At 59.0% G+C, this 230,686-nt stretch carries 157 protein-coding genes, 7 tRNA genes, 3 pseudogenes and 1 riboswitch (2 of these 168 cut by a window edge); of the genes and pseudogenes, 98 read left to right on the forward strand and 69 right to left on the reverse strand.

Features of this window, described 5'->3' with window-relative positions:
• Positions 1 to 141, reverse strand: partial view of an HU family DNA-binding protein gene (locus BQ5379_RS06525; RefSeq protein ID WP_071134695.1) — the 5' portion only. 135 nt of this gene lie to the left of the window's left edge; 141 of the gene's 276 nt are visible here — the first part of the coding sequence; its start codon is at positions 139 to 141; the stop codon falls past the left edge of the window.
• 157 nt (positions 142 to 298) lie between these two features.
• Here BQ5379_RS06525 and BQ5379_RS06530 point away from each other — a divergent pair.
• From BQ5379_RS06530 to BQ5379_RS06560, 7 genes are all read left to right on the forward strand, one after another.
• A tRNA-Ser gene (locus BQ5379_RS06530) sits at positions 299 to 386 on the forward strand.
• Positions 387 to 654: 268 nt separating this feature from the next.
• Positions 655 to 1,569 (forward strand): alpha/beta hydrolase family protein, encoded by a 915-nt coding sequence (locus BQ5379_RS06535; protein ID WP_159431222.1) that lies wholly within the window; start codon positions 655 to 657, stop codon positions 1,567 to 1,569.
• A 397-nt stretch (positions 1,570 to 1,966) separates the two neighbouring features.
• Positions 1,967 to 2,410: a MarR family winged helix-turn-helix transcriptional regulator gene (locus BQ5379_RS06540; RefSeq protein WP_235846037.1), complete on the forward strand. Its 444-nt coding sequence runs from the start codon at positions 1,967 to 1,969 to the stop codon at positions 2,408 to 2,410.
• Positions 2,391 to 3,707 carry a TolC family protein gene (locus tag BQ5379_RS06545; RefSeq protein WP_071134697.1) on the forward strand — a complete coding sequence of 439 codons (1,317 nt, stop codon included), beginning with the start codon at positions 2,391 to 2,393 and terminating at the stop codon, positions 3,705 to 3,707. The genes BQ5379_RS06540 and BQ5379_RS06545 overlap by 20 nt, the downstream gene beginning before the upstream one ends.
• 25 nt (positions 3,708 to 3,732) lie before the next feature.
• Entirely contained in the window at positions 3,733 to 4,800 is a 1,068-nt protein-coding gene (locus BQ5379_RS06550; RefSeq protein WP_071134698.1) for an HlyD family secretion protein, read from the forward strand.
• A complete protein-coding gene (locus BQ5379_RS06555) occupies positions 4,797 to 6,401 on the forward strand; it encodes an MFS transporter (RefSeq protein ID WP_071134699.1) in 1,605 nt (534 codons plus the stop codon). Before BQ5379_RS06550 ends, BQ5379_RS06555 begins: the two co-directional genes overlap by 4 nt.
• A 360-nt stretch (positions 6,402 to 6,761) precedes the next feature.
• Positions 6,762 to 6,848, forward strand: a tRNA-Ser gene (locus BQ5379_RS06560).
• A gap of 277 nt (positions 6,849 to 7,125) precedes the next feature.
• Here BQ5379_RS06560 and BQ5379_RS06565 read toward each other — a convergent pair.
• From BQ5379_RS06565 to BQ5379_RS06585, 5 genes and pseudogenes are all read right to left on the reverse strand, one after another.
• Positions 7,126 to 7,896 (reverse strand): LytR/AlgR family response regulator transcription factor, encoded by a 771-nt coding sequence (locus BQ5379_RS06565; protein ID WP_071134700.1) that lies wholly within the window; start codon positions 7,894 to 7,896, stop codon positions 7,126 to 7,128.
• Positions 7,889 to 8,923, reverse strand: a complete 1,035-nt coding sequence (locus BQ5379_RS06570; protein ID WP_071135573.1) for a sensor histidine kinase — start codon at positions 8,921 to 8,923, stop codon at positions 7,889 to 7,891. Before BQ5379_RS06570 ends, BQ5379_RS06565 begins: the two co-directional genes overlap by 8 nt.
• Before the next feature lie 61 nt (positions 8,924 to 8,984).
• Positions 8,985 to 10,280, reverse strand: a pseudogene (locus BQ5379_RS11440) (TolC family protein).
• A 3-nt stretch (positions 10,281 to 10,283) separates the two neighbouring features.
• The gene (locus tag BQ5379_RS06580) at positions 10,284 to 13,310 is read right to left on the reverse strand and encodes an efflux RND transporter permease subunit (protein ID WP_071134701.1); all 3,027 of its coding nucleotides are present in this window, start codon (positions 13,308 to 13,310) and stop codon (positions 10,284 to 10,286) included.
• A 330-nt stretch (positions 13,311 to 13,640) separates the two neighbouring features.
• Entirely contained in the window at positions 13,641 to 14,711 is a 1,071-nt protein-coding gene (locus tag BQ5379_RS06585) for an efflux RND transporter periplasmic adaptor subunit (protein WP_071134702.1), read from the reverse strand.
• A gap of 357 nt (positions 14,712 to 15,068) precedes the next feature.
• Between BQ5379_RS06585 and BQ5379_RS06590 the strand changes: the two genes are divergently transcribed.
• The 9 genes from BQ5379_RS06590 (at position 15,069) to BQ5379_RS06630 (ending at position 27,534) form a co-directional block, all read left to right on the forward strand.
• Positions 15,069 to 15,695, forward strand: a complete 627-nt coding sequence (locus tag BQ5379_RS06590; protein ID WP_071134703.1) for a TetR/AcrR family transcriptional regulator — start codon at positions 15,069 to 15,071, stop codon at positions 15,693 to 15,695.
• Positions 15,692 to 16,474 (forward strand): DUF2271 domain-containing protein, encoded by a 783-nt coding sequence (locus BQ5379_RS06595; RefSeq protein WP_235846038.1) that lies wholly within the window; start codon positions 15,692 to 15,694, stop codon positions 16,472 to 16,474. The genes BQ5379_RS06590 and BQ5379_RS06595 overlap by 4 nt, the downstream gene beginning before the upstream one ends.
• A gap of 726 nt (positions 16,475 to 17,200) precedes the next feature.
• Complete coding sequence (locus tag BQ5379_RS06600; RefSeq protein WP_071134704.1) at positions 17,201 to 18,163, forward strand: PCMD domain-containing protein; 963 nt, start codon at positions 17,201 to 17,203, stop codon at positions 18,161 to 18,163.
• A 17-nt stretch (positions 18,164 to 18,180) separates the two neighbouring features.
• Positions 18,181 to 19,434 carry a BamA/TamA family outer membrane protein gene (locus BQ5379_RS06605; protein ID WP_071134705.1) on the forward strand — a complete coding sequence of 418 codons (1,254 nt, stop codon included), beginning with the start codon at positions 18,181 to 18,183 and terminating at the stop codon, positions 19,432 to 19,434.
• A complete protein-coding gene (locus BQ5379_RS06610; RefSeq protein WP_071134706.1) occupies positions 19,421 to 21,193 on the forward strand; it encodes a phosphoethanolamine transferase family protein in 1,773 nt (590 codons plus the stop codon). Before BQ5379_RS06605 ends, BQ5379_RS06610 begins: the two co-directional genes overlap by 14 nt.
• A 41-nt stretch (positions 21,194 to 21,234) precedes the next feature.
• The gene (locus BQ5379_RS06615) at positions 21,235 to 21,672 is read left to right on the forward strand and encodes a hypothetical protein (protein ID WP_071134707.1); all 438 of its coding nucleotides are present in this window, start codon (positions 21,235 to 21,237) and stop codon (positions 21,670 to 21,672) included.
• Between the two features lie 88 nt (positions 21,673 to 21,760).
• Entirely contained in the window at positions 21,761 to 23,029 is a 1,269-nt protein-coding gene (locus BQ5379_RS06620; RefSeq protein ID WP_071134708.1) for an efflux RND transporter periplasmic adaptor subunit, read from the forward strand.
• Positions 23,030 to 23,247: 218 nt separating this feature from the next.
• Complete coding sequence (locus BQ5379_RS06625; RefSeq protein ID WP_071134709.1) at positions 23,248 to 26,361, forward strand: efflux RND transporter permease subunit; 3,114 nt, start codon at positions 23,248 to 23,250, stop codon at positions 26,359 to 26,361.
• A 3-nt stretch (positions 26,362 to 26,364) separates the two neighbouring features.
• A complete protein-coding gene (locus BQ5379_RS06630) occupies positions 26,365 to 27,534 on the forward strand; it encodes a TolC family protein (protein ID WP_071134710.1) in 1,170 nt (389 codons plus the stop codon).
• A gap of 453 nt (positions 27,535 to 27,987) precedes the next feature.
• On the opposite strand, the gene BQ5379_RS06635 is transcribed toward BQ5379_RS06630, so the two are convergent.
• The 3 genes from BQ5379_RS06635 to BQ5379_RS06645 form a co-directional block, all read right to left on the reverse strand.
• On the reverse strand, positions 27,988 to 28,767 hold the full coding sequence (locus BQ5379_RS06635) for a radical SAM protein (protein WP_071134711.1): 780 nt from the start codon (positions 28,765 to 28,767) through the stop codon (positions 27,988 to 27,990).
• A gap of 135 nt (positions 28,768 to 28,902) precedes the next feature.
• Positions 28,903 to 30,447 carry a phosphomethylpyrimidine synthase ThiC gene (gene thiC / locus BQ5379_RS06640; protein ID WP_071134712.1) on the reverse strand — a complete coding sequence of 515 codons (1,545 nt, stop codon included), beginning with the start codon at positions 30,445 to 30,447 and terminating at the stop codon, positions 28,903 to 28,905.
• A gap of 6 nt (positions 30,448 to 30,453) precedes the next feature.
• A complete protein-coding gene (locus BQ5379_RS06645) occupies positions 30,454 to 31,431 on the reverse strand; it encodes a polyprenyl synthetase family protein (protein WP_071134713.1) in 978 nt (325 codons plus the stop codon).
• A 564-nt stretch (positions 31,432 to 31,995) separates the two neighbouring features.
• Between BQ5379_RS06645 and BQ5379_RS06650 the strand changes: the two genes are divergently transcribed.
• Positions 31,996 to 32,970: an ROK family protein gene (locus tag BQ5379_RS06650; RefSeq protein WP_071134714.1), complete on the forward strand. Its 975-nt coding sequence runs from the start codon at positions 31,996 to 31,998 to the stop codon at positions 32,968 to 32,970.
• A gap of 189 nt (positions 32,971 to 33,159) precedes the next feature.
• On the opposite strand, the gene BQ5379_RS06655 is transcribed toward BQ5379_RS06650, so the two are convergent.
• From BQ5379_RS06655 to sppA, 4 genes are all read right to left on the reverse strand, one after another.
• Positions 33,160 to 34,023, reverse strand: a complete 864-nt coding sequence (locus BQ5379_RS06655) for an AAA family ATPase (protein WP_071134715.1) — start codon at positions 34,021 to 34,023, stop codon at positions 33,160 to 33,162.
• A gap of 216 nt (positions 34,024 to 34,239) precedes the next feature.
• Positions 34,240 to 35,115, reverse strand: a complete 876-nt coding sequence (locus BQ5379_RS06660; protein ID WP_083377631.1) for a purine-nucleoside phosphorylase — start codon at positions 35,113 to 35,115, stop codon at positions 34,240 to 34,242.
• A complete protein-coding gene (gene lpxK / locus BQ5379_RS06665) occupies positions 35,072 to 36,154 on the reverse strand; it encodes a tetraacyldisaccharide 4'-kinase (RefSeq protein WP_235846039.1) in 1,083 nt (360 codons plus the stop codon). Before lpxK ends, BQ5379_RS06660 begins: the two co-directional genes overlap by 44 nt.
• 44 nt (positions 36,155 to 36,198) lie before the next feature.
• Positions 36,199 to 38,007: a signal peptide peptidase SppA gene (sppA, locus tag BQ5379_RS06670; protein ID WP_071134717.1), complete on the reverse strand. Its 1,809-nt coding sequence runs from the start codon at positions 38,005 to 38,007 to the stop codon at positions 36,199 to 36,201.
• 459 nt (positions 38,008 to 38,466) lie between these two features.
• Here sppA and BQ5379_RS11380 point away from each other — a divergent pair, with 459 nt between their 5' ends.
• The 3 genes from BQ5379_RS11380 (at position 38,467) to BQ5379_RS06685 (ending at position 41,581) form a co-directional block, all read left to right on the forward strand.
• Entirely contained in the window at positions 38,467 to 39,117 is a 651-nt protein-coding gene (locus BQ5379_RS11380; RefSeq protein WP_071134718.1) for a single-stranded DNA-binding protein, read from the forward strand.
• A gap of 283 nt (positions 39,118 to 39,400) precedes the next feature.
• Positions 39,401 to 40,258: a type I methionyl aminopeptidase gene (gene map / locus BQ5379_RS06680; RefSeq protein WP_071134719.1), complete on the forward strand. Its 858-nt coding sequence runs from the start codon at positions 39,401 to 39,403 to the stop codon at positions 40,256 to 40,258.
• Between the two features lie 537 nt (positions 40,259 to 40,795).
• Complete coding sequence (locus tag BQ5379_RS06685) at positions 40,796 to 41,581, forward strand: hypothetical protein (RefSeq protein WP_071134720.1); 786 nt, start codon at positions 40,796 to 40,798, stop codon at positions 41,579 to 41,581.
• A 147-nt stretch (positions 41,582 to 41,728) separates the two neighbouring features.
• On the opposite strand, the gene BQ5379_RS06690 is transcribed toward BQ5379_RS06685, so the two are convergent.
• The 3 genes from BQ5379_RS06690 to BQ5379_RS06700 are packed head-to-tail and all read right to left on the reverse strand — an operon-like array spanning position 41,729 to position 47,161.
• Positions 41,729 to 43,030: a TolC family protein gene (locus BQ5379_RS06690; protein WP_071134721.1), complete on the reverse strand. Its 1,302-nt coding sequence runs from the start codon at positions 43,028 to 43,030 to the stop codon at positions 41,729 to 41,731.
• On the reverse strand, positions 43,020 to 46,121 hold the full coding sequence (locus tag BQ5379_RS06695; RefSeq protein ID WP_071134722.1) for an efflux RND transporter permease subunit: 3,102 nt from the start codon (positions 46,119 to 46,121) through the stop codon (positions 43,020 to 43,022). Before BQ5379_RS06695 ends, BQ5379_RS06690 begins: the two co-directional genes overlap by 11 nt.
• Positions 46,118 to 47,161: an efflux RND transporter periplasmic adaptor subunit gene (locus BQ5379_RS06700; protein WP_235846040.1), complete on the reverse strand. Its 1,044-nt coding sequence runs from the start codon at positions 47,159 to 47,161 to the stop codon at positions 46,118 to 46,120. The genes BQ5379_RS06695 and BQ5379_RS06700 overlap by 4 nt, the downstream gene beginning before the upstream one ends.
• 169 nt (positions 47,162 to 47,330) lie before the next feature.
• Here BQ5379_RS06700 and BQ5379_RS06705 point away from each other — a divergent pair, with 169 nt between their 5' ends.
• The 4 genes and pseudogenes from BQ5379_RS06705 to BQ5379_RS11340 form a co-directional block, all read left to right on the forward strand.
• On the forward strand, positions 47,331 to 48,215 hold the full coding sequence (locus BQ5379_RS06705) for a helix-turn-helix domain-containing protein (RefSeq protein WP_071134723.1): 885 nt from the start codon (positions 47,331 to 47,333) through the stop codon (positions 48,213 to 48,215).
• A 427-nt stretch (positions 48,216 to 48,642) separates the two neighbouring features.
• Positions 48,643 to 49,941 carry an alpha/beta hydrolase-fold protein gene (locus BQ5379_RS06710; RefSeq protein WP_071134724.1) on the forward strand — a complete coding sequence of 433 codons (1,299 nt, stop codon included), beginning with the start codon at positions 48,643 to 48,645 and terminating at the stop codon, positions 49,939 to 49,941.
• Positions 49,942 to 50,188: 247 nt separating this feature from the next.
• Positions 50,189 to 52,000, forward strand: a complete 1,812-nt coding sequence (locus BQ5379_RS06715) for an MFS transporter (protein WP_159431223.1) — start codon at positions 50,189 to 50,191, stop codon at positions 51,998 to 52,000.
• A gap of 1,304 nt (positions 52,001 to 53,304) precedes the next feature.
• Positions 53,305 to 53,560, forward strand: a pseudogene (locus tag BQ5379_RS11340) (primase-helicase family protein); the annotation flags it as partial.
• Between the two features lie 194 nt (positions 53,561 to 53,754).
• On the opposite strand, the gene BQ5379_RS06725 reads toward BQ5379_RS11340, so the two are convergent.
• From BQ5379_RS06725 to argH, 4 genes are all read right to left on the reverse strand, one after another.
• Positions 53,755 to 53,836, reverse strand: a tRNA-Leu gene (locus BQ5379_RS06725).
• A gap of 79 nt (positions 53,837 to 53,915) precedes the next feature.
• Positions 53,916 to 54,170, reverse strand: a complete 255-nt coding sequence (gene rpsT / locus BQ5379_RS06730; protein WP_071134727.1) for a 30S ribosomal protein S20 — start codon at positions 54,168 to 54,170, stop codon at positions 53,916 to 53,918.
• Between the two features lie 31 nt (positions 54,171 to 54,201).
• Positions 54,202 to 54,273 (reverse strand) — tRNA-Glu (locus BQ5379_RS06735).
• Positions 54,274 to 54,386: 113 nt separating this feature from the next.
• Positions 54,387 to 55,718: an argininosuccinate lyase gene (argH, locus tag BQ5379_RS06740; protein WP_071134728.1), complete on the reverse strand. Its 1,332-nt coding sequence runs from the start codon at positions 55,716 to 55,718 to the stop codon at positions 54,387 to 54,389.
• Between the two features lie 225 nt (positions 55,719 to 55,943).
• On the opposite strand from argH, the gene araJ reads away from it, so the two are divergent.
• Entirely contained in the window at positions 55,944 to 57,107 is a 1,164-nt protein-coding gene (gene araJ, locus BQ5379_RS06745) for an MFS transporter AraJ (RefSeq protein WP_071134729.1), read from the forward strand.
• Between the two features lie 65 nt (positions 57,108 to 57,172).
• Here araJ and recO read toward each other — a convergent pair whose 3' ends face one another.
• Together recO and rdgB are read right to left on the reverse strand one after the other, a co-directional pair.
• On the reverse strand, positions 57,173 to 57,946 hold the full coding sequence (gene recO, locus BQ5379_RS06750; protein ID WP_083377632.1) for a DNA repair protein RecO: 774 nt from the start codon (positions 57,944 to 57,946) through the stop codon (positions 57,173 to 57,175).
• Positions 57,947 to 58,482: 536 nt separating this feature from the next.
• Complete coding sequence (rdgB, locus tag BQ5379_RS06755; RefSeq protein ID WP_071134731.1) at positions 58,483 to 59,073, reverse strand: RdgB/HAM1 family non-canonical purine NTP pyrophosphatase; 591 nt, start codon at positions 59,071 to 59,073, stop codon at positions 58,483 to 58,485.
• A gap of 111 nt (positions 59,074 to 59,184) precedes the next feature.
• On the opposite strand from rdgB, the gene BQ5379_RS06760 reads away from it, so the two are divergent.
• The 3 genes from BQ5379_RS06760 to BQ5379_RS06770 all read left to right on the forward strand — a co-directional run bounded on the left by BQ5379_RS06760 (position 59,185) and on the right by BQ5379_RS06770 (position 63,771).
• Positions 59,185 to 60,624, forward strand: coding sequence for an arylsulfatase (locus tag BQ5379_RS06760; RefSeq protein ID WP_071134732.1), 1,440 nt, complete (start codon positions 59,185 to 59,187; stop codon positions 60,622 to 60,624).
• 12 nt (positions 60,625 to 60,636) lie between these two features.
• The gene (locus tag BQ5379_RS06765) at positions 60,637 to 61,302 is read left to right on the forward strand and encodes a WbqC family protein (RefSeq protein WP_071134733.1); all 666 of its coding nucleotides are present in this window, start codon (positions 60,637 to 60,639) and stop codon (positions 61,300 to 61,302) included.
• A 213-nt stretch (positions 61,303 to 61,515) separates the two neighbouring features.
• On the forward strand, positions 61,516 to 63,771 hold the full coding sequence (locus BQ5379_RS06770; RefSeq protein WP_071134734.1) for a DUF4838 domain-containing protein: 2,256 nt from the start codon (positions 61,516 to 61,518) through the stop codon (positions 63,769 to 63,771).
• A gap of 292 nt (positions 63,772 to 64,063) precedes the next feature.
• Here the strand turns inward: BQ5379_RS06770 and BQ5379_RS06775 are convergent, their stop codons facing one another.
• A complete protein-coding gene (locus tag BQ5379_RS06775) occupies positions 64,064 to 66,358 on the reverse strand; it encodes a patatin-like phospholipase family protein (protein ID WP_071134735.1) in 2,295 nt (764 codons plus the stop codon).
• A gap of 86 nt (positions 66,359 to 66,444) precedes the next feature.
• Between BQ5379_RS06775 and BQ5379_RS06780 the strand changes: the two genes are divergently transcribed.
• The 4 genes from BQ5379_RS06780 to BQ5379_RS06795 all read left to right on the forward strand — a co-directional run bounded on the left by BQ5379_RS06780 (position 66,445) and on the right by BQ5379_RS06795 (position 71,023).
• Positions 66,445 to 67,182, forward strand: coding sequence for a peptidylprolyl isomerase (locus BQ5379_RS06780; RefSeq protein ID WP_235846041.1), 738 nt, complete (start codon positions 66,445 to 66,447; stop codon positions 67,180 to 67,182).
• 66 nt (positions 67,183 to 67,248) lie between these two features.
• Positions 67,249 to 68,283: a phenylalanine--tRNA ligase subunit alpha gene (gene pheS, locus BQ5379_RS06785; RefSeq protein WP_071134737.1), complete on the forward strand. Its 1,035-nt coding sequence runs from the start codon at positions 67,249 to 67,251 to the stop codon at positions 68,281 to 68,283.
• Positions 68,284 to 68,752: 469 nt separating this feature from the next.
• Positions 68,753 to 69,745, forward strand: coding sequence for a signal recognition particle-docking protein FtsY (ftsY, locus tag BQ5379_RS06790; RefSeq protein WP_071134738.1), 993 nt, complete (start codon positions 68,753 to 68,755; stop codon positions 69,743 to 69,745).
• Positions 69,746 to 69,853: 108 nt separating this feature from the next.
• The gene (locus BQ5379_RS06795) at positions 69,854 to 71,023 is read left to right on the forward strand and encodes a sensor histidine kinase (RefSeq protein ID WP_071134739.1); all 1,170 of its coding nucleotides are present in this window, start codon (positions 69,854 to 69,856) and stop codon (positions 71,021 to 71,023) included.
• Positions 71,024 to 71,803: 780 nt separating this feature from the next.
• Here the strand turns inward: BQ5379_RS06795 and aspS are convergent.
• Complete coding sequence (gene aspS, locus BQ5379_RS06800) at positions 71,804 to 73,573, reverse strand: aspartate--tRNA ligase (RefSeq protein WP_071134740.1); 1,770 nt, start codon at positions 73,571 to 73,573, stop codon at positions 71,804 to 71,806.
• A gap of 182 nt (positions 73,574 to 73,755) precedes the next feature.
• On the opposite strand from aspS, the gene BQ5379_RS06805 reads away from it, so the two are divergent.
• The 3 genes from BQ5379_RS06805 (at position 73,756) to BQ5379_RS06815 (ending at position 78,009) form a co-directional block, all read left to right on the forward strand.
• On the forward strand, positions 73,756 to 74,205 hold the full coding sequence (locus tag BQ5379_RS06805) for a nucleoside deaminase (protein WP_071134741.1): 450 nt from the start codon (positions 73,756 to 73,758) through the stop codon (positions 74,203 to 74,205).
• A 130-nt stretch (positions 74,206 to 74,335) separates the two neighbouring features.
• A complete protein-coding gene (locus BQ5379_RS06810; RefSeq protein WP_143039408.1) occupies positions 74,336 to 75,295 on the forward strand; it encodes a tetratricopeptide repeat protein in 960 nt (319 codons plus the stop codon).
• Positions 75,296 to 75,621: 326 nt separating this feature from the next.
• Positions 75,622 to 78,009, forward strand: coding sequence for a TonB-dependent receptor (locus tag BQ5379_RS06815; protein WP_071134743.1), 2,388 nt, complete (start codon positions 75,622 to 75,624; stop codon positions 78,007 to 78,009).
• 175 nt (positions 78,010 to 78,184) lie between these two features.
• On the opposite strand, the gene BQ5379_RS06820 is transcribed toward BQ5379_RS06815, so the two are convergent.
• From BQ5379_RS06820 to BQ5379_RS06845, 6 genes are all read right to left on the reverse strand, one after another.
• A complete protein-coding gene (locus BQ5379_RS06820) occupies positions 78,185 to 79,459 on the reverse strand; it encodes a sensor histidine kinase (protein WP_071134744.1) in 1,275 nt (424 codons plus the stop codon).
• Positions 79,456 to 80,136, reverse strand: coding sequence for a response regulator transcription factor (locus BQ5379_RS06825; RefSeq protein WP_071134745.1), 681 nt, complete (start codon positions 80,134 to 80,136; stop codon positions 79,456 to 79,458). The genes BQ5379_RS06820 and BQ5379_RS06825 overlap by 4 nt, the downstream gene beginning before the upstream one ends.
• 242 nt (positions 80,137 to 80,378) lie before the next feature.
• Positions 80,379 to 81,566 carry an ABC transporter permease gene (locus BQ5379_RS06830; RefSeq protein WP_071134746.1) on the reverse strand — a complete coding sequence of 396 codons (1,188 nt, stop codon included), beginning with the start codon at positions 81,564 to 81,566 and terminating at the stop codon, positions 80,379 to 80,381.
• A gap of 4 nt (positions 81,567 to 81,570) precedes the next feature.
• On the reverse strand, positions 81,571 to 82,743 hold the full coding sequence (locus tag BQ5379_RS06835; protein ID WP_071134747.1) for an ABC transporter permease: 1,173 nt from the start codon (positions 82,741 to 82,743) through the stop codon (positions 81,571 to 81,573).
• Between the two features lie 284 nt (positions 82,744 to 83,027).
• Positions 83,028 to 84,008, reverse strand: coding sequence for an HlyD family secretion protein (locus tag BQ5379_RS06840; protein ID WP_071134748.1), 981 nt, complete (start codon positions 84,006 to 84,008; stop codon positions 83,028 to 83,030).
• A gap of 24 nt (positions 84,009 to 84,032) precedes the next feature.
• The gene (locus BQ5379_RS06845) at positions 84,033 to 85,487 is read right to left on the reverse strand and encodes a TolC family protein (protein ID WP_159431225.1); all 1,455 of its coding nucleotides are present in this window, start codon (positions 85,485 to 85,487) and stop codon (positions 84,033 to 84,035) included.
• A gap of 187 nt (positions 85,488 to 85,674) precedes the next feature.
• Between BQ5379_RS06845 and BQ5379_RS06850 the strand changes: the two genes are divergently transcribed.
• The gene (locus BQ5379_RS06850; RefSeq protein WP_083377634.1) at positions 85,675 to 86,184 is read left to right on the forward strand and encodes a DUF4251 domain-containing protein; all 510 of its coding nucleotides are present in this window, start codon (positions 85,675 to 85,677) and stop codon (positions 86,182 to 86,184) included.
• A 342-nt stretch (positions 86,185 to 86,526) separates the two neighbouring features.
• Positions 86,527 to 87,786 carry a phosphoglycerate kinase gene (locus BQ5379_RS06855; RefSeq protein WP_071134751.1) on the forward strand — a complete coding sequence of 420 codons (1,260 nt, stop codon included), beginning with the start codon at positions 86,527 to 86,529 and terminating at the stop codon, positions 87,784 to 87,786.
• A gap of 332 nt (positions 87,787 to 88,118) precedes the next feature.
• Here the strand turns inward: BQ5379_RS06855 and BQ5379_RS11030 are convergent, their stop codons facing one another.
• Together BQ5379_RS11030 and BQ5379_RS06865 are read right to left on the reverse strand one after the other, a co-directional pair.
• The gene (locus BQ5379_RS11030; RefSeq protein WP_159431226.1) at positions 88,119 to 88,973 is read right to left on the reverse strand and encodes a LysO family transporter; all 855 of its coding nucleotides are present in this window, start codon (positions 88,971 to 88,973) and stop codon (positions 88,119 to 88,121) included.
• A gap of 252 nt (positions 88,974 to 89,225) precedes the next feature.
• A tRNA-Arg gene (locus tag BQ5379_RS06865) sits at positions 89,226 to 89,297 on the reverse strand.
• Positions 89,298 to 89,864: 567 nt separating this feature from the next.
• Between BQ5379_RS06865 and BQ5379_RS06870 the strand changes: the two genes are divergently transcribed.
• Complete coding sequence (locus BQ5379_RS06870; protein ID WP_071134752.1) at positions 89,865 to 92,675, forward strand: NPCBM/NEW2 domain-containing protein; 2,811 nt, start codon at positions 89,865 to 89,867, stop codon at positions 92,673 to 92,675.
• A gap of 788 nt (positions 92,676 to 93,463) precedes the next feature.
• Here the strand turns inward: BQ5379_RS06870 and BQ5379_RS06875 are convergent.
• Both BQ5379_RS06875 and BQ5379_RS06880 read right to left on the reverse strand, forming a co-directional pair.
• Positions 93,464 to 94,849, reverse strand: coding sequence for an alpha-L-fucosidase (locus tag BQ5379_RS06875; protein WP_159431227.1), 1,386 nt, complete (start codon positions 94,847 to 94,849; stop codon positions 93,464 to 93,466).
• A 133-nt stretch (positions 94,850 to 94,982) separates the two neighbouring features.
• Complete coding sequence (locus BQ5379_RS06880) at positions 94,983 to 98,006, reverse strand: glycoside hydrolase family 2 TIM barrel-domain containing protein (RefSeq protein ID WP_205408196.1); 3,024 nt, start codon at positions 98,004 to 98,006, stop codon at positions 94,983 to 94,985.
• Positions 98,007 to 98,403: 397 nt separating this feature from the next.
• Here BQ5379_RS06880 and BQ5379_RS06885 point away from each other — a divergent pair, with 397 nt between their 5' ends.
• From BQ5379_RS06885 to BQ5379_RS06895, 3 genes are all read left to right on the forward strand, one after another.
• A complete protein-coding gene (locus BQ5379_RS06885; RefSeq protein ID WP_071134754.1) occupies positions 98,404 to 99,288 on the forward strand; it encodes an AraC family transcriptional regulator in 885 nt (294 codons plus the stop codon).
• A gap of 222 nt (positions 99,289 to 99,510) precedes the next feature.
• Entirely contained in the window at positions 99,511 to 100,941 is a 1,431-nt protein-coding gene (locus tag BQ5379_RS06890; protein ID WP_071134755.1) for a family 43 glycosylhydrolase, read from the forward strand.
• Between the two features lie 446 nt (positions 100,942 to 101,387).
• Positions 101,388 to 103,943: a glycoside hydrolase family 84 protein gene (locus BQ5379_RS06895; RefSeq protein WP_071134756.1), complete on the forward strand. Its 2,556-nt coding sequence runs from the start codon at positions 101,388 to 101,390 to the stop codon at positions 103,941 to 103,943.
• 433 nt (positions 103,944 to 104,376) lie between these two features.
• On the opposite strand, the gene BQ5379_RS06900 is transcribed toward BQ5379_RS06895, so the two are convergent.
• The 6 genes from BQ5379_RS06900 to folB all read right to left on the reverse strand — a co-directional run bounded on the left by BQ5379_RS06900 (position 104,377) and on the right by folB (position 114,334).
• Positions 104,377 to 105,450 (reverse strand): Mrp/NBP35 family ATP-binding protein, encoded by a 1,074-nt coding sequence (locus tag BQ5379_RS06900; protein WP_071134757.1) that lies wholly within the window; start codon positions 105,448 to 105,450, stop codon positions 104,377 to 104,379.
• 23 nt (positions 105,451 to 105,473) lie between these two features.
• Positions 105,474 to 107,282: a (E)-4-hydroxy-3-methylbut-2-enyl-diphosphate synthase gene (gene ispG, locus BQ5379_RS06905; protein ID WP_071134758.1), complete on the reverse strand. Its 1,809-nt coding sequence runs from the start codon at positions 107,280 to 107,282 to the stop codon at positions 105,474 to 105,476.
• A 162-nt stretch (positions 107,283 to 107,444) separates the two neighbouring features.
• Positions 107,445 to 108,833, reverse strand: a complete 1,389-nt coding sequence (gene radA / locus BQ5379_RS06910; protein WP_071134759.1) for a DNA repair protein RadA — start codon at positions 108,831 to 108,833, stop codon at positions 107,445 to 107,447.
• A 516-nt stretch (positions 108,834 to 109,349) separates the two neighbouring features.
• Positions 109,350 to 110,945 carry an aspartate:alanine exchanger family transporter gene (locus BQ5379_RS06915; protein ID WP_071134760.1) on the reverse strand — a complete coding sequence of 532 codons (1,596 nt, stop codon included), beginning with the start codon at positions 110,943 to 110,945 and terminating at the stop codon, positions 109,350 to 109,352.
• 375 nt (positions 110,946 to 111,320) lie between these two features.
• Positions 111,321 to 113,849, reverse strand: coding sequence for an adenosylcobalamin-dependent ribonucleoside-diphosphate reductase (locus tag BQ5379_RS06920; protein WP_071134761.1), 2,529 nt, complete (start codon positions 113,847 to 113,849; stop codon positions 111,321 to 111,323).
• A 128-nt stretch (positions 113,850 to 113,977) separates the two neighbouring features.
• Positions 113,978 to 114,334 carry a dihydroneopterin aldolase gene (gene folB, locus BQ5379_RS06925; RefSeq protein WP_071134762.1) on the reverse strand — a complete coding sequence of 119 codons (357 nt, stop codon included), beginning with the start codon at positions 114,332 to 114,334 and terminating at the stop codon, positions 113,978 to 113,980.
• A gap of 336 nt (positions 114,335 to 114,670) precedes the next feature.
• On the opposite strand from folB, the gene BQ5379_RS06930 reads away from it, so the two are divergent.
• From BQ5379_RS06930 to metG, 4 genes are all read left to right on the forward strand, one after another.
• On the forward strand, positions 114,671 to 117,322 hold the full coding sequence (locus BQ5379_RS06930; protein ID WP_071134763.1) for a beta-glucosidase: 2,652 nt from the start codon (positions 114,671 to 114,673) through the stop codon (positions 117,320 to 117,322).
• A 313-nt stretch (positions 117,323 to 117,635) separates the two neighbouring features.
• Positions 117,636 to 119,306, forward strand: a complete 1,671-nt coding sequence (locus BQ5379_RS06935) for a glutamine--tRNA ligase/YqeY domain fusion protein (RefSeq protein WP_071134764.1) — start codon at positions 117,636 to 117,638, stop codon at positions 119,304 to 119,306.
• A gap of 57 nt (positions 119,307 to 119,363) precedes the next feature.
• Entirely contained in the window at positions 119,364 to 121,508 is a 2,145-nt protein-coding gene (locus BQ5379_RS06940) for a protein-disulfide reductase DsbD family protein (RefSeq protein WP_071134765.1), read from the forward strand.
• A 282-nt stretch (positions 121,509 to 121,790) separates the two neighbouring features.
• Positions 121,791 to 123,890, forward strand: a complete 2,100-nt coding sequence (metG, locus tag BQ5379_RS06945) for a methionine--tRNA ligase (RefSeq protein WP_071134766.1) — start codon at positions 121,791 to 121,793, stop codon at positions 123,888 to 123,890.
• Positions 123,891 to 124,074: 184 nt separating this feature from the next.
• Here the strand turns inward: metG and BQ5379_RS11230 are convergent, their stop codons facing one another.
• The gene (locus tag BQ5379_RS11230) at positions 124,075 to 124,377 is read right to left on the reverse strand and encodes a CvpA family protein (protein WP_071134767.1); all 303 of its coding nucleotides are present in this window, start codon (positions 124,375 to 124,377) and stop codon (positions 124,075 to 124,077) included.
• A gap of 402 nt (positions 124,378 to 124,779) precedes the next feature.
• Here BQ5379_RS11230 and BQ5379_RS06955 point away from each other — a divergent pair, with 402 nt between their 5' ends.
• Together BQ5379_RS06955 and BQ5379_RS06960 are read left to right on the forward strand one after the other, a co-directional pair.
• Positions 124,780 to 127,110, forward strand: a complete 2,331-nt coding sequence (locus BQ5379_RS06955) for a glycoside hydrolase family 20 protein (RefSeq protein ID WP_071134768.1) — start codon at positions 124,780 to 124,782, stop codon at positions 127,108 to 127,110.
• Positions 127,111 to 127,152: 42 nt separating this feature from the next.
• The gene (locus BQ5379_RS06960) at positions 127,153 to 128,931 is read left to right on the forward strand and encodes a DUF4091 domain-containing protein (RefSeq protein WP_071134769.1); all 1,779 of its coding nucleotides are present in this window, start codon (positions 127,153 to 127,155) and stop codon (positions 128,929 to 128,931) included.
• Between the two features lie 322 nt (positions 128,932 to 129,253).
• Here the strand turns inward: BQ5379_RS06960 and rlmN are convergent, their stop codons facing one another.
• Together rlmN and BQ5379_RS06970 are read right to left on the reverse strand one after the other, a co-directional pair.
• Positions 129,254 to 130,273, reverse strand: coding sequence for a dual-specificity RNA methyltransferase RlmN (rlmN, locus tag BQ5379_RS06965; protein ID WP_071134770.1), 1,020 nt, complete (start codon positions 130,271 to 130,273; stop codon positions 129,254 to 129,256).
• Positions 130,274 to 130,525: 252 nt separating this feature from the next.
• Positions 130,526 to 130,599 (reverse strand) — tRNA-Ala (locus BQ5379_RS06970).
• A 139-nt stretch (positions 130,600 to 130,738) separates the two neighbouring features.
• Between BQ5379_RS06970 and BQ5379_RS06975 the strand changes: the two genes are divergently transcribed.
• Complete coding sequence (locus tag BQ5379_RS06975) at positions 130,739 to 131,440, forward strand: energy transducer TonB (RefSeq protein WP_071134771.1); 702 nt, start codon at positions 130,739 to 130,741, stop codon at positions 131,438 to 131,440.
• 1,164 nt (positions 131,441 to 132,604) lie between these two features.
• Here the strand turns inward: BQ5379_RS06975 and BQ5379_RS06980 are convergent.
• Together BQ5379_RS06980 and BQ5379_RS06985 are read right to left on the reverse strand one after the other, a co-directional pair.
• A complete protein-coding gene (locus BQ5379_RS06980) occupies positions 132,605 to 134,539 on the reverse strand; it encodes a glycoside hydrolase family 97 protein (RefSeq protein ID WP_071134772.1) in 1,935 nt (644 codons plus the stop codon).
• A 219-nt stretch (positions 134,540 to 134,758) separates the two neighbouring features.
• Complete coding sequence (locus tag BQ5379_RS06985) at positions 134,759 to 135,679, reverse strand: mechanosensitive ion channel family protein (RefSeq protein ID WP_083377638.1); 921 nt, start codon at positions 135,677 to 135,679, stop codon at positions 134,759 to 134,761.
• A gap of 162 nt (positions 135,680 to 135,841) precedes the next feature.
• Here BQ5379_RS06985 and BQ5379_RS06990 point away from each other — a divergent pair, with 162 nt between their 5' ends.
• Positions 135,842 to 137,251, forward strand: a complete 1,410-nt coding sequence (locus tag BQ5379_RS06990; RefSeq protein ID WP_071134773.1) for an ATP-binding cassette domain-containing protein — start codon at positions 135,842 to 135,844, stop codon at positions 137,249 to 137,251.
• A 500-nt stretch (positions 137,252 to 137,751) separates the two neighbouring features.
• Here the strand turns inward: BQ5379_RS06990 and BQ5379_RS07000 are convergent.
• Positions 137,752 to 137,826: transfer RNA gene (locus BQ5379_RS07000), tRNA-Val, on the reverse strand.
• Positions 137,827 to 138,115: 289 nt separating this feature from the next.
• Complete coding sequence (locus BQ5379_RS07005; RefSeq protein WP_071134775.1) at positions 138,116 to 141,712, reverse strand: AsmA-like C-terminal region-containing protein; 3,597 nt, start codon at positions 141,710 to 141,712, stop codon at positions 138,116 to 138,118.
• 892 nt (positions 141,713 to 142,604) lie between these two features.
• Between BQ5379_RS07005 and BQ5379_RS07010 the strand changes: the two genes are divergently transcribed.
• Positions 142,605 to 143,570 (forward strand): sensor histidine kinase, encoded by a 966-nt coding sequence (locus BQ5379_RS07010; protein WP_071134776.1) that lies wholly within the window; start codon positions 142,605 to 142,607, stop codon positions 143,568 to 143,570.
• 309 nt (positions 143,571 to 143,879) lie between these two features.
• On the forward strand, positions 143,880 to 144,581 hold the full coding sequence (locus BQ5379_RS07015) for a response regulator (protein ID WP_071134777.1): 702 nt from the start codon (positions 143,880 to 143,882) through the stop codon (positions 144,579 to 144,581).
• 221 nt (positions 144,582 to 144,802) lie between these two features.
• On the opposite strand, the gene BQ5379_RS07020 is transcribed toward BQ5379_RS07015, so the two are convergent.
• Positions 144,803 to 145,933 (reverse strand): ABC transporter permease, encoded by a 1,131-nt coding sequence (locus BQ5379_RS07020; RefSeq protein WP_071134778.1) that lies wholly within the window; start codon positions 145,931 to 145,933, stop codon positions 144,803 to 144,805.
• A 345-nt stretch (positions 145,934 to 146,278) separates the two neighbouring features.
• Here BQ5379_RS07020 and BQ5379_RS11445 point away from each other — a divergent pair, with 345 nt between their 5' ends.
• The 3 genes from BQ5379_RS11445 to BQ5379_RS07030 all read left to right on the forward strand — a co-directional run bounded on the left by BQ5379_RS11445 (position 146,279) and on the right by BQ5379_RS07030 (position 149,190).
• Positions 146,279 to 147,586 carry an LTA synthase family protein gene (locus BQ5379_RS11445; RefSeq protein WP_394332053.1) on the forward strand — a complete coding sequence of 436 codons (1,308 nt, stop codon included), beginning with the start codon at positions 146,279 to 146,281 and terminating at the stop codon, positions 147,584 to 147,586.
• Positions 147,571 to 148,284, forward strand: a complete 714-nt coding sequence (locus BQ5379_RS11450) for a sulfatase-like hydrolase/transferase (RefSeq protein ID WP_394332054.1) — start codon at positions 147,571 to 147,573, stop codon at positions 148,282 to 148,284. Before BQ5379_RS11445 ends, BQ5379_RS11450 begins: the two co-directional genes overlap by 16 nt.
• A gap of 468 nt (positions 148,285 to 148,752) precedes the next feature.
• Complete coding sequence (locus BQ5379_RS07030) at positions 148,753 to 149,190, forward strand: PepSY-like domain-containing protein (RefSeq protein ID WP_071134779.1); 438 nt, start codon at positions 148,753 to 148,755, stop codon at positions 149,188 to 149,190.
• Between the two features lie 127 nt (positions 149,191 to 149,317).
• Here the strand turns inward: BQ5379_RS07030 and BQ5379_RS07035 are convergent, their stop codons facing one another.
• The 5 genes from BQ5379_RS07035 to BQ5379_RS07055 all read right to left on the reverse strand — a co-directional run bounded on the left by BQ5379_RS07035 (position 149,318) and on the right by BQ5379_RS07055 (position 158,291).
• Complete coding sequence (locus tag BQ5379_RS07035) at positions 149,318 to 150,850, reverse strand: DUF6850 family outer membrane beta-barrel protein (RefSeq protein ID WP_143039409.1); 1,533 nt, start codon at positions 150,848 to 150,850, stop codon at positions 149,318 to 149,320.
• 139 nt (positions 150,851 to 150,989) lie between these two features.
• Positions 150,990 to 152,258 (reverse strand): DUF4876 domain-containing protein, encoded by a 1,269-nt coding sequence (locus BQ5379_RS07040; RefSeq protein ID WP_071134781.1) that lies wholly within the window; start codon positions 152,256 to 152,258, stop codon positions 150,990 to 150,992.
• Positions 152,259 to 152,297: 39 nt separating this feature from the next.
• Positions 152,298 to 155,045: a TonB-dependent receptor gene (locus BQ5379_RS07045; RefSeq protein ID WP_083377640.1), complete on the reverse strand. Its 2,748-nt coding sequence runs from the start codon at positions 155,043 to 155,045 to the stop codon at positions 152,298 to 152,300.
• A 135-nt stretch (positions 155,046 to 155,180) separates the two neighbouring features.
• Positions 155,181 to 156,647, reverse strand: coding sequence for a DUF4932 domain-containing protein (locus BQ5379_RS07050; RefSeq protein ID WP_159431228.1), 1,467 nt, complete (start codon positions 156,645 to 156,647; stop codon positions 155,181 to 155,183).
• Positions 156,648 to 156,842: 195 nt separating this feature from the next.
• Positions 156,843 to 158,291, reverse strand: a complete 1,449-nt coding sequence (locus BQ5379_RS07055; RefSeq protein ID WP_071134783.1) for a DUF4932 domain-containing protein — start codon at positions 158,289 to 158,291, stop codon at positions 156,843 to 156,845.
• A 302-nt stretch (positions 158,292 to 158,593) separates the two neighbouring features.
• Here BQ5379_RS07055 and BQ5379_RS07060 point away from each other — a divergent pair, with 302 nt between their 5' ends.
• The 7 genes from BQ5379_RS07060 (at position 158,594) to BQ5379_RS07090 (ending at position 167,096) form a co-directional block, all read left to right on the forward strand.
• Complete coding sequence (locus BQ5379_RS07060) at positions 158,594 to 159,193, forward strand: hypothetical protein (RefSeq protein ID WP_071135581.1); 600 nt, start codon at positions 158,594 to 158,596, stop codon at positions 159,191 to 159,193.
• A gap of 290 nt (positions 159,194 to 159,483) precedes the next feature.
• Complete coding sequence (locus tag BQ5379_RS07065; protein WP_071134784.1) at positions 159,484 to 160,059, forward strand: PepSY-associated TM helix domain-containing protein; 576 nt, start codon at positions 159,484 to 159,486, stop codon at positions 160,057 to 160,059.
• Positions 160,060 to 160,214: 155 nt separating this feature from the next.
• The gene (locus BQ5379_RS07070) at positions 160,215 to 161,102 is read left to right on the forward strand and encodes an ABC transporter ATP-binding protein (RefSeq protein ID WP_071134785.1); all 888 of its coding nucleotides are present in this window, start codon (positions 160,215 to 160,217) and stop codon (positions 161,100 to 161,102) included.
• 164 nt (positions 161,103 to 161,266) lie between these two features.
• The gene (locus BQ5379_RS07075) at positions 161,267 to 161,938 is read left to right on the forward strand and encodes a hypothetical protein (RefSeq protein WP_071134786.1); all 672 of its coding nucleotides are present in this window, start codon (positions 161,267 to 161,269) and stop codon (positions 161,936 to 161,938) included.
• Positions 161,939 to 161,960: 22 nt separating this feature from the next.
• A complete protein-coding gene (locus BQ5379_RS07080) occupies positions 161,961 to 163,181 on the forward strand; it encodes a DUF4857 domain-containing protein (RefSeq protein ID WP_071134787.1) in 1,221 nt (406 codons plus the stop codon).
• Positions 163,182 to 163,432: 251 nt separating this feature from the next.
• Positions 163,433 to 163,697, forward strand: a riboswitch (cobalamin riboswitch).
• A 130-nt stretch (positions 163,698 to 163,827) separates the two neighbouring features.
• Entirely contained in the window at positions 163,828 to 164,889 is a 1,062-nt protein-coding gene (locus BQ5379_RS07085; protein WP_071134788.1) for a YncE family protein, read from the forward strand.
• Positions 164,890 to 164,906: 17 nt separating this feature from the next.
• Positions 164,907 to 167,096: a TonB-dependent receptor gene (locus BQ5379_RS07090; RefSeq protein ID WP_083377642.1), complete on the forward strand. Its 2,190-nt coding sequence runs from the start codon at positions 164,907 to 164,909 to the stop codon at positions 167,094 to 167,096.
• Between the two features lie 283 nt (positions 167,097 to 167,379).
• Here BQ5379_RS07090 and yidD read toward each other — a convergent pair whose 3' ends face one another.
• The 4 genes from yidD to BQ5379_RS07105 are packed head-to-tail and all read right to left on the reverse strand — an operon-like array spanning position 167,380 to position 169,832.
• The gene (gene yidD, locus BQ5379_RS11040) at positions 167,380 to 167,652 is read right to left on the reverse strand and encodes a membrane protein insertion efficiency factor YidD (RefSeq protein WP_083377643.1); all 273 of its coding nucleotides are present in this window, start codon (positions 167,650 to 167,652) and stop codon (positions 167,380 to 167,382) included.
• Positions 167,589 to 168,041 (reverse strand): ribonuclease P protein component, encoded by a 453-nt coding sequence (locus BQ5379_RS07095; protein WP_071134789.1) that lies wholly within the window; start codon positions 168,039 to 168,041, stop codon positions 167,589 to 167,591. The genes yidD and BQ5379_RS07095 overlap by 64 nt, the downstream gene beginning before the upstream one ends.
• 44 nt (positions 168,042 to 168,085) lie before the next feature.
• Positions 168,086 to 168,973: a uroporphyrinogen-III synthase gene (locus tag BQ5379_RS07100; protein WP_071134790.1), complete on the reverse strand. Its 888-nt coding sequence runs from the start codon at positions 168,971 to 168,973 to the stop codon at positions 168,086 to 168,088.
• Between the two features lie 4 nt (positions 168,974 to 168,977).
• On the reverse strand, positions 168,978 to 169,832 hold the full coding sequence (locus tag BQ5379_RS07105; protein ID WP_071134791.1) for a DUF4271 domain-containing protein: 855 nt from the start codon (positions 169,830 to 169,832) through the stop codon (positions 168,978 to 168,980).
• 824 nt (positions 169,833 to 170,656) lie between these two features.
• Between BQ5379_RS07105 and rpsU the strand changes: the two genes are divergently transcribed.
• The 24 genes from rpsU to glgP all read left to right on the forward strand — a co-directional run bounded on the left by rpsU (position 170,657) and on the right by glgP (position 199,023).
• The gene (gene rpsU / locus BQ5379_RS07110; RefSeq protein WP_071134792.1) at positions 170,657 to 170,848 is read left to right on the forward strand and encodes a 30S ribosomal protein S21; all 192 of its coding nucleotides are present in this window, start codon (positions 170,657 to 170,659) and stop codon (positions 170,846 to 170,848) included.
• 271 nt (positions 170,849 to 171,119) lie between these two features.
• Complete coding sequence (ruvB, locus tag BQ5379_RS07115) at positions 171,120 to 172,136, forward strand: Holliday junction branch migration DNA helicase RuvB (RefSeq protein ID WP_071134793.1); 1,017 nt, start codon at positions 171,120 to 171,122, stop codon at positions 172,134 to 172,136.
• A gap of 64 nt (positions 172,137 to 172,200) precedes the next feature.
• Positions 172,201 to 172,701, forward strand: a complete 501-nt coding sequence (locus tag BQ5379_RS07120; RefSeq protein ID WP_071134794.1) for a hypothetical protein — start codon at positions 172,201 to 172,203, stop codon at positions 172,699 to 172,701.
• A gap of 133 nt (positions 172,702 to 172,834) precedes the next feature.
• Positions 172,835 to 173,749 carry a hypothetical protein gene (locus tag BQ5379_RS07125; protein ID WP_143039410.1) on the forward strand — a complete coding sequence of 305 codons (915 nt, stop codon included), beginning with the start codon at positions 172,835 to 172,837 and terminating at the stop codon, positions 173,747 to 173,749.
• Between the two features lie 48 nt (positions 173,750 to 173,797).
• Positions 173,798 to 174,703: a hypothetical protein gene (locus BQ5379_RS07130; RefSeq protein WP_143039411.1), complete on the forward strand. Its 906-nt coding sequence runs from the start codon at positions 173,798 to 173,800 to the stop codon at positions 174,701 to 174,703.
• 137 nt (positions 174,704 to 174,840) lie between these two features.
• A complete protein-coding gene (gene hflX / locus BQ5379_RS07135; protein ID WP_071134797.1) occupies positions 174,841 to 176,052 on the forward strand; it encodes a GTPase HflX in 1,212 nt (403 codons plus the stop codon).
• The gene (locus BQ5379_RS07140; RefSeq protein ID WP_071134798.1) at positions 176,052 to 177,062 is read left to right on the forward strand and encodes a LuxE/PaaK family acyltransferase; all 1,011 of its coding nucleotides are present in this window, start codon (positions 176,052 to 176,054) and stop codon (positions 177,060 to 177,062) included. Before hflX ends, BQ5379_RS07140 begins: the two co-directional genes overlap by 1 nt.
• A gap of 18 nt (positions 177,063 to 177,080) precedes the next feature.
• The gene (locus tag BQ5379_RS07145) at positions 177,081 to 178,529 is read left to right on the forward strand and encodes a lipopolysaccharide biosynthesis protein (RefSeq protein ID WP_071134799.1); all 1,449 of its coding nucleotides are present in this window, start codon (positions 177,081 to 177,083) and stop codon (positions 178,527 to 178,529) included.
• Complete coding sequence (gene dut, locus BQ5379_RS07150) at positions 178,517 to 178,954, forward strand: dUTP diphosphatase (RefSeq protein ID WP_071134800.1); 438 nt, start codon at positions 178,517 to 178,519, stop codon at positions 178,952 to 178,954. The genes BQ5379_RS07145 and dut overlap by 13 nt, the downstream gene beginning before the upstream one ends.
• Before the next feature lie 259 nt (positions 178,955 to 179,213).
• Entirely contained in the window at positions 179,214 to 180,920 is a 1,707-nt protein-coding gene (locus BQ5379_RS07155) for a tetratricopeptide repeat protein (protein WP_159431229.1), read from the forward strand.
• A 46-nt stretch (positions 180,921 to 180,966) separates the two neighbouring features.
• Positions 180,967 to 182,157 (forward strand): murein hydrolase activator EnvC family protein, encoded by a 1,191-nt coding sequence (locus BQ5379_RS07160; protein WP_083377644.1) that lies wholly within the window; start codon positions 180,967 to 180,969, stop codon positions 182,155 to 182,157.
• 12 nt (positions 182,158 to 182,169) lie between these two features.
• A complete protein-coding gene (ybeY, locus tag BQ5379_RS07165; RefSeq protein ID WP_071134803.1) occupies positions 182,170 to 182,622 on the forward strand; it encodes an rRNA maturation RNase YbeY in 453 nt (150 codons plus the stop codon).
• 2 nt (positions 182,623 to 182,624) lie between these two features.
• On the forward strand, positions 182,625 to 184,508 hold the full coding sequence (gene mnmG / locus BQ5379_RS07170; RefSeq protein WP_071134804.1) for a tRNA uridine-5-carboxymethylaminomethyl(34) synthesis enzyme MnmG: 1,884 nt from the start codon (positions 182,625 to 182,627) through the stop codon (positions 184,506 to 184,508).
• A gap of 105 nt (positions 184,509 to 184,613) precedes the next feature.
• Complete coding sequence (locus BQ5379_RS07175) at positions 184,614 to 186,380, forward strand: lysophospholipid acyltransferase family protein (protein WP_083377645.1); 1,767 nt, start codon at positions 184,614 to 184,616, stop codon at positions 186,378 to 186,380.
• A 140-nt stretch (positions 186,381 to 186,520) separates the two neighbouring features.
• Positions 186,521 to 187,501 (forward strand): DUF4435 domain-containing protein, encoded by a 981-nt coding sequence (locus BQ5379_RS07180; protein ID WP_071134806.1) that lies wholly within the window; start codon positions 186,521 to 186,523, stop codon positions 187,499 to 187,501.
• Between the two features lie 81 nt (positions 187,502 to 187,582).
• On the forward strand, positions 187,583 to 188,158 hold the full coding sequence (locus BQ5379_RS07185; protein ID WP_071134807.1) for a hypothetical protein: 576 nt from the start codon (positions 187,583 to 187,585) through the stop codon (positions 188,156 to 188,158).
• Between the two features lie 138 nt (positions 188,159 to 188,296).
• Positions 188,297 to 188,710, forward strand: a complete 414-nt coding sequence (gene mscL, locus BQ5379_RS07190) for a large-conductance mechanosensitive channel protein MscL (RefSeq protein ID WP_071134808.1) — start codon at positions 188,297 to 188,299, stop codon at positions 188,708 to 188,710.
• Between the two features lie 207 nt (positions 188,711 to 188,917).
• Positions 188,918 to 189,976, forward strand: coding sequence for a dTDP-glucose 4,6-dehydratase (gene rfbB, locus BQ5379_RS07195; protein WP_071135583.1), 1,059 nt, complete (start codon positions 188,918 to 188,920; stop codon positions 189,974 to 189,976).
• Between the two features lie 18 nt (positions 189,977 to 189,994).
• Positions 189,995 to 191,308, forward strand: a complete 1,314-nt coding sequence (locus BQ5379_RS07200; RefSeq protein WP_071134809.1) for a Gfo/Idh/MocA family protein — start codon at positions 189,995 to 189,997, stop codon at positions 191,306 to 191,308.
• A gap of 113 nt (positions 191,309 to 191,421) precedes the next feature.
• Positions 191,422 to 192,312, forward strand: coding sequence for a dTDP-4-dehydrorhamnose reductase (rfbD, locus tag BQ5379_RS07205; protein ID WP_071134810.1), 891 nt, complete (start codon positions 191,422 to 191,424; stop codon positions 192,310 to 192,312).
• A 56-nt stretch (positions 192,313 to 192,368) separates the two neighbouring features.
• A complete protein-coding gene (gene argB / locus BQ5379_RS07210; protein WP_071134811.1) occupies positions 192,369 to 193,148 on the forward strand; it encodes an acetylglutamate kinase in 780 nt (259 codons plus the stop codon).
• 11 nt (positions 193,149 to 193,159) lie between these two features.
• Entirely contained in the window at positions 193,160 to 193,915 is a 756-nt protein-coding gene (locus BQ5379_RS07215) for a biotin--[acetyl-CoA-carboxylase] ligase (RefSeq protein ID WP_071134812.1), read from the forward strand.
• A 172-nt stretch (positions 193,916 to 194,087) separates the two neighbouring features.
• Positions 194,088 to 194,468: a YraN family protein gene (locus BQ5379_RS07220; RefSeq protein WP_071134813.1), complete on the forward strand. Its 381-nt coding sequence runs from the start codon at positions 194,088 to 194,090 to the stop codon at positions 194,466 to 194,468.
• 274 nt (positions 194,469 to 194,742) lie between these two features.
• Entirely contained in the window at positions 194,743 to 199,023 is a 4,281-nt protein-coding gene (glgP, locus tag BQ5379_RS07225; protein WP_071134814.1) for an alpha-glucan family phosphorylase, read from the forward strand.
• A 763-nt stretch (positions 199,024 to 199,786) separates the two neighbouring features.
• Here the strand turns inward: glgP and dnaG are convergent.
• Entirely contained in the window at positions 199,787 to 201,823 is a 2,037-nt protein-coding gene (gene dnaG / locus BQ5379_RS07230) for a DNA primase (protein ID WP_071134815.1), read from the reverse strand.
• A gap of 222 nt (positions 201,824 to 202,045) precedes the next feature.
• Positions 202,046 to 203,149: a radical SAM family heme chaperone HemW gene (gene hemW, locus BQ5379_RS07235; RefSeq protein ID WP_071134816.1), complete on the reverse strand. Its 1,104-nt coding sequence runs from the start codon at positions 203,147 to 203,149 to the stop codon at positions 202,046 to 202,048.
• Positions 203,150 to 203,284: 135 nt separating this feature from the next.
• On the opposite strand from hemW, the gene BQ5379_RS07240 reads away from it, so the two are divergent.
• The 4 genes from BQ5379_RS07240 to proB all read left to right on the forward strand — a co-directional run bounded on the left by BQ5379_RS07240 (position 203,285) and on the right by proB (position 206,781).
• Positions 203,285 to 203,644, forward strand: a complete 360-nt coding sequence (locus BQ5379_RS07240) for a DMT family protein (RefSeq protein WP_071134817.1) — start codon at positions 203,285 to 203,287, stop codon at positions 203,642 to 203,644.
• 55 nt (positions 203,645 to 203,699) lie between these two features.
• Complete coding sequence (locus BQ5379_RS07245) at positions 203,700 to 204,761, forward strand: peroxiredoxin family protein (RefSeq protein WP_083377646.1); 1,062 nt, start codon at positions 203,700 to 203,702, stop codon at positions 204,759 to 204,761.
• A 64-nt stretch (positions 204,762 to 204,825) separates the two neighbouring features.
• On the forward strand, positions 204,826 to 205,605 hold the full coding sequence (locus BQ5379_RS07250; protein ID WP_235846042.1) for a UDP-2,3-diacylglucosamine diphosphatase: 780 nt from the start codon (positions 204,826 to 204,828) through the stop codon (positions 205,603 to 205,605).
• Positions 205,606 to 205,683: 78 nt separating this feature from the next.
• A complete protein-coding gene (proB, locus tag BQ5379_RS07255; RefSeq protein ID WP_394332057.1) occupies positions 205,684 to 206,781 on the forward strand; it encodes a glutamate 5-kinase in 1,098 nt (365 codons plus the stop codon).
• A 186-nt stretch (positions 206,782 to 206,967) separates the two neighbouring features.
• Here proB and BQ5379_RS07260 read toward each other — a convergent pair.
• Positions 206,968 to 208,029, reverse strand: a pseudogene (locus BQ5379_RS07260) (branched-chain amino acid aminotransferase); the annotation flags it as partial.
• Complete coding sequence (gene cysS / locus BQ5379_RS07265) at positions 208,030 to 209,526, reverse strand: cysteine--tRNA ligase (RefSeq protein WP_071135585.1); 1,497 nt, start codon at positions 209,524 to 209,526, stop codon at positions 208,030 to 208,032. It abuts the pseudogene before it with no gap.
• 67 nt (positions 209,527 to 209,593) lie between these two features.
• Between cysS and BQ5379_RS07270 the strand changes: the two genes are divergently transcribed.
• The 9 genes from BQ5379_RS07270 to pepE all read left to right on the forward strand — a co-directional run bounded on the left by BQ5379_RS07270 (position 209,594) and on the right by pepE (position 222,124).
• Positions 209,594 to 211,318: a menaquinone biosynthesis decarboxylase gene (locus BQ5379_RS07270; RefSeq protein ID WP_071134821.1), complete on the forward strand. Its 1,725-nt coding sequence runs from the start codon at positions 209,594 to 209,596 to the stop codon at positions 211,316 to 211,318.
• 671 nt (positions 211,319 to 211,989) lie between these two features.
• The gene (locus tag BQ5379_RS07275; protein WP_083377647.1) at positions 211,990 to 214,374 is read left to right on the forward strand and encodes a penicillin-binding protein 1A; all 2,385 of its coding nucleotides are present in this window, start codon (positions 211,990 to 211,992) and stop codon (positions 214,372 to 214,374) included.
• Between the two features lie 180 nt (positions 214,375 to 214,554).
• Complete coding sequence (locus tag BQ5379_RS07280) at positions 214,555 to 216,330, forward strand: chloride channel protein (protein ID WP_235846043.1); 1,776 nt, start codon at positions 214,555 to 214,557, stop codon at positions 216,328 to 216,330.
• A gap of 151 nt (positions 216,331 to 216,481) precedes the next feature.
• The gene (locus tag BQ5379_RS07285; RefSeq protein ID WP_071135587.1) at positions 216,482 to 216,916 is read left to right on the forward strand and encodes a thioredoxin family protein; all 435 of its coding nucleotides are present in this window, start codon (positions 216,482 to 216,484) and stop codon (positions 216,914 to 216,916) included.
• Between the two features lie 408 nt (positions 216,917 to 217,324).
• Positions 217,325 to 217,975, forward strand: coding sequence for a hypothetical protein (locus BQ5379_RS07290; RefSeq protein WP_143039413.1), 651 nt, complete (start codon positions 217,325 to 217,327; stop codon positions 217,973 to 217,975).
• Positions 217,976 to 218,164: 189 nt separating this feature from the next.
• The gene (locus BQ5379_RS07295) at positions 218,165 to 218,818 is read left to right on the forward strand and encodes a PorT family protein (RefSeq protein WP_143039414.1); all 654 of its coding nucleotides are present in this window, start codon (positions 218,165 to 218,167) and stop codon (positions 218,816 to 218,818) included.
• Between the two features lie 27 nt (positions 218,819 to 218,845).
• On the forward strand, positions 218,846 to 220,243 hold the full coding sequence (locus tag BQ5379_RS07300) for a C10 family peptidase (protein WP_083377648.1): 1,398 nt from the start codon (positions 218,846 to 218,848) through the stop codon (positions 220,241 to 220,243).
• A 285-nt stretch (positions 220,244 to 220,528) separates the two neighbouring features.
• Complete coding sequence (gene lgt / locus BQ5379_RS07305; RefSeq protein ID WP_143039415.1) at positions 220,529 to 221,404, forward strand: prolipoprotein diacylglyceryl transferase; 876 nt, start codon at positions 220,529 to 220,531, stop codon at positions 221,402 to 221,404.
• A 3-nt stretch (positions 221,405 to 221,407) separates the two neighbouring features.
• Positions 221,408 to 222,124: a dipeptidase PepE gene (gene pepE / locus BQ5379_RS07310; protein WP_071134826.1), complete on the forward strand. Its 717-nt coding sequence runs from the start codon at positions 221,408 to 221,410 to the stop codon at positions 222,122 to 222,124.
• Positions 222,125 to 222,450: 326 nt separating this feature from the next.
• Here pepE and BQ5379_RS07315 read toward each other — a convergent pair whose 3' ends face one another.
• The 8 genes from BQ5379_RS07315 to gmd form a co-directional block, all read right to left on the reverse strand.
• Entirely contained in the window at positions 222,451 to 223,248 is a 798-nt protein-coding gene (locus BQ5379_RS07315) for a thymidylate synthase (protein WP_071134827.1), read from the reverse strand.
• 193 nt (positions 223,249 to 223,441) lie between these two features.
• On the reverse strand, positions 223,442 to 224,455 hold the full coding sequence (locus BQ5379_RS07320) for a sensor histidine kinase (protein WP_071134828.1): 1,014 nt from the start codon (positions 224,453 to 224,455) through the stop codon (positions 223,442 to 223,444).
• Between the two features lie 18 nt (positions 224,456 to 224,473).
• Positions 224,474 to 225,088, reverse strand: coding sequence for a riboflavin synthase (locus BQ5379_RS07325; protein WP_071134829.1), 615 nt, complete (start codon positions 225,086 to 225,088; stop codon positions 224,474 to 224,476).
• 173 nt (positions 225,089 to 225,261) lie between these two features.
• The gene (locus BQ5379_RS07330) at positions 225,262 to 226,584 is read right to left on the reverse strand and encodes a UDP-glucose dehydrogenase family protein (RefSeq protein WP_071134830.1); all 1,323 of its coding nucleotides are present in this window, start codon (positions 226,582 to 226,584) and stop codon (positions 225,262 to 225,264) included.
• Between the two features lie 10 nt (positions 226,585 to 226,594).
• Positions 226,595 to 227,155, reverse strand: a complete 561-nt coding sequence (locus BQ5379_RS07335) for a hypothetical protein (protein ID WP_071134831.1) — start codon at positions 227,153 to 227,155, stop codon at positions 226,595 to 226,597.
• 84 nt (positions 227,156 to 227,239) lie between these two features.
• Positions 227,240 to 228,328, reverse strand: a complete 1,089-nt coding sequence (locus tag BQ5379_RS07340; protein WP_071134832.1) for a GDP-L-fucose synthase family protein — start codon at positions 228,326 to 228,328, stop codon at positions 227,240 to 227,242.
• An 86-nt stretch (positions 228,329 to 228,414) separates the two neighbouring features.
• Positions 228,415 to 229,674 (reverse strand): C1 family peptidase, encoded by a 1,260-nt coding sequence (locus BQ5379_RS07345; protein WP_143039416.1) that lies wholly within the window; start codon positions 229,672 to 229,674, stop codon positions 228,415 to 228,417.
• A 26-nt stretch (positions 229,675 to 229,700) separates the two neighbouring features.
• On the reverse strand, positions 229,701 to 230,686 hold the 3' portion of the coding sequence (gene gmd / locus BQ5379_RS07350; protein ID WP_071134834.1) for a GDP-mannose 4,6-dehydratase. 166 nt of this gene lie beyond the right edge of the window; the window shows 986 of its 1,152 coding nt (coding positions 167-1,152); its start codon lies off the right edge, out of view; its stop codon occupies positions 229,701 to 229,703.

A 230,686-nucleotide genomic window follows, 5' to 3' on the forward strand; every position in this document is an offset into this window, starting at 1 on the left:
AAAGCCTACAAGGGCGATTTTTTCGCCAGCTTTGAGGGTTTTGCCCGTCACGGAGACGAAGGCTTCGAGGGCTTTCTTAGCCTGTACTTTTGAGAGTCCTGCTTCAGCAGCGATTGCGTCGATGAGTTGAGTTTTATTCATAATGGTAACTTTAATGAGTGAGTGTTTCTTCGTTGTTGCAAATATAACTTATAAATCTTAATAACCAACATTTTAGCCATATTTTTTAGCGTCTGGAAAGCGGACAAAAAGCGGGTCTGGTTTTGCCCGTAAGGAAAAAACCGCTACATTTGCCCCCGGAGAGGTGGCAGAGTGGTCGATTGCGGCGGTCTTGAAAACCGTTGAGCTGCGAGGCTCCGGGGGTTCGAATCCCTCCCTCTCCGCCAGAAAACATCGAACAATCGATCGTTTACAGATCTACATCCGCTTTTACATCCACAAGGTAAAAGCGGATGTTCTTTTTCATCCCATCCCCCCTTCACACGTCCGAATTGGGAACATAGCCTGCCACAGGCATTATCTTCCACACAAATTGCACCTCCCGGCCACACCTGTCCTGCACAACCAACTTGGGGCCCATAAATCCCGGCAGACACACCTTCGACGACCATATTTTTCACATCTTTGCAAGGTATCACGCCCAAGACCATGCGTATGAAAATCAAACATGTAACGCTCGTATTATGCGGGATTCTTCTCTCCCTGCATTCCCTCGCCATAAAGCCGGACCGGAAATACATTCGCCTGCCGCAGCACGTGGGACTGATCTACAAAAAGTTAAACGTCACAACACCGGACGGCTACCGCATTGAGACGTGGTTTTATCCCGCCCAGGAGGCAGCGGCCCCAAACGCCGGACAAGACGACATGCTACCCTACCGGGTCATCGACCACCGGCGAAGACCCACGTTGGTTATCTGCAACGGCGATGCCGGAAACATGTCCTACCAACAAATCCTGCTCGCCTCAATATACACCGCCAACGGATTCAATGTGGTGACATTCGACTGGAGGGGATTCGGTCAAAGTTCAGTCTTCGAGATGAACGAGAACTACCTTTGCTACACCGAGATGCTCGAAGATTACGGAGCAGTCATTAAGGCTGTCCGGAAACAGAAAGAGGTCGACCACAAACGTATTTTCGTTATGGGCTGGTCCACGGGAGCCTATTTGAGCATGATCACCGCCCATAACAACCGAAACGTAACGGGATGCATCGTGAGCGGGACACCCTCTTCATTCGAAGAGGTGATCCCGCAACTGGTGAAAGTCCACCCCAAAGGAAAGAGCGCAAAGAACCTACTGGTACCGGATGACTTCCCGCGCGAACAGATGCCGGCCCTGATAGCTCCCGAATTCCACAAACCCATTCTCCTCGTCGTGGGCGACAAGGACGACAGGACCCCCCGATGGATGTCCGAGAAAATATATCATGCGCTGCCCAAAGATACGGACCAGCGACTCTCGGTATATGAAAATGCGGGGCATGGAGGGATGGATTCTCCCTACTTCGTCGACACGCAACGCTGGACCCAGGAAACGATTGACTTCATGACCGGCATAAAATAGCATCAAATCCAGCAGCAGGAAAAACTGACAGTCAACCCCTTAAAACCACCCGAGTCAGATACCCTTTCCGGTTCCATTACGCCCCTGCCGGAACACAAAGTTTCCCCTTTTGCCTCACCCGGGTGAGGCAGAAGCGCTGAAATAACGAGAGATCCAGCGCGGCACTACTACCTCTGCTGGATTTTTTGTTTCTCCCTTGGTACAGTTTGAGTAGGAAGGCCATTCCATAATATCATCGAGCCAGCCCCATTTTTCGGGCCTTTCTCCAATCCAGTATATTCACAGTAAATCAACACCTTACATATACAATCAGAGATACTACAACGAAAAATTAGTCAAAAATTTGACTAATTTTTCACCCCGCCGTATCTTTGCGCCCGAAAATCAGCCACACTGCATGATAAACGACGGCAACGATTTCCGCAACTTCCAGATCGCCATTGTCCGCATGCGCATCGCCTTCCGCGAATGCCTCCAGCGAACCCTCCGACAACACGGCATCAACGTCAGCTACGAAACGATCCAGGTGCTCAGCACCCTGTGGCGCGAAGAGGGCATCCCGCAACAGGTGCTCGCCACCCGCACCGCAAAAGGTAAAGCCGCACTGAGCAGCCTGATGAACATCCTCGAAGAGAAGGGCTGCATCGAACGGCGCGAAGACCCCGCCGACCGACGCAACAAACTGGTCTACCTGACCCCGCAGGGCCGGGCATTCTGGGACCGGATCCTGCCCCTGCTCAACGACCTGTACGCCCGCCTCGAAGGAGACGTCAGCCTCGAGCGCATCCGCCTCATGACCCACGACCTAACGACCATTCAGCATGCACTGGAGAACGCCTAAATACCTGTTCCGGCTGTTGCTGGCAGCACTGAGCGTCACGCCCGCCGCCGCACAGAACGATACGCTGGCCCTCTCCGTCGAGCAGCTCTTCGAACGCGGCCTGCGCTACAACCTGCAGCTGCAGGCCGACGCCATCGAAGAGGAGGTCGCTCTGGAGCAGACCCGCACGGCCCGGGCCGCACGGCTGCCCGATCTGGAGGTCGGTCTGCGCGGCGGCTACGTCGGCCAGCCCGTCATATTCCGCGAAGGACTCTCGCACGCCACCCGTCCCGACGCCCCCGACTGGTCGCAGAACTACGCCGTCGACCTCAACCAGCCCATCTACACCGGCGGCCGGCTCCGCCACTCGCTCCGCAAGAGCCAACTCCAGCACACCCTGGCCACGCTTCGCACGGCAGGCGATCAGTCGGCCGTCAAGCTGAGCCTGCTGAGCCAGTACCTCGAACTGTTCAACCTCTACCGCCAGCAGGAGGTGCTGCAACGCAACATCGAAGAGTCCGAACGGCGGCTGCACGACATCCGCCGCATGAAAAACGAAGGGCTGATCACCACCAACGACGTGCTCCGCAGCGAGATGCAGCTCACCGACGACCAGCTCGCCCTGCAACAGACCCGGAACGACATCCGCATCGCCTCCCAGCAACTCGACATCCTGCTGGGTCAGGACGAACGGCTGCTGATCCTCCCCGACACCACCCTGCTGCACGCTCCGGTGCCCCTCGAAAGCTACGAAACCTACGTGGCCGAAGCCCGCGACAACGACCCCACCATGCGGCAGCTCCGCCTGGAGACCGAACTGGCCCGGAACGACATCCCGCTGAGCCGTTCCGCCCTGCTGCCCGACATCTCGCTCTACGCCTCGAACACCCTGGCCCGCCCCATCACCCGCACCATGGAGGACTACTACAACAACACCTGGAACGTCGGGCTGTCGGTGGCCGTACCCCTGTCGGCACTCTACAAGAACAACCACCAGGTGAAGGCGAGCGGACTGACCGTGGCCCTGCGCCAAAACGCCGAACAGCAGGAGATGCAACGCCTCCGCGTACAGATCCGTACCGCCTACCTCCGCCATCAGGAGGCCCTCCAGCAGGTCGAAGCGCTGGGTCTTTCGGCACGTCAGGCCCGCGAAAACTACCGCATCATGCAGAACCGCTACCTCAACCAGCTGGCCATCCTGACCGACCTGCTCGACGCCAACACCGTTCTGCTCGACGTGGAGCTGCAACTGACCGCCGCCCGCACGCGCGTCATCTACACCTATTACCAACTACTGGAAGCCAGCGGGCGCCTCTGAGACACACAACCCTGAGACACACAACATGGGAGACTGGATCAAGAAACAACAACGACTCCGCAGACACCGGTTCCGCAACATCGTGCTGAACACCGTCTGCATTCTGCTGGCCGGTTCCGGCCTGTGGTTCACGGCCGACTACTTCTGGCGATACATCAACTACGAAGTGACCAACGACGCCTACGTGGACCAGTACGTCGCACCGCTCAACATCCGCGTGGCCGGCTACATCCGCGAAGTGCGCTTCAAGGAGCACCAGTTCGTCCACCGGGGCGACACGCTGCTGGTGCTCGACGACCGTGAATACCGCATCCGCGTCAAGGAGGCCGAAGCCGCCCTGCTCGATGCCCAGGGCACCCAAGGAGTGATCCACTCCGGCATCCGCACCTCGCAAACCAACGTCGCCGTACAGGACGCCAACATCGCCGAAGCCAAAGCCAAACTCTGGCAGACCGAACAGGACTACCACCGTTTCGAACGGCTGTTGCGCGAAGAGTCGATCCCCGAGCAGCAGTACGAACAGGCCAAAGCCGCCTACGAAGCCGCCCAGGCCCGCTATCAGGCCTACATCGAGCAGAAGAACGCCGCCGAGTCGCAATACCACGAAGCCAGCAAGCGCACCGTCAGCGCCGAGGCCAGCATTCTCCGCCAGGAGGCCGACCTCGACATGGCCCGCCTGAACCTCTCCTACACGGCGCTGACCGCCCCCTACGACGGCTACGTCGGCCGGCGCACCCTCGAACCCGGCCAGTTCGTACAGGCCGGACAGACCATCACCTATCTGGTGCGCAGCAGCGACAAATGGATCACGGCCAACTACAAAGAGACCCAGATCGTTCACATCTACCTCGGCCAGGAGGTGCGCATCAAGGTCGACGCCCTGCCGGGCCGCATCTTCCACGGCCGCGTGACGGCCATCTCGGAAGCCACCGGATCGAAATACTCGCTGGTCCCGACCGACAACTCGGCCGGTAACTTCGTCAAGGTGCAGCAGCGCATCCCCGTGCGCATCGACCTCGAAGACGTCACGGACGACGAGATGGCCCTGCTGCGGGCCGGCATGATGGTCGAAACCGAAGCCCTGCGCCGATGATTACCGCCGCCACGCTCGAAATGCCCGTCCGCCGATGGGTACCCGACTGGCTCGCCACGGCGAGCCTCTTTCTGATCATCATCCCCATCACCATGCTGAACGGCTCCTACACCGGCAGCATGCTCGAGGTCTCCAACACCCTCGGCACCAACACCGAGGACATCACCATGGGCTACTACGCCGCCTCGGCCGGCATGGCCATCGCCTACCCGATCATCCCCAAAGTGCTGGGAGCCCTCTCCTCGAAAGTGCTCCTGCTGGGCGACCTGCTGCTGCAGCTCCTCCTGAGCTGGGTCTGTGCCCGCTCGCAGAGCGCCGACATGCTGATCGCCTGCAGCTTCGCCATCGGATTCCTCAAGGGGTTCCTGATGCTGTGGGGCATCCGGCGGCTCCAGAAAATCTTCAGCCCCCACAACATCCGCAGCGAATTCTACGCCTACTTCTACCCGCTGGTCTACTGCGGCGGACAACTCTCAATGATTATCACGGCCGAACTGGCCTACCACTACAACTGGCAGTACATGTACTACTTCATGATGATTCTGCTGCTGGTTGCACTGCTGGTGGTCGCCGTCTGCTTCCGCCACGACCGGCCGTTGCGCCGGATTCCCCTCCGGGAGCTCCACATCCGCGAGATGTTGGTCATCTCGGCCGGCCTGCTCATGCTGATGTACGTCATCAACTACGGCAAACTGCTCGACTGGATGTCTTCGTTCCGCATCTGCCTCTACATCGTGCTGGCCCCCATGCTGATCGCCCTCTTCATCTGGATCCAGTACCACTCGCGAACCCCCTACGTCAATCTGGCACCGCTCTACCAGCCCAAAGCCATCGTCGGCTACCTCTACATGATGATCGTCATGTTCTTCAGCACCTCCACCACCCTGATGACCAACTACATGACCTCCATCCTGCAAGTCGACGCCACACGCACCTACACCCTCTACATCTACCTCCTGCCGGGCTACTGTCTGGCCGCCTTCATCTGTTTCTGGTGGTTCCGCTGGCAGCGGTGGCGGTTCCGCTTCCTGATCGCCGGCGGAATGGGTTGCTTCGCGCTCTTCTTCGGGCTGCTCTACTTCGGCGTATCGCCCGACAGCACCTACGAGAGCCTCTTCCTGCCGATCTTCATCCGCGGACTCGGGATGCTCACCCTCATCATCGCCTTCGCCCTGTTCGCCGTCGAGGAACTGAACCCGAAATTCCTGATATACAACGCCTTTTTCCTCATCACATTCCGATCGGTACTGGCTCCGGTGCTGGCCACATCGTTTTACAGCAACCTGCTCTACCACCTCCAGCAGAAATACACGCACTCGCTGGCCGAAAACTTCACGATGCTCGACCCGCTGGCCGCCGAGCGCTACACCTCGTCGCTGAACTCGGCCATGGCCCAAGGACACAGCTACGACGAATCGGTGCAAATGGCCGTACAGAACCTTTATACGACCGTTCAGCAACAAAGTCTGCTGCTGTCGCTCAAGGAGATTCTGGGCTGGCTGCTCATCGTGTCGCTGGTGATCGCCGTGATATCGCGCTTCATTCCGTTCCACAAAACCATTCGCGTCAAAGAGGCCAAAGTCGGGGACGATATGGTATAATGCCCTTCGGGCCGCAAGCCAATCTTTGCGGTTTGACGCCACTCCCCGACCAAACCGGGAACCGAATGGCTGCGCAGCCAGGCCGGAGATCGCACGCCGGGGGGCAGGTAAAGGGTTTCCGCTCAAAATTTCGCCCACCCCTCCTGCTTCCATACTCCCGACAATCCGGATTCCACACCCCTGCCGTTCTGCCTAACACGTCCCCCGCATCCCTTCCATCTCTGCACACGAGGCCGCCATTCGCCGTTCACAGCCCTTCGGAGCGGGCACTCGGGATACATTTTTCGCCACGATGCATAAATTTCGCACTGCGAAGCGTCGGGGAATCAAAATAATTGCTATCTTTGCCCCCGAATTGAAGGAGAGATGCCGGAGTGGTCGATCGGGCCGCACTCGAAATGCGGTGTACGGGCAACTGTACCTAGGGTTCGAATCCCTATCTCTCCGCTACGGGAACCGACAGGGCCGGAGAAACAAAAAAGAGGTTTGCCGAACAGCAAACCTCTTTTTTTATCCTCGTCCGGGTGCAGATTTCCTCGATTCCCATTGGGCCATTATTTTCGTTCAGCCATCATCTTCGTTCGACCCTGACGTTCAGCCCAGATTCCTGCTCGACCCTGATTCCCTTTAGCCACACCGCATCTGCACGCCAAAATCCCGTGCCAGGACAATCCCAACCATCGCAATAGGGCGGCAAGACTTCACAAAGGCCCGCTCCCCCGTTCTAATAATTCAGCCACGCCTTGAAAACCGCGATCTTCTCCTCGCTGATCGTAATCTTATCCTTATGCGGCGGACGCACCGTTACGAACACCTTTCCGTTGAAATAGGGTTCGATCTGCGCGATCGCTCCGACACTCAACAGAATCTGACGGTTGGCCCGGAAGAAACGATCCGGATCCAACTGCTCCTCGAGCCGGCTCAACGGCAAATCGACCACATGATGCGTCCCCGTGTGCGTAACCGCCGTGGTGACCTTGTTTTCCGAATAGAAATAGGCGATATCCTCCACCTGCAGGGTCCGGAACCGGTCGGCACCCGCAATCAGGAACCGCGTCCGAAACCGTTTCTCACGCCGCTGCAACGCATCGAGCAGCGTTTCAAGATAGTCATCGGGCCGCTGGAGGCGCCCCACCGAGGCCTCATACTTGGCAATGGCCTCCTCCAGGCGGTGCTCGTCGATCGGCTTCAGGATATAGTCGATGCTGTTGACGCTGAACGCCCGCACGGCATACTCGTCGTAGGCCGTGGTGAAGATGACGGCCGAGCGCGGACGCACCTGCGAGAGCAGGTCGAACGACGTCCCGTCCGAAAGACGGATGTCCAAAAACAACAACTGCGGATGGGGATGCTGGGCGAACCATCGGCCCGCCTCTTCGACGTTGCCCGGCAGAACGACCACCTCCCACTCGGGTCTGAGCCGTTCGACCAGCGACCGCAGCAACCGGGCGGCCGGGATTTCATCTTCTACAATAGCGACACGAATCTTATTCATACGACATGGGGACTTTAACCGTGAAACTTGTGGACGTGCGGAGCACCTCGATCTCGCGGCCCAGCATGATGCGGCAGCGGTTCGAGAGGTTGCGCAGCCCGACCCCTTCGGAGGCGACCCCCTGCCGGGGGCGGATCGGGTTGGAGACCGTCAGCCAGCCATCGTCCGTCGCAACGACGATCTCCATGGGGCGCGACGCCGTGATGGTATTGTGTTTGACCACGTTTTCGATCAGCAGCTGGAGGGTCAGCGGCGGCACACGGCACTCGCGTTCCTCGTCCGTCACCTCGACCCGGCAACGGAGACAGTCGCCCAGCCGCACCACGTGCAGATAGAGGTAGGCATCGGCAAACCGCAACTCCTCGCCGAGCGACACCAGCGGCCGGCTTTGGGCCTGCAACACATAGCGATAGACCTCCGACAGATTGCGCGTGAAGGAGACGGCCCGAGCCGGATCGTACTCGATTTCGGCAATCAGCGCATTGAGGTTGTTGAACAGGAAATGGGGATTGAGCTGGCTTTGCAGGGCGGCATATCGGGCCGCATTGTTCTCGGCCTGGAGTTCAGCCGCACGTTGCGACAGGCGCAGCGTCTGAGCCATCATCCGATTGGAGAGCAGCAGCCCTAAGACTGCCACCTCGACCAGCCAGACGACGAGCAGAATACGCACACCGCCTCCCGAGAAGGCAAACGGATGACGCGCGCCGACCAGCGCCTTGCCCACGACGAGGAATCCGTAATCGACCAGCAGATAGACCGCCAGCACGGCCATACAGGCCGCCGCCACCTTCCACCGCCGCTGGACGTGGAGCACATACTGCCGGTTGAGCCAGGCCGACACCCGCAGGGTCAGGAAACCCAGCGCATTGAACAGCACCACTAGGAACAGACAGACCCAGCCTGAGCCGAGCACCGCTTCGGCACTCGGTGTCAGGTCTGTGTAGCCCGCCAGCAGGAACCAGGCAAAACAGCCCAGCCCCGTGAACAGCAGCGCCGGAAAAAGACCGTTTCTCGTTCGATCGCCCATCGGCATATTTCGATTGATGTTCTGCAAAACTTCTTCGATTGACTCCCTAAAGGTACAAAACTTACAGCGCACCATAGCCATGGAGGGCCTTGAGCAGCTCGGCCAGATGCAGCTGCGCCTCGGCCCGCGCCGTCACATCGTTGGTCTGTGCCGTCTGGCGGTAGACCTGCGCATCGATCACATCGGCCAGCGAGATGGCCCCCTCTTCATACTCTTCGGTAGCGCGACGTTCATTTTCGCGGGCCTTTTCGAGCGACGATCGCGACAACTCCACCCGCTGTTCGGCCCGGCCCAGGGCCGTCCACGCCGTACGTGTCTGAAGTTCGACCTCCGACTCGACCCGGTGCAGTTCGTCGGCTGCCATACCGGCCCGTTTTTCGCCGGCCCGCTTTTCGCTCCGCCGCCGGCCCCCTTCGTAAATCGGCACCGACAGCTGGGCATACACCGCGTAGTTCGGCGACAGATCGGGCCGAAAATCGTAACCCGGCGAGAGGTAACCCGCATCGGCCCCTACGTAGAGCTGCGGTTTGTAACGGGCGTCATTGGCCCGCAGGCTGCTCCACTCCATCCGGATCTTCTCCCGGGCAATACGCACTTCGGGACGCAGCGAGAGGTCACAGACCGAGTCGTTCACATCGCCGACCTCCGCCACAACCGCACCGACCGGCGTTTCGGCCTCGAGCGACACCCCGATCAGCGAGTTGAGCGCCATGCGTCCGATTTCGAATTCGCTCTGCGCCTGCAACAGCTGATACTCCGCCTCGTTGAGCTTCACCTCGACGGTCAGCAGTTCCTGCCGGTCGCACATCCCCTCCTCGACCCGTTCGCCGACGATTCGCGCCAGATCGGCCACCGCGTTCCGGAACTCCCGGGCCACCCCCAGCAGCTCGAACCGCGCAACGGCCGTCCAGTACAGCACATCAGTCTGGTAGCAGACCGCCGCATGCAGCAGATCCTGCTGAGCCTCGGCCACCAGCCGCTGCGACTGCGCCAGCCGAATCGCCTCCAGAATCCGCCCGCCGGTATAGATCGGCTACATCAGGCTGGCCGACGCCCCGTACTTCACGTGACGCCCCTGGAAACTCAGCTCGCCCACGTTCGGCAGCTCCGCCGTGTATTCATACGGGTTGCCCGTGTAGCGAAAGTTGGCTCCGGCCCCCAGACTCGGCATACGGTCGGCACGTGCGGCCCGTTCCAGTTCAATCCCCGCTTCGATATTCTTCTGCGCCGCCTTCAGATCGTCGTTGTAGGCCAGCGCCATCTGCCGGTAACGGGCCAGCAGCGAATCGGACACGGGTTGCGCCACAGCCGCGGCCAGACAAAACAGTCCCCCCAGAAGCATGATCGTTCGTTTCATCCTCTATCGAATCTTTACTTTATAAAATACGGCGTACAAAACCGGCGTGACAAAGAGCGTCAGCCCCGTGGCGAAGGTCAGCCCGAAGATGATGGTCGCCGCCATTCCGCCGAACGCAACGTCGAACAACAGGGGGATCATCCCGGCCAGGGTCGTGGTCGCCGCCATCAGCACCGGCCGCGTGCGCGAGACCGTCGCCTCGACAATCGCCTGCTGCAGCGACACACCCGTTCGATACTGCACATCGATCTCGTCGATCAACACAATCACATTCTTGATCATCATGCCCAGCAGCCCGAGCCACCCCGCGATGGGGAAGAAACCGAAGTCGAATCCCGTGAGCAGCAGCCCCGCGACGATCCCGATCAGCGACATCGGCAGGATGCAGAGAATAATCACCGGTTCGCGGAAGTTCCCGAACAGGGCCACCAGAATGACCACCAGCAGCAGGAACGCCACCGGAAAATACTTCATCAGTGCCTCCATCGCTTCGCTCTGGTCCTTGAACTGCGAATCCCAGAAGAAGGAGTACCCTTCGGGCAGTTCGATCGCCTCGATCTGATCCCGGATTTCGCCGTGCACCTCGGCCATCGTGGCTTCGGGGACAACCCCGCACATGGCGGCCATCGAGAGCTGACGGTTGTAGGTTCTGATCTGCGGATACTCCCAGGTGGTCTCGATGCGGCCGGTCAGCTGCGACAACGGCACCGAACGCTCGCCGTTCCAGACCGGCAGATCGCCCACCCCGGTCAGGTCGCCCTCTTCGCTGCGCAGCAGCACGGGCACCTGTTTCTCACGATCGCGATAGACGCCCACCGCCAGGCCGTCGCTTCCGGCCTTGACCGACTCCATCATTTCGGCCTTGGTGATCCCCATTGCGCCGGCCCGCACCGGATCGTACTCCGGCCGGATCATCATCGCCATATTGCCCCACTCGTTGCGGGCATCGGCCACCTTGGGGTTGCGACGCATGATCTCGATGGCCACCCCGACCAGTGAATCGAGCACCGCCGGGTCGGGTCCCAGGAAACGCGCCTCGATCACAGCTTCGGGCAGGGTGTTCAACTCAAACTTATTCACCTTGATCAACGGCTCGGGGAAACGCAGCCGGATGGAGTCCTGCAACCGGGCCTGCAACGCACGCGCCTCGGCCGAGGTGCGACACTTGACCAGCAGCTGGGCATAGTTCGACTGCGGGCCGATCGAAATGTTCGACAGGTAGTAGCGCGGAGGGGTCCGTCCCACGTAGGAGGAGACCGTCTCGACCGACTCGTGCGCCGCAACGTAGTCGACCATGCGCGCCGCGACCGTATCCGTCTTTTCGATTCTCGTTCCCTCGGGCAGCCACATGTCGAGCGTGAAGTAGGCCTTGTCGAGCGAGGGGGTGAAGACCCGCGGAACGAACCGGAATCCCCAGGCCGCCAGCACCAGCAGTCCGACCAGCAGCACCAGCGTGGCAAACTTGTGGCGGATGACAAACCGCAGCCAGGAGCGAAACCGGTCGTATCCCCGTCCGGAGAAGGGCACCCCCTTCAACTCGTCGGGACGGGGACGCCGCACGAACTGCTGGATGAAGAACGGCGTCTGGGTCATGGCAAACACCCAGCTGAACATCAGCGAGATACCGATGACAATCACCAGCGACGAGAGCAGTTCGCCCGTAATGTGGGGCGAATAGTAGATGGGCATAAAGGTCAGGATGGCAATGGCCGTGGCGGCCAGCAGCGGCAGAGCCGTCGACGAACAGGCCCGCAGAATGGCCACCCGTTTCCGCATCCCGCGCTGCATGTTGACCAGCGCGGAGTCCGACACCACGATCGCGTTATCGACCAGCATCCCCATGGCGATGATGATGGCGGCCAGCGACATGCGTTGCAGGGCAATCCCCTGTACGTACATCACGATCAGCGTGGCGAAAATCGAGAAGACCAGTCCGCTCCCGATCAGGATTCCGTTTTTGAAACCAATGAAAAAGAGCAGAATCCCGACCACTGTCAGTACCGAAATAATCAGGTTCCAGACAAAGCCGCGGTTGGCCACCTCCGATTCGTAGCCCTGGTCGTAGATCGGATGCAGGTCGAACCCTTCGGGCAACGTGCGCTCGAAACGGTCGATGCACTCGGCCACGGCACGCGCCATATCGACCACGTTGCCGGTCGATACGGTCGCCACGGCCACCCCCAACGCCGGTTTCCCATCGATACGCATGATATTTCCGGCCGGTCTCTTGTATCCCTCCTCGACCCGTGCAATGTCCGCCAGCCGGAAATGCTCGCCTGTCTGCGAGGTGATGGTCATCCGCCGAATGTCGTCGAGCGAATAGAAATTCCCGGTCGATTCGATACGGAGCCGGTTTTCGGCCGTTTCGACCGCCCCGGCATCCACCACCTTGTTCTGCGCGGCAAACGCCCGGGCGATGTCGGCCGTGGTCAGCCCGCCTCGCGCCAGCACCGACGGCCGCACCGTCACGTCGATCGTCGGCGTCTGCATGCCGTACACCTCGACCCGTGCCACATCCTTCACCTTCAGCAGCTCGTTCTTGAGCAGTTTGGCCTGATCCTCCAGTTCGCGATAGGTGCGTCCGTCGCCCGTGATGCCGTAAAACACCCCCAGCACGTCGCCGAAATCGTCGTTCACCACCGACGGACCGGCACCGGCCGGCAGTTTGCTCTGCACGTCGGATACCTTGCGTCGCAGTTTGTCCCACAGCTGCTGCATCTGATCGGCGCGGATCTCCTTCTTGACATACACCGTGATCTTCGACATTCCGGCACGGTTCTCGGTCTTCAGGTAGTAGAGCTCGCCGAGTGACTGGATCGACTCCTCCAGCACATCGGTCACCTGCTCCTGCACCTCGGCGGGCGAAGCCCCGGGATAGGGGGTCAGCACCAACGCCTGCTTGATCGTGAACGGAGCATCCTCCAGTTTGCCCATATGGACATAGGAGAACAACCCGCCCGCCAGCACCAGCACGAGCAACAGCCAGGTCACCGCCCTGTTTTTCAGGAAATATTTTACAAATCCATTCATATCGTCATGAAAATCTTGATTATCCACCACCTTCGCTGCCCCCGGCCGACAGGTTCGACCCCTGAAGACCAGCCGCCCCGCGAACTGCCCGATCGGACGATCCGTTCACAAAAAAAGACGGGCAGAGGCTTTCCGAGACACGACACTCCCCCCCAGAGAGCTGTCGTCTCCCCCCATCGAAACACCTCTGTCCGTCATGATCATTCCGTCATTCAACCGTCACGCGCTTCGCCCCTCCAGCCTGCACCTGCGCCCCAAAACCTCCACTCACATGCCGGACATGAAGCGCCCGCAGACCTCGGTTGCATACACACTCTTTGCGTCGCCGGGTCACTGTCGCAAAGCAGTCTCCGCACGGGCGCCGTCACTCACCTGCACCTCCATACCGTCACTCAAGAAACGCAATCCACTGGTAGCCACCGTCTCTCCACTCTTCAACCCGCTGCTGACGACGATTCTTCCACCCGGGAGCAGCTCGCCCAGCGTCACGGGGCGCTGAGCGACCCGTCCTGTCAGGGTATCGACAGCCCACACGTAATCGCCCACGGTCGGGCGGTGGCACAGCGCCGCCTGCGGAATGGCCACCGCACGCGAAGCGGCCGCCGGCAGGTCGAAGCAGACCCGTCCGGACAACCCGGCCGGTAATTTTCCGTCGGGATTGGGCAACAGCGCCGTCAGCAAATAGGAGAGGTTGTTCGGCGTGGTGCTGCGGGCACAATCGACCACCCGCGCCGTGAACTCCCGATCGGGCATCTGGTCGAAAACCAGACTCACCTCGCGCAACTCGTCGGCCCGCATGGCGATGTCCTGCGTCACGTAGATTTCGATGCGCAACTCCGAGATGTCGGTCAATGTCACCACCGGCTGCGAAGCCTTCACATCCTGAAACCGCTCGATGAACACTTCGCCGACATAACCGTCGAACGGAGCCCGCAGTTTCGTGTCCTCCAGATCGTTCGCAGCCGTTTCATAGGCAGTCTCGGCCGCCACATGCTCGGCCCGCGCCGCCTCATAACTGCTGGCCGACACGTTGTCCTTGCGGTAGAGCGCTTCGATGCGTTCGTAATCGGCCTTGGCCCGGCGCCAGGTCGCCTCGGCCCGCTGATAGCGCAACCGGAAATCGCGCGGATCGATCTCGGCAATCACCGCGTCACGCCGGTAGAAATTCCCGGCGTAGACATCAAACTGCTCGATCGGTCCCGACACGCGGAACGAGAGTTCCGAGGTGCGCAACGGCTTGGAAATAAACGGAAACTCTTTGCGTTGAGCCGTTTCGGCCGGTACCGCACGGGTTGTCTCGACCACCAGCGGCGATTCGGCGACGCTCTGTCCGCCGGAGCAGGCCGTGGCGAACATCATCCCCAGCGGAAGAAGCAGAATGCTGATTGCCTTTATATTCATCGGTCCGGTTTTGAATTTCACACCGCGAAGGTATCGGCACCGGCCTGTTCTCAGCGGCGTTTCGTTGCCCAACCCGGGAAATCGGCTCCCGAACTCCCCGTTTCGTGCCTTGAACTCCCCGTTTCACGCTTTGGACTCCCCCATTTCGCATCCCGAATTCTCCGTTTCGCACCCTGAACACACCAGTCGGGTTCATAAAAGAGCACCAATTCGTTCGCCAGCGCCCCGCATCCCTCTAAAGAAGATTCCTAAATCACAGCAAAACATCAACCTAAAGGTAAAAAATGAAGGTTTTCGCTTGCATGTTACCTTAGAGTAACATAATTTTGTAACCAAAAGGTAACTCTTATTCACACTATGGAAAACCGCAAAATACGCACCGAGAAAGACCGGGAAACGACCGAACAATCGCTGTTGCGGGCCATCGGCGAGTTGGTGGCCGAAGAGGGTTTCGAACGGCTGGGCGTGAACGCCGTCGCCGCCCGGGCAGGAGTGTCGAAAGTACTGATATACCGATATTTCGAATCACTGGACGGGCTGATTGCCGCCTACATCCGCACCCACGACTTCTGGATCGACTACCGCCCCGAACTTCCCAAGAAGAAACACCTGGGAATCTTTCTGAAACAGATGTTCCGCAGCCAAATCGAACGTCTGCGCAGCGACACGACCCTCAAACGGCTCTACCGCTGGGAACTCAGCGGCAACAACGCACAGATCGCCGAACTGCGCAGCCAGCGCGAAGCGACCGGTCTGTGGCTCGTCGAGTCCGTCAGCCAGCTCACCGGCCGACCGCGGACCGAAGTGGCCGTACTGGCCACGCTAATCTCCGCCTCGGTGAGCTACCTGGCCCTGCTCGAAGAGAGTTGCCCGACCTACAACGGCCTGCCGCTCCAACAGCCCGCCGGATGGGAGACATACGCCGCCGGAATCGACAGCCTGATCGACCAATGGACCGCCACCTTCAAAAGCAAGTCAAAATGAGCACGCCGCGACGACATGCACGTTTTGGTCTGCTGACGGCGGTCTGGCTACGGCCAAGTCTGTTGCTGGCAGGTCTATCATTGGCAGGTCTGTCGCTCGCCTTCACCGCCTGTCGACCGGACACCGCACGCTACGGCGAGGGCGACCTGCGGGTCGTGGTCGAACCCGGCAGCGCATGGTTGCACGACTTCCCGCTACTGCTCGGTATCAAACGCCGGAACGCCCCACAGATTGCTGTCTGGGTCGAAGACACCGACGGCCGCTACCTGCGTACCCTCTATGTCAGCGAGAAGATAGCCTCGCAGGGTTGGCTTCTGGCCGGCGGCAACCGCCGGCCAGAAGCGCTGCCCGTCTGGTGCCACGCACGCGGCGTACGCTACGACGACGGCCTCTATCTGCCGACCCGCAGCCAGCCCCTGACCGACGCCACCTCCGGAGCCACGCCGCACGGTGCGTTCGTCATCGGTTTCAGCTCCGACAGCCTGCCGCAACGATTTGTCATAAGGGCCGAGGTCAACCACTCGACCGACTTCAACGACGCCTACCCCAAAGAGGCCGAACCGGGATCGCCCGGTTGGTCGGGCGGCGCGATGGGCAGCGGACAACCCGCCCTGGTCTGGGCCGCGACCGTCGACCTGACCTCACGCGACAGCTGCTGGCAGGCTCGTCCGATCGGACACAGCAGTCCCGACGGAACGGACGGGCGGATCGACCCCGACCTTTCACAGCTGACCTCCGCCCTTCGGATCGTACACCGAATCGCCGTTTGCCGCCACTGAAACGATTCCTCGCCCCCGTTCGTCCCGCCTGTCACCCCACACACAAGCGGCAGAAACGGAATGTGCGCCGTTTCTGCCGCTTTCTTTCCAGCCATCACCTATTCGCCGCGCTCCACTTCTTCGCGCAGGGTACCACAGTTTCCGATTCCGCAGGCGAATATCCGTTCAGCACACCTCATTTTGTCGTTTTTCTCCCGGAAACCACCCGAAATACGCCCGCGTAACCGGGCATCAATCAGCCTCTTGCCGATTTCGGCACAAGAGTTGTTACGGAACTATCTGCAACCGGTCGGCAGCGCCAAGCCATAACTTCGCCCGCCGACCCCGCACGTACCGTTACTCCTCCAATGCCGTAACCCATGCCATGCCCACCACAACGACACTCCGCCCCCACCGTCCTGTCCGCAGTCGGCACAGCGCCCCCCTTCCCGTTGTGCCCCCGCCCCACGAAAATGGACAAAACTGCGGCTCTGATGGCCGCTAGGTTCAAAAACGTCACGAAACACAACATGAAGTGTCGGAATTCTGTTCATAATGAGAACACCGGCAAGTGGCCGAATTTTCGAAACATAAATAATTCGTATCTTTGCAAAATTGTTACATCCTGACGATTAGGATCGGAAACCAACGCTGCGCAGCCACCACCGGGAGGAAAAAGACACAACAAGTACGGTAACCTAAACAACGCGAACCCGATACCCCGCTTCGCCAATAAAAAGAACCGCTATGAAAAAACTTATCGCCACCCTGCTCATCCTCGCCAGCCCGGGAATCATCCCGACAGCCTCCAGTCAAAAGACCGTCGGCCTGGCCTACGGCAACTTCGACCGCTGGACCGTCCGCGAGATCAAAGAGTCAGGGGTGATCGGCGGCAACGTGCGCTACCTCTACGAGATCGCACCCGGCGACACCATCAAAGGCGACATCCCCTACCGACGCAGTTCGCAATCCCCCTGGCGCACCTCCAACGTGCTGGCCAAGGTCAGCGGCATCACCAAATGCAGCGTCACCGTCTTCCCCGAGAAACGCGGCAACGGATACTGCGCCCGCCTCGACACCCGCATGGAGACCGTCAAAGTGCTCGGTCTGATCAACATCTCGGTGCTGGCTTCGGGAAGCGTTTTCCTGGGCGAGATGCTCGAACCGATCAAAGATACCAAAAACCCGCTGGCCAAACTCAACCAGGGCGTCCCGTTCACCGGCCGTCCCACGGCCCTGATCCTGGACTACAAGTTCCACACCGACGGATCACCCAACCGCATCAAAGCCACCGGTTTCAGCTCCCAGAAGACCATCCCCGGCCCCGACTTCGCCGACGTGACGCTGATGCTTCAGAAACGTTGGGAAGATGCTGACGGGAACCTCTATGCCAAACGCGTGGCCACCGCCAACGAACGTTTCGGACGGAACACCCCCGACTGGATCAACAACCACTCGATCCCGATTCACTACGGCGACATCACCTCGGATCCCGCCTACCGCCCCCACATGGGCCTGATCCCCGAAGAAGACCCCTACTGGGGCCGTAACAGCAAAGGCCAGATGGTGCCGATCCACGAAACCGGATGGGCCTCGGCCGACGAACAACCCACCCACCTGATTCTCCAGATCACCTCCAGCTATGGCGGCGCCTACATCGGAACCGTCGGCAACAGCCTGTGGGTCGATAATGTGAAATTCCAATACTGAAACTACACCCCCCACCAATGAGCCACAACAGCCCATTACGTCTGCGACATCTGCTCGCGGCCCTGCTGCTCCTCCCCCTGCTCGCCAGCCAGCCGGACGCCGCCAACGCAGCCCAAACAGCAAAAAAGAAGACACGACACACCACAGACAGCGTCGCGGTCGACACCACCGGACGCCACACCGCCGCAGACACCACCGCAAAGGCCGACACGGCCGCAAAACTGACCGGATGGCAGCGTTTTGCCCGCTTTTTCACCGAGTCGAACAAAGAGAAACGCGACAAGAAATTCGACTTCAGCATCATCGGGGGTCCGTTCTACTCGAACGACATCAAGGTAGGGCTGGGGATCGTTGCCTCGGGGCTCTACCGTACCGACCGCAGCGACACCCTGCTGCAACCCTCGAACGTATCGCTCTTCAGCTCCGTAGCCACCTCCGGTTTCTACATGGTCGGCATCCGCGGTACCAACATCTGGCCCAAAGACCGGTATCGGCTGAACTACCTGCTCTACACCTTCTCGTTCCCCAGCGCCTTTTGGGGCATCGGTTACGACATGGCCGTGGACAATGCCAACGCCAGCCGGTACACCCGCAAACAGAACCAGTTGAAGGTCGATTTTCAGTTCCGCATCGCCAATAACCTCTACCTCGGCCCGCTGGCCAGCGTCGATTACGTCGACGGGCTCCACTTCGACCGCCCCGAACTGCTCAACGGACAGGATCCCTCCGTATTCAGCCTGGGGATCGGCTTCGTGCTGAACTACGACTCTCGAGACGTGATGACCAACGCCTATAAAGGATGGTATGTCCGCCTCGAACAGTACGCCAACACCAAATGGCTCGGCAATAAATACGCCTACGGCCGTACCGACCTGATCGTCGACTACTACCAGAAACTGTGGAAAGGGGCCGTCCTGGCCTTCGACTTCCACACCCAGCACAACTACGGCGACGTACCCTGGACCATGATGGCCAAACTCGGCGGCTCGTACCGCATGCGCGGCTACTACGAAGGACGGTACCGCGACAACAACCTCACCGAGATCCAGATGGAGCTGCGCCAGCACATCTGGCACCGCCACGGGATCGCCGCCTGGGTCGGAGCCGGTAATGTATACAAAGATTTCAAAACCTTCCGCTGGAACCACACCCTCCCCAACTACGGGATCGGTTACCGGTGGGAATTCAAGAAACGCGTGAACGTCCGCCTCGACTACGGCTTCGGCAAAGGTCAGAGCGGATTCCTCTTCCAAATCAATGAAGCCTTCTAACCCACACACCCTGCTGTCGCGACTCAAAAGCCGGCTCGCCGACCAACGGACCTACTACTGGGTCTTTCTGGTCGTACTGCTGGTTCCGAACCTCTTTCTGTGTTTCACCGAGCCCCTTCCCCTGCTCGGACGGGTCGCACTCATCGTGGTTCCGGGAGCCGTATGGATGGCCCTGCTCACCCTTAGCCGACGACCCGGCATCCCCATTTGGTGCATGCTGCCCCTGCTGGTATTCGGAGCCTTCCAACTGGTGCTGCTCTACCTGTTCGGCAACTCGATCATCGCCGTCGACATGCTGCTCAACGTGGCCACCACCAACTCCGGCGAAGCACTCGAACTGCTCGGCAAACTCGTGCCCGCCATTGCCGGCGTAATCCTGCTCTACGTACCGACCTTGATTCTCGGCGTGATGTCGATCCGCATCGCCGACCGGCTCACCCCCGAGTTCCGACGCCGCAACCGGCTGCGTGCCGGCGCACTCTTCCTGGTCGGCGTGGCCACCATCTTCGGAGCACGGATGCAGGATCCCGCCTACCGCGTCAAACTCGACATCTGGCCCGCCAACATCGCCTACAACCTTCAGCTCGCCGTCGAGCGATGGGACCAAAGCGAGCACTACGCCGAGACCTCGCGTGACTTCCGCTTCGAAGCCACGACCGAACACGCCGACAGCGTCCGGGAAGTCTACATCCTGGTAGTCGGCGAAACCTCGCGCGCCCTCAACTGGCAACTCTACGGCTATGACCGCGAAACCACCCCCCGCCTCATCCGCCACACCGACCACATGGTCTGGTTCCGCGACATGCTCACCCAGGCCAATGCCACCCATAAGAGTGTGCCAATCATGATGAGCGCCGCCTCGGCCGAGAACTTCAACACCCTCTACACCCAGAAAAGCATCCTGACCGCCTTCAAGGAGGCCGGATTCCAGACCGCCTTCTTCTCCAACCAGCTGCCCAACCGCTCGTTCATCGACTACTTCGGCGAAGAGGCCGACACCACCGTCTTCCTGAAAGCCAACCGGATGGCCAAAGGCGAAGACTACAACCCGTACGACAACGTGCTGCTGGAGAGCGTCGACCCGCTGCTGGCCGACACCACCCTCCGCAAACTCTTCATCGTGCTGCACACCTACGGTTCACACTTCGACTACCAGGAACGCTATCCCGTCAACGACATCTACTTCCGTCCGGCCAGCTACGAGTCCGTAGGCTTCAAAAACCGCGACATCCTGGTCAACGCCTACGACAACTCGATCCGCGCCACCGACAAACTGCTCGACGGCATCATCGCACGGCTGCAAGCTCTGCCCCACACCGCATCGGCCATGCTCTACGCCTCGGACCACGGCGAAGACCTCTACGACGACCGCCGCAAACTGTTCCTCCACGCGTCGCCCATCCCCAGCTACTACCAGCTCCACATCCCCTGCCTGATCTGGTTCTCGCCGCGCTACGACACCCTGTGGCCCCAGGCCCACGCCCAAGCCGCAGCCAACAGCACGAAGCCCGTCACCACCAACGTGATTTTCCACACGCTGCTCGATCTGGGCGGTGTCGACACCCCGTACCGCAACGACTCGCTGGCCGTCACCTCGCCCCGGTTCACCGTCACCCCGCGCCACTACCTCAACGACCACAACCGTCCCGAGACCCTCGACCAGGTCGGATTCAAAGCCCAGGACATCGAAATGTTCCACCGGCTCGGACTCGACTACCCCACCCCACAGAAAGACACCTCGTCGCGCAAATCGAAATAAAATCCGTATCTTTGGGACCGAACCTTCGGATTCCCTAAAAGATGCAACGACGCAGACACATCTCGTTTGTTGCCGTGCTGATAGCCTGCACGGTAATGTTTCTGCATGCCGTCATCCCGCATCACCACCGGGCCTCCGACCTGGCCATCTGCACCGAAGCCATCGAACCGTGCCGCCACCACAACGCTCCCGTGATCGGAGCCTGTGGCAGCGAAATGCTGATCGACGCCGACTGCGACTGCCACTGCAACAGCGTCGGATGCGCCGCTCCGCTCCCCTTCACCCTACGCTGCGGAGACGACCACCCCACCCATCCCGACATCCAACTGCTTGTCGCCCATGATCGCCATGCCGGCACAAGCCTCCTCCAGACAATTCCCGAAACGCGCCGTGCCACAGCCCATTTCATCACAGACAGCCGTCTGATCGCGCAATGGTGTCCCGGCACCCGGGCCGGCCGCGCTCCTCCCGTTTTATAGTTTTGCTCCCTCAGCATCCCTGCCGTCGCCCCTTCGGACCCGCACGGCAACACCCTTTCATGCAAAACCATAAAACGAGAACCTCTCCATGAAAATATCCCTGATACTTTTGTCGGCGCTCACCGCGCTGGCACTTTCCGGCTGTGCTTCAGGCACCTCGGCCGACCACCACGACCACGCTGAAGAGACCCATAACCACGAAGCCGAAGGTCACGAAGGCCATGACCACGAGGCAGAAGGCCACGACCATGAAGCCGAGATGGCCGCCGGCCACGATCATGAGGCAGAAGCGGCCGAAGCCAACCACGACGAACACGCCCCGGGCGTGATCCTGCTCGACCAGCATCAGGCCGAGTCGCTCGGCCTGACCTACGATACCGTCACCCCGGCCCCGTTTGCCAGCGTGATCCGCACCGGCGGCAGCATCGAAGCCGCCCCGGGCGACCGCTCGACCGTTACGGCCACCACCTCCGGCATCGTCAGCTTCGGCGGACGCCAGCTGACCGAAGGTTCGAAAGTAGCCAAAGGCAGCGCCTTTCTGATCCTGGGTTCCGCCGGCATGGCCGAAGGCAACTACCCCCAGCAGCTGGCCGATGCACGTGCCACACTGGCCAAAGCCGAAGCCGACTATGCCCGCGCCGAATCGCTCTCGGGCAACAAGGTCGTTAGCGGCGCCGATCTCGAAGCCGCGCGACTGGCCGTCGACATTGCCCGCCGGCAGGTGGCCGTCCTCTCCGAAAACGCCACCCAGGGCGGTAAGAGCATCGTGGCTCCGCTCGGCGGATACATCACCTCGCTGGCCGTGAGCGAAGGCGACTACGTGACCGCCGGCCAGCCGCTGGCCACCATCTCGGCCAACCGCAACCTCGTGCTACGCGCCGACCTGCCGCAACGCCACCTGGCCGAAGCCGCACAGATCCGCACCGCCAACTTCACCACCCCATACGACGGCCAGAGTTACGACCTCGCCCAGTTGGGCGGCCGCATGATCGGGTCGGCACGGAGCGTTGGCGACGGCTCGCCGACTCTCCCCATCCGGTTCGAGTTCGAAAACCGCGGCAACCTGACGGCCGGTTCGGTCGTCGAAGTGTTCCTGAAAGGAGCCACCCGCGACAACATCCTGACCGTGCCGCTCTCCGCGCTCACCGAAGAGCAGGGCGCCCACTACCTCTATGTCCGCACCTCGCCCGGCCACTACCTGAAAAAGGCCGTCCGTGTCGGTGCGACAGACGGTGCCCGGATCGAAATCGTGAGCGGGATCGCCCCCGGCGACGAAGTGGTCGCCACGGGAGCCTACTACGTCCGTCTGGCCAGCATGTCCAACGCGATCCCTCACGGCCACTCCCACTCGCATTAACATTCACCTCCATCCGGACAAGACTCTGAACCGGAAGCACACCGGAGATACTGCGACGCCCCGCTCGCCGCACCCCCGTTCCCGGCCCTCCGCACCACACGCGACGACACCGACCGGTACGCCTTCGCGCTTCGCAACAGGCCCCCGCTCCAAGGCGGAACCGTTCCGCCCCGCCCGCAGAGTCCGTCCCCCGTACCCAAACCGAACCACAGTAAACGATGATTAACAAGATAATACACTTCTCGCTCCACAACCGGTTGAGCGTGATGATCGTATCGGCGCTGATGCTCATCGCCGGCGCCTACACCGCCAGCCGGATGGAGGTCGATGTCTTTCCCGACCTCACCTCGCCGACCGTGGTGGTCATGACCGAAGCCCCCGGCATGGCCTCCGAAGAGGTCGAACGCCTCGTGACCTTCCCCATCGAGACCGCCCTCAACGGCGCCACCGACGTACGCCGCGTCCGTTCGGCCACCACCACCGGTTTCTCGACCGTGACCGTCGAATTCGACTGGGGAACCGACATTTATCTCGCCCGACAGATCGTCGCCGAAAAGCTCTCCGGCATCGGCGAACGGCTGCCCCAGGGGGCACAGACTCCCGTACTGGCGCCCCAGTCGTCGCTCCTGGGCGAAGTGATGGTGATCGGTCTGACGGCCGACAGCACCTCGCTCGAAGAGCTCCGTACACTGGCCGACTGGACCCTGCGCCCGCGTCTGCTCTCGACCGGCGGTGTGGCCCAGGTCACCGTCGTAGGCGGTGACATCCGGGAGTACCAGATCGTCGCCTCGCCCCAGCTGATGCGCCACTACAACGTCAGCCTCGACGAACTGCTCGCCGCCACCCAAAGCATGAATACCGACGCCTCGGGCGGCATCCTGAACCAGTACGGCAACGAATACATCGTCCGCGGCATGGTGCGCACCACCTCGCCCGAAGAGATCGCCTCGAGTGTGGTGAAACTCTCGCCCGAAGGCACCCCCGTCACCATCGCCGACATCGCCCAGGTCCGCACCGGCGGCAAAACTCCGAAAATGGGTGACGCTTCGGTGAACGGCATCCGCGCCGTCCGCCTCTCGGTGACCAAACAGCCCGCCACCGGGACCCTCGAACTGACCGATCTGCTCGACACCACCATCGCCGACATCGCCCGCAACCTGCCCCCCGACGTGCAGGTCACCACCGAGATCTTCCGCCAGGCCACCTTCATCGAAAGCTCGGTCAACAACATCGAACGCGCCCTGATCGAAGGCGGCGTACTGGTGGTCGTAATTCTGATGATCTTCCTGGGGAACTTCCGCACCACCATCATCTCACTGCTGGCCATTCCCCTCTCGCTGCTGGTCTCGATGATCGTGCTGAAGGTGCTCGGCTTCTCGCTCAACACCATGAGTCTCGGCGGTATGGCCATCGCCATCGGTTCGCTCGTCGATGACGCCATCATCGATGTCGAAAACGTCTTCAAACGGCTGCGCGAAAACCACCGGCTGCCCGAAGAACAACGCAAGGGGACCCTCCAGGTGGTCTACGAAGCCTCGACCGAAATCCGGGCCTCGATCTGGAACGCCACCCTCATCATCATCGTCACCTTCGCTCCGCTCTTCTTCCTGAGCGGCATGGAGGGACGCATGCTTCAGCCGCTGGGCATCGCCTTCATCGTGTCGCTCTTCGCCTCGATGATCGTGGCCATCACGCTGACCCCCGTTCTCGGCAGCTATCTGCTCACCGGCGACCGGATGCTCGGCCGCCACGAACGCGAACCGTGGCTTGTCCGCCGCATGAAAGCCGGCTACACCTGGATGCTCGCCGGCGTCCTCCGCCACCGCAAAATCGTCATCACCACCGCCATCGTGCTCTTCGTCGGGGCCGTGGCCATCTTCACCACGCTGGGCCGCAACTTCCTGCCCCCGTTCAACGAAGGTTCGATGGCCATCTCCGTCTCGGCCCTGCCCGGCACCTCGCTCGAAGAGAGCACCCGGATCGCCGAACTGGCCGAAGAGCAACTGATGCAGGTTCCCGAAGTGGTGATCGTCTCGCGCAAGACCGGCCGCGCCGAACTCGACGAACACGCCCTCGGCACCGAAACCTCGGAGATCGACGTGCCGTTCGTGCTGAAGGATCGGAGCCGCGCCGAGGTGTTTGCCGACGTGCGCCAACGCCTCAGCAACATCAAGGGGATTGTTTTCGAGATCGGACAGCCCATCTCGCACCGCATCGACCTGCTGCTCTCGGGCACCCGGTCGAACATCGCCATCAAGGTCTTCGGCGACGACCTGAACGAACTCTTCGCGCTGGGCAACCGCATCAAGGCCGCCACGCAGGATATCCCCGGTCTGGTCGACCTCAACGTCGAACAGCAAATCGAGCGTCCGCAGCTGCAGATCAAACCGCGCCGCAACGTCCTCAGCCAGTGGGGCATCACCCCGGCCCAGTTCACCGAGACCGTCGAAGTGGCTCTGGCCGGTCGTGCCGTGTCGGAGGTCTACGAAGGGGAGCGCAACTTCGACATCACGCTGAAGTTCGACTCGGTGAGCCGCTCCTCGATGGAGGGCATCTCGCAAATCCTGCTCGACGGCCGTAATGCCGCCGGCGAAACGGTCAAGGTGCCGCTGGGCAACCTGGCCGAGCTAGTCTCGACCACCGGCCCGAACGCCATCAACCGCGAGAACGTCAGCCGTAAACTGGTCGTATCGGGCAACGTCGAGGGGGCCGACCTGCGCGGCGTGGTGACCCAAATCCAGCAACGCATCGCCGAACAGGTTCCCATGCCCGAAGGCTACCACATCGAATACGGCGGACAGTTCGAGAGCGAAGCCGCCGCCTCGCGCACGCTGCTGCTCACCTCGCTGCTGGCCATCCTGATCGTCTTCATGCTGCTCTACAACGAGTTCAAGGACCTCCGGTTGACCGGCGTGGTGCTGCTGAACCTGCCGCTGGCCATCATCGGCGGCGTGGTCTCGATCTGGTGTACGTCGGGCATCGTCAGCATCCCGTCGATCATCGGCTTCATCTCGCTCTTCGGGATCGCCACCCGAAACGGCATCCTGCTGATCTCCCGCTACCGCCACCTCGCCTGCGAACCGGAAGGCGCGGCACTATCTTTGCATGAACAGATCCTGCACGGCTCGGCCGACCGCCTCAGCCCCATCATCATGACCGCCCTGACCTCCGGACTGGCCCTGATTCCGCTGGCGCTGGGCGGCGACCTGCCCGGCAACGAGATCCAAAGCCCGATGGCCATCGTGATCCTGGGCGGGCTGCTGACCTCGACCCTGCTGAACCTGTTTGTCGTACCGGTCGTGTACTCCCTGATGAACCGAAAACACCATTAGAAGATGAAGATACTCACACTGATAGCGTTGCCTGCACTGCTTCTGGCCGCCGGCAGCGCCACCGCCCAGACTGACGACTATGCGGCTTTTCTGAACGACGTGGCCGCACGCAGCCCGCAACTGACGGCAGCCCAAAAGAACCACACGGCCACCCTGCGCGGGCTGCGCACCGGTTTGGCTCCGGACGATCCGGAGGTCGGCCTCGAATACTTTTTTGCCGGCGAGACCCGCTACGAACTGGCCGTGGAACAGGCCTTCGACTTCCCGACCGTCTATCACCAGCGCAATAAGATCAGCAAACTGGGCGCCACGAAAGCCGACCAGGAGTTTCTGGCGGCCAAACGCGGCGTGATGGCCGCCGTGTCGGATGCCTACCTGAGCCTGAACTACGCCACAGAGCGTATCTCGATCCTCACGAAACGCCGCGACGACATCCGTCGGGTCATCGACCTCTACAAACAGGGGGTCGAGGCGGGCCAAAACACCGTTATCGAGATGCGTAACGCCCAGATGCTGCTGACCGAGATCGAGAACAGCCTGACGCTGATCGAAACCGAACGCGAAGAGGCCGCCGCCACGCTGACCCAGCTGAACGGTGGCACCCCGATCGCCCCGCAAGGCTATCCGCAGTTCCGTTTCACGGGCACGGAGGATGAGTTCGTCGCCGCCGCACTGGCCGCCGACTACGAACTGCAGGCTGCCGCGATCGATACGCTGATCGCCCAGCGTGAACTGAAACTGAGCCGTCAGGAGTGGATTCCGAAACTGAAAGTGGGTTACAAGGTCGAGGTCGAAGGTTCGAAAGGAACGAACGGACTGCTGGCCGGCATCTCGCTGCCGCTGTGGCAGAACAGCGGTCGCACGCGCCACGCCAAGGCGCTGAACGAAGCAGCGATGGCCCAGCACGAAGCGACCGAACTGTCGGCCCGCACCCGGCTGCGTTCGCTCTACGCCCGCTACCAGACGCTCACGGAGGCGCTTGCCGCCCGTTTCCAGGACAACTGGGGGGCCGACTATCCGGAGTTGCTCCAACAGGCCGCCCGCGAGGGACAGATCAACTCGATCGACGCCCTGATGGGACTCGGCGAATGGTACGCCATGAAAGACAGCCTGATGGAGCTGGAATACGCCATTGCACAGGCCGGAGCCGCCATGGCGCTGTGCCTGATGTAATCCGCCCCCACCACGGACAGACACGGGCAACCACGGGCAGACACGGGCAACCACGGGCAGACACGGACAACCGCCGGCTCCGAATATTCCGCAGCGGTCCACACCTTTCCAAGACAAAACATCCGCTCCCGGGAGCAGAACAACACTTGCTCCAGCCTGACATGAAACGCATCGCCGGAACAATCTCTGTTGGATTGTTCCGGCGATGCGTTCTCTTTATATATACGGTTATGCGTTCGGTACGGAAACCCGCTCAATTCTCACCCGACGGGAGCGTATCGGGCAGCAACATCCGCCGCCCATCCGTATCGAGCGGCACACATCGCAGGCGGTTTCGCCCCCCCCGAAAATACACTGTCCGGCCGATGCAACGGCTCAGACGGTTCCGGCTGCACATTTCATTTCAACGGTTTATCCGCACAAAATCAATGCCGGGCCGAGGTCGGCCGACCGTTATCGGGCAACGGAGGTGACGATATCCAGGTCCAGATCGCGAATACGTGCGGCGATGGCCTCCATCTCGTCGTACGAGACTTTTTGCAGATCGTCGGCCGGCGTATTACGGTCGATGGTGTAGAGCATCACCTCGGAAGGATGGATCTGACGGATCGCCTCGAGGTAAGCCTCGACCTCTTCGGGCGTCGTATTGTCGATGTGATGGCCGCCGTAATCGCCGCGCAGACACATGGTCTGCACCACAAGGCACCCTTGAAACTCCTGCAGCAGTTCGATAATCTGCGCCACACTCCGATGGTTCTGCGGCTGGTTGATGTGCCGCATGGTCTCATCGATGGCGGAGTCGAACTTGAGGATGTTACGGTCGACCCGCAGCAGCGCCTTGCGCACCGATTCATGGTCGATCATCGTGGCGTTGCTCAGAACGGCCACCTTGGTATTCGGAGCGTAACGGTCGCGCAACGCGATCGTCGCATCGACCACGCGGTCGAACTCGGGGTGCATGGTAGGCTCGCCATTACCGGCGAAGGTGATGACGTCGGGCAGCTTCCCGGCAGCCGCCATCTCTTTCAGCCGTGCCTCGAGTGCCGGGATCACCCGGTCGTAGGGGTTGAAGGCTCCGTGTCCGTGGGCACCGTTCCACCCGCATTCGCAATAGATACAGTTGAAATTACAGAGTTTTGCATCGGGGGCCAGCAGATTGACACCCAACGAAGTGCCGAGCCGACGGCTGTGGATCGGCCCGACGATGATGCTGTCGAACAAAAAAGTATCCATCTTTTCAGCAAATTATTTTGTTCCGGTTCCGACTGTTCCACATGGAACTTTTCCTCCACATACCGCCTGATATTTCACTAAGAATCAATCGAATGACAGCGAAGATTCCTGCAGAAAGCCGTTCAACGGAGACTGCTATTTGATCGATTTGGTGATCCGCATGGCGCAGAAGTGGGGACCGCACATGGCACAGAAATCGGCATCGCCGGCCACCATTTCACGGTGCATGCGCCGGGCCCGTTCGGGGTCGAGCGAGAGGTTGAACTGGTCGAGCCAGCGGAAATCGTACCGCGCACGACTCATCGCCAGGTCGCGGGCAATGGCCGCGGGATGCCCCTTGGCAATATCGGCCGCGTGAGCTGCCAGTTTATAGGTCACCACCCCTTCGCGCACATCGTCGCGGTTGGGCAGGGCCAGGTGTTCCTTGGTGGTCACATAGCAGAGCATCGCCGTGCCGAACCACCCGATCATCGCCCCGCCAATGGCCGAGGTAATGTGGTCGTAGCCGGCTCCGATGTCGCTCACCAGCGGCCCGAGGGTGTAGAACGGCGCACCGTGGCACCACTCGATCTGACGGTCCATGTTCTCGCGGATGCGGTTCATCGGCACATGGCCGGGCCCCTCGATAATCACCTGCACGTCGTGTTGCCAGGCCCGCTGGCAGAGCTCGCCGAGGGTCTTGAGTTCACCGAACTGGGCGGCGTCGTTGGCATCGGCGATGCAGCCGGGCCGCAACCCGTCGCCCAACGACAGCGCCACATCATAACGGGCCATGATTTCGCAGATTTCGTCGAAATGTTCGTAGAGGAAGCTTTCGCGGTCGTGATGGGCCATCCATTTGGCCATGATCGAGCCGCCACGCGAAACAATTCCGGTAACGCGTTTCTGGGCCAGCGGCACATGCTCCTTCAGCAGGCCGGCGTGGATCGTAAAGTAGTCCACCCCCTGTTCGCACTGTTCGATCAGGGTGTCGCGGTAGGCCTCCCAGGTCATATCCTCGACCACGCCGTGCACCTTCTCGAGCGCCTGATACATGGGCACGGTACCGATCGGCACCGGGACGTTGCGCAGGATCGCTTCGCGGGTCTGATGGATGTTCTTGCCGGTCGAGAGGTCCATCACCGTGTCGGCCCCCCATTTGATGGCCCACAGCGCCTTTTCGACCTCTTCGGCAATCGAAGAGCCGAGGGCCGAGTTGCCGATATTGGCGTTGATCTTGACCAGATACTCCGTACCGATGACCATCGGTTCCGTTTCGGGGTGCTTGCGGTTGGCGGGCAGGATCGCGCGGCCCTCGGCAATCGAACGGCACACCTGCTCGGGAGTGATGTAACGGGCGTCGCCGGGCTCCAGACCGGCGTTTTCGCGGATCGCAGCATACTCCATCTCCGGGGTGATGATCCCCTGGCGGGCATACCACATCTGGGTGTGAAACTCGCCTTCGGGCAGAGCGGCGGCACGTGCGGCGATCCAGCCGGCACGGGTCTGCGGAATGCCACGGTCGGTATCAGCTTCGTAGCCGGGTTCGGTATATACACCCGTGGTATCGTAAAGCACGACTCGTTCGCCGTTGGTGAGGTTCACCTGCCGCATCCCCACGCGCACGTCGGGGTGCAACTGGCCGTTCACGTAGATCTTTTCGGTCGCGTTCTGCGGGTCGTTGAACAGTTCTTTATACATCGGTCTCTATTTGTTTCGTTTCATCAGTGAATAAGCATACTCCTCGAGCACGGTCAGCCGGTCGGCCTGCGTATGGGCCCGGCGCAGCGCCGACAGCGCCACGTCGAAATAGGAGGCGATGGCCGCTTCGGCTGCCGGACGCACCTCCAGCGCATCGTAGATGCTGCGGACGCGGGGCAGCTTCTCGGCAATGTCGCCCGGCGCGAGGATCGCCTCGCGCTGCTCGGCCGAAGCTCGTTCCATGGCGGTGATGTGCAGGAAGGTCTTCTTGCCGACGGCAATATCGCCGCCGATCTTCTTGCCGAAGGTCTGCGCATCGCCGTAGGTGTCGAGCAGGTCGTCCTGTATCTGGAACGCCAGCCCCAGGTTGACGCCGAAGTCATACAACGCCCGCCGTTCGGCCTCGGAGGCTCCGCCGACTACGGCTCCCATCTCCAGCGCGGCGGCCAGCAGTACCGATGTCTTGAGGCGAATCATCTCGATGTAGGCTTCGCGCGTCACGGGCCGGTCGCTGTTCTCGAAATCCATGTCGTACTGCTGTCCCTGGCACACCTCCATGGCGGCCCGGTTGAAGACGGCCAGCAGTTGGGGCAACTTCTCGGTTCCGTAGGTCGAGGCTCCTCTCTGTAGAATCTGATAGGCAAGGATCAGCATGGCGTCGCCCGAGAGGATCGCGCCGCTTTCGCCCCACTTGAGGTGAACCGTAGGGCGTCCGCGCCGCAGTTCTGCCTTGTCCATGATGTCGTCGTGCAGCAGGGTGAAGTTGTGGAACACCTCGACGGCCACGGCCGCCGACAGCGCTTGCCGGGGAGCGCCGCTGTAAAGGTCGGCCCCCATCAGACAGAGCAGGGGGCGGATCCGTTTGCCGCCATCCTCCAGGATGTAACGTATCGGGGCGTAGAGTCCCTGCGGCTGCATGTTGTCGAGGGGGAGTCGTCCGATCTCATCCTCCACGAGCCGCAGCAACGTCTCTCTGTTTTCCATAGTCTTTCGTCCGGATTGATTCGGCATGTCGAGCAGACCCGCAACCGTACCAAACGCACCTCCAAGGATCCGTCGGCACCGATGGTTGGCAATCGGCTCGCATACCGGTATAATTCATGACGAAGATACGACATTTTTCCGAGCCGATTATACACTTCGCCTCTGCGAACGCCTCATGTCGGGACGCCCGTCCCGACCGATCGGGCAATGAACACCTCACTGCCATCGACAACAGCCGAATCGGCCTCGACAGTAATCCACCCAACACAGCTCCTGCAAGGGTTACCGTCATTTCCCGGACTCGCCCCCTTTCGGCACACGTCGACTCCCCGGCGGCCGGAATCCATCCCATTGAATCACCATTATTACCGCTCGATTAACTTCCAGCAGCCCCGTGGAAACCGTTTTCACCCCGTTTCGAAGCCACCTGACCGGAAATTTTCCGGTCGTTCCCCCCAAAGAATCGACCCGGGACGAATATTTATCTTGCATTTTGGCTGTCAAATAAATAAAAAATCTTTATATTTGAATTACGAAAGGATTAATCACATAAACCAATAGCAAATGAAGCAATTAGCAGTAGGGATCGACATCGGAGGAACCAACTCGGTATATGGTCTGGTAGACCGTGAGGGCAACATGTACGGCGAAGGCGTCGTGCCTACCAAGAAATTCCCGGATTTCGACCAATACCTCGAAGAGCTCTATATCGGTATCCAGGGCCTGGTGAAAAACCTCGACGGTGAGTACGAGATCATCGGTATCGGTATCGGTGCACCGAATGCCAACTACTACAACGGCACGATCGAACACGCTGCCAACCTGATCTGGCAGGGCGTCATTCCGTTCGTCGAAAAGATGAAACGCTACTACCCCACCATCCCGGTGCTCATCACCAACGACGCCAACGCCGCCGCTATCGGCGAAATGGTGTACGGTGCCGCCAAAGGGATGAAAGACTTTATCGTGGTGACCCTCGGTACGGGTCTGGGCAGCGGTTTCGTCGCCAACGGACAGCTCATCTACGGCCATGACAGCTTCGCCGGCGAACTCGGCCACGTCATCGTCAACAAAACCGCCAGCGCACGCGTCTGCGGTTGCGGTCGCAAAGGGTGTCTGGAAACCTACGTTTCGGCAACCGGTATCAAACGTACGGCCTTCAAACTGCTGGCCGACCACATCGAAGACAGCGAGTTCCGCAACTACAGCTTCAACGAACTGACCGCCGAAATGATTACCAAAGCGGCTCTGAACGGCGACCGTCTGGCCATCGAAGCCTACGAATACACGGGTATGATCCTGGGGCAGGCGCTGGCCGATGCCGTGACGATCACCTCGCCCGAGGCCATCTTCCTGTTCGGCGGGCTGGCCAAAGCCGGCAAGTACATCTTCGAACCGACCAAAAAGTACATGGAGATGCACATGCTGTCGAACTTCCGCAACAAGGTGAAGCTCCTCCCGTCGGGTATCGACGGAAAGAATGCAGCCGTACTGGGCGCCTCGGCTCTGATCTGGCAGCAGCTCGAAAACCAGAAATAGAGCAACGGAGAGTTACAAGTTGGAATCTTGAAAAAAGAGCTCGATCCTGTTCGCAGGATCGAGCTCTTTTTTTAGGCGCTCCGGCCGCGCGGGCCATTCTTTCTTTGAAAAGAAAGAATCAAAGAAACTTTTCGTGGAGAAAATCGTGGAGGAAACGCGACTTTTCGTGGAGAAGAGCAGTAACAGATGTTATTTGGCGGGCTCCACGTGCATGGGACGCAACAGATCGCTGATCTCCGACACCCGGTCGGTCCAACCGTTCATCACCACGGCGGGCGAATGGGTTGCCAGGATCAACTGCAGGTTGGGATTCAGGCTCCGGACATCCTCGATCAGCCGCCGCTGCCAGTCGAAGTGAAGCGAGATCTCGGGTTCGTCCATAATCATGATAAAACTGCGACCGGCCTGTATCAACACCTGGGTGAGGATAATCAGAATCTGTTTCTCGCCGGAGGAGAGCTGGTATGGCTGGATCGTAACGCCGAATCGGGTCTTAAACTGGAGCGTATCGCTATCCCGGTCGACACGTTTCCCGGTCGCCTCGAGCAGCGAATCGAGTATATCGAAATACTGCGTCTTACGAATCGTCAGCGCCTGCACCTCGGTCGCACTACGTCCGGCCTGCAGTGCCGCAATCACCTTTTTCCCTACCTCCAGCTGATAGGTAAGGTAACGGTTCTGGAGTTTGTAGAGAATCCAGTCGAGATAGGTGGCCACCGTCCCGTCCGAGAGTTTATAGATGGCGTCGCTCTCCTGCAACACCGTATCAAACGTACTGATCACGGAGACATTGTAAATCGAAGGATCGAACGGCCGATCGGATCCGACCGTAGTACCGTCCGAGAACTCCACATGCAGCGATTTCAGTCGGCACCGGTGTCCATTCGAGATGGTACCCGTCGTAAACAGGTCGCTCAGGCAACGCAACACGGTACTCTTGCCACTCCCGTTGCTCCCGGCCAGCACATTGACTTCGGGCGTCAGTTCCCACGACAGATCACAGATATTCCACAATCCCTGGATCTCAATCTTGCGTATATATACCCCACTCATGACAGAAAAATATTTCGTTCGATAGATAATCTTCCTTGCTTAGCCCAGCCGCCTCACCACACATACCCCATCATCAGCCTTCTCCCCCGATAGCGCGGCCGACATCGCAATCCGTCACATCTGCTTTATTCATTTCCAGACCGTAACGTCCCTCTTCACACACAAAGTTTACTTCGTCCTCCCGGTTGCACACCCTCGCCCTTTTATGCTCGGGGCTTACAAGCGGGCAACAACCTCGCTCACCAACGCACACAGACGCGGCGTAGCCTCTCCGCTGGCTTCTACCACCTCGGCATGGGTCAACGGTGATCCGGAGGTTTCCGATCTTCTCAGTGCATTGGTAATCAACGAAAAGCCAAGAACCGAAACTCCCTGATGACGCGCGACAATGACTTCGGGCGTAGTGGACATACCGATGGCATCGCCGCCGATTGTATGGAAATAGCGCACCTCGGCCGGCGTTTCATAACTGGGACCGGTCGTACCCACATAACAACCCTGCTGCAGGGAGAATCCTTGTTCACGGGCAACACGATGGGCCAGAGCGATCAGTTTCCGGTCATAAGGTTGGGTCATATCGGAAAAACGTTCGCCGAGCACGGCATCGTTCGGCCCGACGAGCGGATTGGGAATCAGGTTGATGTGATCCTCGATAACCATGATGTCACCGACCTGAAAGAGCGGTGTGAGTCCACCGGCAGCGTTCGATACGATCAGGGTTTCGATACCGAGACAACACAGGACACGCACGGGCAGCACCACATCCCGGATAGGGTACCCCTCGTAGTAGTGAACACGTCCCTCCATGGCGATGACGTACTTCCCGCCGAGCCGGCCGTAGATGAAGCGTCCGCGGTGGCCCGGAACGGTCGAACGGGGGAAATCGGGAATTTCGGCATAGTCGAGCGTTCCGATCGTTTCGATCGAATCGGCCAGGGCGCCAAGTCCGGACCCCAGCACAATTCCGACCTGGGGTGCGGGAAGGCCACCCGTTTCGACGGCTCCGCCGGGCATATCGGTATAATACCGGTGCGGGGCGATGTTGAGTCTACTCCGGATGAAGCACGTTGTATTTCTGATTCTCTCTGACATATTGGTCGAGTTGTCTGTGGAAATCGGCCTCGCGATTTTCGAGGAATTCCACACGGATGGCACTATAATAGAGTCGGCGTTTGACCTCGTCGCTGATTTTGCGACTCTTCATCAGGCGCACGGCATCCTTTTCGGTCACCACAACGGCGGTCTGGGGCGGAAGCGTTTTCAGAGCCTCCTCGAGAGCATGGATATCCTTCATCTTGAAGGCATAGTGATCCTTGAAGAGGAAGGTACGCACCACGTCGTAGTCCTGCCGGAGCTTTTCGATAAAAGGCTGGGGATTGGCAATTCCGGCCATGGCGACGACCGGTGTTCCGGGCGGCAGTTTGGCAGGCTGCCCGAAGGTCGGGTAAAGGGGTACGGGCGGCTGTGACAGGAAGTGGGTGAAGTAGAGGCTCTGGTAGGGGTACAGATCGAGGTGCTTGCTGATGATGCGGTAGTCGAGCGGCTTCATGTCCTCCGGACATTTGGTCACGATGACGATCTGCGCCCGGTTGAGTTGTGAGCGACGATCACGGAGCCGACCCAGCGGCAACAGGTGGTCCTCATAGATCGGACGGCTGTAATCCATCAGCACGATGTTGACCCAGGGTTCGACGTATCGGTGCTGGAAGGCGTCGTCGAGGATGATAAGATTCACCTCGGGATGGGCGGCGCGCAACTTTTCGATTCCTTCGACCCGTTTTTCGCAGACGGCAACGGGGATATGGGGATATTTCAGTTTGATCTGTTTGGGTTCGTCGCCGATCTTCTTGAAGGAGCTGTGGGTCGAGGCGAGCACAAAACCCTTCGTCCGGCGTTTGTACCCGCGGGAGAGGACGGCCACCTTGAATTCGCCGTCAAGCAGTTCGATGAGTCGTTCGGTATGGGGAGTTTTACCGGTTCCGCCGACAGTGATGTTCCCGACGCAGATGATCGGGATGTCGAACTCCCGACTCTTGAGCACACCCCAGTCGAACAACCGGTGACGGATGTCGATCACGCCCCCGTAAATCCATGCCAACGGGGCGGCCAGTATTTTACCCAATAGTGTCACAATCGTTTCGTTGTCTTTCTGTTCGGCGACGTGCTGCCACCGGGTCAATATTGCAATTCAACCCGGTACGGCACCGAGGCCTGAATACCGGAGTTTCGGATCATTTCGCGCACCCGGAGCGCTTCGGCTCCGACAGCCGGGAGGTCACTTCCGACCAGTTTCATCATCACGGAGCTGCTGAGCGAGCTGAGGATCGATGCGAAAGAGGAGGTTTCGGGGGCCGGATACTGCCATACGGCGTAGTCGTCGGGGTCGAGCCCGGCATGCTCGGAGGCGATGCGGATAGCGTCGGAGAGTGTTCCGGTGCAGTCGGCCAGACCGTTTTCCATGGCCTGCACGCCGGTCCATACACGGCCTCCGGCCATGGCATCGACGCTATCGACGGGCAGGCGGCGACCTTCAGCCACAAGCTCCACGAAACGCGAATAGACGGTATCCACGCCGTTCTGGACATAGAGCCGTTCGGCGGGGGTGAGCGGACGGAAGATGTTGCCCATATCGGCCGAAGGATTCGTTTTGACCACGTCGGCCGTAATCCCGAGGTGTTCCCGGGCGCCCTCTCCCACGTTGAACATCAGCCCGAACACGCCGATCGAGCCGGTGAGGGTGGTCGGAGCGGTCACGATATATTCGGCTCCGCAACTGATATAGTATCCGCCCGACGCGGCATAGCTGCCCATCGAGACGATCACGGGTTTAACCTGCTGGGTGAGGCGGACTTCGCGCCACACGATATCGGCCGCCAGAGCGCTGCCACCGGGACTGTTGACGCGCAGCACGACGGCTTTCACGTCGTCGTCACGGCGCAGTTCGGCCAGGGTTTCGGCCAGGGCGTTGCCGACGATCTGTTTATTTTCGTCACCGACATCGACAATGTCACCATCGGCATAGACAAGTGCAATTTCGTTGGTCGAGAGCATGTTCCCCTGACTCACCCCGCTACGGAACAGCGACTTGTAGGCTGACAGGGTCATCATTCGGGGCTTTCCGGTCGAATCCTGCCCGGAGAGACGGGCCAGCTCGTCGTTCAGCTGGTCGCGGAAGTAGAGGCTGTCGACAAAGCCGAGCCGTTGGGCATCGCGCGCCGTGGCTACGGCCAGCCGCGAAGCATAGCTTTGAAGCGTATCGGCCACGAGTTCCCGGCTTTCGGCAATCTCGCTGACGAGGTAATCCCACAGCGAAGCCGTCATGGACTCCATCTGCATCCGGTTTTCGTCGCTCAGGTGCTCCAGAATATAGGGTTCGCCGGCCCCCTTGAATTTGCCGTGACGGATCAGTTCGGCCTGCACGCCGAGTTTGTCGAGCAGACCTTTGTAGAAGGTCACGGTCGAAGAGAGCCCCTGCCACGAGAGGCCGCCTTGAGGATTGAGATAGACTTTGTCGCTCACCGAAGCCAGGTAGTAGCCGCCCTGGGAGTAGACATCGGCATAGGAGACGACGAATTTACCGCTCTCGCGGAACTCGGTCAGCGCCTGCCGCAGTTCGTACAGGGTCGACACGGAGGAGGGGATGGCCATCGGAACATTGAGGTAGATACCGTCGATATCGGGATCTTCGGCCGCATGCCGGATCAGCGCCACCGCTTCGTACAGGGTGGTCTGTTCGCGGAAACTGAAATCGTTGTAATCGAACAGATCGAGTGCACTGGCATTCGATTTATCCACGATGGGTTGCGCCAGATCGATACGCAACACGGTATGGGGTCGCAGGGCGGCCTGGCTTCTGGACGAACCGAACGAGCCGATGGCCGCAATCACCCCCGCAAACGCCATGAACATCAATATGAAAGTTGCAACGCCTCCGACAACGATCGCCAGCAGGCATGCCAAAAAGGTCTTAAAAAAATTATTCATCTCTGTTCAATCTCCTTAACCGATTCAATACTGCTCCCCCCAGGATACGCTCCGCAGCCGCCTCTGCATTCACCCGTTTGGCGCCCCTCGCTTTTCAGCGCCCCCTTTTCGGCATCTCTCCATCACCTCATCTCCTCTTTTTCCTCCTGGCTCGCCTTTCACAAGCCCATCCGAAACGCGTTCGGCATCTACCTGCAAAAGGTTTTCTGGTTCGTTTCACATCCGACAGGCTGCCGTCCCGACGCATCGCATTCGACAATTGCCCCGGATCCGCACCTTCCGCCACTCACTCCGCCTCCCACCGTACCAGCGGCCGACGCAGGATCACCCTTGAACCGGTAATGTACTAATTTGCGCTAAGATACAATTTTTTCGGGAGAGTTTCGGCAGAATGCAAAATAATTCAGTATCTTGCTGAACCAACCTACACAAGAAGTCTATCCAACAAAACAGAACGAAATGGTCAATAAAGTTATTCTGATAGGGAATGTCGGAGTCGAACCCGAGGTGCGTGCCCTGGAGACCGGCGTAAAAATGGCCCGACTGCGCATTGCCACCACCGAACGAATCTACAACTCGTCCACCGGCGAAAAACGCGAACACACCGAATGGCACACCATCGTCCTCTGGCGCGGCCAGGCCGATTTTGCCGAAAAATATATCCACAAGGGGAGCCAGGTCTATGTCGAAGGCAAGATCCGCTCACGCGAATGGACCGAAGAGGCAACCGGCAACAAACGCTACTCGGTCGAAATCCTCGCCGACGAGATCCGCCTGCTCGGCCAACGACGCAACGACAGCAACTACAGCAATCCAGGCGGCACGCCCGGCAACAACTATGGCAACCCCGGCGGAAACAGCGGCTATGCGGGGAACTCCGGTTACGGCAGCAATACCGGCTACAACGGAGCACCCGGCTATGGCAATCCGGGCAGCAATCCCAGTCAAGGAGCATCGGGGAACTACGGTCATTCAGGAGGCTACGGACAGGCCGGCGGCTATGGATCGGGTACGCCCGGTTATTCCGCTCCGGGCAGTCCCTCGGGAAGCAACGCCTTGGGCAACAGCGTCCCGCAGCCCTCGTCGGACGTCGACGACCTTCCCTTCTGACGCCCGTCCCCCTGTTACCTTATCGTATTCCAAGACACCCCCTTTCACTCCCGGGGAGGGCAAACTACCATGCAGCGGTTGGAACGATCCTTGTGGTCGTTCCAGCCGCTGCGGTCTATCCGACAGGCGAGACCTTCCTATTTTCTACTCCATAACGCCCGGGCCAGACCGAAAACCATCCGCGCCACACCACGCCCCCCCGCCGACAGGGACCAACAGTTGCGACCCGCTCCCCACCCCCTTTTGAAGAACAGCGAACAGCGTTTTTTCGTACCTTCGCGCTATGAATCCCAAAATCAAACTCCATCATCCCGAGGCGCCGATCGGCCCCGACGATGATCTGGAACGCAAAATTGCCTGGTACCGTCGTCAGGGTCACGAAGTACCCTCGCGCCGCCTCATCAAGACCCCCGAACAGATCGAAGGTATCCGTCTGAGCGGCATCGTCAACACCGGCGTGCTCGACCTGATCGAATCCACCATCCGTCCCGGCATGAGCACCGCCGAGATCGACCGCATGGTCTACGACTACACCGTCTCGCACGGCGCCATCCCCGCTCCGCTCAACTACGAAGGCTTCCCCAAGAGCGTCTGCACCTCGATCGACGAAGTGGTCTGCCACGGCATCCCCAGCGACAAGGTGATCCTCAAAGAGGGTGACATCATCAACGTCGACGTCTCGACCATCCTGAACGGCTACTACTCCGATGCCTCACGCATGTTCATGATCGGCGAGGTGTCCGACGAAAAACGCCGTCTGGTGGAGGTCACCCGCGAATGTCTCCGCATCGGGGCACAGGCAGCCCGTCCCTTCGGCTTCGTCGGCGACATCGGAGCCGCCATCCAGCGCCATGCCGAAAAGAACGGCTACTCGGTGGTCCGCGACCTCTGCGGCCACGGCGTCGGGCTCGAGTTCCACGAAGAACCCGAAGTAGCTCACTACGGCCACCGCGGAACCGGCATGCTGCTGGTACCCGGCATGGTCTTCACCATCGAACCAATGATCAACATGGGCGACTGGCGCGTAACCTTCGACCAGAGCGACGGATGGACCGTCCGCACCCGCGACGGGAAACCCTCGGCCCAGTGGGAACACACCTTCGTCATGACCGAAAACGGGCTCAAGGTGCTCACCCACTAACCCCGTTCCCCGGAGTAGCCGCCCAACCCGGCAACTCCGCAAGGCACCATCGCCGACCTCTTGTCCCGGCCGGGCGAAGATCCCGCAATATAACAAACCGCAAACAAGACATAACACGCCGCTCACAAAGAGCACTACAAGGAGCACTCCCCGATGAGTCGCTCCTTGTTTGTTTTCGCAGCTTCAGTCAATCTACCCCGCCTCTTGCCGGAGGGCCCCTAATAACAGGCGCTTCTTGCGCCCCGCTTGTATCAATACAAGCCACCTTTGCTCCTTTCTCCAAGTCTTTCCCCTTCGGATACAACCCGGTGATTTGCATCATATTCCCCCCTTCACACTCCACCCACCGTTTCCCGAATTCCATCCGCAAATGACAGGGAGCCACGTTTTACACCCTCGAAATTCAGCAATGATTCAAGAGTGATTCAGCGGTGATTCAACCCCGTTCACCCCGAAAAAGGGGGCATTCGTCTATTTTATTCGTCGACGGGAATCGAGACATCTATTTTTGTTCCGTCAACCCAAAATATACCGACTATGAAAACACGAAAAATTGCCAGATGGGCCTTTGCCCTTCTACTCGTTTGCGGCACCCCGTTCGCCATGGCACAACCCGGCGGAGAGTTCGGAGGCGGTTTCGGCGGTGGCTTCGGTGAAGGCTTCGGCGGCGGACAGCCACCGTTCGGAGAACCCGGTTTTGCCCGCCGGCAAGCTGTGCGACCCGACAACGAAGAGGCAGCCAAACGGATGACCGAAGAGATGCAACGCACGCTGCAACTCACCGACAAACAATACAAAAAGGTTTACAAGGCCAATCTGAAATGGCTCGACGCGCAATCCGAGGCCCGTTCGGAAGCGGCCGACGAGGCTCCGCAGATGGGACGTCCGACCTTCCCCGACGGCGACAATGGCCCGGGCGGGTTCGGTCCGGGCAACCGTCCCGAAGGTTTCGGACGGGGTCAACGCCCCGAAGGAATGCCCTCCGGCGAACGTCCTGCACTTTCCGCCCGCCCCGACCGCTCGAAAGATTCGACCCTGCGTGCCCAGCGGCCCGCCGCTCCGGTCGAAACCGAAGCACTGACCAAAGCCCGCACCAAGTGGGAAACGAAGCTCAAAAAGACCCTGAGCAGCGAGCAATACGAGCAGTGGCAGAAACAACAGGCCGAAGCCAAACGTCACCCGCGCCCCCATGCCAAACATCAGCGTCCGGGCGGCCCCGAAAGCCGGGATGGCGCTCCGAAAGCTCAACGGCCGGAAGGAGCTTTGGACCAGCAGGCTCCGGCAACTGACGAAGCACCGGTAGCTGAACAGGCCGAAAAGTAACAACCTCCCCACAGTACCTCTCGTTTCGGAACGGGTCGGGCAGACCTTTCCCGCCCCGCTCCCCTCGAACAAAATGCTCCGGGACTCTTCTCAACCAAACGAGAGAAGAGTCCCGGAGCGTTCGTATATGCGGCAGGCCACCTGAGCCTAACGGCCGGTCACCAGGCGATATTTGGAGAGTTTGACCTGATAGTCGGCCTGAGCCTCGGTCAGCTGGTCGCGGCTCTGCTGCAACAGGGTCTGGGCATCCAGCAGGTCGGAGAGCGACACCGTCCCCGCCTTGAAATAGTCGCCGTTCAACCGCAGGTTCTCCGTGGCCGACGCGATCGACTTTTCGGCCAGCCCGATCTGGTCATACGCCTCCCGCAGTGCGTTCCAGCACTGCGTAATTTCGACCTGCATCATCTCCAGAGCCTGCTGGCGGTCGTTCTCAGCCTGCATCTGTTTGAGTTGCTCGCGTTTCACGGCATGCGAACCGCCCCACCAGCTCGTGATCGGCACCGAAACCCCGGCAAATACCATCCCGAAGTCGTTGCCCTCGCCCGTCAGGTCGTGGTACAGGTAACCGGCTCCGACCCCAACGGTAGGCATGTTGCGCCCGCGGGTCATGCGGATCTGCTGTTTCGAAGCCTCCAGATTCTTATCCAGCAACTGCGCCTCGGGACGCTGCGAGGCAGCCTCGGCCGGATCGGTGTACCACTTGTCGGGTGCCTCGGGCGTCCCCAGTCCCGGGTCGACAATGTCGAAAGGCTCGACGAGCGACGCACCGACATACTGTGCCAACAGCAACCGGGTCACCCGCAAACCGTTCTCCACCTTCAGCCGATTGCTTTCGACCTCCTGCTGCTTCAGTTCCACGCGGAGCAGATCGTTGCGGGTCGAAATCCCGGCCCGCACCGCTACATCGACGTCGTTGTGAATCTGTGCCAGTTGACGGTCGACCACATCCAGCGTCTCCAGTTTGCCGCGCAGGGCGACGATCTGCCAGAAGTACTTTTCGACCGTTTCGTTCACCTCACGCTCCGATACTTTGAGTTTCAGTCCGTCGGCCTCTTCGCCGATCCGTGCCAGCCGGTTGCCGACGGCCACCTGACGCCCCGCAAAGACCGGCTGCATGGCCGTCACGCCCCCCATCATTCCCTCTTTCATCATCCCCATCGAGAGCGGCGGCAGGGTCATGCCCGGTATCGGCAGGTCGATCGGCACACTCATCCGCACCATGTCGTGGCTGGCCATAAAGGCCATACCGGCCGCGCTGACCGTCGGGAAGAAGTTCGTAAAGGCCTCCTTCCGGGTCTGGGTGGCGATGTCGATCGACAACTTCCCGTTTTTGATCTTATTGTTGTTCTCCAGCGCCAGCTCCTTGCACTGCTCGAGGGTGTAGTTTTGGGCGTGCAGGGCCAGCGGGCCGCACAGAGCGACGGCCAGGAGCAAAAGGTTACGCTTCATAGGGATTGTTTTTGAGCTTGACGTTTCCGAAAATCTTCCAGTAGGTCACCGGCAGCACCGTCACCACCAGAATCATCGAGACCACCGTGCCGACACAGATCACGATCCCCATCGGGGTCCAGAGCGAACTCTGGCTGATAATCATCGGCACCACGCCGACCGCCGTGGTCGCCGAGGTCAGGAAGATGGGCAGCATACGCCGTTTGCCGGCATCGTAAGCGGCCTCGCGTGCCGGCACCCGTTTCTTGATCCGCAAGTCTTCGGCGTGCTGGAACATGATGATCGCGTTGCGCACGATGATCCCCATCAGGCTGATCAGCCCCAGCACACAGGTCAGACCGAACTCGGTTCCGGTCATCCAGAGCCCCAGGGCAGCCCCCAGCAGACAGAGCGAGATCGAAATCAGCGCCACGATCGAAAGACTCACCTTCTTAAAGTTGATGAGCAGGAAGAGGAAGATGATGAAGGCCGCAGCCGAGACCCCTTTGATAATCGGGCCGTTGATTTCGGCATCGCTCTCGATGGAGCCCCCGTACTCGAACTCGACCCCATCGGGCAGAGTTTGCGCCTCGACCAGCCGTTGGACCTGTTTGAAGGCTTCGCCCTCGTTGTAACCGCGGCGCACGTCGGCCATTACACTAAGGGTACGGACGCCGTTCCGACGGACAATCTGCCCCTCGTGCCAGGCGGGGTCGACCGTGGCCACCTGACGCAACGGCACCGACACTCCGGGGATAGCCGTGGCGATATACTGGTCGCCGATCCGGTCCAGCGGATCGTCCCCTTCGGTTCCCTGGGCCTTCAGCACCACCGACAACGGATAGTCGCCCTCCCAGAGGGTTCCGGCCGGGAAGCCGGAGTAGCAGGCAGCCAGCTCGGTCTGGGCCGTCATGCGGTTGATGCCCAGACGGGCCGATTCGACCGGATCGAGCTGTACGCGGATTCCGGCCAGCGGCTCCTCGTAGTTGGTATGCACCCACACCAGTTCGCCCATCCGGCGCATCCCGGCCATCAGGGTATCGGCAGCCCGACGCAGCGCATCGATATCATCGCCCCGGAAACGCACTTCGATGGGGGTGGTGAGGTTTTGGTAGTCGAGCTGTTTGAACTTCACGTAGGCACCGGGGAAGCGGTCGGCCCAGGCGTTGGCATAGTCGTCGAGCAGCCCGCGGGTCGCTTCGACCGACTGCGTATTGACGATGAACTGCGCATAGTGTTTCGACGGCAGGTTCGGAGCATAGGTGGCCTGGAAACGGGGCGAAGCGGTCCCGATGAACTGGGTCACCGACTTGACGCGTTCGTCGGCCCGGAGAGCCTGGTAAACGCTGTCGGCCACCGCTTCGGTCCGTTCGAGCGCCGTGCCCTGAGGCAGGTAGATCTCAACGGCCAGCTGGTCACGGTCGGCGAAGGGCATCATCCGCACCTTCAGCCCCATCATGATGAACCCGGCCACTACGACGGTCATGATCCCGCCGAAGATGGTCAGTTTGGGCCAGCGGAAGGTCCAGTCGAGGGCACGGTTATACCAGCGCTGAACAGCATCCAACATATTGCCATGCCGTTTTTTGCCCTCCTGCTCCGGTTTTCGCTGATGCAACCCTTTTTTGATGAGCACATACTCCAGGAAGGGGATAAAGATCATGGCCAGCACCAGCGAGGTCATCAGCGAAATGGTGATGGTCCACGGGAAGTCTTTCAGGAAGTCCAGGAACTGACCGCTCATGGTGGCCAGCAGCGGGAAAAAGATAATACAGATACAGAGGGTGGCCAGAAAGATCGACCCAAAGTAGTTTTTGGCACTGGCAACGGCAGCGTACCAGCGCGACATTCCGCGGTCGAGGTTCTCGAGATAGGCATCCACCACGATGATCGAGTTGTCGACGATCATCCCCAGCACCACGATCAGCGCCGCGAGCGTCACGGTGTTCAGCGGGATGCCGGTGATGAACATGATGCCGATCGAGATGAAGATGCTGATCGGGATCGACGTCGCCGCCACAATGGCCGACCGGAAGGGGAACAGCACCATCATCACGGCAATCACCACCACGATCGACACCAACAGGTCGCGGACGAACGAGGTCACCGAATCATCCACCACCTTGGGCTGGTCGGCAATGCGTTCGATCTGCACATCCTCGGGCAGGGTTTTCTGGAACTCGGCCAGCACTTCGTCAACCTCCCTGCCGTACTCCACGATGTTGTTGCCCTCGCGCATCTCCATCGACAGGATCACCGCCTTGCGGCCGTTGTTGGTCACATAGCTGTCCGGATCGTCATATTCGCGCACGATGCGGGCAATGTCCTTCAACCGGATCACGTTCCCGTGCGGGTCGCTGTAGACGATCTGCTCGGCGATTTCGTACTCCGAGTCGTAGCTGGGCGTGAAGTGGATGGGCAGTTCCTGGCCGGAGTTCTCGACCGAACCGCCCGTGGTGGTGAAACCCTGGGCAAAGAGCCGGGCCATCAGCAACCGCTGGTCGAGTCCATAAACAGCCAGTTTGTCAGGATCGACATAAACGGTGATCTGCTCGTTCTGTAGGCCGTAGCGCCGCAGGTTCGACACCGATTCGATCCGCCGCAGCCGTCCCTCGAGGTCATCAAGGTAATTTTGCAGCTCGCGGTAGGTCTTGTCTTCGGACTGGAGCGAGATCAGCAGGGCCGATGTGTCGCCGAAGTCGTCGTTGACCACCAGCGCCAGCACCCCGGAGGGCAGCTGCATCTTGAAGTCGGCCACGCCGTGTTTGATTTTGGACCACACCTCGTCCTTGTTGTGGACGTCGTCGTTGAGTTCGACCATCATATAGACGATACCGTCCTGAGACATGGTGTAGGTTTTGGCCTTTTTCACCTCCTTATAGGTGAACATGAAGCGTTCGAGGGGTTTGGCGAGCTGCTCTTCGACCTCTTCGGAGGTGGCGCCGGGATAGACGCCGACGATCAGCCCCTGCCGGATCGTGAAGGGCGGGAACTCCTGTTTGGGCATCACGGCCAGCCCGTAGATGCCGAGCAGCACCAGCAAACCCACCACCAGCAGCATGATCCGCTGGTAACGCATGCAGGATTCTATGATTCCAATTTTTTTCTTCATAGCACATCGACATTCATACCGTCACTCACCTTTTGATAACCGTCGACGATGACCTGTTCACCACCGGCGAGACCACCCGTCACGACGACTCCGGTTTCGGTCAGCGCACCGACCGTCACGGGAACCAACGCGGCACGGCCGTCACGCACGCACCACACGAAGCGTTCGCCGCGTCCGGTGACCTGTACGGCCCGGTTGGGCAGCACGATGGCCCGGGCCGACGAGTCGCTCTCCATCGTCACACGGCACACCATGCCGGGCATCAGGGCGCCGTCGGCATTGCGGAGCGGGATCTTGGCCTCATAGGTGTGCGACACGGGGTTGGCAGTCACGCCCTTCTCCTGCACGGCACCTTCATAGGTACGTCCATCGAGCGCCGCTACGGTAATCCGTGCGCGGCTCTGGCTGCCGATGTTCGAAATTTCGTTTTCGGGAACCGGTATCTTGATCTTCACGACATCGGTTTTCAACAGCGTATAGACAGTCTGGCCGGGCAGGACGTTTTCGCCGGTCTCGACCTGCCGCTGTCCGATCACGCCGCCGAAGGGGGCCGACAGCCGACTGTCGTCCAGATTTTTCCGGGCCACCTCTTCCATCGATCGGGCCTGTTCCAGTTTGGTCTGCGCCTCGACGTACTTGATTTCGGGCAGACTTTTATTGTCGTAGAGCTGCTGGAGACGTTTCATGGCGTCTTCGGCCTGTTCGAGCGATGCCCGTGCACCATTATATACACTTTGGAGATTGCGCTCGTCGAGTTTCGCGAGCAACTGTCCCTGAGCAACCCTCTGCCCCTCGCCGACGGTCAGCGAGGAGACGGTTCCCTGAACGGGAAAACTGAGCGCCGTGGCCGACTCCTCTTCGACCACTCCAACGTACTCCCGGCCGAGCGAAGCTTCTGCCGAGACCGAAACCGTAATGGTCCGCACTGGGATTGCCTGTGCCGGACGGGATGTGGTCGTACCGGAAGAGCATCCGACGGCGAGGGTCGCTCCCATGGCGAGCAAAAGCCCGTTCCGGACCTTGTTTAATTGTTCAATCATAGCTGTCTATCCGTTATTAATCTTTGCTGCAAAATTGCACGAAATGCAGAGGCGTTTAAAGTACCGGAATCCGGCATAGATGTTCTAAAAGTAGGATAATAACCCCCATCATACCAACAACATCACAATCATTTCTATATTTGGACCGTTAAACAGGAACTTTAGAACAATGACCGATCTGATAAGCATCACAATTTCCCAACTGCGGAAAGCCCTGGGCTACCGGGACGGTGGCGACGACGATGTGGTTATCATCTCTTCGGACAAATCGACCGAATCCGACCTTTTCCGCTATCCTTGCCGCCTGGACGCCGTGGTCATCGCCCTCTGTACCGAAGGCGAAGGACGGGCCACCATCAACCTGAAAGAGTCCGTCATCACGCCCAACATGGTGGTGGTCAACCTTCCCGAAAACATTATCCGCATCGATCGGGTAAGCGACAACTTCAAGGGCTATATCCTGATCGTTTCGCAGAGCTTTCTGCGCGAGGCACAAATCGACCTGAGCAACATGATCTCGATTTACATGCACCTCAAAACACATCCGGGTCGCATCGTCTCTCCCGAACTGGCCGAGCACATGAAACAGTTCTACAACCTGATTCTGGCCTGTGCCGAGAACAAACAGAGTCAGTTCCGAACCGAAATCCTGAAAGGACTGATCCGTGCCTTCCTCTACACCTGCTCCGAACAACTGCACAGCCAGGCACACGACGAAGAACGGTCCGTCAAAAGCCGCCGCGAAATCTTCTTCCGCCAGTTCATCGAACTGCTTACCCAACACCACCGCGAACAGCGCAGCGTCGGTTTCTATGCCGAAAAGATGCACATCACGCCCAAATACATGTCCTCGCTGATGAAGGAGATCACCGGGCGTTCGGCCGCCGAATGGATCGACGAGTATGTGATTCTCGAAGCCAAGACGCTGTTGAAATACTCCGGTCTGAGCATTCAGGAGGTGGCCTACAAGCTGAACTTCTCCACGCAGTCGTTTTTCGGAAAGTACTTCAAACAACATACCGGAATGTCGCCCGGACAGTACAAGATGCAATAATCGCACCATACCCCCCCCGGGAAACAACCAAAAAAAGATCGACACCCGGCGTTCGAATCATACTCCCGCGCCCGAAACCGACTCCCGAAGAAATGAAACAGACATCGGATTCTTTCAGAGTTCCCGATGCGAATTTCTCTGCCGCCTCGTTACGCATCGCTCCTCTCCCCAAAGCCACCACCCTGTAAATCAAGGATCGGCACTCGCACAGAACAAAAACAGGAATCTACATTTCCATATCTTTAAAATTTACCGCTTCGATCTCCATTATCCCCCCACAAATACCGCAGTTCCGCATAATTTTTATAACAATAATACAAATTTTACATTAACCAAAATTAGTTGAAAAATATTTTTCAGAATCATAAAAACAGATTACCTTCGTCATGCAGATAAACAAATTCACATAACCACAAACATCCGTGTTATGAATAGAAAAGTTGTATTCACCATGGTTCTGGCAGGACTCCTCGGCTTCACACAAGCCCAAAACAACTCCACCTCTTCCGACCGCATCAAATCGACCACGGCCATCAGCCAGGTATTCGGAGACGGCAGAAAAGTAGCCACAATCGTTCTGGAATACGACAGCCCCATCAGCAACCAAAGCCTCCAAAACGACAGCTACCAGGTCGACGGTAAGGAGATAACCCGCGTTTATGCCAATGCAGCTCCCGAAACCGCCGCAGAAGGCACCGACGGTCCCTACGTCATCATCGAAGTGAAAGCGGGCGTAGACCTCAACGCCCAACCCAAACAACCGACACCGGCCGACTTGGAAAAGAAACAGGAACGCGACCGAATGCAGGGAGGTCCCGGCCTGCGCGCCGGCTGGAGCACGGGCGGCGACGACGAATACCCCGGCAATGCCTCCGTCATGCAACGGCGACCGATCCTCACCACCGACGGAACGACCATTCCGGCAAGCGACACCTGGATCGCAAACACCCAGGAAAAATGCCTCGTGGCGGACGACTTCGCACAGCAGGAGTTCATCAGCCCGTACACGGGCCAGACACTCCCCTACAACATCTATCTGCCCGAAGACTACGACCCGACCAACTCCTACCCGCTGGTACTGTTCATTCATGATGCCGGCGTAGCCAGCGCACAAATCAAACAACCCCTTTACCAGGGTACCGGAGCCATTTCCTGGGCCACTCCGGAAGCCCAGGCCCGCCACAAATGTATCGTCGTGGCCCCCGAATACCCCTTCGTGACCGTCGATGACAACTGGAACTACAGCCACCATCTGGATGCCACCATCGCCCTGATCAAAGATCTGGAGACCCGCTACTCGATCGACCCCAAACGCATCTACACCACCGGACAATCGATGGGTTGCATGTCCTCGATCGTCCTGATGCTCAAAGAGCCCGACCTTTTTGCAGGCGCACTTCTGGTGGCCGGCAAATGGAACCCGGCTCTGATGGGCCCCCTCGACAAACAAAACATCTGGATCATCTCCTGCGAAGGCGACAGCTCGTCCAACTCACTCCAGGGTGAGGCCGTCGCACTGTGGCGTAAACAGGGCAGCACCGTTACCGAAGCCACTTGGGACATGACACTCCCCACCGACCAACTCTCCGCCGAAGCCGACAAAATGCGCGCCGAAGGCTCCCACCTGCTGTTCACCCACCTCACCGGCGGAAACCACCGCGCCACCTGGTTCGTAGCCTACGGCATCCCCGGCGTTCAGGATTGGCTCTTCGAACAACACCGATAAACCGGACATCCGACCGCCCCCCAAAAAACGCAACTTCCCGTCATGCCCCGCTACCCGCTGCCAAAGCGGGATCGCGGGGCATGACCGTCTCATACACCTCCGTCACCCTCAGAAAATAACTTTTTTTGCCCTCCTCAGGCCCGGGAATTCCAAATCATTCCGTAATTTTGCCCCGACAACGAGTAGTGTCCAATCACGTAAATCCAGTTGATTTTCAATGATTGGCACTACTCTTTTTTTTGCCCCCATGAATCAACTCGACACCCATCCCCAACTGTGGACCGCATCTTTCATAAAGATCTGCCTGGTCAATTTTTTCATCTTCGTCAATTTCCACGCCCTGCTGCCCACCTTTCCCTTCTTCGTCACCTATCTGGGCGGCGACGCGGTCGCCATCGGCATAGCAACGGCACTTTTCAGCCTTGCCTCCATCGTTTCGCGTCCGTTCGTCGGCTGGCTCACCGACACCAAAGGCCGCTGTTCGCTCCTCGTAATGGGACTGATCGGAATGACCCTCATCCCGATGGGCTACTTCGCATCGGCCGGTATCGCCCTGGCCGTGATCCTGCGCACCGCGCACGGAGTATTCCACGCCGCATCGAGCAATGCCGCCTCCACCTGGGTCACCGACATCATCCCCCACCGCCGGATGGGCGAAGGCCTGGGCATGTACGGACTCTCCATGGCACTCTCCACGGCCATCGCCCCCGCCCTCGGACTCGCCATCATGAACAACTGGGGTTTCCGCCCGATGTTCGCCATCACGGCCCTGGTCGCACTGATCGCCCTGCTGATCGGAATCAGCATCCGTCCCCGCAACTACAGCCTGTCGACCTCGCCCCTGCGGCTCCGCGACCTTTTCGAACCGATGTCGCTCCCGGCAGCCGTCACCCAATTCTTCTTCATGATGGCTTATGGGGTAGTCGAAGTTTATGTCGCCATCTACGCCGCACAGCACCACCTGCCCGGAGGCGGTATCTACTTTATCTGTATCGCAGCCGCCACGGTACTGACCCGCATCCTGCTGGGACGCGCCGTCGACAAATACGGCGAAGCCCGGCTGGTCTATACCGGCAATGCCGCTATCATCGCCGGTATCCTCTGTCTAGTCCTGTTCCATAACCTGCCTGGCTATCTGCTCTCGGCCGCACTGCTCGGATACAGTTTCGGCGCAGTCCAGCCGTCGTTGCAAACCATGGCCATGCATGCCGTACCGCAGGAGAGACGCGGTGCCGCCAGTTCCACGTTTTTCGTCGCCTTCGACTTCGGAATCGCGCTGGGCGGATTCCTGGCCGGCGTACTGGTAAAAGTTTTCGGATACGATACGATGTTTCTGCTTATGATCGTTCCCTGCCTGCTCTCGTGGGGCTACTATTTACTCTTCGGACGACGCCACCCCTCCTCGTTCAACCCCCAAAATCGCAAACAATACGACGTCGGCAACAATCCGGCAGCCACGGCCCACGCCGAGCACCTTCCGTTAATTATAACCATCTCGCGGGAATACGGCAGCGGCGGCCATCACATTGGCCGACTGCTGGCCCAACGCCTGGGGATCCCCTTCTACGACCGGGAACTGATCGCACTCACAGCACGAGAAAGCGGATTGAGCGAATCGCTCGTACAGGAAAGCGACCAAATCGTCACCAGCCGATTGCTGTACGACGACCCCACCCAGAGCGCCGTTTTCCAGTCACAAAGCCACGTCATCCGCGACATTGCCGCACGGGGCTCATCGGTCATCGTGGGACGTCTGGCCAACTTCATCCTCCGCGACCGTCCCAACTGTCTGCACATCTTCATCTACGCCAACGAATCTTCACGAATCAAACGAATCATTTCCGAATACGGGATCCCCGCAGACGAAGCTCCCGCCGCACTCAAACGGGTCGATCAGGAACGGAGGGAACACTGTCTGCACTATACCGGTTACGACTGGGGCTATTGTCACTACTACCACTTCATGTTCGACAACTCACACGCACGGGATCATGAAGCGGTCGACCTGATCTGCTCGATCGTGCGGCGCATGGAACGTAACAGCGACCTCACAAAATAACCCCTTCGCACTACCGTCCATCGGAGACCGGGTCTGTTGGCATGGGGAGCACCGCACAAACCGGAGACCAGAAAACCATCAGGCAACAATCGCCCAAAGTCCGACAGCAGGCTAACCTCAAAACATTTGCCCGAGTCATAACACCGCAATGCCCTCAATTATGAGATACGTGCACCGTTTCCGCAACCTACAAAAATACCCCGATCGCTACGTCTCAAACTGCGGAATAAACGTCTGTCACCATACCACGGAACGATGGCAGCTATTCATCAAACAATACATCATCTGACAGGAAGATCTTCACGCGAAAATACCTGTTGCTCAGAACTAAGACGGAGAGGATTTCATTTAGTCAATCGAAAAATTAAACGGGTTACCGAAGATCAACCCAAAGATATAGAGTTGAATCAGGCCCATTCATGGAGAAAAGCTACCCTTTCGGATCGTCCTCACAATTAATGGCAACCTTCTCACAGACAGCAAACGATCGATTCCCCGATGACGATGCGACAGCATTTCTCCAATTCAATCCGACAAACCAGGCGTACATTTTAAGGCTTAAACACCTGCATCCCGTTTTGTCGGCAACAAGCCCCTGCACTCTAAACGCATTCTGAGAGTAACCGCGCAATGCCAGTATCCCGACAAGCGATAAACACTCGGTACCGACCGATTCCATTTTGCCCCAGCCCGGGGCAAAATGGGATTCGGGCATTTTCTGCATACCGTGGAGACATCATAAAGCGCTGATGGACAAATGAAACGACAATGTCGATAAGGCTATATTCAGTACGCATCAGGCCGCTGAAAACGAATAAAGCCATGCATTGTCGCTTAACTTTAAACTGTATGAGCGTCAAGGGAAAGCCCCTGCCAATTTTAGAAGGACATTGCCGGATACAGATAGCGATCCAGCTCAGAAACTGACAAAAAAACCTTATGACTTTGTCTTTGCAGATTTTACAAACCATACAATGAGCGAATCCCCAAAGATGCGCTGCTGAGAAACGTGACAGATTTCGTACTGAACCGGGAACCGGTTTGCTTATGGGGGCAAGAGTACCGGCCGCAGATCAGTGAGACAGAGAATTTTATAGATCCTCTTCTTACAATCTTAATCCTGCAGGTTATATCGTGATAGGAGTGAAAACAGGAAAGTTTGAATTTGCGGATGTCGGGCAGCTGGTTGTATGTGGTGGCGTACAATCATATATTGCGAGAAAAGGAAGAGACAACCCGACGACCGGTCTACTTTTCTGTAAAAAAAGAACAGGGAACAGGCACAGTATGCTTTGGAGTCCCACAGTCAGTTCAATGCCGATTGGCCGGAAAGCTGACGATTGTAGTGTATGAGGTGCAGCTCAACCGCCGTGAGGATAGCGAACGGTTGAAATACTTCAGTACTGGGCATTCTTATAAGATGGAGTCCAAAGGGAAAGACCGTTACAAAGTGCAGTCCTTTACTCAATTTGTGTATGCTCCAACAATGAGAATTTTCCGGTTTACATTGAACCCGAAGAAACAAGATATCGGGTCAGGAAGGTTAGCCGTCTGGCCAAACGACTGTTCAAGAAGTACAAATATCCAAGGGCAGGAAGACACGCAGACCACCATCATGGAGCTGTGCAAAATATGGTCGGAGAACTGTTGATTATGCATAGCTCCAACCTAATAAACCTCTTCTGCAAGCGTCATCGGGAATAATCACAAAAGGGATAATTATTTGATTTACAAATAATTATCCCTTTAACTTGTACCCGGAGCCGGGATCGAACCGGCACGGATCGCTCCATTGGTGTTTGAGACCAACGCGTCTACCAATTCCGCCATCCGGGCAATAATTTACCGCCATTCATATAGATATATGACGGCGGTAAATCTGTATTCCGTAATGTATCGTCCAGCGCGACGGGCCTTATGCCAGTGCGTTGACTTTCAGTTGAAGCGAGCTCTTCAGGTTGGCTGCTTTGTTGTCGTGGATGATGTTTTTCTTGGCCAGTTTGTCGAGCATGGCTACTACTTTGGGCAGCAGAGCTTCGGCAGCGGCTTTGTCGGTCGTATTGCGCAGTGCTTTCACGGCGTTACGAGCGGTTTTGTGGTAGTATTTGTTGTGCAGACGACGAGATTCGGTCTGACGGATACGTTTTTTGGATGACTTGTGGTTTGCCATTACGTTAAAAAATGTCTGTGTTTTTACTTCGTAGCCCCTAGGGGAATCGAACCCCTCTTCCAAGAATGAAAATCTTGTGTCCTAACCGATAGACGAAAGGGCCATCCTTTTCGTTCGCGACCCGGTTGACTTCCGGATTACGGACTGCAAAGGTAAATACTCTTTTTTATTCCGCCAAATTTTTTCGACCTGCTTTTTTGCGGAACCGACCAATTATCAGCGCGTCAGCTCCTCTTCGGCACGAATGAAACGGTCGAAATCGAACTTTTGAAGCGCGGCGGCCATCAGACCTTCCACCTTGTCCAGGCAGAGGTTGCCGATACTTCCGGCATGGGTGTGATGCACTTCGCGGCTCGGGCGGTAGGTACCGTTTTCGATGTCGAGTCCGACGGTCCGGTAGGCTTCGCGGAACGGCACACCGCTCAGCACCAGTTTGTTAACAACTTCCACACTGAAGAGATAGTCGTATTTCGGATCATCCAGGATGTTGGTTTTCACTTCGATATGGTGCAGCATGTAGTCGGCCATGTCGATGCACTCCTTGAGGGTTTGGATAGCCGGGAAGAGCACCTCCTTGAGCAGCTGAAGATCACGGAAATAACCGGTCGGCAGGCTGGTGGTCATCATCGAAATTTCGTTGGGCAGCGCCATGAGGCGGTTGGTTTTGCTGCGCATCAGCTCCCAAACGTCGGGATTTTTCTTGTGCGGCATGATGCTCGATCCGGTGGTCAGCTCGGGCGGATAGGCGATGAACGAGAAGTTCTGCGACATGAACAGACAGTTGTCCGTGGCCAGTTTGTTGAGCGTGGCAGCCACCGACGACATGGCCTGGGCCAGCACCCGTTCTGTCTTGCCGCGTCCCATCTGGGCATAGACGACGTTGTAACTCAGCGTATCGAAGCCGAGCAGACGGGTGGTCATTTCGCGATCCAGCGGGAACGACGAACCGTAGCCGGCGGCCGATCCGAGCGGATTCTTGTTGCAGACCCGGTAGGCGGCCTCCATCATGGTCAGGTCGTCCACAAGGCTCTCGGCAAAGGCGCCGAACCAGAGGCCGAAGCTCGACGGCATGGCGATCTGCAGGTGGGTATATCCGGGCATCAGAACCCCTTTGTGCTGTTCGGCCAGCCCCTGGAGGGTGTCGAACAGGGCTTTGACGCGGTTTACGATCTGGTAGATTTCGCGACGCAAATAGATGCGCAGGTCGACCAGCACCTGGTCGTTGCGCGAGCGGCCGCTGTGGATCTTCTTGCCCGTATCGCCGATCCGGCGGGTCAGCATCAGTTCGACCTGTGAGTGAATGTCCTCGACGTCGTCCTCGATGCGGAAGTCGCCGGCCTCCATCTCGCGATAGATGGCTTTGAGTTCGCGCTGCACGTCGGCCAGTTCGTCGGCCGTGAGCAGACCGATAGTTTCGAGCATCCGGGTGTGGGCCAGCGAACCGAGCACGTCGGCCTGGGCGAGATACATATCCATTTCGCGGTCGCGGCCGACGGTAAAGCGATCGACCTCGGCGGTGTCGTTGCTGTTTTTCTGCCAGAGTTTCATCTTTCCTTGTTCTGCGAGTTATTTTCCGTTCCGCAAAGGTACAACAAAATACAGGGAATAGCACGGGCCTTCCCCATCCGTCGACGGGAAATTTACCCCACTCGGGTCCGTGCTGCCGCCCGGATGGTCGTTCCGACTACCCCCTACCCCGCAACACGCAGTACCACGGCCGGGATATTTCGCTATTTTTGCGCCTCGCAAAAACAAGCGGTACATTCTCAAGATATGAAAAAGAGTTTGATTGCCCTGGCTTTCGGCACACTGGGGCTGGGCATTACGGAGTTCGTGATGATGGGGATCCTGCCCGACGTGGCGGCCTGGATGGGCGTTTCGATCGCCAAGGCGGGCCAACTGATCTCGGCCTACGCCATCGGGGTATGCGTCGGCGCTCCAATGCTGGTGCTGGCCCGCAAGTTCCCGCTCAAGAACATCCTGCTGGTGCTCGTCGGGGTGATGATCGCCGGCAACCTCTTCGCCTCGCTGGCTCCGAACTTCTGGAGCCTCGCCGCAGCCCGTTTCGTGTCGGGCCTGCCCCACGGCGCCTATTTCGGAGTGGGGTCGATCGTGGCCTCGAAACTGGCCGACGAAGGAAAAGGATCGGCCGCCGTGTCAATCATGATCGCCGGCATGACCATCGCCAACCTGTTCGGCGTGCCGCTCGGCACCTCGCTCAGCCACACCATCTCGTGGCGCATCCCGTTCCTGCTGGTGGCCGTCTGGGGGGTACTGACGCTGTTCTATATCTGGAAATGGGTTCCGCAGGTCGAAGGGCTGCCCGACACGGGATTCCGCGGCCAGTTCCGGTTCCTGAAGAATCCGGCCCCGTGGCTGATTATCGGGGCGACAATGTTCGGCAACGGCAGCGTCTTCTGCTGGTACAGCTACATCAACCCGCTGCTGACCGACGTATCGGGATTCAGTGCGGGCAGCATCTCGCTGCTGATGATTCTGGCCGGAGCGGGCATGGTGGTCGGCAATCTGGCCGGCGGACGACTCGCCGACCGCTACTCGCCGGGGCGCGTGGCGATGGTCACGCAGGGAACGATCTTCGTCCTGCTGCTGTCGATCTTCTTCGGCGCCGGCGTATGGTGGTTGTCGGCTCTGCTGATGTGCTGCTGCACGGCGTGCCTGTTCGCGGTTTCGAGCCCGCAACAGATTCTGCTGATCCGCTACGCTCCGGGCGGCGAACTGCTCGGCGCGGCCAGCGTGCAGGTGGCCTTCAACCTGGGCAATGCACTGGGCGCCTACGTCGGCGGGCTTCCGTTGCGGGCCGGCATGGGCTATGAATACCCGGCGCTGGTGGCGGCACCGGTCGCGCTGTGCGGCTTCGCGCTGCTGATGGTCTTCTACCGCCGTTACGAACGCCACGACTGTCAAAAGGCGGCCTAATTCCGCCGCCCCTTAAGTCTAAAGCATAATAGATTGAGAAAGCCTCACGCGGACCGACCGAAGCCTCAAAAAATTTCGGAAAGAATGCGCAGCGAATTGACGCTGTAGATGGCGTCGGTGTGGAAGCCGTAGAGGTCGGTGAGCCGTTCGAGCATCGAGACGCGCTGTCCGCGGGCCAGTCCGATGCCGGCCAGATCGTCGGGCGTACAGTGGTCGAACGTGTGGAAAAGGGTCGCCTCGGCCGGCGGCATGGCCAGCGTATGCTGTGGCAGCTCCGGCGTATAGAGACCGTTCCGGTAGTCGAGCGCATAACCCTCGACATAGTTGTCCTGCGGGCCGTAGCCCATATATCGGGTCAGATGGACCAGAAACCAGAGGTGGAAATTGGCGACACCCTCGGTCAGCGTATCGAGACGCGCGATGCTGGCCTCGACGAAACGATACAACTCGGGGTCGGGTTCGTCCTCGCGAATCAGCCGATAGAGCAGTTCCGAGAGAAACAGCGCGATGGTACTTTTGACAATATCGAAAGGGATGTCCGACAGCGGAAGCCCCATGCGGGGCTGCTCGATGTGGTGCAGTTCGCCGCGCCCGGCCCAGGCATCGAAATCGAGCACAAAAAAGGGCTGGTACAGACTTCGGCCGCTGTTGCGGGGACTGATCTTGGTGATATAGCTATGGCGACCGTAACGGGCCGTGAAGATGTGCACGATGAGCTGCCGTTCGCCGTACTTGAGCGAATGGAGGACAATGCCGCGGGTTTTGTAACGGCCACGGGGAATGGGAATCTTTTGCCCTTTGGCGGGCGGTGCCGGCATCGGGCCGGGATTCTCTATCATTATGCAGCTATCCTCTTAATGTTTATTACGAAGTCTTTCTTTCGAGGCGGAGCAGGGCTACGGATCGTTCGGAACGCATTGAATCGCGTAGGACATCGGGCACTACGCATATTTCCACCTGATTCTATTGCATCCCAGACACCCGGCCCTTTCCAAACATTCGGGCCGGTTCGGAATCATCCTAAGACGTTCTGGAAGTATGAAGGCATGAAGCCCGCGAAACATTGGAAAACACCCCATACGCACGGCCCGCTCAATCACCACAGCGCCGCAACGCAACACGTCAGGAGGCTCCGCACCTCACTCCCCACAGCGAGCCCGTCCAATCGCCCCTCGTCCACTCCCCCCCCCGCAACCTCTATCCTTTGCTCCGGCGACCTACGCCCCGAACCCCGCAGCCTACGATTTCTCCCGGTGGACACCCCGCGTACCTTCTCCCGATTCACGGCCTCTCTTTCACCTCCTCGCCCCGGGTTCTCAGCCTCTCCTTCACAGCCCCAGCCCCCGGTTTTCAGCCCCCCGGCAGCGGCAACCCGCTACAAAGAGGCCAGGAACTCGATCAGTTTGGCCGTAGCCCGGCCGCGGTGGCTGATGCTGTTTTTCAGTTCGAGCGGCATCTCGGCAAAGGTCTCTTCGTATCCGTCGGGACGGAACACCGGATCGTAACCGAACCCTTCGGCTCCGCTCCGCTCGCGGGTAATTTCGCCGTTGACGATCCCTTCGAAGAGATACTCCCGTCCGTCCAGAATCAACGCGATGACGGTACGGAAACGTGCCCGACGGTTCTCCTGCCCCTTCAGCCGCTCCAGCAGCAACGCCATGTTCGCCTCCGACGAATGGCCTTCACCGGCGCCGTTCACGGCCGCATAACGCGCCGAAAAGACACCCGGCTCGCCGCCCAGCGCCTCGACCTCCAGTCCGGTGTCGTCCGCAAAGCAGTTCATGCCGGTTTTTTCATAGATATAACGGGCCTTCTGCAGGGCATTGCCCTCGAGGGTCGGCTGGTCTTCGGGAATATCTTCCGTGATTCCGTGATCGGCAGGCGTGGAGAGTTCGGCCCGGTCACCGATCAGCGACTGTACTTCTCTGAGTTTGTTACGGTTTCCCGTCGCAAAAACAATCTTCATGACAAACACTTGATTAACCGGAACAAAAATACATAAAAAACGGGGCCCGGCCCACAAGGTCCCCATTGTTTGAGAAAAAAACAGTAACTTGCCGGATAAAACAGAACTCCCATGAAGCACCTCTCGGAATGGACCACACTGATGGCCCTAGCAGCAGCGATGCCCCTCACCGCAACCGGTAAAGAACAAAAAGCCGCCCCGGCACCCGACGCAACGAACACGAAACTGCCCAACATCGTGTTCGTACTGACCGACGACCTGGGTATCGGCGACATCGGAGCCTACGGCCAGCGCACCATCCCCACCCCCAACATCGACTCGCTGGCCCGTGCCGGGATGCAGTTCATGCAGCACTACTCCGGATCGACCGTCTCGGCCCCCAGCCGCGCCGTGCTGCTCACCGGCAAACACACCGGTCATGCCGGCGTCCGCGGCAACGACAGCCGGACCCTCGAAGACGGAACCGTCTATGACTATTCGCTGCCGGCCGAAGAGGTGACCGTGGCCGAGATTCTCCGCTCCAAAGGTTACGCCACCGGCATCACCGGCAAATGGGGTCTGGGCGGCTACCCCGAAGAGGGAGGCGTAGGCAACCAGGGATTCGACTACTTCTTCGGCCACCAAGCCCAGGTCGACGCCCACCACTACTATCCCAAGAAGCTCTACGAAAACGGGACCAAAATCGAACTCGACGGCAAACAATACTCCGACGAACTGACCACCCAGAAGGCACTGGCCTTCATCGACCGGAGCGTCCAGGCCGGCAAGCCCTTCTTTCTGGAGTTCGCCACCACCCTGCCCCACGCCGAACTGGTGCTGCCCGAAGAGGAGATGAAACCCTTCGAAGGCAAATTCCTCGAGACCCCGTTCGAGGGGGGATGGTACGGCGCACAGCCCCAGCCCCGCGCCGCCTTCGCCGCCATGGTCAAACGCATCGACAACAACGTCGGCCGTCTGATCGCCAAGTTGCGTGAAACCGGCCAGCTCGAAAATACCATCTTCATCTTCAGTTCCGACAACGGTACCCACGTCGAAGGCGGTCACGACCCCAACTATTTCAACAGCAACGCCCTCTTCCGCGGCACCAAACGCGACCTCTACGAGGGCGGCATCCGCACCCCGTTCATCGTCGTATGGCCGGGCCACATCCGTCCCGGCAGCGTGAGCTACCACGTATCGGCCTTCTGGGACTTCCTGCCCACCGTGTGCGACATCGTGGGAGCCGACGTCCCCAAAGGAGTGGACGGCATCTCGATGCTCCCCGAATGGACTGGAAAGGGCGAACAGCCCAAACACGACTACCTCTACTTCGAATTCCACGAAGAGGGAGGCAAACAGGCCGTGATCCGCGACAACTGGAAACTGATCCGCCTCAACGCCCAGCAGCTCTCCAAAGACCCCTCGAAGGTGCGCTACGAGCTCTACAACCTCTCGCGCGACCCCAAAGAGCTGCGTGACGTGGCCGCCGAATACCCCGGCAAGGTTACCGAGCTGAAAGCCATCATGGATGGCTCCCGCACCGAATCGGCCAACGCCGCCTGGAACTTCTAAACCCGCCGCACCGTGTTAGTGACAACCGCCTACCTCGGCAACCTGCAGTACTTCGCCAAACTGGCCTGCGGAGCGCAGATCGAAGCCCACGAGAACTTCCAGAAGCAGACCTACCGCAACCGGGCCGAAGTGATGACCGCCGCCGGCGTGCGTACGCTGACCGTCCCCGTGGACTGGGACCACTGCGCCAAGATGCCCATCCGGGAGGTGCGGATCGACTACAAACTGCCCTGGCAGCGCGAACACTGGCGCACCCTGCGGGCTGCCTATGCCGCCGCCCCCTACTACGACCACTATGCCGAACGGCTGGCACCCTACTACGACCCCGGCCGCTACCGGCCCGAGCGGCTCTTCGACCTCAACAGCGACCTGACCCGGTTGCTGCTGCAACTGCTCGGATGGCCCGACACCCTGCGCTTCACCGAGCGGTACACCCCGCCGGCACCGCTCGACAGCGCCCCCGCCGCAGGCGACTTCCGCGACGTAATCTCGCACAAACCGCGACTGAAACGTCCCGATCCCGCCTTCGCCGACCCCACCTACTACCAGACCTTCGCCGACCGCATACCCTTCGCGCCGAACCTGTCGCTGCTCGACCTGCTCTTCTGCGAAGGCCCCCAGGCAGGAACCATCCTGCGCGACAGCATTCGCACCTCCCCTCCAGTGGTCACCCCGTAGCCCCAGCCGGCCACGCCCACGGACGAAACCCACCGGCGAATGGCACCGGGTCACTCCGACGGCACCCTAAACCGAACGACCTACCTCCCCACCGGGTGCCACAGGCAGCACCGCTCCACGACCAGTCCGCCCCCCGCAGGCACCCGCCCCCGAGACGCACTCATCGAACAACCAAACAACTAACCCGATAAACAAATCCAAAACCACCACCCGATGAAAGCCTTTCTACCGCTTTTGGGCACAGCCCTGCTGGCCAGCGCCTGCAGCAGCGGCATCGAGCTGGCCGACAACGGCCGGAGCGACTACCGCATCGTGATCGCCGCCGACGCCGACAGCCTCACCCAGCTCACCGCCGCTCGTTTTCAGCGCTACTTCAACCAGATTTCGCAGGCCACCCTGCCCATCGTGACCGATGCCGAAGCCGCCACCCCGAAAGAGATCGTCTTCGGCCCGACCAACCGCGCAGCCGCCGGTGACACCGTAACGTTCGACCACCTCGGCGCCGACGGATTCGTCATCTACACCCAGGGTCCGACCCTGCACATCGCCGGCCGCACCTCGCGCGGGACGATGAACGGCATGTACAGCCTGCTCGACGACTACTTCGGCTGCCGGAAATACTCCGCCAAAGTCGAAGTTATCCCCCAGCAGGAGACCGTCACCCTGCCCGAACAGATCTACGACCGTCAGGTCCCCATCATCACCTTCCGCGACACCCACTACCGCGGCACCAACGACCAGGGATACGTCGACTGGCACAAACTGAGCCACGACTCCGTCGGCGGGAAACCCGACTGGGGATCCTGGGTACACACCTTCGGCGTCCTGCTCCCGGCCGACAAATATTTCAAGACCCACCCCGAATACTTTGCCCTCGTAAACGGGAAACGCGCCACGACCCAACCCTGCCTGTCGAATCCCGCCGTGCTCGAAATCATGTGCGAGAACCTGGCCAAAGCTATCGAAGCCAACCCGTCGGCCACCTACTGGTCCGTCAGCTCGAACGACAACTTCGGCTACTGCCAGTGTCCCGAGTGCGCCCGGATCGACTCGATCGAAGGATCACCGAGCGGCTCCGTGATCCGTTTCGTCAACCAGGTTGCCGAACGCTTCCCGGACAAAATCATCTCGACCTTGGCCTACCAGTACTCACGGGCAGCACCAAAGGTGACCAAACCGCGCGAGAACGTGAACATCATGTTCTGCAACATTGAGTGCAACCGCAGCCAACCGATCGCCACCGACCCCTCGAGCGCCTCGTTCCGCCGCGACATGGAGGAGTGGGCCGCCCTGACCGACAACATTCTGGTGTGGGACTACGTCGTCCAGTTCAAGAATCTGGTCAGCCCCTTCCCCAACTTCCATATTCTGAAACCCAACATCCAGTACTTCGTGGATAACCACGTCGTAGCGATGTTCGAACAGGGCAACCGCGAAATCGGCGGCGAATTCGCCGACCTGCGCGCCTACCTCATCTCGAAACTGATGTGGAACCCCTCGGCCAATGCCGACTCGCTGATGAACGACTTCCTGAACGGCTACTACGGCGCCGGCGGCCCCCACATCAAGGAGTACATCAACCTGATCACCCGGAACCTCAACCAGAGCGGCAAGTCGCTCTCGATCTTCGGCGCGCCGACCGACGGTGCCGACAGCTACCTCTCGCCCGAAAATCTGGCCATCTACGAAGGGTGTTTTGACCGGGCCGAAGCCGCCGTTGCCAACCAACCCGAAATCCTCAAACGCGTCCAGATCGCCCGTCAGCCGCTGCGCTACGCCGAGCTCGAACAGACAAAACTCGACCCCTACGGTCCCCACGGCATCTACATCCAGGATGCGGACGGCAGCTGGAAAACCAATCCGGAATACACCCGCAAACTCGAAGCATTCATCGCCCTGTGTAAGGAAGAGGGTGTCACCCGCCTCTCGGAATGGCACACCACGCCGGACGAATATCTGGACATCATGAGCCGCGTGTCGATCGTACGTCAGGAGGGGAACCTGAGCTTCGAAAAGCCGGTCACCCTCTCGCCCGCACCGCACCCGAGCTACAACCGCGACGCCGACAAGGTGCTCACCAACGGCATCCACGGCACCAACGACTATAAAATCCAGTGGCTCGGTTGGGACGTTCCTCGTTTCGAAGCCGTCCTCGACCTGGGCTCCGAACAGCAGATCGGCAAAGTGACCGCCACCTACCTGCAGACCCTCACCGACTGGATCTTCTTCCCCAAACAGGTTACCTTCTACGTCTCGTCCGACGGTCAGAACTACACCCAGGTGGGAATGGAGGCCCAGCCCGAAGTGAACCAATCGGTATCGGTCGGCGTGCGCGACTACTCCAGCGCAGTGAATCGCAAGGGACGCTACGTGAAAGTCGTAACCGACGGTGTCGGCACCTGCCCGCCCTGGCATCTGGGTGCGGGCGGAAAAGCCTTTGCCTTCATGGACGAAATCATCGTCGAATAACACCCATCCCGGCAACCCGGCGAAGCGGTTGCAAACCGGAAACGGAGACGAAAACACACCGACCGGCATTCCCAAAACAGCGGCAGGGAACAGACTTCAATAAGCCTGTTCCCCGCCGTTTATTTTCTCCGCCCCAACCCATCCCATCCACAAATACTTTCGCACACAGAGCTGTACAGCGGAAACTTAACACACATTCGGGAGTGCATCCACTCCGGCATCACCATCTTCCCCTCATTCGCCCCATCCGTCCTAGATACATTATTTTCCCTCCCCCGCACATTCACGGCCATCAGAAGCGCCGCGAAGAGAAGAGCGTATAACCGAAATTAAAGACCACCTGCCATGCCGAACGTCCCGTGCTGAACTTGCTGATGGTCAGCGAAGCCGGGCCGATAAAGGTCTGATAGACCAGCGAACCGCCGAAGACAAACTCCGACCGTTCCCGCAGCCGATTCCAGACATCACCCGTCCACCCGTGGTCGTAGACCACCTCCTGCGGCACAAAGGCATAGACGTAGGACTTGATATAGAGGTTGTTGATGATATTAAATACCGGCATCACGCCCGCCGCCAGATAGGAACGCGAGCGAAATTCGGGCATGAACATGGTCCGCATCAGCGGGGTCGGCTGGAACGCCGGCAGCGACATGGCCGTAGCCAGCGGAGTGGCAAAATCGGGATGGTTCGAGAAGGTCGCCTCGCCCAGGAAGCCGAACGTAAACCATTTCGACAGCGGCGCGTAGCGTTCATACCGATACCGGATCTCGAACCAGTTGCGGTTCCGTCCCTGGAACGTGGTCGGAGCATCGGCCAGTGTTCCCGGGTAGTAACTTTCGAGCCCCTCCGTGAAACGCAACTGCAGGATATGCTCCGTTCCGAGACTCGGATAGAGGGTGTAGTTCAACGACTGCTTCTGTACCTCGGCCGAGAGTGTCGCGTACGAGAAGCGACTGCGGTCGGCCAGATCGGCACTCGTATACTGTCCCCGGAAATAGTAGTCGTCCGTGACCCCCAGCGCCAGGCGACCCCGGAACGCCGCATTCTCCAGTACCGGAATCGCAATCGAGGTCGACAACACGTTTTCGTTCCGGGTCCGATAGCGCCAGTCCCGCCCCAGATAGTAGCGGTTCATGTGGTTGGCCAGATAGTCATAATTGTCGAGCGTGTAGTTATACTCGATATAGAACGGGAAATTGGTGTAGATATCGTGGCGACCGCCCACCTTCACCGAATTGTAGAAGGTGCCGAAGTAGCCCTGCAACGCATAGGTCGAGACGTTGCGCCCCACCGTGCGGTAACTGAAGGCCGCATAGCCCTGGTTCAGCGCCGTGGAGGAGATGTTGCCGCCCAGCGAAAACTGCATGCTGGCCTGCGTGTGGAGGGTCAGCTTCAGCCGGAAGAATCCCGTCTCGGGATTGTAGGTCACCTCCGGGAACTCGCCGCTGAAAACACCGCCGGCCAACACCTGTTTGTATTTTCGCTCGAAATAGTCCACGTCGAACAGCTGGCGCGGTTTGAGCCCCAACTGACGGTACACATACTCGGTCTGCTTCGGGGTCAGCCCCTCGATGTCGATCTGCTCGAATATCAACGGTTTGATCCGGGCCTTGAAAGCCTCGCGTTTGGCGCGGATCTCCTCGTCCGAGACCCGCCGCGTGATTCGTTCGCGGATGAGCGGCATCTGCCGCATGGCGTCCTCGTAACCCCGGGCTATGATGTAGCTGGCCTTGTCGTAATCCAGCACGCCGACCTCCTTGAAGCGGCGCCGGATCTCGACATCGAGGCTGTCGGGCAACGAATAGTCGGTATTGCTGGTGGCCATGACGCTGACCTGCTGGACAATGTCGTTGGCCGAAGGGTTTTCGTAGTTGGCGGCGCAGACGCCCCCGATCAGGATGTCGGGATGGAACGCAGAATCGAGCGGCTGCCACGGATAATTGTTGTACAGGCCGCCGTCGAAGAGTACCACGGTATCCTGCGTGAGGGGCTTGAATACCAACGGGATGGTCATCGATGAGCGAATGGCGAACGGGAGGCTCCCCTGGTCGAAGACCACCGATTTCTTATTGTACACGTCCGAGGCGTTGCACCGGAAGGGGACCATCAGGCTGTCGAACCGGTTGCCGGCCGCCGCCGAAGCCGGAAAGAGCATCCGGATAAAGGCCAGGTCGAGCTGATAGGGCGAGATGATGTTGGTCGGGAGCTGGATGGCCGACGACTTGACCGCCTTGGGGTCGATTTTGACCGTAATCATGCTCGGCGTCGGTTCGAACTTTTTGAAATAGTAATTGTTGTCCAGGTCAGAGTTTTTGGACGAGAGCCAGTGCTGAACCGTGTCGGTGATGAAGAAACGGATCATCTCGTCGGGCGAATAACCGGCGGCGTACATCCCGGCCACGATGGCCCCCATCGAGGCTCCGGAGACATAATCGATCGGGATGTTATTCTCCTCGAGCGCCTTCAGAATACCCACATGATAGAGCCCCTTGGCACCTCCCCCGCTCAGGACAACACCCACCCGCTGGCCGCGTGCTCCGACGGCCAGCAACATGCAAATCGATACCAGTGCGAGAAATCGCTTCATAATCGCCCGTATTTCGCCGGGAATTCGTAAATTTGTTTTTTGAAACTCATATTCCCGGAATAATGGTAGAACAACACGTAAATGTAGTGAAAATTATTCGCTCTCTGCTCATAGCCGCAATTTGTTGCCTGGTCGTATCACCCGCCACGGCAAAAAGAACACTCACCGCCGGAGCGGGAGCCCACTATGTGGTCAAGATGAAGACGTCGGAAGGAACCGTGAAGTTCCGCCTGTTCAACGACACCCCCAAACACCGCGACAACTTCGTGAAGCTGGCCCAGCAGGGTTTCTACGACAACCTGCTCTTCCACCGCGTCATCCGTGACTTCATGATCCAGTGCGGCGACCCCGAGAGCATCGAGGCCTCGCTGGTGAAAGTCTACGGCAATGCCGACGCAGGCTACAAAATTGATGCCGAAATTCTGCCGCGCTACTACCACAAACGCGGCATGGTAGCCGCCGCGCGTGAAGGCGACGATGTCAACCCCACCCGCCAGTCCTCCAGTTCGCAATTCTACATCGTGACCGGCAAGGTCCAGACCGACAGCACGCTGGCCGCCGCCCGCAAGAAGATCGAAGAACGCGCCGCCAACCCCGCCGAGGCCCAAATCACTCCCGACCGCGAGAAAGTCTATCGCAAGATCGGCGGAGCCCCCCACCTCGACGGCAGCTACACCATCTTCGGCGAAGTTCTCTCCGGCATGGGCACCGTCATGCGGATCTCGAAGCTCCCCACCGACGCCCAGGACCGCCCCAAAAACGAAGATGTCTACATCAAAAGTATCCAAATCAAAGTAGTGAAAGACCGCAAGAAGGACCTTTAGCCGCCCGTCGGCCCCACCCACACGCTCCCTGCGGCACCACGCCATCCCCGATAAAACACGACCGTCATGATTGAAAAGATAGAAAATCTGTTAGCCGAAGTCGAAAATTTCGCACCCAAGACCCTTGCCGAAGTGGAAGAGTTCCGCATCCGCCTGTTAGGCAAGAAAGGAACGATCACCGCCCTGTTCGACGAGTTCAAGGCCGCCCCCGCCGACCAGAAAAAGACGCTGGGTCAGGCCATGAACCGCCTCAAAACCGCCACCATCGACAAGATCAACGCCCTCAAGGCCCGCCTCGAAGAGTTGGCCTTCGCCTCGGTTGACGCCAGCTCGCTGGCACTGGACATGACCCGTCCGGCCGGAGCCGACAAAGTCGGAACCCGCCACCCCATCTCGCTGGTACGCGGCCAGATCCTCGACATCTTCGAACGCATCGGCTTCGTCCCCGCCGAGGGCCCCGAAATCGAAGACGACTGGCACGTCTTCACCGCCCTGAACTTCCCGCCCGAACACCCGGCACGCGACATGCAGGACACCTTCTTCGTCGAGAAGAACCCCGACATCCTGCTGCGCACCCACACCTCGTCGATCCAGGTGCGCGTGATGCAGACCCAGAAACCGCCCATCCGCGTGATCTGCCCCGGCCGCGTGTTCCGCAACGAAGCCATCTCGTACCGCGCCCACTGCATCTTCCACCAGGCCGAAGGGCTCTACATCGACGAAAACGTCTCCTTCGCCGACCTGAAACAGACCATCCTCTACTTCGCCAAGGAGATGTTCGGCGAGAAATCCGAAATCCGGATGCGTCCCTCGTACTTCCCCTTCACCGAACCTTCGACCGAAGTCGACGTATCGTGCAACCTCTGCGGCGGTAAAGGATGCCCCGTCTGCAAATACACCGGCTGGCTCGAAATCATGGGCGCCGGCATGGTCGATCCCAACGTGCTCGAAGCCTGCGGCATCGACAGCAAACGCTACACCGGTTTCGCCTTCGGTATGGGTGTCGAACGCATCGCAATGCTGAAATACGGCGTCAAAGACCTGCGCCTCTACTTCGAAAACGACCTCCGCTTCCTGCGTCAGTTCACCCCCGTCTATTAATCTTCGGGTGCTCCCGAACTGGTGCGCTAAACGGGGGAGGGCCGAACAGAGGGGCCGAGCAGAAGGAACTGAGGAGAGTGAGGAGAGTAAGGAGAGTGAGCAGAGTGAGCTGAGGAGCCGAGTAGAAAACCAGAGCGGGCAGGTAGAGAGTAGAGGGGTCGGGAAGCAAGAGACTGAGCAAAAGAACTAAGCAGAAAAACCGAGAGCAGGAGAGCGCAGACCCCGAAACCCGAACTTCGACACGACTACGAAAGCCCGTAAGGCGAAAAAACGACGAAACGGGTGAGACCACCTAAGAATGGCACGAGGGAGGATAGAGGCAACAAACGAAGCAAGGAGTCTGTATACTATATAAAAAGAGCCGCTCCCCCAGCCTTATTGCAACACCGTTTCCGGCCACACACCGACCGCGCAAGAGGCATAGCTCCTTCGCCCGAATCATAAACGTAACGACTTATACAACAACACGATGGGCATATTCGACATATTCAAGAAAAAAGACGCCGGCGCCACCCAGCAGGCCACTCTGGACAGCGGTCTGGAAAAGAGCCGCGAAGGCATCTTCTCGAAGATATCGCGCGCCGTAGCCGGCAAATCGAAAGTCGATGAAGAGGTCCTCGACCAGCTGGAAGAGATCCTCATCACCGCCGACGTCGGCGTGGAGACCACCCTGCGCATCATCGACCGCATCGAAGCGCGCGTTGCCCGCGACAAATCCCTCGGCACCGCCGAACTCAACACCATCCTGCGCGACGAAGTGACCGCCCTGCTGGCCGAAGCTCCCGCCGCCACCAGTTCCGCCGACCTCGGCTTCCTGTTCGAGAAAGACAGCGAAGGCAACCCCTTCGTGCTGATGGTCGTAGGCGTGAACGGCGTCGGGAAAACCACCACCATCGGCAAGCTCGCCGCACGGCTGACGGCCGCCGGCAAGAACGTCTACCTCGGAGCCGCCGACACCTTCCGCGCCGCCGCCATCGACCAGCTCGAAGTGTGGGCCCAGCGTGCCGGTGCACGGCTCATCAAACAACAGATGGGCGCCGACCCCGCCTCGGTCGCCTTCGACACCCTCTCGGCCGCCAAGGCCGCCGGAGCCGACGTGGCCATCATCGACACCGCCGGCCGTCTCCACAACAAAGTCAACCTGATGAACGAGCTGACCAAAATCCGCAACGTCATGCAGAAAGTCGTTCCCGGCGCCCCCCACGAAGTGATGCTCGTACTCGACGGATCGACCGGCCAAAACGCCTTCGAACAGGCCAAACAGTTCGCCGCCGCCACGCAAATCTCCTCGCTGGCCATCACCAAACTCGACGGCACGGCCAAAGGCGGCGTCGTGATCGGCATCTCGGAACAGTTCCGCATCCCGGTACGCTACATCGGCGTCGGCGAAGGCATCGACGACCTGCAGGTATTCGACCGCAACCGTTTCGTCGCCTCCCTGTTCGGCGACCGTCACGCCTAAAACCGGCCCGGCGCATCGCCTGACACATCTCCGGCGAAACGGGCGCTGTCCGTTTCGCCACACGTCCCCCCCGGGCTGCACAGCCACCCCCCTAAACCACAACGACCCATGCGCAAATTCTCGATCGGATACCACGGAAAGATGCTCTTCATCGTGATCGGGCTGGCCATCGGCGTAACCTCGCTGGTTTACTCGAACTACCTGGTCGGCGAACTGCGCGACAAGGAGCGTCACGAGATTCACCTATGGTCCTTCGCCGTCGGCGAGACCGTCAAGGCCGCCAGCACCGGCAACCGACACCAGGCCGAGATCCTGACCCGCATCATCAACTTCTCGGAAGACATCCCCGTGATCGTGTGCGACGACAACCTGCGCGTGCTCCAGTACCGGCTGATCGACCCGTCGATCATGGCCGACCCCGAACGGCTCGCCGACAAACTCGAAAGCATGCGTTCCGGCGGCCGCGACCCCATCGAGATACCCTCCTCGCAGGGAACCATCATCCGCGTCTTCTACGACGAATCACCGCTGCTCAAGGCCCTGCAATACTTCCCGTGGGTGCAACTCAGCGTATTCGCCGTCTTCATCGGCTTTGCCTTCATCGCCTTCCGCTCGTCGAAACACAGCGAACAGAACCGCGTCTGGATCGGGATGGCCAAAGAGACCGCCCACCAGCTCGGCACCCCCACCAGCTCGCTGCTCGGCTGGCTCGAATACCTCCGCAGCCAGGAGGGAGTCGAACCCTTCGTGGTGGACGAAATGAACAAGGACCTCACCCGGCTGCTGAAGGTCGTCGACCGATTCTCGAAGATCGGTGCCACCACCAACCTCGCACCCCGCAACATCTACGAACTGGTCTCCAGCGCCGTCTCCTACTTCCGCACGCGCATCCCTAAAAACGTGACGCTGAATTTCGCCCAGTGCACCTCGGAACCGATGCAGGGGATGGTGAACGACGCCCTCTTCGAATGGGTTGTGGAAAACCTGCTCAAGAATGCGCTCGATGCGCTTCAGGGACGCGGTGCGATCATCGTACAACTCACCGAACGTGACGAGCGGTGGATCTGCATCGACGTGCGCGACACCGGCAAGGGAATGCCCAAAGCCAACTTCAAACGCATTTTCCAACCCGGGTTCACCACCAAGACCCGCGGCTGGGGGTTGGGGCTTTCGCTGAGCAAACGCATCATCGAGGAGTACCATCACGGCCGTATTTTCGTGCTCGACTCCGAGATCGACAAGGGTACCACCATGCGCATCATGATCCGCAAACTGTAACCTCCTCCGTGCAGCCGCTATCCCGAACCTATGTATAGCCCGAGAATGAAAAAACAGGGGTGTAAAAACAGAGGTACGAAAAGCGGGGAATAAAGGGAACACGGAAAAGAGGGTGTCAAGAGATCAAAGAGAGCGCAAAAAAAGTGAAGGGAAAAGGGAACATATACCCTCTTGAAATTCACAAGAGGTGGAGACAAAAGGAGCTGGATATATTAAGGGTATATAATAAATAGGTATAACCGGATCGAATGTGTACCCGTTGTAATATACCGGGACTACACCGAAGACACACCCGATCATCAATAAAGAGGGATAACGACGATCCCCCGCCTCCAATCGACCGTCATCTGACATTCCCTCGAAGTACCGATACAATGCGCTGCCCGGTCGGCTTATTATCCCCACCGTTTCCCACTCCATCAATTCCCGGTTTCGGAATACCCCAAAGCCCTGCCACCGTTTCGGAAAAACTTCGCGCCACTCGCCTACTGTCTTTGTATCCCGCTCCATAATACGCGTAGCAGACGAAGTAAGCCCAAATCATAAGAGTTATAATAATACAAGTAAGGCTAACTCCACTCAGTTGGAGTTAGCCTTACTTTGTGTATCAGCCCCTCAATAGGAGGGCTCTCTTGCGAATTATGCTAAGTTTGATCTGTTTTGACCCAACGTTTCGCCCCAAGCAGGAGACACCGACAGGAACCAAAAACTCTCTTCCCCGAAGACATCACCCCTGTCCGGTCCCTCCCGCCCCGCGGCACGATTTCGGCCAACAGGGGACTACTCGGGTTTGGCAACGGCGATCTGCAACTCGTCGAGCTGAGCCTGTGCCAGCGGCGACGGAGCGTCGATCATCATATCGCGACCGCTGTTGTTTTTCGGGAACGCGATGTAGTCGCGGATCGAGTCCGAACCGCCGAAGAGCGAGCACATGCGGTCGAAACCGAAGGCGATACCGCCGTGGGGCGGCGCCCCGTATTTGAAGGCTCCGAGCAGGAAGCCGAACTGAGCCTGCGCCTCTTCGGGTGTGAAGCCCAGCACCTCGAACATGCGGCTCTGCACGCGACCGTCGTGGATACGGATCGAACCGCCACCCACTTCGACACCGTTCACTACAAAGTCGTAGGCTTCGGCCCGGACATCGCCCAATGCCTTCAGATCGCCCGAGAAGAATTTCTCCATATCCTCGGTTTTGGGCGAGGTGAAGGGGTGGTGCATCGCATAGTAGCGTTGCGTTTCGTCGTCCCACTCGAGCAGCGGGAAATCCACCACCCAGAGCGGAGCAAAGGTGTCGTGCGGACGCAGCCCCAGCCGGTCGCCCATCTCCAGACGCAGGGCACACAGCGCAGCGAGCGTCTGTTTTTTCGGCCCGGCCAGAATCAGCAGCAGGTCACCCGGCTGCATACCGGTCGCTTCGCCCCATGCGGCCAGATCGTCGGCCGAATAGAATTTATCCACACTCGATTTGTAGCCCCCGTCGGCATCGCGACGCACGTAGACCAGCCCCTTGGCACCGACCTGAGGCCGTTTTACGAACTCCGTAAGGCCGTCCAACTGTTTGCGGGTGTAGGAGGCGCAGCCCGGCACACAAATCCCGCCGACATACTCGGCACTGTCGAACACCACGAAATCGTGGCCCTTGACCAGTTCGGTCATGTTGTTGAACTTCATGCCGAAACGGATATCGGGTTTGTCCGAACCGTAGGTTTCCATCGCCTCGTGCCAACTCATGCGGGGCAGTTTTTCGTCACCAAAGGTCACGCCCAGCGTCTTTTCGAACATGGTCCGCATCATCCCTTCGAATACTCCCAGTACGTCTTCGCGCTCAACGAAGGCCATTTCGCAGTCCACCTGGGTGAATTCCGGCTGACGATCGGCACGCAGGTCTTCGTCGCGGAAACAGCGCACGATCTGGAAATAACGGTCGTAACCGCTCACCATCAGCAGCTGTTTGAAGGTCTGCGGCGACTGCGGCAGGGCATAGAACTCGCCGGGGTTCATGCGCGACGGCACCACGAAGTCACGCGCCCCTTCGGGGGTCGACTTGATCATGTAGGGAGTTTCGATCTCCATGAAGCCCTGTGCGTCGAGATATTTGCGGATCTCCTGAGCCAGGCGGTGGCGCAGCATCATGGCCCGCTGCAGCGGCGGACGACGCAGGTCGAGGTAGCGGTACTTCATCCGCAGGTCGTCGCCCCCGTCCGAATTCTCTTCGATCGTAAAGGGCGGCACCTCGCTGGTATTCAATATATTGATCTCGGCGGCGACGATTTCGATCTCGCCGGTGGGGATTTTGGTATTCTTGGCGGAGCGTTCCGTCACCTTACCGGTGACCTGAATCACATACTCGCGCCCGAGCCCTTCGGCCGTAGCTTTCAGTTCGGCCGAAGCGTGTTCATCGACCGTGATTTGGGTGATCCCGTATCGGTCGCGCAGGTCGATGAAGACCATGGCGCCCAGGTTACGCACCTTCTGGACCCATCCGGCCAGGGTGACGGTCCGGTTGGCATCGGCGAGCCTTAATTCGCCGCAAGTCGCTGTTCTGAACATTTTTTCATGTAATTTTGAAAACTCAAAGATAGTGATTTTTTCCTATCATGCGCTTGCGTATGCCGCCACGCCCGGGTTAAAACCGTTCCGCGCCCCGTCCGGCGACTGGCACCCCCACGAGCGGCCCCCACGCAGGCAGACGCACTCCCCGACTTTCGACCCCACCAACAACACCCTTCACGATGTCCGAACAACACGAAAAATACATGCGTATGGCCCTGGCTGAAGCCCAGGAGGCCTATCGGCTGGGCGAGATTCCGATCGGCGCCGTGGTCGTGGCCGGCGAGCGGACCATAGCCCGCACCCACAACCTGACCGAGACATTGGGTGACGTCACCGCCCATGCCGAGATGCAGGCCCTGACGGCCGCCGCATCGGCCCTGGGCGGCAAATACCTCGACCGCTGTACGCTCTACGTCACCGTCGAGCCCTGCCCGATGTGCGCCGCCGCCCTGCGCTGGGCCCAGCTGGGAACGCTGGTGTACGGCGCCGCTGACCCCAAACGAGGCTACCGGGTGGTCTCCGACGAGTTGCTGCATCCCCGGACGACCGTCGTCGGCGGCATCCTCGAATCCGACTGTTCGGCCCTGATGAGCCGTTTCTTCGCCGAACTTCGCGCTTCGAAACGGTAAATCCAACCCGATGGAACGATAAAAGCCGGCTCAAAATTTTGAATTCTCCGAAAAAATCATTCAATTTGTATCCGTTGTTCCGTCCGGAACCCTCGATTGCAGAATATTAACCTAAACATACCGTAAGAAAATGAAGCAGATAAAATTGTGGGGGATGACCCTCGCAGCCGCCATGCTGGTCATCGGCGCTTCGGCCCAAACCAAAGAAGAAGTCGGCCTCAAGATGAAAGAAGCCGGCGAACTGATCAATAACAAGAAATTCGTAGAGGCCATTCCCGTCCTCGAAGAGGTGATCAAAATGGGTCAGGCCGTCGGAGCCGACGCTGTGGACATCACCACCGAAGCCCAGAAGATGCTGCCCCAGCTCTACCTGCAGAAAGGTGTCGTAGCCGTGCAGGCCAAAAAGATGGACGAAGCCATCGCCGCTTTTGAAAAAGCCGAAAACCTGGCCGACCTCCAGGGCGACGTGATGACCACCCGCAAAGCCGGACGTTTCGTATCGAACATCTATATGGCCATCGGTGTCAACAGTTTCAACGCCAAAGACTACGCCAAAGCCCTCGAAAGCTTCCAGAAAGGTCTGGCACAGGACACCGCCAACATCCAGCTGGCCTACTTCACCGCCAAATCCTACGCCGAACTGAAACAACTCGACAAAGCAGTCGATCTTTACAAACAGGTGATCGAAGCCGGAGCCGAAAACAGCAAATATGAAAAACAGGCAGCCAGCGCTCAGGCCGACATGGACAACTACATGCTCGTAGCCGCCTCCGAAGCCGCACAGGCCGGTGACCTGGAGAAAGTGCAGACCTACGTTGCAGCCATCCCGAAAAACGCCGACGCCAACCTGCTGCTGATCCAGACCGCCAACAACCTCAAGAAATACGACGTCGTAGTAGCTAACGGTGACAACGCCTACGAAGCACAGACCGACGAAGCCAAGAAGAGCGACGTCGCTTACCTGACCGGCGTAGCCTACCAGAACAAAGGCAACAACGCCAAAGCGACCGAATGGCTGACCAAAGTGACCGCCGGCGAAAACGTAGCCGCAGCCAAACAGCTCAAAACCGATATCGCAGCTGCCCAATAATTCCTCCACATCCGCAAGAGGATAACAGGCAGCCCGAACGCGACAAACGGGCGCACAGCATAAAGGGTTTCCGATCTTCGAATCGGAAACCCTTGTTTTATACCCCCATCCCGGAATTTTCTCACCGCAGCCATAGGCATACAGAGCGTTCATGCTGATCTCGCGTAACGTTCCATGCGCTCCCGCTTCCCCACCGCAAAGAGCGAAAAGCGAAGACAAAGAGCCAAAAGAGTCACTCCAGCCACGAGACTAAATCACTACAAATAGCGATTGCCCGACCCGACTCGATGCGTTTTCTTTGCACCCAGAACCAAACCACCCATTCCATGAAACGATCGCTGACCGTCACCGGCCTCTTTCTGCTTGCCGCCGTCGCCACTGCGGCCCCCGGCACCCTGCACGTAACCCCGCCCGTCGCGAATGACGATCCGGCCGAGCTCGACTCGATCCGGCTCATCGAAACCGAGAGTGTCGTAGTACGCTCCTCGGCCAAGGAGACCAACAACCTGTGGAGCGCTCCCGAAGCCACCTCGCTCATCACTCCCGGACAGGTCAACAACCGCCAGATCGAATCGATCAAAGACCTCAGCGCCTTCGTTCCGAACCTCTTCATCCCCGACTACGGATCGAAAATGACCACTCCGATCTACCTGCGCGGGGTCGGTGCCCGCAGCAGCGGACAAAGCGTAGCCATGTATGTGGACAACATCCCCTACATGGACAAGTCGACCTTCGACTTCGAATTCATGGACATCCAGCGCATCGAAGTGCTGCGCGGCCCGCAGGGAACCCTCTACGGCCGTAACGCCATGGGCGGGATCATCAACGTCTACACCCTCTCGCCGTTCGACTACCAGGGCCACAAGCTCTCGATCGGCGGCGGCAACTACGGCAATTGGCACGTCAAGATTTCGAAACTCGCCAAACTCAGCGACAAGATCGGCCTCAGCGTAGGCGCCTACTACGAACAGCAGGGCGGATACTTCGACAACGCCATGGAAGGCGCAGCCACCGGTCCCAAAGTGGACGACGGCCAGTCGGCCGGCGGCCGCCTCAAGCTGGAGTGGAAGATCAACCCCCGGCTCAAAGCCATGCTCGCCTCCAGTTTCGACTTCACCGACCAGGGAGCCTTCGCCTACGGCCTCTACGACAAGACCACCGGCGAGATCGCACCCGTCGACTACAACGACCGCGGCAGCTACCTGCGCCGCATGAGCAACAACTCGCTCCGCTTCGAATACCGCACCGACAAGATCCTGCTCACCTCCAACACCGGCTACCAGTGGCTCAACGACAACATGTGGATGGACCAGGACTTCACGCCGGCCAGCATCTTCACGATCAACCAGCGCCAGCGCCAGAACTCCATCAACCAGGAGATCACCGTCCGCTCGGTCAAGGAGCAGAACTACCAGTGGTCCGTGGGCGCCTTCGGGTTCTACAACCACCTGACCACCGACGGCGACGTGCTCTTCAAACAGGACGGCATCAAGAACATCCTCCAGCCCGTGTTCGACAACATCCAGATGCCCATCGCGCTGACCATCCAGAACGACGAGATTCCCAACCCCGGCACCTACCGGACCCCGACCGTCGGCGCCGCCATCTTCCACCAGTCGACCCTCAACAACCTGCTGACCGACGGCCTCTCGCTGACCCTCGGCCTGCGCCTCGACTACGAGAAACAATACCTGAAATACAACACCTCGATGAGCATGGACCTGCTGGCCCAGAACAAACCGGGCGGCATTCCGATGTTGCCGCCGAGCGGTATCGAGATGCCCATCAGCAAAACCCTCACCGGTAAGGACGATCAGGAGTTTCTGCAATACCTGCCCAAGATCTCGCTCAAATACGAGTGCACCCCGCAGATCATGACCTACTTCACCGTCGCCAAAGGGTACAAGGCCGGCGGATACAACATCCAGATGTTCTCCGAAGTGATGCAGGACAGTCTGAAAGCCTCGCGCCCGTCGATGGGCGGCAGCGGCGGCGGACGCCCCGGAGCTTCGGTCACGAAAGCCGATGCCGCCACTGAGAGCGGAAACATTCGGAACGCACTGGCCTACAAACCGGAACAGACCTGGAACTATGAGCTGGGGATGCGCGGCACTTTCTGGGACGGCCGTCTGAACGCCGAGCTGGCCCTCTTCCTGATGGACATCAAGGACGTGCAGCTGACCCAGTTCGTCGACGGCGGCAGCGGCCGCATCCTGACCAACGCCGGCAAGGGACGCAGCTACGGCGTCGAAGCATCGCTGGGCCTGCGACCCGCAACAGGGCTGAACATCGACGTGAACTACGGTTTCACCCACGCCACGTTCCGCGACTACAACGGCGGTACGAACTCGGCCGGCGAAACGATCGACTACAAAGGCAAATTCATCCCCTACGTTCCGCAGCACACCTTCTCGGTCGGCGCGGCCTACACGCTGAACGTGGCGAACTGCTGGATCAACCAGATGATCTTCTCGGCCCAGTACACCGGTGCCGGCCGCATCTACTGGAACGAAGCCAACGATGTCCAGCAACCCTTCTACGGACTGCTGAATGCCAAGATGAGTTTCCGCCACGACTTCGTGCGACTGGAGCTGTGGGCACGCAACATCCTGAACACCGATTACGGCGCCTTCTACTTCGAATCGTTCGGCAACTCCTTCATCCAGCGCGGCAAACCCTTCACCTGCGGCGCCAACCTGGTCTTCGCCTTTTAGCCGCACCTGACCTCAACACAACCGCCGGTGTCCGACGGTTCCTATCGAAGAGGCGACTCGCGCCTGGGACGTAAAACCGCCGGGCTGTTCACCCGCCCCCACAAAAAGCAGCGCCCCGGTCAGCCCCCGCAAAGGGCTCGACCGGGGCGCTGCTTATCCTGCCGGGTTCTATTTCTCAGGGTTTGGAGACCGTGAAACGATGCTCGCCCTCCGCATAGACGTGCACAAGCCGCAACCCGTAACGTCTGCAAATCGAATCGACCAAAGCCAGTCCGAGACCGGTCGAATCCTCGCGGCGTCCTCCCTGCCGGAAGCGTTTGAAGAGATCCGCTTCGTCGAAAGGCAGCGGGTCACCGCTATTGGCAAACAGCATCGACCGGGAGTCGAATCGAATCCGGATGCTCCCCTGCGGGCGGTTATGCACATAGGCATTCTTCAGCATGTTCGTGACCAGCATCTCGGCCAGCGTATCGTTCATTTCGCACTCCATCCGGCCCGGCTCTTCGACCGTCAGCCCGATCTGCAGATGCCCGTAGATTTCGGCATAACTTTCCAGATGCCGTTTCAACACCTCGTTCAGACAGACCGGCGTATGCTCCGGGAACTGCCCGTTGTCGATCTTGCTCAGTAGCAGTAAGGTTCGGTTCATGCGGGTCAGCCCTTCGAGCGTCTGCAACACGGCGATCACCTCGCCCAGCTGCCGTTCGGAGAGCTCCGGATCGGCGGCCAGCAGCTCCAGCCGGTTGCGACAGACGGCCAGCGGCGTCTGCATCTCGTGCGACGCATGACCGATAAACTGTTTCTGCTCCTCGAAGACCCGCTCGGTACGCTCGGCCGAACGTCGTGCGGCGTCGGTCAGCCGACGGAACTCAGTAACCCGCGTAGGGTTGACCAGCGGCGGGTTCTTGCCCCCCACCGTATAGTTGTCGAGCCAGCGCAACAGCACATACAACGGCCGCATGCTCCGCCACAACACCCATCCGCTAATCAGAATCAGCGTCAACAGCAGACAGGCGAACAGCAGCACCACCCACCGGAAAACAGCCTCCTGCAGATCCTCCTTTTCGAGGGTCGGTGTCGAAACCGTCAGTTCGAACCAACGGTCCGAAGCGTCCCGGAAAATGGTACGCAGAACCCGCCCGGGCTCCTTCTCGTCGATGTCGGGGAGGTAAATCTCTTCGTCCGTGTAGCGCTCCTCGGGGTGAGAGGCGGCATACTCCGCATCGACCTCCCGAAGCGTGTGTCCGGTCACCGCCGGTCCCTCCGGCAGGGATAGGGTATCGCCCACCAGATGGCTGCGGATGATCCGTTCGGAATAGGACTCCAGCGCATCGTCGACACCGTCGTTCACCTCGTCCGTTACGGCCATGTGGAACAGAAACGCCCACCCCGTCAACAGCAGTGACAGGGCCAGCGTAATGCGCAGGGTCAGACTCCAGATCAGTTTCATGCTTCCGTCGAAATCAGTTTATAGCCGAACCCGTAGACCGAGCGAATCTCGACCGTGGCTCCGGCATCCTTGAGTTTGCGCCGCAGATTTTTCATCTGGGCATAGACGAAATCGAAATTGTCAGCCTGGTCGATGTGGTCGCCCCACACCGCCTCGGCCAGCGTGGTTTTGCTGACCAGGTGGCCCGGACGGCTCACAAAATAGGCCAGAATATCGTACTCCTTGCGGCTCAGCTCCAGTTCGCGTCCACCGACGCTCACCCGAAACTGATCCGGCCGGATCGACACGTTACCGGCCTCGAGGGTCAACTCACCGCCGCGCTTGCGCCGGATGACGCTCCGGATGCGGGCATGCAGTTCGGCCAGGTGGAACGGTTTGGGCAGGTAGTCGTCAGCTCCCAGTTCCAGCCCTGCCACCTTGTCTTCAAGCGAATCGCGGGCCGAGATGATAATGACGCTCTCGCGTTTGTGCAACTCCTTGAGCCGCTCGAGCAGTTGCAGACCGCTCCCGCCGGGCAGCATGATGTCCAGCAGGATGCAATCGTAATCATAAGTGGCTATCTTTTCGAGGGCGCTGTCGTAATCGGGAGCGGTTTCGACCACATACCGTTCCGCTTCGAGCGAACGGCATATCACCTCCCGCAGGGCCGCTTCGTCTTCGACGATCAATATTTTCATCGGCAGATTATTTTTTGAAGAAAGGGTCGATTCGGGACGTCATCACCGAACCACGGGGATATTCCCCTTGCAAGATAACAATCTTGCCCGAGATTTCCCGCAACCGCCTGCTGCTCCGGCCAGCCACCCTGCCCCTGTGGTTTTCTCCACCGAACATTCGACGAGCCATTTTTCTGCTAAACGGGACACCGACCTTACGCCCATTTCGTGCGCTGTCGACGCCACGGTCAATCGCCCCGGGATTATGCCTCGGACCGGCGCTGTTCACGCCGCTGCTCGGCGGCAGCACGCAGTTCGTGGGTACGCCGGAGCGTGGCCAGTACGGCCGTCAGCCCATAGACTCCGGTGAGCGTCCAAAGGGTAATCATCTCGGGAGCCACGTCCGTGAGCGACGCCCCCATGGTCCGGATACGCACCAGTGCGTCGATCCCGCTGCTCGAGGGAACCAGCCGCCCCAGGGCGTAGATCCAGTCGGGCATTCCCTCGCGCGGCCACGAAATTCCGCTGACAATCAGGAAAAAGACCGATGTGACGATCAGCATCATCATCGAGGTTTCGCGCTTGCGGAAGAGCGCCCCCAACGTCAGCCCCAGGAAGATGACCGAAAGCAGATAGGGCAGGAACACCAGCAGCAGATCGACATGGTTGCCGTTCATCGGATAGCCGAACAGCTTGTACTGGAAGCTGAACATGTAGAGCATCAGCGGGATATAGAGGAAGAGATAGGCCGATGCCTTGGCAAAGGTGAGCCGTGTGGCGGAGTAGTCGCGGAAACGTCGCCAGGTCCCCTTTTCGTACCATGTCCCGCCGACCATGCCGATCCCGACGAGCAGCAGCTGCTGGGCGATCAGCAGCAGCACCGGAGGCATGATCGCCGTGGCATAACCGCCATAAGGGTTGTAGAGGGTATTGACATCGTAGGGCACGGGGCGGGCCGTCCACTCGGCCTGCTGCTGGTTGAGTCCGCCGGCCATCAGGGTTCCGACCTGCACTTCGGCTCCGGCGGTGGTGACCACCTGACCGACAGCCGTCAGGAAATCGCTGTAAAGCAGAAAATAACCGCCGTCGGCATAGAGGCTCACGTGGTTCTGCTGACCGGAGAGGATCCGTTTTTCGTACCCCTGCGGAATGAGGAGCACGCCGTACACCCGGCGGTCGAGGAAGAGCTGCCGGGCCTCGTCGAGGTTCTGCGGGTTGTAACGAACGTCGGCCTGCGGGGTGGCATCGAGCATCCGGGTCAGCTCGCGGCTGGGGGGTGTGTTGTCGAGATCGACCACCGCCACCGGGAAACCGCGGACCACCTGCGGAGCGTAGATCAACGGATAGAGGGTCCCGTAGATGAACATCGCCCCGAAGAGGATCAGCATGGCGCCCCCGTCGCGGAAGATGGAGAGGAATTCGGTTTTCGCTATTTTCCAGAATCGTTTCATGGCATCATTCTTTCCCGTAGTATCGGGGGTTGAGCGCGACCTTCCGGAGTCTCGGCACCAGCAGGGCCATCACCAGCACAAAGGCGCCCATGGCCGCCAGATCGCCGAGCGAACGGGCCGGGGGAGCCCCGCGGAGACTCTGTTCGATAAAGAGGTCGATGTAATAGGTGAACGGGAAGAGCTTCGCGAGGGCGGCGATGGGCGGATACATCCCGATGGCCGGGAAGGTCAGCCCGCAGAACGAGAGCGAAGCGGTGGCCAGCCCGCCGGCGATCGAGAGCGAGAAGCGCAGATTGGCGCTCACGGCCACGATGATCACGCCGATGGCCATATAGGCCAGAATCACGAAGAGGTTGCCGAGCACCAGAATCAGGGCCTCATGGCCGTGGAACGGGAGGCCCATGAAGCGGTACAGTACGGTGTTCATCAGCAGCGACAACATCGAGAAGAGCAGGACATAGGGGGCAAGTTTGGCGGCCAGTGCGCGGGTGATGCTGCCCCCGGCCGTGGCGACCCACTCGGCCGCCGTCCCCTCCTTGAGTTCGCTGCCGATGACATAGACGGTCACGAGACTGACGGTGATGACCAGCGCCAGAAAGAGCAGACCGGGCAGCAGGTAGTAGGCATAGCTGCCATAGGGGTTGAAGAGGATGTGTTTTTCGAAGGCGATGGGGTAGGCCATGGCATAGCCCTGCGAGGCGGGGATGCCTTTGGCTCCGAGCATCTGGGTCTCGACCCCGATGTTGAAGGCCTGAAAGACGGTGCTGATGTCGCGTTTGAGCAGTCCGGAGTTGAGAATCCGTGCACCGCTGATTTCGGCCGACACCTGTGCCCCGCCGGTGGTAGAGAGGATGTTGGCCTGCAGGCCGGACGGAATGATGATAAGCGCGTTGGAACGCCCCTGAAGCATGGTCTGGTGGCCCTCCTCGATACTCTGGACGTGGAAAGCGACCCGGGCCGTGGGGGTGGCATCGACCATCCGGATCAGTTGGCGCGACAGCTCGGTGCGGTCGCCGTCATAGACGGCCACGGGCAGGTCGTGGACGGTGCCCCGCCAGAACATCATCGCGTACAGGGCGGTCAGCACCACCGGGATGATGATGGCCGAAGTGACCAGCATCCGGCTCTGTCCGAACCGTCTGATTTCACGTTTAAGGCTGTTTCTGAATAGTCCCATGGTGGGAGTGGTTGGTCGTTCGGTTAAATATAGGGTTCCGCATCTTCCCGAGAGTCCTACACGGGCGCGGAGGTCGCGACTGCTGTTCTGCCGCACGGCAACGAGAACCGCCGGTATCAGGCCGGTCGAGTTTCGATCAGTGTTTCGCCCGCCGCAACGGTCTGCCGGAGCCTCCCCGCAAAGCGAAGCGAAAGGAGTCCTCCGAGCAGGAGCGGGAGCAGACGCGCGGTACGGAAGGAAGCGGTATTGCTACAAAAGGCGGTGTTGCCTCAAGTGGCGAAGTTCTACAAACTGTTGTAATCGACCGTTACGGTCATACCGGGACGCAGGTCGTCGATCTTCTCCGCAGCGCGGGCATGCACCTCGAAGGTCTTGACGTCGAACTCGCCGCTGGTACGCGTCGCGGCCCAGGTGGCATACGACGCTTCGGCCGCAATGTAGGTCACGGTCAGTTCGCAGCTGCGGTCCAGCGCCGGGAAGTAGCCCTGAAGTTTGGTTCCGACCTTGATTTTGGGCAGGAGGGTCTCCTTGACGTTGAAAACGACCCATGAGTCGGAGAGATCCACGATGGTGACCACCGGATAACCGGTGCCGACCAGTTCGCCGTTCTCCGAAACGACGCTCGACACCTCGCCGTCCACCGGAGCATACTGGCGGGTCTCGGTCACGTAGGATTCCACCTCGCTCACCGCACCGCCGGCCTGCTCGACAATGGCCCGGGCAGCGGCCTTATCCTCCCATTGCGCCCCCTCGGTGGCCATGTTGTAAGCGGCTTCGGCCGCTACGGAGGTGGTCTTCATGGCACGAAGGTTGGCCTGCGCCTCGTCGAGTTTCTGGGCGGGTACAACCCCCTGGTCGTAGAGGTTTTTCACGCGGTCATAGGTCTTCTGGGCCAGTTCCAGACCAGCCAGCGACTTCTGCCACATCTCGTAGGCCTGCTGGATCTGCTGTTTGCGGGCCCCGGCATCGACTTTGTCCTGCATGGCGGTGGCGGCCGAACGGGCGGCTTCGGCCTGGGTCAGTTTGGCGAAGACCTCGGGCGAGCTGATGCCGTACAGGAACTGTCCGCGGGTGACGCGGTCGCCGCGTTTGACGGTCAGGCTGTCGACCCGGCCGGGCACTTTCGACGAGACTTTGTAGCTGGTGGCCTCGACCGTCCCCTGCATGATGTAGGGAGCGGGCTTGAGCACAAACCAGCCGATGAAGGCTACCACCGTAATGATGGCAATCACGATCAGCGCGATGGTATAGACTTTTGATTTCATAACTATGGAGCGACTTTTTGTTTCTTATTCATTACTGATCATCTGGAAATCCTGCTGCCGCATGTAGCTGGTAAAGGATTCGGTCTCGCCGGACAGCGCCAGCAACTGGGCCAGCGTCACGTCGAAGGTGCAGGCGGCGGCCAGCCGTTCGACCTTGGCTTTGGCCAGGTTCAGCCGTGCATCCACCACGTCGGACGAAGGGGCCATCCCCTCGCTGAAGGCCTTGAGTTTGGCATCCAGATAGGACTCGGCAAAAGCCACCGATGCGCTGAGGGCGTGCACTTCGGCCTGCGAGCTTCGGAGCTGGTTGTAGAGCTTCTCGGTGAGGGTCATCAGGTCGTCCTCGGCCTTGTTTTGCATCACTTCAACCCTTTGCAGGTCTTTCTTGGCCGCAGCGTGTTTGTACTCGCTGCCGAGACCGTCGAAGATGCGTAGCTTCACACCGGCACCGACCATCCAGCGCGGTGCCAGATCGGTCAGCTGCCAGTCCCAGGCGTTGACCGCACCGATGGCGGCCACCTCGGGCAGAAACGCAGCCCGTGCGGACCGAACCCCCTCTTCGGCCAGCCGGCGGGTCAGCTCCACCTGTTTCAGCATGGGGCTGTTCTGCTTGACACGCTCTTGATAATAGGAGAGGGGACGCAGTTCATCGACAATGAACAGCGCCGTGACGGGCAGGTATTCGGCCGTCCGGCCGAGCGACGTGCCGAGCGCCCGGTTAACGGTTGCAATCTGGAGTGCCGCCTTCTGCTCTTCGCCTTCGGCCTGCGAGAGGAACATCTCGGCATAGAGTTTTTCGGTCGACGCGATCATCCCGTTCGCCTCCAGCTGCCGGGCATCCTCCAGGTGCTTGCGCATCCCGGCGGTCACCTCCTCACGCACCCGCTGCACGTTGCGGGCCAGCGAGAGTCCGTAATAACGCTCGACCACCTCGGCAAACAGATCGGTCTGTGCCTTGAGGGCCTCCTGGTCGCTCTTTTCGATGTCGATTTTGGCGGCATTGACGGCCGCGTTGATCTTTCCGCCCATGTAGAGCGGCAGAGCCACCGAAGCCCCGACCACGGCGAACTGCTGTTTCTGGAGGGTCAGACTGAGGTCGAGTCCCTGCACGGCCTGCAAAATCTCGGACGGAATGGGAAAAGGCAAAGGAAGTTGGCCGATTTGTTGCAAAGCGGCGTCTTTTTCCGCATTAAGGTCAAAAGCCTTAATATCCTCGGAAAGATACGTATAGTTGGCCGCCACGCCGATTTGGGGCATGCGCAGCCCCCAGGTGGCCTTGCGACGGTCGACGGCGGCCTCGCGTGCCAGCCGCTGCGCCTCCATGACGGGGTTCTGGCGGTAGCTCATGTCGACAGCCTCCTGCAGGGTCAGCACATAGGTCGAATCGACCTCCGCAGTTTGCGCCGCCGCAGGGGCCATCCCTCCCAGCATCAGGGCGACGCCCAATCCCCAGGCGGCAAAAGGTTGATGTATTTGCATAGCGTATTGTTTGTTCATGGTTGGAGGGGCCGGCACCGGAAAGGGCCTCCGGTAGCAGACCCAAGCAAGGTATAAAGAATTATGCAAATTTGATGCAATTTTTTTGGCACGTAAGTTGTGATAGCTTAAATCGACAAACTAAAAAGTTTATCTAAAAAACTAAAAACAACTAAAAAACTCAAAAAACATGAAAAAGCTATTCTTATCCCTTCTGATGGTATCTCTGGTCGTGGCCGCAGCAGCCCAGGACTACACCCAAAAATCCGTACGCGACGCCAAACGCACCGAACGGCAGCAGGCCATGGTGCAACAACTGACCAACGCGCTCAAGAGCCACAACTTCACCTTCTCGGCTTCGCAGGTAACCTCCGAATTCGACGGACCGCAACAGCTGAACCAGTGGAACAACTACGTATCGGTCTACCCGGGCTACATGGAGGTGCAACTGCCGTACGTTTCGGTAGACCAGAACGTCAGCACCATTCCACAGAAGATCAGCATCAACACCGCTGAATTTACCTTCTGGGAAGACATGAACAACGGTTCGCAATGGACCCTCGTGTTCCAGACCGAGTCCGACGGCGTGAAATACGTATTCCACCTGAACTACAACATCGACAACGGGCTGGCCAAACTGACCCTCGTGCCGAACATGGGCAACACCATCTCCTACACCGGCACCATCCAGGCCAACTAGCCCCACCGCCTCGGCCATATCCATCAGCCTTCGGCCCTCACTGCCGGAGGCTGATGCGTTTTCAGCCCCCCCACACGCACCCATACGGCAAATCTCCTGACCCGACCACCGGCCCGCCGGATCCAGACCACCCCTTCCACCAGTTGCCTGCGTACCTGCCGGATGCTCGATTTCCACCCCCCGATTCCGGCCCCGACCCTCCGAAAAGCCCCTCCGGGGCGACAAACTTTTGCAAATATTTTAGCAATCTCCGAAAATATCCATATCTTTGTCGTTGTGAATCAGCTAACAATCATTCACTGACAAATCATCACGAAAAACAACATACCTAAAACGACAACCATGCAGCAATCAATCGACACCTACAATTTCGCAGGCAAACGGGCGATTATCCGCGTAGACTTCAACGTGCCGCTGGACGCAGACTTCAACGTAACCGACGATACCCGCATCCGCGCGGCTATCCCGACCATCAAAAAAGTACTGGCCGGTGGCGGCTCGGTGATCCTGATGTCGCACCTGGGACGCCCGAAGGGTCCGGAAGATAAATTCTCGCTCAAACACATCATCCCGACCATCGAAAAACTCCTCGGCCAGAAGATCGACTTCGCCGGCGACTGCATGGGTGCCGAAGCAGCCGAAAAAGCTGCTGCCCTCAAACCGGGTGAAGTGCTCCTGCTCGAAAACCTCCGCTTCTACGCCGAAGAAGAAGGCAAACCCCGCGGTCTGAAAGAAGACGCTACCGACGAGGAAAAGAAAGCAGCCAAAGCCAAAGTGAAAGAATCGCAGAAAGAGTTCACCAAAAAACTGGCTTCGTACGCCGACTGCTACATCAACGACGCCTTCGGTACCGCACACCGCGCTCACGCTTCGACCGCACTGATCGCCGAATACTTCCCCACTGACAAAATGTTCGGCTACATCATGGAAGGCGAGCTCAAAGCCATCGACGGCGTGCTCCAGGCTCCGCAAAAACCCTTCACCGCTATCCTCGGCGGCTCGAAAGTATCGACCAAAATCACCATCATCGAATCGCTGATGGAGAAAGTCGACAACCTGATCCTCGGCGGCGGTATGACCTATACCTTCATGGCCGCACAGGGCGGTAAAATCGGTAACTCGATCTGCGAAAAAGATCAGTTCGACACCGCACTGAACATCATCGAAAAAGCCAAGAAACTGGGCGTGAACCTCGTACTGGCCGAAGACGCCAAATGCGGCGACGCATTCAGCAACGACGCCAACACCCAGATCTGCCCCGCCAACGACATCCCCGACGGCTGGGAAGGCATGGACGTAGGTCCCAAAACCGCAGCCAAATTCCAGAAAGTCATCAAAGATTCGAAAACCATCCTCTGGAACGGTCCCGTCGGCGTATTCGAATTCGACACCTTCGCCGAAGGTTCGAAAGCCATCGCTGATGCCATCGTTGAAGCTACCGCTAACGGTGCCTACTCGCTCATCGGCGGTGGTGATTCCGTAGCCTGCATCAACAAATTCGGTCTGGCCGACAAAGTCAGCTACGTCTCGACCGGTGGCGGTGCACTGCTCGAATACATGGAAGGCAAAGAACTGCCCGGCGTAGCAGCCATCCGCAAATAATCGCTGCCGAAGCAGAAGCCTTTGAATTAATAGATCGGGTCGATCTCTCATGGGAGATCGACCCGATTTCTTTTTATTCGCACAGCACCTGCCGAGACAGAAAGGCCAAAGGGGGTATACGGAGACGGGCCAAAGACGTTGATCGATCCCTATCGAAAAGACTGCCGGTGTCAAACCGTTATAGTATCAGGATCGTAGGTATTCAAAAAAACAATTGAATGATTTTCAGGACCATACGGCAAAGGAGCGCCAATTCACAGATGCCGCCCATTCTATATAAGCCTGATAAGTCTGAGCATAACACACCCATTGACGAAGCAAATACCGACAACCTAACCGGCCAGTCCCGCGAAGAAGGGGACCATGAACGGCACCGATAGATCCGCAATCACCCCCTGCAACACCGCCAAAGCCAAATACTGCGGACCGCAATACCTCAAAATCGCTGGCAGCGAAACATCGACCGTCGTCGCCCCACCCGAACAGATCGGGCCCAGTGGCGAAAAGTGCTTCACCATCCACGCCGCACCCACCACCGTCAGCATCTCACGCGTGATATTGGCCAGCAGGCCGATGGTTCCCACCTCCGGCCCGCGCAGCTCGGCCAGCAGCACCCCCGACAGCGAATAGTAACCCTGCCCGGAGCCCACCGCCATTGCATCCGACCACAACATCGGCCGCAGCCCGATCAGCTGCAGCAACGCCCACATGGCCGTCACCCCGACCCACGAGCCAAGAATCGTCACCAGCGGCACCAGCAGGCTGCGTTTGGGCTGATGGATCACACTGCGCAGCGTCGCCGTATCGCTGCCGATGGTGATTCCCACCGCCAGCACCAGCAGGTACAACGCCCACATGGCCAGCGGCCAGCTCGCAAACCACCGGGCCGCCGGCGTAAAGACCCCCAGCAGGATCCCCGCCACGAACGTCCCCACGATCACCAGGCTGAAGTGATTGCCGCCACCGGCATTTTCGGACGAAGCGTCCTCCGGTTCGGGAGCCTTCGGCGCCACCGCACCGAAGCTGTAACGCCACAGCAGCCGAGCCCCCGTCAACACCCCGCCAACGGCACCGATCCCCAGCAAGATTGCCGTGATACCGATGGTTCCGAGGTGGCGAAGCACCAGTTCATTCCCGCCGACCTCCGTCCCGAGAAAGACCATCAGCAACAGAATGGCAGCAGTCACCGCCCGCGTCGCTACCCGTCGCGGATGGGGAAAGCGACGCGTCAACCAACCCAGCACGACGCCCAGACACATGACAGCAAAAATCTTCAGCATGGTGCGAAACTATTAACTCCGACAAACGCAGCGCTCTTCACCTGCCCCTACCGGCCTGCGACCGCCAACGACGGACCGGCCACGGACAGGGGAGAGCGACCGACAAACAAAAACTCCCGCGTCTTCGTGAAAAGAGGCAGGAGCTTCGATCAAAAAAAGTGACCCCGACGGGATTCGAACCCATATCGTCAGAACCGGAATCTGAAATTCTATCCATTGAACTACGGAGCCGTCCGGTACACACGCCTCAGCGTGTTACGGATGCAAATATACAATTTTTCTTTAAAACCGCGTATCCCGCCCGAAAAAGCCTCAGTGCAGGGAGGTTTCCGACATCTTTGCCCCCCGACGTGCCCGCCTCCGCAGGCAACCGCCCCGGGCTGCGGGCAGTCATATCCATTTCCTCGCGAGACGGACAGACTTACGCAAACCGACTTATTGTTCATTCTTTCAATCTGCCACCACTCTGCCGAAGCGACTACACCACTCGGATGCAGCAACACCGACGGACAAAACCATTTTACAAATTGTGTAAAATTTCACATAATCGCTTTGCCTATTTATAATGATTGCGATACCTTTGCGAAAGTCGCTTTTTCGCAACCGTCACCTCGGACAGATAACGCCCCGCACAGGCTCAGAGACTCAGAGGCACCCCGCCTCGTTTCCCGTCTCCGGAAACACGCTCATCCCCGCCGCCCCGCGACATCCCGTTCGAAAACGACCCCTGCCGAAAGCACCGCTCTCCCCGCCGGAGAGCCCCGAACACGACTAACCCCTATACACCCCAAATACTCAATGAAGTTTAAAACACTGCTCGCCGCCGGCTGTCTGGCGGCCACTGCCCTCACGGTTCAGGCCCAACAGACCTTCAGCCTGACCAACGCCGACCTGACCAAAGCCCGTCAGGAGTACGGTATCGCTACCGTCGGAAAAGCCGTAAACGGCGTCCCGGCCGCCGTTGCCGGGACACTCTATCCCCAATCGATCGGCGTCCACAGCCCCTCGACCATCAAGATCGACCTTCACCGTGCCGCCACCCGCTTCACGGCCCGCGTCGGAATCGCCGACAACCCGATCGACTACTTCTCTCCGGATCTGACCTCCATCGCGCTGGTCAACGGGACCAAACTCTACTTCACCACCCAACAGGATACCAAACAATTTGCCGGTCTGGAGGGTACGGACGGCAAGGTATCGCCCGGTTCGGCCGTATTCGTCGTGCGCGGCGACGGCAAGGAGCTCTACCGCAGCGCCACGATCGGCAACGGTCAGGCCCCGGCCGAGATCGACATCCCGCTCAAGGGCGTAGGACTGCTGGAGTTGACCGTCGAACCCACCAGTGACGGTCCGAGCGGTGACCACGCCCTGTGGATCGATCCCCGCATCGAATACGACGGCACCCAACCCGAGAGTGTCGATGCCGGCTTCAGCGGCGAAGGCCCCGCACTGGCCGACGACGTGCGCCAGAAACTCGAAAACAAGATCAACGCCCTTCCCCAACTGGAGCTGCCCTACGGCATCACCCCCTACGACTGGCTGATCAACCCCACCGCCTCGAAGACCGCCCTCTACGCCACCGCCGACCGCAAAGGGGTGATTCTGGCCAACGGCATGGTGGCCCGCGAGTTCCGCATCGTGCCGAACCTCGCCACGGTGGACATCATCAACCGCATGACCGGTGAGAGCATGATCCGCGCCGTGAGCAGCGAAGGGACCATCACCCTCGACGGCCGCCAGTACACCCTCGGCGGACTCGAAGGGCAGCCCGAACGCGGCTACCTGAAACGCGACTGGCTGGACGAAATGACCACCATTCCCGGCTCGTTCCTGGTCGAAGACTTCGAACTGCGACCCGTGGCCGAAATTCTGCCGTGGAACCGCAACCGCTGGGCACTCAACACCGAAAACCCCACCGGCCAGACCCTCACCTTCACCCTCCGCGGCCAGGGTGAACTGCACGACGTCACCGTCGAGCTGAGCTACACGATCTACGACCGCATCCCCGTGCTGCGCAAGAGCTTCGCCCTGCACAACGACTCGCCGGTGCCGGTCAACGTGGACGCCTTCCAGCTCGAATACCTCGCCTTTGCCGAACCCGAATCGCCGGGTGGCGGTGATCCCACCAAGTTCCGCCTGCCCAACATCCACATCGAGAGCGACTACGCCTGCGGCGGCGAATTCTTCGAACCTCAAACCGACATCACCGAGCGCTGGGTCGAAGACCCGCGTTACACCTCGCAACGCAACTACATGCTCCAGACGCTCTGCATCCTGGAGGTGGCACCGCCGATCGGTCCCGACCAGGCCGTCCGCTCGGGCGACACCTTCCGTTCGTTCAGCGTGCTGGAGATGCCCTTCGACAGCGACGACCGCGAGCGCAAGGGGCTCTTCAAACGCCGCATGTACCGCACCATCGCACCGTGGGCCTCGCAGAACCCGATCTTCATGCACCTGACCTCATCCGATCCCGACGTCATCCGCCGCGCCGTCGACCAGTGTGACTCGACCGGCTACGAAATGATTATCATCAGCTTCGGGTCGGGCCTCAACGCCGAAGACACCTCGGCCCAGAACATCGCCAAATGGAAATCGATGGTGGACTACGCCACCAGCAAAGGAATCGAAATGGGCTGCTACTCGCTGTTGGCCAGCCGCTGGATCAGCGACAGCGTCGACGTGATCAACCCGGCCACCGGCAAACGCGGCGGCGCCCGCTTCGGCAGCTCGCCCTGCCTGTGCAGCGACTGGGGTTATGAATACTTCGACCGCATCCGCACCTTCTTCGAACGCACCGGCATGCGCTGCTTTGAGCACGACGGCTCCTACCCGGGCGACGTCTGCGCCTCGACGACCCACACCCACCACAAAGGGCTGAACGACTCGCAGTGGAACCAGTTCCACAAGATCACCGACCTCTACCACTGGATGTGCAGCCAGGGCATCTACATCAACGTGCCCGACTTCTACTTCCTGAACGGTTCGACCAAGGTCGGCATCGGTTACCGCGAAGTCAACTGGTCGTTGCCGCGTGACCGCCAGATTATCCACGCCCGTCAGCTCAACTACGACTGCACGTGGGACCGCATGGCCTCGTCGTGCTGGAGCTTCGTGCCGCTGGTCGAATACCAAGGTGGCGGTGCGGCTGCCACGCTCGAACCGCTGAGCCAGCACCTTTACGAATACAAGACCCACATGGTGCAAAACTACGGCGCAGGGGTTCAGGCCTGCTACCGCGGTCCGCGCCTGTACGACACTCCGGAGACCAAGGCTACCGTGATCGAGGTGATCGACTGGTACAAGAAATACCGTCGCATCCTCAACAGCGACATCATCCACCTGCGCCGTCCGGACGCCCGTGACTGGGACGGTCTGCTGCACGTCAACCCCGACGAGCCGCAGAAAGGGCTGGCCATGTTCTTCAACCCGACCGACCGTGAAATCACCCGCACGATCCGCGTACCGCTCTACTATACCGGTCTGACCGACAAAGCCCGCATCCGTGAGGCCGAAGGCAAACCGAAAACCTACAAGCTCGACCGTGATTACTCCGTGACCCTGACCGTCACTATTCCGGCCGGCGGCTACACCTGGTACGTCATCGAATAGGCTGAGTCGGAGCGGCCAGGAGTTGGCTGCAAGTATCAGAAGCGGCCAAGGACTGACGTAAGCAGCCAGAATCAACCGAAAACGAATCGGGAGCAACCGGAAGCGACCGAAAGCAGGCCGAAGGTAAGAGACGCCAATACACCCGGTTCCGCCCCATGCAGAGAGGCCCGAACGGGGAACAGGCGACTGATAACCGGCAACTGGAAACCGGAGACCGCATTCCACCAAGCCGAACGCCCTCACGTTCCCCTTCCGATACGAACGAAAGCCCCAGCGGGGTGTATGGATTCACACGATCCATACACCCCGCTGTCATCATATCGCTATCCGGAAAGCTTTTCACTAGACCATTTCTTATAGCCCTGTCACTTGAACATTTCGTCGGAACTCTTCACTGGAGTTTTTCATTCGAGCATTTCGTTAGAGCCCTGCTCCGCCGGCCATAACACAGCTTTACCAAGTATCGCTCCTAACCTTTCAAGCCGAGAATCCTGAATTCCTTATTGCCCATCGCATATTCACCTAACCGTACATCCAACATTCGGTCCATTCCTTCCCCATCTTCCACAAAAACAGACTATACCTTCTATTAAAAAGGTTTTCCTCCGGTCGCAACGGAAACCACCCTCCACCGGCAACCCCATAAAACCAACCGCATACAAAAAACAGGTTCGGCCCGGTATTGCACCGGGCCGAACCCATATCCAATCTTTCCGTTACGCCCCGTATCGGCCATCAACCAAAATTGTCGACAGAACCGCCTTCAGACAACCGCGGGGCCCAACCGACTACTCCTTCGGACGCGGAGACATCTCGACCGGCCCGTCGAAACGGAGTTCGATCACACGCACCGGCACATCCGCCGAGGCTTCCGGCAACTCGAAACGGGTCGTCGCTCCCGACACCGTAAAAGGCACCTTGCCACCCGACACCCTGTTGCGGGCAGCCACCAGCCGCTGCGGGGGATTCGGCAGTTCGAGCGTCTGCACCTCCGGATCGGTCACCAACAACCAGGCCCGATTGCCGTGACGCGTGCTCACACCGCCCTCATAGGGGTAGTAGGGGCCACCGCGCGTGCCGTAGATTGCATCGCCGTAACGCTTCAGCCACATGCCCAGCGTATCCATCAGCGCGATCTGCCCCGGCTCGAACGTACCGTCCGGCCGCGGGCCCAGGTTAATCATGTAGTTTCCGTTGCTGCCGACGATGCTGACCATATCGCGCACCAGTTCGGCCGCTGTCATCAGCTGCGGCGTCGGGTTGTAGGACCACTGCGACCGGTCGATCGTCACCCACGCCTGCCACGGGTGGTCGCCCCACACCGTCACGTTGTTTCCCTCGTTGACAAGACGCTCGCGGTCCTGAAAGTCGCCCGCATATTTGCGGCCATCCATGTCGATGTGGTTGCCGGCACCGGCCATGCGGCGACCGATATCCACCCGCGAGTTGAGCAGAATGTCCGGTTTGCGGGTGTGGAAACGGCGGTACATGGCCGACCCCACCTCATGCGTATAGGTCGCATCCCACTCGCCGTCGAACTGAATGAAGGCCAGGTCGTACTTGTCGATCAGCTCGCACACCTGGTTGGCCATATACTCGAAATAGCGCGTGAGGTTCGGGCTGTCCTCCTGTTTGGGGAAGAGCGGTCCCGGGCCGCCGTGGCTGTACGGAGCCCAGTCAGGGTGGTACCAGTCCAGATTGGAGTAGTAGGCCCCGAACATGATGCCGTGGCGGTCGCACGCCTCCTTCATCTCGGCCATCAGGTCGCGTTTGGCCGGCGTATTCTCCATGTCGTACTCCGAGTAGTCCGAGAACCAGATGGCGAAACCGTCGTGGTGGCGCGACGTGGGCGAGAGGTAACGCATGCCCCAACGCTTCATCAGCCGGCACCACTCGTCAGCGTCGAACCGCTCGGGGTTGAAGCGCAGGTAGAGGCTGTCATAGGTCGTTACCGGCACCGAAGTGCCGCGGCTCCAGCCGATCTCCTTGCCGCTGAGCGACGACGGTCCCCAGTGGACACACATGCCGACCCGCAGGTCCTGCCATTTTTTCAAAGCTTCGGCCGACGTTTTCAGGTCGGGATTCAGCTCACCGCCGCCCGTCAGCACCGTTTGGGCCGCCGCAGGCAGCAGCGACGCCAACGCCGCACCGGCCGATACAATCCATCGTTTCATCATATTGGGTAGAGTTTGGTTTGTCGTTTCAAAGTCGAAGAGGAGCGGACAAGGCCGAACAGGGGCAGCAGGGGCGAACAGGGACAAGCCCAGCCGCACAGGTCGGGGAACCGCCCGGAGATGCCCCCAAAGGCTATCGGGCCACCAGTTCGATCCGTTTGAGGGTCAGTTTCGCGCCCGGCGCGGCCACGGCTCGGAAGACCACCCGCCCGTCGTTCGTATCCTCGCGCATCACAAACAGCGAAGCCTCGTTCGCAGTCAGTTCGCTCTTGCGCCCTTCGACCTCCAGCATCCCTTTCGGAGCGTCGCCGTCGAAGACCAACTGCAAGTCGGCCAGAATCCCGTTCGGCGTAGCCATCGTCACCTCAATTTCACGGCCGACCCAGGGGCCCTGAGCGACCTTCTTGCCATCGCACACCACCTCGTAACGCACACCGGCCGCAGGTTCGGCCACCGGGCCTACCCCCAGCAGCGTCTCCAGCTCGGCCAGCGTCAGCCGGGCCGACGGATCGAACGACGCGCCGGACATGTAGCGCAACAGACTGTATTTCAACTGTTCGACAGCCGGCGAATCGCCCGTCAAGTCATGGCCGCAGACCATCAGCCGTCCGTCGCCCACCCGACATTCGAAAAGGGAGGCCAGCCGGTCGTTGATATGGAAATCGCTGATGGGCTGCACAACGGGCGTCAGCTGCGGATAGTCGTTGATAACGAAAGCACGTCCGCTGGAGAGCGGTTTCCACTGCCAGTCGCTGTGCGAAGCCGTCGGGAAGGCCTCCAACGCACGGTGGGTCGAATCGATATAGAAGCCGAGCGTTTTGGTGGCCTGTCCGGGGAAGAAGGAGTTCGACCAGAAGAGCGGTGTGAAGGCCAGCGGAGTGGTCGTGCGGTCGTTTCCGGCCCGATGGGCCAGCAGCAACACGCGTCCGCCCTCGGCGAGCCGCTGACGCGCCGCAGCGTCGAGCGTATCGGTCACCAGCACATCGGCCTCAACCGCCCCGGGGGTCGGATAGACCCAGAGATTCCACTCGTTCAGGTAGGGAGTCCCTTCGATCGACACGGTGAGGGTATATCTCCCGGCCTGGGTAACCCGGTTCAGCGGCAGTTCGATCCGGCCGCAGTTCCGCAGACCTCCGGTTTCGATGGCCGGCCCGGAGAGCCGCCCGCTGCCGAGCGTATCGCCCGGGGCAGCCAGACTCCACACCACGGGCCCGGCAAGGGTTTCGGTACCATAGTTGGCCGTCTCGATCGAAGCGGTGAAGGTCTCGCCGCTGCGCCACACGTAGCGGTCGAAACGGGCCAGCGGGACAACGGCACCGCCGTACTGGCGGTAGGTCTCCGGAGTGACGATCCCCTTCGAATCCCAGAACGAATCGAGCCATCCGACCAGCGCTTCGCCCTGACCCGAATAGTCGGTCATGCTCAGCAACTGGTACCCGGCGCACGAGGGGGTACGGAGCAGTTTTTCGATATGAGCCTTGTAGAGGAGGGTCTGCAACGCGCCGCTCGCGGCATGGAACAACGAGTCCATCGCCTCGACCCCGTTGGTGCGGGCCAGCTGGCGCAACTCCTCCAGATTGCGTGCCTCGAGCACACCGGTATATTTGTCAATCTCGCTCCAGAGCGGATAGACGGGATACTGTCCCAGTTCGTGAGCAATGGTGGGGATGGCCGTTTTGGAGTAGGTCGACTCCCAGTCGTCCATCGTCCCTTCACCCGAGAGGCCGTAGGTATTCCCGGCCCCGGGATAGTGGTGCGTCACCATATACTGATCGACAGGGGTCACCTGCCGGGCAGTCGACACGGCATAGAGGCGGCGCGGGTCTTCGCGCTCCAGCGAGTCGATCCAGCGCTGCATCACCCCGAAATCGGAATTGCCCAGCTCGTTGCCGACGCAAAGCATCGTGAAGGAGGGGTGGTTGCCGTAGGCATCGAGCATCCGCCGCATCTCGGCCGGAACAAAGGCATCGGCCGATGGGTTGTGGCCCAGCCCTTTAGGCAGGCCGCGGGTAGTCATTTCGGGACGTTCGGGGTTGATGACCGACATCCACCAGTCGATCCAGAGCACCTCGGCCTGGATGTAGATACCGAGTTTGTCGGCTGCGGCGAAAGCGGCCTCCGGCGGACACCACGAGTGGAACCGGACGTGGTTCAGCCCGTGGGCCTTGTAGATGGAGAAGATACGCTCCCACTCGGCCTGGTCGCACGAGGGGTAACCGGTCAGCGGGAAGTGCACGCAGTCGAGGTTGCCGCGCAGGAAGACCGGACGGTCGTTGATACGAATCTTGGCGTCGCGCCCCTCCAGTGTCCGGAAACCGAACGTACGCCGTTCGCTGCGGCCGTCGGCCTCCATCTCCAGCGTATAAAGGAAGGGGGTGAACTCGTCCCACGTGCGGGCCGGTTCGAGCAGTTGGAGCGTCGCACCGCTCCGGTCGGATGACTCGACCCGGAACGGGACGCGCCGCCCGGAGGCCGTTTCGGTCAGCCGGTAACGCACCTTGCCGGCATCGGGGGCCACGTCGGCCGTAATGCGGAGCCGACCGGCCTTGCCGTCGGGCCACAGACGGATCTGCCCGAAGGGCGAGACGGGACGCAGTTCGATCCGGCCAATCATGCCGTTCCAGATGATCTGGGTATACTCACCGTAGCTGTGCCCTTTGTCCCCGATGTTGTAGATCATGTCGTTGTTGACCCGCACGGCCAACGTATGGGGGCCGGCCGAGAGCCGGCCGAGCCGGTGGGTATGGGGTGTTCCGAGGCCGTCCTGCGTGTCGATGCGTTCGCCGTCGAGCCACACTTCGGACTGCCACATGACCCGCTCAAGATAGAGTTCGAGTTCACGGTCGGCCCATTCGCGCGGAACGTCGATCTGCCGCACGTACCAGGCCGGCCCGGTGTATTTGTAGCGACGGGTCAGAATCCCGTAGTCCGAGCCTTCGGTCGGGGTGCCGTAACCGGCCTCGTCCAGGGTGCCGGGCAACCGGATCGGCTGTCCGTTTTCCAGGCGGAAATACCCGCGGCTGACGCCGCTGCTGTCCGGATCAAGGCGCACCTGCCACTCGCCGGCCAACGACACGGCCTGCGGTTTCTCTTTCGCCTGCAACGGGAAGAGGGTCGAACAAAGCAGACACAACAGTCCGAATTTACGTTTCATCATCATTTCGTGTACAAGGTTGAAGGTGAAATCCATCGGCCGGCCCACGGGCAGGTCCGCTTCTACGGAACCCCGACAGCCCGACCTCGTTCAAAATTACAAAACACACGCGTCATACGGCTTCCTGTCGATCCGTTATTCCAGATTCGAGCGGATTACCGCCCCGGAGCGATTTCCACCCCCGAGCGAGCCTATCCAGCATCTACTCCACAGGAACAATCCAAACCTCCCCGGACCGGCACGGAAAAAGCCGCGTATGCTTATTGTACAAATTAAGGGGTATTCGCTTCGGTATGCAATAGATAATCCCGTTTATTCAATGGATTATTTTACGAACAAGTCTTGATTTATCGCCGGAAAAGAGTTTCATTTGTAAAAAGAGACCATCTGCAAGCCTGCCATGCAAAAACAGAAAGACGGATTCGCCGGCGAACGCGCCCTGGTCCTGCCCGATCCGCTGGTTCGGGAGTTCGGCCAGGATCCGCAGCTGGCAGCCCTGTACATCACCGACATCGGCCACTATCCCTGTGCACGGAACCACTACCGCGAACGCACCACCCCCATCAACCAGTACATTCTGATCTACTGTACCGAGGGGCGGGGCCAATTCTCGCTCCAGGGCCGGAGCCACACCGTCTCGCGCAACCAGTTTTTCATTCTGCCGCCGGGCATTCCCCACGCCTACGGTGCCGACCGGCAGGCTCCATGGACAATCTACTGGATCCATTTCGGCGGCACGATGGCCCCGCAGTATGGCAACGGGCTCGGCGTCCCGTGCGAGGTGGCCCCTCCGGCCGAGGCAGACACCAACGACCGCATCGACCTGTTCGAGACGATCTTCCGCACGCTGGAGTGGGGCTACGGCAACGACAACCTCCACTACGCCTCGGCCGTACTCCACCACCTGCTGGCCTCGTTCCGCTACGCCCGCCAGTTCGTCGGCCAACGCGAGACGTCGCTCCAGAACGACATCGTCGATACAGCCATCCTCTTCATGAAGCGCAACATCGAACGTAAACTGACCGTCGGCGAAATCGCCGCACAGGTAGGATACTCGCCCTCGCACTTCGTCAGCCTCTTCAGCGCCCGCACCGGCCAGACCCCCATCGCCTGCCTGAACCAGCTCCGCATCCAGATGGCCTGCCGCCTGCTCGATCAAACCCACATGAAAATCAACCAAATCTGCCACAAAGTCGGCATCGACGACTGCTTTTACTTCTCGCGCCTGTTCCGCAAGGAGATGGGCATCTCGCCAACCGACTACCGCGAACAGCCCAAAGGATAAGCCCCCCTATCGGTTCCACCCCCGAAGGAGCCCCCGCCTCCTCCGAGACCGTGTGACCCGCCGCCCACGACACCGTAACAAAAGTATCCGCCGCAAACCGCGCTCCGGCCGCGCTTCAATGAACCGCCCCGCCCGGACCCCTCCTGCCGCCCCACATGGGGTGGATGTCTGATCGTCGACCCAAATACTGTACTAAAAACAATAACAAACCCACTCTGAACCATGAAACACGCCACCCTGCTCCCGATTCTCGGCAGTCTGCTGGCTGTCAGTCTGCTCAGTAGCTGCACGGCCACCGGCAATTCCGATCGCAACACTCAAGCGACAGCCGGTACGGCCACCACCCGCATGCTCAACCCGATCGCCCCTCCCGGCCTCTACATCGCCGACCCCGAAATCCGCCAGATGCCCGACGGACGCATCTACCTCTACGGTTCGCGCGACGAACCGCAAAACGCCTACTGTTCGCAGTCCTACAACGTGCTCTCGACCTCGGACCTGGTCCACTGGAACGTCGAACAGTGTTCGTTCGCCACCCACGGCACCGGTAAACAGACCGACTACACGGAACAGATTCTCTACGCGCCGGACTGCATCCATCATAACGGCAAATACTACCTCTACTACTGTCTGGCCGGCGGAGGCAAGGACGAAGGGGTGGCCGTCTCCGACTCGCCCTACGGTCCGTTTGTCGACGGACGCGCCATCGAAGGCATCTCGGGCATCGACCCCTCCGTCTTCATCGACGACGACGGCCAGGCCTATCTCTTCTGGGGACAGGCCTACGCCAAAGGAGCCAAACTGAGCGCCGACATGCGTTCGATCGAAGGGCCGATCCACGACAGCCTGCTGACCTACGAAACTCACGCCTTCAACGAAGCCAGTTCGGTCCGCAAACGGAACGGCATCTACTACTACGTCTACGGCGGTCACCAGCGCCACGGCGAGTCGAACTGCGCCACGCTGAACTATGCCACCTCGACCTCGCCGCTGGGCCCCTACACCTACCGCGGCGTGATTATCGACAACTGGGGCAGCGGCCGCAACCTGGTCAACAACCACGGCTGCATCGTCGAGATCGACGGCCAGTGGTATGTGGCCTACCACCGTCCCACCCACGCTTCGCAAACGATGCGCAAGGCGTGCCTCGAACCGATCACCTTCAACCCCGACGGCACGATTCAGGAGGTCGAAATGACGACCCAGGGCATCGGCGGCCCGATCTCGCCCCTGCTGCGGATGGACGCCGCCCGCGCCTGCCTGATGTCGGGCAACGTAATGGTGGCCGTACGCCGACCCGCCCACGACATCCCGGTCGAATACCTCGGAGCGATCCGTGACGGCGACCACGCCTACTGGAAATACTACGACTTCACCGGCTGCGACGTGAACCGCTTCGTCTGCAAGACCTGGGGCCCCAGCCAGGCCGGAACAATCGAGATTCGCCTCGACTCGCCCGACGGCGAACTGATCGGCACCTGCCCGGTCAAGGCGATGGCGGGCGAAACCGCCTATGCCATCCATCAGACCGACGTCAAGAGCGTGAGCGGCAAACACGCCCTGGTACTGGTTTTCCGCTCGGCCGACCCGACCCTTTCGAAAGATATCGACCTGATGAATCTGGAGTGGTTCACCTTCGAAAAAGCCAAATAACAGCCCTCCTCCCGGTGACCGACCACCAAACACCACCTCGCCGACGCCCACAAAAGGCAGTGAAGAGTAAAAGCAGAACGCTCATCGGAAACGAATACAAAGAGCCGAAGCCGCCGCGACAGAGCGGAACGCCTCGGAGAGCGACACGAAAGCCGAATTTGCCGCACGACAATTTTTTCAACTGCCGCACTCCCTAACTTTGAGAGTAACACCAGCACTGCCACCCGCCATCCTGCCCATCCTCCGCGCCCGGTATCGTCCCGTCGTGTCACCTCCGGGAATTGCCACCCCCGGAAATCGCATGGAACGGCTGCGCCATCAGCAGCGTTACGCCCGCGAACAGAGGCCAAACCGAATTAAAATGCTATCTTGTCGGAGAAAAACGCATAGCGTCCGACGGACAAAACACCTAAAACATTACTATACAAGCAATAGCGAACAAAACAATGGCAAAAAAGCGAATCCTACTGACCGCCCTGGCCGCCGGCATCTTTGCCTGGGGCAACCTCGCGGCCCAAGAAAATGATTTCGACCTGTCGAGCCAGCGCGCCGAAGCACAAGACGTGCTGAAGGTGCCCGGCCACATCGTGGACCACGGCGGGCTTATCATCAACCCCACCCCCCACCAGCTGACCCTGGACAAAAGCGGCACCCTCGACGTCTCGGCCGGCATCCGCCTGATCGACAAGCAGAAGAAATTCGCCGACTACTTCGACTTCCTCACCGCCGCCAAATCGGGCGTCAAGGTGACCGTTAACTTCGGCGAAAAAGCCGCCGCCAATGCCGGCGTGAAGGATCGTTCCGGCGCCTACGCCCTCAGCATCGGCTCCAAAGGCATCACCATCACCGGCTACGACGAACGCGGCGCCTTCTACGGCATCCAAACCCTGCGCCAGATCGTCGAAAGCCCGATCTCGGCCAACGGACAACTCCCCTGGCTGACCGTCAACGACTACCCCGACCTGAAGAAACGCGGCGTCGTGGAAGGTTTCTACGGCACCCCCTGGTCACACCAGGTGCGCCTCTCGCTGATCGACTTCTACGGCCGCTTCAAGCTGAACAGCTACCTCTACGGCCCCAAAGACGACCCCTACCACAGCTGCCCCAACTGGCGTCAGCCCTATCCCGAAAAAGAGGCCCAGAACATCCGCGAACTGGTCGAAGCCTGCAACCGCAACTACGTCGAATTCGTGTGGGCCATCCACCCCGGACAGGACATCAAATGGAACGAAGAGGACTATAACAACCTGCTGAACAAGTTCGAAATGATGTATGCGCTGGGCGTGCGCGCCTTCGCCATCTTCTTCGACGACATCTCCGGCGAGGGGACCAACCCCGTCAAACAGGTCGAACTGCTCAACCGCCTGACCAACGAATTCGTGAAGGCCAAAGGCGACGTGGCTCCGCTGGTGGTCTGCCCCACCGACTACTCCAAACTGTGGGCCAACCCCACTCCGCAGGGTAGTCTGAGCGTCTACGGGCGCACCCTCGACCCCTCCGTGGCCGTCTTCTGGACCGGCGACGCCGTCTGCACCGACCTCACCCCCGAAACCATGGAGTGGCTCAACTCCCGCATCCAGCGCCCCGGCTACTACTGGTGGAACTACCCGGTGACCGACTACGTCCGCCACATCATCATGCAGGGTCCGGTCTACGGTCTGGACACCAGCCTCACCTCCAACGAGGTGTACGGACTGGCCAGCAACCCGATGGAACACGGCGAAGCCTCGAAACTGGCCCTCTACGGCGTGGCCGACTACGCCTGGAACACCGCCGCCTATAACCCCATCGACAACTGGGAACGCGGCATCGTCGAACTCGCCCCCAAAGCCAAAGAGGCTTACCGTACCTTCGCCATCCACTCCTGCGACACCGAGACCGGCTACCGCCGTTCCGAATCGTGGGAGACCGAAACCTTCACCATCGACCGCTACACCCCCGAACAGTACGACGCCCTGCTGAAAGAGTTCCAGAAGATCGAGCAGGTACCGACCCAGATGGAAGCAAACTGCGACAACGAACTGCTGCTCAAGGAGCTCCGTCCGTGGCTCGTCGAATTCGGCAAACTCGGCACCCGCGGCCGAAAAGCCCTCGAACTGATCAAGCTCTACGAATCGGGCGACCTGGCCGCCTTCTGGCCCGCCTACGTCCAGAACATGATGAGCGCCGAAGACCGGAAAGCCTATGCCGCCCACAAATCGGGCACCATGAAGCTCCAGCCCTTCTACGAAAACACGATGGACGACCTGCTGGCCGCCTACTACACCAAGATCACCGGCCAACTGCCGGCCGCTCCCAAAGGGATCGGCTCGTTCGGCAACTCGTTCGGCATCCAGACCAAGCTGATGTTCGACAACGACTCCACCACCTTCTACACCTCCGGCGTATCGCAGAAAGAGGGTAGCTGGATCGGCGCCGACCTGGGAGCCGCCCAGCCGGTGGACGAGATTCTGATCCTCCAGGGACGCAACTCGAAAGACGACGTCGACTATTTCGACCACGCCGTTGTCGAATACTCGGCCGACGGACGCAACTGGACGGCTCTGACCGACGAACTAGAAAAACAGTACGTCATCCGCTGGAAAGGCGAACCGGTCCAGGCTCGTTACGTGCGCCTCAAACGTCTCGAATCGACCCGCAGCAACTGGGCTGCCGTCCGTTCGTTCGAGGTGAATCCCGTCAGCCTCGACAAACTCGGTTTTACGGTCGAAGCCTCCGACTCGGGCAACACGCTGTACGTGTTCGACAAAAACCCCGGCACTTCGTTCGCCAACCAGGGCACGCTGACGTTCGGCATCGCCCCCGGCACCACCGGTTACACGCTGCTGCTGGCACCCGCCGCCGCGGGCAGCCAAAGCATCAAACAGCTGGACGCCAACGGAGCCGTCGTAGCCCAAACGGTTGTCAACAATCCGTTCCAAAAGATCACCGTTGCACCGGGTGCCACGACCATCGTACTCGAAGGCGCTATGGATATCTACGAGATCATTCCGAACAAATAGGGTACTCCCTCAGACGATAAAAACAGAACACCCCGGTCGGGACGTTGGCCCGGCCGGGGTGTTTTTTGAATCCAGTTATCGGGTCTTTTCCCATGGGTCTGCACACCGACCGAGAAGTCCGCCCCACCGCCGACCACTATTTTTCAACTCCCCACTGCAGCCCCCAACCGTTCACACCCCGTATCCTCACGGGCATGTATTCCCATTCCTTGTCCTTACCGAACACAGAAAGCCGGGGATGAAATCACAATGATTTCATCCCCGGCTTCATTGATTTTACGGTTCTTGGTTCGGAATGCTGGCAGCCCGACGGCAGTCGGTCTCCCGCCTCCCGCGACATCCGCCCTGCGGCATAAAACAGCGGGCGAACCAATCGCGACGGAAAAGACGCAGTCCCATCCGGCCGCCGGCCGAAAATCGATCCACGCTCCCGTTATCGGGCCAACGCACGAGCCAGTTCGCGGAATGCCTCGCCGGTCACCGAATCGCGCGAAGCGATCGGTTCGCCGGAGTCACCCCCTTCGGCGATCGCCTGCACCAGCGGCACCGAGCCCAGGAACGGCACTCCCTGTTCGGCAGCGAGTGCGGCCACACGCCCCTCAGGACCTGCCGGTCCGAAGATATAATATTTGTTTTCGGGCAGTTCGGCAGGCGTAAACCAGGCCATGTTTTCGACAATACCCCGAATCGGCACGTTCACATGCTCGTTGCGGAACATCGCGATCCCGCGCACCACGTCGAGCAGCGCCACCTCCTGCGGCGTGCTGACGATAACGGCACCGGAGAGCTTCAGCTCGCCGACGATCGTCAGGTGCAGGTCGCCCGTTCCCGGCGGCAGGTCGATCAGCAGAAAGTCCAGTTCGCCCCACGCCGTCTGGTGCAGCAGCTGACGCAACGCATTGGTCGCCATCGGGCCGCGCCATACCAGCGCATCGCTGTTCGAGATGAAGAATCCGATCGACATCACCTTCACGCCGTAGGCTTCGGCCGGAACGATATACTCCAGGTCGGAACCGTCTTCGGCAATCTCGGCCACCGGCTTATACTCCTCGACCCCGAACATTTTGGGCATCGACGGGCCGTAGATGTCGGCATCCAACACCCCCACGCGGTAGCCTTCGGCAGCCAGGGCCACGGCCAGGTTGGCCGTCACGGTGCTTTTCCCGACACCCCCTTTGCCCGAGGCCACGGCGATCACCTGTCCGATGCCGTTCAACTGGCTCTTTTCGCGCATGGTCTGCTGTTTGGCGGCTTTCGAGTCGGGCGGCAGCGGTTCCGAAACCACGATGACCGGCATCACACCGGTAGCCTGTTGCAAAATCGCTTCGGCCGCACGACGGATCGAACCCGCCATCGGGTCGCGCGGCTTGGTCAGCTTGAGGGTGAAACGGACGGCTCCCGCCGGATCGATCGTCACCCCCTCGACCATGCCCAGCGATACGATATCCTTATCCTGCTCCGGGTGCTTCACCCCTTTGAGCAGATCGAGCACTTCTTCTTGGGTCATTTCCTCTCTGTATGGTTCTAAATTTAGCGTAAACTTTCGTTAATCAGTTGTTCCAGCCGTTCGAGCGCCCCCTCCTGCGGAATGTTGCGTTCGACGACCTCCTTGCCCCGGTAGAGGGTCACCACACCGTGACCGGAACCGACATAGCCGAAGTCGGCATCGGCCATCTCGCCGGGTCCGTTCACGATACACCCCATCACGGCTATCTTCAGACCGGGATAGTGGCCGAAACGCTCCTTGACGGCGCGGGCCACACCCTGCAGTTCGAAGAGGGTCCGTCCACAGCCGGGGCAGGAGATGATCTCGGTCCGGGAGATCCGGGCCCGGGCTGCCTGAAGGATCGAGAACGAGAGCGAAGTCAGGTCGAAATCGGGCGTCACGTTGCGTTCGGTGGATATCAAACGTCCGGCGGCGTCTTCATCATATGCCGTTTCGAACACTTCGTTGACGATCCACACCCCGTCGCCGAAACCGTCGATCAGCAAAGCACCGAAGTCGGCTGCGGCATAGAGTTGGAGCTGTTCGAGAGATTTCTCGGCATAGCAGCGGCTCATGATGACCGGGTTCTTCACATTGTGCCGCATCAGTTGCACGAAGCAGGCGCGAATCTCGCCCACCCAGTGCAAGTTTTCCGACACAAGCACCAGAATTCGGTCGGGATGGGCCTCCAACCACCCCAGGAACTCGGGCGTCAGGTGCTCCAGCGTACAGGCAATCCAACCGGTTCCGTTGTCGCGCCCTTGCATGGCGCGCGAAGGGGTCACCAGTGAGAAGGCGTCGGGAGCGATGTCGGCACCGGCTTCGCGGTTGCCGATCACCACGGGCGGAGCACCACCCCCGATGGTCACCCCCTGCCAAGTCACGGGAAACGTCTCCCGACGGGCATAGTTGTAGGGATCATACGGAATCGGGTCGTCATTCACAGGGATATAGTTGTGCATCTCGCGACCGGTAAAGTAGTCGGCCAAGATGCGAGCCGGACGGATTTCGTTTTCAGGCGGTTCGGTCAGCGACACCCGGATCGTGTCACCGATGCCGTCGGCCAGCAGGGCGCCGATGCCCACGGCCGACCGGATGCGTCCCTCTTCGCCTTCGCCGGCTTCGGTCACCCCCAGGTGGAGCGGGTAGTGCATCCCCTCGCTGTCCATCTGTACGACGAGTTTGCGATAGGCTTCGACCATGACGCGCGTATTGCTCGACTTCATCGAGATCACCACGCGGTCGAAGTTCTCGGCCCGGCAGACACGCAGAAATTCCATGGCCGACTCGACCATTCCATCCGTCGTGTCGCCGTAGCGCGACATGATCCGGTCGGAGAGCGAACCGTGGTTCACGCCGATACGGAGCACCGTGTTGTAGTATTTGCACTCTTCGATCAGCGCGGTGAGCTGCACGCGCAGCCGTTCGAGCTCGGCGGCATACTCCGCGTCGGTATATTCGAGGTGTTTGAAGGTAGCACGTCGGTCAATGAAGTTGCCGGGATTGATGCGCACTTTGCTGACATACTGTGCGGCGATCAGGGCCACCTGCGGGTTAAAATGGACGTCGGCCACCAGCGGAACGTAACACTCCTGCTCCTCCACACGCCGGCGGATGGTGAGCAGCCGTTCGGCTTCGGTCCGTCCGGGTGCGGTGAGCCGCACCATTTCGGCTCCGGCGGCGGCTATGCGCAGCACCTGCTGGGCCGATGCCTCGACGTCGGCCGTGTTGGTGGTGGTCATCGACTGTACGACGATCGGGGCGTCGCCACCGAGAATCAGGTGGCTGCCGATGCGGATCGGGTTGCTCGGTCGACGCGAATAGCTGAACAGGTGGGGGCAGTATCGTTTCATGGCTCGACGAAATCTGTTGTTCTGACAAATTTACGAAAAGTTTGTCAACGACCGGTTCCGATCTTTCGGTCAGTCCGGTAAAGCGCTCCGTCTCCGCTTCGGCCACCTCGCTTTCCGCCCGGAAAAACACCGGAACGTACACCCGACTGCACCGGCAGCCGCTTACGAGCGGTTGCCAAATACCTGACGAGCCAGTTCATCGACCCGGTTGACGTAGATGATTTCGATTCCTTTGGGAGCGTTGCGCAGCGCTGCGCGGGCGTATCCGGAGACGACAATGGTGCGGAACCCGAGACGGGCAGCTTCCGAGACGCGCTGTTCGGTTTTGGAAGCAGGGCGCACTTCGCCCGAGAGACCGACTTCACCGGCAAAACAGATGTCGGCATCCAATGCGATGTCGAGGCCGGAGGAGATGATGGCGGCAATGATGGCCAGATCGAGCCCCGTATCGCTGATGCGGAACCCGCCGGCCAGGTTCAGGAAGATGTCTTTGGTGCCGAGCTGGAAGCCGAGGCGCTTTTCGAGCACGGCCAGCAGCATGGTGAGCCGTTTGTAGTCGACACCGGTGGCCGACCGCTGCGGGGTGCCATAGGCCGAGGTGCTGACCAGGGCCTGCGTTTCGAGCAGGAAGGGGCGGATCCCCTCGATGGTGGCGCCGATGGCGATGCCGCTCAGGGGCTGGTCGTAGTGCGAGACGAGTATTTCGGAGGGGTTGTCGACTTCGCGCAGACCGTCGTTGCGCATCTCGAACACGCCGATCTCGTTGGTCGCCCCGAAACGGTTTTTGATGCTGCGCAGGATACGATAGGCGTTGTTGCTGTCACCCTCGAACTGAAACACGACATCGACGATGTGTTCCAGGATCTTGGGACCGGCAATGGCGCCGTCTTTGGTGATGTGGCCGATGATCAGCACGGGGACGTTGCTCTCTTTGGCATATTTGAGCAACATGGCGGCGCACTCGCGGATCTGGCTGACGCTGCCGGGCGAGGACTCGACCCGCTCGGAATAGAGGGTCTGGATCGAGTCGATCACAACGATCCGGGGGGCGGTCTCGGTCAGCCGCGTGATGATGTTCTCGAGCGAGGTCTCGCTGAGCAGCAGACACTGTTCGTTCTGAATGCCGATCCGGTCGGCGCGCATTTTGATCTGCTCGGGGCTCTCCTCGCCGGAAACGTAGAGAATGGGCACCCCGGTCAAACGTACGGCCACCTGAAGGGCCAGCGTGGATTTGCCGATACCGGGCTCGCCGCCGAGCAGCACGAGCGATCCGGGGACAAGTCCGCCGCCGAGTACGCGATTGAATTCGTGGTTGAGCAGGTCGATGCGTTGAACGGTACTTTGGCGCACTTCGGTTACGGGAATCGGCCGGTTACGGTCGCCGGATGTGCTGAGCCCGAAGGCGTTATTGGTCGTGAGGGGGTTACTCTTGGCTGCAACGAGCTCTTCGGTATAGGTGTTCCATGCTCCACAGGCGGGGCATTTGCCGACCCACTTGGGAGATTCATTACCACAGGCGGTACAGAAGTAGCTTTTTTTTAGTTTGGCCATAATTTTTCGATAGGGTTGGAGGTGGCTACCCGCAGGCAACCGTCCCTTTCTTGGAAGAAAGGGACCCCCAAAGAACTTTTCAGCGGATGCTACGCATCCTAAAGGCGGGTCACTGACCGATTGGGTAGAGGCAGCCATCTCAAAAGTTTTTGGTGCCGCTTTTTACAACCGAGCAACGTGCCAAGACCAAATACCGCTTGCGGGGTTTGGCGAGGTAGTGCGAGGAAAACGCAGTTAAAAAGCGGCAGTCCTATACTGTTCGCAAAACCGCTTGCGAGGTTCGGCGAAGTAGTGCGAGGAAAACGCAATTAAAAAACGGCAGTCATATACAGAACATAAAAACCGCTTGCGGGGCTTGGCGAGGTAGTCTCGTACGGCTCGAATATTTATTATATCCTGTATGGAACCGTCCCTTTCTTGGAAGAAAGGGACCCAAAGAACTTTTCGGCGGATGCTGCGCATCCTAAACGGTAGGTCGTCGACCGTTTGCGGTAGAAGGAGGGGCCCCTGCCGCTATCAGGCAACGATCATCGACACAATCTGAATACAGATAATCAACAACACCATCGCCACGGGATAAACCGTCGCATAGGCCACACTCACTGCACTGCTGTCTGCCATCGAGTCGGCCGCTGCCAAACCGGGCGTACTGGTCATCCCCCCGGTCAGGGTACCCAGCAGGTCCAAAATATTGATCCGGAAGAAATATCGCGCAACCAGCGTGGCCACAATCATCGGCAGCAGGGTAATAAAGAAGCCGCTGATGAACAACGACCATCCACTGTCACGGAACGTATCGACCAGCCCCTGCCCGGCCGCCGTACCCACATTGGCCAGGAAGAGCAGCAGCCCCAGCTGACGGAGCAACTGATTGGCCGAACCGGACATGGTCCAGATCACCGGCCCGGTCTTACCGATGGCGCTGAGCACCAGAGCCGTCAGCAGTACGCCACCGGTCAACCCGAACGAGAAGGTAAAACTGTCCGAGAACGAAAGCGAGATCTGCCCGACCACTACTCCCAACGCAATACCCAGTGCGATGGGGAGGAAATCGGTATCCGAGATGCGTTTACTGTCGTTACCGATCAGCCCGAGCACCTCGTCCATGGTATCCTTGCTTCCGACCAGGGTCAGTTTATCGCCGAACTTGAGCGTCAGCGACGGCGAGGGCGACAGGTCGATCCCCGACCGACGCACCCGGGTGACGACACAGTGGAAATTCTGTTGCAGATTGAGGCTGCCCAGCGTCTGGTTGATGACCGGGCGGGCCGTCACAAGTCCGGTCTGCAATTCGACGTTCTTGCCGAAGGGGAGTTCCCCCTCGAGCTGTCGGCCGACAAACTCCCGGACCTTCTCGTGTGAGGCTGGCGTACCGACCGCCTTGATGCGGTCGCCGGCCTGCAGTACGGTCGTGGCTTTGGGCAGGATCGACTCCTCGCCGCGGCGAATGCGCGAAATCACGGCACCGGTATTGAGGCGCAACTTAATATCCTGCAACTGACGGCCGATAATCAGCGGATTCGACACTTCGTATGCCCGGGCGACAATATCGGGATTGAGCTCTTTTTGGTCGGCATTGAGTTTGGCCTCCTCCTGTTTGACGTCGATCTTCAGGATGCGGGGCAGGAGTTTCACGAACAGGATAACGCCGATCACCCCGAACGGATAGGCAATACCGTACGAGATGGCCGCGTTGTCACCCGTAATTTCGCGTGCCGTGGCCAAACCGGGCGTACTGGTCAACGCACCGGCCAGCAGACCGGCCGTATCGGGAGCGTTGAGTCCGAAAACGTATTTCATGACCAGCGCCACGATGGCAGCCGTCAGCACCAGCACGGTAGCGATCCCGGCGAGGGTTTTGCCTTTGCTTTTGAAGGTGCTGAAGAAACCGGGCCCGGCCTGTATGCCGATGGCGAAGATGAAGAGGATCATCCCGAAATTCCCGAGTTCGGCAGGTACAACGATACCGAAATGGCCGAAGAGCAGGGCGACAAAGATGACGGCCGAGACGTCGAGCGTAATGCCTTTGATACTGATGCGTCCGACGATAAAGCCGAGCGCAATAATGATAAAGAGGACGAAGATAGTAGAACTGAATAAGGTGCTAATCATCGTTGTTGCAGAGTGGTTTTCGGCAAAGATAGGGATTTTCGGCGAGCGTCCCTATTGATTCGTCCTATACGCCCCGGATATTCTCCGAACCGCTCCGCACGTGGGCAATACTTCGGAGCAGCGGAACCTACCCGCACTTCTGCTTCTGAAGGTATGGACAGGGCCGCGCGAACTGTTTTCAGACTGTTTTTCGGACTTTCTCCCGCCCCACCCCGCAACAACTTCCGATGCACTCCTGCCACTGTATCAACACGGTGGGTTGAAACAACGATCCAGCGCCCCCACGATCCCCATACCTTCCACCGGCGGAGATACAAAAAAGCGTCTGCCGCACGCGGGGTCGGCAGACGCTTCACTCATTCCGTCAAACGGTTATCAACCGCATTTCGAGTGGCCGCAGTTGGTACAAACCAGGCAGCCCTCCTGGTAAACCAGGCTTTCCTGTCCGCATTCGGGACATTTCTTACCTCCCTTGGGTTTAGTACCGTTCGGGATATATTTGTGGAGGGCGCGAGCCACCCCGTTTTTCCAGGTATTGATCGTATCGCTGTCGAGGCGCAGCGACGACACGAGGTTCACCACGTCGATCGGGGGCATACCGGTACGCAGCACGCCGGAGATCAGTTTGGCGTAGTTCCAGAACTCTTCGTCGAACAGGCGCGAGATACCGCCCACGGTGTTCAGGTAGCCGTATTTGTCCTTGTACTGGAAGTCGTAACGCTTGGTGCCGTCCTTCTCGATCACCTTCAGGATATAGCCTTTCTTGATGGTCTTGGGGAAGTAGAGGGCATCTTCGTCGACCTTACCGGTAAAGATTTCGTAGGGTTTGTGGTTGTAGAGCCCGACGAAGGCGATCCAGTCTTCGGGACCGTTCTTGAAGCGAACCACGTCGGCTTCGAGCGACATGGGACGGCTGGCGGGCATTCCTTCCTCCTCTTTCTTCTTGTCCTTCTTGACCAGCACACCGGCACGGCTGCCGTCGCGATAGACCGTAACGCCCTTACATCCCGACCGCCAGGCCGTTTTGTAGACTTCGTCGACGAGCGATTCCGAGACGTTGTTGGGCAGGTTGACGGTCACCGAAATCGAGTGATCGACCCATTTCTGCATGGCACCCTGCATCTTGACCTTGGCCACCCAGTCGATGTCGTTCGAGGTGGCGTTGTGGTAGGGCGATTCGGCCACCAGCCGGTCGACCTCTTCGTCCGAGAGTTTTTTGATCTGCTCGTCGGTCAGCCCCTTGTTGGTTTTAACCCAGGTCAGGAAGTGGTGGTGATATACGTTGTACTCTTCCCACGAGTCTCCCACTTCGTCCACGAAGGTGATGTTGACGTTCTTGTCACTGGGGTTCACCTTGCGGCGACGCTTGTAGACGGGCAGGAAGACGGGTTCGATACCGCTGGTGGTTTGCGTCATCAGCGAGGTGGTTCCGGTGGGGGCGATGGTCAGCATGGCCACGTTGCGGCGACCCTGTTTCACCATCAGGTCGTAGAGTTTCGGATCGGCCTCCTTGATGCGCAGGATCATCGGGTTGTTCTCCTCGCGTTTGGCGTCGTACATCTCGAAAGCACCGCGTTCACCGGCCATTTCGACCGAGGCGCGATAGGCTTCGATGGCGAGGGTTTTCTGGAGGTTGGCGGCGAATTCGATCGCTTCGTCCGAACCGTAGCGCAGACCGAGCGCGGCCAGCATGTCGCCTTCGGCCGTGATACCCAGGCCGGTACGACGTCCCATCAGGGCTTTGCGACGGATCTTTTCCCACAGGTCGCGTTCCACGCGGCGGATGTCGGCATCTTCGGGGTCTTTGTCAATCTTGGCGATGATGGCTTCGACCTTTTCGAGTTCGATGTCGATGATGTCGTCCATCATGCGCATCGCCTTACGGACGTGTTTCTTGAATTTGGCAGTGTCGAATTTGGCCTCTTTGGTGAAGGGTTTGTCGACGTAGCTGTAGAGGTTGAGCGCCAGCAGACGGCAGCTGTCGTAGGGACAGAGCGGGATTTCGCCGCAGGGGTTGGTCGAAACGGTGCGGAAGCCGAGGTCGGCATAGCAGTCGGGCACCGATTCGCGGATGACGGTATCCCAGAAGAGGACACCGGGTTCGGCCGATTTCCAGGCGTTGTGGACGATCTTTTTCCAGAGGGCGGCGGCGTCGATTTCGCCCGACACCATCGGGTTGTCGCCGGTGATGGGGAACTGCTGACGATAGGGTTTGCCTTCGATGGCAGCCTGCATGAATTCGTCGTCGACTTTGATCGAGACGTTGGCACCGGTGACTTTGCCCTGTTCGAGTTTGGCGTCGATAAAGCGTTCGGCGTCGGGGTGTTTGATCGAGAGGGAGAGCATCAGTGCGCCGCGGCGGCCGTCCTGAGCCACTTCGCGGGTCGAGTTGGAGTAGCGTTCCATGAAGGGAACGATCCCGGTCGAGGTGAGGGCCGAGTTGAGCACGGGCGAGCCGGTGGGGCGGATGTGCGAGAGGTCGTGTCCCACGCCGCCGCGACGTTTCATCAGCTGAACCTGCTCTTCGTCGATGCGGATGATACCGCCGTAGGAGTCGGCGGGTTTTTCATGGCCGATCACAAAGCAGTTCGAGATCGAGGCGATCTGCAGATCGTTGCCGATGCCGGTCATCGGTCCACCCTGCGGTACGGCGTACTTGAAGCCGTCGAGCAGTTCGTGGATTTCGGCCTTGCTCATCGGGTTGGGATACTTCTTCTCGATGCGTTCGAGTTCCGCAGCGATACGTTCGTGCATCTGCTCCGGCGAGCATTCGTAGATCTTGCCGAAGGAGTCCTTCAGGGCATACTTGGTGACCCACACGGTGGCAGCCAGGTCGTCGCCCTTGAAGTATTCACGGGCGCCGGCTACTGCCTCTTCGTAGGTATATTGTTTAAGTTCCTGCATGGTATATGGGGGCTGAATTTTGTCGTTTTAAGTGCAAAGGTAACCTCTTTTTCGGAGCGGTACTCCGATCTGCCAAAAACTTATTAAAACTTATTAACAATCGTGTTAATTAACTGTACCGCAGTGAATTACCATTCCGTAACGAGGCTAACCTTCTCAACCTGACCGCCTAACGGCGGAGCCATTTTGGAGACCTTGAGCCGGATGGAGAGGATGGCAGGGAAACGTTCGCGCAGCGCCTCGCCGATGCGTCTGGAGACGTGCTCCAGCAGGTGCGAGGGGATCTGCATCTGCTCGCGGACGCACTCGTAAACATCGAGGTAGCTGACGGTGGTGTCCAGTTCGTCGGTCAGCGCAGCCTGCTCGCCGTCGACATCGAAACGGAGATCGACGCGAAACCGGTTGCCGACCACCTGTTCCTCTTCATAATGGCCATGGAAAGCATAGAATTCCATGTTTTCGAGCTCAATGGTAGTCTTTTTCATCGCAGTGATTTCGGGTGGTTGGAGGGACAAAGCTACGCTTTTTAACCCGGAGCAGGAAATTTCGCACCTGCCGTTTCACCCCCTCCCCAACACCCGACCGTCACTCCCGCCCCACCTTTCGACAGCTTCCAAACCTCTCTGAACAATGACTTTACCGCCGGGACATCACGGCTTTCCACCTCTTCCTGCTACCTGTCGCCGCTCCGAAAGATCGCCCACCTCCCTCCACCCGAAAACCCTTCCACCCCCGCCAGCTGCCATCCGGGGGATACTTATTATTATTTTTTCCTACCTTTGGGACTTCATGCCCTCTACCCAAACACCCTAAACCACTCCATGTTAAGGAAAACTCTCCTGCTCACCCTTTTTGTCCTCGGCGGACTCCGTCCGGGCTTCGGACAGGAAGCGGCCCGCTATCCCTTCCGGGATACGACACTGACCCTCGACCAGCGGCTCGACGACCTGATCGGCCGCATGACGCTGGAAGAAAAAATCGACCTGCTGGCCGGCTACCGCGACTTCTACCTCCACCCCTGCGAACGGCTCGGCATCCCGGCCTTCACCATGGCCGACGGCCCGCTGGGCGTCTCGTCGTGGGGCATCTGGGGCCGCGCCACGGCCTTTCCGTCGGCACTCTCGCTGGCCTCGTCGTGGAACCGGTCGCTGGCCGCCGAGACCGGCCGACTCTACGCCGAAGAGTGGCGGGCACGCGGGCTCCACTTCATGCTGGCCCCCGGCGTGAACATCTACCGCGCGTCGAAAGGGGCACGCAACTTCGAATACTTCGGCGAAGACCCCTACCTTACCTCCGAGATGGTCGTCCCCTTCATCCGTTCGGTCCAGGACGGGGGTGTGATCGCCACCATCAAACACTTCGCCGGCAACGACCAGGAGTTCGACCGCTACCGGGTGAGCACCGAGGTCTCCGAACGCGCCCTGCGTGAGATCTACCTGCCGCCGTTCCGCGCCGCCGTCCAACGGGCCGGCGTGCGGGCCGTCATGACCGGCTACAACCCCCTCAACGGCATCTTCTGCACCGAAAACAAACACCTGATCGACATCCTCCGGAAAGAGTGGGGCTTCCGCGGCATCCTGATGTCCGACTGGGCCTGTACCTACTCGGCCGAACGGGCCGCCAACCACGGGCTCGACCTCGAAATGGGCAGCTACCTCTGCTTCACGCGCGACCAGCTGCTGCCGCTGATCGATTCCGGGATCGTCACCCGCGCAACGATTGACGAAAAGGTGCGCCACATCTACGGCACCTGCATGGAGATGGGCTTCTTCGACCGTCCCCAGCGCGATTCGACCCTCCCCGCCTTCAACCCCCAGGCCAACCGACAGGCTCTGAAGAGTGCCGAAGAGGGGATCATCCTGCTGAAAAACGACCGCTCGCTGCTGCCGCTCGCCGCGCCTCGGACGATCGCCGTGATCGGCCCGACGGCCAACCCGCCCATCGTCAACGACCGCATCCACACGGCCGATAACGTCGTGTACGGCGGAGGCGGAAGCTCCCGCGTCCACCCGTGGTACGTCGTCACCGACCTCGAAGGGATCCGCGCCGAGTTCCCCGAAGCCACCGTCTACTACTCCGAAGGGATTTCCAACCAGTTCAAACCGCGTCTCTTCGCCAACAGCCGTTTCCGCACCCACACCGGAGCACCCGGCCTCGAAGCACGCTACTACACCTGTGCCCCGACCGCCGCTGCCGACGACCCGACCGGCCGCCTCATGCAACAGCAGGCCGTAGCCGCCGGCCGACAGGTCGCATCCGGTAACCAACCGGGCGGGGCTGTCGCTCCGGCCGACACGCTCCTGGCCGAACGGATCGACGCACGCGTGAACAACGAATGGTGGGGCGCACCGCTCGGCGACAGCCGCTTCGGCGACGACTACCGCATCGAATGGGAGGGCTACATCGATGCCGACCGCACCGACAGCCTGCGCATCTTTGTCGACGCCCAGGGCGGCTACCGGCTCTGGGTCAATGGTACCCTTCGCCTCGACGCCTGGGAGTCCCAGTCGTTCGACAAGCGCGACTGTGCGCTGGCCGTCCGTCAGGGCGACAGCACCCTCGTGCGGCTGGAGTACCGCAGCCAACGTGCCCTGCCGGCCGAAATCCGCATGGGCTACACCTATGACAGCGAAATCGACTTCTCTGAAGCCAAACGACTGGCCGCCGCTACTGACGTGGTGGTGCTCTGCGTCGGGCTGGACGGCCCCATCGAACTCGAAGGCCGCGACCGCCCCTTCGAACTCCCCTTCGGACAGGACCAGCTGATCCGTGAGGTCACCGCCGTCAACCCCAACGCCGTCGTGGTGATCCATGCCGGCGGCGGCATCCGCATGACCCCCTGGATCGACCGCGTCCCCACGGTCCTGCACGCCTTCTACGCCGGTCAGGAGGGGGGCAATGCGCTGGCCCACATCCTGTCGGGCCGCGTGAATCCATCGGCCAAACTCCCCTTCACCATCGAACGCCAGTGGAGCGATTCGCCTGCCTGCGGCAACTACGACGAAACCCGCCGCGAACGCAAAGTCTACTACCGCGAGGGGATCTTCACCGGGTACCGCGGCTACGACAAACAGGGCACCACACCCCTCTTCCCCTTCGGCCATGGCCTCTCGTACACCACCTTTGAGTACGGCACTCCGACGGTCGAAATCCTCGACCCCAAAGAGGCCGAAGTACAGATCACCCTGCCGGTGCGCAACACCGGCAAACGCTACGGCGGCGAAGTGGTACAGCTCTACGTCGGCGACCCCGTCTCGAAAGAGGAACGCCCGCTCCAGGAACTCAAGGGATTCGAAAAAGTGTGGCTCAAACCGGGCGAAAGCAAAACGGTCACCTTCCGGTTGAACCGGGAGAGCTTCCAATACTTCAGCGAAAAGCTGAACGCATGGACCTTCGAACCGGGTGAGTTCCAGCTCCGTATCGGCGCCTCCTCGCGCGACATCCGACAGGAGGCTACCCTCAAACTCCGATAACCCGACAACCTGCCCGGAATACCCATTCGAGCAACCTTGTCACTACCCTTTCAGCGCAGCTTCGCTCCCCCGTTCGGTGCGAAGCTGCGTTCCGTTTTACCCCCGTTTGACTGTATTTCCTCACCAAACGACACGCCTCCGCCCAACCCGTATTTCCACCCCCGAAACCTGCCCGCCGAACCGCCGCGCAACCTTCCACACCCGCCGCAAAAAAGGTTCAAATACAGAAAAATATGGGCAACATGGGCCTGCGTTATCCATACGTGCGATAAAAAGCAGTATATTTGCATGATATATCAAACAGTAAGCGACCATGGAAAGCACCGAAAAGCTTAATTTCATAGAAGAAATCATCGAAAAATCCATTGCCGACGGCGAACCCCGCGTACACACCCGCTTCCCACCGGAACCCAATGGATACCTCCACATCGGCCACGCCAAATCGATCTGCCTGAACTTCGGTCTGGCCAAGAAATACGGCGGCAAATGCAACCTCCGCTTCGACGACACCAACCCCGTCAAAGAGGACGTCGAATACGTCGACTCGATCAAGGAAGACATCCGCTGGCTCGGCTTCGAGTGGGCCGAAGAACACTACGCCTCGGACTACTTCGAACAACTCTATGAATGGGCCGTCGAATTGATCAAGAAAGGGCTCGCCTACGTCGATGACCAGACTCAGGAGGAGATCCGCCTGGGCCGCGGCACCGTCACCCAACCCGGCACGAACAGCCCGTGGCGCGACCGCAGCGTCGAAGAGAACCTGCGCCTGTTCGCCGAGATGCGCGAAGGCAAATACAAGGACGGCGAAAAGGTGCTCCGCGCCAAGATCGACATGGCACACCCCAACATGCTGCTGCGCGACCCGCTGATGTACCGCATCATCCACTCGCACCACCACCGCACAGGCGACAAATGGTGCATCTACCCGATGTACGACTACGCCCACGGCGAAAGCGACTCGATCGAACGCATCACCCACTCGATCTGCACCCTCGAATTCGACGTCCACCGTCCGCTCTACGACTGGTTCATCGAACAGCTCGGCATCTTCCCCTCGCACCAGTACGAATTCGCCCGGTTGAACCTGACCTACACCGTGATGAGCAAACGCAAACTGCTCCAGCTCGTCAAGGAAGGCTACGTCAGCGGCTGGGACGACCCCCGCATGCCCACCATCAGCGGCCTGCGCCGACGCGGGTACACCCCCGAATCGATCCGCATGTTCGCCGAGAAGGTCGGCGTCGCCAAACGCGACAACATCATCGACCTCGGGCTGCTCGAATGGTGCGTGCGCGAAGACCTCAACAAAACCGCCCTGCGCCGCATGGCCGTGCTCAACCCCCTGAAGGTGGTCATCACCAACTACCCCGAAGGCCAGGTCGAAACCCTCGAATGCGTCAATAACCCCGAAGACCCCGCAGCCGGCCGTCGTCCGGTGCCCTTCAGCCGCGAAATCTACATCGAACGCGACGACTTCATGGAAGAACCGCCCAAGAAATTCTTCCGCCTCAAACCCGGCGGCGAAGTGCGCCTGCGCTACGGCTACCTCATCAAATGCGAAGAGGTCGTCAAAGACCCCCAAAGCGGCGAAATCGTCGAACTGCGCTGCACCTACGACCCGCTGTCGCTGGGCGGCGGCTCGTCCGACGGACGCAAGGTCAAAGGCATCATCCACTGGGTATCGGCCCAGCACGCCATCCCGGCCGACGTGCGCCTCTTCGACCGCCTGTTCGCCACCGAAAACCCCGACGAAGTGGCCGAAGGCGGCACCTTCCTCGACAACCTGAACCCCGATTCGCTGAAGGTGGTCCGCGCCCAGTGCGAACCCGCGCTGGCCGACGCTCAGCCCGGCGACAAGTTCCAGTTCGAACGCCTCGGGTACTTCTGCGCCGACACCGCCCCCCGCACGGAAGAGGGCATCCCCGTCTTCAACCGTACGGCCACCCTCAAAGACTCGTGGGCAAAAATCGCCGCCAAATAGCGCGGCCCGCAACATCCGGTCAAACGCCTTATTTTTCATAACCACGCACACAACGCTATGAAAATCAGACACACGATCGCCACCCTGTTCGTACTGCTCGGCACGGTGCTCACCGCCGCCGCCCAGTTCGAAAACCCGGTGAAATGGAAAGCCACCGCCACCGGCCAACAGGTCGAAATCACCGCCACCATCGGCGGAGCCTGGCACATGTACGACATCGGCCCCTACGAAGGAGGCCCCAACGCCACCACCTTCACCTTTGAATTGCCCGCCGGCGTCACCCTCGACGGCGGCATCCAGCAGCTCACCCCGCCCACCCGCGTGCAGGACGAGATCTTCGGCATGGAGATCGGCTACTTCAGCAAGAGCGCCCGTTTCCTCCAGAAATTCAACGTTTCGTCCGAGCTGGCCGCAGCCGGCGCCCCCATCACCATCAAAGGGAGCGTCGAATGGCAGGTGTGCGACGACGAGAGCTGCATGCCCCCCACCGACGAAGATTTCACCTTCACCATCACCCCCTCGGCTCAAGCTGCCGCATCGCCGGCTCCCGAAACGCCAGCTGCCGGTGACACCTCGGTGACCGCCACGCCCGACCCGACCGGTAAGATGGTAGCCGACGACGCCATGATGGTCGATCCCGCCGCGGACGCCGCCCTCAGCGCCGCGGACGGCACCACCGAACAAGCCTCGCTCGAAGGGCTCCAGCAGAACGAAAAGAAGAGCTTCTGGGGCATCATCATCGAAGCCATCCTGTGGGGTTTCGCCGCCCTGCTGACCCCCTGCGTCTTCCCCATGGTGCCGATGACCGTCAGCTTCTTCATGAAGGGTAGCGACAACAAGGCCAAGGGCCGCATGATGGCCTCGCTCTACGGCATCTCGATCGTCGCCCTCTACACCCTGCCCATCGCCATCATCATCCTGGTGACCTACTTCGTGGGCGGCGACTCCGTGACGGCCGACATCTTCAACTGGCTGGCCACGCACTGGATTCCGAACATCCTCTTCTTCCTGATCTTCATGATCTTCGCCGCATCGTTCTTCGGTGCGTTCGAAATCACCATGCCCTCGAAACTGGTCAACAAGAGCGACTCGAAAGCCGATAAGGGCGGTCTGGTCGGTGTCTTCTTCATGGCACTGACGCTGGTGCTCGTCTCCTTCAGCTGCACCGGCCCCATCGTCGGCACCGTGCTCGTCAAATCGACCCAAGGCGCCATCTGGGAACCCATCTTCACCATGCTCGCCTTCTCGATCGCATTCGCCCTCCCGTTCACCGTCTTCGCCTTCTTCCCCTCGCTGCTCAAGAACCTCCCCAAATCGGGCGGATGGCTCAACTCCGTCAAGGTGGTGCTCGGTTTCATCGAACTCGCCCTCGGGCTGAAGTTCCTCTCCGTGGCCGACCAGACCTACCACTGGGGACTCCTCGACCGCGAAGTCTACATCGCCCTCTGGGTCGTGATCTTCACCCTGCTCGGCTTCTACCTGCTCGGTAAGATCCGCTTCGCTCACGACAGCGAAACCAAATACGTCAGCGTTAAACGGCTCTTCCTGGCCATCATCACCTTCGCCTTCGTGGTCTACCTGATCCCCGGCATGTTCGGCGCCCCGCTCAAAGCCCTCAGCGGCTACCTGCCCCCGCTCTCGACCATGGACTTCAACCTCTCGGCCACGACCGGAACCGCTGCCACCGGCACCACCGCCCCCTCAAGCCTCGACCGATCGAAAATCGCAGGCGGTGCCCCCAAATACAGCGACTTCCTCCACCTGCCCCACGGTTTGGAAGGCTTCTTCGACTACGAAGAGGGGATGCAGTACGCCCAAGAGGTCGGCAAACCCGTCTTCCTCGACTTCACCGGCCACGGCTGCGTGAACTGCCGCGAGATGGAGGCCAACGTATGGAGCGACCCCACCGTACAACAGCTGCTGCGTGACAACTACGTCATCATCGCCCTCTACGTCGACGACAAGAAACAGTTGCCCGAAGAGGAGTGGATCACCACCCCCGACGGCAAAGTGCGCAAAACCCTCGGCAAGATCAACGCCTCGTTCCAGATCGAACGCTTCGGGATCAACGCACAACCCTACTACGTGCTGCTCGACAACGCCGGTCAGCCGCTGGTGACCCCGCGCTCGTACGACCTCAACGTCAACGGCTTCATCCAGTTCCTCGAATCGGGACTGAAAGCCTACCAGGCCGGCCGATAACCCCACCCGGGGGGGCCGAAACAGGGGGGAGAGAGGAAGAAGAAGAGATAAAAAAGAAGGGAAGGCAAAGGAGCAGAGAGCAAGGGACTGGAAAGAATGGGGAATGGGGGAGAGAGTAAGAAACAAGCGCCCCTGTCCATGGCAGCTCTTTCCAGACAAAACGATCCCGACCCATCTCCGACCCACTCGACCCGAACGTTCCTGAACAGACCGTTTCCGCTCCGATCCGTCAGCCCCGCCTGATCATACCCGCACATACTACCGAAACAGACATAACGCAACATGAAACAACCCAAAAGATACCTCGTCACCTCGGCACTGCCGTACGCCAACGGCCCCGTCCACATCGGTCACCTGGCCGGCGTCTACGTGCCCTCCGACATATACGTCCGCTATCTGCGCGACCGCGGCGCCGACGTCATCTCGATCTGCGGCTCCGACGAACACGGCGTGCCCATCACCATCAAAGCAAAAAAAGAGGGCATCACCCCACAGGACGTCGTCGATAAGTACCACGGCATCATCAAAGACGCCTTCCGCCGCTTCGGGATCAGCTTCGACATCTACTCCCGCACCAGCTCCGCCATGCACTCACGTACCGCTTCGGACTTCTTCCGCAAGCTCTACGATCAGGGTGACTTCATCGAACAGACCACCGAACAATACTACGACCCCGAAGCCCAGCAGTTCCTCGCCGACCGTTACATTACCGGCACCTGTCCCAAATGTCACAGCGAAGGGGCCTACGGCGACCAGTGCGAGAAGTGCGGTTCGACCCTCTCGCCGACCGAACTGATCGACCCTAAATCGGCCATCACCGGCGCCACCCCGATCCTGAAAGAGACCAAACACTGGTTCCTGCCGCTCGACCGCTACGAATCATTCCTGCGCGAATGGATCCTCAAAGGCCACGGACCCGACAACGGCGGTGAACACGAAGTGTGGAAATCGAACGTCTACGGCCAGTGCAAGAGCTGGCTCGACGGCGGTCTGCTGCCCCGTGCCGTGAGCCGCGACCTCGACTGGGGGATCCCCGTTCCCGTCGAAGGCGCCGAAGGCAAAGTCCTCTACGTATGGTTCGACGCCCCGATCGGCTACATCTCCGCCACCAAGGAGCTCTTCGCCGAAAAAGGCAACCCCGACGGCTGGAAACCCTACTGGCAGGATCAGGACACCAAACTGGTTCACTTCATCGGTAAGGACAACATCGTCTTCCACTGCATCGTCTTCCCCTCGATGCTGAAGGCCCACGGCGACTTCATCCTGCCCGAAAACGTCCCCGCCAACGAATTCCTGAACCTCGAGAGCGACAAGATCTCGACCTCTCGCAACTGGGCCGTATGGCTCCACGAGTACCTCGACGAGTTCCCCGGCAAGGAAGACGTACTGCGCTACGTACTCTGCGCCAACGCTCCCGAAACCAAAGACAACGACTTCACCTGGCGCGACTTCCAGGCACGCAACAACAACGAACTGGTCGCTATCTTCGGCAACTTCGTGAACCGTGCCCTGGTGCTGACCCACAAATACTTCGAAGGCCGCGTTCCCGCCATGGCCGACAGCGGTCTGACCGACTACGACCGGCAGACCATTGAAGAGATGCCCCGCATCAAGGCCGCCATCGAACAGAACATCGAAAACTACCGTTTCCGCGAAGCCCTCAAGGAGATGATGAACCTGGCCCGCCTCGGCAACAAATACCTGGCCGACACCGAGCCCTGGAAAGTGATCAAGAGCGACCCGGAACGCGTGGCCACCATTCTGAACATCTCGCTGCAGATCACCGCATCGCTGGCCATCGCCTGCGAACCCTTCCTGCCCTTCACCTCGGCCAAGCTGCAAGCCATGCTCCAGATGCCCCAAAGCTCCATGCAGTGGGACAACATCGGCTGCATGACCCTGCTCGCACCCGGCCACCAGCTCGGCCAGGCCGAACTGCTCTTCGAGAAAATCGACGACAGCGTCATCGAAGCCCAGCTCCGCAAACTCGAAGAGACCAAAGCCGCCAATGCCGCAGCCAACGCCACCGCAGCCCCAGCCAAGGAGAACACCGTTCAGTTCGACGACTTCGCCAAGATGGACATCCGCGTGAGCAAAGTGATCGCCGCAGAACCGGTGCCGAAAACCAAGAAATTGCTGAAACTCACCGTAGATACCGGCATAGACACCCGCACCATCGTATCCGGCATCGCCGAATACTTCACTCCGGAACAGATGGTCGGGAAACGCGTGCTGGTGCTGGTGAACCTCGCCCCGCGCACGCTCAAGGGGATTGAATCTCAGGGCATGATCCTGATGGCCGAATCGCCCGCCGGCAAACTGTCGATCGTCGCTCCCGAAGGCGAAGAGATCGATGCTCCGGCCGGCTCGGTGGTCGGATAGTGCTCCTGCAACTCATCCGCCACGGCCTTCGTGCCGCTGACAATGTAGGGGAAGACGAAGCCCCCTACCTCCTTTAATATCGCATAACTGCGGGCCTCTTTCAACACCTTGTCGAAAGAGGCCCTCTTTTTTGGCGAGAGCCACGGTACGGCCGCCTCCAGCGCCACCAGCGCCAGGCCCAGCATCAAGGCCCCCTTGGCCACCGCCGCCAGCCGGCCAGTCCGCCCGCCTTCAGCAGACGGGTAATCAACTGACACAACACGATCACGCAGACCAGCACCCCGATCAGCACAATCACGAACAGCGCCTCCGACGGCAGCCCCTCCAGATCGAGCCACCGGCCGATCGCATGCGAAAAGCGATAGGCCACCCACGTACCCAACACAATCCCCACGATTCCGCTCAACTGGACCAGAATCCCACTTTTCCAGCCGCTCCACACACACGCGAGCAGCACTATGACGACGATAAGATCGATTACATTCATAGAGACAAAGATAACGTTTTCCGCCGACCGCCGCCGCACCCTCCCCACACCGCAACCACCTCGGGGAGCCGCCCCACACACCGACTCCCAAGTAACGGAGGCCGGCCCCGTATTATGATACCACAGCCTCATTTTTCGGTCCGCCCCGCCTCCCGGCGGTTCCGCGATCCTGCCGTTTTCCGACACCCCGCCCGAGCGTTTCCACCCGCTGCACTCCGCACACCACCCCTCGGGAGCACCCTTCCCCCGAATGCCCCGAAACAACAAAAAACCGCCCCTTCGACATACGGCAGAAAAGAAATCTCACGAATATTGATTAGCTTTGTGTTTTGACAATAAGGCGAGCCACACCACCCGCCCCTCCCTCAGAAATTACTAACCTCAAAAACAACCCATAATACCATGAAATCACTCTACCGACTTCTGGGCACCGTTGTCATGGCCGGCGCACTCGCAGCCTGCTCGAGCGGTAACCTCCCGAAAGCCGACTATCAGGTCATCCCGCTGCCGCAACAGGTCGCCGCAGACAAAAACGGCACCTTCCGTCTGGACAACAGCGTGAAAATCATCTACCCCGACGGGAACGAACAGATGCAGAAAAACGCCGACTTCCTGGCCGGCTACATCCAGCAGATGACCGGTCTCCAGCTCCAGACTGCTCCCGGCACCGCCTCGGACGCCTCCGGCAACATCCTGCTCGCCCTGGGCCAGACCGCCGAAAATCCCGAAGCCTACCGGCTGCAGGTGAGCTCCGACGGCGTGACCCTGACCGGTACCACCGAAGCCGGCGTCTTCTACGGCATCCAGACCCTGCGCAAATCGCTGCCCGTGACCAAGGGCGACGTTCAGCTGCCCGCCGTTGAGATCAACGACTGGCCCCGCTTCTCGTACCGCGGCGCCCACTTCGACGTGAGCCGCCACTTCACCGGCGTCGACTCGATGAAACGCTTCATCGACATCCTGGCCCTGCATAACCTGAACCGCCTCCATTGGCACCTGACCGACGACCAGGGATGGCGCATCGAGATCAAGAAACGCCCGGAACTCACCACCATCGGTTCGCAGCGCAAGGCAACCGTCATCGGCCAGAACAGCGACTCGTACGACACCACTACCTACGGCGGTTTCTACACCCAGGAAGAGGCCCGCGAGATCGTCGCCTACGCCGCTGAACGCCACATCACCATCGTACCCGAGATCGACATGCCCGGCCACATGCAGGCCGCTCTGGCCGCCTATCCCGAGCTGGGCTGCACCGGCGGTCCCTACGAAGTGTGGAACCGTTGGGGTATCTCGGACGACGTGCTCTGCGCCGGTAACGACCAGACCCTGCAATTCATCGACGACGTGCTGAGCGAAATTATTGAAATCTTCCCCAGCGAATACATCCACGTCGGCGGCGACGAATGTCCCAAAGTGCGTTGGTCAAAATGTCCGAAATGCCAGGCCCGCATCAAAGCCCTCGGCATCAAACCCGACGGTAAGCATACCCCGGAACAGCAACTCCAGAGCTACATCATCGGCCACGCCGAAAAATTCCTGAACGAACACGGCCGCCGGATCATCGGCTGGGACGAAATCATGGAAGGCGGCATCACCCCGACGGCCACCGTCATGGCCTGGCGCAGCGCCCAAGAGGGGATCAAAGCCGCCAAGATGGGCAACGACGCCATCATGACCCCCACCTCGTACCTCTACTTCGACTACTACCAGAGTCAGGACGTGGACAAAGAACCGCAGGCCATCGGCGGCTATGTTCCGGTCAAAACCGTCTACAACTATGAACCCGTGCCCGAAGAGCTGACCCCCGAAGAGGCCAAACACATCATCGGCGTACAGGCCAACCTCTGGACCGAATACATCCCCAACTTCCGTCAGGTAGAATACATGGAGATGCCCCGCATCGCCGCCCTGGCCGAAGTGCAGTGGACCGACCCCAGCCTGAAAGAATACGACTCGTTCCTGGCCCGCCTCGGACAACTGGTCAACATCTATAACCTCGAAGGGTACAACTACGCCCAACACGTCTTCGACGTGAACGTCACCTTCCGGCCCAACCAGCAGGCCGGCGTGCTCGACGTAGTGATGCTGGCCATCGACAAAGCCGACATCCACTACACCCTCGACGGCAGCGAGCCCACCGCCTCGTCGCCCAAATACACCGACACGCTGAAGATCGACAAGCCCTGCACCCTCAAGGCCGTGATCGTCCGTCCGAGCGGCAACAGCCGGATCTTCACCGAAGAGATCGGCTTCAACAAAGCCAGCATGAAACCGATCACCATGCTCCAGCCGATCAACAAACAGTACGAATACGAAGGAGCCATCACCCTGGTGGACGGCCTCAAGGGCAACGGCAACTACAAAACCGGCCGCTGGATCGCCTTCTGGCAAAACGACATGGAGGCCGTGATCGACCTTCAGCAGCCCACCGAAATCTCCGAAGCGCAGATCGAAACCTGCGTGGCCATAGGCGACTGGGTATTCGACGCCCGCTACTTCGCAGTAGCCGTATCGGACGACGGACAGACCTATAAAACCGTTGCCGAAGCCGACTATCCCGTCATGAAGCAAGGCGACCGCAACGGCGTCTACGAACACAAACTCACCTTTGACCCCGTCCAGGCACGCTACGTGAAGATCACCGTCAAACCCGAACACAGCATGCCCGCATGGCACGGTGGCAAAGGCAGTCCCGCTTTCGTATTCATCGACGAAATCAGCCTGAACTAATCCCCCATAAAACCCTATAAAACAAAGAACTCACCCCTACCGATGAGAAAAGCACTGATTGCATGCGCTGCGGCCGCCCTCGCCCTGAGTGCGGCCTCGGCACAAGAGATGGAGAAATACCCCCTGGGCGACTACCAGGAACTGACCGACACCAAGCCCCACGACGACGCCGAAGTATGGGATGCCCTCAAGAAACCCGTCGAACTGGGCTGGGGCAGCATCGACACCCGCTACAAGAAGCTCGACGTTCCGAAGATCGAGAAAAGCACCCTCTGGAAAACCAAAGCCTGGAGAGGCGAGCGCGTCAACGGACAGGCCGTACTGTGGACCAACCGCGCGCTGGACGACGTACAGGTCACCGTCAGCGACCTGCGCTGCGGCAAATCGACCATTCCGGCCTCGGCCATCCGCGCCCAGTTCGTGCGCTACGTGATGACCGACGAACTGAACAAAGACGGCAAGGGAGGCTGCGGCCACCGTCCGAACCGGGCCGACTGGGACTCCTCGGTTGTCGCCGACGTACTCGACATCGTGAGCCTCCGCGACCTTCAGCCCCGCTCGACCCAACCCATCTGGGTCAACGTCTGGGTTCCCGAGGATGCCGCCCCCGGCCAATACAAGGGGACGCTGACCGTCACCGCCCGCGACCTCAAACCGATGAAACTCGACATCGGACTCGAGGTGGTCGATCGCACGCTGCCCCATCCGTCCGACTGGAAATTCCACCTCGACCTGTGGCAAAACCCCTACGCCGTGGCCCGCTACTACCAGGTGCCGCTGTGGAGCCGCGAACACTTCGACGCGATGCTGCCGCTGATGAAGATGCTGGCCAACGCCGGCCAGAAGGTCGTCACCGCCTCCATCATGCACAAGCCCTGGGCCGGCCAGACCGAAGACCACTTCGACAGCATGATCTTCCGCATGAAGAAGATCGACGGCACGTGGGTCTACGACTACACCGTGTTCGACAAATGGATCGACTTCATGCTCAACGAAGTGGGCATCGACGAACAGATCAACTGCTACACCATGATCCCGTGGGCACTGAGTTTCGACTACTTCGACCAGGCCACCAACCGCGTGCAGTTCGTGAACGCCGAACCCGGCGAAGCCGCCTATGCCGACTACTGGCTGCCGTTCCTGAAGGACTTCTCGCGCCACCTCCGTGCCAAGGGATGGTTCGAAAAGACCGCCATCTCGATGGACGAACGGCCGCTCAAGGCAATGCAGGAGGCCATCAAACTCATCAAAGAGGCCGACCCTGAATTCAAGATCACGCTGGCCGGCAACTATCACGAAGAGATCCAGGCCGACCTCCACGACCTGAGCATCCCGTACACCCACAAGTTCCCCGAAGCAGTCAAGGCACAACGCGAAAAGAACGGCCAGATCAGCACCGTTTACGTCTGCTGTACCGAACCGTTCCCCAACACCTTCACCTTCTCAAACCCGGCCGATGCGGCCTGGCTCCCGGTGCACGCCATCGCCGGCAACTACGACGGAGCGCTGCGCTGGACCTACAACAGCTGGACGGCCGATCCGCTGCGCGACTCACGTTTCCGCACCTGGGCCGCCGGCGACTGCTACATCGTCTACCCCGGCGACCGGAGCAGCATCCGCTTCGAACGGCTGATCGAAGGGATCCAGCAGGCCGAGAAGATCCGCCTGCTGCGTGAAGAGTTGACTGCGGAAGGGGCACAGAAAGAGCTCGACGAACTGAACGAGACCGTCGCCCTCTTCACCCCCGAAGGACTCGAAAAATCGCAGCTCGCCCCCGAAGCGATGCTCGTACAACTCGAGGAGCTGCTCAACACCCTCTAACCGACTCTCCCCGGCCCCGTCCGAAAGAGACGGCCGCTGAAAACAAAGCAAGCTGAGAACAAAGCGAGCAGGGCAGGAAAGTGATTCTTTCCTGCCCTGCTCGTTTATTATTCGCGAATGATTTTCCCCTGCGCACCGGTACTGCCTTTCCCCATTTGTCCGGGTTTGTTTTGCACCGCCCCTTCACGTCTCAATTCATTCACCCCACTTTAACCTGTCATCACTTCGACTCTGCTCCAACCATCTCCACACAAGCATCCTCCGCATTCCTTTCATTCCTCCGCGCCCGCGCACGCTCTATTCAATCCCCCTCCTCAAAAAACTATTTCTCAGCCAGGGTCGAGAGCAACCCGCACGCCGCGAAAATATCCTCACCGCGCGATGCCCGGGTCGTAGTGGTGATCCCCGCGGCATTCAGCGCCCCGTTGATCCACCGCATCCGCTCGGGCGACACGCCGTTCAACGGACTGTCCGGAATGGCATGGAAGCGGATCAGGTTGATCCGGCAGTCGAGCCCCTTCAACAGGCGCGCCAACCCCTCGACATGCCGCGGCGAATCGTTCACGCCGTCGAACACGATGTACTCGAAGCTCAGCCGCCGCTGGTGGGCGAAATCGAACTTCCGCAGCGCAGCCACCACCTCCCGGATCGGATAGCGGTTCTGAACCGGCATCAGTTCGCGCCGCTCCTCGTCGAACGGGTCGTGGAGGCTCACGGCCAGGTGCACCTTGGTCTCACGCAAAAGCCGCTCCATGGCCGGGATCACCCCCACCGTCGAGACCGTAATCCGCGTCGGGCTCCAGCCCAATCCCCACTCGGCCGTCAGGATGTCGACCGCACGCAACACCGCGTCGAGGTTGTCCATCGGTTCGCCCATCCCCATGAAGACGATGTTCGTCAGCCGCTCCGACTCGGGAATGGCCAGCACCTGGTTCATGATCTCACCGGCCGTCAGGTGGTGCTGGAACCCCTGCCGCCCCGTCATGCAGAAACGGCACCCCATCTTGCAGCCCGCCTGCGACGATACGCAGAGGGTGGCCCGATCGCCGTCCGGGATATAGACCGCCTCAATCGAACGGCCGCCCAACGTGGGGAAGAGGTATTTTTTGGTCCCGTCGACCGACACCTGCACTTCGGTCGGTTCGATCCGCCCCACCACATAACCCGCCTCGACCAACCGTTCGCGGGCCGCCAGCGACAGGTTGGTCATCGCCGCAATGTCCGAGACCCGTTTTTTGTAAAGCCAATCGGCCATCTGCCGTGCCGCAAAGGGCTTAAGCCCCACCTCGGCCGCCACAGCCTTCAATTCGGCAGGCGACAAACCCGTCAACCATTTTTCCATATCCCTATTTTCTGAAAGAAGACAAAAAATAATTTTCGATTTTTCCCAAATTTTTGTCCGCAGCCCCTCTTTTGCCGATAAAAAATTACCCTACAGAGGAGGCCGCGATCGAACCGTTCCGTCGCACCACACCCGCTCCGTTCCGCAGGTAAAGATACGATTTCCGTCGATACGACGAAACAGCCGGCAAAACAAAAAACCGCCTCACAGGGTATTGTGAGGCGGTTTCAGTGTCCTATTCGACGATTTTTGTGGAGAATACCGGGCTCGAACCGGTGACCTCTTGCATGCCATGCAAGCGCTCTAGCCAACTGAGCTAATCCCCCAATTGCAACGCAAATATAGGGCTTTTTTTTCATTTACCAAACATCCGCGAAAAACAGTGTTGCATTTTCCAAATAAAAGGCATAGCTTTGTATCGGTAATCCTATTCCCACGGTTAACGCATAAACCACTACTAACCATATGGAACTCAAAAAATCGCCCAAGGCCGATCTGGAAAACAAACGCAGCTATTTTCTGGAAATCGGTATCATCGTGGCCCTGGCTGCCTGCATCGGCATGTTCAGCTGGAGCCAGAAAGAACGGGTCATTGAGGTAGTCGAAGAGGCGCCCGTCGTCGTCGAAACCGAAATGACCGAGGTCACGGTTCAGGAAGACAAACGTCCGCCGGCACCGATGAAAACCCAGGCCGTCGTACTCTCCGACCTGCTGAACGTCGTGAAAAACGACGCTAAAATCGAACAAACGGTCAACATCCTCGACCTCGACGTAACCACCGACCTCGCTGTGGACGTTACCCGTTTCGGCGGTACCTACACCGGCCCCGAAGGTGAAGTCGAAGAAGAAGAACCCGTGATCATCGCCGAAACCATGCCGAGCTTCCAGGGTGGAGACGTCAACTCATTCGCACGCTGGTGTTCGAAAAACATCGAATACCCGCCGGCAGCTGCCGACAACGGCTCGCAGGGGAAAGTTACCGTACAGTTCGTCGTTGAACGTGACGGTTCGGTATCCAACATCACCATCCTCCGCGGCGTGGACAAATACCTCGACGAAGAGGCTATCCGCGTGGTAAAAAGCTCGCCCAAATGGCAACCCGGTGCAAACCGTGGCAAACCCGTCCGCGTGTATATCCAGGTGCCCATCAACTTCGTGCTGCAATAACAAACGAGGTACAGAATCTTAAAGAATACCCTGCGACCGACAGATCGCAGGGTATTCTTTTTTGCAACCTATGGACCTTTACCTTACCCCAAATCAAACGGAACAATTTCTATCAAACAGCGCCCCGTCGGAATAGAGCCCAAACAAGCGTTTGAGCCCCCCTCCCAGACAGCCCCACTACACATAGACTCGGCTTCTTTTCTGACATTGGATTCCGATATTAGTGACAAAACAATCCGGTATATTGCCTTAAACTATCAACCTGCTTCCCTCCCTATTTATTCCGGAAGTATTTATGTAAGACTCGGTCCCCTCTGAGCCACGCTGTTTTCCCTACTCTCCTGCCACCCGACAGCAAAACCACATCAATCCCCTCGATTCAGTATCGGACAAAGAACAGTACCGGGTACAGCAGATATACTTGAAAACGGAATCCGTTTTCCCTGCCTCCGTTACGCGTAATCCCCCATGTCCGAGTATGGGATACCGCCGGATTTGCCCAAGTCGAAAACTTCATTCTCGCCTTGCCACTATCGCCACTTTTGCTATATTTGTAAAAACCACTCAACCCATGAAACTCCACAGAACAGGGGTTTTGTGTCTTTTGGCAGCAGCACTTTTTGCAATGTCATGCGTTGCAGTACCGCCCGGACACAGCCGGCCCCATCCTCCGCATCACAAGGAGGCCCCGCATCACCCTCCCGGACACCACAAACCGCCGAAGCCCCACAAAAAGCCGAAAAAGCCCAAAGGGCCGCCGGCACCTCCGCCCTACGATTACGGCAACCGCCGATAATCCGCGGATATGTGCGAAATACAATCCCTTTCGGCCCGTTGAATATTGACGGGCCGAAAGGGATTTTGTGTTTTGTCAAGGCCCGCTATTACCGCCGAGCAGACAACCAATCTCGAACCAGAGAGTTACAAGACTTAAACGCCCTCAAAAACCACCCGTAACGCCATAATTGCTCCGATATTTCTCTCCGTCACGCGGTATCGCCTGTACGAAAAAGAGACTCTCCGCATAGATTCCGCGCATCCAGAAACAAAACATACACCGCACAAAAGAGGCGAGGGGTTGCGAAACATGCGATTCGCAACCCCTCGCCCGTTTGATAAAGCCACCGACCACACAATCGGACGACTGCAGACCGATGTCACGTACTACATCTTCTCGAACTTCACCAGGTAACCGCCACCCGACAACAACTTCACGGGCAGTGTGCGACCTGTTTTAACCCGGATTTTGTCGGTGCTCATCACAATCTTCTTGTAATTCTCGCCCTCGTCCGAGGCCACGGTCATCCAATAGTTTCCGGCAGGCAGGAAATCCAGAGAGAGCTCGCCGTCAAAAGCCTGCTCGCCATTCAACACGGCCAGATACCAGACATCCCCCTTGCGACGGGCAATGGCGGCCAGTTCGCCGATGCGGCTCTCGTCGAGCACCCGCGACTCGTCCCACACCACCGGCACCTCTTCGATAAACTGCCGTCCGGGGCAGGCCAGCATATCTTCCATATCAGCCGCCAGAATCAGCATCGGCGAGGTAAACATGTAGATCGACGCCAACTGATGGGTGAACGAAATCGAAGGCGGGCAGAACTGGCGGAAGTTCAGCGGCGTATAGTCGGCCGGGCCGGCCAGCCAGCGCGTGAAAGGCAGCACCGTATTGTGGTAGGGCCACGGCGGACCGGGAGCCCAGCTGTTCTCGCCGCCGACGGTTTCCAGACCGCGTACGGCCTCTTTGGCCAACAGGTTCGGATAGGTAAAGTTATCGCCGGTAAGTTTGTTCACGCCGTGGAAGATGACCATCAGCTGATTGGCAGCGGCCTCTTTCAGGATTGCCTCCATCAGATCGACCGTAAAGAGATTTTCCGTATGGAAAAAGTCGATTTTCAGCCCTTTAACACCGATTTCGTGGCATTTCTTCATGAAGTTGGCCCGCTCCTCGGCATCGACCAGACCGATGTCAGTCGTGTTGCCCGACCGAGGCGATGACGAGCGCCAAACCCAGATATCCACTCCCTTGGCGGCGGCATAATCGACCAGCTCCTTCATCATCTCCCACTTGGAGCGTCCGTTGGCCTCTTTCTCGGTTTTGGCCCAAAGTTCCCAACCGTCGTCGACCACAACCGACTGGAGACCCAGTTCGGCGGCACCGTCCACATATTTCTTATGGTTGGCAACACTCAGCCGGTCGGGTCCTTCGGTCAGCCAGGTGAAAACCGAACGGCCGGGACGAATCCACTCGGTATCAGCCCCATCCGGGAAGAGCTTGGGATCGGGACGGTCGGACACTTGAGCGATAATATCGTTATTGACCAGCCCGTTCAGATTATCGGCCAGCATCAGGATACGCCACGGGGTGACGATCTGGTCGGCCCCGTCACGCGGGGTGACGATCCAAGGCCAGTCGCGCACCTCCTCGTGCCAGTATTTCGTGGGAGGCAGACCGGTAACGATGCCTGTTTCCAGGTGGCCTTTGTTTTCGACATAGCCCCACTGCACACGGTTGCCTTCGCGACCGAACAACACGGCTCCGTGGTAGTGGAACAAGTTGGCTTCGGTGATGGCGGCATAGGTACCGTTGGGCAGGCGGAAGGTGGCCGGCGGAGCGAGCAGCTCGCCGTTAACGGTCTCAATTCCGCGATCCTGGTAGGCCTGTATCCATCCATACTGGAAGGGGCCGCTAGCATACCAGACATGGGTCCCGGCAGGGAAAATATAGGAGGTTTGTTCGCTGTATATGCAGCGGGGACCGTCGGCCGGGATGCGGTAACGCAGGGCCACGCCGTTATCAAAGGCACGGGTGTCGACATAGTAGGTCTGCCCGTCGGCGCGCTCGATGGTGTAGGTCACGGTTCCGGCGCCGGCAGGAGCGTTTGCGGCGATGCGGACCTCTTCGCCGAGCATCTGCCGGTCGACGTTCAGCCCCAGGGGCGAGGCGGAGATCACGGTTTTGCCCTGATACTCGACGTCGTAGGTCAATCGTCCGTCGGTGACTTTCAGATTCATTTCAGCCTGCTGGGCCCAGACCAGACCGGGTCCCGACGCCAGCAGAGCGACACAGAGGCGTGCCGCCAGTCGGTTGATTCTCATAGGGGTATAAATAGTTATGGGGTCAGTAAAACACAAAGATAAAAATTCACGACCGATATACAACTTTCCGTCCCCACTTGTCGCCTGTCGTCAACCCGTCACGAAACGCAAACAACCGCTCCGAAACCCCTGCCCGCAGCCCGACAAAAACAGATCTCCCCGGAGACCTTGTACGGTTTCCGGGGAGACAAAGGATCAATTCCGACACCTTGGCGGAGTTTAAGCATCGCCCTTGTACATATGCACATCCATCTGAGGGAAGGGGATGTTCAGACCGCGCTGCGAGAAGACCTTATACACCTTCTCGTTCATCCCGAAGTAGACGTTCCAATACTCCGGCGACTCGACCCACGCACGCACCACGATGTTGACCGAACTGTCGGCCAGCTCTTTCAGAGCGATAAACGGCTCGGGTTCTTTCAGTACCCGTTCGTCCTGGTCGAGCAGTTCGGCGATCGTCGCTTTGGCCACGTCATAATCGTCGCCATACGCGATGCCGAAGACCCAATCGACACGCCGCCGCGGCTCGTGCGAGAAGTTGTTGATAATGCCGGTCGATACGGGGCCGTTCGGCAACAGGATGGTCTTGTTGTCGACCGTATTGAGCACCGTGTGGACCAGCCGGATCTCCTTGACTGTCCCCTCTTCACCCTGCGCTTCGATATAGTCGCCCACCCGGAACGGACGGAACAACAGAATCATCACCCCGCCGGCAAAGTTCTGCAGCGTGCCGCTCAACGCCATACCGATGGCCAGACCGGCCGATGCGAAGAGGGCGATGAACGAGGTGGTGTCGATGCCCAGCACCCCGATGATAATGATGATCAGAAAGAGTGTCAGGGTGATATTCACCAGACTCATCAGGAAGGCCCGCAGCGACACGTCGACCCGCCGTCGGATCATGATGCGTTCCATGACCTTCCGCGCTCGACGGATCAACCACCGGCCGACCCAAAAGATCAGCAGGGCTACGAGTATCTTCAGCGCGACGGAGATCACACTGTGGGTCACCGTTTTGACCAGTTCCTCGCCGGACATCTGGGAGAGGGTCTCCAGTTTCTGCACAAACGTGGTTTTGACACTGTCGGCCTTTTCGACCACCTCGGGATTGGTGGCCAGTTGAGCTAAGAATCCAAACATAATCTACCTTATAGAATCCGTTTTAGTTACGTCGTATCACGGGCGGGGCGGAGGCTCCTCCGACCGGGGAGGGCGGAAGAATCTTGCGGTCCGATCTCGACAAATTTAGGGATAACACCCGGTTTTGCGTATTTTTGGGCTGTTTTTCAACCTTCAAAAGTCATGCCGGAACCTATCGTCACGCTCGAAAACGGAATCCTGAGCGAAACTGCCTGTCGTTTCACCTCGCCTCTGAACTTCACACTCAACAGCGGCGAACATATCGCCATCGTCGGTCCCAACGGCAGCGGCAAAACGCTGCTGGTCGAGACCCTGCTGGGCCAACGCGCCCTCTGCAACGGCCGTCTGGAGTACGGCTTCGCGGGCGGTGGCATCCGGTACATCGCGTTCCACGAAACCTACAACCGCGCTGAAGACGGCGAATACTACTACCAGCAACGCTGGAACTCGTGTGACAACGAGAATGCGCCGCGCGTGGGCGAACTGCTCGGCCGGCTGGAGGGCGACACGGCCCTGCGCGACGAGCTGTACGACCTGCTGGCCATCCGTCCGATGCTGGACAAACCGGTCATCATGCTCTCGAGCGGCGAGCTGCGCAAGTTTCAGATCGTCCGGATGCTGCTGACCCGGGCACGTGTGCTGGTGGTCGACAATCCGTTCATCGGGCTGGATGTGGCGGCACGCCGGCTGCTGAACGAACTGCTCCGGCGACTGACCGAAATGGCAGGTCTGCAACTGATTCTGGTACTGGCCACCGAATCGGACATTCCGCCCTTCATCACCCACATTTACCGCCTCTCGGACCGCACCCTCGGGCCGAAAATTCCGATCGGCGAGTTCGTCCAGTCTCCCGCCCCGGCCCATCCGACCGTTACGCTGCCGCCGGCCGAGGGGAGAGCACTCGAATGTACGGAGATGGTGCGTCTCAACGGCGTGACGATCCGTTACGGCGACCGTACGATTCTGGAGGCGCTCGACTGGACCATCGCCAATGGCGGGAAATGGGCATTGGCGGGTCCGAACGGCTCCGGAAAATCGACCCTGCTGAGCCTCATCAGCGCCGACAACCCGCAGGCCTACGCCCAGGACATCGTCCTCTTCGGACGGCAGCGAGGCACGGGCGAGAGCATCTGGGAGATCAAACGCCACATCGGGTACGTAAGTTCCGAGATGCACCGTTCGTTCCTGAAAGACATTCCGGCCGTACGGATGGTAGCCTCGGGCTATTTCGACTCGCTGGGTCTGTACGAAACCCCGACCGAGGCCCAGCTGACTTCGGCCCGGGCCTGGCTGGAGACGTTCGGCATCGAGTCACTGGGCCAGCAGTCGTTCCTGCGGCTCTCGAGCGGCGAACAGCGCCTCGTACTGCTGGCGCGTGCCTTCGTAAAGGACCCGGATCTGCTGATTTTGGACGAACCGCTGAACGGACTGGACGAAACGAACAAGGAACGGGTAAAGGCCATTATCGACGCCTTCTGCGCCCGGACGGGAAAAGCGCTGATCTACATATCGCACTACGACACCGACCTGCCGTCGTGCATCGACCACCGGCTGGAACTGCAACGCCACTAACCCTCCGGCCGCCCGGCGCACGCCGCGACTCGCCGAACGGGATTAAAGGTGTGATTGCCGCGGACATCAACACCTGCCCCCCTCCGCAATCTCCAGTCACTCGGCATTAATACGACGAACGGATCGACCTTGAAGTAATCAAGTCGATCCGTTTTATTACCACCCCCACAAACGAATACAGGGCGCGCAACCATTCATTGCATGCCCCGACACATTTCGACGGTATATTCGATGGATATTCCATATTCAGACTTCCGCTCCCCCTTAAGAACACTCCCCCCCACGACCTCGCATCCCACGCTCATACTGGATTCCGACAGCGTACCGCCCGCCAGGCTCCCGACCTCAGCACCTTCCGCACCGCCTCTTCCCATTCACTCCTGCCCCCTCCCCCTGTCCCATCCTTTTCACGCAACTTCTCCTCTCCACCCGCCGCCCTTCTCCCAAAAAACGCACAAACAAAAAAAGAGAATCACCGTTTGATGACTCTCTTTCCTTAGTGGGAGCTGAGGGATTCGAACCCCCGACCCTCTGCTTGTAAGGCAGACGCTCTGAACCAACTGAGCTAAGCTCCCTTGCTGATTGCGATACAAAGGTACGGCTTTTTCGATATTCTCCAAAAATTTCGATAACTTTTTTTCACTTTTTTTGCCCCGATCGACTCAACCCCCTCATTGTCAGCACGAAGAAAACCGATATTTTTTTGCGGTTTTTGGAGCACCACACGACTTTCACCCGACCTGCCGCGCGGTGACGAAGAGATTCCGAAGTAAAACCGGCTCTGCAATCCCTAATTTTTTCACAAAACTGACGCTGCACATACCGCCAAGAGCGGACAAGCGCCCCGACGCACCGCCACCCCGGCTACTCGGCAGACCGTCCAGCCGCCGGTACTTCGACCTCCCTGGCAAACGGTTCGACAGGCTCGGCGGGAGCGCTCTCCCCACGAGGCACCGTCTCATTACTCGTCGTATCGGCGACAGAGCCGGTTGCCTCCAGCGATTCCAACTCACGGGCCTCCTCCGAACTGAGCGAATCGGCCGCCGGCAGCAGCGCTTCGGGCGACTCGGTCTGCGGCGTGATCCGCAGGCGGGTGGCATCCTCCAGACGTGGCCCGCGCTGAAACACCTCGCGGATATAGTTGCGCAAATTCATGCGGGTATCTTCGATCAACTCGACCCGCGTCGGCAGATTGGCGTCCTTGTATCGGGCCCGCGTGATCTTGAAGTCAAAATCGTCGAGGTTGCCAAAAATATCAATGCCCAACCGGAACGGAATCGGCGACTTGAGCACCGAGATATGATAATTGAACGTCATGTCCATCTTATGCACCCCGCTGACTGCAGCCCGATAGCGGTCGATCTCGACCACAAACGGGAAGATCTCGATCTGGGCATCGCGCACCAGCAGTTCGGTCGAGATATGGTCGATCAGATTACGCTTCTTGTTCTTGAAAAGCAGCATCTTGGAGATCTCGGCAAACGTCTCGCCATCCATCAGCACCAAGCTGTCGCCATCCAGGTGGCAGGCGGCATTGAGCGACGGCAACAGGATGTTCATGGCGCTGTCGAGCCGTGCCGTGAGGGCGATCTGACAATCGACCACACCGTCGAACGACCGCAACATCGGCATCAGGGTGTCAATCGACGGTATCAGCTCGATCAGCCGCGCCACCTGCATCTTCTCCATCTCCAGGTCGAAACCGGTCTGTATGTCCTGCGGCGTCCGGGTTGCATAGAGCCCCGTGAGTTTCAGATTGCCGGCGTTACTCCGCATCACCAGGTTGGAGAGCTGGATGGCCCGGTTGCGTGCCTGCACTTCGCCCGAGAGGCTGTCCAGCGCCAGATTGGCGTAGACCCCGCGGTGGACCGTCATGTCGAACTTCATGTCGATATTGCCGGGCACCATCAACAGCGAACTCACAGCCGAAGTATCGACCGACTGTGTGATCCGCTGCTCCAGCGCGTCGTCGCTTTCGACCTCTCCGACTCCGCCCTGAGCCACCAGTGCCGATCCGGCATTGGCCACGCGGACGATCTCGTTCAGATTCAACGTATCAGCCACAACCGTCAGGTTTCCGCGCAATTTGCCGCGTCCCAACATGGCCCGCTTCAACCCGTTCACATCGCCCGTGAGCACCATTTGCGACTGGCCGGCCTTCAGGAAGGTCCGGTTCAGACGCACCTCGTCGGTATTGAACACAATATCCACATCCCGCAACACGGTGGCAATCGGGAAATAGGGGGTCACGATACGCCCCGAACGGGCCTTGACCCAACCGTTCACCTGCCAACGCCGCAACAGGGCGGAGAGGTCGGACGAAAGCTGCATGTCGATGTCGCCGGCCCACGTCTCCTGCTGAGGTTGCCGGGCCGTACGCAACGAACGGACATGAGCCAGGAGGGAATCTCGCCGAATGTCGGGATAGAGCTGTTGCAGGGAGTCCAAACGCTGCTCCCGACGGAGCAGCTGCGCGCTGTCGGGACGGTTCAGCGTTGCCTCCAGCCCGACACTCCCGCGACCGATCACGAAACGGCTGGCGCGGTCGCGCAGCGAAAGCCGCCGTGCCTGAATCTGAAGCGCAATGTGCGGTACACGCGGTGCATCCCGATCGGGCCGGATGCTCCAGTCGGTTTCGAGACCGCGCCCCACAAAGGTGGTCGAGTCACCCAGTTCGACCCGCAGACCGGTGGCCGACAACAACCCCTGCGAAGGGTGTACGGCGGTCGTATCGCCCGTCAGGGTCTGAGCCGACGTCGCGGCCTGCACTTTGATTTTCTTGCCTCTTACGCTCACCGTGTGCCCCATCTCCATATTCAGGGTATCGAGCGAGAGCAGGGCCCCGACAACCCCCAAGTCGGTGCGTTTCACCGAATCGATCCGGGCGGCTCCGGCCCCCAGCCCCAACAGGCCGTGGCCGACCATCAGACGGAGTTCACGGCTGGGAAGGTGCATCCGCAACGTATCGACAGTCAATTTGCCGCGCAAGTCGGCATTCCCGATCTGAGCCGGATTGAGCTGACTGAGACGGGCATGCCCCTGCATATCGAGGGCAATCCGTCCCCGAAGGGTCGTCCCGTCGGACGAGGGGAAATGGCGGGTCAGGTAGTCCAGCGACAGGTCGCCGCGAACGTTGCCGGCAAAACCGGCGTCGCCGGTCAGTCGGTCCAGTTTACCCGCGGCGTAGAGATTCATCCCCACGCCCGACACCTGAAACTGCCGCAGATCGACCCCCGTCGAGTCGGGATAACGGGGCCGGAATCGCAGCGTTGCGTCGAGGGCCAGCGTGTCGATCCGACTGCCGGTACGGTCTTTGGTGTAATGCAGGTAACCGGCCGGTATCCGCCAATCGGCCGTTATGTCGGGCAGGGTGCGGGTAGAAAGGGCAATCGGCCCGTCGATCCGCAGGTCGAGATCGGTAGTCAGGTTGGTCTCATAGTCGCGCGCCAGGGGCAGTATCTCGGTGGGGATTACGTGAAGCATGCTGGCAAGTTTCATTCCCTGGGTCCGCAGCCCGAAGTGGGTCACAACGGTATCGCCCTGGAACGTGGCATCGCCTTCGGCCGTGACGAGCATGTCGTTCAGATGGAGCGCAAAGTCACGCAACGCGACGGCCCGATGGTCTTTCCCGCTAAAACGGATCCCGGTCTGCAGCCGTACGGAATCGAGCCAGTGAACCCCTTGCCAGACTACCTCCTTCACACCCAGCCCCAGGGTATAGTCGACCCGCCGGCGACCGCTGACCGAGAGGCTGTCGATCCGCGCAGAGCTGACCTTCCCGTCGGCATCGAGTCGCAGGGCCAGATCGCGCAGCCGGAAGCGGCGCAGGTCGTTCTGCAACAGATCGGTCGTCAGGTCGCCCCGCACGACGAGACTGCGCAGGGTGACCGTGGCCGAGAGACGGTCGGGACGGCTGTCGTAGCTGAGCGAAAGGCCGTTCCGAATCGTAATCCGGTTGATATTGACCACAAAGGAGGTCGAGCTGGTATCGGTCTCGACAGTGGTCGTGTCGCTGCGGTAAATATTCCAGTTGGGAGTGCCGTCCGGAGCTACATAGGCGTTCAGATGGGCATCTTCGAGGGAGATACGACGGATGTCGGCTCGTCCGGATGTAAGGGCCAGCGCGTTCAACGCCACATCGAGACGGCCGATCCGGGCCAGTGTATCGGCCCGTGCAGGCAGGGTTTGACGAACGGAGTCGGGCAGTGGAGCGAATGCGTGTGAAACAATTTCGGCACCGCGTAACCGAAGGGTTACATGCGGAAAATCCCGGAACAGCGAGACACTGACGGTATCAAAACGGACCTGCGCATCGAGATACCGGTCACACAACTGGGACACCAACGGCGTGAGCCGCTCGGGAGTAAGCAAAAGAGCCGCAGCACCAAGGATCAACCCCAGCAGCACAACGAGGGTCCCGAGGGGAATGAATATGAGTTTTCGAACTGTTTTTCGCTTCATGATTCTCAAAATTACGACTTTTCCGACTTCCCTGTTTCAAAAAGTCTGCCAAGTATAACGACTCTCGCCAGTGGGATTCGTACATCAGGCGATCGATTTTTCAGTGGGGCCCCATTGGCAACCAACACACCGAATTATTTAGACCAACCCCTATTCGGGGCAATACCACTCTGACGGGGTGGCCGAAGCCACCGCCTGCCCGGCGTGAGGGCAGTTCCGTACTACTCGCGATGCTATACTCAAAAAGCCCGCGAATGCGATTTAGAGAGAAACGAATGATTCGCGACATTGGGCGAATCGTTCGTTTCTCTTTGAGCGGGCTTTATTTCGTGCGGACAAAAACGTTCTTCGACTGCCCTGCGCGGGCGGCGGCCGCGTGCTCGCGGCGGCGCAGTGGTTGGCTTGAGGCGACAGCTAGCAGACATAAAGTGCACATAACAACCTCTATTCGAGACAATACCACTCTGACGGGGTGGCCGAAGCCACCGCCTGCCCGACGTGAGGGCAGTTCCGTACTACTCGCGATGCTATACTCAAAAAACCCGCGAATGCGATTAAGAGAGAAACGAATGATTCACGCCATTGGCGAATCGTTCGTTCCTCTTTGAGCGGGCTTTTGTTTGAGATAACAACCATTCTTTGACTGCCCTCCGCGGGCGGCGGCCGCGTGCTCGCGGCGGAGCGAGCGATACTGCGTATCGCTTGTGTCGTTAGAAACCACGCTGACGGAGTGCCCGAAGGCACCGTGCCCGCGGCGGAGCGGGCGATACTGCGTATCGTTTATGTCATTAGAAACCATGCTGACGGGGCGCCTGAAGCCACTTCCCGCCGAATTCTGGAAGGTTAAGGAAGGTGTAAAATCGGGATTTTTCGTATCTTTCGGGTTGGAATTATGGTACTTCTCATTCTACTCGTCATCTCGATCGTGTTGCAAATCTTTGCAGCCGGGGTGGCCGTGCGACTGACGCGCACGACCAAATTCAATTCGTCGTGGATCCTCTTCACGATCGCCCTGGTGCTGATGTGCGCCATGCGGTTCAACGAATTCGCACAGGCCCTCTCCGAACGCACCCAGGGACGAACCAACATGATCGTCATGGAACCGGAATACTACGTGTGGGTCGGCGTGGCCACTTCGCTCTGCTTCGCCGTGGGGGTGTTCATGATCAAAAAGATTCTGAACTACATCGCCCTGCGGGAAGAACAGCGACGCAACAGCGAAAAACGAGTCCTCAGCGCCGTTATCCGGGCCGAGGAGAACCAACGACAGATCATCTCCAAAGAGCTGCACGACGGACTGGGTCCCCTGCTGTCGTCGGTAAGGATGAGCGTCTCGGCACTCTCGACCCAGCCGCTCAACGACACCCAACGCGAAATCCTGGCCAACACGGAGTACGTCATCAACGAAGCGGTCAAAAGCCTGACCGAGATCTCGAACAACCTCAGTCCGCACGTGCTGAACAACTTTGGGGTGGCGCGGGCGCTGAACACCTTTATCCGCAAACTGCAACCGATGTGTCCCTCGACACGGATCGTCTTCAACCCCGGCAACATGCGCGAAGTGCGGTTCAATCCTGATCGGGAAGTGATCCTCTACCGGGTGGTCTGCGAACTGATCAACAATGCGCTGAAACATGCCCAGGCCAAGACGCTGGCCGTGGACATGCGGATCGAGCGGGAGCGAATCACGGTGAACGTAGCCGACGACGGCATCGGCTTCGACACGGAGGCCGAATCGGACGGAATGGGAATGTCGAACATCGCCTCGCGCATCAGTTCGATCCGGGGCGAACTGCGGATCGACAGCCGTCCCGGTGGAGGCGGGACGCGGGTTTTCATCCGGATCAATACGAGGTAAGGGAAGGACTGCATGACCCGTATGGAACTGTCCCTTTCTTGAAAGAAAGAGACCCAAAGAACTTTTCGGCGGATGCTGCGCATCCTAAACGGCGGGTCATCGACCAACCGGGCAGACGCGGCCATCTCAAAAGTTTTTGGTGCCGCTTTTTTCAAAAAGCGGCAGTCGCTTACAGAACACAAATACCGCTTGCGAAATTTGCGAGGTGGTGAGAAGGAAACGAAATTAAGACGCAACAGTCGCGCATACGGAACAAACGGTGATGCAGTGTAAAATTCGGGAGGTAACATCCCCAACAACCCAACGGCAATGAAAGAAAACAATAAATACTCGGTACTGCTGGTCGACGACCATGCTCTCTTTCGGAACGGGCTCAAACTGCTGCTCAACTCCCACCCGAAATTCCGCGTCAGCGGCGAAGCCGGGACCGGCACCGAAATGCTCGCCCTGCTGACCGACGCGGCCGCCTCGCCCGACGGACTGCCCGACGTCGTTCTGCTCGACATCTCGATGCCCGAGATGAACGGCATCGACGCCGCAGCCGAAGCCCTCGCACGCTATCCCGACTTGCGGATCATCACCCTTTCGATGTACGGCGAAGAGGACTACTACTTCAAGATGGTGTCGCAGGGGGTCAAAGGGTTCCTGCTCAAAAATTCCGACATCACCGAAGTCTACGCCGCACTCGAAGCCGTGCTGGAGGGAGGCTCCTACTTCTCGCAGGAGCTGCTCTTCAACCTGGTCAGCAACCTGCACTCCTCGTCGCCCTCGACGGCCGGCGAAACCGACGAAGAGGAGAGCGAGACCGACGAGACCCTGCTCTCGGACCGCGAAAAAGAGATTTTGCTGCTGATCTGCAAAGGGATGACGAACAACGAGATTGCCGAAACACTGTTTATCTCGAAACGCACCGTCGACAAACACCGGGCCAATATTCTCGAAAAAACGAATTGCAAGAACACCGCCAACCTGGTGGTCTACGCCATCAAGAACGGCCTTGTAGAGATCTGATCCTACCCCCCCGCATCGGACAATACGGCCGGAGCGAACCGACCGTCACAACCGCCACCGGCAGAGAAACCGACCCGTCGAACCCGGCCTACACAGCCCCTCGGGAGCGGTAGTCCCCTCAGCCTCGGGTTCGCAAAGACACAACCGGTCGGGGCAACAGGCGGTCTGCTCCCCCATCCCCCAAAAAACTTCTCAACAGGAAATGCCCGGCAGAGAGCGCCTCAGGCCTTGAATTTACGGAACGTAACCACCGCGAGACCCGCCATGGCCACGGCAAAGAGTCCCATCCCCGTCCAGTGCGGCAGCAGATCGGCCGCCGAGCTGCCTTTGATGAGCACCATCTTGATGGACGAGATGATATGCGCCACGGGATTGACCACATTCATGCGCTGCGCCCACTCCGGCATACTCTCGACCGGCGTGAAAAGACCGCTCATGAGGATCAGGATCATCATGATGAAAAACGTCGGGAAGATGGACTGTACCTGGGTCTCGGACAGGTTGGCAATCACGAACCCCAGACACAGTACCCCGATCAGGTAGAGTGTCACCACGGCGTACAGCACACCGATATTTCCGACCATCGGCACGGCATAGACCAGTCGCGCCAACACCAGCCCAATCGTAAACTGCACCAGCCCGATAACCAGGAAGGGAGTCATTTTGGCCGTCATGTACCAGGCACGGCTCATGGGCGTGACGTTCAACTGTTCGATGGTTCCGCGCTCCTTCTCCCGAACCGTATTGAGGGCCGTCATCGACAGCCCGACGATCGTGATCAACAGAGCCAGGATTCCCGGTACGATAACCGTTTTGTAGTCGAACCGCGGATTATACCACTCCTGAGTAGCCACGTTGACCTGTACGGGGTATTTGTCGGTCGGTGCGGCGGCCGGAATCAGCCGTTCGGTCGCGAGTTCAGTCGCAAAATCGGCCACGATGGAGTTCAGATACCCCGAAGCCACGCCCGCACTCAGCCCGTTGATGGCCGAGATGTGGACCGACAGTTCGGGACTATGCCCCAGTACCATATCGCGTTCGAAATCGTCCGGCACCTCGATAATCATGTCCACCTCGCCCCGTTCGATACAGCGTTCGGCCTCGGCCCACGACGGCGCCACGTCGGCCAGCGAGAAGTAGCCTCCGGCCTGAAGTTTGGTCAGCAGACGCCGGCTGAACTGGGAGTTGTCGCGGTCGATCGCCGCCATTCTGAAATTCTTGATATCGTAATTGGCCGCCAGCGGCAGCACCAGCAGCTGGATGACCGGCAACAGCAGTACGACCCGCAGCATGTAACGGTCGCGGAAAATCTGGAGAAACTCCTTTTTGAGCAGTATGGCGAACTTACGCATTCGGATAGTCGGGAGAGTTGTCCCGGAGGTCGATTCGGGATACAGACAAAGATACTCTTTTTTCAGTACGTCGGAAAACATCGTACCTTTGCGCCGGAAAACAGACACGTTTACATACCTGCTTATCCAAAACATACGTTAATAACCACATACCTCGAACACAACAGCCGACTGCCTGGCTGATTCCGCACTGAAAAGCCAAGAGATTTCACGGCCGCGGAACAATGGGTTTCCCATACCGGGTATGAACCGGGCAGCACAGGGGGCAGCTGCCGCCGGACTCCTCGCGACATTTCCGGTAGCGAGCCTTTTCGCTCCCCCCTGACGTTATTTTGATCTTCTCGCATGATGAACCGACGACTGAGTCCCTGGATCCACAACACGCTGACCGTACTGGCCTGGCGGATCGTACTGATCTACGTGCTGCTATTCGTGCTGCGCGTCATTTTCTACCTCTTCAACACCGACACCCTAGGCAGCATGACCTGGGCCGAAGTTCCCGCCCTGCTGCGCGGCAGCCTGCTCTTCGACACGGCCAACATCTGTTACGTCTACTGCCTCTTCGTGGTACTTTCGCTGCTGCCGCTGCGCGCTCGCGAGCGGGGGTGGTACCAGCGGATGCTACTCTGGATATGGAGCGTGGTGATGGTCGTGGTGGTGCTGATGAACCTCACCGATACGGTCTATTTCCACTACGCCAAAAAACGGCTCACCGTCGATGAGCTCCACTTCACCGAGAACGACAACACGGGCCACATCCTCTGGAAAGCCGCCGGCGAAAACTGGTACCTGGTGCTGATCGCCGCGCTGCTCATCTGGGGCATGATCCGGCTCTACCGCTGTGTGAAACCCGCACCGATCCGAACCCGGAACAACTGGGTTTTCGTCCCGACCGGCGTTCTGCTGACGATTCTTTCGGTCGTGCTGCTGGTGGGCGGCATGCGTGGCGGACTGAACCATGCCATCCGCCCCATCGCCATGAGCCAGGCCGCACAATTCGCCGTCTCGCCCGCCAAGGCCTCCATCGTGCTGAGCAACCCCTTCTGCGTGCTGCGGACCATCAGCAACAAGAAGATCAGCTACGTCCGCTACTTCCCCGACCCGCAGGAGCTCGCCGCCCGCTTCTCGCCCTATCACTACCCCGTAGCCGACAGCCTGCGTCACGACCGATTCGGAACCCAGCAGGGCAAGAACATCCTGATCTTCGTGCTCGAAAGTTTCAGCTACGAGCACTCGGCCTACCTCAATCCCGACCTCTATCCCGGCGAAGCGGGCTACACCCCGTTCCTCGACTCGCTGATGCAGCAGGGCTACCTGTTCCGCCGCGGCTACGCCAACGGGCGCAAGTCGATCGACGCCCTGCCGTCGATTCTGAGCTCCATCCCGTCGTTCAAGACCCCGTTCGTGGTGACCCCCCAGTCGCTGGGCGAGACCCACGGACTGGCCCGACTGCTGGGCGACGAGGGGTACTCCACCTGGTTTTTCAACGGTTCGGAAAACAAATCGATGGGTTTCGTGGCCTACGCCAAACTCTCGGGCGTGAAGGAGGCCCGCACCCGCGAAGACTACGAGGCCAAGTCGGCACCCGCGACTTCGACAACTACTGGGGCATCTGGGACGGTCCCTTCATGCAATACATGGCCCGCGAGCTGAACCACGCCCCGCAACCCTTCTTCGCCACGATCTTCACCCTCTCGTCACACCACCCGTTCGTCGTGCCCGAAGGCTACGAGACGATCCTGCCCGAGGGACACACCAAGGCCCAGCGTCCGGTGGCCTACACCGACCGCTCGCTGCGCGACTTCTTCGCCTACGCCCGCAACCAGCCCTGGTACAACAACACGATCTTCGTCTTCACGGCCGACCACGTGTCGAGCGAGGTGTACGGCGACGTGACGAAAACGCCAACGGGCAATTCGCACATTATCTTCTTCCTCTACACCCCCGACGGGTCACTGCGCGGCGACGACCGCCACGTGGCCCAGCAGATCGACCTGATGCCGACCCTGCTGGGACTGACCGGCTACGACAAGCCCTACTTCGCCTACGGACAGGACATGTTCGAGATCCGGGCCGACTCGTCCCGCACCGCCCAGCGGGCCTTTGCGATCAACTACGTGAACGAAGCGTTCCAGTGGATCACCGACTCGACAGCGATGTTCTTCAACGAGCACGACGTGACCCACCTGTTCGATCTGAACCGCGACCCGATGGAGCAGCACAACCTGATCGAAACGGGCACCCAACCCGCTCCCGAACAGGTCGACCGGATGAAGGCTCTGCTCCAGACCTACTACGAACACCTCGAACGGAGCGACTTTATCGTCCACCCGTCCGATACGATCCGATAGCGAGCAGCATACTGCACAGTCTGCGACGGCAAACTGCGGCCTATGGCTGCAATTGCGAGCTGCAGTCGCGAGTTGTGATTGCGACCTGCAGCACGGAACGAAAGCAAAGAGCAGCCGCACGCCCTTCCCGTTTCCGAAGCGGCACCGACAGAACCTGCCTGAGGGTAGGCATGTCGGTGCCGCTTCCGTTTTCGCCAAAGGGCACCCAACCCGCCCTCCGAAAAGGCCCGAGGGGAAACCCGAAGCACGAGTATCCGTCCACCGGGCAGAAACCGGAACATTCTGCTCCCGCCTGCCTTCCCTGCATCATCGCTCTACCACCCCGAAAAAACACTTCAAAAAAATTCGTTTTTTTCGCGACTGACCTCCGATTTCATATTCTTTTCAGAATCGGGTACCAACTTTGCATCGTAGTTCAACCGAAAACACTACGCAACAAAGTCAAACCAACTAAAAAACGATAACGCCATGAAAAAGCTTCTCATTCTGTTCGTAGCCATCTTCGCCCTGCAGACCACCGTTCGCGCCGACGACGATCGGCCCATCACCGTCACCCAGCTGCCCGCCAAGGCCCAGCAGCTCATCAAACAGTACTTCGCCAACGAAAAAATCGCGCTGGCCAAAGAGGACAAGGATTTCTTCTCGACCTCCTACGAAGTGCTCTTCACCAACGGCAACAAGCTGGAGTTCAACGGATCGGGCGAATGGTCGGAGCTCGACTGCAAACGCACCCAGGTTCCCGCCGCGCTGATTCCGCAACAGATTGCCACCTATGTGAAACAAAACTATCCGAAAGCAACCATCCTGAAGATCGAACGCGGTTCGTCGGACTATGACGTGAAACTCGACAACCGGCTCGAACTGACCTTCAACAAACAGTTCCAGCTGATCGACATCGACGACTAACCGCCGCGCCGGACAGCAAACAGACAGGGCCGTGCTCAGTGTATGCTGAGCACGGCCCTGCCGTATTCATAGACCGTCCGGTTCTGCCGCTCCGCATGGTCGCTTGCCATACGGAAGCGCTGCACGGTCAGAATCCGAAACCGATGGCCACCGACCAACCGGAGGCCGTTCCGCAAGCCGAGAACCAGTCGTTCGTCCACTCGCCGCGCAGGAAGAGCATCCGCCCCTGCCCGATTTGACGGTTGAGCCGCAGGTTCATCTTCAGCCGCGTAAAATCATCCGTCAAATAGCGGTAATTGGACTGAAGCGCCACAATGCGCGAAGAGGAGAAATCGGCCCCGGGCAGTGCCATTTCCCCGGCCACACGTCCCGACAGCGCCACCCCTGCACCGGCCTGCAGCATCCACTGTCCCCAGGCCCGCATAACGCCGGCATCCACGCCGGCCTGCCAGCGGGAAAAGTTCAGATAGCGCGCTGCCGAACGGTAATCGGAGCGAAAATCGAGATACGATACCGAAGGTTTGACCCACCACACCACCCGTTCCGCATCGGGACAGGTACCGACGAAGCCGGACAGGGTCGCATGGACCGTACGGTCGGCATAGCCGCTGGAGGTCGCAATCTCGGTATAGATATTCCCGGTCGCATCGCCGAAGATATGCTCCGTGCCGTGACGCTGACGCCAGTCGCCCTCGAGCGTTACGCCCCAGGCTCGCGCCGCGTCGCTGCGACCGTAGGCCGCCACGAATCGCAGAGTGTGGTCGGCGACCGTGACCAGCGGCAGGTTGTTCAGCCCGCTCATCTGCTTGCTGAAGGTGAAGTAGTCGTAGCCGACCGAAGCCGAGAAACCGCTCCGCGAGGCCGGAAAGAGATCGACCGATCCGCCCGCACCCCAACCGGAGTAGTTCGTACTGGTCTGGATACCCGCGAAACGGACGTAATCCAGACCAAGCCCGGTCATGTGATATACGGTGGCCTGGTACATGTCGTTGTAGAAGGCGATGTCGCCCCGCTGCCCGTACTTGCGACCGTGCAGGGCCAGCGCCAGTTCGTAACGCGCCCCCACGCTGCGTGCCGCAGCCAGCGACGCCTGCAGGTCGGAGACCACGTTTCGCGGCCGGGGATCGACCTCGCGATACTCGAGCAGGGCACGATAGGCCAGACTCGCCGCCAGGGTCCAGGCTCCCGTCCGGTGGGCGTAGCCGCCCGAAAAACGGTAGGTTTCCGAAGTCAGGCTTCCACCCACCGAATCGGCCGTCACATAGGGGTAGAGCAGCGCGAAATCGGCCGTCTCGCTCCACTGTACGTTACGCCGCGTGCCGTTGGTGTAGCCGGCCGAACCGAAAGCCCGTCCGCGGTCCGAAGTCCGCACAAAGGAACGGGCCGCAAATCCGAAACCGTCGTATCCGTCGCCCTCCTGAGCCAGCGACGCGGCACCGCGCCGGTCGCGGTCGTAGCCAATCGCCAGCTCGGACAGAGAAAACTCCTGCCGGTACCACTCGGCCGCGGGGTTGCGCAACAATCCGTCGGGCAATGCTTCCGCGGGCGAGGCGTCGGACATCACGCGTCCGAACAGGGTCAGCGTATCGGCGGGCGCAGCCCGCAGCGTCAGGCTGCACCAGCCGAACAGCCCCAATAAAATCGGTCGAACAAAATTCACGTTACGATTGAGTTCTTAACAAATCATACACAAGTTCACCCGCAGCGCGATCCGCCCGACAGGGCTCGAATCTTCAAAACGGGTATTTTTGGGGTCCACATGCCCCTTCCGGGCAGGCTCGACACGCCCCCCCTTCGCACTATTGCAACGAGGGGGTCACGTTGCGCTCGAAGTCCTCGGCCGAGTTGTTGGTGTCCTGCAACACGTCGCGGCCTTCGTCGTTCGTATAGGCTACCTTACGACGTACGGCCGTCCCGTAGTTGATCGTTCCGGCATTCAGGTCGCCGCAGTAGGTGTAGCTGATGTCCAGCGACGGATCGAACACCGACCACGCAAATTCATACTTGTAACCGCGCATCTCGACGGCGTCCACCACCCAATCGTTCGGAATCTTGTAGTAGGTTTTCGGGGTGGTCGGCTTACCCAGGATGTTGGTGTAGTAGGCCGAATAGGTGTATTCGTTGAGATAGCGGTCCTTGGTCATCCCCTGCGGCATCCGCACCAGCGCATAGGCCTTGGTTCCCTGCTTGTTCATCACGAAGATGGTCGCCGTGTAGCAATAGTAAACCTCCAGGTTGGGCACTGCCGGATTGTCGATGTCGGGATAGTTGGCGTTGGTCGAATTGGTGAACCACTCGAAGTCGGCACCGCTCAGATCCATGAAGCCCGGATCGGCCTCCTTGTGGTTCTGGGCGTTGTCGCAGATGACGATCGACTCGCCGGGCTGAACCGGATACTGCTTGCCGCTGCCCGGAATCACGAACACCGCATCCACTGTGATGGCCGAGTCGCGAATCATGGGCGTATAGTCGTTCTTGGTCGAGGTCGTAAAGGCCGACTCGACGAAAGCCAAGCCGTCGGCATAGAGCACCGTGTCGGAGTTGTTGGTAATCTTGATGTACGCGTCGCCATTATACTGTTTCTGGCTTCCGCTGGCATCGGGCGCATAGGCCGAACCTACGTAATAGATCTCCGAGATGACGAAGTCGTTGCTCGATTCGGGCACCACCGACAGCGCCAGGGTCAGTTTGAAGCTGCCGTCGGCCTTGACGACCACGTTGGTCTGCGCCCCCTGCATCTTGACGGTCACGGAGCTCTGCGAGGTCGCGTCGTCAGCCTTGCTGAGGTCGACCACACATTCGGCTTCGCCCACGAACTTCACGTTGTAGAGCCCCTCCTCGACCGATGCGCCGGTCGGAAGCGGATAGGCAATCTCGGTGGCGACGCCGGTGGTCACGTTGGTAAAAGTGTAGGTACCGCTCGTGACCGTCATCGAGGTGAAATTCGACGGAGCCGTCAGTTCGATCGTTTCGCTGCCGATGGAAACCTGTTTCGGGGTGTTGTCCGAACAGGAGGCGAACACACATGCCGCTGCACAGAGCAGGGCCAGTCGTTTGAGTTGTTTCATGGTTGGTATGTTTTTAAGATTGAATATCCGAGTGAGGGGTCAGAATTTCAGGTTCAGCTCCATGCCGAAATAGGGCGACGACGAGCGTCTCACGAGCACTCCGTTGCGGTAGTAGTCGGGATAGGCTCCGAACAGGCGGTTGACGTACATCGCCAGGCGCGCCCAGCGACCGAAATCCTTCGTGATTTTCAGGTTCACATCCATGCTGAAGGGGACGGTCGAACGGTCGAAATAACCGTCGGAGTAGGTCTGCACGAGCCATTGCAGCTGGGTATCGGTGCGGTCGGCCTCGGTGAAGAGGTGTTCGGTGCCCGACGCGTCGACCCACGCCACCGGAACACCGTCGTTCCACAACGGCTGGCTGCTGGTGAACCACAGGCATTGGAACGTGGTCGAGAAGGTGAGTCCCAACTGCTTCAGATAGGTGTCGAACGTGACGTTGGTGTTGAACTGCTGACGGATCGAACCGTCCTCCCAGTCGTAGAGCCCCACATACTTGACCGGATCGCCCCCCAGGTTGATCGTCGCGGAACGGTAGATCGGGGCGCTGTTGCTGTACGTGGTCCGGAACCAGGCGCCGTTCACCGTGATCCGGGTGCGGATACGCTCGATACGGGGCGTCGAGAACTGAAACTCGATCCCCTGTTTGTCGATCCGCGTGCCGTTAGCCCAACGGCCATAGGTGTTGAGCAGCGTATCCCACGTGTAGGGCAGCGTCGAAAGGTCGGGCGGGGCGGTCAGCGTCGCGGGGTCGAGGCCGCTGGCGTCGTATTTCTTGTAGGGCAATGCCTTGTAGTAGGTCATGGTACGGAATCCGTCGCGCATCCGCTCCTGGAAATAGGTCACCGAGAAGTTCATCTCGCGGTGGGCGGCGCTGAAGCGGAACTCCCACTTCAGGTTTCGGGCCGGCCGCAGATCGTAGTTGGCGTTGTCCCAGACGTAGGTCAGCATGTTCACACGCCGCAGCGCCGGATCGGTCGGGTAGTAGTTCAACTGCACGAGGTCGGCATAGAGAGGGTCGGGATAGAGCTGGTCGAGCGTCGGGGTCTTGGTGTGGCGACCGATACCGCCGGCCAGTTCGAAATCCCAACGGGCCGCCCCGCTCCCCACCGACGGCAGCTTCCACTGTACGTTGACCCGCGGATCGAGGTAGATCTTGCCGTGCATCTGATACTCTTTACCGATATTGAGCGGCATCATGGCCCGCAGGCCGGCCGTCACGATAAAACGGTGTTCGCCCGCCTGAAAACGGAGCACATCCTCGGCAAAGAGCGAAAGTTCGGTGCTGGCCGGGATATCGTAGAAGGGACGCGGACGGTTGGTATTGCTGGTGCTCAACGGACGGGTGATGTCGTAGATCTGGCCGGCGCCCCAGTTTTTATCGTACTTCCAGTCCAGCCCCACCTTGCCGCTGTGGCGGACCGCTCCGGTGGTTCCGCCCAGCCCGAGCACGGCCTTCACAAAGGCGTTCATCGGCTTGCCGTCCACCCCCACGTCGGCCGTATATTTGTAGGGCAGCAGTTCGGCATCGTACTCCTGACCGTTCACCATACCGATCGGCAGCGGCACGGCGCGGTTCAGATAGACCTGTTTGATCTGGTGCATGTAACTGAATTCCTGGGCCAGCGATGCGGTCACATCGAGCGTTTTGACGGGCCCGGCCTTGAAAAAGGCCCAGTTCAGGTTCGAGGAGAGGGCAAACCGGTTGTAGGAGGCCCGGTAGCTGTCGCCCGCCATCGACGCATCGGCATCGGTTTTCTCGCTGTCGAGCGAAGTGCTGTAATCGAGACTCAAACGGAAACGGAGCGACGACCGGTCGGTGACCCGTCGGCTGTTGTAACGCATCGAACCGGTAATGCGGCGATAGTTGGCCAGCGTATTGCGCGGATCGCTGCGGGCGGTCAGGTAATCGGCGTCGATATTCAGAATCTTGTCGTCGCCCTGCAGGGCGATGCCTTTGCCGAGGGAGACCAGTTTCCCATACTCGTCGGCCTTCACACGCGCCTCGAAAGGCGTGGCGGTCGCCCGGCGACGGATGTTGATCAGTCCGCTGGTCAGGTTGCCGTACTCCACGGAGGGGATCCCGCGGACCACCTCGACCGACTCGATGTTGTCGGTGGGGATCGAACGCATGTCCAGCCCGCGCGAAACGATCGAATTGTCGCTGCTCGAACCGGGAATGGCCTGCAGGTTGGCATCCGCACTGATCGGCACACCGTCCATCACGAAAGCCGTGCCGAGCGACGAGATGTCGTAATCATCGCTGCTGATGCCGGCTTCGCGCAACCGGATCAGGTTGGGCGACCCGAGCTGAGGCGTCTCGGCCATGCCGCCGGGCAGCAACGACAGCAGGTCCGCAAAACTGGAGGGTTGCAGGTGCTCCATGGCCTGCCGGTCGATGCGCGAGGCACTGGTAGCTCCACGCGACTCCTGAGCCGTGACAACCACTTCGCCGGTAGTCACGGGGCGGATGACCAATCCGATCCGCAGCGTAGTATCGCGATCGATCCGAAGGGTCTGCTCCCAGGTCTGGTACCCGACGAAAGCCACCTTGACCCGATACTCACCCGGCTCCAAAGCCGAAAAAGCAAAGGCTCCCTGTGCATCGGTAATGGTTCCGCGAGGCGTGGCGGTTGCGGCCGGAAAGAGCTGCACCAGCGCATAATCCTGGGGTTGACCGGTGGACACGTCGAGCACCTTTCCGCGGATCGTGATTCCGGCGGCGGCAACCCCCTGGAGGGTCAACAGAAGGACTATGGAGAGCAGGCAGCGGGTCTTTTTCATCATGGCGCTGCAAAGTTACCGGGGCGGTCAGGGCACGGCAATCGCCACATTTGAGGAAAAAAAGTTCGGGCCTCCCCATTTTTAGGGAGGCCCGAATCGATCCGTAACCTTCACACCGCCAGGCGTCACGGAGTCGGATTACTTGTCACGGGTGCGAAACTTAACCAGGTAATTCTCATAGAGCCGAACTCCGTCAGGGGTGACAAACCCGTAATTTCTCAATATCAGGAATTCATAATTCCGATTCGGTTCCAACTCCACCTTCATAGTCAGAGAGGTCTTATCCTCGGAATAGCCGACCAGGTCGCCGAATTTGATCCGCGTAGCCTCCCCTCCGGGCCCCAATCCGAAGGAGTATCCCCGCCCCACGAGCGGACGGTCGAAACGAATCGTCAGCTCGGTCAGTGCGGGATCTACGTCCTGGGCCCCATTACCGAACGGTTCAATGGCTACGACTTTCAATGCTTTCTCACGCAGCACCTCCGCTTCGGCCTCACGGCGTGCCCGAATCGTATCCATCTGTTCCACCGTCTCGGCACACCATTGCGTCAGCCGGGGCATGAAACTTCGGAAATCGGGATATTTATCCCGGTTCGCTTCATACTCGCCCAACAGTTCCACCGCCTCAGGCATCCAGATAAAACGACAGTTCGCCGTCTCGTCGAGCATGGCCTCGGCTACGACCGCCGAATCGGCATATTCCATAAAATAGCGGATCACCGCCGCACGGGTGAACGTTTCGCAAACGATTCCGTACCCTTCTCCGTAATGCTGCGCCCGCAGGGCATCCACTTCGGCCTGAAACAGAGCCGTAGACAAGGCCGAGAGCTCCGGAACGGCAATCAATACCGGATTGACGAACGAGTGTGCGAACTCGTGAACCAGCGTATTGAAATAGGCCATCCGATTGGCGAACATGACCGGTTCCTTGTTCCGCCGGATACCCACTCCACCCATAAAGGCATAGATCTCCCGTGTCGAGTCGGGATAAACAATATCACCGCCATAGCTGTTCCCTCCGAGCATCAGCCCGATAACGGGAATCATTCCCGTGTGCGAATCCTCGCCGAAAAAGCGGTTGAACCACTCGGACTCCAATTTCGGAAAAACACCCTCCACATAGGTTTCGACGGCCCGGTACAGCGAATCCTGTCGGGCAAAAAACTCTTCACAACGGGCATCCTTGTAGAATTCGTTCAACAACCGGATAAACTCGGTTCCGCCCTCGAGGCCCCACCGCCAGTCGGGGAGTGTCTCCGTCAGCGTCAGCCGCGGCTCAATCTGCGGAGGTTCGGTCATGTAGGGCGCCATCACCGGCACCGCATCATAAGCCAACCGTTTGGTCTGACGCAACTGGCGCATGTGTTGGACGACCGGATGCTCGCGATAGGGGGCAAACCAGGCATCCACACTGTCCGTATAGGGAGGAACCAGTTCCGACTGGAACTCACGTAGACCGGCCAGACGGGCCACAATCGTTACCAACTCCAGACGGCGATCCACTTTTGGAGCGGATATTCCGTGAAATGCGGTTGCCGCAGGCTGGGCAACTGCCGCACAACTGATGAAAACGGTCCAAACGATTAGAAGAATTGCCTTTTTCATACTGAACGGTATTTTAGGATTACTGAATCTCCCGGCATATCCTTCGCACCATGAAGGCACCAAGCCATATCCCCCCATACTCTTTTCACACCCCATACGGTACTCTTCAAATTTATGAATTTTAAGCGACATACAGGGGTATGCCACTTCAAGATCGGCAGGCCGGTCCCCACACAAGAACCGCACCGGTTCCGTTTACTTGTCGCGGGTGCGGAACGTGACAAGGTAATCTTCGTACATACGGACGCCGTCGGCTCCGACAAAACTGTAATCTTTCAACACCCAAAACCGGTAGGTCCGCCCCGGCTTCAACCGCACGGATACCGTGACCGCCCGTTTGTCTTCGGAATAACGCGCCTTGCCATACATGGGCACCCCCTCTTCCGAATCGGGATGGGGATTGAAAGAATAGCCACGCCCCACAAGCGGACGATCGAAACGAATCGTCAATTCGGTCAGCGCGGGGTCTACGTCCTGCGCTCCGTTGCCGAAGGGTTCGACCGCCACCACCTTCAACGCCTGTTCGCGGCGCACCTCGCGTTCAGTCTCACGACGCGCATAGAGGGTCTCCAGACTCCCGACCGTCTCAAGACACCAGCTCCGCACGCAGGGAACAAAAGCCACAAAGTCGGGATAGCGGTCGCGATGGGCGGCATACTCTTCGAGCAGCGCCACCGCCTCAGGCATCCAGACGAAGCCGAGGTCTATCTGCGCCCACAACTCATTCTCCGCGGCTACCGATGTCGCATGCTCCTTCAGGTAGCTGATCACGGCCGCCCGAACGAACGTCTCGTACAACACCACACTGCCAGCCGCATATGCCTGTCGGTTCATGCGTTCGGCTTCGGCCCGATAGAGTCCCTCGGCCGCGCATAACAACAACGTATCGCGCCCCAGCGTCGGGTTGATGAACGAATGGCAAAACTCGTGGACAATCGTCCGTTTGAACAGCTCCGCATCGAACATCGGCTGCCCTTCCCAAAGCGACCAGCTCCCCATAAAGGCATAGTTGTCGACCGTTGAGTCGGGATAGAGAATCCGTCCTCCGTAGTTGCCGCCTCCGAAGCCCATTCCGACAATCGGCACCATGCCGTCCGAACACTGAACGCCGAAGAAACGTCCGAACCACTCCATGTCGATCTCCGAGAAGACCTGTTGAAAACTACGCTCCACGGTAGCGAACAGGGTATCCTGACGCTCAAAGAACTCCTCGCAGCGCGTGTCGCGATAGAAACGGCGCAGCAGACGGATGAACTTCGTACCGGATTTTACACCCCATCGCGCTTCGGGTTGGGTGGCGGTCAGCGGCAACCGCGCCCGCAGGCGGGGAGGTTCGCTCAGGTAGACCCCCATAATCGGCACCGCATTGTAGGATACCCCTTGCCGCTTCCTCAGCTCGCGTAGATACACCACAGCGGGATGGTCGCGGTAGGGGGTGAACCAGGCATCGAGACTGTCGGTATAGGCCCGCACCAAAGAAGATTGATACTCCGGAAAATCGGCCAGCCGGGCAACGATGGTCATCAGTTCGACCCGCCGGTCCACGACGGGTGCCGCGACACCGACCGTAGCCGTCGCCTGCGAACGGGCCGTCAACGTGAACAACGCCAACCATGCCACACACAGAAATTTCACTGCTTTCATCACTGTAAGTTAAGTTTCTCCATGTTGTTCATTCAATCCAAAGAACGTGCCAAGCAGCACAAATACTTATTTATCAATACATTACAAAAACGTCTATTCCACCCATGTGTCCAATAATTAGACACCGGATGTCTAATTATTGGACACACTCCCCCCTACCCAAAAGCGGGGATGCCCGGCGACGCTTTTCCCCATTTTTGGGGATTCCCCGCCCCGAAACACCCCACTACCTTTGCATTCGGTTCGACATGCCCACACCCGAACTGACTCCCCGTACGAAAACCAATAAAAACTACCATACCATGAAAAAGTATCTTCTTTGCACACTGGCCCTCGCCGGTGCCCTCAGCCTCGCCTCGTGCGGCGGCAACGCCTCCACCTCCGGCAATGCCCAAACGGCCGAAAACCAAAGCGCCACGGTGAAAACGATGGACGTCGACTCGCTGCTGGCGGTAGCCGAGACACTGGTCGATCAACCGATCACCATCGAAGGCATCTGCACCCACATCTGCTCGCACGGCGGAGGCAAGATCTTCCTGATGGGCAGCGACGATACCAAAACCATCCGCGTCGAAGCCGGCCAGCAGATCGGCAGCTTCCCGCAGGAGGTCGTGAACAGCATCGTGACCATCAACGGTACGTTGCGCGAGCAACGCATCGACGAAGCCTACCTGGCCCGTTGGGAAGAGCAGGTGAAGAACCAAACCGAAGAGAAACACGGCGACAGCGGAGCGGGCTGCGAATCGGAACAGAAAGCCCGCGGCGAAGCGACCGGTGCCGTCTCGACCGCCGACCGCATCGCAGCCTTCCGTCAACGCATTGCCGACCGCAAGGCCAAAGAGGGTAAGGATTACCTCTCGTTCTACTATATCGACGGCAGCTCCTACACGATCCAGGAATAGGCACCCCTTTCCTGGATCGGCCGAACGGACCGGGAGGCGTGGAGTGACGGACACGCCTTCCCTCTCCCAGTCGGCACACTGCCGATCCCCCGTTTAAGGACCGGCAGCCCAACCTCCCCTCGTGCAGCGGCACACCATCCGCCGTTTAATCCCGTCGGATCGTTCCACCTCGGTGGCCGCAGACCGTCTCCGCTGGCCGCTGAACCCGTCATCGAACCGAACAGCCACCGGATGCACCGCTCCTCGCTTTTTCCAACAGAACCAACCCTTCATACAAAAACAGATCAAGAATGGCATCGTCATTCATGAACAACGTGCGCAAAATCAGCCGCCGTGTCCATCGCGATTTCTCCTTCTTTTTCGCGGGCGTGATCCTGATTTACGCCATATCGGGCATCGCCCTGAACCACAAGGCGACCTTCAACTCCAACTACGACATCAGCCGCCGCACCTTCACCATCGAAGGCACCCTCCCCTCGCGCAGCAACGTGACCGAAGAGTGGGTCAAAGAGCACCTGCTCCGGCCCGTCGACGAGGAACAGGCCTACACCAAGCACTACTTCCCGCAGCCGAATACCGTCAAGGTGTTCCTCAAGGGCGGGTCGAGCGTGGTGGCCGACCTCACCACCGGACAGGCCGAATACGAAGCCTTCAAACGGCGCCCCTTCTTCAGCGCCGTGAGCCGGCTCCACTACAACCCCGGCCGCTGGTGGACCCTCTTCTCCGACATCTTCGCCATCGCCCTGATCCTCATCACCATCACCGGTTTCACCATGATGAAGGGACGCAAGGGGCTGATCGGCTGGGGCGGAGTGGAACTGCTCGCAGGCCTGCTCTTCCCGCTGGCGTTCCTCTTCTTTTTCTAAAGCCCGCGACGCGCCTGCCCCGAGCCGTGCCACCCCCGAGCCGTGCGAAGAGTTCCGCATACCCGCAAAAACGGCTTACGACCGGAAAACTCCGCATCCGACGAACGGCCACCCGCTGTCCCCCGCAGGCCGCCCGCACTGACAAACGCAACCCTATGGCAGACAACATCATCGAGTGCCGCAACCTGACCCACTACTACGGTCGGCGGCTGATATACGAAAACCTGAGTTTCGGCGTGCCCCGCGGACGCATCCTCGGCCTGCTGGGCAAAAACGGAACCGGAAAGACCACCACCATCAACATCCTGAGCGGTTACCTCAAACCCCGCTCGGGAGCCTGCTACATTTTCGGCGAGAACATCCAGCAGATGGATCCCCGCACCCGGCAGAACATCGGACTGCTGATCGAGGGCCACATCCAGTACGCCTTCATGAGCATCGCCCAGATCGAGAAGTTCTACGCGCCGTTCTATCCCCGCTGGAACCGCGCCGCCTACTACGAACTGATGGACAAGCTGCACGTGGCCCCCGGCCAGCGTATCTCGCGCATGTCGTGCGGCCAGCGGTCGCAGGTGGCGCTGGGGCTGATCCTCGCCCAGAATCCCGACCTGCTGGTGCTGGACGACTTCTCGCTGGGGCTCGACCCCGGCTACCGGCGCCTCTTCATCGAGTACCTGCGCGAATACGCCAAAGCCGAAAACAAGACCGTCTTCCTCACCTCACACATCATCCAGGACATGGAGCGGCTCATCGACGACTGCATCATGCTCGACTACGGCCGCATCCTGCTCCAGAAACCGATCGGCGAACTGCTCGACACCGTGCGGCAGTACACCTTCACGCTGACGGCCGACGGCCCGCTGCCCGACGACGAACGGCTCTTCCACCCCTCGACCATCCGCAACCGCGGCGAACTCTTCTCGTTCCTGCCCGAGGAGGAGGTGCGCCGCATCCTCGACCGGCAACAGGTGCCCTACACCGACCTGCAAAGCCACCGGGTAGGACTCGAAGACGCCTTTATCGGACTGACCGGAAAATATTAATGACCACAGAGCGGATTTCCCTCCCGAAAGGCCACAACCTGTTCTGCCGAAAAGGCAGCCGGACCACATCCGTGATTCCATTGCAGGCCTCCGCCCGCCAAGGCCACTGCCTGCCAAAGGATGTCAAAGGGAGATTCCCGACCCGTCATGTAAAACATTGTGATATGTTAAAAACCATTTGCTATAAAGAGTGGATCAAGACCCGCTGGTACCTGATCCTCTCGACCGTGCTGCTAGCCGCCCTGACCGGCTACTGCCTGCTCAACGTGAGCCGCGTCATCGAATTCAAGGGCGCCGTACACCTGTGGGAGGTGATGCTCGAACGCGACGCCATCTTCATTGACCTGGTCACCTACGTGCCGCTGCTGGCGGGACTGCTGCTGGCCCTGTTCCAGTTCATGCCCGAGATGCAGCAAAGCCGCATCAAGTTGACCCTCCACCTGCCCTATCCCCACTACCGGATGGTGGCCGCCATGCTGCTCTACGGCACCGTGATGCTCTGCGTGAACTATCTGATCAGCCTGGCGATGATCTCGCTCTGCTTCGATGCAGTCGTGGCCCGCGAACTCTTCGCCCGCGTGATCCTGACCGCCCTGCCGTGGTACGTGGCCGGACTGGCCGCCTACTTCCTGGCCGCCTGGGTATGCCTCGAACCCACCTGGAAACGACGCATCCTCAATATGCTGGTAGGAGTCGGCGTGCTGCGCCTCTTCTTTTTGGCCCCCGCACCCGAAGCCTACAACCGTTTTCTGCCCGGACTGGCGCTCTTCACCCTGCTGTTGAGCCTGCTCAGCATGCTCTCGGTCCATCGATTCAAGACCGGAGAACAGGACTAACCCCCACCATTTCGACCACACCATGATACGACTCAGCAAAATACTCCTCTTTTTCATCGCCACCGTTCTGCTGGCCTGGATTCTGCCCTGGGCCTACGATTTTCTGGTCGGTGCCAAACCGCGCACCCCGTTTACGCTCTACAGCACCGTGAGCGGTGAGTTTGTCTCCCTGCAGTCCGGCGACCGCGGAGTCGAGTACCGCGACGCCACGGGACGTACCTTCACCGAACGGGAGTTCGACAGCCTGCTGCCCTTCTTCTACTACCGCCAGCTGATTGCCGACAACCGTTTTCCGGACACCCTGCGCGGTACTGCCGTGACCCCGCGTATGGCACAGACCCAGACCTTCATGTTCCGCAGTTCGCCGCGCGAGGTGAATGCCACCCGTCCGGGGATCTACCCGATGCTCGAATCGATGTCGGGCCGGGTCGATCTGGAGACCCCGACCGACGTTTTCCGCATCGACCGCCAGGGCATCACCTTCATCGACTGCGCCACCAACAGCGTGATGGCCGATAAAAGCAGCGCCTTCACCGAGATGCTCCGCAAAAAGGGCTTCACCTTCCCGGCCCGGATCATCGCCGGCAACCCCACCACCCGCAAGGAGTACGACGAGGGATTCTTCATCACCGACTCCACCGGACGGCTCTTCCACATGAAACAGACCAAGGGAAGACCCTACGTCCGGGCCGTCGAACTGCCCGACGGGATGGAGATCGACCGGATCTTCGTCACCGAATTCCGCGGCCGGCAGTACTACGCCCTGCTGACCGATACCAAAGGCGGCCTCCATGTCGTGACCACCGGAGACTATGCCCTCCACCCGGTCGACATTCCGCCCGTGGACCTGACCCGGCAGCGGCTGCTGATCGTCGGCAACCCCTTCGACTGGACCCTCTCGGTGGGCGATCACGACGGCACGGAACACTACTACGCCATCGATGCCGCCAACTTCGGACGGCTCCGCGAACTCACCTACCCCGCTCCCGAAACGACCGCCGTCGAACGAGCCAGGAAATACCTCTTCCCGTTCCGCCTTTCGTTCACCTCATCGCTCGATACCGAAGTCATTCCCCGCGTGACCGACATTTCGGGCTGGGCGCTGATTCTGGGAGCCGTACTGGCCGTCGCCTTCTGCGTGATCCGCAAAACCAACCCCATCCGGATCGTGCCCCAATGTCTCTTTATCCTGCTCTTCGGAGTCTACGCCTTTATCGGGCTGCTCCTCTTTTCGAAACGTTAAAACCACCCATCCCTATCTGCTCTGATGACGTGTCGTCTCCACATGGCGGGAGACGGCACGTCTCTTTTCTGTTTTCCCCTCCTTTCGGACCCGATCGCCGCTGACCTCGATAGCTGCCGGCAACGCTTTCTTGCCCTTCGCAGGGCTTCCGGCAATCCCTCTGCCGCTCTACCCCGCTTCCTGCCGGAAAACCGCGGCTACGGTCGGCCGATTCTCACGCCTCCGGGTTCCGAATCCGACTGAAAAACACTACCTTTGTCCCCTGCGATGGTTCCGCCATGCTGACCGACAACCCCACCCGTCGGTCACCGGATTAAAAGGGAACGCCGTGCAAATCGGCGACAGTTCCCGCTGCTGTAAGTTCCGCTTCTCTCCCGTCCGCGGCCCCCACCGGGGTCCATCCGCTACCCGGGAGAATCACGCCGTCACGACTCTCTCAGCCACTGGCCCCCGTGGGGCCGGGAAGGCGTCGCGACAGGAACGAGTCAGAAGACCTGCCTTCGCCCCCTCTCCCGATCGGCGACCCTACGGCGAATAGGCGCGGACACCACCGGAACGAACCACGCTCCACCTCCATCCGACATTCCCGTTCCCCGTCAGGCAGCCGTTCCCGCAGAGCCTAACCGCCCCCAAGGCCACACTGACGATGAACAACCCCATCCGACGCATACTGATTGCCCTTTTGGCGTGCAGCCTCACCGCCTGCATGGACTACGGCCCGATGGACGAAGAGTCCTTCGACGGCACGTCGCCCGCCGGCGACGGTGTCTTCATCCTCTGCGAAGGCAACTTCATGTACGGCAACGCCACCCTCTCGTACTACATCCCCAGCAAGCGAAGCGTTCAGAACGAAATCTTCGCCCGAGCCAACGGCATCGCCCTGGGCGACGTAGCCCAGTCGATGACCATCCACGACGGACGTGGCTATCTGGTGGTGAACAACTCCGGCGTGATCTTCGTCATCGACCCCGACACCTTCCGCGTCACAGGCACCCTCACGGGACTCGTCTCGCCGCGCTACGTCCACTTCGTGAGCGACACCAAGGCCTACGTCACCGACCTCTACGACGCGCGCATCACCATCTTCAACCCCCAGACCCTCGAAATCACCGGCCACATCCCGCTCAACGGCCACAAGTCGGCCGAACAGATGGTCCAGTGGGGCGACACGGTCTTCACCAACTGCTGGTCCTACGACAACAAGATTCTGGTGATCGACAGCCGCAGCGACCAGCTGATCGATTCGATCACGGTCGGCATCCAACCCACCTCGCTGGCGCTGGACAAATATGGAAAATTGTGGACCCTCACTGACGGCGGCTACGAAGGCAGCCCCTACGGCCACGAAAAACCCGCCCTCTGGCGGATCGATGCCCGCAGCCTCACGATCGAACGCCGGCTCCCCATGTCGATCGACAACAGCCCCTCGCGCGTCACACTCAACGGCTCCCGTGACACCCTCTACTACATCGACCGCGGAATCTGGCAGATGCCTGTCGAATCCGATGACCTGCCCGCCGTGCCCCTGGTCCCCTACTCCGGCACCATCTACTACGGCCTCGGCATCCATCCGCTCTCGTCGGAAATCTACGTCGCCGACGCCATCGACTACGTGCAGTCAGGCGTAGTCTATCGTTTCACGCCGCAGGGGTTGCCACTCGACACCGTTCGGGTCGGCATCACTCCCGGAGCCTTTTGTTTCAAATAAGCACGCCGCGATACGAGATGGAAACCTACTCCCCCATACCACACCAGCACCTCCTTTTCGGCCACCGAAAGCCCCAAAGGGGTTCCATTCCGCCTGCAGCGGCTGCTCCCACCCATGGCGACCGGCTCAAACGGTTAGGCCGCAGCCTCTATCGGACTCTCGTACCGGTCGTCCTGCTGCTGGCCCTTTCGCACCCCGCCGCCACGGCTCAGGAACGCACCCTCCGCACCGAAACGGTGACGGTTCGCGCCCAGCGGAGCCTGCGCGACATCGGAGCCCAGAAAACACCGCTCGACACCACCGTCCTGCGCGAAAACATCACCAATTCGCTGGCCGACGTACTCTCGCAGAACAGTTCGATCTTCATCAAGTCGTACGGTCGCGGGACGCTGGCCACCGCCTCGTTCCGCGGCACCGCACCGTCGCACACACAGGTGACCTGGAACGGCATGAAGATGAATTCGCCGATGCTCGGGATGGTCGATTTCTCGCTGATCCCCTCCTACCTGATCGACGATGCCGCGCTCTACCACGGGGCCAGCTCGGTCGGGGTGACCGGCGGCGGACTGGGCGGTGCTGTGAGTCTCGGCACACACGCCGCGAAAGAAGAGGGGATCGGTCTGAAATTCGTACAGGGAATCAGCAGTTTCGACACCTACGACGAATTCCTGCGCATCGGCTGGGGCAACCGCCGGTGGCAGACCTCCACCCGCTTCTACTACGTCACCTCCGAAAACGACTTTCCCTACACCAACTACCGGAAAAAGGAGTACGAGACGGATCCCGACGGTGAGATCGTCGGCTACCACTATCCCGAAGAGCGCAACCGGAACGGCGAATATCGCGACCTGCACGTAGTCCAGGACCTCTTCTACGACACCGGCAACGGCAACCGTTGGGGTCTGTCGGTCTGGTACCTCAATTCGCGCCGCGGGGTTCCGATGCTGAACGTCGATTACAAGACCGACAGCCGCAGCCGGAACCAACAGGACGAACAGACGCTCCGCGCCGTGGCCAGCTGGAACCGCCTGCGCGACAACCTGCGACTGTCGGCTCGCGCCGGCTACACCTACACCGATCTGGGATACCACTACTGGGGCGACCCGGGCGGCGACGAACCGCTGGTCGAGATGATCCGCTCGCAGAGCTACGCCCAGACCCTGTACGGCGAATTCGGAGCCGACTACTACCTGGGCGACAAATGGCTCTTCACGGCCCGGGTGACCGGAAACCAGCACTTCGTACAGAGCTCCGACCGAACGGTGACCAACTCGTCGGGCGGCGAATCGAATGTCGGTTACGACGAGGCGCGTTTCGAACTGTCGGGCCTGATCGGCGTCAAGTACCGCCCCACAGAACGGGTCGGCCTCGGACTGGACTTGCGCGAGGAGGTGTGGGGACGGAACACCACGCCGCTGATACCGGCCCTCTTCGTCGACGTGCTGCTTTCGCGCCGCGGCCAGGTATTGTTCAAGGCTTCGGCGGCCCGAAACTACCGCTACCCCACCCTGAACGACCTCTACTTCATGCCGGGCGGCAACGACACGCTGAAAGCCGAACGGGGATGGACCTACGACGCCGGCGTGGAGTTCACCGTGGGCGACCCGCATCTGAAAGAGCACCGCGTGGGATTCAAGGGCGAGGTGACGGCCTACAACTCCTGGATCGACAACTGGATCACCTGGCTGCCCACCTTCAAAGGGTTCTGGTCGCCGGTCAACGTACGGAAGGTGCATGCCTACGGACTGGAGGTGAAGGCCAACCTGGCGGCCGATCTGGGCCGGGGATGGCACCTCGGACTGGACGGCAACTTCGCCATCACACGGTCGATCAACCACGGCGACCCGCAGAGCTGGGCCGACGAATCGATCGGCAAACAGCTGGTCTATATCCCGGTCTACTCGGCCTCGGTGACGGGACGCCTCAGCTGGCGTTCGTGGATGCTGACCTACAAGTGGAACTACTACAGCGAACGCTACACCACTTCGAGCAACGAAACGACAACCCGTTTCGGCGTGCTGGCCCCCTACTTCATGAACGACCTGTCGATCGAAAAGCGTTTCTCGTTCCGCTGGGCGGAGCTTTCGGTCAAGGGAGCTATCAACAACCTGTTCAACGAAGAGTACGAATCGGTGCTTTCGCGGCCGATGGCCCGACGCAACTACGGTCTTTTCATCGGCTTCTCACCGCGCTGGGGCAATAAATAACCCTCTCCCCCACTCTCCTCGCGACACCGCACCTCACCCCAATACCCTTACCGAAAGAGGCTGCCGGAATGATTGAATGTTCATTCCAGCAGCCTCTTGAATAATTATTAACAACGTTGTTAATAACGTCTATTGAATGGTGATCATCATTTGACACTGAATTGCCTTAAACCTTAAGGGGATTTCCGTACACGCCCGGACACCGGCCGATCTGCTTTTCCAAAATAACAGATTGCACGACCATGGAGCGTATCCCCTGCCCGGCCCGCTCTTTTGACTGATTTTACGGAACCGGATCGTAGCCGCTTCCGCCCCAGGGATGACAGCGAAGAAGCCGACGGACGGTCAGATAGAACCCTTTGAAGGGGCCGTATTTGCAAAAAGCCTCCAGTGCATACTGCGAACAGGTCGGCGTAAATCGGCAGGCGTTGGGCAGCAACGGCGAAATAGCTGCCTGGTAGAACCGAATCAGACCGATAAACGGAGCCGAAGCTATTCGGCGGCACCAGTAGCGCCATCCGCGGCGCTCATCCGGCGTTGGTTGCGGATTGTGCATAACTTGTTCAAAATCGAAACGACAGCCCGCTCAATGGTCCGGTAATCGAGCGGTTCGCCCTTGGCCACGTACGACAGTGCCAGATCGACTTTCAGACCGCTCCCCTCGCCCGCCTCGTCGAGCATCTCCTTGTGCAGCCGATAGGCTTCGCGCATCCGGCGTTTGAGCAGATTGCGCGCCACGGCGCGTTTGTGGTTACGTTTCGGGGCGATCACCATCACGCGATTCAGACCATCGCCGTGAAAAAGATAGGTACACTTGACGGGATATACCAAAAACGCCTCTCCGTGAGCGAAGAGGCGTCCTATGTCGCTGCGTCCGGCAAGCCGTTCGGCTTTGGGCAGCGTATGACGCCCCGTAATGGCTGAACTGCTCGACAAACTGTCCATACTTTCTGAATGCTATTCTCCCGCCCCCGAGGGGACGACGGGTCTTATTTGGCGGCTACGCGACGGCTGACCGAGGTTTTGGCGGCAGCTGAAGCGGATTTGGTTTTGGTCGTTTTCTTCACGACGGGAGCCACGACGGGTTCGGGAAGCTCCTTCACGCCGAACTCTTCGACCGATGCACCGCTGCCCAGTGCGGCGATGTATTTGTCGATGGCCATGGTCAGCGAAGGATATTTCGGGGTCGGGGCCAGGATATCGACCGGGAGGCCGGATTTGAGTGCTTCGCGGGCCGTGGCGTTACCCAGCGTGGCGACGATCATCCCTTCAGGCAGGGTGGCGAAGGTCTCGTGCAGCACCTTGACGTCGGCTGCGCTGTAACATGCCACCAACTCGTATTTGGTGATGTCGATGTCCGACAGGTCGGCCGGTACGGAACGGGTCAGGATGATTTTGGTATATTTCACCCCGGTGCGGGCCAGTTGCTGCTGGATTTCCGGTTTGTGCGGGTCGGAGAGGGCCACGAGGAATTTTTCATCCTTGTGTTTGGCCACCACGTCCATCAAATCGGCAAAGGTGGCGGTACCGTAGAAGATCTTGCGTTTGCGGTAGACGATGTATTTCTGCAGGTAGAGCGCGATGGCCTCGGTGACGCAGAAATATTTCATATCTTCGGGGACGGCGATGCGGCACTCCTCGCAAAGACGGAAAAACTGGTCGATGGTTTTGCGCGAGGTGAAGACGACGGCCGTGTGGGCCAGAACATCCACGCGCTGGGCACGGAACTCCTTCACGGTGACACCTTCGATGGTGACGAACGGACGAAAATCGATTTCGACTTTGTGTTTTGAGGTAAGTTCCGAAAAGGGTGATTTGTCGGAGGCCGGAGCCGGCTGAGAGACAAGTATTCTCTTTACTTTCAAGGTGTTCGGCATATGTTTAATTGATCCCACTCTTCCGAATCGCCAGCGCTATAATGAAGCTCACCGGCAGAATTTCGACGGCACAAAGGTACAAAATCCATTGCAATTTAGAAAACAATCGCAATCTAAAGTATTTATATAGAGCCAGGAAGTGGTACCCCACAAGCGCCAGAAGCGCTATCATGCCCAGGTCGAACAGACGTCCGCTGACCCCGACGATCACCGCAATCGGGGTATAAAAAACAGCCATGAAGGTAATGTCGATGCGGTTGATGAAGGTAACCTCCTGGAAGATGGACTTGTCGTCGGTGAGCCACTGCATCACTCCGAAGGCGACCCGTCGGTAGAGCACCACGCAGAGGCTGGCCGCCACGGCTCCCAGAAAGAGGTAATAACTCGCGATACGGGGCAAATGGAGCTCCAGCCAGGCCATAATCAGCGACGAGGCCCCAAGAATGGCCAGCACGATGCCATTGCGCAGGAAATAGGCGAAGTCGGCCCCCTGTTCCTCCATAAGGGTGAGGGTGTTTTCGGTGCTGCCGATGTTTTTCAGACAACTCATCAGGTCGCGCCGGTAGCGATAGAGCAGGTAGCAATAGAAACAGATCAGCACCACCATCACGACCGACGTCTGCCACGGATCTCCCGCGGCCTCCATGCGGTGGAGCGGACCGAACGACTGCATTTCGCCGGCAATCGACGAACCGGCTCCCCAGACCTCGGCGGGCGAGGCAGCCGGGTGGAGCAGCCAGGCGGTGTCGGGCACCACCGAATCGCCAGCCTGCCGCCAAAGGGCATCGTCCCACGGTGCATGTGCAACGACCGTGTGGCTAACCGAATCATATATATAGGATATGGCGGGCGACTCCATGCGAAAAGCGGCAATAATCGACAGATATTCACAACCGGAACAAAGGTAGGGTTTTCCGCCGGAACCGATGTGTATAAGGTGTGCACATTTTTATTTGCAGATATACAATCGACTGATTTTCAGAAGAGAATTATTTTCACAGGTTTGTGAACCGGCTGTGCGCAAATTTTCAAACTTTTCGGGCAAAGCCTCTTGTTTGTTCCGATCGAAAAATTCATATGCACAAATTCGATTCCCGTCCAACAAAAAAATATTTTTTTTCATGAACACCCTTTTTGCCCGTAGCACCCCCGATTGCCGACAAAATCCACAGCCCGGAACACCGTGGATAACTCTTCGGACCGAAGCTGTTGATATTTCACACGATGTACTGTTTATCAGCAAAATACGACGTGGAAAAATGTTTACAAAAAATCAATCGAGTGTTCATATCTGATTGTGCAACCGGAATTTCGACTTTTTATCAACGCCATTCACAACCATTCTTATTCTTCTTTCATAAAATGATATTTACATACTTTTTATTCATAAATAAGAAAATTTCGAGCCGTGGGCGGACACAACTGTTGGCCGGGAGAGGAAAAATTGCTACCTTTGCGCTCCGAAACTCCCTGAGGACAGGGTAATTGAAAGGAGGTTAAGGTTAACTCATCGACCGTTTTTCCTAGAGGGAAAACGAACTAAACAACAAAACGAATTCAGTTCAATCATTCGCAAATCGGGTCCCCGTTGTACGAAACCCGATCGGGAGCTGCCGCCGGGAGGGCGTAACGCTCCGAACCTCTTTTTCACACAAAACTTTAACCACTAAAAAAAGAACTACCATGATAATCATGCCGATCAAAGAGGGCGAAAACATCGAACGCGCTCTGAAAAAATTCAAACGTAAATACGAAAAAACCGGCGTCATCAAAGAACTCCGTGCTCGCCAGTACTTCACCAAACCTTCGGTGAAAAACCGCGTTCAGCGCCTCAAAGCCATCTACGTACAAAGCCTGCAGCGCGAAGAAGAGTAATCTTCCGAGCGGGGGAGAGTAGGGCTGCCTGCGATTGAAGAGTGAGGTGTTGTCCAGGCTTCCCGGCCCGCATAGGCGTAGAAATATTTTCAGAATATCGAGTGCCCGTTTCTCTGTGAAACGTGGCACTCTCTTTTTTGACACCCCGCGAAACCCCGGGCACGACCCTTTCGTGCTGAAAAATATGCCCCGTATCGGTAAAAAATAGAGGGATGAAGGGAAGACTAATCAAAAAATGATTACCTTTAGGGGGTAAATTCGGAGTAAAAGTTTGAGCGATATACGAAATATCGAGCGCGACACGGAGTTCGACGAGCAGATCAGACCTCAGGAACTCAGCGCTTTCAGCGGTCAGGATAAAATCGTGGAGAACCTCTCCATCTTTATCAAAGCCGCCATCATGCGCAACGAAGCGCTGGACCACGTCCTGCTCCACGGACCGCCCGGACTGGGGAAGACCACTCTGGCCAACATCATCACCAACGAGCTGGGTGTGACCATGAAAGTGACCTCCGGACCCGTGCTCGACAAACCCGGCGACCTGGCCGGGCTGCTCACCAACCTCGGTGAGGGAGACGTTCTTTTTATCGACGAAATACACCGCCTGAGTCCCATCGTGGAGGAGTATCTCTACTCCGCCATGGAGGACTACAAGATCGATATCATGCTCGACAAAGGCCCCAGTGCCCGCAGTGTGCAGATCAAGCTGAACCCCTTCACACTGATCGGTGCCACCACCCGCAGCGGACTGCTCACCTCGCCCCTCAGAGCACGATTCGGCATCAACTGCCACCTCCAGTACTACGATGTCGCCACCCTGACCGGAATCATCAAACGGTCGGCCTCCGTGCTCGGCATCCCGATCGAGGATCAGGCAGCAGCCGAGATCGCCCGTCGGTCGCGCGGCACCCCCCGTATCGCCAACGGTCTGTTGCGCCGCGTGCGCGACTTCGCCATGGTGCAGGGCAGCGGACGGATTGAATTGGCCATCACCCGCACCGCCCTCGATGCCCTCGACATCGACACCCGCGGCCTCGACCAGATGGATAACCGGATCCTTTCGACCATTATCCACAAGTTTAACGGCGGTCCCGTGGGGCTAGGCACCATCGCCACCGCCGTGAGCGAGGACGCCGGAACCATCGAAGAGGTGTACGAACCCTTCCTCATCAAAGAGGGGTTCCTGAAGCGGACCCCCCGAGGCCGTGAAGCCACCCCGCTGGCCTATGAACACCTCGGAGTCCCCCTACCCGGAGGAGTGATCCAACAGGGTGAACTGCAATTTTAAACCGCAGACGTTACCGAACGTCCAAGTAATAGAACACAAAACCAATACATAAAACCAAACTGCAATGAAAAAAGTGATTCTGCTGATGGCCGCCCTGATGGCCGTCACCTTCTCCGCCCAGGCACAGAAGAAATCGAAAGCCGAAAAAGCTGCCGAAAAAGCCAAAAAAGAGATGCTGAACGCTCAGCTGATCGACCGCGTGATTCCGGCTAAAAACTTCCAGTTCGTACCCTACGAATACATCCAGACCAACACCGGTACCACCACCATCAACCGGTACGAATACACCAAAGTACGTCCCAACTCGCTCGAAGTCTACATGACCAACTGCCCCGGCGTGAACACCAACCGCTACGAATGGGTATCGTGCGAAAAGAAAAAAGACAACTGGATTGTTCAGATGAAAGCTACCGCCGACAACGGTAACACCCTGAACTTCAACTTTGCCGTTAACTCGAAAACCGGTATTGCCACCCTCAAGGTTCGTTCGAACAAATCGCTCGACCAGAACAACCCCGGTGGTGCCAACTCGATCACCTACAAAGGCAACATCCGCGAATACTAATCGTCCGGACAGCCCATATTCATCCGGAATCCCTTTGACGGGGGTTCCGGATTTTTTTTGCCGTCAAAATACATGAACCCCTTGCAAATAAAGGAGAAACAGTGTATCTTTAAATTCAATAACAATCCCGGAAATGCGCACACAAACCTTATCTTGCAAGCTGATCGGCGCAGCGATGCTGGCCGTGATCCTCGTTTGGGGTGCGCTCGGCCCTGCAACGGCAAAAAAACGGCTCTCCCAACCCGAACAGGTGGCCCAACAGGCCGCCCTCCGCGGACAAACCCCGCGTGATATGGTTGACAGCCTGTTGCACGTGGTCGGTTTTCAATTTATTCCCGGTACGCTGAACGGACAGGTCAACGGCCTCTACGCCATATACAAGTACCGCCCCTCGCCCGATTTTCCGCTGTGGGTCATGATGAACATGGGGGGGCCGCTATACGTGGATAGACAGCATTTCATGCTGAACCGCAGCGAACAGCGCACCATCGACGGAGTCGATATCCGGTCGCTACACTTCAGTTGTTCCGATTCGCTCAACGGTTGTTTCGACCTCCAGTTCCTGGTCGAAGCCGAAACCGGAAAGGCCATGCTCGAAGTGAAGCAGACCGCTCGTGGAGCGCTGCCGCCTCAGAAATTCGAGACCAATCGGAATGATACCACCTTTCTGTTTCAGGGATATATCTTCCCCGAATATCTGCGGTATGCCTACAAAAACGAACGTGCCGCGCAGAACGCCGCCGAGTCGGAGCAGATGCTTGACCGGCTGGTGCCGAGTCTCAACTTCCGGGCCGGAAGCCGGACCATTAACCCCACGCTGCTCGAACGTCAGTTTGCCCGGCTCGTCTACCTCGAAAAGCACAACGATACGTGGTACGTACGGTTCGAATTCCCCGAAAGCAGAAACCGCCATCAGAAAGTAACCGTGCTCGATTACTCCATCAATGCCCGTACGGCCGAGACCTACAGCCGTTCGGGACTGTACGACTTTCTGTTCAAAAACTGGACGCACTATCGCGGAGCGTGTACCTTTACATCGTCCAACTGATCCTTCAGCAGAGAATCCTCTACCTAACCTTACCTAACAAGCAACTATATGAAAATTGAAAAAATGAAAGTCCTGTTCCTCTCCATCGCAGTCTGTCTGCTTGGGGCCGTCGGAACCGTTTCGGCACAGGAAGAAACTGCGGCACCCGATGCTGCGCAAATTGAGAAATGGGTCGAAGAGATGCGTTTTCAATTCGTACCCAATACCCTCCAGGATGACGCAAGTAACGCCGCCTCTGTGCAGGGATACTTTACCAAAACGCCCGATTTCCCGCTGTGGCTGATGATGGATATGGGCGGTGCACTGCTCATCGACAAGGAGCACTATGCGGTCAACAGCGTTGCCAAAGATTCGGACAACGTGTGGATCGTTGACCTCAGCTGCATGGATACCGTCAACGGGTTTTTCAAACTCAATCTGGCTATCGATTCCCAGAGTGGCGAGGCGGCACTGAACCTGGCGACCATTCCCGAAGGCGATATTGCCGTTTATATGGGTAAAATCGGTCCGTATGAAGGTCCCGGTATGCCCGATTTCAAAAACGAAAAGAAGACCGAAGAAGCCAAACTGATGGCTGAAAAAGTCGATGCACTGGTCTCGGCGATGGAGTTCCGAGTAAAGCTCCGTTCCGAACTTTACGGATCGAAATCTGAAGTCAATATCCTGCCCAAACAACTCTGGTTGTGGGATCCGCGTCAGTTCCGGATGAGCGACTATCAGGTGATTTGCCACGAAAAACAGAATGGTATCTGGTACATCCGTCTGAAGCTGGCCGAGAGCACCGAAGTGAGCGAAGAGATGTACCTTGACCTGGCTATCGATTCCTGGACCGGCGAGGTGCACTATCGTCGCGGCTTTGCCGATAAGCTCCGTGCTAACTGGATGGGTATGGTCGATGGGGAAATAGACGGGAAACCCGAGGCTGCTCCAGGCGAACGGACAAAAAAGAAATAGCGATCAGGAAAAATGATTTTCGGTCGGACAGTGGCCGCATGGTGAGAGTGAGGACTCTCATTGTGCGTGCTTTCGGCGAAAAAGCGTAAATTTGTAGGTGGCCGGATACCCATGCCGGCCGCCTTATTTATTGGTGTATGGAGAAAGGAAAACTGAACCAGCAAATCGCACAACAGGAGAACGAAAAAGTCATTCTGGTCGCCATCATCCGCGACCGGCAGGAGATACGCGAAGTAGAGGAGTACCTCGATGAACTGCGCTTTCTGGCCGAGACGGCCGGTTTGGAGACCGTAGCCACCTTTACCCAGAAGTTGCCCTATCCCGACAAGCGCACCTTTGTCGGCAGCGGGAAACTGCAGGAGATCAAGGAGTATCTGACCGACAGCGAGATCAGCATCGTCATTTTCGACGACGAACTCTCGCCCTCACAGACCCGAAACCTCGAAAAAGAGCTCGGCATCAAGATCATGGACCGTACGCGGCTCATCCTCGACATCTTTGCCCAGCGGGCTACCACGGCCTATGCCAAGACCCAGGTCGAACTGGCTCAGTTGCAATACCTGCTGCCCCGGCTGACCGGGATGTGGACCCACCTCGAACGTCAGCGAGGCGGTACCGGCACCCGTGGTGGGGCAGGGGAGCGCGAGATCGAAACCGACCGGCGTATTATTCGCGACCGCATCGCACGCCTCAAGGAGCAGCTCGTCAAGGTCGACCGACAGATGGCTACCCAGCGCAGCGGACGCGGATCACTGGTTCGCGTGGCGCTGGTAGGCTATACCAACGTCGGGAAGTCCACCCTGATGAACCTGCTCAGCAAAAGCGAAGTCTTTGCCGAAAACAAACTCTTCGCCACGCTCGACACCACCGTGCGAAAGGTTGTGCTCGAAAACCTCCCCTTCCTGCTCTCCGACACCGTCGGATTTATCCGCAAATTGCCCACTCAACTGGTCGAATCCTTCAAGTCGACGCTCGACGAAGTGCGTGAGGCCGACCTGCTGCTCCACGTGGTAGACATTTCGCACCCCGGTTTCGAGGATCAGATCAACGTCGTCAACCAGACCCTGCGCGATATCGGAGCCGGTGACAAACCCGTCTTCCTGATCTTCAACAAGGTCGATGCCTACACCTACGTACGGAAAGAGGCCGACGACCTGCTGCCCGAGACGCGCGAAAACTGGACCCTCGAGCAGCTGCAGCACAGTTGGATTGCCCGTAACGACGGCAAACCCTGCATCTTCATCTCGGCCCGCGAGCGAACCAACATCGACCGCCTGCGCAAGGATCTTTACGGTATGGTGCGTGAGATTCACGAAGGCCGATACCCGTTCAACAACTACCTCTACTGATGTCAGACAACCTCCCAAACCGAATTTTCACCGATACCACTTCGGACGACCGGTTCGAAGCCCTGGCACTCGACATTTTCCGTTTTCAGGCCAGTCAGTGCGCCCCCTATCGGCAATACGTCGAGTTGCTCGGCATCGATCCGGCAGCCGTTTCGAGCGTGCAGGATATTCCCTATCTGCCCGTCGAGCTGTTCAAAACCCACCGTGTCTGGAGCGCCGATCCCGACCGTCAGGCCGAAGCGGTCTTCACCAGCAGCGGTACCACCGGCAGCGAGACCAGTCGCCACGAAGTGGCTGTGGCCGCACTTTACGACGAGTCGTTCAGTCGCGGGTTCGAACATTTTTACGGTCCGGCCTCCCGGTGGAGCATCTTTGCGCTGTTGCCCTCCTACCTGGAACGCAGCGGCTCCTCGCTGGTGTGGATGGTGGAGCGGTTGCAGGCTCAAAATCGGGCCCGTGGAGGCTTCTTTCTCTACGACCACGATAAACTGACCCAAGAACTGCAAAAAGCGGCTCAAAATGGCGAAAAAATCCTCCTGATTGGGGTGGCTTTTGCCTTGCTCGACTATGCGGAGTACCTCGAGACGCACGGAATCAGGCTGACGCTTCCGGCCGACGCCGTCGTGATGGAGACCGGAGGGATGAAGGGGCGCCGCCGCGAAATTTCGCGCGAGGAGATGCACACGACCCTTTGTCGGGCGTTCGGGGTGGGAGTCATCCACTCCGAGTACGGCATGACCGAACTCCTCTCGCAGGCCTATTCTGCCGGCGAGGGACTGTTCCGTTGTCCCCCGTGGATGCGCGTCCGCACGCGTGACCTGCAAAGTCCGCTCACGGCTCTGTCCGCCGGCGAAACGGGCGGTATCGACATTATCGACCTGGCCAACCTTTGGTCCTGTTCGTTCCTCTCCATTCAGGATCGCGGCATCGTCTACGACGACGGCTCGTTCCGCGTGCTGGGGCGTATCGAAGGCGCGCAGCTGCGCGGCTGTAACATGTTGATCGAATAAGAGAAAGGAATCGAACTCATGGCATCGGCAGCGCAACTCCTCAAAAAACTGGCCTCGCAGACCGCCGTTTACGGCATCAGCGCCATTCTCTCCAAGTTTCTGAACTACCTGCTCACCCCCTTCCTGACCCGTGTGATGCCCGACGCAACCTACGGTCAGGTGAATCTGCTGTACGGGATCATCCCCTTTGCCAACGTGATCCTGACCATGGGGCTCGCCACCGGTTACTTCCGTTATGCCGCCAAGTGTCAGACGCTCGGCGACAAACGCCAGCTGTTCACCACCACCTGGGGAGCCGTCAGCTTCATGGCCCTGCTATTCGGGCTGCTGATGGGGCTCGGCAACAATTCACTGGCCGAGACGATGCGTCTTGCGCCCGAATGTATCGCCGCGATGACTGCTCTGATCGTCGTGGACAACATTGCCGCCATACCGCTGGCCGCCCTTCGCGAGCAGGGCAAGGCCGTCTATTACACGGTGGTCAACGTCAGCGGGGTGCTGGTCAACCTCGTTGCCTGTATCCTCTTTTACACCTACATTCCGGGGGCTTCGACCAATCCGCTCTGGGTGCTCGTGGCCAACCTGATCGCCAGCACCGTGTCGCTGTTGCTGCTGTTGCCCAATACCTTGCGGCTCGTCTCGTCGGCCTTTTCGATGCGTCTGCTCCGCAGCATCTTTACCTATTCGATTCCGCTGATGATGGCCGGAATCATGGGCGTTTCGGGCGACTTTATCGATCGCCAGCTGATCTATTACATGCTGCCTCCCGGCGAAGCCGATGCGCAGCTCGGGATCTATACCGCCGTGGTGAAAATCGCAGCCCTGCTGATGATTTTCCGGCAGATATACACCCTTGGGGCGGAGCCATTCTTCCTTCAGGGCTTTTCGAAGGAGGATTTCCGGTCGGCCAATGCCGCCGCCACCAAATACTTCATCATTGCCGGGATTGCCATCTACCTGCTGCTGGCGCTCTTCGACCAGGAGTTTGCCTACATCGTCGGTTCCGATTACCGGGGAGGGATGGGGATACTTCCGCTGTTGCTCTTTGCCAATCTGCTGGCCGGCGTTCTGGTGAACCTTTCGTTCTGGTACAAGGCGGCCGACAAGACCCGAGTGGCTATCTACATCACCGGATTCGGTGTGGTCGTTACGCTGATTATCAACATGATGCTCATCCCGAAGATGGGGTATTACGGGGCTGCCGTGGCACGCGTCGTCTCGATGGTGCTGATGGTGACGCTCAGTTACTGCCTGTGTCAGAAATATTTTCCCGTTCCGTTCGACCTGCGTCGTATCGGTTTCTATTTCCTGCTGGGCGGTGTCATCTTTGCGCTCTCCTATGCAACGGCCCTTTTGCCTGACTGGGGACGTATTACGCTCAATTTTTTACTACTTTTGATTTACCTCCTGACGGCCCTCAAAGTTGAACTCCGGGGCCGCAGCATTCGTTCGTTATGGAAAAAGTAAAGGTTATCAACCGTTCCGGCAATCCGCTGCCGGCATATGAAACGTCCCAGGCGGTGGGACTCGACGTGCGCGCCGCCATCGACCAGCCGATTACGATCGCACCGCTCCAGCGCGTGATGGTGCCCACGGGGCTCTATTTTCAGATTCCCGAAGGGTATGAAATCCAGGTGCGCCCCCGCAGCGGACTGGCCGCCAAACACGGTATTACGGTGATCAATTCGCCCGGTACGATCGACCCCGACTATCGCGGTGAACTGAAAGTGCTGTTGGTGAACCTCTCGAACGAATCCTTCGAATTGAAACCCGGTGAGCGCGTAGCGCAACTCGTTTTTGCCCGTTACGAGCGGTTGCAGTGGGAAGAGGCCGTGGTGTTGGACGAGACGCAGCGCGGGGCGGGTGGATTCGGCTCGACCGGTTCGCACTAATCCCCTCCGCGTCGCAACATCCGCCTACCGGCGACCGTTTATTCAGTATTCCGTCCTTTCGCTCTCGGGAGTGTTCGGGGACCGGCGTGTGGTGATTTTCAAAGCGAGCGTTGTTACCCGTCGTCCGTGGAGGGAAGGTCGTTGCCGTGGCTGTGTGAACAGCTTGCGCGCCGGTGAACTGTCGGTCGGGTAGGGCGGGGTAGGGTGTGCATGTCGTGCTGACGCCGTTGTGAGACTGATGTATAGTGAAGACCATCGTATGCTTAAAAGAAGTGCCATATATCTGTTTTTCAGTAGTTTGTTGATCATCCTCTCGACTGTTGCCGCCGATGCCCGCGGAAGCCGGCTCAGGCAGCAGGAGCATGCCTCATATCTATACCTTGAGGGAGTACGGCTGCAGAATCTCGGTGCAGCGCGTCAGGCAGCACGGATGTTCGAAGCCGCTTTGCGACGCGTTCCTCAGCATGCGGCGTCGTACTACCGTCTGTCGATGTTGGCACGTGACATGTCTCTGCCTGCCGAAGCGCTTGTCTATGCCCGTCAGGCCTACCTGTTGGACTCCACTTGTACCGATTATATTGACAATTACGGTCGGATGTTGAGCATGACCGGTAACTATGCTCAGGCCGAACCGCTGTTTGAAAAACTGTTGGCGAGCGATTCATCCGATTTCGAGACGATGTTTCTGCTGGCCGTACTCAAAAACGAAGCCACCCGTTACGATGAAGTGCTTGAGCTGATCGATACGGCCGAGGTACGTGGCGGTCTGCGCCCTGCGTTTGTCGATCTGAAGCGTCAGGCATTGATCCGCAAGGAGCGTTACTCCGATGCCTACGACTATATGTCGGAAGTGTGTGAACAGATGCCCGGCAACCCCACTTTCCGCATACAGTTTGCCGAATTGGCTGCTGCCCTGCGGCGTGACAGCGTGGCGCTGGCCAACTACCATACGGCCATCGAAATTGATTCCGCGGCGCTGGCTCCGCGTCTTGCGCTGGCCGAGTATTATCGCATTAATGATGTTTGGCCAGACTTTCTGGAGGCGTTGGTTCCCGTGTTCGAACATAGCGACTTCCCGATTCAGGATAAGGAGCAATATTTCGAGCTATACGTGAAGAGCCGGCCCGACGTGTATCGGCAGTATTTCGTCTATATGGCCCGTTTGGCCAATGCAGCGCTGCAAGCCGCACCCGACGACCCGAAAGCAAAGGCTTTTTATGCCAAACACCTGCTATACAGTGGTCAATTCGACCTGGCCCACCGCTATCTGACCGATCAGATTACCCTCGGTGGTGCCCCCATACAGTGTTATCGCGACGTTATTGAGCTGGCCCAATACCGCGAACAGCCTGATACCGTGACCAAATACCTTGCACTGGCTGAGGCACAGTTCCCGCACAACCCTGAGTTGGCCATGACCAAGCTTTATACGCAATTTCAGGCCGGCGATACGCTGGCGGCCATTGAGACGGCCCGCGAGGTGATCCGTTACTCCCGGAACGACTCCATCACCAGTTCGGCATACGGTTTTTGCGGCGATATGGCCCATCTGCAGGGAGATAACAAATCGGCCTATCGGTATTACGAGAAGGCGTTGAAACTCAAGCCCGACAGCCCGATCGTGCTGAACAACTTCGCATACTATCTGAGCGAGGAACAGCGCGATTTGGAACGAGCTTTGCAGATGGCAGAGAAAGCCAATGAACTGGAGCCGCAGAATGCCACCTATATCGATACCCATGCCTGGGTGCTTTACCAGTTGGGCCGGTACGAGGAGGCGCAGACTGTGATGCGTCGTGCACTGGTGCTCGATGCAAACAACAGTTCCGAACTGTTGTTACACTATGGTGACATCCTCTACGCTCTCGGCCAGACCTTCATGGCCCAGACCTATTGGCAGCGTGCGCTCGAAGCCGGTGCCGATGGTGTCGTGATCGAAGCACGTCTGCGTCAGTTGGGCGAGTAGAGAAGGGGCGGCAGATATTTTTCGTTGCGTGTCGAATCGCTAAGTTATGAAGAGACCTACCCGATATACCGACCGGTTACATCGCATGCTGATTTTCGCGGCGCTGTTGGCCGCGTGTCCGATGCTGGCCGAAGGGCAGGAGCATGTTCGTGAGGAGATCCGACAGGCCGAAGCCGAGATTGCCCGAATCAACAAGTTGGTGGGCGACACCCGGAAGGAGCAGGGGACGACACTCGACCACCTGAAATTGGTCGGGACCAAAATCGAGAAGCGACAGAAGATCGTCAGCGGCATCGAAAGCGAGATGGGAAGCCTCTCGGGCGAGCTGCGGTCGAAGTCCGCTGAAGTCTCGCAGCTCCAAAAGGAGTACGATGAGCTAAAGAGCAGATATTCAGCACTTATTCGAATCGCCTACAAAAATTATCGAAATAATTCGTTTCTCTCGTTCATCTTCTCGGCGCGTGACTTTACAGACGCGGCACGAAGACTTTATTATGTTAAACAAATCAGTGCCGATCTGGAGAAAAAGGCCGCTGAGATCGAAGCCCTCGGCAAGAAGCTCGGAACTGAAGTGACCGAGCTCAATGAGCGGAAGGGTCAACTTTCGGAGTTGCAGAAGCAGCATGCCGACGAAGTGAAGGAGTTGGAGAACGAGCGCGTGCAGTTGAAGAAGACCCAAGACGCGCTGAAGGGAAAAGAGAAGCAGCTGTTGGCCGAGGCAGAAAAGCGTCGCAAGCAGATTGCCGAATTGGAACGTCAGTTACAGGCAGCGGTCAAGGAAGAGGTGAAGAAGTCGGGTGGTCAGGCTGCCGCATCCGGCCCGCTGACGGCCCAGTTCGAGGCTCGAAAGGGCAAACTGATGCGCCCGGTCGATGGGGTAGTAGTGGACAGCTACGGACTCCACAACCATCCGACACAGAAGGGCGTCAAGGTGAACAACAAGGGCGTGAACATGGCGGCCGCAGCCGGCAGCCAGGTCCAGTGCGTCTTTGCCGGCGAGGTGCGCAAGGTCTTTTTCTTCCAGGGACTGGGCAACTCGGTGATGGTTCGCCACGGTTCTTACCTGACGATTTACGCCAATCTCGAATCGGTTTTCGTGCGTGAGGGCGAGAAGGTGATGGAGGGCACACCGATCGGAACGGTGGCCAAGGCCGCTCCCGGCCAGCAGGCTACGCTCCATTTCGAGGTTTGGAAAGAGAGTGAAAACCTGAATCCGGAACTTTGGATCCGGCGTTAAAACTGATATACTATGGCAATAACGTTCAACTCGGAAGACACGAAATTCAACATCTCGGGCAGCAAGCGTGACGTTTCGGCCTGGGTACGTGCGGCGGTCGCGGAGGAGGGGTTCAAGGTCGGTGAGATCAATGTGATTTTCTGCAGCGATCCCTATCTGTTGGAGATCAATCGTCACTACCTTCACCACGACTATTTTACGGACATCATTACGTTTGACTACTGCGAAAACGGTGTCCTGTCGGGCGATCTGTTCATCAGCGTCGACACGGTCAAGGCCAATTCGGAGGAGTATCAGGTGATGTTCCACGTGGAACTTTTGCGTGTTATTATTCACGGTGTCATGCATTTGGCCGGGTATAAGGATAAAACCGATCCCGATGCTGCCAAAATGCGTGAACGTGAAAATCACTATCTCGCCAAAGCCCCCGTAGGGCTGCTGGAGGGAGTAAACTACCGTAAGTAGAGATGAAATTCGAATACGATATTGTGGTGGTCGGCGGAGGTCATGCCGGTTGCGAAGCGGCTGCAGCTGCTGCCAATATGGGCATGCAAACGCTGCTCGTGACCATGGATATGAACAAACTGGCCCAAATGTCCTGTAATCCGGCCGTGGGAGGCGTTGCAAAGGGGCAGATTGTCCGCGAAATCGACGCGTTGGGCGGTCAGATGGCCATTGTAACCGACCGGACGACGCTTCAATTCCGCATGCTGAACCGTTCGAAAGGGGCCGCCATGTGGAGCCCGCGGGCACAGTGCGATAAGTATGCCTTTTCGCGGGAGTGGAGGAGGGTGCTGGACTCGACGGACAACCTGTACATGTGGCAGGATAGCGTAACGGGACTGCTGCTCTCCGATGATAATAAGCGGATTGAGGGGGTCGTGACGCAACTCGGCGTGCGTTTCCGGGCGCGTCGCGTTATCCTGACCAACGGAACTTTCCTGAACGGTCTGATGCATGTGGGGACGGCGCAGGCCGAGGGAGGCCGATCCGGCGATATGCCGAGTCATGGACTCTCCGAGCAGCTCTGCCAGATCGGCTTTGAAGTCGACCGTATGAAGACCGGGACGCCGGCCCGTCTTGATGCGCGAACGATCGATTTTGCACGTCTCGAACCACAGTATGGTGACGAGCAGCCCGAAAAATTTTCTTTTCTCCCCTCGGTCGAGCCTGTTCCGTTCGAGCGTCAAATGCCTTGTTATCTGGTCTATACGTCGCTGCGGGTGCACGATACGCTGCGTACGGGTTTCGACCGTTCGCCGCTTTTCACCGGTGTTATCCGAGGCAAAGGGCCCCGTTATTGTCCCAGTATAGAGGACAAGTTGCGCACGTTTGCCGATAAGGAGCAGCACCAGTTGTTTCTTGAACCGGAGGGGCGATCGACGAATGAATACTACCTGAACGGGTTTTCGTCGTCGCTGCCCTGGGAGGTGCAGGTGGCGGCCATGCAGCAGATCGAAGGACTCGAAAATGTCCAGATTTACCGTCCCGGTTATGCCATCGAATACGACTATTTTCCGCCGACGCAGCTCTACCATACGCTCGAAACCAAGCGGGTAGAGGGGCTCTATTTTGCCGGTCAGATCAATGGTACGACCGGTTACGAGGAGGCTGCGGCACAGGGGCTGATGGCCGGAATCAACGCGGTGCTTAGCCTGCGTGGCGAAGAGCCCTTTATTTTGGGCCGCGACGAGGCTTACATCGGCGTGTTGATCGATGACCTGGTGACCAAGGGGGTCGATGAGCCCTATCGTATGTTTACGAGTCGTGCTGAATACCGCATCCTGTTGCGTCAGGATAATGCTGATCGCCGTTTGACACCGGCCGGCCGACGGATCGGTCTGGTGACGGACGAGCGCTGGGAGGCTTTTACGGCTTCAGAAGGGCGTATCGAGGCACTCACCGAGCGGCTGAATGAGATGAATGTTGCACCCGAGGAGGTGAATGGTTATCTGGCTTCGGTCGGCGAGTCGCCGATCACTCAGCGGCGCAAGGCGGTCGAACTTCTGTTGCGTACCGGTGTAACCCTTGCCGCGATGGCCGATGCTTTGCCCGAATTGAGGCGTTTTATGCTGGAAATCGGCGCAGTGAAGGAGGATGTCCAGGCGGTCGAGATTGCGGCGAAATATGCCGGCTATATCGAGCGAGAACGTATGGTGGCCGAGAAGATGAAGCGGCTCGAAGGAATCAAGATCCCCGTCGGGTTTGATTTTGAGGCGCTGCATTCACTCTCTATCGAGGCGCGTCAGAAACTGACCCGTATCCGGCCGCTTACGATTGCTCAGGCATCGCGCATTCCGGGGGTTTCGCCGGCTGATATTAACGTTTTGCTGGTCTATTTCGGTCGGTAGGGTAGTGTTCCACGTGGAACAATTGGCCATTTGGAAAACTCGACCGAAAAGGGTATATTTGATGAAGTTTCCTGATAAGAAATTCCTGCCCCAGGGCTGTAGATTATGAAAAAATTAGTGGGTAATTCCGATCTGGGTATTCCTTATACCACCGTACTGAACCGGGCCATCGTCAAACTGGTTCAGTCGATGTTCGGTATCAATAAAATCAACCACCTCTACGCCGAGGCTTCGACGAAAGAGGGGGTGGAGTTCGCCCAGGCTGTCCTCGATCAGCTCGAAGTCAGCATTGCCGGTGAGCCCAGACTTGACGTTATCCCTCGAAAAGGCGCCTTCGTGCTTGTCTCCAACCACCCCTATGGTGCGCTGGACGGCCTGATTCTGATGGTGCTGGTCGCCCGGATCAGACCCGATGTGAAATTTCTTGGAAACTTCCCCCTGTCGAGAATCGATACGCTGAACGATTTTTTTCTGCCAGTCGATCCGTTCTACCACAAAAACAGACGCAATATCAAGGGAGCACGGAGTGCTGTGGAACACCTGAAAAGCGGCAAACCGCTCGTGGTATTTCCCGCCGGTGATGTCTCGACTTACCAAAAGGCCTTTTCGAAAATCGAAGACAATCCCTGGTCGCTTTCGGTGGCCAAGTTGATCCGAAAAGCTGGTGTGCCGGTCATTCCGACCTATGTAGATGGAAGTAACAGCCTGAAGTTCCATCTGTTGGGGAAAATTCACCCGATGTTGCAAACCGTGCGCCTGCCGCTCGAACTGACCAATAAAAAGGGATGTTCGGTTCCGGTTGTGATGGGTGCTCCGGTCTCGGCGAAACTGATCCGCGAGATCGGTGATGTGCAAAGTATTTCCGATTTCTTGCGGGCAAACGTCTACTGTCTGCGTTCGCTGCTGGCTTCTGATGCCTCGGAGGATCGGGAAGGGGCTAAGGCGGCGAATAAAGCCGTACGTGGCAAATCCGAAAAAGAGGAGACGGAAGGGGCAGTCGAAGAGATTGCGCCGGTCAACCCCGACTTGTTGCAACGCGAGTTGGATGCCATTGCCGATACGCGGATGGTGACGCGGGTGGGGGATATGTGCCTCTACTGTGCTCCGATGGCCGATATTCCTATGACCATGCACGAGATCGCGCGTCTGCGCGAAGAGGCGGCTCGCGAAACAGGCAGAAGTCTGCCCGATGCCAGTGATCCGCACGACGATCTGTATCGCCACCTGTTTGTCTGGGATGCCCGTTTGCGGGCCGTTGTCGGTGCCTATCGGGTCGGTTTCGGCGATGAATTGCTGGAAAAACGCGGATTTGAGGGGTTCTACTCCTACACGCTGTTCGAGTTTTCGCGCCATTTGCAAGAGGTTCTGAAGCAGTCAATTGAACTGGGAAGCTCGTTCATCGTGTCGGGCTATGCCTGCCGTTCGCAGACGATGCTGCTGTTGTGGAGGGGTGTGATGCATGTCTTGCTGGAGAATCCGTCGTATCGCTACCTGATGGGGCCTGTGACCATGCCGAGCGGTTATGCCGTGGCTGCCAAGTGGTTACTGGTCGATTATGTCAAGGCGAACCACTGGAACAGTGAGCTGGCCCGTTATGCGGTGCCGCGGAACGGAGTTGGTGCGCTGGGTCGTGCGGTTGTCGATGAGTCGCTCGTGCGCAGCATCCGTTCGGCTGACGCGATCGATAAGCTGGTACGCGATGTCGACCCCTCGGGACAGGGTATGCCGATGCTGATGCGCAAATATTTGCAGCTCGGCGGGCGTGTCATGGGCTTCAATGTCGATCCCGCGCAGGGCGATGCGCTGGATGCAATGCTGATTCTGGATCTCCAGGAGGTGCCCAAAGCCGAAATTGTCCGGATGGCGAGATAAGTGAGCGCTTCGGGGGCGTAAGACCGGGCAGCCGTGATTCCGTTGCGATGTCGTGTCTTGTGAGTGGAGCAGTGCGGAGCCAGGGGTGTAACGGCAGTTGGCTGTGCAAGTTGAATTGAAATTGTTTCACGTGGAACATTATGGGGAGAAGACTGGTACAAAATATTACGTCGGAGTATTTCGAGGCGACGTCTGCGCTGCAGAAACGGAACCGCGTGATGGTCTATGTAGAAGGGTACGACGATATCCCCTTCTGGCGTGCCATCTTCGACGAGTTCGAAACACCCGACCGACGGTTCGAAATTTCGACGCCCGCCCGCAACGACCTCGCCAAAGGGAAAAAGGTTGTGCTTCAGTTTGCACCCCAGGCCGGTCGGAACCTGATCCTCTGCGTCGATTCGGATTTCGATTATCTCTTCGGTGATCTCTCGTCGCAGTCCCGGATGGTTAACCATACCCCTTTCCTGCTGCAAACCTACACCTATGCCATCGAAAACTACCTCTGCTATCCGCCGTCGCTGCACTCGGTCTGTGTGCGGGCTACGAAAAAGGATGTGCACCTGTTTGATTTCGAGGAGTTTATGCGTGAGTATTCGCGCATTATCTATCCCGTGTTCGTCTGGTATGCCTTTGCGGCACGGGTCGATCGACCCACCATCTTCACGCTGGCCGACTTCCGGAATACGGTTAAGATCAACTTTATCAATGTGGAGGAAAACGGCGAGGATACGCTCGTGTGGCTCGAAAAACAGGTCGCCAAACGACTGAAATTTCTCCGAACCAAACACCAGCGCTGGCTGTCCGAAGTCGAAAAATTCGAGGCCTACCTCAAGGAACGCGGAGTCGTCCCCGAAGAGACGCACCTCTACATGCAGGGCCATACGCTGATGGACAACGTGGTCTCGGTGGTGGTCGGCACGGTGTGCAACGCGCTGCGGAAACTGGCCGTCAGACAGATTATGGGCAGCTCGCGCCAGGGCCTGCCGCTCAACAACGAGCTCAGCTCGTACAACAATGTGCTCTCGGACGTGGACGAACTGCTCAAAATCAATACCGGATACCGTTCGTGTCCGCTTTTTGCCAAACTGCACGGCGATATTGTCCGAATGCTCGGAGATTGAGAAATCTCGCTAAAAATCGTTATCTTGGCGACTGGTTCGTACCCATGGGGACGGGCCGGTCGTTTTTTAAATTGAGATCAAATGTCGAAATATAACGGTTTCCGTCGCGTAGGACGGTGTGTGCGGGTCGTGTGCGGAGTGGCTTTCTCGCTGGGGGTGATGGTGTCGTGTTCGAAGGAACTCACACCGGAAGAGGCGTTGATCAGCATCGTCGAGCAACCTGAATTCCAGGTGCCGTACTTTGCGCCGATCCGTGTCGGTGAGCAGGTGCTGACCGGCGACAATCACAAAAACAGCGATGAATATATCCGCAAACATTACGGTTCGCTGATCGATGCCGGTCTGCTGGAGGTCAAACAGTCCGACCGCAATACGTGGCGGACGGTGATCGACGTGCAGCTGACCCAGAAGGGCCTGGCGATGTCGGACAAACGGCGTGCGACCGACGAAGAAGCGTATGTGCAGGTTTGTCGTATGGTGCCGGTCCGCATCGAGGAGTTCCGGACGGTGACCGAAAACAAAGTGATCGAATGTACCTACGTATTCGAAGAGCGCGACATTACTCCTTTCGGCGAATACAAGGGCTTCCAGCAGGGGCGTAGCTACAAGGATCGGCGGACGTTTGTCCGCGCGCGCGGCTCCTGGCATGTGCAGTAGCTCTTTCTCCGGTTAGGATGGCGTACGGGGGCGAATCGGGACTGTTTGCGTGCAGGTAGCGTTTTCTGAGGATTTTTCGGGCCTCCCGATAGAAAAGGGATATGCTCGGTATTGAAAGCTGTTAAACATGATTTGGATATGAAAAAATGGGTATCTGAGTTCAAAAAGTTCGCCATGCGCGGCAATGTCGTCGATATGGCGGTCGGGATCATTATCGGTGCGGCTTTCGGGAAAATCGTCAGCTCGCTGGTCAGCGACATCGTGATGCCTCCGATCGGTGTTTTGCTCGGAGGGGTCGATTTTTCGAATCTGGCCGTTACCATCAAGGCCGCTACGGAGGATACGCCGGCCGTGGTGATCTCATACGGCAAGTTTATTCAGACCGTTATCGATTTTCTGATTATTGCGGCGTCGATCTTTGCGCTGATTAAATGCATCAATGCCGTCAAGTCCAAGGCGGAAACCGCGGCAGAAAAAGCAGAAGCCGAAAAACCCTCCAAAGAGGAGCTGCTGCTGACCGAAATCCGGGACCTGCTGAAAGAGAAAAAATAGAGTCCTCCGAGTGTGTCAGATAATTATCACAATAGCGGCTAGGGAGTGTGGAGGATATGCTGTCAATGGATGGAGGAGATGTCTCCCTTCTGCCGACTGTAAAGAATTTCAAGGAAAAATATGGGACTGATCGCAACACTTAGCAAAAAAGATAAAAAAGAAATACCTTCGCTCAGCGAATTAATTCAAATGGGGAACCACAAGACCATGAGAAATCTGTTGATTACCGGAGGAGCCGGTTTTATCGGGTCGCACGTTGTGCGCCTCTTCTGTCAGAAATACCCGGACTACCAGATCTACAACCTCGATAAACTGACCTACGCCGGGAACCTCGAAAACCTGAAAGATGTTGCCGCTTCGTGTCCCAACTACCACTTCATCAAGGGGGACATCTGTGACATCGAGCACATGCGGCGGATCTTTGCCGAATGTCAGATCGACGGCGTGATCCACCTGGCTGCCGAAAGCCATGTCGACCGTTCGATCCGGGATCCTTTTGCGTTTGCCAACACCAACGTGCTCGGCACCCTCTCGCTGTTGCAGGCCGCACGCGAGGCGTGGGACGGAGCGATGGGAGGCAAACTCTTCTACCACGTCAGCACTGACGAAGTGTACGGGTCGCTGCACGAACCCGGAACCTTCTTTGTGGAGACGACGCCCTACGATCCGCAGTCGCCCTATTCGGCCTCGAAAGCCTCGAGCGACCACTTTGTACGCGCATTCCACAACACCTACGGGCTGCCCGTCGTGATCTCCAACTGCTCGAACAACTACGGCCCCAACCAGTTCCCCGAAAAGCTCATTCCGCTTTTCATCAACAACATCCGTCACAACAAGCCCCTGCCCGTGTACGGCACCGGCGAGAACGTGCGCGACTGGTTGTACGTGGTGGACCATGCCCGTGCCATCGATACTATTTTCCACAGCGGGCGCGTCGGGGAGACCTACAACATCGGCGGTTTCAACGAGTGGCGTAATATCGACCTGATTCGGGTGATGATCGCCACCGCTGATCGTCTACTGGGACGTCCCGCCGGCACCAGCGAAAAACTGATTACCTACGTGCAGGACCGTGCCGGACACGACAAACGTTACGCCATCGACTCCACCAAACTCCACAAGGAACTCGGCTGGGAACCCTCGCTGCAGTTCGAAGAGGGGATCGAGAAGACCATCCGCTGGTACCTCGACAACCAGGAGTGGCTCGACAACATCACCAGTGGTGCTTACGAGCGTTATTACGAAGAGATGTACGGCAACCGGTAGACTGGAGGAAGAGGAGCGATGGAGACGATGACCGAAGGAGAGGCATTGCAGATCGTGATGGTCGGTTACGGCAACCGCGCGCGGACCTATGCCGACTATCTGCGCCGCACGGCCGTAGCCACGGCCCGTCCCGGTTGTCGCGTCGTCGCCATTGTCGAACCCAATCCGATTCGCCGCACGGCCGCTCTGACCGCCTTTGGGCTTCCGCCTGAGGCCGGATTTGCCGACTGGGAAGCCTACTTGGCCGCTTCGGCCGTTCGGACCGATTTACAGGGCGTTCAGGCCGCCATCGTGACCACGCCCGACCACCAGCACTACGGGATTGCCCTGTCGGCTCTGCAGGAGCGGGGCTACCACGTGTTGCTGGAGAAACCCATCGCGCAAAGCTACCGGGAGTGTCTCGACATTGCCCGCGTCGCCCGCCAGCGCAACCGCATCGTCGGCATCTGCCACCCGTTGCGGTACCACCCCTTTTTTGTGAAGTTCCGCGAGTTGGCCCGCGATACGTCACGCATCGGTCGGATCGTCAGCATCTCCTATGCCGAGAATATCGGTCTCGACCGCATGACCCACGCCTTTGTGCGCGGTTTGTGGCGCAATCGGGAGGCCAGCAACACCCTGCTCGTCTCGAAATGCTGCCACGACATTGACTATCTGGTATGGCTGACCGGTTCCACCGCCACCCGGGTGCAGACCACCGGCAGCCTCTCCCTTTTCCGGCCCGAACGGGCTCCGGAGGCCAACGGCGGAGCCGAACGGTGTCTGGAGTGTCCGATGGAGCGTGAGTGTCCCTTTTCGGCCGTGGAACTCTATCTGAGGCGGCGGAAGTGGCTGCGCCACTTCGACCTGCCCGACGGCTTCGGCGACGGCGATATCCGCCGCGTGCTGCGCGATACGAGCTATGGCCGTTGTGTCTATCGGGTCGGCGACAACGACGTGTGGGACCATCAGTCCGTGCAGATTGCGCTGGCCGACGGAGTCTCCGTCACCCTGGCGGTGAACGGCGTGACCGGAGTCGAAGGACGCCGGATTCACGTCATGGGTTCCAAAGGCGAACTGTGGGGCGACGAACATACCATTCGGTTTCAGAGCTATCCCACGGCCGGTCTGCCCTCCGATCAGGCCCGGCAGGAGTGGCATTTTGCCGCCCTGGCCGACGCTCCCGGTCATGCCGGAGCCGACTATGCCATTGTCGAAGACTTTTTGAACGGTGTCCATGCCATGCAGCAGAGCGGAGCGGAACCCCGCTGGCCGCTGTGCGATATCCGGCACTCCATGGAGGCCTACCGCATTGCCTTTCTGGAGAACGACCCGACCGACGATATGCGGTAATTCCGCCGTTTTTGACCCGTTTTTTGCATTTTCCCGGGGACCGTGTGGAGATTTCTCGCGCGCTGTTTCGGAGTAAAAAAGGGGCGGACAAACGGCCAAACAGACCCAGAGATATGAAAAAAATCGTAGTGACCGGCGCCAACGGGCAGCTGGGAAACGAACTGCGGGCGATTGACCGCAGCGGCACATACGCCACCCGATACCGTTTTGTATTTACCGATGTCGCCGAACTCGACATCACCGACCGTGCTGCGGTTGGCGCCTTCATGGAGGAGCAGCGTCCCGACTGGATTATCAATGCCGCCGCCTACACCGCGGTCGACCGGGCAGAATCGGATGCCGACCGGGCCGAACTGTTGAACGCCGGAGCCGTCGCCAATCTGGTAGCTGGCGCTTCGGCTGTCGGAGCCGGTTTCGTACAGGTATCGACCGACTACGTTTTTGACGGTCGGATGCCCGAAGACCGCCGTCCGTGGAGCGAAACCGACCCCACGGGGCCGCGTTCCGTCTACGGAGCGACCAAACTCCGCGGCGAACAGGCCGCACTGGCCTACGGGCGCAGTTTTGTGGTGCGTACGGCGTGGCTCTACAGCACCTATGGCAACAATTTCGTGAAGACCATGCTGCGGCTGGGGGCCGAGCGTTCGGAACTCGGCGTGGTGGCCGACCAGTGGGGTACGCCCACCTATGCGGCTGATTTGGCTGCCGCCCTTATGCGGATGGTGGCCCGCGTGGACGAACTCCCGGCCGAAGAGGCAGCGCCTCTTTTCGGCCTCTATCATTACACCGACGACGGGGTGGCCACCTGGTACGACCTGGCCTCGGAGACGATGCGTCTGGGCGGGCGTGCCTGCACCGTGCGTCCCATCACGACTGCCGAATACCCTACGCCGGCCGAACGTCCCGCCTGGTCCGTGCTGTCGAAGGCCAAAATCAAGGCCGCTTTCGGCGTCGAAGTGCCCGATTGGCGGGAGAGTCTCGCCCGTTGCATCGAGGCTCTCTAAACGGCTATTACGGGCTCCCGCAGCCTCCTCGCAGAACGAAAACAAGAACAGCATATATGCAGAGCATTAAAGTTATCAAGATCGGCGGCAATGTCGTCGACAATCCCGAAAAGTTACAGCAGTTCCTGCGTGATTTTGCCTCGCTCGAGGGTCCCAAGGTGCTGATCCATGGCGGCGGAAAGGTCGCTACGGCCATCTCCAAGGGGCTCGGCATCGAGGCTCGCATGATCGACGGCCGGCGCGTGACGGATGCCGAAACCCTCCGCATCGTGACAATGGTCTATGCCGGGCTGATCAACAAAAACATCGTGGCCAGCCTCCAGCACCAGGGGTGCAACGCTCTCGGTCTGTGCGGTGCCGACGGCAGCCTCATCCAGTCCCGCAAACGGGCCGCAACCCCCATCGACTACGGTTTTGTGGGCGATCCCGAGCGGTTCAATCTCGACACCGCCACGGCCCTGATCGACAGCGGTCTGGTTCCCATCGTGGCCCCCATCACCTACGAACCCGTGAGCGGCGCGCTGCTCAATACCAATGCCGACACTGTGGCGCAAACCGTTGCCGTCGGTCTGGCAGCCCGCTATCCCGTCGAACTGGTCTACTGCTTCGAGAAACGCGGCGTGTTGCGCAATGTCGATGACGAAAACTCCGTGATCGAACGTATCGATCCCGCCCTGTACGAAGAGCTCAAGGCCGAAGGCATCGTTGCCGACGGGATGCTTCCCAAGCTGGACAACGCTTTCAAGGCGATCCGTTCCGGCGTGTCGAGCGTCGTGATCTGTGCGGCAGAAAACCTGACCCAGCCCGGCTACGGCGGAACGACCCTCTGTAAATAGCCCGTAACCGCATGGAATTTCGGATTTTCCCGTTCGACGAGGTGACCTCGACCAACGACGTGGCCATGCACGATTCTGCGGCTTATCCCCACGGTTCCGTTGTGACCGCTCGTCTGCAGACTGCCGGACGCGGTCAGCGCGGCAACCGCTGGGTGAGCGAAGCCGGCCGGAACCTGACCTTCTCGCTGGCCATAGAACCGACCCATATTCTGGTCGAACAGCAGTTCCGCATCAGCGAGATGGCTGCCCTGGCTGCCAGTGACGCCATTCGCGCCGTTTCCGACGGCGGTGTGGCCTGTCGGATCAAGTGGCCCAACGACCTCTATGTCGGCGACCGGAAGATCGGCGGCATGCTGATCGAACATGCCCTCCACAGCGAGTACCTCAGCCGTTCCGTAATCGGCATCGGAATCAACGTGCGGCAGCGGTCGTTCGATCCGTCGCTGCCCAATCCCACGTCGCTCGCGAACGAGTGGGACCGCCTGTCGCTGCCGGGTGACGTCCCGTCGCCCGAGGAGTTGTTGCAGGCCTTCTTCCGTGCGTTCGAGTGGCGCTACGAGCAGCCGCAGAACGACTTGCATGCCGATTTCATGGCCCGTCTTTGGCGCGGCGACGGCTCCCCTTATCCTTACCGGGAAAGCGCTTCCGGCGAGCTGTTCGAGGCCCGTATCGCTGGGGTCGACCCCCACAGCGGCGAGTTGACCCTCCGTCTGGCGGACGGCACCGAACGCCGCTACTGGTTCAAAGAGGTGGAGCCGCTCTTTTAGCGGCCCGGTAGCAGTGAGCCCAGCAAGCAGTGAACCTGGCGAACAGTGAAGCCGGCAGGGTAAGGCAGGAGGGGTGGCGGCTCGGTGGAGTGGACCCGTATCTCCGCTCGACTCCTGCCAACCCGATTCCGTCTCCCGAAACGGTGTTAGGCGGTTCCGAAAGAAATAGACTATGGCAGAACATCTCGAAACCGGTCTGAACGGCGAAAATGCGGTGGCCGACTATCTCGTGTCGCAGGGGTGGCGTATCGTTGCCCGGCGATGGCGCGATCCGGCCCCGCGTGGGCTTCGTACGGACATCGATTTGATAGCCTCTTCGCCCGACGGCCGCTGGCACTTTGTCGAGGTCAAGACCCGCAGCGGAGCCGCAACCGGCGACTGTTCGCCCGAATCGGCCGTCACCCCGGCCAAGGTCCGCCGCATGCTTCAGGCTGCCGAACGATACCTCGATCTTCACGCGCTGAACGTCGAAATCTCGATCGATCTGGCGGCTGTCCTCCTTCAGCCCCTCTCGACACCCCGCATCCGCTACTATTCGGATATTGCCCGTTAGGCGGAACTTTTCTCCTCTCTCGGTCTTTCGCTGAACGCTGTTCTCTGCTTTTTCCAGTGTACCTTTTCTGAAAATCGCGCTTTGCTCCGGGAAAGCTCCTCCCCGTACGAAATACGGTATCGCCGAATCGTTGAATTTTGTCTGAAAAGATCGGGGCGATGTAAGTAAATCATTAAAAATGTTACCTTTGTGGTGCCGAATTGCGCTCCGTCGGTGGGTGCTGTCGGACCCGTTCGGCATCTCTCGGATAAGACCATAACTCAAATCCAATGATATGAGCGAAAATACAAGGTGTACCCCCAACATGCTGTTCGAAGTAAGTTGGGAAGTCTGCAACAAAGTCGGCGGTATCCATACCGTCGTGGGTACCAAGGCTCAGACCGCAATCGAGCACTTTGGTGACGACCACTATATCGTGATTGGTCCCGATCTGACCAGCGAAAGCGAAAATCCCGAATTCCAGGAAGATCCGAATCTGTTGAAATCGTGGCGACAGATCATCGCTGCCGAAGGCCTGCGCGTGCGGGTCGGCCGGTGGAAAAACGTGGTCGGCACCCCGATCGCCATGCTGGTCAACTTCTCGGCCATCATGGGACAGAAAAACGACATTCTGGCCAAACTGTGGGAGGATTACAAGGTCGACTCCATCAGCGGCCAGTGGGACTACGTGGAACCCGTCCTGTTCGGTTACGCCGCCGGTAAAGTGATCGAAAGCTATACCAAATACTACAACGAACCCGGGAAACACGCCGTCGCTCACTTCCACGAATGGATGACCGCCAGCGGCGGACTCTACCTCCGCAAGGAACGTCCCTCGGTAGCAACCGTCTTCACGACCCACGCCACCGTCGTCGGACGCTCCATTGCCGGTAACGGGCTCCCCCTGTACAGCGGTCTCGATGGCTTCAACGGCGACGACATGGCCCGCCAGTTCGGAGTCGTGGCCAAACACTCGATCGAAAAGGTCGCCGCCCACAATCTCGACGCCTTCTCGACCGTCAGCGACATCACCAAACGGGAATGCAAGGCGCTGCTCGATGCCGACGTGTCGGTGGTGACCCCCAACGGTTTTGCCGACACCTTCGTATGGCAGGGCGATGAGGCCGAAACCAAACGCCGCGAGGCCCGGAATCTGATGGTCCGCGTGGCCGAAGCCACCCTCGGTATCGAACTCCAGAACGACCCGCTGATTGTTTCGATCGGTGGCCGCTACGAGTTCAAAAACAAGGGGATCGACGAATTTATCGACTCGCTCGGCGAACTCAACAATAACGACAAGCTCCAGCGCGACATCCTTGCCTATATTATGGTTCCGTGCTGGAATCATGGTGCCCGCCGCGACCTGCAATGCGTCTTGGCCGGCCAGAACGAATGCGGCATGGACCATGCCGGCGCGCTGAACACCACGCACTACCTGGGCGACGCCGACAACGACCCCGTGGTGAACCACCTCCGCGCCCGTGGCCTGCTCGGTCAGGGCAACCGCGTGCATACCGTATTCGTCCCGTGCTACCTGAACGGTGACGACGGCATCTTCAACAAAATCTACTACGAGATGCTGGTCGGGATGGACGTCACCGTCTTCCCCTCCTACTACGAGCCGTGGGGTTATACGCCGCTCGAAAGCATCGCCTTCTCGGTGCCCACCGTTACGACCGACCTGGCCGGTTTCGGCCTCTGGGTCGAACAGCATGCCGAAGGCAACCATCTGGGTGTCACCGTCGTCCACCGCGACGATACCAACAGCCCTGAAGTGGTGGCCACCATTGCCCAAACCCTCATCGGGTATGCCAACATGACCGACCAGGAGATGCTCAGCCATCGCGAATCGGCCCGGAACATATCGCATACCGCTCTGTGGTCCAACCTCTACGATTACTACATCGACCTTTACCACCTTGCCGTGGAAAGCTCCATTCGCCGTTGCAACCGAATGGCCAATGACGGCGGTAATACTCACGAACAACTCAATTACGTGCTACAACAACTCGTTATCGACAGCAAACCCAACTGGACCCGCATGATGGTCGAAAGTTCGGTTCCCGAGCGGCTCAAACCCCTCGAAGAGCTGACCAAAAACCTCTGGTGGTCCTGGTACGATCCCGCTCGGCAACTCTTCGAATCCATCGACCCCGAGCTGTGGAACAAAGTGGATCGGAACCCCATCGACCTGATCGACAGTCTGAACCTGACGAAACTCCGCGAACTCTCCGAAAATCAGGAGTTTCTCGGCCGCATGGACGCCGTCTATGCCGAATTCCAGAAGTACATGGCGGCCAAGGCCGTCGACGCGCGACCCAAAATCGCCTACTTCTCGATGGAATACGGCCTGCACCATACCCTGAAAATCTACTCCGGAGGTCTGGGTATCCTGGCCGGCGACTACCTCAAGGAGTCCAGCGACAAAAACGTGCCGATGACCGCCGTCGGGCTGCTCTATCGCTACGGCTACTTCACCCAGCGCCTCTCGGCCGCCGGATACCAGGAAGCCAGCTACGAACCGCAGGACTTCTTCAAACTGCCCATCTCGCCCGTTCGTGACGCGCAGGGCAACTGGGTAACCGTTACCGTCAACTTCCCCGGCCGGAAGGTGATTGCCCGTATCTGGCGTTGTGACGTCGGTCGCACCCAGCTCTACCTGATGGACACCGACCACGACCTGAACCAACCCGAAGACCGCAGCATTACCCACCACCTCTACGGCGGTGACTGGGACAACCGACTCAAACAGGAGTTCCTGCTCGGTATCGGCGGTATCCGTCTGCTGAACACCCTCGGCATCGAATCCGACATCTACCACTGCAACGAAGGCCACGCCGCCTTCATCGGACTGGAACGCGTACACAACCTCATCAGCAAGTACGACCTGAGCTTCTCCGAAGCCATGGAGTGCGTCCGTTCCTCCTCCGTATTTACCACCCACACGCCCGTTCCGGCCGGCCACGACGCCTTCCCCGAAGATATGATCCGTCAGTACATGTCCCACTATCCGGACCGTCTGAAGATCACCTGGGAGCAGTTCATCAACCTCGGCAAGACCAACCCCAAGGATCCGAACGAGAAGTTCTCGATGAGCGTTCTCGCCTCCAACATGTCGCAGGAGGTGAACGGTGTGAGCTGGTTGCACGGCGAAGTCAGCAAGGAGATCCTGAAAAACATCTGGCCCGGTTACCTGCCCGGCGAACTCCACATCGGTTACGTTACCAACGGCGTGCACTTCCCCACCTGGGCCGCTACCAAACTCAAGGAGCTCTACTACAATACCTTCGGTGAATCGTTCCGCAAGGGTGACTACTCGAAGGAAAACTGGGAGAAGATCTACAACATCGACGACCGCGTGCTGTGGGATACCCGTCTCTACTTGAAGGAGCGTCTGATGAAGAAGATCCGTTCGCGCGTGGCCGATCCCGGTCAGTGCCGTTACGACTCGCCCCGCCAGATCGTCCAGATCCAGGAATCGCTCAAGAACGACGTCCTCACCATCGGTTTCGCCCGTCGTTTCGCCACCTACAAACGTGCCCACCTGCTCTTCACCAACATGGAGCGGCTCGAGCAGATTGTCAACAATCCGGAACGTCCCGTACAGTTCGTCTTTGCCGGTAAGGCTCACCCCGCCGACAAAGCCGGTCAGGATCTGATCAAGAAGATCGTCGAAGTCTCCAAGATGCCTCAGTTCCTCGGAAAAGTCATCTTCCTGCAGAATTACGACATGGAGCTGGCCCGCCGCATGGTGCAGGGTGTCGACGTGTGGATGAACACCCCCACGCGACCCCTCGAAGCATCCGGTACGAGCGGCGAAAAGGCCGTAATGAACGGCGTGCTTCACTTCTCGGTGCTCGACGGCTGGTGGGTCGAAGGGTACAAGGAGGGTGCCGGCTGGATGCTCCCCATGGAAAGCACCTTCGACGACCCCCGTTACCAGGACGAAATGGATGCCGAACTGATTTACACCACTATCGAAGAGCAGATCGCACCGCTCTACTACGAGCGTGACGAAAACAACCTGCCCGTTCGGTGGATCGCTTCGGTCAAGAAATGTATCGCCGAAGTGGCTTCGCAGTTCACCACCAACCGCATGATGCAGGACTACGAAGACCGCTTCTACTCGAAGCTCTACACCCGTCATCAGAAGATGGTGGCCGACGACTTTGCCGAAGCCCGCGAAATTGCCGCCTGGAAACGCCGCGTAAGCCGCTCGTGGGACAAGATCCAGGTGCTGGGCTTCAAACAGTACGACGTCGGACATACGGCCATCAAGCTCGGCGAGCACTATAACCTGGAGGTAACGCTCGATCTCGGCGACTTGAAACCCGAAGACGTGGGTGTTGAAGTGCTGGTTGCCGACCAGATTACGGACGACGGTCAGAACAAGGGTAAGATCACCCTGCGCAATACCTTCCAGTTCGAGCTGGTGCAGGTCGAGGGCCACGTGGCCACCTTCCGACTCAACTCCACCCCCGAAAACGCAGGTTCGTACGACGTGGCGATCCGGGTTTACGCCAAGAATCCCAAACTGCCGCACCGCATGGACTTCGCGCTCGTCAAGTGGGTATAATCTGTCCGAGGCGGGATGATCGGGGGCCGATGTTGCGGCTCGCGTAATCCCGGACTTGAGTACCTGTGAATTTTCAAGAGGTTTTTCCGCTTATGCAATGGGCGGGAAAACCTCTTTTTGCATGATGGCGTAGCCGGGTGGAGCCTTTCGTATGAATCTATTGGGGAAAATGGCTCCGTGTTGTGGATAGCTGGTTGATCGGAAATGCCTCGATTGGGGTCGTTTTCTTTTGCCAAATCGACCAGGGTAGGGATTGTTCGGTATCTCCTGCTTTCGTTAAAGAAAAGGGCGTTGAATGGGGTAGAATCCTGCGGTCGGGGTGTTGCCGGAACGTGTGTGGAAGATTGCAGGGCAGGTCAGGGCGACGCAGTGTGGGGCACCCGGCAAGGACCATCAGGGAGGAAAGAGAGGTAACGGGGTCGAATCTGCAGAGTGGTGTGCGGCTCTGAATGTGACGGAATGGTGTCGAACGGGGCCCGATTGTGCTGAATATGGCGGGCTGGTAGGGGTGTGATGTGGACGAAAGCGAGTTAGAAAGGAGGGGGTACCTAGTGAGGCGATATAAGACCGGAACATGGGCACATCGGAGCGGCGATGAACTGGAACGCGGAAAAACAACAGACTGGGAACGGCAACGAACCGGAACAGGCAAACCCGGAATACGGCCAGACTCGTATCGCCAAACCGGAAAAAGGATAATCCCGGTTTGACAAGCGGGATTACCTCCCGCCCGGGGACAGGCGAAGGTCGGCGCACAGCGCCTTTAGACCGTGCGCATATACTTGTCGTAGATCTCCTTGCGAAGCTCGTTCAGGGCATTCAGCCGTTGCATGATCTCCTGAGCGTCTTCCATGGTGGTGATGCCCAGCAGCTGCTTCTGGAGCGATGTGATGATCGAACTGACGACCTTCGACTTGTAGATCGTGATGGCCTTCGGGATGGCCTCGCCCAGCCGTTCGCGTTCGGTCGATACGCGGATCTCGTAGCGTTCCCACATGCGGCTCGGGGCGTAGGTCTCCTCTTCGGTCAGCAGGTCGACGGCCAGCGCCGCCACCTCCGGCGAGGGGTGGTTGATGAAGTGGTTGGCCGGCGGAGCCCCGTGCGTGCGGTATTCCTGGACGTACTCTTCGTAGATCTGGCGGCACAGCGGATTGTGCATCTCGATGCGGTCCATCTCCAAGTCGCCGATAATGGTCTCGGCCACGCTCAGCGACACGATCTCGGTCGGTGACATCTCGAAATCGAAATTCTCGCCCCCGTACTTGAGCAGGTACCCCACCAGTTCGCGTTCCAACTGGTCCAATTCGCGGTTCAGCCCCTGTTCGGCGAAGCTCAGCTTCGGGGCCAGGTCGATCGGGGCAGCCGGTTCGGTGATCGGAGCTGCCGGCGTGTAGGTAGGCGCGGCATTCGGATCGCTCTCGTGGCGGCGCAGGAACTGCTCCTTGCGCTGGGCGTTCTGTACCGCTTCGCGGCCCGGTTGGCCGTCGATCATCGTCACCCGCTTTTTGGCCACTTCGCGGATCAGGATGTCTTCGTCGATTTCGAGCTTCTGGGCGCACTCCCGCACGAATACCGAGCGGGTGATGGCCTCCGGAATGGTCGCGATCGACTCCACGACGCTCGTAATCACCTCGGCCCGCTTGATGGGGTCTTCGGCCGCGTCGCCCAGCAGAATGCGGGTCTTGAACGAGATGAAATCCTCCTCGTGCTGTTCGATATAGGCCTGCAGTTCGGTGGCGTTGTGGGACTTGGCGAAGGAGTCGGGGTCTTCGCCGTCGGGCAGCAGTACGCACCGTACGGTGAGCCCCTCGCGCAGGATCATGTCGATCCCCCGCATCGACGCCTTGATGCCGGCCGCGTCGCCGTCGTAGATCACGGTCACGTTTTTCGTGAAACGTTTGATGAGCTTGATCTGCTCGACGGTGAGCGACGTGCCGGACGAGGCCACGACGTTCTCGACCCCCGACTGGTGCATCTGCAGCACGTCGGTGTAGCCCTCGACCAGGATGCAGCGGTTGAACTGCGTGATGGCCTTTTTGGCGAAATAGATGCCGTAGAGGGTGTTGCTTTTGTGGTAGATTTCGCTTTCGGGCGAATTGAGGTATTTGGCTACCTTTTTGTCGGTGCGCAGGGTGCGGCCGCCGAAGGCGATCACGCGGCCCGACAGCGAGTGGACGGGAAACATTACCCGGCCGCAGAAACGGTCGTAGTATCCGCCGCCGTTGGCGGCCTCACGTTTGATGGTCAGCCCCGTGCCCGTGAGGAACTGCTCCTGATAGCCTTCGGCCAGCGCGGCCTGGGTCATGGCGTCGCCCTTGGCGGGACAGTAGCCGAGCTGGAATTTGGCGATGGTGGCGTCCGTGAAACCGCGTTCGCGGAAGTAACCGATGCCGATGCTGGCCCCTTCGGGGCTTTTGAGTTGTTCGATGAAGTATTGGTTGGCCCACGAGGTGACGACCATCATGCTCTCGCGGTCGTCGTTACGCTGCCGCTCTTCCGGAGTTTGTTCCTTTTCGTGAACTTCGATACCGTATTTCTTGGCCACCCATTTGAGCGCTTCGACGTAGCTCAGCCCTTCGTGTTCCATCACGAAGCTGATGGCGTTGCCTCCCTTTCCGCAGCCGAAGCATTTGTAAAGCCCTTTCGACGGAGAGACGACGAACGAAGGGGTCTTTTCGTTGTGGAACGGACAGCACGCCTGGTAGTTGACGCCCTTTTTCTTGAGCGTCACGAAGTCGCTGACCACCTCTACGATGTCGGCGGCGGCGAAAATGCGATCTACGGTCTGGCGGTCGATCATAACCCACAAATGTACGCTTTTTTCTTCGCTCTGTGGAGGCTCTTTTCTGAAAGTGGGTGGTGAAGCGTTCCTCGCCACCTTCAAGCTCTGCTATGCAAGACAGTGTGGAGTGCCGGCGGCGGATCATGCGGGGCGAAGGGGGGGGCTGTTCCCCGTAGCGAACCGGTGGAGTGGGGTGGGGCCTGGGTGGACGGAAATCGGGCGGTATGCCCGACGAACAGATCAGGCGAATAGTTCGGAAATCACGTAATCCGACACCAGAAAATGGGCCGGCGGGATGGCAAAGCCCCGGTCGGTGGGCTGCATCTCGCCCGATGCGGCGAAACGTTCGCAGCGGGCCGCGATCCGTCGGGCCTCGTCCGGTCCGAACCGCTCCCGGATGGTTCCGAGGTCGATCCCATCGACCGTGCGCAGCCGGGTCATGAGGTATTCGTTCAGCAGGTCGGTCATCGTGAGGAGCTCCGTCTCGCGGGGCGCTCCCGACAGGTAGAGCCTGTTGCTCGACACGTTCCACGACCGCTGCCGCTCCCCGTCGTAGGAGTGGGCCGACGGGCCGGCACCGAGGTAGGGTTCGCCGCGCCAGTATGCGGAGTTGTGGCGGGCGCGGAAGCCGGGGCGTGCGAAGTTCGAGACCTCGTAATGTTCGAATCCGGCCCGTGTCAGCGTCTCGCGCAGCATCCGGAAGTGGAGTTCGGAGGTCTCTTCGTCCACGGGCCGCAGCCCCTGTTTGCCGAAGACGGTTCGGGGTTCAATGGTCAGGTGGTAGGCCGAAATGTGCTGCACCTCCAGCTCCACGGCGCGGTCGAGGTTGTGCTGCCACTCATCGGGGCTCATCCACGGCAGCCCGTAGATCAGGTCGATCGTGATGTTGTCGAATCCGGCCCGGCGGGCGTTGCGGACGGCGTCGATGGCGTCCTGGGCTGTATGGCGTCGGTTCATGCGTTGCAGGTGGTCGTCGCGGAAGGACTGGATGCCGATGCTGAGGCGGTCGATGCCGCTCTCGCGGCGCAGAGTGTCGAGCCAGGCCGGGGTCAGGTCATCGGGGTTGGCCTCGAGGGTCGCCTCGTCGAAGCGCTCCACGTCCCACAGCTCCCTGACCTCATCCACCAGCTGTCGGATCTCCTCCGGGGTGCAGACCGACGGGGTGCCGCCGCCGAAATAGAGGGTGCGCACGCTGCCCGGGGCGATCTCCTGTCGCCGGGACCGCAGCTCCGAGCCGATGGCACGCAGCATCTCCGCCTTGTCGCGGAGCGAGGCGCTGTGGTGAAAGTCGCAATATCGGCAGATCTGGCGACAATAGGGTATGTGTATGTATATTCCGGACATAAATTGCCTATTTTTGTGCCGCAAATCGCCCGCTCGCGCGTTCTGGCAGTCACGTTCTTTCGACCGTGTTCTTTCGGTTGCGGCTCGCCCGAGAACGACCGACCGATGCCGGCCGGGCGGATAAAGATATTAAAAATGAAAGGGATATACGCCATTCTGCTTCTGATTGTCTCCAACTCGTTCATGACCCTGGCCTGGTATGGGCAGTTGCGATTCAAGTTTTTCCAAAGTCTGCCCCTGTGGGGGATCATTCTGGTCAGCTGGAGCATCGCTCTGCTGGAGTACAGTTTCATGATTCCGGCCAACCGCCTCGGATACGAGGGAACCGGCGGACCCTTCAGCCTGCTGCAGCTCAAGGTGATTCAGGAGGTCGTTACGCTGCTGGTCTTCGCCGTTTTCACGACCCTCTTCTTCAAGACCGAAACCCTCCGGGTCAACCACCTGATCGGGGCCACCTTCCTGGTGCTGGCGGTCTATTTTATGTTCAAGAAATAGCGAACCCGACGGAAAAAGTTATATTTGTAATCTGACATCATTCAAAACTTCATACATGAAACATATAGCTACACTTCTGGGGGCCACCCTGTTGCTGGCCGGCTGCTCCGAGAGCGGCGTGAATATCCGCGGGAACGTTGCCGTCGGCGGGAGCGGGAAAACCCTCGTCGTCGAACGCGTGACGCCCACCGGCAGCCGCTTTGTCGATTCGCTCCGCATCGGGCGGCAGGGCAATTTCAGCCTCTTTGTCAAACAACAAGCCGATGTCCCCGAGTTCTATACGCTTCGCATTGCCGGGGGCGGCAGTGTACCCCTGCTGGCCGAAGTGCCTGAAAAGATCGTTGTCCGCATCGCCGACAGCACTGCCAGCGAATATACCGTGACCGGTTCCGAAGGATCGGTGCTCGTACAGGAGGCCAACGCCATTCTGGCCCAGGCTGACCCGATCGCCCGCAAACAGGCCGCTGCGCAGTTCATTAGCCAGCATGCCGGTTCGATGGCCTCCATCGTGCCGCTCTACCACCTGGCCGCTGACGGAACCTTTGTCTTTACCGACGATGCGAGCGATGTGGTCTATTTCGGTATCGTCAGCGATTCGCTGAATGCCCGTTATCCCGATTCGCCCTATGCCCAGGCGCTGGCTGCCGACATGCAGGGCTTTGCCAATGCCGCCGAAGCGGCCCGGCTGCTCTCCGAAGGGATGGACAACGTGGTCGATTTCCCGGAGATCGAACTGCCCGACGTGCTCGGCAAACGGCAGAAACTCTCCGACCTCAAAGGGAAGGTGATCCTGCTGTCGTTCACGGCCTCCAACCTCCCCGAACTGAAGATCCTGAACCGCGAACTGGTCGAAGTCTATGACCGTCACGCCGCCCAGGGATTCGAGGTCTACCAGGTGTCGCTCGATACCGACAAGGCGCAGTGGATCCGCAGCGTGTCGGAACAGCGTCTGCCGTGGATCTCGGTCAGTGACCAGCTCGGAGGCGAATCGCCCGCCGTCCGGCTCTACAACGTGCAGCGGATCCCGGCCAACTTCCTGATCGACCGCGAAGGAAATATCGTTCGTCGCAACGTCTCCTCGGCCGAAATGGAGGCTGCCGTGAGCGAACTGCTTTAGGCCGGCCGCAACTCCACGCCTCCTCTCTCCCGATTTCATAAAGCCCCCCGAAAAACTCTTCCGGATGGCTGCAAAGGCTCCGGACACCACCGCTATGGCATACTATTTCGCATCGGACATACACCTGGGCCTCAGTTATAACGGCGCCGACCCCCGCGAACGGGAGGAGCGTTTCGTTGCCTGGCTCGACGCGATTCGTGACGATTGCGAGGGGCTTTTTCTGGTGGGCGATATATTTGATTTTTGGTTCGAATACCGGCGGGTGATCCCCAAAGGGTTCGTTCGCACGCTTGGCAAACTGGCCGAGTTTTGCGACAGCGGTATCCCCGTTCACTTTTTTGTCGGGAACCACGACCTCTGGGTGGGCGACTATTTCGCCCATGAGATCGGAATGACCGTCCATCTCGAACCGACCGTTTTCGACCTCTGCGGGCGTCGGCTGCTGATCGCCCACGGCGACGGCCTCGGCAAGATCGGCGACTGGAAATACGCCCTGTTGCGGCGGATCTTCCACAGCCGTTTCCTGCGCCGCTTCTTCTCGGCCGTGCTGCATCCCAACGTGATGATGCGTTTCGGCCACTGGTGGTCCTCCCACAACCGGCACGGTCGGAAAGAGGGCGTGGCGCACCGTTTCCGCGGCGAAGAGGAGCCGGTCGTTCGTTTTGCCCGCACCTATGTCGCCGACCATCCCGAAACCGCTTATGTCGTCTGCGGCCACATCCATACGCCGGTCTGCCATCGGTTGAGCGACCGGAGCAGCGTGGTGGTGCTGGGCGAATGGATCGAGCATCCGGTGTACGGCCGTCTCGATGCGACCGGAACGCTCGAGCTGATTGAATATTGAACCTGTTAGACGGGCCGACGCGTGCCGAAACCGCATGGGGGAGCGCGCGCTGCTGGCTCGAAATCCAACAAGACGAAACTGATGGAAAATTATCGAAGAGTGGCTGTCAAGGTGGGCAGCAACGTGCTGACCCGCAGCGACGGAACGCTGGACGTGACCCGCATGTCGTCGCTGGTCGATCAGATGGTGGCCCTGCGTCGGGCCGGTGTCGAGGTGATTCTGATCTCGTCGGGGGCCGTGGCCTCGGGACGCAGCGAACTCGGTACGGGGCTCAAACTCGACGACGTGTCGTCGCGGCAGCTCTATTCGGCTGTCGGACAGGCCAAACTCATCAACCGCTACTACGACCTGTTTCGCGGCTACGGCATTGCCTGCGGGCAGGTGCTGACCACCAAGGACAACTTCGGCAGCCGGAACCTCTACCTGAACCAGAAAAACTGTATCGCGACGATGCTGGCAGCCGGTGTGGTGCCGATTATCAACGAGAATGACGCCGTTTCGATCACCGAGCTGATGTTCACCGACAACGATGAACTCTCGGGACTGATCGCCACCATGATGGATGCCGACGCGCTGGTGATCCTCAGCAACATCGACGGTATCTACGACGGCAACCCGTCGACTCCCGGTGCGGCGGTAATCCGTCGCGTGGAGCCGCAAACGTCGCTCGAACAGTATATCCAGAGCGGCAAGTCGCAGTTCGGCCGCGGCGGGATGCTCACCAAGAGCAACATTGCCCGCAAGGTAGCCTCGGAGGGGGTCGAAGTGGTAATTGCCAACGGCAAACGGGACGATATCCTGGAGTCGCTGCTGCTGGGGTCGGAGGCCGAACGCGAGGCGGTGGTCTGCACCCGTTTCGTGCCGAGCGCCAAGTCGCCGTCGAGCGTCAAACGGTGGATCGCCCACTCCGAAAGTTTTGCCAAAGGGGTGCTGCACCTGAACGAAGGTGCAGTGCGGGCGCTGCTCGGTCCGGCGGCAACGAGCCTGCTGCCGGTGGGTGTGGTGTCGGTCGAAGGGGTCTTTGACGAGGGGGATATTGTGCGTCTGGTGGCCCCGGACGGACGTCAGATCGGTGTGGGGCTGGTGACGGGCGACAACGAGGCGGTGGCGGCTCTGGCGGGTACGCACGGTGGCCGGCCGGTTGTCCATTACGACTATATGTATCTGGATTTATAGCCGCGGTATCTCGGTATGTAGATCTGCGTGATGTGATATAAACGGCAGGGGCCGGTTCCATGATGTTTGGAATCGGCCCTTGCTGTTCTTTTTCCGGGTCAATGCTTGAGGATTTTCCCCGGCGGGAGGGTTGGGTCTCCCTGTGTGATTCGAGGGCGATTTAGCCTCTCTTTGCGTGTCGCGCGACTAGAGATCGAGGACAGTGTTCCAGCCGTAACGGTCTTCGATGGTGCCGTGCTGGATGCCGACGAGTTCGTCGTACAGTTTCTTGCTCCACGGACCGACCCCTTCGCCGTAGTTGTAGCTCTTGCCGTCGGCCGGGTCGAAGATGGTCGATACGGGGGTGATGACGGCGGCGGTACCGCAGCAGCCGGCCTCTTCGAAGGTGTTGAGCTCGTCGAACTCGACGTGACGGGCTTCGACCTCCATGCCGAAGTCTGCGGCGAGCTGTTTCAGGCTCTTGTTGGTGATCGAGGGCAGGATCGACCGCGAGTCGGGGGTGATGTAGTGGGCCTTGCCGTTGGCGTCGGTGCGGATGCCGAAGAAGTTGGCGGCGCCGCATTCGTCGATGTAGCGGTGTTCGGCGGGATCGAGGTAGAGGACGCTGTCGTAGCCCTTTTCGTGTCCTTCGAGGGCCGAGGTGAGGCTGGCGCCATAGTTGCCGCCGGCTTTGATGTGGCCGGTGCCGAACGGTGCCGCACGGTCATGGGTGCGGTCGATGATGGCGTTGATCCCCTTCATGCCGCCGCTATAGTAGGGGCCCACGGGGCTGACGAAGATCAGCAGCAGGGTTTCGTCGGCGGGTTTCACGCCGAGCTGGGGACCCGATCCGACCAGTACGGGACGGATATAGAGCGAACCGCCGGTTTCGTAGGCGGGGATGTATTCCTTGTTGTCGGTCACGACTTTGGTGACCATCTCGCAGAAGAGTTCGACGCTGGGGACGGCCATCTGCAGGTAGGCGGCGGAACTTTGCAGCCGTTTGGCGTTCTCTTCCATGCGGAAGATGCGCACTTTGCCGTCTTTGCAGCGGAAGGCTTTGAGACCTTCGAAGGCGGTCTGGCCGTAGTGGAAGGCGGTGGCGGCCATGTGCATGGTCACGGTCTCTTCGGTGTGCTCTTCGATCGGGCCCCAGGCTCCGTCGCGCCAGTAGCAGCGCACGTTCATTGGGGTCCGGGTGTAACCGAACTTGAGGTGGTTCCAGTCTATGTCTTCAGGTTTCATCGTGTATGGTGTGTTGTTTGTTAATTATTCGAGTTCCCAGTCGGCTCCGTCCTTGCGGTCTTTCACGCGGATGCCGAGGGCGGTGAGCCGGTCGCGGATCAGGTCCGAGGTGGCCCAGTCTTTGGCGGCTTTGGCCTTTTGGCGCACTTCGAGGATCATGTCGATCACGCCGCCCAGCCGGTCGTTTTCCGAGGTGGCGGGCACTACGGCGGCGTCGGCTGCGGATGACAGACCGAGCAGCGAACCCAGGACGGTGTCGAAGGCGGTGGTGAGGGTCGCCAGTTCTTCGGCCGTGGCGGTCAGCGTGCCGTCGTTGAGCGCGTTGACGTGGCGCACCCAGTCGAAGAGGCGGGCGATGGCCACGGGGCTGTTCAGATCGTCGCACAGCGCCTCTTCACACTCGTCCAGCAGCGTGGCGGGGCTGGGGATGGTGGTGGCGGCTGCGGCTTTGATCTTGCCGGAGTGGAGCAGGTTCCATGCGCGGACGAGGCGTTCGAGTCCCTTTTCGGCGGCTTGCAGCGCTTCGTCGCTGAAGTCGAGGGTCGAGCGGTAGTGGGCCTGCAGGATGAAGAAACGGATCACCATCGGCGCGTAGGGCTGGCTGAGCAGCGGGTGGTCGCCGGTGAAGAATTGTTCGAGGGTGATGAAGTTGCCGAGCGATTTGCCCATCTTCTGTCCGCCGATGGTCACCATGTTGTTGTGTACCCAGTAGCGGGCCGAGGCGTGGCCTTGTGCGGCGGTGGATTGGGCGATTTCGCATTCGTGGTGGGGGAACATCAGGTCCATGCCGCCGCCGTGAATGTCGAAGGTTTCGCCGAGGTATTTGGCGCTCATGGCCGAGCACTCCAGGTGCCAGCCGGGGAATCCGTCGCTCCAGGGCGAGGGCCAGCGCATGATGTGTTCCGGGGCAGCTTTTTTCCAGAGGGCGAAGTCGGCCGCGAAGCGTTTTTCGCCTTCGTAGTCGTCCGAACGGCCGCCCGACTGCATCTCGTCGAGGTTGCGGCCCGACAGAATGCCGTAGTTGTGGCCGTCGGCCACGTATTTGCGGACGTCGAAGTAGACCGATCCGTTGCTGACATAGGCGTAGCCTGCGTCGAGGATCGCCTGGGTCATCTGGATCTGTTCGATGATGTGGCCCGAGGCGTGCGGCTCGATCGAGGGGCGCAACACGCCCAGCCGGTCCATGAATTCGTGGTAGCGGTTGGTGTAGTGTTGGGCGATCTCCATCGGTTCGAGTTGCTCAAGCCGCGCCTTTTTGGCAATTTTGTCTTCGCCGCTGTCCGCGTCGTTTTCGAGGTGTCCCACGTCGGTGATGTTCCGCACGTAGCGCACTTTGTATCCTTCGTGGCGCAGCAGGCGGAACAGCAGGTCGAAGGTGACAGCCGGGCGTACGTGGCCCAGGTGCGGGTCGCCGTAGACCGTCGGACCGCACACGTACATCCCCACGGCGGGGGCGTGCAGCGGTTGGAACTCTTCCTTGCGGCGGGTCAGTGTATTGTACAGATAGATCGGTTTGGCCATATTCTTGCTCGTTTGCATAGAGTGCATTTTGCAAAATTATTAATTTTGAGCCATTCATGTACCGTTTATGTATAGAAATTTAGCCGAATATGTGGCCGCACTGGAGCGGGCGGGCCAGCTTATACGCATTTCTGCGCCGGTTGATCCCGAACTGGAGATCGCTGAACTGACCGACCGGCAGGCCAAACTGCCGGGCGGAGGTCGGGCGCTGTTGTTCGAAAATACGGGGACGGGATTTCCCGTGCTGACCAACATGATGGGATCCGAGCGGCGCATCTGCATGGCGCTCGGCGTGGAGCGACTCGCCGAGGTGGGCGAGCGGATCGATGCGCTCTTTGCGGAGGCCGTGCGGCCTAAAAAGAGTTGGGTCGAGAAGCTCCGCATGCTGCCGCTGCTCAAGGAGGTCGCCGCGTGGCTGCCGCGTGAGGTTTCGCGGCGCGGCGAGTGTCAGCAGGTGGTGATGCAGGGCGACGGGGTTGACCTCGGCCGTCTGCCGGTGCTCAGGTGCTGGCCCCACGACGGCGGACGCTTCGTGACGCTGCCGCTGGTGCACACCGTCGACCCCGAAACGGGGGTGCGCAACGTCGGGATGTATCGGATGCAGATCTTTGACGGCCGCACCACCGGTATGCACTGGCACCGCCATAAAACCGGCGAACGTCATTACGAGCAGTATCGTCAGTGCGGCGAGCGGATGCCGGTCACGGTTTGTCTGGGCGGCGATCCGGTCTACACCTATTCGGCGACGGCTCCGCTGCCCGATGGGTTGGACGAGTACCTGCTGGCCGGTTTTCTGCGGCGGCGGCCTATGGAGCTGGTCAAATGCCTGACCAACGATCTGCGTGTGCCGGCCGACTGCGACTTTGTCATCGAAGGGTATGTCGATCCGGCGGAACCGAAGGTGATCGAGGGCGATTTCGGCGACCATACGGGTTTCTATTCGCTTAAGGATCTCTATCCCCGTTTCCACGTCACCTGCATCACGCATCGGCGTGGTGCGATCTGGCCGGCCACGCTGGTCGGGGTGCCGCCCATGGAGGATGCCTATATCCAGCTGGCTACAGAACGTATCTTTCTGGCTCCGATCCGGTTGGCTGTCGCTCCCGAAGTGGTCGACCTTTGGATGCCGCCGGCGGGGGTGGCTCACAACATTGCGGTGTGCGTCATCCGCAAAAGCTATCCCGGCCAGGCGCTGAAGGTGGCCAATGCCCTGTGGGGCGCCGGGCAGATGAGTTTCAATAAGTTTCTGATTGTCCTTTCGGCCGAAGATGCCGAAGGGTGTACCGGTAACGACTATCTGAAAGTGATCCGTGAACGGCTTCACTGTTTCGATCCGGCGCAGGATGCGCTTTTTTCGCGGGGGGTGCTCGACGTGCTTGACCATTCGGCCCCGCAGACCGGTTTCGGCGGGAAATTATGCCTGGACTTGACACGCAAGTTGCCGGAAGAGGGGGGCGAACGTCTCCGTCGGGAGCGGATTCCGGTCGAAATTGTGTGGGACGAATTTGTGCAGGGGACCGAGTTGACGTTCGACGAGCGGGTTTGGCTTGCGGCCGGGAATACCGACCCGGCACGTGACGTGACGGTTACGCCGGAGGGGGTGTTGCGTCTTGATGCACGATTCAAACCTTCGGCGGTTGAGCGTGGTTGGCCCAATGTGGTGACGATGTCGGCCGAGGTGATTGATGCGGTCGATCGACGGTGGGCGGAGTATGGGATTGGCGAACCGTTGATACCGTCGCCTTCGCGTCGATACTTGCCGTTGGTTCGGAGCGACGCCGCGAAACTCTGAATGAGATAGGGCGTTTTTTGTTTCATTGCGAGCATCTCCCGCAGCAAAGACGAAACAAGCGATGCGACATCGCCGCTTCGCCGCGAGCACGGTGCCTTCGGGCACCCCGACAGAGTGGTTCCTAATGCTACAAGCGATACGCAGTATCGCTCGCTCCACCGCGAGCACGCGGGGCCCGCGCGGCAGCGCAGTCGAAGAACGGTTGTGGTTTTAAACAAAAGCCCGCTCAAAGAGAACCGAACGATTCGCTCTGTGGCGCGAATCATTCGTTTCTTTCTTTATCGCGTTTCGCGTGCTTTATGATACAACGCATAGAGAAACAGTACGGAACTGCCCTCACGCCGGGCGGGCGGTGGCTTCGGCCACCCCGTCAGAATAGTATTGTCTCGAATAACGGTCGAATCGAAAACCAACACATAACGGCGTTGTGGGTAATGCCATTCTGATGAATAAACGGCTGCATGTGCGGTAATTCCCTCTATTCCTGCTTTCTAACATACTACCTCGCTCCCAATCACGTTACATTATAACAGCGTCTCTCGGACAGAGGTATCCCTGTCTCCTCCGTCGAAATTCGCTCATCATCCCCGAAAACCCCAACCCAAAGAAACACAGAATAATAAACCGAGTAAAAAGTCGTACCTTTGTCGCGACTAGAAAAACGTAAACGCATGGCCAACAAGACCTTCGCAAAAATACGGAACTACATTGCCGATCCCGCACACCATCGGCGCATCACCATCGTATTCTGGACCATACTGATCGCTCCGCCTGCTGTCCTCGGCATTTTGCTGTTGCTGATCGGCCTCGGTGCTTTTGGTAAGCTCCCCACCTTCGAAGAACTCGAAAACCCCCGCAGCAACCTTGCCACGGAGGTGATTTCGGCCGACGGACGGAACATCGGGAACTTCTTTGTCGAAAACCGGTCGTATGTCGATTACGGCGATCTGTCGCCCAACCTGGTGGCAGCCCTCGTTGCTACGGAAGACGTCCGGTTCTACTCCCACTCCGGGATCGACTTCCTCGGGTTGGCCCGTGTGGGTGTCAAAACCGTGCTGCTCGGCGACCGCGGACAGGGCGGTGGTTCGACCATCAGCCAGCAGCTGGCCAAGAACCTCTATCCCCGCGACACCACCAACAGTTCCGGACTGGCCAAAGCCGGTAAACTTGTGATCGCCAAGCTCAAGGAGTGGATCACCGCCGTGATGCTCGAACACAACTACACCAAAGAGGAGATCGTGGCCATGTACCTCAATACCGTAGCCTACGGATCGAACGCCTACGGTATCAAATCGGCCGCCGCCACCTTCTTCAACAAGACCCCTGCCGAGCTGGCTCCCGAAGAGGCCGCCATGCTGGTCGGCGTGGTCAACGCACCGACGCGCTACAGCCCCAAGCGTAATCCCGAGCGGGCCCTTAAACGTCGCAATACCGTGATCGAGCGTATGGGGAGCGCCGGTTTCCTTACGCGGGCCGAAGTCAAGGAGCTCTCGGCACGGCCCATTAAGCTCGACTATCATCCCGTGTCGCACAACGCCGGGACCGGGACCTATTTCCGTGAGATGCTCCGCCAGTACATGACCGCCGAGGAACCCCAGCGCAAACAGTTCCTGACCGACTGGGACTACGAGCAGGAGATGAAACGTTGGCAGAACGACCCCCTCTACGGCTGGTGCAACAAGAACACCAAGGCCGACGGAACCCCCTATAACCTCTATAAAGACGGTCTGAAGATCTATACCACGATTAACTCCCGGATGCAGCAGTATGCCGAGGAGGCCGTCGAAGAGCATATGTCGCAGACCGTTCAGCCGATGTTCGACCGGCAGCGGAAGAATACCAAGACCATCTTCTACCGGATCGACAAAAGCGAACAGGAGAAGATCATCCGCCGTTCGATTCTCCAGAGCGACCGCGGGATTGCCATGAAACGCGCCGGAGTGGGCGAGGAGCGGATCCTCGCCGAGTTCGAGAAGCCCGTTCCGATGAGCGTCTTCACCTATGCCGGCGAGCGCGATACGGTGCTCTCGCCCCGCGACTCGATCCTCCACATGAAAGCCTTTCTGCGGGCCGGCTTCATGGCCATGGACCCCTCGACCGGCTACGTGACGGCCTACGTCGGCGGCGTCAACTTCCGCAACTTCAAGTACGATATGGTCCGGCAGGCCAAACGTCAGGTCGGCTCCACCATCAAACCCTTCATCTATACCTTCGCCTTCGACATGCTGGGCTACAACCCCTGCACGCTGGTGCCCAACTCGCCCGTGACGATCGAAACGGCCCAGGGACCCTGGTCGCCCAAAGAGGCGTCGAATGTGGCGCAGGAGGGTGAACTCCACCCCCTCTACTGGGGGCTGGCCAACAGCCGCAACAACTACTCGGCCTGGATCATGAAACAGGCCCAGCCGCAGGCCGTGGCCGATATGATCCACAAGATCGGGATCGGCAGCTATATCGACCCCGTCTATGCGCTGTGCGTGGGTACGCCCCAGGTATCGGTCTTCGAAATGGCCGGAGCCTTCAGTACCTTCGCCAACCGTGGCGTCCACACCGAGCCCTTCTTCGTGACCCGCATCGAAGACAAACAGGGTAACGTGCTGGCCTCCTTCTCGCCCCAGACCCACGACGCGATCAGCGAGCAGACCGCCTACACGATGCTCGACATGCTCAAACGGGTCGTGACCGCCGGAACCGCCGGGCGTCTCCGCTACCAGTTCAACTTCAGCGGTGATATCGGCGGGAAGACCGGTACGACGAACAACAACGCCGACGCCTGGTTTATGGGCGTCACCCCGCAGGTGGTGGCCGGTACGTGGGTCGGCGGCGAGGATCCCTCGATCCACCTGTTGAGCGGGGCCGACGGTTCGCGCATCGCGCTGCCCATTTTCGGCCGCTTCATGACCAAAGTCTATGCCGACAAATCGCTGGGCATCAGTATGGACGATAAATTCATGGAGCCGATCGGCGTAGTCAAGTACGACTGCGACCCGCAGCAGACCATCCCCTCGGCCGCCACGGGAGCCACCGGCGGCGGAGGCGATGAATTCTTCCAGTAACAGCCCTAAGCAACGATACGAAACTCCGGCAAGAGCCCCCGCTCGGCCGGAGTTTTTCGTTGGGACGGGGGGCGGTTGAGACGCGAGACAGACCGTCCCCGCGCGTTTCGACACGCGGCAGTCCGAAAATTCACTATCTTAGTCCCCGAATCGGTCTACAGAACCAATCCTTTTCCGACCTTGAAAGCAACCTTAGACATGCTATACCGTTGGTGTACGAAAGTCACCAACCGCCTCTCCGAACGGCAGCTCATCCTGGTGCTGGCCGTGATCGTCGGGATCGCCGCCGGCGTGGCCGGACACCTCCTGCGCGGATGTATCCACCTGATCAAACAGGGCCTCACCTCGTGGGCCGACATCGAAGCCGCCAACTACCTCTACTTCCTCTACCCGATGGTCGGCATCGCCGTGACGGTGCTATTCGTCAAATACTGGGTCAAGGATGATATCTCGCACGGGGTGACCCGCATCTTCTACGCCATCTCCCGCAAGGAGTCCCGCATCAAACCCCACAACTGCTATACCTCGCTGTTGGCCAGTTCGGCTACCATCGGCTTCGGGGGATCGGTCGGGGCCGAAGCGCCGATCGTGCTGACCGGTGCCGCCATCGGTTCCACGGTGGGGCAGTTTCTGAGGCTGAACTACAAGTACATCACCCTGCTGCTGGGGTGCGGAGCGGGAGCCGCCATCGCCGCCGTCTACAAGGCCCCGATCGCCGGCTTTGTCTTTGTGATCGAGGTGCTGATGCTCGAGCTGACCTTCACCAGCGTCGTGCCACTGATTCTGGCCTCGGTGACCGCTGCCACGACCACCTACCTGCTGGTCGACATGCAGCCCTTCTTTGCCGGCGTCGATCCTACCTTCATGCTGCGCGACATCCCCTTCTATGCGCTGCTCGGCATCGCCGGCGGGTGCGTCTCCTACTTCTTCGCCACCACCTCCATGAAGCTCGAAGGGCGCGTCAAAAGCATCCGAAAACAGCGCTACCGTGTGCTGTTGGGCGGTCTGGTCTTGGGCGGTTTGATCTTCGTCTTCCCGCCTCTCTACGGCGAAGGCTACGAAATCATCACCGACCTGATGACCGGGCGCCAGGCTGCTATCTTCGACCAGTCGCTCTTCTACGAGTGGCGCGACGCGTTCGGCATGATTCTGCTCTACGTGGCCGGGATTCTGGTCTTCAAGGTGGTCGCCATGACGCTGACCAATGCGTCGGGCGGCGTGGGCGGGACTTTCGCCCCGTCGCTCTTCGTCGGAGCCATTCTGGGCTACCTCTTCGCCATCGTCTGCAACCACTTCTTCGGGACCCACCTCCCCGTGGCGAGTTTCACGCTGGTCGGCATGGCCACGGTCATGGGCGGTGTGATGAAGGCCCCGATCACCTCGATGTTCCTGGTGGCCGAACTGACGGGCGGATTCGCCCTCTTCCTACCACTGATGCTGGCATCGGCCATCTCGTTCGCCGTGAGCTACTATTTCGAACCCTATTCGATCTATACGAAACGTCTGGCCGCGCGCGGCGAACTGCTCACCCACAACAAGGACGAAAATGCGATGCAGTTCCTCAAAACCCGTTCGCTGATCGAGTACGATTTCGAAACGGTGCCGCTCAACGGCCGTCTGCGCCACGTGATTCGCGCCGTGGAGCATACCAAACGCAATGTCTTTCCCGTTGTCAATGAACGGGGTGTGCTGATGGGGGTCATCACGATGGACGACATCCGCACCGACATGTTCGACCGCGGCAAGTACGAAACCCCGTTGACCCAGTACATGTCCAAGGCGCCCGAGCGGCTCCACCCCGACGAGCCGATCCGCAGCGTGATGGAGAAATTCGAGCAGACGCGGGCCTGGAACCTGCCCGTGGTGGACGAAGAGAGCCACTACCTGGGCTTCATCTCGAAATCGAAGCTGCTGACCGCCTACCGCGAGCAGCTGACCCACATGAGCGAAGAGTAACCACCCGCCTGCGGGGGGAGAGTGTAGGTGTGTGGCGAGCGGGGAGCGATTCCGTGAGGGAAAACCGTAGTCCGGCGTAGAGCGAGGGGAATTGGGCCGGGGTGCGCTGCAATACAAACGACAAACCAAAACCAAAATACACGTAACGATTATGAAAAAACTGCTGATGATGGCCCTGGCGGCCCTGATGTTTACGGGAGTGGCCGTAGCCGAAGAAAACGCCGGAGTGAAATTCACCGAAGATACATTCGCGAATGTGCAGAAGGTGGCCAAGAAAGCCAAGAAACCGATCTTCGTGGACATCTACACCACGTGGTGCGGCCCGTGCAAATACCTGGCCAGTAAGATTTTCCCGGCTCAGATCGTAGGCGACTACATGAATGAGGCGTTCGTCTCCACGAAGTTCGATGCCGAGAAGGGCGAAGGGATCGAGCTGGCCAAGAAGTATGCCGTGAAAGGCTATCCGACGATGTTGATTCTGGATGCCGAAGGCAAGGAGTTGGGTCGTCTGGTGGGTTCGAGCCGCACGCCCGAAGAGTTCGTTCAGCGGCTGAAGGACGAAATGGCCAAGATCGAAGAAAAATAGGGCTGCCCGTCCTGCGGCAATGTCAGAGAGGTCCCGTTCGGAATAGTCGATTCCGAACGGGACCTCTCGCTTTGTTGCGGTGCGCGGTCAATGCGGCTGTCCGGTGAGTTCTGAAATAATATACCGCTTGTTGTGTATAATATCTGGCCGATATTGATTGTGTTGGATTAAAAATAGGATAATTTAAGTATGTTGATGTGTTTTGTGGTATATTTGTTGTAAATTAGCTGTGTGGTGGTCGAGTTTTGTTGAATGTGAAGATGAAGGTAGGCTTATTTCAGGTGTTTATGTGTTCGATTTAGATTTTATTGCCTGAACAATAGTGATTTACTTGTAATTAATGACAGTTGGAAAATATATCGACAGACGATATGCGTTCACGAATGTTTCACTCTTAAAACCAGGATTATGAAACGTATCATTCATCGTTTTCTTATGATTGGCTGCCTGTTGTCGTTGACCGTAGGCAGTTTGTCGGCCCGGCAGCCAGCTGACCGGGCGAAGGCCGAAGATGCCTCGTTCCGCCCGCAATACATCGTCGGGGTGCATTTCGTTCCGGAATGGCAAATCTGCCTTTCCGAGCACTTGGTGGAAGGTGCGCCTCATCCCTACGTCGGCAAATTTTCCGCAGGCGCTGGGATTTCGTTCGAAGCGCGGCTGACCCGTCGGAGCGGGATTGAGACGGGACTTCGTTACCATTATTTTAACATGGAAGGCTACGATTCTTATGAATCGGGTCGAAAAGCGTCGATACCGTTTTCGTCGTGGCGTTACCTCTCCATTCCGGTGCTCTACAAGTTCTATTCACCGATCGTCAATGTGAGTGCCGGGTTTAGCTGCGACCTCCTTGTCGATAAAGTCGGTACAACTCTTGGGGAACCTGATGATTTGAATCGATACGGCTTGATGTTTAAGGTGTCCAAGGACATTACGCTCTGCAAAGGGTTGTTTGTCGAACCTGAATTCCATTTCAATCCTGTCTGGCAGAAACGAAGTTGGTCTAGCGTTTGGGAACATGCTTGGATCGGCCTGTCCATCGGCCTGAAATACCGGTTCTAACTCCGAAAAGATGATAGAGTTTAGTATGTGGTAATTGAGACCATTTTTATATCAGGTATATATCCATCAATTTCCTTTCAAGATCATTTATTGTCTGAACAATATTGATTTGTCTGTAATTTTTGAGAGCTGGAAATATATTGACAGACGGTATGCGTTCACGAATGTTTCACTCTTAAAACCAGGATTATGAAACGTATCATTCATCGTTTTCTTATGATTGGCTGCCTGTTGTCGTTGACTGTCGGCAGTTTGTCGGCCCGGCAGTCAGCCGACCGGGCGAAGGCCGAAGATGCCTCGTTCCGCCCGCAATACATCGTCGGGGTGCATTTCGTTCCGGAATGGCAAATTTGCCTTTCCGATCACGGGATGATGGGGCTTCCTCATCCTTACGACGGCAAATTTTCCGCAGGCGCGGGGATTTCGTTCGAGGCTCGGCTGACTCGTCGGAGCGGGATCGAGACGGGACTTCGTTACCATTATTTTAACATGAAAGGTTTCGACGCTTATGAATCGGGTGAGAAGGTGTCAATGCCGTTTTCGTCTTGGCGTTATCTCTCCATTCCGGTGCTCTACAAGTTCTATTCACCGATCGTCAATGTGAGTGCCGGGTTTAGCTGTGATCTTCTTGTCGATAAAGTGGGTATAGCCCATTATGAGCATAATAACTCGAATCGGTATGGCCTGATGTTGAAGATATCCAAGGACATCACGCTTTACAAAGGGTTGTTTGTCGAGCCCGAATTTCATTTCAACCCGGTCTGGCAGGAAAAAATTAGTAGGGACAGCCATTGGCCTCATGCCTGGATCGGCCTGTCCATCGGCCTGAAATACCGGTTCTAATTTTAAAAACTTTTAACACGAACAACTATGAAACTAAAATCTGTTTGCTATAGTTTGGGAATATTGCTTCTCATTTCTTGTTCAAAAGAAACAGGTGTGAATGCGCCTCCCCCGTCGCGTCCCGCGGCCATCCGGCTTTCCGAAGCGGAGTTGGAACGATTGCCTCTGCTCTCGGACAATCATCGCCGAGCATCGGATCAGGTATTGGCCTTGGCTGAAGCCTTTATGTCGAATCAAACCGATACCAAATCGGAAGCGCGTTTGCGTATTTGCGATTCCATTCCGGTGGAATCCTCGCTGACCAAGGGAGCCGACCTGAATGCTGCTCCGATCTATGTTGTCAGCCGTGGAGACGGCAACGGATTTGTCCTCGTAGCGGGCGACAGCCGTGTCGAACCCGTATGGGGTGTCGTCGAGCGCGGCGATTATGTCGAGGGTGAGAATCCCGGGTTCGACATCGTGTTGGCCCAAATGAAAGAGGATATCGCGCAGGCCATTGCCGCGAAGGAGTCCCTGCGCGGCGATTCGACTTACAATGCTCTTTTGGACAAGCTCGCTCTGGCGAGCGCGTCGGCCTCGAAAAGCGACCGGCCCCAAAGGGCGCCTGTCGATCCTCCGCCCGTGATCGACTATCCTGAAAATTACGATCGCGTGGAAATCGTGGAGAAGAACCCCTATTATGAGATCGAGTACGAATATGGTCCGTTGCTGAAAACGAGATGGGGACAATGGAGTCCTTATAATTTTGAGCTGCGCAATACGCATCCGGGCTGTCCGGTAGGATGCGTCGCCACGGCCGTCGCCCAGATCATGGCCTATCACAAGCATCCGGATTACATGGCGGCTACCGGTCATACCTATCTTTGGGACCTGATGGCTGTCGACCGGGATGACTCCTGGCACATGGACGCGATGTACAGCGTCGGATACCTGATGGTCGATTTGGGCCTGCCGCAATACCTGGACATGCTGTATGGGCCCGGCGGCAGTGAGGCAAATGGAGCGAAAGATTTGGGACGCACTTTCAATGCGTTTGGTTATGCCTGGTCGCCGCTTTCCGATTATGACGGCAGCAAGGTCCTGAACGAGGTGAAACAAAACCGGCCCGTCTATGTTCGTGGCGATAGTGGAAGCGGGAGTAACGGCCATGCGTGGGTCGCTGACGGGGTCTTGTATCAGCATCGCTATGTTACGTATTGGATGCAGTTCTACTGGTTCGACCAGTTGGTCAGCGAAATAGAATGCGGCACGGCAAAAAGTTCGTCAGGCTCCTATGTCCATCATAATTTCGGCTGGGATGGATTGCAGGATGGCTGGTATGCCTCGCTCGAACCGTATAATTGCCTTCATGTAAAGCCGGGAGAAATGAATCCCAGCGATTACAGAAAGAACATGAAGGTCATAACCGGGATTAAACCTAAATAAATTAGTTTGGGGAACTTTATTCCGATGTTATTGGATGATTGATTCTGAGATTATCTTCTGAGTCTTGCATGTCGTCTGTCGTTTTTGTGTAAGATAACGGGATGTTTTCTCAAAAACCGGTCGGGTTGCAATTGAACCATGGAGTAGGGAGGGGCAGTGCGTCACACTTGCCGGCGGGCTCTATTTCCCGGTGAAGCCTTGCCCGGAGGCCGGGCATTTCGTACAAAATGGTTACATTTGTCCCATTGGGCACGCCGAAGTGCCCCCCCTTAGTACGAATTGATCATGACCCCTCTCTCCATCGTGTGGGATCCCAATCCCATCGCCTTCTCGATTGGCTCGCTCGAGGTAGCCTGGTACGGCATCTCGTGGGCCGCTGCACTGTTGATTGCCCTCTGGATCTATACCCGGATGGTCAAACGCGAAGGACTCGACCCGCGTATCATTGACTCCGGCTTTCTATATGGCGTTCTGGCCACCGTCATCGGTTCCCGGCTAGGACACTGTCTTTTCTATGAACCGCAGGAGTATCTGCTCGATCCCTTCATGTCCGACTTCCCGTGGATCAAACTGCTCGACATCCGCGGCGGGGGTATGGCTAGCCATGGCGCTGCCGTCGGACTACTGATCGGTCTGTGGCTCTTCGTCCGCAAATGGAAGCTTCCCTATATCTGGGTGCTCGATCGGGTGGCCGTCATGGTGCCCATCGGAGGTGCGCTGGTGCGGCTCGGAAATCTGATGAACTCCGAAATCTATGGCGATCCCACCTCGCTGCCGTGGGGCTTTATCTTTGTCCAGAACGGCGAAACGCTCCCGATGCACCCCACCCAGATTTATGAGGCTGTGGCCTATCTGGCGATCTTCCTGCTGCTGGCCCACCTCTATTGGCGGACCCAGCTGGCGCAGCAGAAACGCGGGGTGATCTTCGGTCTTTTCCTGATCCTGCTCTTTGCCGTGCGTTTCGTGATCGAGTCGATCAAACTGCCGCAGGAGGTCTGGGAACAGAACATGGCGCTGAACATGGGCCAGATCCTCAGCCTTCCGTTCATTGTGGCCGGCGTGGTGATTCTGTGGTGGGCGTGGCGTCGTCCCGCCCAGCCCTATACCAACATGCCGCTGGCCGAAAACGCTCCGAAAACCAACTCTAAAAATCGAAAATAACCCATGCGACTTCTCCTTATCAGCAACTCGACCAATGCCGGCGAGGCCTATCTCGAATACCCGAAACAGCAGATTGCCGATTTTCTCGCTGCTTCGGCGCAGCCGGTCGATACGGTGCTTTTCGTGCCCTATGCGGCCGTGACCTTCAGCTACGATGACTATCAGGCCAAGGTGGCAGCACGCTTTGCCGAATTCGGCGTCAAGGTCGATTCCGTTCACCGCTATGCCAACCCGGCCGAAGCCGTGCGTCAGGCACAGGCTATCGTCGTGGGGGGCGGCAACACCTTCCATCTGGCAAAATCGATGCAGGATGCCGGACTCTACGAACCGATCCGTGAGGCGGTTCTCGAGCGGGGCGTGCCCTATATCGGCTGGAGCGCCGGCTCGAACATGAGCTGTCCGACCATCTGCACGACCAACGATATGCCCATTGTCGAACCGCTGTCGTTCAAGGCGCTGAACCTGATCCCGTTCCAGATCAATCCCCACTATCTGGACGCTCATCCCGACGGCCATGCGGGCGAAACTCGCGAAATGCGCATCGAGGAGTATATCGCCGCCAATCAGGGCATGAATGTGGCCGGTCTGCGCGAAGGCTGCATGTTCCTGGTTGAAGACGGCAAACTGTCGCTCATCGGCAAACGGCCGATGCGGTTGTTCCGTTTCGGTCAGGCTCCACGTGAACTTACTGCTGCCGACGATCTCTCGTTCCTGCTCTAAGCCGCTCTCCCCGGGGCGGGGAGGTGGAGCTCACTTAGTTGGAAAGTGCTCGATCAGGCGGAGCATCTTAGGAAGTGCACAATTAGGATGTGATCGATTCCGCGGAGCACGATCCTCACGCCAGAGTCCGGGTCGCTTTGTCGGAGGCTCTTTCCTTTCGGGTAGCCGCCCTCAGACGAGTGTGAACAGTACTGAAAAAGGGTCGGTTCTTATCCTTTTGTTACCAGGGATGAGAACCGACCCTTGCCGTTTTGCGATTTTGGGCCTGTCGAGGGGCTTTATTTTGCCGATCGTGGCCGGGCGGTGTGCCTGTAGGGGCGCGAGCCTCAGACCGAAATAGGGGCCTTGATTCCGGGCCACGGGTCGTACCCTTCGAGGGTGAAGTCTTCGTACCGGAATCCGAAAATATCCTTTACGTCGGGATTGATCCGCATGGTGGGCAAGGGGCGGGGCGTGCGGGCCAGCTGTGTCTCGACCTGCTCCAGGTGGTTCAGGTAGATGTGGGTGTCGCCGAGCGTGTGGATGAATTCGCCGGGCTGGAGCCCCACCACCTGTGCCATCATCATGGTGAGCAGGGCGTAGGAGGCGATGTTGAAGGGTACGCCGAGGAACAGGTCGGCCGACCGCTGGTAGAGCTGGCAGCTGAGCTTGCCGTCGGCCACGTAGAACTGGAACAGGGCATGGCACGGTGGCAGAGCCATGTTCGGGATGTCGGCCACGTTCCATGCGCTGACGATGTGGCGGCGGCTGTCGGGGTTGTGCTTCAGTGAATCGACCAGCTGGCTGATCTGGTCGATGTGGCCGCCGTCGGGCGTGGGCCAGCTGCGCCACTGGTAGCCGTAGACGTGCCCCAGGTCGCCGGTCGCGGGGTCGGCCCATTCGTCCCAGATGGTCACGCCGTTGTCGTTCAGGTATTTGATGTTGGTGTCGCCGCTCAGGAACCAAAGCAGCTCGTGGATGATCGACCGCAGGTGGAGTTTCTTGGTGGTCAGGCACGGGAAGCCGGCGCTCAGATCGAATCGCATCTGGTAGCCGAAGACGCTGATGGTGCCGGTGCCGGTGCGGTCGCTGCGACGGGTGCCGTGGTCGCGGACGTGGCGAAGCAAGTCAAGGTATTGTTGCATGGTGGTACTGGTTTCGTGTTGTCGGTCGTTGGTGGGGCCGGGTGCGGTCGCTGCCCGAAGGTCTCCGGCTGTGTATGGGTCCGCGGGCTTGTGTACGGTTCGGTTTTCGTATCGCTCTTGTGTCCCGGTGTGTGCGCTTGGTGCGTTTCGGTGTGTGCGGTCCGTGCTTCGGGGGGCGGGGCGGCGGTGCCGGTTAGCGGGCTTTGGTCAGCGTGAACGAGAAGGTGGTGCCGACGTCGGGGGTGCTGCGGACGGTGATGGTCTCCTTGTGGGCCTCGAGGATGTGTTTCACGATCGATAGCCCCAGACCGGTCCCTCCGGCTGCCCGCGAACGGCTCTTGTCCACCCGGTAGAAACGTTCGAAGATGCGGGGAAGCTGTTCGGCGGTGAGGCCGATGCCGTTGTCCTGCACCTCGACCATCACCTTGTCGAACATGTCGACGTAGCTGATTCGGGTGCGTCCGCCCTCCTTGCCGTATTTGATCGAGTTGCTGAGCAGGTTGATCAGCACCTGGCCGATGCGGGCGCGGTCGGCGGTGACCATGAGCTGGGTGAGTGGCCCGGGGTTCGAGACAAGGGTAATCTGTCGGTCGGCGGCCTGTATTTCGAGCGACTGGATGATCTCGTCGACCAGCACCAGCAGGTCGAACCGTTCGCGCTGAAGTTCGAGGGTGCCGGCCTCCAGACGCGAGATGTCCTCCAGGTCGTGGACGATGTTGATCAGCCGTTCGATGTTCTTCTCGCTCTGTTCGAGGTATTTGCGGTTGATGTCCGGGTCTTCGAGCCCGCCGTCGAGCAGGGTCAGAATGTAGCCCTGGATGCTGCACAGCGGAGTCTTGAGCTCGTGCGAAACGTTGCCGACGAACTCCTTGCGGTACTGTTCGTTTTCGCGCAGGCGGGCGATTTCGAGGCTGTTGCGTTCGGCCCAGGCCTGCAGTTCGCCCTCCATCTCGGTGACGACGTCCTTGCCCCGGTACTCTTCGGCGATTTCGCCCGATTTGCTGTCGCGTGAGCGGAGGATCTGGTACATGGGTTTGATCCGGAAGATCACGTACCGGTGCATGACGGCGCTGGCGGCCAGGTAAACGACAACGGCGACGGTCGGCACGGTGACCCATCCCCAGCCGAGCAGGTGGAGTAAAAGAGCCGCCGCTCCTCCGGCGATGGCCGAGATGAGTGCGGCGGCTCGTATGGTTCTGATTTTCATCGCAGTGGATGAGGATCGTTAGCGGTTGTCGGTGCCGAGCAGACGGGCGACGTATTTGCCGATGATGTCGAATTCGATGTTGACGCGGCTCCCCGGACGAATCGTGTGGAAGTTGGTGTGTTCGTGGGTATAGGGGATGATGGCCACCTGGAAGCTGCCGGGCTGGGAGTTGACGACGGTCAGGCTGACGCCGTTGACGGCGACGGAGCCTTTCTCGACGGTGACGTAGCCGGCGCGGCGCAGGTGTTCGGGGGCTTCGTAGCTGAAGGTGTAGTACCAGCTGCCGTCGGCCAGTTCGACATTCTGGCATAGGGCGGTGGTATCGACGTGGCCCTGGACGATGTGGCCGTCGAGCAGGGCGTCCATGCGCATGCTGCGTTCGAGGTTGACCAGATCGCCTTCGTTCAGCAGCCCGAGGTTGCTCTTTTCAAGGGTCTCGCGGATGGCGGTGACGGTATAGGTGCCGGCTTCGGCGTCGATGGCCACGACGGTCAGGCAGACGCCGTTGTGGGCGATGCTCTGGTCGATGTGGAGCTCGGGCACGATGTCGGCCTTCAGGGTCAGGTGGAGGTTGTCGTTTTCTTTTTCGAGCCGGACGACGGTGCCGACGGTTTGTACAATCCCTGAGAACATGTGTGTTGTTGCGTGTTTTGGTGTTTGGTGTCGATCGGCCGGGAGTCGCGCGGCTGACCGTGGTGCGGATAACGCGCCGTGGGGTCGGGAGCGCTGCGTGTGGTGGCGGGATCGATCAGGTGAGGTGATGCGTGAACCTCCAACCGGCCGTCCAGCGGCCGGCCGAGGCGAGATTAGAGAACGCCGATGCCGTAGTAGGCGAAGCCGATGGAGCGGAGTTCGTTGCGGTCGAAGATGTTGCGGCCGTCGACGACGACGTTGCCGCGCATGGCCCGCTTGATGACTTCCCAGTTGGGCAGGCGGAACTCTTTCCATTCGGTGAGGAGTACCAGCGCGTCGGCATCGAGCACGGCGCCGTAGGAGTCGGTGGCGTAGCGGATGGTGTTGCCCAATCGGCGGCGGGCTTCGTCGGCGGCTACGGGGTCGTAGGCCACGATTTCAGCGCCGGCTTCCTGCAGTTGCTGGATGAGCACGAGCGAGGGGGCTTCGCGCATGTCGTCGGTGCCGGGTTTGAAGGCGAGTCCCCACAGCGCGATCCGTTTGCCGCGCAGTTGGTCGACGCCTCCGAAGTGTGCAGCGAGCTTCTCGAAGAGGATTCCTTTCTGGCGCTCGTTGACGCGTTCGACGGCCTCGAGTACCTCCATGCGGCAGCCGTTTTCCCGTGCGCTGCGGATCAGGGCCTTGATGTCTTTCGGGAAGCACGAGCCGCCGTAGCCACAACCGGGGTAGAGGAACTTGTTGCCGATTCGGCTGTCGGCTCCGATCCCTTTGCGGACCATGTTGACGTCGGCTCCGACGGCTTGGCAGAGGTTGGCCACGTCGTTGATGAAGCTGATGCGGGTGGCGAGCATGGCATTGGCGGCGTATTTGGTCATTTCGGCCGAGGGAATGTCCATGAACATCACGCGGAAGTTATTCAGCAACAGCGGTTTGTAGAGCTTCGTCATCAGGTCGCGGGCCCGGTCGGAGTCGGTGCCGACAACGACGCGGTCGGGACGCATGAAGTCTTCGATGGCGTTGCCTTCCTTGAGGAACTCGGGGTTCGAGGCGACGTCGAAGGGGATCTGCAGGCCGCGTTTGTCGAGCTCTTCCTGGATGACGGCACGCACTTTGGTGGCGGTGCCGACCGGGACGGTCGATTTGGTCACCACGAGCACGTAGCGTTCCATGTGCTGTCCGATGGTGCGGGCCACCTGGAGCACGTAGCGCAGGTCGGCCGATCCGTCTTCGTCAGGAGGGGTCCCGACGGCCGAAAAGACGATCTCGACTTCGGGCAGCACCTCTTCGAGCGAGGTGGTGAAGTGGAGTCGTCCGGCCTTATGGTTCTTTTCGACCAGCAGTTCGAGGTTCGGCTCGTAGATGGGGATGATCCCGTTCCGCAGGCTTTCGATTTTGGAGGTGTCGGTGTCCACGCAGGTCACTTCGACGCCGAGTTCGGCGAAACAGGTCCCGGTCACCAGACCGACGTAGCCGGTTCCTACGATGGCTATCTTCATGTGAATGCGATTATTCGGCGGTTGAACTGTCGGTGTTGTCCGAGCTGTCGGTATTATCGGAGCTGCCTACCGGGCTGTAGTGTACGGTGTACATTTTGGAGGTCGAGGTGCCTTCCGGAAGGGTAGAGGTGCGGGTCAGCGCGTAGCTGAAGCTGACGGTGCCGCTGGTGGTGATCGTCAGACGATCCGTGCCGCCCTGCTGGGCTTCTTCGATGGCTTTGTCGAGATCGATTTCGTCGAGACGGGTCACGCAACCTTCATAGTAGTTCAAGGCCTGCTGGTCGTTGTAGGTGATGTCTTCGCCTTCGATGACCACAGGACCAACGCCGGAGTTGGCTGTACGGATGAGGCTATTGTTAAGCAACAGCGTTGCCACTTCGTTGGCTACGAAATACATGTCGCGTTGTTCAGCGGGTAGGGTCTCGGCCTCTTCCAGCGAACTGACGTCGGGTAGGTTATAGAACGATGCCCCGACTTCGTACCAGCAGAAGGGACGTTCTTTTTCACATCCGGTGAAAAGGCCGCTTCCGATCACAACGGCGGCCAGGGCGGCAAAGAATTTCTTTTTCATCTTTCTCCTCTCGTTTTGTGTTTGCTCGTTTGATTGAATTGTTCGCCCATTTCACGGGCGAATCGTTGCAAATATCTGTATTTTTCAGGAATTTTCCTCCTGTTTCTTCGTGTACCAGCGGTAGAGCCGGTTGATGCCCTCTTCGATCTCCACGGTGTGGTGCCACCCCAGGGCGTGCAGACGCGACGGATCGGTCAGTTTGCGCAGGGTGCCGTCGGGCTTGGACGAGTCGTAAACGATCTCTCCCCGGAATCTCACGCTGTGGGCGATCAGTTCGACCAGCCGGGCGATGGTCAGTTCGGTACCGGTGCCGATGTTGATGTGGCAGTTGCGGATCTCGGTGCCTTTGTCGGCGGCTAGGTCGCGGAAATCGACGCGCTCCATGATGTAGACGCAGGCGTCGGCCATGTCTTCGCTCCAGAGGAATTCGCGCAGCGGACGGCCGGTCCCCCATACGGTCATGCGCCCGGGAGTGATGCCGTAACGGGCCAGTTTATCGAGGATCTGCTGTTCGGAGGCGGTGCCGTCCACCCCTTCGACGGGACGCTGGTCGAGGTCCCGGCGGATGGTGCTCCAGTCGCCCTGCTCCAGGGCGCGGGCCAGGTGCATCTTGCGCAGCAGCGCGGGTAGCACGTGGCTGGTCTCGAGGTCGAAGTTGTCCTCCGGGCCGTAAAGGTTGGTAGGCATCACGGCAATGTAGTTGGTTCCGTACTGCAGGTTGAAACTTTCGCACATCTTGAGCCCGGCGATCTTGGCGATGGCGTAGGGTTCGTTGGTGTATTCCAGCGGCGAGGTGAGCAGACACTCTTCGGGCATCGGCTGCGGCGCCTCGCGGGGGTAGATGCAGGTCGAGCCGAGGAAGAGCAGTTTTTTTACGCCGTGGCGCCACGAGGCGGCGATCACGTTGTTCTGGATCTGGAGGTTGCGCCAGATGAAGTCGGCGCGGTAGAGCGAGTTGGCCATGATGCCGCCGACGTAGGCGGCGGCCAGAATGACGTATTCGGGTTTCTCGGCCGCGAAGAAGGCTTCGACGGCCTGTTGGTCGGTCAGGTCGAGTTCGCCGTGGGTGCGTCCCACCAGGTGGGTGTAGCCCTTGCTGGCGAGGTTCCGCCAGATGGCGGAACCGACCAGTCCACGGTGGCCGGCGACGTAGATTTTCGAATCTTTTTCCATGTCGATACGGGTTGCAGGAAAGCGTGACGCGAGGCTACTCTCCGACTGTTCGGGGGGAGAGTAACCTCGCGTCGTGCGAAAGGGATTTAGAGGTTGGAGAATTTGTCGGCGATCGCTTGCGGAACGGCGGCACGGTTGACCATGATGTTCATCGTCTTGTAGCGCACGTAGGGTTCCGAGGCGTAGAAGAAGCCTTTATACTTGCCGCGTTCGCCCCACGAGTTCTTCACTTTGTAGAACTTGTTACCCCACTGGTCTTGGGCGATGCCGACAATCACCATGCCGTGGTCATCGGTGGTTTCGTAGTTGTCGAAGGCTTTTTGGCGCATCTCCTGGGTGATGGTCTTTTCGGGCATCGGGCCGGTCACTTTCTGCGACATCTTGGCCAGTTGCTCTTTGGTGAGTCCGGTCCAGTGGGCCATGTCCGAGCCGGCCACTTCGTCGAGCGATTCGGCGGGGATGATGGCGAAACCGTCGTTGTAGCGGAAACCTTTTTCACTCACGTCGGCTGACCAGTTCACGGCATAGCCGTTTTCGAGGGCATTGTCGATGATGGCCATCAGTTCGTCGATCGGCACGTTGGCCGAGGTCTCCCAGGCCCAGTTGTCGGGAATTTCGACGGCAAAGCGGCTGTAGAACGGATGGTGGGTGTAGGAGGTGAACGAAACGAAGTCGTCGGGATTCAGACCCATGGCGGCGGCGAAGGATTGCGGGGTGTACTCTTTGCCCTTATAGGTGAACTTTTCGGGGCACGGGCCCAAGTAAGCGTCCAGGATGCCGTTCAGACCGTCCTGCCATACGGGCGAGAGGGTTTTGTTTGGGGCCGATACCACGGCACGCATGTAGTTGCCCAGCACGGCGTCGAGTTCGCCGTGGCGATGGATGCTGTCGAGGCTGTAGCGCAGACCGGCGTAGACCTCCTGCGGCACGATGCCGTGGTTGCGCAGGATGGTGATGACGTCGTGGGTGTTGCCGCCGGGCGAGAAGCTGCTCGAGGCGTGGGTACGGGCGAACTTGATGGCTTTGTCGAGGTAGGTGTGGCGTACGATCCACATTTCGGAGAGGTTCACGGTATCTTTGCCCTGGCGCAGCATTTCGCTTTCCAGCAGGCCGGTGCCGGCGAAACTCCAGCAGGTGCTCGAGCTGCTCTGGTTGTCGATCGGGCTTACCGGAACGACCTTGATGTCGGTGAAGACGTAGGACGAATCGGTGGCCTCTTTCTGTTGCTTTTTGGCTTTGGGGGCTTCGGCGCCCTGTACGGCGCTCGCGCTGACGGCGAAGGTCAGGGCGGCGGTCAAAAGGAGTCGTTTCATGAAGGTTTCGGTATGTTTGTTTGTTGGATTCATCGGGTGTGGGGAGACGGTTGCAGGGGCTATTCGAAGTAGCTGTTGATGGTGAAGCCGCCGGCCTTGAGGTAGGCGTCGCGTTTGAAGAGTTTCACGTCGCTGTGGACCATCTCGGCCACCAGTGCGGGCAGGTCGTAGCGGGGTTTCCAGCCCAACACGGTGCGGGCCTTGGTCGAGTCGCCGATCAGGGCTTCGACTTCGGTGGGGCGGAAGTAGCGCGGGTCGACGCTGGCCACGCGGCTGCCGATCCGCTGCCGGATGCCGCTCAGGTATTCGGCGCCGACCGTTTCGGTGAAGCGGCTTTCGTCCACGTCGACGATCACGGCCTCTTCGTCACGCCCTTCGCCGCGGAATTCGACGCGGATGCCGAGTTCGGCGAAGGTCATCCGCAGGAAGTCGCGGATCGAGGTGGTGACGCCGGTGGCAATGACGTAGTCGTCGGGCCTCTCCTGTTGCAGGATCAGCCACATCGCTTCAACGTAGTCTTTGGCGTGGCCCCAGTCGCGGGTGGCGCTCATGTTGCCGAGGTAGGTCTGCTGCTGCATCCCCAGGGCGATGCGGGCGGCGGCACGGGTGATCTTGCGGGTGACGAAGGTCTCGCCGCGCACGGGCGATTCGTGGTTGAAGAGGATGCCGTTGCTGGCGTGCATGCCGTAGGCTTCGCGGTAGTTGACGGTGATCCAGTAGGCGTAGAGTTTGGCGCAGGCGTAGGGCGAGCGCGGGTAGAAGGGGGTCTTCTCCGACTGGGGTACCTGCTGGACGAGGCCGAAGAGCTCGGAGGTCGAGGCCTGGTAGATGCGGGTCTTGTCGGTCAGCCCCAGCAGCCGGACGGCTTCGAGCAGCCGTAGGGTTCCGATTCCGTCGGCATTGGCGGCGTATTCGGGGGTGTCGAACGACACTTTCACGTGGCTCATGGCGGCGAGGTTGTAGATTTCGTCGGGCTGTACCTCCTGGATGATCTTCGTGAGGTTCAGCGAGTCGGTCATGTCGCCGTAGTGGAGGATGAAGCGTT

It is taken from the genome of Millionella massiliensis (genome assembly GCF_900104655.1).
Classification (GTDB): Bacteria; Bacteroidota; Bacteroidia; order Bacteroidales; family Rikenellaceae; genus Rikenella; species Rikenella massiliensis.

Bases quoted from the DNA above. Each gene is read 5' to 3' on its own strand.
- BQ5379_RS06535 (WP_159431222.1), top strand. From the start codon at position 655: ATGAAAATCAAACATGTAACGCTCGTATTATGCGGGATTCTTCTCTCC.
- BQ5379_RS06540 (WP_235846037.1), top strand. From the start codon at position 1,967: ATGATAAACGACGGCAACGATTTCCGCAACTTCCAGATCGCCATTGTC.
- BQ5379_RS06545 (WP_071134697.1), top strand. From the start codon at position 2,391: ATGCACTGGAGAACGCCTAAATACCTGTTCCGGCTGTTGCTGGCAGCA.
- BQ5379_RS06550 (WP_071134698.1), top strand. From the start codon at position 3,733: ATGGGAGACTGGATCAAGAAACAACAACGACTCCGCAGACACCGGTTC.
- BQ5379_RS06555 (WP_071134699.1), top strand. From the start codon at position 4,797: ATGATTACCGCCGCCACGCTCGAAATGCCCGTCCGCCGATGGGTACCC.
- BQ5379_RS06565 (WP_071134700.1), bottom strand. From the start codon at position 7,896: ATGAATAAGATTCGTGTCGCTATTGTAGAAGATGAAATCCCGGCCGCC.
- BQ5379_RS06570 (WP_071135573.1), bottom strand. From the start codon at position 8,923: ATGGGCGATCGAACGAGAAACGGTCTTTTTCCGGCGCTGCTGTTCACG.
- BQ5379_RS06580 (WP_071134701.1), bottom strand. From the start codon at position 13,310: ATGAATGGATTTGTAAAATATTTCCTGAAAAACAGGGCGGTGACCTGG.
- BQ5379_RS06585 (WP_071134702.1), bottom strand. From the start codon at position 14,711: ATGAATATAAAGGCAATCAGCATTCTGCTTCTTCCGCTGGGGATGATG.
- BQ5379_RS06590 (WP_071134703.1), top strand. From the start codon at position 15,069: ATGGAAAACCGCAAAATACGCACCGAGAAAGACCGGGAAACGACCGAA.
- BQ5379_RS06595 (WP_235846038.1), top strand. From the start codon at position 15,692: ATGAGCACGCCGCGACGACATGCACGTTTTGGTCTGCTGACGGCGGTC.
- BQ5379_RS06600 (WP_071134704.1), top strand. From the start codon at position 17,201: ATGAAAAAACTTATCGCCACCCTGCTCATCCTCGCCAGCCCGGGAATC.
- BQ5379_RS06605 (WP_071134705.1), top strand. From the start codon at position 18,181: ATGAGCCACAACAGCCCATTACGTCTGCGACATCTGCTCGCGGCCCTG.
- BQ5379_RS06610 (WP_071134706.1), top strand. From the start codon at position 19,421: ATGAAGCCTTCTAACCCACACACCCTGCTGTCGCGACTCAAAAGCCGG.
- BQ5379_RS06615 (WP_071134707.1), top strand. From the start codon at position 21,235: ATGCAACGACGCAGACACATCTCGTTTGTTGCCGTGCTGATAGCCTGC.
- BQ5379_RS06620 (WP_071134708.1), top strand. From the start codon at position 21,761: ATGAAAATATCCCTGATACTTTTGTCGGCGCTCACCGCGCTGGCACTT.
- BQ5379_RS06625 (WP_071134709.1), top strand. From the start codon at position 23,248: ATGATTAACAAGATAATACACTTCTCGCTCCACAACCGGTTGAGCGTG.
- BQ5379_RS06630 (WP_071134710.1), top strand. From the start codon at position 26,365: ATGAAGATACTCACACTGATAGCGTTGCCTGCACTGCTTCTGGCCGCC.
- BQ5379_RS06635 (WP_071134711.1), bottom strand. From the start codon at position 28,767: ATGGATACTTTTTTGTTCGACAGCATCATCGTCGGGCCGATCCACAGC.
- thiC (WP_071134712.1), bottom strand. From the start codon at position 30,447: ATGTATAAAGAACTGTTCAACGACCCGCAGAACGCGACCGAAAAGATC.
- BQ5379_RS06645 (WP_071134713.1), bottom strand. From the start codon at position 31,431: ATGGAAAACAGAGAGACGTTGCTGCGGCTCGTGGAGGATGAGATCGGA.
- BQ5379_RS06650 (WP_071134714.1), top strand. From the start codon at position 31,996: ATGAAGCAATTAGCAGTAGGGATCGACATCGGAGGAACCAACTCGGTA.
- BQ5379_RS06655 (WP_071134715.1), bottom strand. From the start codon at position 34,023: ATGAGTGGGGTATATATACGCAAGATTGAGATCCAGGGATTGTGGAAT.
- BQ5379_RS06660 (WP_083377631.1), bottom strand. From the start codon at position 35,115: ATGTCAGAGAGAATCAGAAATACAACGTGCTTCATCCGGAGTAGACTC.
- sppA (WP_071134717.1), bottom strand. From the start codon at position 38,007: ATGAATAATTTTTTTAAGACCTTTTTGGCATGCCTGCTGGCGATCGTT.
- BQ5379_RS11380 (WP_071134718.1), top strand. From the start codon at position 38,467: ATGGTCAATAAAGTTATTCTGATAGGGAATGTCGGAGTCGAACCCGAG.
- map (WP_071134719.1), top strand. From the start codon at position 39,401: ATGAATCCCAAAATCAAACTCCATCATCCCGAGGCGCCGATCGGCCCC.
- BQ5379_RS06685 (WP_071134720.1), top strand. From the start codon at position 40,796: ATGAAAACACGAAAAATTGCCAGATGGGCCTTTGCCCTTCTACTCGTT.
- BQ5379_RS06690 (WP_071134721.1), bottom strand. From the start codon at position 43,030: ATGAAGCGTAACCTTTTGCTCCTGGCCGTCGCTCTGTGCGGCCCGCTG.
- BQ5379_RS06695 (WP_071134722.1), bottom strand. From the start codon at position 46,121: ATGAAGAAAAAAATTGGAATCATAGAATCCTGCATGCGTTACCAGCGG.
- BQ5379_RS06700 (WP_235846040.1), bottom strand. From the start codon at position 47,161: ATGATTGAACAATTAAACAAGGTCCGGAACGGGCTTTTGCTCGCCATG.
- BQ5379_RS06705 (WP_071134723.1), top strand. From the start codon at position 47,331: ATGACCGATCTGATAAGCATCACAATTTCCCAACTGCGGAAAGCCCTG.
- BQ5379_RS06710 (WP_071134724.1), top strand. From the start codon at position 48,643: ATGAATAGAAAAGTTGTATTCACCATGGTTCTGGCAGGACTCCTCGGC.
- BQ5379_RS06715 (WP_159431223.1), top strand. From the start codon at position 50,189: ATGAATCAACTCGACACCCATCCCCAACTGTGGACCGCATCTTTCATA.
- rpsT (WP_071134727.1), bottom strand. From the start codon at position 54,170: ATGGCAAACCACAAGTCATCCAAAAAACGTATCCGTCAGACCGAATCT.
- argH (WP_071134728.1), bottom strand. From the start codon at position 55,718: ATGAAACTCTGGCAGAAAAACAGCAACGACACCGCCGAGGTCGATCGC.
- araJ (WP_071134729.1), top strand. From the start codon at position 55,944: ATGAAAAAGAGTTTGATTGCCCTGGCTTTCGGCACACTGGGGCTGGGC.
- recO (WP_083377632.1), bottom strand. From the start codon at position 57,946: ATGATAGAGAATCCCGGCCCGATGCCGGCACCGCCCGCCAAAGGGCAA.
- rdgB (WP_071134731.1), bottom strand. From the start codon at position 59,073: ATGAAGATTGTTTTTGCGACGGGAAACCGTAACAAACTCAGAGAAGTA.
- BQ5379_RS06760 (WP_071134732.1), top strand. From the start codon at position 59,185: ATGAAGCACCTCTCGGAATGGACCACACTGATGGCCCTAGCAGCAGCG.
- BQ5379_RS06770 (WP_071134734.1), top strand. From the start codon at position 61,516: ATGAAAGCCTTTCTACCGCTTTTGGGCACAGCCCTGCTGGCCAGCGCC.
- BQ5379_RS06775 (WP_071134735.1), bottom strand. From the start codon at position 66,358: ATGAAGCGATTTCTCGCACTGGTATCGATTTGCATGTTGCTGGCCGTC.
- pheS (WP_071134737.1), top strand. From the start codon at position 67,249: ATGATTGAAAAGATAGAAAATCTGTTAGCCGAAGTCGAAAATTTCGCA.
- ftsY (WP_071134738.1), top strand. From the start codon at position 68,753: ATGGGCATATTCGACATATTCAAGAAAAAAGACGCCGGCGCCACCCAG.
- BQ5379_RS06795 (WP_071134739.1), top strand. From the start codon at position 69,854: ATGCGCAAATTCTCGATCGGATACCACGGAAAGATGCTCTTCATCGTG.
- aspS (WP_071134740.1), bottom strand. From the start codon at position 73,573: ATGTTCAGAACAGCGACTTGCGGCGAATTAAGGCTCGCCGATGCCAAC.
- BQ5379_RS06805 (WP_071134741.1), top strand. From the start codon at position 73,756: ATGTCCGAACAACACGAAAAATACATGCGTATGGCCCTGGCTGAAGCC.
- BQ5379_RS06810 (WP_143039408.1), top strand. From the start codon at position 74,336: ATGAAGCAGATAAAATTGTGGGGGATGACCCTCGCAGCCGCCATGCTG.
- BQ5379_RS06815 (WP_071134743.1), top strand. From the start codon at position 75,622: ATGAAACGATCGCTGACCGTCACCGGCCTCTTTCTGCTTGCCGCCGTC.
- BQ5379_RS06820 (WP_071134744.1), bottom strand. From the start codon at position 79,459: ATGAAACTGATCTGGAGTCTGACCCTGCGCATTACGCTGGCCCTGTCA.
- BQ5379_RS06825 (WP_071134745.1), bottom strand. From the start codon at position 80,136: ATGAAAATATTGATCGTCGAAGACGAAGCGGCCCTGCGGGAGGTGATA.
- BQ5379_RS06830 (WP_071134746.1), bottom strand. From the start codon at position 81,566: ATGAAACGATTCTGGAAAATAGCGAAAACCGAATTCCTCTCCATCTTC.
- BQ5379_RS06835 (WP_071134747.1), bottom strand. From the start codon at position 82,743: ATGGGACTATTCAGAAACAGCCTTAAACGTGAAATCAGACGGTTCGGA.
- BQ5379_RS06840 (WP_071134748.1), bottom strand. From the start codon at position 84,008: ATGAAATCAAAAGTCTATACCATCGCGCTGATCGTGATTGCCATCATT.
- BQ5379_RS06845 (WP_159431225.1), bottom strand. From the start codon at position 85,487: ATGCAAATACATCAACCTTTTGCCGCCTGGGGATTGGGCGTCGCCCTG.
- BQ5379_RS06850 (WP_083377634.1), top strand. From the start codon at position 85,675: ATGAAAAAGCTATTCTTATCCCTTCTGATGGTATCTCTGGTCGTGGCC.
- BQ5379_RS06855 (WP_071134751.1), top strand. From the start codon at position 86,527: ATGCAGCAATCAATCGACACCTACAATTTCGCAGGCAAACGGGCGATT.
- BQ5379_RS06870 (WP_071134752.1), top strand. From the start codon at position 89,865: ATGAAGTTTAAAACACTGCTCGCCGCCGGCTGTCTGGCGGCCACTGCC.
- BQ5379_RS06875 (WP_159431227.1), bottom strand. From the start codon at position 94,849: ATGAAACGATGGATTGTATCGGCCGGTGCGGCGTTGGCGTCGCTGCTG.
- BQ5379_RS06880 (WP_205408196.1), bottom strand. From the start codon at position 98,006: ATGATGAAACGTAAATTCGGACTGTTGTGTCTGCTTTGTTCGACCCTC.
- BQ5379_RS06885 (WP_071134754.1), top strand. From the start codon at position 98,404: ATGCAAAAACAGAAAGACGGATTCGCCGGCGAACGCGCCCTGGTCCTG.
- BQ5379_RS06890 (WP_071134755.1), top strand. From the start codon at position 99,511: ATGAAACACGCCACCCTGCTCCCGATTCTCGGCAGTCTGCTGGCTGTC.
- BQ5379_RS06895 (WP_071134756.1), top strand. From the start codon at position 101,388: ATGGCAAAAAAGCGAATCCTACTGACCGCCCTGGCCGCCGGCATCTTT.
- BQ5379_RS06900 (WP_071134757.1), bottom strand. From the start codon at position 105,450: ATGACCCAAGAAGAAGTGCTCGATCTGCTCAAAGGGGTGAAGCACCCG.
- ispG (WP_071134758.1), bottom strand. From the start codon at position 107,282: ATGAAACGATACTGCCCCCACCTGTTCAGCTATTCGCGTCGACCGAGC.
- radA (WP_071134759.1), bottom strand. From the start codon at position 108,833: ATGGCCAAACTAAAAAAAAGCTACTTCTGTACCGCCTGTGGTAATGAA.
- BQ5379_RS06915 (WP_071134760.1), bottom strand. From the start codon at position 110,945: ATGATTAGCACCTTATTCAGTTCTACTATCTTCGTCCTCTTTATCATT.
- BQ5379_RS06920 (WP_071134761.1), bottom strand. From the start codon at position 113,849: ATGCAGGAACTTAAACAATATACCTACGAAGAGGCAGTAGCCGGCGCC.
- folB (WP_071134762.1), bottom strand. From the start codon at position 114,334: ATGAAAAAGACTACCATTGAGCTCGAAAACATGGAATTCTATGCTTTC.
- BQ5379_RS06930 (WP_071134763.1), top strand. From the start codon at position 114,671: ATGTTAAGGAAAACTCTCCTGCTCACCCTTTTTGTCCTCGGCGGACTC.
- BQ5379_RS06935 (WP_071134764.1), top strand. From the start codon at position 117,636: ATGGAAAGCACCGAAAAGCTTAATTTCATAGAAGAAATCATCGAAAAA.
- BQ5379_RS06940 (WP_071134765.1), top strand. From the start codon at position 119,364: ATGAAAATCAGACACACGATCGCCACCCTGTTCGTACTGCTCGGCACG.
- metG (WP_071134766.1), top strand. From the start codon at position 121,791: ATGAAACAACCCAAAAGATACCTCGTCACCTCGGCACTGCCGTACGCC.
- BQ5379_RS11230 (WP_071134767.1), bottom strand. From the start codon at position 124,377: ATGAATGTAATCGATCTTATCGTCGTCATAGTGCTGCTCGCGTGTGTG.
- BQ5379_RS06955 (WP_071134768.1), top strand. From the start codon at position 124,780: ATGAAATCACTCTACCGACTTCTGGGCACCGTTGTCATGGCCGGCGCA.
- BQ5379_RS06960 (WP_071134769.1), top strand. From the start codon at position 127,153: ATGAGAAAAGCACTGATTGCATGCGCTGCGGCCGCCCTCGCCCTGAGT.
- rlmN (WP_071134770.1), bottom strand. From the start codon at position 130,273: ATGGAAAAATGGTTGACGGGTTTGTCGCCTGCCGAATTGAAGGCTGTG.
- BQ5379_RS06975 (WP_071134771.1), top strand. From the start codon at position 130,739: ATGGAACTCAAAAAATCGCCCAAGGCCGATCTGGAAAACAAACGCAGC.
- BQ5379_RS06980 (WP_071134772.1), bottom strand. From the start codon at position 134,539: ATGAGAATCAACCGACTGGCGGCACGCCTCTGTGTCGCTCTGCTGGCG.
- BQ5379_RS06985 (WP_083377638.1), bottom strand. From the start codon at position 135,679: ATGTTTGGATTCTTAGCTCAACTGGCCACCAATCCCGAGGTGGTCGAA.
- BQ5379_RS06990 (WP_071134773.1), top strand. From the start codon at position 135,842: ATGCCGGAACCTATCGTCACGCTCGAAAACGGAATCCTGAGCGAAACT.
- BQ5379_RS07005 (WP_071134775.1), bottom strand. From the start codon at position 141,712: ATGAAGCGAAAAACAGTTCGAAAACTCATATTCATTCCCCTCGGGACC.
- BQ5379_RS07010 (WP_071134776.1), top strand. From the start codon at position 142,605: ATGGTACTTCTCATTCTACTCGTCATCTCGATCGTGTTGCAAATCTTT.
- BQ5379_RS07015 (WP_071134777.1), top strand. From the start codon at position 143,880: ATGAAAGAAAACAATAAATACTCGGTACTGCTGGTCGACGACCATGCT.
- BQ5379_RS07020 (WP_071134778.1), bottom strand. From the start codon at position 145,933: ATGCGTAAGTTCGCCATACTGCTCAAAAAGGAGTTTCTCCAGATTTTC.
- BQ5379_RS11445 (WP_394332053.1), top strand. From the start codon at position 146,279: ATGATGAACCGACGACTGAGTCCCTGGATCCACAACACGCTGACCGTA.
- BQ5379_RS11450 (WP_394332054.1), top strand. From the start codon at position 147,571: ATGGCCCGCGAGCTGAACCACGCCCCGCAACCCTTCTTCGCCACGATC.
- BQ5379_RS07030 (WP_071134779.1), top strand. From the start codon at position 148,753: ATGAAAAAGCTTCTCATTCTGTTCGTAGCCATCTTCGCCCTGCAGACC.
- BQ5379_RS07040 (WP_071134781.1), bottom strand. From the start codon at position 152,258: ATGAAACAACTCAAACGACTGGCCCTGCTCTGTGCAGCGGCATGTGTG.
- BQ5379_RS07045 (WP_083377640.1), bottom strand. From the start codon at position 155,045: ATGATGAAAAAGACCCGCTGCCTGCTCTCCATAGTCCTTCTGTTGACC.
- BQ5379_RS07050 (WP_159431228.1), bottom strand. From the start codon at position 156,647: ATGAAAAAGGCAATTCTTCTAATCGTTTGGACCGTTTTCATCAGTTGT.
- BQ5379_RS07055 (WP_071134783.1), bottom strand. From the start codon at position 158,291: ATGAAAGCAGTGAAATTTCTGTGTGTGGCATGGTTGGCGTTGTTCACG.
- BQ5379_RS07060 (WP_071135581.1), top strand. From the start codon at position 158,594: ATGAAAAAGTATCTTCTTTGCACACTGGCCCTCGCCGGTGCCCTCAGC.
- BQ5379_RS07065 (WP_071134784.1), top strand. From the start codon at position 159,484: ATGGCATCGTCATTCATGAACAACGTGCGCAAAATCAGCCGCCGTGTC.
- BQ5379_RS07070 (WP_071134785.1), top strand. From the start codon at position 160,215: ATGGCAGACAACATCATCGAGTGCCGCAACCTGACCCACTACTACGGT.
- BQ5379_RS07075 (WP_071134786.1), top strand. From the start codon at position 161,267: ATGTTAAAAACCATTTGCTATAAAGAGTGGATCAAGACCCGCTGGTAC.
- BQ5379_RS07080 (WP_071134787.1), top strand. From the start codon at position 161,961: ATGATACGACTCAGCAAAATACTCCTCTTTTTCATCGCCACCGTTCTG.
- BQ5379_RS07085 (WP_071134788.1), top strand. From the start codon at position 163,828: ATGAACAACCCCATCCGACGCATACTGATTGCCCTTTTGGCGTGCAGC.
- BQ5379_RS07090 (WP_083377642.1), top strand. From the start codon at position 164,907: ATGGAAACCTACTCCCCCATACCACACCAGCACCTCCTTTTCGGCCAC.
- yidD (WP_083377643.1), bottom strand. From the start codon at position 167,652: ATGCACAATCCGCAACCAACGCCGGATGAGCGCCGCGGATGGCGCTAC.
- BQ5379_RS07095 (WP_071134789.1), bottom strand. From the start codon at position 168,041: ATGGACAGTTTGTCGAGCAGTTCAGCCATTACGGGGCGTCATACGCTG.
- BQ5379_RS07100 (WP_071134790.1), bottom strand. From the start codon at position 168,973: ATGCCGAACACCTTGAAAGTAAAGAGAATACTTGTCTCTCAGCCGGCT.
- BQ5379_RS07105 (WP_071134791.1), bottom strand. From the start codon at position 169,832: ATGGAGTCGCCCGCCATATCCTATATATATGATTCGGTTAGCCACACG.
- rpsU (WP_071134792.1), top strand. From the start codon at position 170,657: ATGATAATCATGCCGATCAAAGAGGGCGAAAACATCGAACGCGCTCTG.
- BQ5379_RS07120 (WP_071134794.1), top strand. From the start codon at position 172,201: ATGAAAAAAGTGATTCTGCTGATGGCCGCCCTGATGGCCGTCACCTTC.
- BQ5379_RS07125 (WP_143039410.1), top strand. From the start codon at position 172,835: ATGCGCACACAAACCTTATCTTGCAAGCTGATCGGCGCAGCGATGCTG.
- BQ5379_RS07130 (WP_143039411.1), top strand. From the start codon at position 173,798: ATGAAAATTGAAAAAATGAAAGTCCTGTTCCTCTCCATCGCAGTCTGT.
- hflX (WP_071134797.1), top strand. From the start codon at position 174,841: ATGGAGAAAGGAAAACTGAACCAGCAAATCGCACAACAGGAGAACGAA.
- BQ5379_RS07140 (WP_071134798.1), top strand. From the start codon at position 176,052: ATGTCAGACAACCTCCCAAACCGAATTTTCACCGATACCACTTCGGAC.
- BQ5379_RS07145 (WP_071134799.1), top strand. From the start codon at position 177,081: ATGGCATCGGCAGCGCAACTCCTCAAAAAACTGGCCTCGCAGACCGCC.
- dut (WP_071134800.1), top strand. From the start codon at position 178,517: ATGGAAAAAGTAAAGGTTATCAACCGTTCCGGCAATCCGCTGCCGGCA.
- BQ5379_RS07155 (WP_159431229.1), top strand. From the start codon at position 179,214: ATGCTTAAAAGAAGTGCCATATATCTGTTTTTCAGTAGTTTGTTGATC.
- BQ5379_RS07160 (WP_083377644.1), top strand. From the start codon at position 180,967: ATGAAGAGACCTACCCGATATACCGACCGGTTACATCGCATGCTGATT.
- ybeY (WP_071134803.1), top strand. From the start codon at position 182,170: ATGGCAATAACGTTCAACTCGGAAGACACGAAATTCAACATCTCGGGC.
- mnmG (WP_071134804.1), top strand. From the start codon at position 182,625: ATGAAATTCGAATACGATATTGTGGTGGTCGGCGGAGGTCATGCCGGT.
- BQ5379_RS07175 (WP_083377645.1), top strand. From the start codon at position 184,614: ATGAAAAAATTAGTGGGTAATTCCGATCTGGGTATTCCTTATACCACC.
- BQ5379_RS07180 (WP_071134806.1), top strand. From the start codon at position 186,521: ATGGGGAGAAGACTGGTACAAAATATTACGTCGGAGTATTTCGAGGCG.
- BQ5379_RS07185 (WP_071134807.1), top strand. From the start codon at position 187,583: ATGTCGAAATATAACGGTTTCCGTCGCGTAGGACGGTGTGTGCGGGTC.
- mscL (WP_071134808.1), top strand. From the start codon at position 188,297: ATGAAAAAATGGGTATCTGAGTTCAAAAAGTTCGCCATGCGCGGCAAT.
- rfbB (WP_071135583.1), top strand. From the start codon at position 188,918: ATGAGAAATCTGTTGATTACCGGAGGAGCCGGTTTTATCGGGTCGCAC.
- BQ5379_RS07200 (WP_071134809.1), top strand. From the start codon at position 189,995: ATGGAGACGATGACCGAAGGAGAGGCATTGCAGATCGTGATGGTCGGT.
- rfbD (WP_071134810.1), top strand. From the start codon at position 191,422: ATGAAAAAAATCGTAGTGACCGGCGCCAACGGGCAGCTGGGAAACGAA.
- argB (WP_071134811.1), top strand. From the start codon at position 192,369: ATGCAGAGCATTAAAGTTATCAAGATCGGCGGCAATGTCGTCGACAAT.
- BQ5379_RS07215 (WP_071134812.1), top strand. From the start codon at position 193,160: ATGGAATTTCGGATTTTCCCGTTCGACGAGGTGACCTCGACCAACGAC.
- BQ5379_RS07220 (WP_071134813.1), top strand. From the start codon at position 194,088: ATGGCAGAACATCTCGAAACCGGTCTGAACGGCGAAAATGCGGTGGCC.
- glgP (WP_071134814.1), top strand. From the start codon at position 194,743: ATGAGCGAAAATACAAGGTGTACCCCCAACATGCTGTTCGAAGTAAGT.
- dnaG (WP_071134815.1), bottom strand. From the start codon at position 201,823: ATGATCGACCGCCAGACCGTAGATCGCATTTTCGCCGCCGCCGACATC.
- hemW (WP_071134816.1), bottom strand. From the start codon at position 203,149: ATGTCCGGAATATACATACACATACCCTATTGTCGCCAGATCTGCCGA.
- BQ5379_RS07240 (WP_071134817.1), top strand. From the start codon at position 203,285: ATGAAAGGGATATACGCCATTCTGCTTCTGATTGTCTCCAACTCGTTC.
- BQ5379_RS07245 (WP_083377646.1), top strand. From the start codon at position 203,700: ATGAAACATATAGCTACACTTCTGGGGGCCACCCTGTTGCTGGCCGGC.
- BQ5379_RS07250 (WP_235846042.1), top strand. From the start codon at position 204,826: ATGGCTGCAAAGGCTCCGGACACCACCGCTATGGCATACTATTTCGCA.
- cysS (WP_071135585.1), bottom strand. From the start codon at position 209,526: ATGGCCAAACCGATCTATCTGTACAATACACTGACCCGCCGCAAGGAA.
- BQ5379_RS07270 (WP_071134821.1), top strand. From the start codon at position 209,594: ATGTATAGAAATTTAGCCGAATATGTGGCCGCACTGGAGCGGGCGGGC.
- BQ5379_RS07275 (WP_083377647.1), top strand. From the start codon at position 211,990: ATGGCCAACAAGACCTTCGCAAAAATACGGAACTACATTGCCGATCCC.
- BQ5379_RS07285 (WP_071135587.1), top strand. From the start codon at position 216,482: ATGAAAAAACTGCTGATGATGGCCCTGGCGGCCCTGATGTTTACGGGA.
- BQ5379_RS07290 (WP_143039413.1), top strand. From the start codon at position 217,325: ATGAAACGTATCATTCATCGTTTTCTTATGATTGGCTGCCTGTTGTCG.
- BQ5379_RS07295 (WP_143039414.1), top strand. From the start codon at position 218,165: ATGAAACGTATCATTCATCGTTTTCTTATGATTGGCTGCCTGTTGTCG.
- BQ5379_RS07300 (WP_083377648.1), top strand. From the start codon at position 218,846: ATGAAACTAAAATCTGTTTGCTATAGTTTGGGAATATTGCTTCTCATT.
- lgt (WP_143039415.1), top strand. From the start codon at position 220,529: ATGACCCCTCTCTCCATCGTGTGGGATCCCAATCCCATCGCCTTCTCG.
- pepE (WP_071134826.1), top strand. From the start codon at position 221,408: ATGCGACTTCTCCTTATCAGCAACTCGACCAATGCCGGCGAGGCCTAT.
- BQ5379_RS07315 (WP_071134827.1), bottom strand. From the start codon at position 223,248: ATGCAACAATACCTTGACTTGCTTCGCCACGTCCGCGACCACGGCACC.
- BQ5379_RS07320 (WP_071134828.1), bottom strand. From the start codon at position 224,455: ATGAAAATCAGAACCATACGAGCCGCCGCACTCATCTCGGCCATCGCC.
- BQ5379_RS07325 (WP_071134829.1), bottom strand. From the start codon at position 225,088: ATGTTCTCAGGGATTGTACAAACCGTCGGCACCGTCGTCCGGCTCGAA.
- BQ5379_RS07330 (WP_071134830.1), bottom strand. From the start codon at position 226,584: ATGAAGATAGCCATCGTAGGAACCGGCTACGTCGGTCTGGTGACCGGG.
- BQ5379_RS07335 (WP_071134831.1), bottom strand. From the start codon at position 227,155: ATGAAAAAGAAATTCTTTGCCGCCCTGGCCGCCGTTGTGATCGGAAGC.
- BQ5379_RS07340 (WP_071134832.1), bottom strand. From the start codon at position 228,328: ATGGAAAAAGATTCGAAAATCTACGTCGCCGGCCACCGTGGACTGGTC.
- BQ5379_RS07345 (WP_143039416.1), bottom strand. From the start codon at position 229,674: ATGAATCCAACAAACAAACATACCGAAACCTTCATGAAACGACTCCTT.